Source organism: Micromonospora sp. WMMD712 (assembly GCF_029581295.1).
Classification (GTDB): Bacteria; Actinomycetota; Actinomycetes; order Mycobacteriales; family Micromonosporaceae; genus Micromonospora; species Micromonospora carbonacea.
In genome coordinates this window covers 3747698-3977385 of sequence record NZ_CP120743.1, presented here as the reverse complement: position 1 = coordinate 3977385, position 229688 = coordinate 3747698, and the positions used below count along the sequence as shown (strand labels likewise).

Here is a 229688-nt window from a genome sequence, read left to right as displayed (position 1 = left end):
CGCCCGCCGTGCGCTGCGTGATGATCTTTACGGCGCTGGCGGACAGGCCGCCGGACCGGCCCGTGAACGCGGCGATGAGCCCGCCCGTGATGTCCGGGGTCTGCGCGCTGGGCGCACCGGCGATCACCTCGCCCAGCCCGTCGCCGTTCACGTCGCCGACCGCCAGGGTCTCGCCCAGGTACCAGGCGATCGTGAACTCGTCGCCCGTCGCCGGGTGCACCGCCGCGCCGGTCACCGACGTCGCGCCCGTGGTCGACACGCCGCTCGCCGAGCCCCACATCAGGGTGACCATGCCGCTGCCGTCCCAGGACGTGCCGTCGTTCTCGTGCGGCGCGCCGATGACCAGGTCCGCGTACCTGTTGTTGTCGACCTTGCCGATCGCGAGCGAGAAGCCGAAGTGGTCGTTGCGCTCGGCCGAGCCCGGCACCGCAGCCTGGTCCTGCTGGAGATACTGGGAGCCGGTGGCCGTGAGCCCACCCGACCCGCCGAACAGGACGTAGACCGAACCGGCGTCCGCCTTGTCCCCGATCGCCTCCCCGTACGCGCCGATCGCCAGGTCGTCGCGGCCGTCGCCGTTGATGTCGCCGGTGGCGAGCGCGCCGCCGAACCGGTCGTAGCTCTCCGGCTCGCCCTGCACGTTCGGCGAGCTCTGGTTGAAGTGCCCGGCCGCGCCGACCACCAGGCCCGAGGCGCTGCCCGGGATGACCCAGACCCCGCCCGCGTGGGTCTTGTTGCGCGGGTCCACCTCGTCCGAGTCGCCGATCACCAGGTCGTCGTAGCCGTCGCCGTTGAAGTCGCCCGCCGCCAGCGCGGTGCCGAAGCAGCCGCAGCCGCCCTCCGACGACAGGACGCCGAAGAAGTAGTCGACCTGCGGCGCCGACGAGTACCGCACGACCACCACACCGGTCGGATACTGGGGCAGACTGGTCTCGAAGGGGTCGCCCGAGGCCGCCAGGTCGTCGCGGCCGTCGCCGTCGAAGTCGGACCGGGTGGCACCCGTCCCCTTCACCGGGGTCACCGCCTTCGCCACCCGGTGATACTGGAGGGCGATGCCCTCCCTGGTGATGGTGCCGAACTCGTCGGCGGCCCGCGCGGGCGCACCGACCGCCAGCCCGGCCAGCACGGCCAGGGCCGACACCCCTGCCGTTGTCTTTCGACGTGTCGTCATCCGACGCAACACAGAACCCCCGCTCGTTGTTGGACGCCCCGACACGCTAGGGGGATAGATCAACGCCCATAACCAGGCGAACGGGCGGGTCGGCCGCCGACCGGGCAGCCCACCCGGCCGAACGGCCGACCCGGGGCGGGGCGCGGGAGACGGCAGGACCGTGGAGACGACTCAGGGTCGGTCCCGTGGGGGAGCCGACCCTGTCGTCCGTGCTGCTCGGGTGAGCGGAGGATACGAGATTCGAACTCGTGAGGGTGTTAACCCAACACGCTTTCCAAGCGTGCGCCCTAGGCCTCTAGGCGAATCCTCCGTGGGACAGGATACAGGTCCCCCGCGCCCCGGCCACCCCACCACCCCCCGAAGATCGACCGGGCGTCGGGTAGGGTGGGTGTCACCTCCCGTGCGGCGGTATCTCGTGAACCTCCCCAGGGCCGGAAGGCAGCAAGGATAAGCGAGCTCTGCCGGGTGCACGGGAGGCCTTTTTGTCTCCGGGCACCGCTACCGTACGCCGCAGGCCAGGTGCCGGCCAGAGTGCCGGCCGGGGCACGGGGTGGTGGGTGGTCACCCGCGCCCGACCGGCGCAGAATGGCTCGGTCGAGAGGAGGCGGGACGCGTGACACTGGCGCTCTACCGCAAGTACCGGCCGCGCACCTTCGCCGAGGTCATCGGCCAGGAGCACGTCACCGAGCCGCTGTCGCAGGCACTGCGCAGCGGCCGGCTCAACCACGCGTACCTCTTCTCCGGGCCGCGCGGCTGCGGCAAGACCTCCAGCGCCCGCATCCTGGCCCGCTCGCTCAACTGTGAGCAGGGGCCGACGCCGGAGCCGTGCGGGCAGTGTGACTCGTGCCGCTCGCTGGCCACCGACGGGTCGGGCTCGATCGACGTCATCGAGATCGACGCGGCCAGCCACGGCGGCGTCGACGATGCCCGCGAGCTGCGCGAGAAGGCGTTCTTCGCGCCGGCCCGCAGCCGGTTCAAGATCTACGTCATCGACGAGGCGCACATGGTCTCGTCGGCCGGCTTCAACGCCCTGCTCAAGCTGGTCGAGGAGCCCCCGGAGTACGTCAAGTTCATCTTCGCCACCACCGAGCCGGAGAAGGTCCTCGGCACGATCAAGTCGCGGACCCACCACTACCCGTTCCGGCTGATCCCGCCGAAGACGCTGCGCCCCTACCTGGAGCAGCTCACCGAGGCCGAAGGCGTGACGGTCGACCCGGCGGTCTTCCCGCTGGTGGTGCGCGCGGGCGGCGGCAGCGCCCGGGACAGCCTCTCCGTGCTCGACCAGCTCATCGCGGGCGCGGGCCCGGAGGGGGTCACCTATCCCCGGGCCGCCGCGCTGCTCGGCGTCACCGACTCGGGGCTGCTCGACGAGATGTGCGACGCCCTCGCGGCCGGCGACGGCGCGGCGGCGTACGCGACCGTGGACCGGGTGGCCGAGGCCGGGCACGACGCGCGCCGCTTCGCCTCGGACCTGCTGGAGCGGCTGCGCGACCTGATCGTCCTCCAGCAGGTGCCCGACGCCGCCGAGAAGGGCCTGATCGACGGCCCGGCCGACCAGATCGAGCGGATGACCGCCCAGGCGCAGCGGCTCGGCCCGGCGACCCTGTCCCGGTGCGCCGACATCGTGCACGACGGCCTGGTGGCCATGCGCGGCACCACCGCGCCCCGGCTGCTGCTGGAGCTGATCTGCGCCCGCATGCTGCTGCCGGGTGCGGACGACTCCACCGGCGGCCTGCTCCAGCGCCTGGAGCGGATGGAGCGCCGGCTCACCCTGGGTGCCGTCGAGCTGCCGCCGGCCGCCGCCGGCTCCGCGCCGGTCGCCACCGCCCCGGCGGTACGCCAAGAGCAGCCCGCCCCGCCTGCGGCGGCTGCCGCGCACCCCGCGCCGGCTGCGGCGTCCGCCGCCCCGGCGACCGCCCCGGCTTCGTCGGCCGCCCCGCCGTCCGTGGCCGCTGCGGCGGCGGCTCCGGTGTCCGCAGGCCCCGCCCCGGCCGCTCCCGCTCCGACCGCGCCCCGGCGGGAGGTCCCGCCGGAGGCGGTGATGCCCGACCCGGCGACCCCCGCCCCGCCCCGCCCCGGCGCGGCTGCGGCGGGCCCGCTGGACGCCGTCGCGGTGCGCCGGGTCTGGCCGGACATCGTCGCGAAGGTCAACCGGATCAAGAAGCCGGCCGCCGCGCTGATGCGCGACGCGGTGGTCCGTGACGTGGACGGCGACACCCTGGTGCTGACCGTCAAGTCTCCGGTGCTCGCGCAGATGATGGGCAACCACACGTCGGTGCTGGCCGAGGCGCTCTACGAGGAGTTCGGCGGGCGCTGGCAGGTGCGCTGCGAGGTGGCCGGCGAGCGGGGCGGCGGGTCGCCGGGCGGCTCCCGGGGGTCCGCCCCCGCCCCGCCCCGCCCCGCGCCGGCCCCGCCCGCGCCCCCCGCATCCGCCACGAACGCCGCCCGCCCGGCGGCCGGTGCCGCGCCCGGCCCCGCCGGAGGCGGCGGTGTCGCCGGCGCTGACGAGGAGTGGCCCGAGCCGGCCCGCCCCGGCGGGGCCGCCGCCGCTCCCGCCGCGGGCGCGCCGGCCGGCGACGACTGGCCGGAGCCGGCCCGCCCGGGCGGCTTCGCCGCCGCGCCGCCGTCCGGCGGGCCCGCCCCGGCCGCCGCCGCGCATGCCGCCCCCCCGACGACGTCGCCCAACGGCGCTGCGGGCAATGGCACCGCCAACGGCGCTGCGGCCAACGGTGCCGCTGCGGCGACGCCGGCCAACGGAGCCGCCGCGCGTGGTGCCGCCCCTGCCGCGCCGGCCAACGGCGCGGCCCCGGGCGGCAGGGCTCCCGCTGCCGGCAGCGGGCTCGCCGCCGCGCGGGCTGCGGCGGCCGGCCGCGGTCCGCGTACCCAGAACGGGGCCCGCAAGACCGCGGAGGCTGACTGGGCGGGCGAGCCGCCCTACGACCCGGACTTCGACGGGCCGGTGCGCGGCGGTGGCCGCCCGGGCCCGGCGGCGTCGGCCGCCCCGACCTACGAGGGCTTCGACCCGGGCGACGAGCCGCTCGACGAGGTGATCGACGAGCGGACGGCCCGGCAGTCCAGCGAGGAGCAGGCGGTGCAGCTGCTCCGGGAGGCGTTCGGCGCGGAGAAGATTGACGAGGTGGACGCCCGCTGACGCGGGCGTCGCCCGTGCCAGGCAGCAGTCTGCGCCCCGGTTAGGCTGGGCGCGGCCGAGCAGACGAGTGCGAGAAGGAGCCATCCGTGCGCCCAGGTGGACAGCCGAACATGCAGCAGATGCTGAAGCAGGCGCAGAAGATGCAGCAGCAGATCGCCAAGGCCCAGGCCGAGCTTGCCGAGGCCGAGCTGATTGGCACCGCCGGGGGCGGCCTGGTCGCCGTGACGGTCTCCGGCTCCGGCGACGTGAAGAGCATCAAGATCGACCCGAAGGCGGTCGACCCGGAGGACGTGGAGACGCTGGAGGACCTGGTGGTCGCCGCGCTGCACAACGCCGCCGAGGCCGCCCGGGCGCTGACGGAGCAGAAGATGGGCCCGGTCGCGGGCGGGATGGGCGGCCTCGGCCTGCCCGGCTTCTGAGCCGGCCGACGCAGATGTACGAAGGTGCCATCCAGGATCTGATCGACGAGCTGGGGCGGCTGCCGGGCGTGGGCCCGAAGAGCGCGCAGCGGATCGCCTTCCACGTCCTGTCGGCGGACCCGGCCGACATCAACCGGCTGGCCGGCGCGCTGCGCAAGGTCAAGGACCTGGTGCGCTTCTGCACCACCTGCTACAACGTCGCCGAGTCCGAGCAGTGCCGGATCTGCCGCGACCCGCGCCGCAGCGACGAGGTGCTGTGCGTGGTCGAGGAGCCCAAGGACGTGGTGGCGATCGAGCGCACGGGTGAGTTCCGGGGGCGCTACCACGTGCTCGGCGGGGCGATCAATCCGCTGGAGGGGATCGGGCCGGACAACCTGCGCATCCGCGAGCTGATGACCCGGCTGGGCGGCGGCGCGGTGCGGGAGCTGATCCTGGCCACCGACCCGAACACCGAGGGCGAGGCGACGGCGACGTACCTGGCGCTGATGGTCAAGCCGATGGGCATCTCGGTGACCCGGCTCGCCAGCGGCCTGCCGGTGGGCGGCGACCTGGAGTACGCCGACGAGATCACCCTCGGCCGCGCGTTCGAGGGGCGTCGGGCGGTCTGACACCAGGTGCCCTCAGGGGCAGGGGCGACGTAACAGTTTGGCATCGCGGTTTCGGATCGTTCGGCGAAACCCGTTGTTCGCCGTAGATTCTTCGGCCGTGTCGTGGCTGGGACACGATCCGATACCAACCCTTGCCCTGGCGGTTTCGGGCCGGTCCGAACGGGAGCTAAGGTCACGCCCATCGGTGACCCCTGTCACCACGTTGTCCGTACCCCCAAGGACGAGGTGAAGCACCCATGCGTGCACCCAGGCCGAAGGTCGCTGTCGCGGCCGTCGCGGTCGCGGCCCTCGCGGTAGCAGGCTGCGCCGAGAGCAACCGCGATGACAACTCCGGCGGTAGCAAGAAGGACACCATGGTCTTCGGCGTCGCCGGCGACCCGAAGGTCCTCGACCCCAGCTTCGCCAGCGACGGCGAGTCGCTGCGCGTGGCACGCCAGGTCTTCGAGACGCTGGTCCGGCCGGAGGAGGGTGGCACCAAGGTCACCCCGGGGCTGGCCGAGTCCTGGACCCCGGACGCCGCCGGCACCACGTGGACGTTCAAGCTCCGTTCCGGCGTGAAGTTCCACGACGGCACCGACTTCAACGCCGAGGCCGTCTGCGCCAACTTCGACCGCTGGTACAACGCGAAGGGCCTCATGCAGAGCCCCGACGTGACCGCGTACTGGCAGGACGTCATGGGCGGCTTCGCCAAGAACGAGGACCCGGAGCTGCCGCCGAGCCTCTTCAAGTCCTGCACCGCCAAGGACGCCACCACCGTGGACCTGGCGTTCACCCGGGTCTCCAGCAAGATCCCGGCCGCGCTGATGCTGCCCTCGTTCTCGATCCACAGCCCGAAGGCGCTCCAGCAGTACGACGCCAGCAACGTCGGCGGCACCGCCGAGGACATCAAGTACCCGCCGTACGCGACGGAGCACCCGACCGGCACCGGCCCGTTCAAGTTCAAGTCCTGGGACGTCGCCAACAAGACGCTCACCATCGAGCGCAACGACGACTACTACGGCGCCAAGGCCAAGCTGAAGACCCTGATCTTCAAGACCATCTCCGACGAGAACGCGCGCAAGCAGGCGCTGCGCTCCGGCGACATCCAGGGGTACGACCTGGTCGGCCCGGCCGACGTCGAGCCGCTGAAGACCGAGGGCTTCAACGTCCTCACCCGCCCGGCGTTCAACGTGCTCTACCTGGCCATCAACCAGAAGGGCAACCCGAAGCTCGCCGACCTCAAGGTCCGGCAGGCGATCGCGCACGCGCTCAACCGGCAGGCGCTTGTCGACTCGAAGCTGCCCCCGGGCGCGAAGGTCGCGCTGAACTTCATGCCCGACACCGTCGAGGGCTTCAACGGCGACGTCACCAAGTACGACTACAACCCGGAGAAGGCCAAGGCGCTGCTGGCCGAGGCCGGCGCGTCGAACCTGACGCTGAAGTTCCACTACCCGACCGAGGTCACCCGGCCGTACATGCCGAACCCGAAGGACATCTTCGAGCTGCTCTCGGCGGACCTCAAGGCGGTCGGCATCAACGTCGAGGCGATCCCGCTGAAGTGGAGCCCCGACTACCTGAACGCCACCACCTCCGGCAGCAAGCACGACCTGCACTTCCTCGGCTGGACCGGTGACTACGGCGACGCCTACAACTTCATCGGCACGTTCTTCGACCGGCCGAAGGACGAGTGGGGCTTCAACAACGCCCAGCTCTTCGCCCAGTTCAAGGACGCGGACACCACCGCCGACCAGGCGGCCCGGGTGGAGAAGTACAAGGCCCTCAACAAGGCGATCATGGACCTGCTGCCGGGTGTGCCGATCTCGCACTCGCCGCCGGCGATCGTGTTCGGCAAGGACGTGACCGGGATCAAGGCGAGCCCGCTCACCGACGAGCGGTTCGGAACCGCCGAGTTCAAGTCCTGACCTGACGCAAGGACCACGGGCGGGCGCCGTTACCCACGGCGCCCGCCCGCAGCCCTCCGTACCCCCTTCGAGGCCGCCGTGTTCCGGTTCATCGTCAGACGCCTGCTCCAGCTCATACCGACGCTGTTCGGGCTCTCCCTCCTGCTGTTCATCTGGCTCCGGCGGCTGCCCGGCGGCCCCGAGACCGCCATCCTCGGCGAGCGCGGCACCCCGGAGATGCGCGCCGCCATCCGCCGCAACCTCGGCCTCGACGAGCCGATCCTGATCCAGTACGGCCGGTTCGTCCGGCGACTGATCAAACTGGACCTGGGCACCTCGACCTCCACCAAGCGCCCGGTCGTCACCGAGTTCTTCGAGCGGTTCCCCGGCACCGTCGAGCTGACCGTGATGGCCATGGTCATCGCCATCGGCATCGGCATCCCGCTGGGCTACCTGGCCGCCCGCCGCCGGGGCCGGCTGTTCGACCACCTGTCGGTCGGCGGCTCGCTGATCGGCATCTGCATCCCGGTGTTCTTCCTCGCGTACGTGCTCAAGGCCCTCTTCTCGGAGAACCTCGGCTGGTTCCCGTCCAGCGGCCGGCAGGACCCGACCCTCGGGGCGACCCGGATCACCAACTTCTTCGTCCTCGACGGGCTGATGACCCGGGAGTGGGACGCCGCCGCCGACGCCCTCTGGCACCTGGTGCTGCCGGGCCTCGCGCTGGCGAGCATCCCCCTGGCGATCATCGTCCGGATCACCCGGGCCAGCGTGCTGGAGGTGCTCAACGAGGACTTCGTCCGCACCGCCGAGGCCAAGGGCCTCACCGAGTCGACGGTCCGCCGCCGGCACGTGCTGCGCAACGCCATGCTCCCCGTGGTCACCTCGATCGGCCTGCTCACCGGCGGGCTGCTCTCCGGCGCGGTGCTGACCGAGACCGTCTTCGCCTTCAGCGGCATCGGGGCGTTCGTCGCCGAGGCGATCAGCCAGCGCGACTATCCCGTGCTGATGGGCTTCATCCTGATCATCGCGGTGGTGTACGTGCTGGTGAACCTCCTCGTGGACCTCTCCTACAGCGTGATCGACCCGAGGGTGAGGGTGCGATGACGATCAGCCCCGGCAAGAAGCGCGAGAAGATCGACCGGCTCGCCGAGCTGGCCGCCCGGGACGACGAGCGCGGCGTGAGCCTCTGGCGGGAGGCGTTCCGCCGGCTGCGGCGCAACCCGGCCGCGATCGTCGGCGCGGTCATCCTGGCCCTGTTCCTGCTGATCGCCATCGTCGGCCCGTTCCTCGTCCCCTACCCGGCCGACGCCCAGCTGTGGAAGGGCGAGATCCGGGACAACATCGGCTACTTCCCGGGCCCCCGGGCCGACAACTGGTTCGGCGTCGACCACATCGGCCGCGACGAGTTCAGCCGCATGATCGTCGGTGCCCGGCAGACCCTGCTCGTCGGCGTGGTCTCCACGCTGATCGGCCTGGCCGTCGGGTCGCTCATCGGCGGCATCGCCGGGGCCAGCGCCGGCCTCGGCGGCAAGTGGGGCCGGGCCGTCGACAACACCCTCATGCGGTTCGTCGACATGCTGCTGGCCATGCCGAGCCTGCTGCTGGCGATCAGCATCGCCGCGCTGCTCGGTGCCGGCCTCACCACCGTCATGATCGCGGTCGGCGTGGTGTCCGTGCCGGTCTTCGCCCGGCTGCTGCGCGGGTCGATGATCTCCCAGTCGAACAGCGACTACGTGCTCGCCGCGACGTCGCTGGGCGTGCGGAAGCCGAAGATCGCCCTGACCCACGTGGTGCCGAACTCGCTCGCCCCGGTCATCGTCCAGGCGACGCTGACCCTGGCCACCGCGATCATCGAGGCCGCGGCGCTGTCGTTCCTCGGCCTCGGCAACAACGACGCGTCCATCCCCGAGTGGGGCGTGATGCTCGCCGACGCGCAGCGCTACCTCGACGCCGCGCCCCGGCTCGCCATCCTGCCCGCCCTCGCCATCATCGTCACCGCGCTCGGCTTCACCCTGCTCGGCGAGGCGATGCGCGAGGCCCTCGACCCGAAGCTGCGGAAGTAGGTCGGCTGTCGTGTGTGCAGCGCGAGGAGTGGGCCTGCGGGCCCCGCAGTCGCAAACGGAAGGCCGATAATGGCACTGCTCGAAGTGGACGACCTCTCCGTCACCTTCGCCCGGCGCGGTCAGCGCACCGTGCACGCCGTCGACGGGGTCTCCTTCTCCGTCGACGCGGGCGAGGTGGTCGGCCTCGTCGGCGAGTCCGGCTGCGGCAAGAGCGTCACGTCGCTGGCGATCATGGGTCTGCTGCCGAAGCAGCCCGGCCTGCGGGTCGGCGGCAAGGCCGTCTTCGACGGCACGGACCTGCTCCAGCTCGACGACCGGTCCCGGCGCGACATCCGGGGCCGGGACGTCGCGATGATCTTCCAGGACCCGCTCTCCTCGCTGAACCCGGTGATCCCGATCGGGCTCCAGGTGACCGAGGTGCTCACCCGGCACCGGGGAATGAAGGGGGAGGCGGCCCAGAAGGAGGCCGCCGACCTGCTCGACCGGGTCGGCATCCCCGACCCGCGCCGCCGGCTCAAGGAATACCCGCACCAGCTCTCCGGCGGCATGCGGCAGCGGGCCCTGATCGCCATGGCGGTGGCCTGCCAGCCCCGGCTGCTCATCGCCGACGAGCCGACCACCGCGCTCGACGTCACCATCCAGGCGCAGATCCTGGAGCTGCTCAAGGAACTGGTCCGGGACTCCGGCACCGCGCTCGTGATGATCACCCACGACCTCGGGGTTGTCGCCGGCATGTGCGACACGATCAACGTGCTGTACGCCGGCCGGGTGGTGGAGACGGCCCGCCGCCGCCCGCTGTTCCGCGAGCCGCGGCACCCGTACACCGTGGGGTTGCTCGGCTCGGTGCCGCGCCTGGACGCCGGGCGCGGCGAACGGCTCAACCCCATCCCCGGCTCCGTGCGGGACGTGCTGGCCTGGCCGGACGGCTGCGCCTTCGCCCCGCGCTGCACCCGTCGCGTCGACGAGTGCGTGGGCGGGCCGCCGGAGCTGACGCTCACCTACGACGGCCGCAGCTACCGGTGCGTCAACCCACCCCCGGTCCCCGGCACGCTTCCCCCGGCGGCGACAGGTGCCGGCGCGCCGGCACCGGCCACCGACGCGACCGGCGGCCCGGTGCCCGCACCGCGCGAGGAGGAGAAGCCGTGACCGAGAGCGACATCCTCGTCGAGGTGCGCGACCTGAAGGTGCACTTCCCGATCAAGCGGGGGCTGATCCTCGACCGGGTCGTCGGCCACGTCAAGGCCGTCGACGGCGTCGACCTGAGCATCCCGCGCGGCAAGACGTACGGGCTGGTCGGCGAGTCCGGCTGCGGCAAGTCCACGCTCGGCCGGGCGCTGCTCCAGCTCACCCCGCCCACCGGCGGCGAGGTCCGCTTCGACGGCGTCGAGCTGACCACCCTCGCGGCGGGGAAGCTGCGCACCATGCGCCGCCGGATGCAGATGATCTTCCAGGACCCGATGTCGAGCCTCGACCCCCGGCAGAACGTCGAGTCGATCCTCACCGAGGGATTGCAGACCCACGGCATCGGCACCGACCGCGACGACCGGCGGCGGATCATCGGCGAGACCCTCGACGCCGTCGGGCTGCCCCGGTGGGCGCTGTCCCGCTACCCGCACGAGTTCTCCGGCGGCCAGCGGCAGCGCATCGGCATCGCCCGGGCCCTCGTGCTCGGCCCCGAGCTGATCGTCGCCGACGAGCCCGTCTCCGCCCTGGACGTCTCCATCCAGGCCCAGGTGGTGAACCTGCTCGACGAGCTCCAGGACAACCTCGGCCTGACGTACCTGGTGATCGCGCACGACCTCGCCGTGGTCAAGCACATCTCCGACGTCGTCGGCGTCATGTACCTGGGCGCGCTGGTCGAGGAGGCGCCGAGCGACCGGCTCTACAGCGAGCCGCTGCACCCGTACACGCGGGCGCTCATGTCGGCCGTGCCCGTGCCGGACCCGGACGTGGAGGACCGGCGGGAACGCATCCTGCTCGCCGGTGACCTGCCCTCGCCGGCCAACCCGCCGTCGGGCTGCCGCTTCCACACCCGCTGCCCGTGGGCCCAGCCGACCCGCTGCGCCGACGAGCGGCCGGCGCTGCGGGAGATCGGCGGCAGCCGGGTCGCCTGCCACTTCGCGGAGCGGATCGCCAGCGGCGAGCTGCGCCCGCACAAGGTGAGCGCCCAGATCGTGCGGCCCGAGGGCGAGGGCGAGGACCCGGCGGTCGTCTCGGCCCCCACGGAACCCGGCTCCTACGTGTAAGGAAGGGCCCCCTGTTAACGCATTCTGCATAGCAGGGGGCCCCTGTTAACACCTGTGGCCGGGCGCTCGGCCCGGCGGCCGGTCAGCCCTCCGGGCGGTCGAGCAGGCCGACGGCGATCGTGTGCACGGCGTCCAGCCCGGCCGGGTCGGCCAGCGGGGCGCGCCCGCCGGTGACGGCGTACCACTCGTCGGCCTCCCGGTACTGCACGCGCAGGGCGACCTGGCCGTCCGCGTACTCGGTGCGCAGGGTCAGCTCGCCGGTCACCACGCCGACCTCGTCGGTCATCACGCCGCCCGGGCCGGGCACGATGTCGGCCGTGCGGCTCGCCGCCCCGCCCCCGGCGGCGCCCGCGTCCGGCTCCGGGGCGGTGCCCGTGTTCGGCTGCGGGGTGGTGCCCGCGTCCGGCTCCGATGCCGGGGTCGCCGCGGCCTCCCCCGTCACGGCTTGCTCGCCCATGTGCAGCCCCCCAACATGTCGGACAGGGCGGCCTTCTCGGCACTGGTCACCGTCAGCCGCCAGTGGTGCTTGACCGTCACCCAGTCCTCGGCGTACTGGCACCAGTACGACCGGTTCGCCGGCTTCCACTGCGACGGATCCTGGTCACCCTTCGACCGGTTGGAGGAGGCCGAAACGGCGATGAGCTGCGGTCGCGTGAGATCGTTGGCGAAGTCGCCCCGCTTGGCGTCGTCCCACTCGTCGGCGCCCGAGCGCCACGCGTTGGCCAGCGGGACCGTGTGGTCGATGTCCACGTCGGAGGGGTCGGTGAACGTCCGCCCGTCGTACACGCTCTCCCAGCGGCCCGCGACCACGTTGCAGCCGGAGAACCGGACGTCCTTGCCGTCGCGCTTCAGCACGCTGTCACGGACGTCGCAGTTCTTGCCGGTGTCCCGCCAGTGCGGGAAGCGGTTGCGGCTGTAGCCCTTCATCGACCCCGCACTCGCCACGGTGAGCTGGTCGAGCATCTGCCCGACGTTGCCACCGCCGCCGCTCGGCGCGGCCTCCGGCTCGTCGACGACCTCGCAGCCGGCCGCCGCGACGGCCAGCGCCACGGCGAGCGCGGCCACCGCGGCCGCGCGACGTCCTGATCTGGTACGCACAGACGACACCTCTCCAGCTTGCGGGCTCCTGGCGATTGCGCACAGTACCCCGGCACCGTTTCCATGATTCGTGGCGTCCGGCAAATCGACCGGAGGAACACTGGTACCCGTGACCGCACCCACACCGCCCCACGCCCCCGCGCCCGCGCCCGCGCTCCGGATGGGCACCCCCGCCGGCCGGGGCACCCTGCTCGCCGCCATCCTCGCCTCCGGGATGGTGTTCCTGGACAGCACGGTGGTCAACGTCGCGCTGCCCCGCCTCGGCGCGGACCTCGACGCCACCGTGGCCGGTCTCCAGTGGACCATCAACGGCTACCTGTTGATGTTGGCCGCGTTCGTGCTGCTCGGCGGGGCGCTCGGCGACCGCTTCGGGCGGCGGCGGGTCTTCCTCCTCGGCGTGGTCTGGTTCGCCGTCGCCTCCGCGCTGTGCGGCCTGGCCCAGGACACCGGCTGGCTGATCGCGGCCCGGTTCCTCCAGGGCGCCGGGGGCGCGCTGCTCACCCCCGGCTCGCTGTCGGTGCTCCAGTCCAGCTTCCACCCCGACGACCGGGGGCGGGCCATCGGCACCTGGTCGGGGCTGGCCGGGGTCTCCACCGCGCTCGGCCCGTTCGTCGGCGGCTGGCTGGTCGACGCCCTGTCCTGGCGGTGGATCTTCTTCATCAACCTGCCGCTGGCCGTGCCGGTGGTCCTCGCCGCGCTGCGCTGGGTGCCCGAGAGCCGCGACGTCGACGCGTCGCGTACCGGATCGGGCCGGCGACGGTTCGACGTGGCCGGCGCGCTGCTCGGCGCGCTCGGCCTCGGCGGCGTGACGTACGCCCTGATCGACGCGCCGGCCCGCGGGGTGACCTCGCCGCCGGTGCTGGCGTCGGTGCTGGTCGGCGTGCTCGCCGCCGTGGCGTTCGTGCTGCTGGAGCGCCGCCGGGGCGACACCGCGATGCTGCCCACCGGCCTGTTCGGCAGCCGGCTCTTCTCGGTGCTGAACGTCTTCACGGTGGTGGTGTACGCGGCCCTCGGCGGGTTCACGTTCTTCCTCGCCGTCTACCTCCAGAACGTCGTCGGCTGGTCGGCCATGCTCACCGGGCTGGCCACCGTGCCGATGACGGTGCTGCTGCTGGTCGGCTCGTCGCGGGCCGGCGCGCTGTCGGCCCGGATCGGCCCCCGGCTGCCGCTGACGATCGGCCCGGTCGTGGCCGCGCTCGGCCTGCTGCTGCTGCGCGGGGTGGGGCCGGGCGCGTCGTACTGGACGGACGTACTGCCCGGGGTGGCCCTCTTCGGCCTCGGCCTCACCCTCGTGGTGGCCCCGCTGACCGCCTCGGTGCTGGCCGCCGTGGCGGACCGGTTCGCCGGGGTGGCCAGCGGGTTCAACAACGCCGCGTCCCGGGCCGGCGGCCTGCTCGCGGTGGCCGCGCTGCCGCTGCTGGTCGGGCTGAGCGGCACCGGGTACGAGCAGACGGCGGCCCTGACCGACGCGTTCCGGGGGGCGATGCTCTGGTGCGCGGGCGGGCTGCTGGCGGGCGCGGCGATGGCCGGCCTGCTGATCCACCGGCCCCGGTGAGCGGCAGCGCTGGTTAGGAAGGGCCCCTTGCTATACAGAAAGCGTTAACAGGGGGCCCTTCCTTGCACCTCAGGCGCGGGCGCGGTTGACGGCGCTGGTGACCGCCTTCACGGAGGCGGTGACGATGTTCGCGTCGACCCCGACGCCCCACACCGTGCGGCCGTCCACCTCGCACTCGACGTACGCGGCGGCCTGCGCGTCGCCGCCGGAGGAGAGCGCGTGCTCGTGGTAGTCGAGCACCCGTACCGCCACGCCCACCGACTCCAGCGCGTTGACGTACGCGTCGATGGGGCCGTTGCCGACGGCGGTCAGCGGCCGGGTGTCCGCCCCGCCGACGCCGACCCGGGCCTCGATCTCGACCTTGCCGTCGACCGTGCCGATGGCGTAGCCGGCCAGCGTCAGCGCCGGGTCGCTCTGGTGGTCGACCAGGTAGTGCCCGGCGAAGATGTCCCACATGGTGCCGGGGTCGACCTCGCCGCCGCCGTGGTCGGTGACCTGCTGGACCACGCCGGAGAACTCGATCTGGAGGCGGCGGGGCAGGTCGAGCTGGTGCTCGCTCTTCATGATGTACGCGACGCCGCCCTTGCCGGACTGCGAGTTGACCCGGATGACCGCCTCGTAGGTGCGGCCCAGGTCCTTCGGGTCGACCGGCAGGTAGGGCACGGCCCAGGCGAAGTCGTCCACCGGCACCCCGGCCGCCGCCGCGTCGGCGTGCAGGGCGTCGAAGCCCTTCTTGATGGCGTCCTGGTGGGAGCCGGAGAAGGCGGTGTAGACCAGGTCGCCCGCGTACGGGTGGCGCTCGTGCACCGGGAGCTGGTTGCAGTATTCGACGGCCCGCTTGATCTCGTCGATGTTCGAGAAGTCGATCATCGGGTCGATGCCCTGGGAGAACAGGTTGAGGCCCAGCGTCACCAGGTCGACGTTGCCGGTGCGCTCGCCGTTGCCGAACAGGCAGCCCTCGATGCGGTCCGCGCCGGCCAGCAGGCCCAGCTCGGCGGCGGCCACGCCGGTGCCCCGGTCGTTGTGCGGGTGCAGGCTGAGCACCACGCTGTCGCGGCGGGGCAGGTGGCGGTGCATCCATTCGATCGAGTCGGCGTACACGTTGGGGGTGGCCATCTCGACGGTCGCCGGCAGGTTGATGATCAGCTTGCGGTCCGGGGTCGGGTCGATCACGTCGATCACCGCCGAGCAGACCTGGAGCGCGTACTCCAGCTCGGTGCCCGTGTACGACTCCGGGGAGTACTCGTAGTAGATCTCCGTGTCCGGGGTGTGGATCTCCGCGTACTTCTGGCAGAGCCGCGCGCCGCTGGTGGCGATGTCGGTGATGCCGTCCCGGTCCAGGCCGAAGACCACCCGACGCTGGAGCGTGGAGGTCGAGTTGTAGAAGTGCACGATGGCCCGCTTCGCGCCGCGCAGCGACTCGAACGTCCGCTCGATCAGGTGCTCCCGGCACTGGGTGAGCACCTGGATGGTCACGTCGTCGGGGATCAGGTCCTGCTCGATGAGCTGCCGGACGAAGTCGTAGTCGGTCTGGCTGGCCGACGGGAAGCCGACCTCGATCTCCTTGTAGCCCATCTGCACCAGCAGCTGGAACATCCGGCGCTTGCGCTCGGGGGACATCGGGTCGATCAGGGCCTGGTTGCCGTCGCGCAGGTCCACGGCGCACCAGCGGGGCGCGGCCTCGACGTGCCGGGTCGGCCAGGTGCGGTCGGGCAGGTCGACCCGGAACTGCTGCTGGTACGGCTGGTAGCGCTGGTAAGGCATCCCGCTGGGGCGCTGCCGGGCGAAGGGATCAGCGTCGATGTCGGCGTCGGTGGCGGTGGGTTGAGCCATGGCGGAGTGTTCCCCCTGAGTCAGGTGGCGTCAGCAATCGGAAGGCCGGCGACGGTGCGGCAGCGGCGGCTGGGCCGGTGCGGCGACGGTGCCGGGCCGGCGCGGTGCGCCGACGGGGTGCTCGGAACTGCTGGACGGCGCGCTTCGACTCCGCGACGAGGTGCCGGCCGGTCAGGCCCCGTCGCGGCGACCAAGGAGAAGGTTCGCCTGCCACATGACAGGGTGACCCTACGTGATGGGACGGGAGGTGGGAAGGCCGGTCCGCGGATTGAGACGGCGGTCGCAGTCGGCGGACGTTCCCGCTGGTCGCACGCGGTGCCACCCGGATCGCGGCGACCGCTGCCCGTCCCAGCTCAGCGCAGCAACAGGTCGGCCACGGGGCGTCGGCGGCGCAGCCCGGTCTCCTGCTCCCGCAGCGCGACCGGCAGGCTGGACGGGTCGCCGAGCCGGCCCACCGCCACCACCACCAGCGGGCGGACGCCGGCCGGCAGGTCCAGGTCGGCGGCGAGCCCGGCGCGGTCGAAGCCGGCGAGCTGGCGCACGTAGAGCCCGAGCGCGGTGGCCTGCACGGTCAGGTGGGCCACCGCCTGCCCCAGGTCGTACGCCGCGCCGGCGGCCGCCGCACGGGCACCGGTGCCGGCCGCGTCGGCGGCGATGCCCGGGTCTGTGCCGGCCTCGCCGGTGCCGATGCCCGTACCCGTGCCTGTGCCTGTGCCGGCCGCGCCGGCGGCGGTGAGGTGGGCGCCGAGGAGCAGGGCGGCGGCGTGCCGGGCCCACGGCTGGTCGTCGTCGGGGAGGTTGACCAGGATGCGCTTCCACGTCTCGTCGTCGCGGTGGCCGAGGGCGAACCGCCACGGCTGGCCGTTGCCCGCCGAGGGCGCCCAGCGGGCCGCCTCCAGCAGCGAGGCCGCCTCGTCGGCGGTCAGCGTGGCGGCGGGGTCGAACGCCCGGGGGCTCCAGCGGAACGCGAGCAGCGGAGTCAGGTCAGCCATGGGGGAAGCATCCCGTATCGGACTTTTTGCCCGAGGTGCCGGGGTGGACAAATGTGGCCGGAACCACCCGTAACGGACAGGGGTTCAGGGCGTTGCCGTGCCCGATGGCGTCTGCGCCGACGACTGCGCCGACGACTGCGCCGACGACTGCGCCGAGGACTCCGGCGACGGCTCCGGCGCGGCGACGCCGAGCGGCTCGCCGTCGGTGACCGGGCCGGCGAGCTGCACCGTCGCGGGCCCCGGGCCGGCCGGTCCGGCCAGGACGAGCGTGCCCCCGGTGGTCCGCACCGCCGTCGGGGTGCCGTCCGGGGCGTAGCAGTAGATGCCGACGTCCAGCGGGGCGTTCAGCGAGGCGGAGGTGGTGTCGACCGCGTAGCAGGACCCGCTCGCCCCCTGCGGCGGCCGGGCCGGGGAGACCGCGAGCGGGGCGCGCCGGTCGGTGAGCACCTCCAGCCAGTCGGTGAACGGGTGCTGCACCCGGGGGTCCAGCAGGCGCGGGACGGCGTCCGACGGGTCGCCGAGGCGGACGCAGCTCGCCGGCTCCGGGCGGCCGGCCGACGGCAGCCCGCACTGGTAGAGCCCGTCGGCGGTGGTGGCGAGCGACACGTCCGCCGTGCCGCCCAGCGCGCCGCCCGGGACGTCCACCCGCCAGGTGCCGTCGGCGGCGCTGGTCACCACGATCGAGCGGTCGGAGCCGCCGCCGTCGGCGAGGGTGTACCGGGCGGTGAAGCTGCGGTCCTGGGCCGCCGCGGCCAGGGCGGCCAGCTCGTCCCGGGCGGCGTCGGCGGCGGGCGCGGGATCGGTGGACGTCGACGGGGCCGGCGCGGGGGCCGGATCGTCGGCGCAGGCGGCGAGCAGGGCCGGCAGGAGGGCGAGCGCCGCGACGCCGGTCGGGCGTCGGGCCGCGCGGAGGTGGGCGTGCACCGGGTCATTCTGCGGTGCGCGGACCGCGCCCGTGACCCCGCCGACGCCGTTTGGCGGGCGTGTCGCCGATCCTCGGGCGGGCGTGCCGCGTACCGCTGGGTGGGCGTCCCGCCGATCCCCGGGCGGGCTTGGCGCGTACCCCCCGGCGGGCGGGTCCGGGCGCGGCCGGGCCGGCCGCGCGGGCCGGATGGTGGGATCACCTGACCCGGCCTTCCTGGCCGCCGGATACCCTGATGTGGTCTGACAAGGTGCCACCGGCTGGTCGCCGGCGGTGCGACACACTCGAAGGACGCGGGGAGGGAGTGCACCGTCGTGGCACTCGTGGTGCAGAAGTACGGCGGATCCTCCGTCGCCAACGCCGAGCGGATCAAGCGGGTGGCCGAGCGCATCGTCGCCGCCCGCAAGGCCGGCGACGACGTGGTCGTGGTGGTCTCCGCCATGGGCGACACCACCGACGAGCTGCTCGACCTGGCCAACCAGGTGAGCCCGCTGCCGCCGGGCCGCGAGCTGGACATGCTGCTCACCGCCGGGGAGCGGATCTCCATGGCGCTGCTCGCCATGGCCATCCACAACCTTGGCTACGAGGCCCGCTCGTTCACCGGCTCGCAGGCCGGCGTGATCACCACCTCGGTGCACGGCAAGGCGCGGATCATCGACGTCACCCCGGGGCGGCTCAAGGGCGCGCTCGACGAGGGCGCGGTGGTCATCGTCGCCGGCTTCCAGGGCGTCTCACAGGACACGAAGGACGTCACCACGCTGGGCCGGGGCGGCTCGGACACCACGGCCGTGGCGCTCGCCGCCGCGCTGCACGCCGACGTCTGCGAGATCTACACCGACGTCGACGGCATCTTCACCGCCGACCCCCGGATCGTGCCGAACGCCCGGCACATCCGTCACGTCACCTACGAGGAGATGCTGGAGCTGGCCGCCTGCGGCGCGAAGGTGCTGCACCTGCGCAGCGTCGAGTACGCGCGCCGCGCGGGGCTGCCGATCCACGTCCGCTCGTCATACTCGACCAACACCGGCACGATGGTCACCGGATCGATGGAGGACCTTGCTGTGGAACAGGCACTGATCACCGGCGTCGCCCACGACCGCAGCGAGGCGAAGATCACGATCGTCGGGGTGCCGGACGAGCCGGGCGCCGCCGCGCGGATCTTCGACACCGTCGCCAGCGCCGAGATCAACATCGACATGATCGTGCAGAACGTCTCCACCGAGGGCACCGGCCGCACGGACATCTCGTTCACCCTGCCCAAGACCGACGGCCCGACCGCCATGGCCGCGCTCAGCAAGATCCAGGAGCCGGTCAAGTTCAAGGGTCTCCTCTACGACGACCACGTCGGCAAGGTCTCGCTCATCGGCGCGGGGATGCGGTCGCACCCGGGCGTCGCGGCCGGCTTCTTCGCCGCCCTTGGCGCTGCTGGCGTCAACATCGAGATGATCTCCACCTCCGAGATCCGGGTCTCCGTCGTCTGCCGGGACACCGACCTCGACAAGGCCGTCCGGGCCATCCACGACGCCTTCGAGCTGGGCGGCGACACCGAGGCCATCGTCTACGCGGGGACCGGGCGGTAACGCCGTGCCGGCGCGGCCCAGCCTCGCCGTGGTCGGGGCGACCGGTGCCGTCGGCACCGTCATGTGCGAGCTGCTGTCGTCGCGGCGCGACGTGTGGGGCGAGATCCGGCTGATCGCCTCCGAGCGGTCGGTCGGGCGGCGGGTGCGCTGCCGGGGCGAGGAGCTGACCGTCGGGCCGCTCACCCCCGAGGCGTTCGACGGCGTCGACGTGGCCATGTTCGACGTGCCCGACGACGTCGCCGCCGAGTGGGCCCCGGTCGCGGTGTCCCGGGGCGCGGTGGCGGTCGACAACTCCGGCGCGTTCCGGATGGACCGCGACGTCCCGCTGGTCGTCCCCGAGATCAACCCCGAGCAGGTGCGCAACCGGCCCAGGGGCATCGTCGCCAACGCCAACTGCACGACCCTCGCGATGATCGTGGCGATCGCCCCGCTGCACCGCGAGTACGGGCTGCGCGAGCTGGTCCTGGCGTCCTACCAGGCGGCCTCCGGGGCGGGGCGGGCCGGCGTGGACGCGCTGCACCTCCAGCTCGGCAAGGTCGCCGGGGACCGGGTGCTCGGCTCCCGCCCCGGCGACGTGCGGCAGGCGGTCGGCGACGAGTTGGGGCCGTTCCCCGCCCCGCTGGCGCTCAACGTGGTGCCCTGGGCCGGCTCGTTCGCCGACGGCGGGTGGTCGTCCGAGGAGCTGAAGATGCGCAACGAGTCGCGCAAGATCCTCGGCCTGCCCGACCTCAAGGTCTCCGCGACGTGCGTACGGGTGCCGGTGGTGACCGGTCACTCGGTGGCCGTGCACGCCGTCTTCGCCACCGAGGTCGACGCGGAGGGCGCCCGGGAGGCGCTGCGCAACGCCCCCGGCGTGATCCTGGTCGACGATCCGGCCGCAGGCGAGTTCCCGATGCCGATCGACGCCGTGGGCACCGACCCGTCCTGGGTGGGCCGGATCCGCCGCGCCGTCGACGACCCGCGCGCCCTCGACCTCTTCGTCACCGGCGACAACCTGCGCAAGGGCGCGGCCCTCAACACCGCCCAGATCGGCGAGCTGCTGGCCAAGGAGCTGACCGCCCGCTGACGCCCTTCCGGCGAGGCGGTCGCTCAGGCGGCGGCGGACCGCGGTGGGGCAGGGCGGTCGCTCAGGCGGCGGCGGACCGCGGTAGGGAAGGGCGGTCGCTCAGGCGGCGGCCAGGCGGACGCCGTCGCGCCCCTGGCGCTTGACCGCGTAGAGGGCCTGGTCGGCGCGGCGCAGGGTCTGCTCGGGCGACTCGCCCGGCCGGGGCAGGGCGACGCCGACGCTGATCGTGCGGCCGGTGCCCCGCGCCGCCTCGGCCAGCCGCTCGGCGATGCGCACGGCCTCCTCGGGGCGGTTCACCTCGATCACGGCGACGAACTCGTCCCCGCCGATCCGGTACAGCTCGTCGCCCTGGCGCAGCGCCGCCTCCAGCGCCCGGGCCAGCCCCACCAGCAGCCGGTCCCCGGCCTGGTGGCCGTACGTGTCGTTGACCGCCTTGAAGCCGTCCACGTCGATGGCCAGCAGCGCCGTGCGCCCCGGGGTGGCCCGCGCGATCCGCCGCCCGAACGGCCCGGTGTGCGGCAGCCCGGTCAGCGGGTCGGAGCTGGCCTGCTCGCGCAGCCGGGCCAGCGTGCGCAGCCGGTCCAGGCACGTCCACGCCTGCCCGGCGAGCAGCTCCATCAGGTTGACCGTGGTCGGGTCGGGCCGCAGCAGCCGCTCGTCGGCGACCAGCAGCACCCCGCCGCCGTCGGGCGGCCCGACCGGCACCGCCACCAGGGTGCGCACCCCGGCGTCGGCGAGCGGCCGGTATTCCTCCGTGGGCGGGTGCCCGGCCTCGCCGAGGGTGTAGCCGACGCCGTGCCGGTGGGCGCGGGCCACCATCCGGTGCAGGGCCGGCGCGCCCGCCTCGGTCAGCTCGGCCCGGATGCGGGACTCCAGCTCGCCCGGTGCGCCGGTGGGCGCGCCCAGCCGGGGTCCCCTCCCGCCGCCGGAGAGCAGCAGCACGGCCGCGGAGAGGGTGGAGACCTCCCGGGCCGCGCAGATGGCCGCCGTCATCAGGTCCCACTCGGTGGGGGCGGCGGTCAGCGCGGCGGCGTGCCGCAGCAGCTTCTCGCTGCGGGTCTCGGCGGGCGGCCCGCCCAGCGCGGTGATCCGGGCGCCGAGCCGGGCGGCCACGCGTTCGGCGGTCTCCCGCCACGGGCCCAGCTCGACCGGGCCGGACCACTGGAGGTCGAGGACCCCGATCGGCCGGCCCGCCGGGTCGAGGACCGGCACGCAGACCTCGGCGGTCACGTCGGGGCGCACCGGGAGGTAGTCGGGGTCGGCGGCCACGTCCGCGACGGTGGCGGGCTCGCCGGAGGCGTACACCCGGCCGACGACGCCGGCCTTCGGCGGGACGGTGGCGAAGACCTGCCACGCGCCGGTGGCGGCGACGCAGCGCAGCCCGTCGCGCACCTGGAGCAGCACGGAGATCGTGGCCGGCGCGTACCGGGCCAGCGCCGTGACGGTCCACTGGCACGCCTCGACGGCGGTCGACGCCATCGGCAGGCGGACCGTGACGTCCCGGACGACCCGGTGGTGATCTACGCGCACGTGCTTCCTGACAGCGGGAGGGAGGTGGCCCGACCAAGCGTACTCACCGCAGCTCAGCGGGTTGCTGGCAAGATCAATTAGTTCGTACACATGTGCTATCCACAGGCTGTGGACGCGAGCTGTGGACGCAGGCTGTGGACGGGTCCGTGGGCGGCGTGCGGCGGCGATAGCCTGAGGGAACCGGTCGACCTGGAGGCCCGCGATGCTCATCGCCCAGCTCAGCGACACCCACCTCACCACCGGTCCGCTCGCCGCCGAGCCCGCCGCCGCGCTGCACCGGGCGCTCGGCCGGGTCCTCGGCCTGCGCCCCCGGCCCGACCACGTCGTCGTCACCGGCGATCTCACCGAGCACGGCAGCCCCGAGGAGTACGTCGCGCTGCGCGATCTGATCGCCCGGTTCCCGGTGCCGGTGAACCTCGTCGCCGGCAACCACGACGACCGCGAGTCGCTGCTCGACGTCTTCGGCGGCACCCCGCACCTCGGCGGCGGCTACCAGGCCCACTATGCCGTCGAGCAGCCCGACGCGACCATCGTCGTGCTCGACTCCGTCAGCCCCGGCGAGCCGGCGGGCCGGCTCGGCCCCGAGCAGCTCGCCTGGCTCGACGAGACGCTCGCCCGCCGCCCCGGGCTGCCGGCCGTCGTCTGCCTGCACCATCCGCCCGTCCCGGTGGGCCTGCCCTACCTCGACGGCATGCGCCTGCTCGACGGCGACGACCTGGCCACGGTGGTGGCCGCCCACCCGCACGTCGTCCGGGTCGTCGCCGGGCACGTGCACCGCCCCGTCACGGTCGGCTTCGCCGGCACGGTGCTGACCACCGCGCCGAGCACCTGGCGGCAGTCGTCGCTCACCCTCGACGAGGGCGACGAGATGGGATACGCCCTCGAACCCACCGCCTTCCTGCTGCACCTCGTCGCCGACGGCGGCTGCGTCACGCACACCGTGCAGGTCAGCCACGCGGCGGCCCGCACCGGCGCGTTCTGACGTGCGCGAACTCCTCTGGTACGTCGCGTACGGCTCGAACATGCACGCCGACCGGCTCGGCTGGTATCTCGGCGGGGGACGGCCGCCGGGCGGGCTGCGGACGTACCCCGGATGTCGGGACTGCCGGCCGCCCCGCCGGTCGGCGGCGGTGCTGGTGCCCGGCGGCATCTACTTCGCCGGGGAGTCCCGGGCCTGGACCGGCGGGATGGCCTTCTACGACCCGGCGCTGCCCGGCACGGCGGCGGCGCGGGCCTGGCTGCTCACCCGCGAGCAGTTCGCCGACGTCGCCGCGCAGGAGATGTACCGGGAGCCCGGCGTCGACCTCGACCTGATCGGGGCCGCGGTCGCCCACGGCCGGGCCACCCTCGGCCCGGGGCGCTACGAGACGCTGCTGTGCACCGGGCTCCGCGACGGCGTGCCGATGCTGACCTTCACCGCGCCGTGGCGGGCGGCGGATGTCGAGTGGACCGCGCCCGCCCCCGGCTACCTCGCGATGCTCGCCGCCGGCCTGCGCGAGGCGCACGGCTGGGCGCCGGCGCGCGTCGCCGGCTACCTGGCGGCCCGGCCCGGGGTGGCCGACCGCTGGGACCCTCGGGCCGTCGACTCGTTGGTGGCGGCCACACTCGCCGGGTGAGGCCCGCCCGCCCGGGACGTGCCCCGGTATTGCCGTTCGCGTCACGCTGTGTCGCCGTTCGCCCCGTGCTCTCCCGCCGTTCGCGTCACGCTGCGTCGCCGTTCGCGCGGTCCCTCGGCACCGTTCGGCCGCGATCGGTGGGCCCTGCGGGCGTAGTTGCCGGCGCGGGTGTCGAACCGTCCACAGTAGCCGTCCGACGCCGATAGCCTCTGCTCACGTTCCGCGCCGGCACCCGTCGAGGGCCGGCCGTCAGCATGTGGGGGATCATGTTGAAGAAGAGGCTGACCGGCATCGCCGTCGCTCTCGCCGTCACCGTCGGTGGCTCGCTCACCCTGGCCGCGCCCGCGCAGGCCGCCACCCCGGCGATCCAGATCACCAAGGCCTACTACAACTCGCCGGGCACCGACGACCGGTCGACCAGCAGCCTGAACGCCGAGTACGTGAAGCTGACCAACCGCAAGACCACGACCGTCAACCTCAAGTCGTGGACGCTGCGCGACAAGTCGAGCCACGTCTACACGTTCACCAGCGACTTCAAGCTCGCCGCCGGGGCCAGCGTCACCATCCACACCGGCAAGGGCACCAACACCTCGACCCACCGGTACTGGGGGTCGGGCGCGTACATCTGGAACAACACCGGCGACACCGCGTACGTGCGTGACACGGCGGGCAAGACCATCGACTCCTGCTCGTGGGGGAGCAGCGGCAGCTACACCAACTGCTGACGCTGTCTGTTGGTCGGCCGGCTCTCATGAGGGGGGAGCCGGCCGCCAGCGGCAGAACCTCCCGGCGCTGCGCGGGCACGCCCGCCCAGATCGCGCCCGCGATGATCGCGCTCGATCGGGGATCGAGTGGCCTCGCCCCGGCTCGGAGGCCACTCGATCCCGTATCGAGCGCGATCTCGAACGGTGGCGTCGCGCCGGCGCTCGGGCCGGGCTCGGCACGGCGTACGCCGGATGGGTCTGCCATCCTGGGGACGATGACGACGACCTGGCGACACCTGCCCGCGCCGGCCCGCGAGATCGCCCGGGCGGCCACCGACGCCGTGGCCGCCGCCCGGGTCCGGGACACCGAGGCGTACGACGAGGCGGTCGACCGGCTCGCCGGGGCGGACCGGTCCGGGCTGGTCCTCGGCGCGGTGGTCCGCCTGCTGCTGGAGGAGACCCACCCCGACGGGCTGGACGGCGACGACGTCCGGCAGGTGCTGGAATCGTGCGTGCGGGGCGCGGCGAGCTGGCGGCCGGACGTCGACCCGCACGTAGTGCTGGTGCTGCTGGCCGGCGCGCTCGGCGTGTACGACCCAGGCGACGACCCCACCCCGCCCGACCCGGCCGCGCTGGCCCGGCACGCGCCGCTGCTCCTCGCCGACCTGCTGGCCACGGGCGCGCCGGAGGGGCCGCCGGTCGCGCCGGACCGGCCGCTCGACGGCCTGCTGACCGCCGCGTTCGCCGAGATCCGGCGCACCGAGCTGAACGACTGAGGCACGTCGCGCCGCCCCGCCCCGTCGACATCGGCCGATGGTGCCGCCCGGACGCCGGGGGCGGGGCGTGCGGCACCCGTCGTGCGAGGTTCGCGTGGCGTTCACCTGCGGGTCCTGGTTGTGGGAATGTCGCCTCTGTCTATATACATGGGAGACGATGCGTCCCGCCTACCCGGACGGAGCACCATGAACCGCACGCCGCGCGCCGCCGCGATCACCCTCGCCGCCGCCCTCGCCGCAACCGTTGGCCTGGCCGACCCCGCCTGGGCCGCCAGCTACTCCGCGCCCCTCCAGACCGCCGTCGCGGCCCTGCCGGTGGCCACCGAGATCCGCACCGGCTACAGCCGGGACCTCTTCCCGCACTGGATCGACGCCGACGGCGACGGCTGCAACACCCGCAACGAGGTGCTGCTCGCCGAGGCGGTCACCGCGCCCACGATCAGCGGCACCTGCACGCTCTCCGGCGGACGCTGGTACTCCTACTACGACAACGCCTACTGGACCGCCACCGGCGACGTCGACATCGACCACATGGTGCCGCTCGCCGAGGCGTGGGACTCCGGCGCCCGCAACTGGTCCACCAGCCGCCGCCAGGCGTACGCCAACGACCTGGGCGACTCCCGTCCGCTGGTCGCGGTGACCGACAACGTCAACCAGTCCAAGGGCGACCAGGACCCGGCCACCTGGATGCCGTCCTACAGCTCCGCCCGCTGCCGCTACGTCAACGAGTGGGTGGCCACCAAGACCCGCTGGCGGCTCACCGTCGACACGGCCGAGAAGAACGTCCTCACGAGCTGGGCGAACTCCTGCCCCAACGTCACCATCTCGGTCACGTACGCGTTCTGAGCCGCCTACTCCCGCGACCCTTCATGCCAACGATGCGGGTCGGTGCGGCCTGTCGTGCATCTGTGAAAACTCGAAGGCTGCGGGTGCCCTGGGCGACCCGAACCAGCCTCGGAGTGCCCTGCCTCTCTGATGGCGAGACAGGGCACTCACTGGTGAGCCGTTACTGCACGAGCTTGTGTAGCCTGCTTGCGACGATCAGGCCGGTCAGGACGAGAGTCACGACGCCGGCGGCGATGCCCAGGGCGATTCCCGCGCCCGTACCGAACGCGGACGCTGTCTGCATCCCTACGGTCAGACCGGTAACCGTTGCGGCCAGTAGACCCACGCTTGCCGTTACGAGCAAGATCAGTAGGTCTCGCTGGGCCAGCAGGTACTGCTCGTGATGGTTGTCGGGCATGAGTTCCCCTTGACGGATCGAGGTCGTGCGTTGTCTCGGACTCCGAGGCCATCCGCGCCGTGCATGCATCCGTCGGTTACCGCCTCAGGGATGCGACGCTTCAAGGCCTTGGTATGTGGTTGAACGACTCCGGCCTGTCTTTGGCATCGGCACGCGGCAACATTCGCCTCAAGACCAACAGGCATCCCCCGGTTTGCTCCAAATGCCCCTTTTGTTGATCGGCAGTCTCGGAGTGTGGAAGGCGGGGAAGTTTTCTTCCGGGAGTATGCAGGTAAGGCTGGGTTCGCCTCAGGGGACATAAAGCTTACGAAAGGAAGCCGCTGCCTCGTCTGATTCTCATCGTTTATACAGCTGAGAAGTGAGTCGGTTGTCTAGACGGATCGGCGCACGTCTCGGACAGGACGGCCCTCTGTTACCGCAGGGGGTCGTTCGTCCCTGATGGCGCGCCCAGATTGATCATTGACCGGCCCTCGAGGGTTCGGGCGGCACCGCAACCCGTCTGCATGGTCGTCTTCTGGTGCCAGGCGATCGCCTCGCCTCTGTAGCCGAGGTCGGTGTCCTGCTGCGAGGGCGTCAGCTGCCCCGTCAAGCACCCTGACGGGGCTCAAGCGTTTGGGGGAGAGGCTGCGTCAACCCGTTGCCGTACAAGCGCCAAGGGCACATCCGTCGATAGGATGTGCCCTCTGAAATCTGTCGGGGTGGCCGGATTCGAACCGACGACGCTTTGTCCCGACCTCTCGGCAGGCCGGTCGGGTCGGTGTCATCCGAGGTCATCCGGCCTGCCGTGGGTCGTCCCGGTCCGGTGTGGCTGGCGGGGTTGCCGTGCTCCGCTGCTGTGCTTCCTCGGCGGTGGCGATGACGTTGCGGGCGGCGGTGGCCACGGTGCATCCGGACGTCCGGCAGATCGGGCAACGCCCGTCGGTGCCGGGTTGGTGGTCGCGGAGGATCTGGCGGGCGGTGAGGGCCAGCCGGTTGCGGATCTGGGCCAGGGACAGGAACGGCGCGGTCATGGTCAGGTCACCCCGAGGACGACGGCGAGTTGGACGATGGTGGCCGGGGCGTGTGGGTGTCGGGCGACCTGGGCGACGATGCTGCGGGCGGCGGGGCGGTGGCGTACCTCTGCTTGTGCTGTCCGGTCGGCCTCGGCCAGGACCCTCGCCGCGTTGGTGGGGTCGTCGGTGTAGAGGTAGGCGCGGGCGGCGTCGAGCAGGTGCGCGGCGCGGTGTTCGGCAGGCAGCCACCGCCAGCCATCCCGCTTGGTGGCTCTCCGGTGCCAGACGACCGCTTCGTGGGCGTTGCCGAGGTCGAGGGCGGCGGCGACCCGGGCCAGGTCGACCGCTGTCGGCCCGAACGCGGTCCGGTGGTGGTCCTGACCGTCGCCGACCCGAGCGGCCATGGCGGCGGCCTCGTCGATCAGGTCGGCGGCGGTGCGGTCGTCGCCGTGGCGGGCGGCGGCCAGGGCCGCCTGGATGAGCAGCGTCCCGCACAGCGACAGCTCCGGCGGTTGCGCGTCGTCGGGGTCAGCCGGGGCGATCCGGTACGCGGCCGCCTGGGCCGTCGACACGGCTGCCTGTGTCCGCCCGTAGGCGCGCAGCGCCTGGCCGAGTTGCACGGTGGCGGCGGCCACCAGGATGGGATCGCCGGTGGCGGTGAGCATGGCCCGGTCGGCGGCCAGCCAGGCAAGCTCGGCCTCGCCCAGCTTCGTCAGCAGCGACGCGGTGATCCGGTACGCCTCCACCAGCGTTGCCCGCGCCTGCTCAGGGTCGTCGGCGTGCGCGCGCTGCGCGCCGGCCAACAGCTCTGGGACCATCGCGGTCACCCGCGCGTACCGGGCGTACTGGAAGCTGACCCACGTGTGGGCGGCATCCCGCGCGAGTTGCTCCGCCGGCACCACGGCGCGGTCGGTGACCGAGTGGCCCACCGCGATGTCGTACGTCGACAGGGCCTCCCGCACCTGTTCGACGCCCTCGACCCGCCCGGTCACGTCGGCGGGCTGGGTGTCCCGGCCCAGCAGCACCGCCGCGTCGATCCGCAGCACGGCGGCGATGTCGTGGAGGGTGGAGACCCTGTCGAGGGATCGAACGCCCCGCTCGACCTTGTCCACCCAGCTCTTGGACTTGCCGAGCCGATCGGCGAACACCTGCTGCGACAACTGCCGCCGCCCCCGCCAGTACGCCACCCGCCGGCCCACCGGCAACCGCTCAAGGCCGTTCACGACGCCACCGCCGGTCGGGCACCGCCCGGGTGGTCTCCTCGGCCGGTATCCGCTCGGCCTCGGCCTGCGCCAGGATCCGTTGTCGGGCGGCCTCCCGTTCCGCCTGCTGGATCTGCTCGCCCCTGCTGCCCTCGACCGGACCGGTGTCGCCCATTCCCCACCTCCGCTGGTAGGGGCGCGACGGCGTGCTCGTGAAAGGACCGACGCCGCCGCACCCGGCTCCAAGCGGGTCACGGCGCTCTGGTGTGATCGCGCCGATTCCGCCCTCGCTCACAGCATTGAGCGATCGGGCGGTTACTCAAAGGTGTCGGGTGTCCGCTGGGCGGGTCGGCTGTCCTCTGTCAGCCGACGGGCCGGTACGCCTCATACACCTCGCGCAGCGCCGACGCCTCTGCCGTGTCGGTCTGCTCGACCCTTCGCAGCACCTCGCGCGCCCGCCACCAGTTCGACGGTGCCACCCGCCCGGAACGGATCGCCTCGGCGGCGACCGCGCTTGCCTCGTCGGGCTGATCAGCCGCCACCAGCGCCAGGGCCAGGTCGAGGCGGGCAGACGCGGACCGCCGTGGCCGGTCGCCCCCGTCGCCGCGCGGGTCCAACTCCGCCAACGCCACCCGGGCCACCTGCTCGGCCGCCGGGTCGCCCGCCCAGGACAGCGTCGTCGCCGTGTACGCCAGCGCCTTCGTCGGGTCGTACCGGTAGTGATGCTCGGCCCGCTCCGGAACGGGCAGGTTCGCGGTCAACCGCTCCAGGCGGTCCAGCGCGTCACGGGTCCGCCGCACGTCGCCCACGCGCGCCCACCCCCGCGCCTCCTGTGCTGTCGCCTGGATGTGCGCCGAGCTGCCCCGAGGGGCCACCTGTTGGGCCTGGTGAGACAGGTCGATCGCCTGCCGATGCTCGCCCTGGGTGAGCCGGTCCCACGCCCGGGTCTCCAGACACCACGCCTGGATCTCCGCATGCTCGGCATGTTCGGCGAGCGCCGCAGCAGCGCTCAGGTGCGCGCCGGCTGCGGAACGCTGCCGAAGGTCGATGTGCACCGTCGCACGCAGCACGGTCAGCCACCCGCCGGCAACGACCAGCCGCCGCCGCTGCACCAGGGTTCCCCGGCCGTCGAGCAGCCGGCCCACGTACGTCAGATGCCTGCGCACCATCGGCAGCAGGTCTGCCGGCGGGGTCGTCGCGTACGCGCTCGCCAAGTCGTCGACGCTGGCCTCGATGCGGGCGAGCGTCTCGGCGCTCACATCACTGGCCCGTACCCGGGCAAGCAACTCGTCGGCCTCAGCATCATGGTCGACAGGCTGGCCGACGAGCCGCGCGAGCGCGCCGCCAGCCTGAAGGACCTCATCGAGGTGCCGGGCCGTCTCGGGCGTCGGAGCCTTGGCACCCGTCTCCAGATCATGAAGGTGGCTCTTGCCCCGGTGCGCGAGCTGGCCGAGCGCCCGCAGCGACAGACCCCGGTCGGCACGCAGAGCCCGCATGCGAGCCCCGAAACGCGGATCGACGTGCGACACAACGGCGCTCCCAGCCGGAATGACGAACCCGGTCAGCTCTCGTAAGCGGACAGCCACTACTGACGGTACATCGAGGGCTGATTGAGTGTAACTACCGCCGCTCGCGGAGCCGGCCGGTCACCGCTTGACGACGATCTATGGTGTCTCTTGCGTCTTGGGCCCCGACGCCGACGCGGGTGAGTGGTGCTCGTATCCCACCGGACGCTCACCACGCGCCCCAGGTAACGCCTCTTGGGCGCGCTGCTCGGCCGCCGCCCAGCCGACGTGGACCCCACACCGGACCCCGCGTCGGGGGATGCGTCTCAAGCTGTCGCCTGCTGCCGACCACTGGCGGCCGTTGTCAAGGAGCAGGATTCACGTTGAACGCCCGACCTGCGATGACGCTCGCGCTGCCTTCTTGCCGCCTCGCTGCTGTCCAACGCTTGCAACTGCCCCACTGGGGACTGCCAGCTTGGGAATCGGATTGCTTACGGTGGGAGTGGTCGTGCCACCTGGCTGTCGAGCAGGGGAGAGACAGGCCAACGTCGTGCGACACAGGCGACAGGCCGCTGTTGACCCCTGCTGACCGCTCCATCGGGCATGGTTCGGGCGCGGCGGCGTGCGGGCTTGAATTCCCAACCCGCTGACGCTCTGGAATGGTCACAACCATATATCAGACCGCCTATCTGGGTCACGCTCCTCGCTGGCTCTAGACGTTTCGCACGTCTCCTCGCTCTCAGTTGTGCCGAGGTTGTGCCCGATGATCTTCGGCACTCCACCCATCGCGCATCGGTTCGCCCCTCTCCCCAGGGCGCTGACGCTGTCTGTCCAAGATCCGACTCAGGAGCCCAGGGGGTGACCGCTTGTTAGCAGGAACCCTGGCCGTCACGGAGCGTAAGAACTCGCTCCGCGCAGGGTGTGTCCTCCGTTTCCCTGTTCACGGCGGGTTTGTGAGAAGAACTCAGTTTGCTTCCCACGCCTAATCCACAGCGAACCCCACCCATTGCCCACTGTTCTCCATAGGTTGTCCTGAGGCTCGTCCACACCCCTTGTTGTGCTGACTCGGCAGTCGGTGCTGTGATCAGACGTGAGGACTTACACCGTTGATGTTCAGCTCCGTAGGCCTTGCTGCTGTCTCAGAGCCGAGGGCTGTCCTATCGATGCGGTAAGCCTCCGAGAGCGCGGCCCCGTAGCCACCTCAAATCCTGGTTGCCGGACCGAGCTCAAGCTCCATGCTTGACCGTTCGCTACGACACCACGAGGAGATCGAGTGCCCAGGCTTGCAACCGGGTGTCGACGCCTGAATCGGGTCTTGTTGTGACAAATAGGTGGCAGTTCTACGAAGCTCCTGGCGGTGGGAGCCCTGTCCAAAAGGCGATCGGGAAGTACCGGCTGACCACGGCCGAGTTGGCACGGTTGTACGTGGTCATGGATCGGGTTGCAGAGGGCAGGACCCGTCCGGGTGATGTGAAGGCCCTGCGAGACGGCGTCCTAGAGGTGCGGGTCAGGATCGGGGGCCGGAACTTCCGCCTCGCCTATGCCGAGCTAGGCGACGGGCTGGTACTGCTCGGCCTGCACTTCTTCCACAAGCAGCGACAGGTGGAAGATCGACACATCGACACGGCGGCCGCTCGACTGAAGGACTGGCTGTCAAGGCATGGCGCATGACACAAAACCCTGGCACTATCGCTTGTAGGCGATACTCTGTCCGTGCTAGGAGGGGAGTGCTGTGGGATCCGAGCTTCTCGGTCTGCTGGGCCTCGACGCCGACGATCAAGAGGTAAGCAACGAACTTGAGGATGCCAGGGAGGCAGAGCGCCTGATCGACACGCTGGTTGAGCTACGCCAACGGCTTGGGCTCACCCAGGTGGAACTGGCTGAGCGCATGTGCACTACTCAGTCAGCCGTGTCCAAGTTCGAGCGGGCTGGCGGAGATCCTAGATTGTCCACGCTGCAGCGGTACGCAAGGGCAGTCGAAGCTAGACTGCGCTGCCTTGTTTACACATCACCAGCAGTATCATCTGATTGGCGTGCGGGTCGGGCATCAGCGGTCCGCGTTCAAGCAATAACGCCGGATAATGCCAATGAGGAGCCCTTCACTATTCCCGTCAGGGTATCCGCGTGACCGATAGCAGCATTAGCTTCGAGGAGCTTGAAGCGCGCGCCGATCTGGTCGACGTAGTAGTTTACGAGGTGTCCGGAAAGCGGCGCGACGGCTTCGACCTCCCCGAAGGTCCGGCCGATTTGAATAAGAATGACATCAACATCCTTCAAGACGGCAGCGATGAACGGATCCGCATTCGGTGTCAGATCAAGGTGGATGCCAGGGACGGGATTTACTCGGTAGATGTGGCTGCAATTTTTGATCTATCCGAGCCGACGAAGCTGAGCGATGACCTACGGGATAACTTCGCCTTGCATATCGGGATACCCTCCGTCTATCCATACCTCCGGGTAGAGCTTCAGATGGCAGCTCGCCGTCTCGGATTGAAGCCGCCGATCCTAGCGCTGTTCAAACCCAGAGAACATGAAGTGGAATTGAAGCAGTCCGCGCGTCGATCTACAACAGCACAGCTAGAGAGCTAGCGCCATCCCGTCTGCCGTCGACCCGCCCTCCTGGGGAGCGGGCGGTGTCCTGCTCGGCTCGCCCGGTTCGATAGATGTAAGGAAAGTCCTCCCACAGTCGGTGGCCGGATATACCTTGCAAGATGGCGGAGTGGACCGTTTCGAGGATCGCTACTGGCTGGACTGGTGGGTTAATCCCATTACACTGCTCGGCAGTGTCGAAGTGGACGTCGCAGTCACCGTCGCCGACGATGGCACCTGGGAGGCAAGCGGCAACGCGGTCCTCGAAGACGACGAGAATCCCAGCGGCTTCGCACTGCTTTGCGACCTCGACCCTGTCTTCACGCTGCGGTTCACAGGCAGAAGCACGATCGATGTCATCGTGCACCCTGCCGACAAGGGATGCAGCTTTGTCTTCACCGATCACACCTGACGTTTGATGGCACCGGCCGGTCCAACGCCGTCCTCGATACGCGTGACATCATGCCAGCTCACTACGAGATCAACCTCTCAGCAACTGACTCACGGCGGGTTGACGTGTTGGCACCCGGTGCTACTCAACGGCCCTCGTTGAACACGCCAGCACGGCCTTCCCGCCGGATCGCTGAACTCGACTTCGCAGTTGCCGAGCGGCCTTCCTTCCGCTGACGCGGGTCACTTTCCGCGTTGCATCGGCCCGGAATCCGCTGAGCGGCCCAGCACGGCCTTCCCTGCCGTCCACGATGTCCCTCGGATTCGCGCACCTCGACGGGTGGGGATCGCCCGCGGCGACTAGCCGGAGGCCGACGACCAGGCACCTCACACGTCCCGGCCTCGCCCAAGATTCAGATACCCAGCTCAACGGCGGTACACGGCCTGATGGCCATACCCCGCCCTCCGGCGTGAGCCGCCCTCTCCGGCGGTGCCAGGAGACACCACGAACACCACCGACGGACACCGCTCCGGCGTCCGGTGGCAGTTCGTCGCCCATCCCTGCCGCCCCTTGAGGAGAACCCGTGTCCACCCCGCCCACCCTCGCCGCCGGCCGTGACGCCCAGGCCCTGCACCGCGCCGCCAACCAGGACTACTTCGGCTGGCTGGAGCACATCCACGCCCGCCAGCGGCTGCACCCGCCCGATCCGCCTGACCGGCACCCTGACCGCCATGGAGCCCGGCACCGTCCGGATCCTGGCCGAGCAGCACACCGACGAGTTGCCCGACCGGACGCTCTACAAGGCGTGCGCCAACCGCCGTGCCGCCCAGTGCCCCGACTGCGCCTGGGTCTGCGCCGGTGACGCCTTCCAGGTCGTCCGCTGCGGCCTGACCGGCGGCAAGACCATCCCCTCCACCCTCGCCCGGCAGGCGGTCGCCTTCGCCACCTTCACCGCGCCATCCTTCGGCCCGGTGCATTCCCCGCCACACCTGCGCTGGCCGGCGGCGCTGCGATTGCCGGCCGGCATCCTGCCGCGCCCGGAACACCGCCGGCGCCTGCCCGCACGGGCGGGCCCGCGGCCTGCATCGCCCGCCACGACGCCGACGATCCGCAGCTCGGTCGACCGCTTGCCTGGACTGCTAACCTCGCGCCGCTGACCTGCGCCACCTACGAGACGATCCTTCGGCTGTACGTGATCCCCGACCTCGGCGCGAAGCGGCTCGACCGGCTCCAGGTGCGCGACGTGCAAACCTGGATCAACGAGGTGGCCCGCGCCTGCCGGTGCTGCGCCCGGGGCAAGGACGCCCGCCGCCCGGAACTCAAGAATCGCTGCTGCGCGCCGGACGCCACCCGCGACGCCCTCAAGCGCCTGGGCGAGAGCCTGCGCTGACCGCTGCTGTGCTCCACTGCTGTACAAAGCACTAGAGGGCACATCCGTCGATAGGATGTGCCCTCTGACCTCTGTCGGGGTGGCCGGATTCGAACCGACGACCTCTTCGTCCCGAACGAAGCGCGCTACCAAGCTGCGCCACACCCCGAGGCGTGCGGACAAATAGTAGCCCACCCCGTCCGGTGGTCAAACTCGGTACCCCCACCGCCCCGCCCGGCCCCGGTGCGCCCCCGGCCGATGTCGTAAACGACTCAGCTCCCTAGCGTCCCGAGCAGCCCTGACGCCCCGCAGCGGCGCTGGCCGGGCGGCCTACGCGCCCGCCCGCCGTGCCCGCCGCCCCTCCGCGCAGGGCGGCCGGGCGCGGCCCGGGACCGCGCCCGGAGGCGGCGCACGTCACACTCGCCGCCAGCCGCCAGCGTCAGCGCGGGATCAGGGTGAGGATGCTCGCCTCCGGCCGGCAGGCGAACCGCACCGGCGCGGTCGGGTGGGTGCCCAGCCCGGCCGAGACGTGCAGCCAGGCGTCCGAGTCCGGCCAGCGGTGCAGGCCCTTCGCCATCGACCGGGGCAGCCCGCAGTTGGTGACCAGCGCCCCGAAGCCCGGCACGCAGACCTGCCCGCCGTGGGTGTGGCCGGCCAGCAGCAGCTCGAAGCCGTCGGCGGCCATCTGGTCGAGCACGGCCGGCTCGGGGGAGTGGGACAGCGCGATCGACAGCTCCGCCGCCGCCGGGACGGGGCCGGCGACGGAGGGGTAGTCGTCCCGCGCGATGTGCGGGTCGTCGACGCCGACCAGCTCGATCAGTCGCCCGCCCGCCTTGAGCGTCGTCCGGGCATTGTTCAGGTCCGCCCAGCCGGCGCCCGTGAAGACGTCGCGCAGCTCGTCGTACGGCAGCTCGGCGCCCTCGCTGTATTCCCGGTCGGGCAGGAAGTAGCTGAACGGGTTCTTCAGCACCGGCCCGGTGTAGTCGTTCGAGCCGAACACGAAGGCCCCCGGGAAGTCCAGCAGCGGCGCGAGGGCGCGCAGCACGCCGGGCACCGCGCCCGGGTGGGCCATGTTGTCGCCGGTGACCACGACCAGGTCCGGGTCGAGCGCCGCCAGCGACGCCACCCAGTCCTGCTTGCGCCGCTGCTCCGGCATCATGTGCAGGTCGGACAGGTGCAGCACGCGCAGCGGCTCGGTGTCGGCCGGCAGCACCGGCACGTCGAACCGGCGCAGGGTGAACAGGTTGCGCTCGACGAGTGACGCGTACGCCAGGGTTGCCGCCCCGGCCGCGACGGTGCCCACGCCGAGTCGGAATAGTGTGCGCTTTCGCATGCCGTTCAGGGTAGTTTCACCGTCCATGAGCACGCTGAAGGACCGCCTCACCGCCGACATGCGCGCCGCCCTGAAGGCGCGCGACGAGCTGACCACCTCCACCCTGCGGATGGCCCTGGCGGCCGTCGGCACGGCCGAGGTCGCCGGCAAGGCCAAGCGCGAGCTCACCGACGACGAGGTGCTCGCGGTGCTGACCAAGGAGGCGAAGAAGCGGCGCGAGGCCGCGACCGCCTTCGCGGACGCCGGTCGCGCCGAGCAGGCCGCGAAGGAGAGCGCCGAGGGCGAGGTGCTGGACCGGTACCTGCCGAAGCAGCTCTCCGACGACGAGCTGGCCGAGCTGGTCGCGGGGGCGCTCGCCGCCGGCGGCTTCACCGGCAAGGCGCAGATGGGCCCGGCGATGAAGGCGGCCCAGGCCGCGGTGGCCGGCCGGGCCGAGGGGGGCCGGGTGGCCGCCGAGGTACGCCGCCAGCTCGGCCTCTGACCCCGGGTGCCGGCCCGCCCGGTCGCGGGCTGCCCGGCAGGCGGGCCGACGAGAACGGGCGGGCACCCCCGGTGAGGGGTGCCCGCCCGTCGTCACTTGCGATGCGGGTGCGGCCGGGTCAGCCGTTGCGACCCGGTCGGCCGCCCTGGCCGGGGGTGTTGCCCGGGCCGCCGGGCCCGCCGCCGGTGCCGCCGCCGTTGTCCGGCGAGTTGGCGGGGGTGCCGCTGCCGCTGCTGACCTCGATGACGACCACGCCGCCCTTGATGGTGCGCCCGTTCGGGCTGCTGCCGGCGGCCTGGCCGGCCGCGCAGCTCGACGGCACCCTGGCCGAGGAGACCACCGGATCGAAGCCGGCGCCCCGCAGCCGGTCCTTCGCGGTCTCGACGTCCACGCACTTGACATCGGGGATCGACCGCTGGTCACCCTCCATGATCTTGCCGCTGGGCGGGGTGAACTCGATGCCCTTCTTGCCCTTCATGGCGTCGCGCAGCGTCTCGTACACCGGGGGGTTGATGCCCGTCGGGGTGTCGTGGCCCATCTGCTGGTTGGTCTGCGGCCAGTCCGGGTCGGCCATGATGCCGGCGACCGAGTACTGCTTGGTCATCGCGACCAGCGACGAGGTCTTCTCCGAGTCGGTGGTGCCGGACTTGCCGGCCACCGGCTTGCCGACGATGCCCCGAACGTTGCCGGCGGTGGCGCCGGTGCACCGGGTGGTGGACGACCGGTCGCCGACCGGGCAGCGGGCCGCGTCCACGGCCGCGCGGGCGACCTGGGTGCTGATCCGCTGCTCGCAGCGCGGGTTGGCGACGTCGAGCTTCTTGCCGTCCGGGCCCTTGATCTCCTGCACCGGGATCGGCTCGCAGTACTTACCGTCGGCCGCGAGGGTCGCGTACGCGTTGGCCAGGTCCAGCGGGGTGGTGGCCGACACGCCGAGGGTGAACGCGCCCCACTGGTGCGCCGCCTCCTTGTTGTTGGCGAAGTCCGCGTCCTCGCTCGATCGGAACTCGATGCCCAGCTTCTGCGCCGCCTTGACCACGTTCTCCGCGCCGACCTGCTGCTGGAGCGGGACGAAGAAGGTGTTCACCGAGCGGCCGAACGCGCTCCACATGTTGTGCACGCCGGCCATCGACTCGACGGAGTTGGTCGGGCAGTAGTAGGGGCCCTGGCAGGCTGCCGGGCTGCTGGGGCTGATGATGTATTCCGACTTGAACTGCTTCGGCGAGTTGATCGTGTAGCTGAGCGGGATGCCCTTCTCCAGCGCGGCCACGATCGTGAAGATCTTGAACGTCGAGCCGGCCTGGTATCCCTTGATGTCGCCGCCGCCGGAGAGCAGCGGGTTCACCGTGTTGGGGTAGTTGCCCCGGATGCCCTTGCTGCGCTTCTTCGGGTCGCTGTTCAGCTTGTTCTGCGGCTTCTTCGGGTCGTCGATCTTGAAGTTGCGGTTCACCGAGAGCGCGCGGACCCGGCCGGTGCCCGGCTCGACGACCGCGACCATCCGGGCCGCCTTGCTGTTGACGCCCAGGTTCTTGCGGACCGCCTTGTCGGCGCCGTTCTGCGCCTGCGCGTCGAGGCTGGTGACGATCGTGTAGCCGCCGCTCTTGAGCCGCCGCTCCCGGTCGTACGAGGTCGAGCCGAACGTCTCCTGCTGCATCCACCAGCGGTAGAAGTAGTCGCAGAAGAAGCCCCACTCCTTCTTGTTGGTGGCGACGCAGCCGTTCGGGGTGGTCTTGTCCTTGATCACCATCTTGGCGGCCTTGGCCGCGTCACCCTCCTGCTGGGTGATCGCGCCAATCTTGATCATGTTGTCGATCACGTAGTTGCGCCGGTCCAGGGCGAGCGGGTACCCGGTCTTGGTGGTCGGGTCGTTCGTGCTCGGGGCCTTCACCATGCCGGCGAGCATGGCCGCTTCCTCGATCTTGAGCTTGCTCGGCGGCTTGCCGAAGTAGACCTGGCTGGCCGCGTAGACCCCGTACGCGCCGTTGCCGAAGGAGGCGAGGTTCAGGTAGCGGGTGAGGATCTCGTCCTTGGAGAACTCCTTGTCGACCTGGAGGGCCAGCCGCATCTCCCGCAGCTTGCGGGCGCTGGTGTCCTCGGTCGCCGCGACGACGTCGGCCGGGTGGGTGGCCGAGTAGGCGATGGCCAGCCGGACGTACTGCATCGTCAGCGTCGACGCGCCCTGCTGGGAGTTCGCGCCGGACTGGTTGTTGACGAACGCCCGGGCGACGCCGTTGAGGTCGACGCCGTTGTGCTTGTAGAAGTCGTGATCCTCGGCGGCGATGATCGCCTTCTGCATGTACGGCGAGATGTCGGCGAACTTCACGTCGCGCCGGTTCTCGTCGTACATGGTCGCGAGCGGCGTCTTGCCGTCGGAGGCGAGCAGGTAGCTGATCTGCGGCGCGCGGCCCACCGTCAGCTCCTTGGGCAGCGCCCCGAAGGTCTCCGCGCCGGCCTTGGCTGCCAGCCCGGACATCGCCACCGCGGGGAAGGCCGCCGCCGCGACCACCACGCCGGCCAGCAGGCCACAGACGAGCAGCGATGCGGCGTTGGTCAGCACATTATGGTCACGTTTCCGCATCCAGGTCACCTCGACAGGGTACGCGAGTAGGGAACGAGGGGCGCTGGGGCGTCTTTTCCCCATTTCCTGCGCGCGCCGACCTCGTTGTGCTAAACGCACGAGCCCTGGTGCGGGGTTGCGCTGATCCGCCACGAGTCTCCACCGATCGGAGGAGCGGCGCAGCGTTTTCACGTACTGCGGCGGGGTAGACGGGGGCCGAAGGCCCGGTAAGCCGGGAGTGTCCGTAATGATGGATTTTGCCGACAACGTTGCGTAATCGTCCAACTACAGAGCATGATGGTTGCGGCGACAGCCACAGTCGTCCGTGCCGCCCTGGGGAGGCCGGCCGGACGACCGGGGGGATTCGACGGCTGGTCGTGCGAAGTCGGTAGGTACTGCAAGGGGGGACGTGTACACATGGGCATGATCACTGACTGGCCGTCACTGGCGGCGTGTCAGAACGGGGACCCGGACGCGCTGTTCGTACAAGGCGCTGAACAGAACGTGGCGAAGCGGATCTGCCGGAGCTGCCCAGTTCGGTACGAGTGCCTGGCCGACGCGCTCGACAACCGGATCGAGTTCGGGGTCTGGGGCGGCATGACCGAGCGGGAACGCCGGGCCCTGCTGCGCCGGCACCCCCAGGTCGCCAGCTGGCGCAAGATGTTCGAGGCGGCCATGAAGAAGAACGCGAAGGACAGGTCCGGCAAGGACAAGGTCCTCGTCCCGACCGGCTGACGGCCGGTCGACAGGTCAGGGCCGGCCGATCGCGGGCCGGCTCACGGCCGGCTGACCGCCGCGCCGATCGTCCGCAGCCCGTCGACGTCGTGCACGTCGGCGGGCTGCGCCGTCACCGACACCGTCGGCACCTGCGGGAACGCCTCGGTGAACCGGGCCGCCACCCGCTGCTCGCGCTGCGCCTGCTGGACCAGCGCGGCGTGCGCCCGCAGCACGTCGACCGTGCCGTCGTGCCCGCCGGTCTCGGCCAGCCGCTGCGCGGCGGCCAGACACGCCTCGGCGTCCAGCGCCGGCACCGTCGGCGTGTGCACCCGGTTGAGCACCAGCCCGGCCAGCGGCATCCGCTCGGAGCGCAGCCGGCCGGCGAAGTAGGCCGCCTCCCGGACCGCGTCGGGCTCCGGGGCCGCGACCAGCAGGAAGGCCGTCTCCCGCGCCTGGAGGATCCGGTACGTCTGCTCGGCCCGCTGCCGGAAGCCGCCGAACATCGAGTCCAGCGCCGCCACGAAGCCGGACAGGTCGGTGAGCAGCTGCGCGCCGAGCACCTTCTGCACCACCTTCGAGAACATCCCGAAGCTCGCGGTGACGAGGCTGAACATGCTGCGCCCCCCGCTGCGCGCCGGGGCCAGCAGCAGCCGCAGCATCCGGCCGTCGAGGAACCGGGAGAGCCGGGCCGGGGCGTCCAGGAAGTCCAGCGCCGAGCGGGACGGCGGGGTGTCCACCACGATCAGGTCCCACTCGCCCCGGGCGTGCAACTGGCCCAGCTTCTCCATCGCCATGTATTCCTGGGTGCCGGCGAACGTCGAGCTCATCGCCTGGTAGAACGGGTTGGCGAAGATCTCCTGCGCCTTCGCCGGGTCGGTGTGCTGGAGCACCACGTCGTCGAACGTGCGCTTCATGTCCAGCATCATGGCGTGCAGCTCGCCGCCGCTGGCCTCGACGTCGATGCCCTTGACCTGGCGGGGCGTGTTGTCCAGCTCGGTCAGGCCCAGCGACTGGGCCAGCCGGCGGGCCGGGTCGATGGTGAGCACCACCGTGCGCCGGCCGTGCTGCTCGGCGGCGCGCAACGCGAGCGCGGCGGCGGTGGTCGTCTTGCCCACCCCGCCCGCCCCGCAGCACACCACGATCCGCACGCCCGGGTCGGCGAGGATCTGGTCGACGTCCAGCTGCGGCGCCGCGGCTTCGGAAGGCACCAATCGAGCGTATCGGGCTGCGCGCGGTCTCCGCGCCGTGCCGGCCGCCAGTGTGAGTCAATCGGCCCGCACGAGCACCCGGGACAGCTCCGCCAGCCCCGCCCGGTCCACCCCGTCGGGCAGCAGCGGCAGCTCGGTCAGGGGCAGGCCCAGCTCGGCCAGGTCGCCGCGCAGCGAATCCTCCAGGTCCCGGCGGATCCGCTGGTCCCGGGCCTCGGCGGCGAGCCCGGCGACGGTCTCCCGGTCGGCCGGCAGCCCGGCGGCGGCCAGGCCACGCCGCAGCTCGGCAGCGGTCACCGGCCGGCCGGCGGGCAGCGGCGGACGGGCGGCGTTGACGATCACCCGTCCCACCGGAAAGCCGAGCTGGGTGAGCTCGGCGACGGCGTCCATCGTCTCCTGGACCGGCATCTCCTCCAGCAGCGTCACCACGTGCACCGCGGTCATCGGGGAGCGCAGCAGCGCGGCGACCCCCTCGCTCTGGGTCTTGATCGGGCCGACCTTGGCCAGCCGGGCCGTCTCCGCCGTGACGTTGAGGAACCGGCCGATCCGCCCGGTCGGCGGCGCGTCCAGCACCACCGCGTCGTACGCCCGGCGTTGCCCGGCCTTGCGGGTCGTCGCCTCCTTGACCTTGCCGGTGAGCAGCACGTCCCGCAGGCCGGGGGCGATGGTGGTGGCGAAGTCGATCGCGCCGAGCTTGCGCAGCGCCCGGCCGGCCGCGCCGAGCTTGTAGAACATGTCGAGGTATTCCAGCAGGGCCTCCTCGGCGTCCACCGCGAGGGCCCGCACCTCCCCGCCGCCCGGCGCGTCGGTGAGGTGGCGCTCGGCGTACGGCAGCGGGTCGGTGCCGAAGAGCTGGGCGATGCCCTGCCGCCCCTCGACCTCGACCAGCAGGGTGCGCCGGCCGTCGGCGGCCAGCGCCAGGGCCAGGGCCGCCGCCACGCTGGTCTTGCCGGTGCCACCCTTGCCGGTCACGACGTTCAGGCGCGCCGGCCACTGCGTGGAGGCCGGGTCGGCCGGCCGCTCAGCTGCTCGCACCCGTCGAGCCTATCCACCCGGCCGGCGTCGTCGGTCGGGTCGCCCCGTCAGGCGATCTCGCAGACCCACCAGCCGGTCTTCTGCACGACGGTGAAGCGGAGATCCTGGTCGGCGACCTTCTCGTCGGACGTCGTCATGGTCACCCTCGTGGTGACGGTGGCCCGGTCGCCGGTCTGGTTGTCCACCTTCGGGCCGGTCCACCGGAACCGGGCGTCGGAGTACTGCTCGGCGTACCGCTTCAGCTCCGCGACCTTGGCGGTGATCTTGCGGTCGTCGCGGGCGGCGGCGCAGACGTAGCCGGCGGCCTTGCGGGCGTCCCGTTCCCGGTAGACGGCGGTGAGGAAGTTCTCCACGGCGACCGTCGGCTCCGTCGCGCCCTCGCCGTTCTCCGCGCTGCGCAGGGTGAAGAACGCGGCGGCGCCGCCACCACCGCAGAGCAGCAGCGCCAGGACCGCCACGAGCGAGGCGACGAGCACGCCCCGCCGCTGCTTCGGCGCGCCCGGAGCGTGGTAGGGCGGGTAGCCCGGCGGGGGCGGCGGGATCGCGCCGGCCCCCGGCCCCGCCGGGCCGCCGAAGGGGCCGGGCTGGGCCGCCGGGGAGCCGAACGGCGCGGGCCCGGCCGGGGAGCCGAACGGGCCGGCGCCCGGCGGCGCGGGGGAGACCGGCCCGCCCGGTGGGCCGGGCGTGTGGTCGCCGGAGGGCGGACCGCTGGGCGATCCGGTGGCGCCGCCGTGGGGCGGTTGGGTCATGTCTTTCCCCCGGGGGTGCGGCGCGTCGTCGTCCCGGTGGGACGCGAGCACTGGTCGAGCGAAGGCAGGTTGCGGAGGCGGCCGGGCTTGCGTGGCCCGTCCGACGGAAGGGTAGCGGTGAACCCGACCCAGGGTGGGGCCCCGGGCGGCCTGATGGACACGGCGATCACGGAAGTGCGTGCGACGCCATCCGGTACCGGACCGCGATCTGTCGCATATGTGACTTTCGGTGTCCGGTCATGCGCGCCCGGTTGTCCCTGTCCGAAAACGGCCCTACGTTCGTGCCGACGCGGGGGGCGGATCGGCGGTTGGTCCGAGCCGATGGTGACGACGTGATCAGGTGCGAGGCCCGGAGGCAGCAATGCGCGACACCGACAACATCTCCCGAGCCCAGTTCCCGCCGCAGACCGGTTGCGCCCGGCGCGCCGGGGCCGGCTCCTCCGGCGAGGAGGGACCGGTCACCGGTCTGCCGTTCAACGAGCGCTCCTACCGCCGGCTCACCGACCCGGGGGAGATGCTGCGCACGCTGAGCCGGCCCGCCGAGCGCCCCCGCGACGAGGAGGAGACCGGCTACGTCATCCACCTGCCGATCCGGGTGGCCGACCTGGCGACGGCCACCGCGCTGGCCGGCCGCGTGGCGGTCTCGCTCGGCTTCCTGCCCGAGCTGGACGCCGGGGAGACCACCGTCTCGACGGCCGACGACCAGAACAACCGGCACCGGGTCTTCTGCGACCTGCTGCTGGCGGACCGGTCGCGCTGCCCCCAGCGGTACGACCACGAGGGCCCCTGCGGCGAGCCGCCGGCCGCCCCGGAGCAGCGTCCCGCGCCGGGCGGTCCCGCCGGATCGTAGGCTGGGGCCGACACAGTCGCCGCCTCCTAGGGAGCCCCGCACCGATGCAGAAGTGGGAATACTCGACCGTCCCGCTGCTGGTCCACGCGACCAAGCAGATCCTCGACACCTGGGGCGAGGACGGCTGGGAACTCGTCTCCGTGGTCCCCGGTCCCAACCCGGAGCAGCTCGTGGCGTACCTCAAGCGGCCGAAGGCGTGAGCGGGGTGGGCAACGGGCCGCACGCGAAGCTCGCCGAGCTCGGGCTGACCCTGCCCGACGTGGTGCCCCCGGTGGCCAGCTACGTGCCGGCCGTGCAGTCCGGGCAGCACGTCTTCGTCTCCGGGCAGCTCCCGATGGCCGACGGCAAGCTGCTGGCCACCGGCAAGGTCGGCGCGGGGGTCTCCGCCGAGCAGGCCAAGGACCTGGCGCAGCGGTGCGCGCTGAACGGCCTCGCCGCCGTCGACGCGCTGGTCGGCCTGGAGAACGTGGTCAAGGTCGTCAAGGTGACCGGCTTCGTGGCCAGCGCGCCCGGCTTCACCGGCCAGCCCGGCGTGATCAACGGCGCGTCCGACCTGTTCGGCGCGGTCTTCGGCGAGGCGGGCCGGCACGCCCGCTCCGCGGTGGGCGTCTCGGAACTCCCCCTGGACGCCCCGGTAGAGGTCGAACTGATCGTCGAGATCGCCTAACCCACCCCCACCCCCCACCCCCCACCCCCCACTCCCACTCCCACTCCCACTCCCACTCCCGCGATCTTGCACTTCGGGCCCGGGCGAAAGCCGCGTACGGGCACGAAAACCGGGCCACAAGTGCAAGATCGCGGGGAGCGGCGGGGGGAGTCGTACGATCGCTGGCATGACCGGGCACATCACGGCGGCCGTGGCCGCGCTGGCTGACGAGCTGCCGGGATGGGTGACCCTGCTGCGGGCACCGAACCCGGGGCCGATGACCCTCGACGGCACCAACACCTGGGTGCTGCGGGCCGGGCCCGGCGCGCCCGCCCTGGTCGTCGACCCGGGGCCCGCCGACGACGGGCACCTGGCCGCGATCGCCGCCCACGCCCCCGTCGCCACCGTGCTGATCACCCACGGGCACCCCGACCACACCGAGGGCTCGCCCCGGCTGCGCGAGCTGCTCGACGGGGCGCCCGTGCGGGCCGTCGACCCCGCGCACAGCCACGGCGGTCCGCCGCTGACCGCCGGCGAGGTCCTGCCCGCCGCCGGTCTCACCGTGCGGGCGCTGCCCGCCCCCGGGCACACCGGCGACTCCGTCTGCTTCCTCGTCGAGCACGGCGACGAGCGGGTCGTGCTCACCGGCGACACCATCCTCGGGCGGGGCACCACCGTCGTCGCCCACCCCGACGGGCAGCTCGGGGCATACCTCGACAGCCTGGAGCTGCTCTCGACGTACCGGGGGATCCCGGCGCTGCCCGGCCACGGCCCGGCGCTGGCCGACTGCGGCGCCGCCGCCGAGTTCTACCTCGCCCACCGCCGCGCCCGGCTCGACCAGGTGCGGCAGGCGGTCGCCGAGGGCGCGCGGACCGCCCCCGAGGTGGTGGCCCGGGTGTACGCGGACGTCGACCGGTCGCTGTGGTGGGCGGCCGAGTGGTCGGTCCGCGCGCAGCTGGACTACCTGGGGGTGCCCCCCGAACCGGCGGACCGGTCGTGACCTGCCCCGTCTGCGGGACGGTCGCCGTGCCGGGGGCCCGGTTCTGCCACAACTGCGGAGCCGCGCTGCCGGCCGCCGCCACGCTGCCCGCCGCCGAACGGCGGGTCGTCACCGTGCTCTTCGGCGACCTGTCCGACTTCACCTCCTGGTCGGAGGACCTCGACCCGGAACGCGTCGGCGCCGTCACCGACCGGGTGCTCGCCGCCCTCGCCGGGGCCGTGAAGACGTTCGGCGGGCACGTCGACAAGCTCACCGGCGACGGGATCATGGCCGTCTTCGGCGCGCCCGTCGCCCACGAGGACGACGCCGAGCGGGCCGTCCGCGCCGCCCTGTCCATGCAGCGGGCGGTGCGCCGGGTGCTCGACGACGAGCGGGGCGGCGGCGCGCCGCTCGGCCTGCGCGTGGGCCTGAACACCGGCGACGTGATCGCCGGCATCCAGGCGGCCATCGAATACACCGTCATCGGCGACACCGTCAACACCGCCGCCCGGCTCGCCGACGCCGCCGCCGTCGGCGCCGTCTACGCCGGGGCCCGCACCTCCGCCGCCACCCGGCACGTGGCGTCCTGGCGGGCGCTGCGCCCGCTGCGGCTCAAGGGCAAGCGGGAACCCGTCGAGGCGTACGAGCTGCTCGGCCTCCTCGACGCCCCCGGCACCCGCTCCGGCCTCGGCGACGAGGCCCCGTTCGTCGGCCGGGAGACCGAGATCGGCCGGGTCGCCGGCCGGCTCGCCGAGGTCATCGACCGGGGCGAGCCCCGGGTGCTGCTGATGACCGCCGAGGCCGGCATCGGCAAGTCCCGGTTCGCCGCCGAGGTCGAACGCCTCGCCGCCGGCTACGACGTCGGGGCCGGCCGGTACGCCGCGCACACCGGCGCGCGGGTGCTGTCCGTGCGCTGCGCCGCGTTCGGCGAACGCCGCCGGCTCGCGCCCCTGGCCGACCTGGTCCGCGCCGCCGTCGGCCTGCCCAACGACACGGCCACCGCGCTGACCCGCCCCGCCGTCGAGGAGCGGCTGCGCCGGCTCAACCAGCGCCTCGGCCGGCTCGGCGACGACGCCCCGCCGGTCGCCGCCGACCAGCTGCTGGCCCTGCTCGGCTACGCCGACCTGCCCGCCGGCAACCCGGCCGACCAGGGCGAGTGGGGCGGCGGCACCCAGCAGCCCGCCGACGCCGACGCCGTGCCCAACGCGGTCGCCGACCTGCTCAGCGCCCTGGCCGCCGAGGCGCCGCTGGTGGTGCTCGTCGACGACCTGCACGACGCCACCACCGAGACGATCCGCGCCCTCGGGGTCGCCCTGTCCCGCATCGCCGGCCCGGTGCTGGTGCTGCTGCTCGGCCGCCCCGAGCTGGTCCGCACCGCCGGCGCGCTGACCCGGGTCGCCGACGCCGAGGTGCACGCCCTGCCCCCGCTGCGCGGCGCCGACGCGGCCCGGCTGCTCACCAGCTACCTCGGCGGCGGGAAGCTGCCGCAGCCCGACGCCGACCGGCTGCTCGCCACCGCCCAGGGCAACCCGTTCTACCTCGCCGAGCTGGTCACCCTGCTCATGGAGCGGGGCGCGCTGACCGCCGTGGCTGACCGGTCCGCCCCGGCCAACTCCGGCTGGCGGCTCGCCCCCGGCTCGTTGGGCAGCCGGCTGCTCTCCCGCGACCTCGCCGCCGTGCTCGCCGCGCGCATCGACGCGCTGCCGCCGGACGCCCGGTCGGTGCTGCGCGACGCCGCCGTCGTCGGCGACACCGTGCCCGACGGCGCGCTGGAGGCGCTGCGCGAGCAGCGCGCCGGGCGGGACGGCCGACCGGCCGCCGTGGTCGCCGTCGAGCTGGACCGGGCCGTCGAGGAGCTGCTGCAACGCCGGATGCTGCACCGCACCCGCACCGGGTACGCGTTCGCCACCCCGCTGATGCGGGAGGCCGCCTACTCCGGGGTGAGCAAGGCCGAGCTGGCCGAGCGGCACGCGGCGCTGGCCCGGTGGGCCGCCCCCGACGGGCCGGCCGCGCCGGGCGGGTTCACCGACACCGCCCGCGACGCGTTCGTCGCCGAGCACGTCGAGCGGGCCGCCGCGCTCGCCGACGCCGTCAAGCTGCGCCCGGACGCGCCGGCCCGCACCGTCGCGCCGCTGGGCGTGGCCGCGCTGGGCCGGGCCGCCCGCCGGTCCCTACAGGCCGGGGAGCCGGCCGCCGCCGTCGAGTACGCCGAACGCGCCGCCGAGCTGGCCCGCGACGGGCTGCCCGCCGCCGACCGGGTGGTGCACGCCCGCGCGCTGCTCCAGGTCGGCCGGCCCGGGGACGCGCTCGCCTACGCCGAGAAGATCGCCGCCAACGCCGGGGACGACGCGGGCACCCGGGCCAGCGCACTGCTGCTCGCCGGGCAGGCCCACCAGACCCTCGGCGACCAGGGCCGGGCCGTGGCCTCCTGGCAGGAGGCGTTGCAGGTGGCCGGCGTCGGCGGGCTGCCCAACCTGCGGGCCTCGGCGATGCGCCGGCTCGGCATGGCCGACTTCATCGCCGGCCGGCTCGGCCAGGCCAGCAGCCGGCTCGCCGCGTCCTACCAGGTCAGCCTCACGGCGCAGGACCGGCGGGGGCAGGCGTGGTCGTTGCAGAACCTGGCCTGGGTCACCACCACCCGCGGCGACTTCGCCGGCACCGACGCGGTGCTGAGCCGGGCCGCCCGCCTGTTCGCCGAGCTGAAGGACCCGTACGGGCGGGCCTGGCTGCGCGGCACCACGGCGTTCGCCCGGCTGCTCGCCGGCCGGCTGCGCGAGGCACGCCGGCTGGCGCGGGTCTTCCTGCCGTTCGGGGAGCGGGTCGGCGAGGCGTGGGCCGTCGGCACGCTGCGCGCCGTCGAGGCGTTCGCCGGGGCGGAGCTGGGCGAGCTGGGCGAGGCCGACGGGGCGGCCCGCCGGGCGTACCGGGACTTCGCCGAGGTCTCCGACGACTGGGGGCGGGGCTTCGCCCTGGTGGCGCGGGGGGTGGTCGCCCGGGGGCTGGGCGAGCCGGAGCACGCCGCCGACCTGCTCGCCGACGCCATGTCGTACGCCGAGCGGACCTCGCACCCGCTGCTCACCGGGATGGCCGGCACGCTGCGCGGCTTCGTGGCGCTGGACCTGGGCGACTGCGAGACCGCCGAACGGTCGGCGCGGGCGGTGCTGACCACCGTCGAGCCGCACAACCCGCAGGCCCCCGCCCAGGTGGGCCCCCGGGTGCTGCTGGCCACCGCACGGCTCGCCGCCGGCGACCCGGCGACCGCCGTGGGGCTGCTCGCCCCGGTGGCCACCGCCGCCGCGAACACGCCCTCGCTGCTCTTCTCCCGCCAGCAGACCATGGCCCGGTACGCTTCCGCGCTGCTCGCCCACGGCCAGCTCGACCAGGCGCTCGACTGGGCACACCGGGCCCTGGCCGTCCCCGCCGAGGACGTGCGCAGCCAGGTGGTCGCGGCGAGCGTGCTGGCCGAGGCGCTGGCCGCCTGCGGGCGTCCCGCCGAGGCGCTGGCCAGGGCCGAGGAGGCGGTGCGCCTGGCGTACGCGACGGAGCAGCGCAGCGAGCGGCTCGCGGCCGACGCGCTGCGCGTGCGCCTGCGGGGGTAAGGAGGGGCCCCTTGTTAACGCCTACGGTAGAGAGGGGTCCCCTACTCACCGGTCAGCGGTGGGCGCGCTGAGGCGATCCTGTCGGTTCCGCCGATGCGGGTGTCGGCGGCAGCGGCTACGGTGACACTCGATGAGGCGGTCCACTGTGGGGCCGTCGTGCCCGTCCCCGGGAGGCGTGATGAGGCTGCCCCGTTCCAGTGCCGGCTGGACGATCGCGGTCTTCGGCGTCCTGGCGCTGGTGATGGGCGCGCTCGGGCTGCTCTGGCCGGAGGCACAGCTGCGCATGCTCGGCTTCGAGGTGCCGCAGAGCCGGTCCGCCGGGGACTACACCGGCACGTTCCTGACGGCGTCGGCCATGGCGTCGTTCAACATGGGGGTCTACTACCTGCTCGCCACGGCGACCGAGTGGCGGGCCTTCTACCGGTTCACGGTCGTCTTCCGGCTGGTCACCTTCGCCGTCTTCACCATCGTGGTGCTCGCCGACGTCGCGCCGGACCGGTTCTTCGGGGTGGCGCTCTGGGAGGGGCTGGGCGCGGTCGCCACCGCCGTGGCCCTGCGCCGGGACGCCCGCCGCGCCGCCCCCGCTCCGGGCGCGGCGCAGCCCGCGCGGCAGGCGTCGGCGGTGGCGGAGAGCGGGCGTCCGGCACCCGCGTCGGCGGGCGGCGGCTCCCGGTCTGCGGGCGCGGACCGCTGAGTCACCGGACCGGTTAGGTATTTTCGAGCAGTGACCGACACCCCGCCCGGCGCCCTGCGGCTGCCCATCGTGCCTGGTCTGACCGATCTGGAGGTATTTGCCCGGGGCGGCTACGCGACCGTCTACCGGGCCACCCAGATCTCCGTCGGGCGGGAGGTCGCGGTCAAGGTCGAGAACCGCACCCTGGACAACGAGCGGGACCAGGCCCGCTTCCTGCGTGAGGCGCGGGCCGCCGGGAGGATGTCGTCGCACCCGCACGTGGTGGACCTCTTCGACGTCGGCGTCACCGTCGACCGGCACCCCTACCTGATCATGGAGCTCTGCGACGGGTCCTACGCCGAGCGGATGCGCACCTCGCCCCTGGGCCCGGCGGAGACCCGCGACCTCGGCGTGAAGATCGCCGACGCGCTCGCCCACTCGCACGCCAACGGCGTGCTGCACCGCGACGTCAAGCCGGCGAACATCCTGTACTCGCACTTCAACCCGGCGGTGCTGGCCGACTTCGGGCTCGCCGTGCTGGGCGAGGTGCGCGACCCGACGGTGACCCTGGAGGTGCTCACCCCGGCCTACGCGCCGCCGGAGATGTTCAACCACAGCCCGCCGTCGCCGGCCGTCGACGTCTACTCGCTCTGCGCCACCCTCTACGCCGTCATGTTCGGCCGCCCGCCGCGCTGGCAGTCCGAGCGCAGCCCCAGCCTGGTCACCGTGCTGGAGATGTTCCACCAGCCGATCCCCGGGCTGCCCGGGGTGCCGGAGGAACTGGTCGACGTGCTGCGGTTCGGCATGTCGAACGACCCGGGGGCCCGCCCGTCCGCCATCGAGCTGCGCGGCCTGCTCGCCGCCCTGCCGCTCGACCCGGTCAGCGCGCCCGTCAGCGGCGCCCCGATCTCCGGCGGCCCCACGTCCGGCGGCCCGACCGGCACCACCACCGGCAGCCCGTCCACGTCCGGGAGCCTCTACGGCACCAGCCAGCCCGGCGTCACCGGGGGCCCGTCCACCTCAGGCGGCCTCTACGGCACCGGCCAGCCGTCCCGTCCCGTCCCGCGCCCCCCGGTGACGCACGACCACCCCACCGAGCCCGTGACGCCCGGGCGTCGGTGGCGGCGGCGCTGGTTCCTCGGCGGCGCGGGGGCGCTCGCGCTGGCCGCCTCGGCGAGCGCCGGGGCCTGGGTCGCCGAGAGCGCGCCCGCCACGCCGACGCCCACCCCCGTCGTCACGGTGGGCGGCACGACGACGGCCAGCAGGTGGGGGGCGCTGCCGGGCTGCGTATCCGGGTCGGCGGGCCCGGCCGAGCTGCCGGCGGGCGCGCGGTGCGTCGCCGAGTTGCAGTGCTACGGGCCGATGCGGGTGCGCGGCACCCGGGCGGACGCGCCCCGACTGCCCTGCGACGGCCGGCACACCTGGGAGGCCTACGCCGAGGGGGAGCTGCCGGCCGCCCTGGTCGACGCCGCGCACGACGAGGTGGCCGCCGACCCGCAGGTGCGTCAGGTGTGCAGTCCGGTGACGTTCCGGCTGACCAGCGGGATCGCGTACACCAGTGGTTGGCGGCTGGAGGTGCTGCCGCCGGCGGCGGACGGCCCGGACCGCACGTTCCGGTGCCTGGCCGGGCGCGGCGTCGACGGGTTGTACGAGCCGACCCTCACCGGTCGCTGAACCCGCTCGCGCCCTGCCGGCGTTCCCGCATGGCCCGCAGGTCGCGGCTGTCCAGCGCCTCCAGGGTGTCGGCGTCGACGTCGCTGAGCCGGGCGGCGGGTTGCCCCGGCCACTGGGCCGGTTCGTCGCCCCCGCGTTCGCGGGCCTCCTCGCGGCGGTGCCGCCCCTCCGTCACCGACACCCCGGCGATCATCACGAACAGGACGCAGAGCAGGGCGAGCACCACCGCCACGATGCTGCGCGGCTGCCACCAGACCAGCGCCACCAGCAGGGCGACCGCCGCCAGCGACGCGGCGACCGCCACGACGGGCACATCGGGCCGAGGGATTCGGGTCACCCGTCAAGGATGGCGGAGCCGACCGCCCTGTCAACCATCGGCCCCGGTCACCGGCCCCGCGCGGGTGTCCACCCGGCCGGGTCGCCGGGTCGCCGACCGTCCGCCCGGCCCGCCCGCCCGCGCTCCCCAGTGGACGGGTGAAGCCGCAGCGTCGAAGTGGCGAAATTCGTTACATCAGTCGGAGAAATGACTTTTTCCCAGGCATTTTGCGGGCGCTGGTCGTGGGCCCGGGTCCCTAGAGTGACGAGAGTCGGGGTTGCCCCGACACGTCCTGTAGCCCACCGGAAGGCAGCCGAATGCCCCGAACAACCCGGTCTCTCGCCGCAGCAGGAATCGCGGGGATCGTCCTCGCCGGAACGGCCGTCGCGCCGGCCGGCGCGGCACCGCCCACCGCCGGCTTCGGTCGTCCGGCCACCTCGGACCGGACCGACCCCGTCGAGGCCAGGCGCGTCGACAGCGTGCCGACGCCGAAGCTCGACTGGTACGCCTGCTACGGCACCGCCGAGTGCGCGACCGTGCGGCTTCCGCTCGACTACGACAAGCCGAAGGGCGCCACCACCGAGGTGGCGGTGCTGCGGGTCAAGGCGCGCGACCAGAAGAACCGGATCGGCAGCCTCTTCGTCAACCCGGGCGGCCCCGGCGGCTCCGGCACCGACCTGGCCCTCGCCGCGCCGTACTTCCTCGGCGACGACCTGCTCGACCGGTTCGACATCGTCGGCGTCGACCCGCGCGGCGTCGCCGCCAGCGAGAACGTCAGGTGCTTCCCGTCGGTCAAGGAGCAGACCAAGGCGTACGCCGGGCTGAACGTGGCCTTCCCGTGGACGAAGGCCGAGGAGCAGGCGTACGTCGCCTCGTCGAAGGCGATCGGCAGGGCGTGCTCCGGCACCGGCAAGCCGCTCACCGGCGCGATGTCGACGGCCGAGGTGGCCCGGGACATGGAGGTGCTGCGCCGGGCCGTCGGCGACCCGAAGCTGAGCTACCTCGGCTTCAGCTACGGCACCGCCCTCGGGCAGTACTACGCCAACATGTTCCCCGACCGGGTCCGCGCGATCGTCGTCGACGGCGTGCTCGACCCGAACGCGTGGGTGGGGCGGGGCAAGGCCCGCAACCAGCTCCAGGAGAGCCGGCTGGCCAGCGCCGGCGGCGCGTACACGGCGCTGCGGGAGATCCTGAGGCGCTGCGCCTCCGCCGGCCCGCAGGCCTGCGCGCTCGCCGCCGGAGACCCCGTCGCCGCCGTCGAGACCGTGGCGACGCGGCTGCGCGGGAAGCCCCTGGTGTTCGACGACCCGGAGACCGGGGAGACGTACACGGTCAGCTACGCCGACTACGTCGGCGCGATGCTGAACGACCTCTACGCCCCGTACGGCTACGACGACATCGTCGGGATGACCGCCGACCTGCTGGTGCTCACCGACCCGGCGGCGGCCACGGCGGCCCGCCGCGCCGAGGCCCGCACGGCGCTCGCCCGCCGCGCCGCCACCGCCGCCACCCGACAGGCCCGCCGCGGGTACGACTTCCCGTACGACAACAGCCTGGAGACCTTCCTCGGGGTGGACTGCACCGACGCGTACCACCCGAAGGACGCCGGCTCGTGGCCGGCGCTGGCCGCGAAGCAGGACGCGCGGGCGCCCTACTTCGGCCGGATCTGGGCCTGGGCCACCGCGCCGTGCGCCCGCGGCACCTGGACGGTGCGGGACGAGGATGCCTACTCCGGGCCGTTCGACAGGCGCACCAGCGCCCCGGTGCTGGTGGTCGGCAACTACTGGGACCCGGCGACCAACTACCGGGGCGCGGTCGCCTCGGCGGCGCTGCTGCCGAACAGCCGCCTGCTCAGCAGCGACAACTGGGGCCACACCGCGTACGGCACCTCGGCGTGCGCGACGGGCGCCATCGAGGCGTACCTGATCGACGGGACGCTGCCGGCCGAGGGCAAGGTCTGCGTCGGCGACGTCCAGCCCTTCGCCGAGCCGGCCGCCGGTGCGGCCGGCACCCGGGTCACCGCGACGAAGGACGACCTGGCCCGGCGGGCCGCGCCGGCCCGCGGCGAGCCGAAGCGGCTGCCCCCGGTGGTCGCCCCGCTGCCGGCGGTCGGCACGCTGACCGTCCGCTGAGGACACCCGGGGGCACGGCGGGCGATCGGGCGTCCGCCGTACCCCCGGGCCGTCGGATCACCGACCACGGGAATGGATCCGTTTGGCTACTGTCGGTGTCCCGCAGTTGCACGGGTCAGCGAGGTCGCCGATGAACCAGTTCCTCCCCCGTTCCCGGGTCCGCTCCGTCGCCACCACCCTGGCGGTCGCACTGACCCTGGTGCTCGCGGCTGCCGCCGGCTGCGACAGCCGGCAGGAGCCCCGGATCCCGTCCGTCAACGACAAGCTGCGCGAGACGCACATCTACGGCCAGCCGACCATCAAGATCGGCGTCTCCACGACCGGCCCGCTGATGGGCGAGCTGCGCGACGGCGCCTACACCGGGTTCGACATCGAGATCGCCCGGTACGTCGCTGCCCAGCTCGGCTACGCGGGCGACCACCGGATCGAGTGGGTGCCGGTGTCCACGGAGGACCGCATCCCCGCCCTCCAGGGCGGGTTGGTCGACCTGGTGGTCTCCACCTTCTCGATGACCGAGGAGCGCGCGAAGCTGGTCAGCTTCGCCGGGCCGTACCTGGTGACCACCCAGGAGGCGATGGTCCCCAACCGGCTCCGGGACAACATCCGCACCATCGAGGACCTGCGCGACCCCCGCTACAAGGTGTGCACCAGCGGCGGCTCGACCACCGAGGCCGAGCTGGGCAGGCACCAGATCCGGGTGTTCGTGGTCAAGGAGGTCGGCGACTGCGTCGAGGGCATCCTCGCGGGGCGGTACGACGCGGTCAGCTCCGACGAGACCATCCTCGCCGGGTTCCTCTCCCGGCACCCGAAGGACTTCACGATCGTCGACATGCCCTTCGGCACCAGCGAGCAGATCGGCGTCGGGGTGCCGATCAGCGACCCGGCGCTGCGCGACCTCGTCGCGTTCTTCCTCGACAAGAGCTACCAGCAGGGGCGCAGCGGGCAGACCAGCCCCTGGCTCACCGCGTACCACCGGACCCTCGGGCCGTGGCTGCGGCAGCCGAAGACCCAGCCGCCGACGCTGGACGTCCCGGAGCTGGTCGACTTCGACGACAAGGTCCGCCCCTCATGACCGCACCGGTCGCCGCCGCAGGCGACGACGCGCCCGCCCCCGCCCCCGCCTCGGCCCCTGCCCCCGTCTCCGGTTCCGCCCCCGGTTCGGGTTCCGGTTCGGCCTCCGGTGCCGGCGCGGCCGAGCGTCGGGCGCGCGCCAGCCAGTCGTTCTGGGCCGTCGTGGTGGCCGTGCCCGCCGTCTTCTCCGTGCTGCGGCTCGGCGTGGAGGCCGGCGGCGAACTCCAGACCACCCTGCTGCTGGTCGCCAACGTCGGGCCGGTCAACCTGCTCGCCGGGTTCCTCACCACGGCCGCCCGGCTGCTCGCCACCGGGCTGGTCGCGGTGTTCGCCCTCGGCGCGGTGCTCGGCGTCAGCGTCGACCGGCTCCCCGGGCACCGCCGTCCGCTCTTCGCCCGCTGGGCGGACCTCACCCCGACCTGGTTCGTGCTGACCAGCTTCCTGCTCGCCCTGACCACCTGGCAGATCCTCTACCTGCCGCTGCTGCTGCCCGCGTTCGCCGCGGCGTTCCAGCTCCGCCCCGAGCGGCTGCACGAGCTGGCCGTGGCGCGGGTGCTCATCGTCGCGGCCCTGCTCGGCGGCTGGTTGTTCCTGCTCGCGCCGACCCTGCTCGACGCCTGGCGGCAGGGCGAGACGCTGGTCGTGGCCCTGTTCGTGGTGCCGCCGGTGCTCGCGCTCGCCATCGCCGGGCCGCTGCCCGGCGCGGTGATCCGGCCGCTGGCCTCCATCACCCAGGCCGCCGTGCTGGCCATGCTGGTCTGGGCGGCGCTGCCGGTGATCAGCACGCCGGTGCTGCCGCTGACCGTCACCACCGTGCAGACCGCGCCCGACACCACGGAGGACGTGCGCGGGCACGTCGTCGTCGTGGACGACGTGAGCATGGTGCTGCTCCAGGAGCACGGCGGCGTACGGTACGTGCCGATCGACCAGGTGACGGCGCAGGTGCTCTGCCCGAGCGAGGGCGAGCTGCCCCGGCACCGGCTGCGGGTGCGCGACTTCCACGTGGAGGACTCGCTGCTGGAGGCGCTGGGGCGGCGGGTCCGCCCGGTGCACCGCATCGACGCCGCCTGCCGGGTCACCGGCTGACCTGCCTCCCCCGGAGCAGGTGGACGTGCTCGGCGGCGTCGGTCAGTTCGGCGACGACCTCCGGGCTGGCCGAGGTGCCCACGGCTGTCCACAGCACGTCGACCGGCGTCGGTCCGGCCAGCCAACGTCGCATCGACTCCTCCGCGCCGTCGGGCAGGGAACCGCCGGACGACCAGATCCCGATGACCTCGGCCAGGTGCCGGGCCGGCCCGTCGCCCGGCCCGTCGGCGAACCCGGCCAGGTAGGGCCCGACGTCGACCCCCAGCTCCGCGACCGCCGTCAGCAGGTCCCAGGCGGGCGTGACGGACGGGAACCCGGCGAGGGTCAGCCGCCACCAGACGCGGGCGAACTGCTCGACCGCGTCCCGTTCCTCGGCCGGCCAGGCCAGCCACTGCTCGCCGACCCGGCGCGTCACGGCGTCCGGCCAGAGCCAGTGCTCCATCTCCCCGGTGGCGTACGCCTCCAGCAGGCGGGGCACCAGGTGCGGCAGCTCCGTCCCGTCCCCCCAGGTGCCCGGGTTCATCAGGTACGTGCCGAGTTGGTCCGGCGTCAGCTCCCGCAGCGGCGTACGCGCGAAGAGCGCCACGTCGGCCGGGTCGACACAGTGCTCGCAGGCGGTCATGTCGGGCGGCAGCGGGCGGTGGGCGAAGGCGGCGTACAGCCGTTCCACCGCCTGCGCGAACTCGCGGTCTTCCCGCACGCCCCCAGTATGCCGGCCGGGGCCACGCCACTGCGGACCCCTGGACTCGCCGGGCACCGATCACGGCGCGTGATAGCTGCGCGGCCCGGGTCCGCTGCGCGGTTGATCTGACTCTTCGTCGCGGCCCTTCGACCTCGCCAGACGCCTCCCGTCTCCTTTGCTCTGCACCCATATCCGCAACACCTGCCCTGAGCTGGTCGTATTTGCGGACGGATATGCGGGGAGGTGTGGCGGCGGGTTGCGCTGGGTGATTCGTTGCGTATGTGGGTGCAGAGCAAAGGGGTTCGCCGGGGTGGTGGCGTCGGGTGAGATGGTTGCGCTGTGTCACGCCTCGGTGATGGGGGTCCATTGCCGGTGTCGAAAGTGGTCGCGGGGAGTTGCGGAGAATGCGCGCAGCGTAGGCATGCTGGGCGTTCCGGTTCGCGACGGGCCGGGGAGCCGGCCGCCCTGCCACCGAGGAGTTCTCATGCTTCTACGTCGTACCGTCGGGTTGATCGTCACGGGCGGCCTCGCCGCCGCCGCGCTCCTGGCCCCGGCCACGCCGGCGGTCGCGGCCGTGACCTCCGGCGCGGTCTTCAACAACCCGACGGTGGCCAGTGAGCAGTACGCCATCGTCGAGCATGTGCAGCGGCTGATCCAGGGTGCTGCCTCCGGGTCCACGATCCGGGTGGCGATGTACCACTTCACGCTCACGCGGGTGTCGAGACCTGTCGGCCGCGTACGACCGGGGGGTTAGCGTGCGGGTCGTGGTCGACAGCCAGTCCCGCTCCTACCCGGCGCGGAGCGGCCGTCGCTGGAGGAGTGGCGCACCCGCGGCTGGTGACGTCAGCTCTCACCTCCACTCCGGAGTTTGTTGCAAGGCCGTGTTTGCCGTGCTGCCAAACACGCGATCTCAGCAAACACGAGGTTCCACCCGCCTCGTCCCGTCGGCAGGTCCGGCGGATCTTGGTACGGAAGCGCCCCCGGAGGGGCCCTCCCGTACCAAGATTGCCAGCGGGATCCGGGGTCAGCAGGCCTGGCGCTGGCCCGTGTAGTGGACGCCGGCCCGGCCGATCACGGTCTCGTCGCCGAGGCCGGTGTTCGCGCCGCGCGCGATGTAGCACGAGTACCGGTGCTGGTTGATCACCTCAAGGTGCACGTGGGCGCCGCTGTCGCCGTTGACCTGGTAGCAACTGGAGTAGCGGAACCGGCCGGTCTCGCCGAGCTTGGTCCACGGCCCCACCGTCGCGCCCACGGCGATGCCGCCGGGTTTGTTGTTGACGTGCATGACGTCCGCACGGGCGAGGATCTGGCCGGTCGTGGTGTCCCGCGCCTCCAGCCCGATGCGGTAGCCGCCGTCGGCGAGGTTGCCGGTGGCGCAGCCCGGCCGGACGGTGACGACCGTGACGGTGACCGGGTGGCCGGACGCGGTCTTGGAGCCGAAGGGGGAGACGATGGTGCCGCCGGGGTTGCGGTAGATGTCCACCGCCCAGTCGTTGTTGTAGCCCCAGTTGCCGAAGACGATGTGGTGGGACGCGGGGCCGGATTGCCCGAAGCGGTCCCAGGTCGAGGAGCCCTGGATCGGCGGGTAGACGCTGACCCAGTCGCCGTCGGGGTGGGCGCTGGCGGCGGCGGCCGGCGCGACGGCGGCACCGAGCGCGAGGACGACGGCTGCTGCCGTACGGGCGAACCTGAGGTGCATCGTTCCTCCGGGGTCTCCTGGTGAGGCGGGGCAGGCCCGGTCCGGCAACCGGTGGGCGGCAACGGACCGGCGATGTCCAGGGATGCTATACCTGTCGATCTATCGATTTCTTGCCCTCTCGCGCTTGGGCGACCGGTCGGGGCTGCCGCGGGCGGCGCGCCGGGCGGGCCGCCGGCAGGGGCGTCGCCTGCACGATCAACCCCGCAGGTTGTACGAAGATGGAGCGCTGCGCCACGGCCTCGCCCCTGGCGTCGAGCTGGTAGCCGTGCAACCAGACCCAGCCGTGGTAGGTGATCCAGTCCTCGCGGACCTTGATCAGCCGGAAGAAGATCGGCTGGACGAACTGTGGGCTCGCCGCCCGGGTCACGTGGAGCACCATCCCCGCCCGGAACTCGGTCACGCCGGCCGCCTGGGAGGTGGGCTCGGGCGCGTGGGGGGCGGGGCCGGGCGCGATCACTCGCGTTCACCCGGCCAGTGGCGGCGACCGATGGGGACCCTGTGTCGCTGCCGGCAGGGCAGCTCGTCGCCGCATGTGCAGACGTACCGCCACCGGATCCAGGACCAGACCGGCCGGTGCCGGCGGGCGAGGGTCGCCGCGACGGCGGCGAGGTACTGGCCGTAGCTGATGCGTCTGCGCATCCCTGCCTCCTCCGGGTGCGGGGACGTGGCGGCCGGGCCACGCACGGTCATCCGACCGCCACATCCAGCAACACCGTCCCACGCACTTCGGGAATCCGCAATGTGCGAACTACTGATTCCGGTTGGCGTGTTGCGAACGGGATTCCGGTCCGTTCTTGGCAAGATGGCGGTATGCCCCCACGTCAGAGCCCCACTGTCAGACGTCGACGGCTGGCGACGACCCTGCGTCAGCTCCGAGAGCGAGCCGGCATCACATCGGCGGAAGCGGCCCGGCGAGTCGACCACGATGCGAGCTGGCTGAGCCGGATCGAAACGGCTGAGGTCCGCCCGCACCCCAACGACGTACGGGCGCTGCTCAACTTGTACGGAGTGGACGGCGACCAGGCCGAAGCTGTCATCGCGGTAGCCCGGCAGGCGCGGCAGCGAGGCTGGTGGCAGCGGTACAGCGACGTGCTGCCCGACTGGTTCGCGACCTACGTCGGGATGGAATCAGAAGTGTCCGCCATGCGGATCTACGAGTGCCAGATGGTGCACGGCCTGCTCCAGACCGAGGACTACGCCCGTGCCGTCTTCCGAGGTGCTCCGGTGGCGATGCGCGACGAGGAGGTGGAACGACAGGTCGCGCTGCGGATGGAGCGTCAAGCCATCCTCGGCGGCGACGATCAGCCGGTGCTGCGTGTCGTCCTCGATGAGGGAGCGGTTCGCCGTGCGGTCGGGGGACCGGAGGTGCTGCACGCGCAGATCATGAAGCTTGTCGAGCACTCCGCCCGCACCCGGCTTCAGATCCAACTCCTGCCGTTCGAGGCGGGCACTGGGTTCGACGGCAGCTTCACGATCCTCGACTTCCCGCACATGCCAGCGCCCTACCCGGACGCTGCCGAGGACCGCCTGGTCTACATGGACACGCTCACGGGAGCGCTCTACCTGGAGCGACCGGCGGAGGTCGCCGCCTACGCCACGGCGTTCGAGCAGCTCTGTGCTCTGGCTCTGTCGCCCGCAGCCACCCGGGATACGCTTCGTGCGATCGCTCAGGAGCTGGTCGCGTAGGAAGAGGTGGGCATGGACGTGTCCCGCGCAGAGTGGAAGAAGAGCAGCCGCTCTGGCTCGTCCGGTAGCTGCATCGAGGTGGCTGACAACCTACTCAAGATCATGGTGCGTGACAGCAAGGACCGGCATGGCCCGCTCTTGTCCTTCACCTCAAAGCAGTGGACCGGCTTCGTCAAGGGCCTCAAGGCCGGAAGCATCGACTACTGACTACTACCAGGACCCCGAGGTCTTTCCAGGTAGCTTAGCAAAGTTTGATCATAGCCGTCTGGCGCCTGACCAGGAGTTTCTCTGTTTCCACCCCTCGAAAGCGCCCGGATGGGTTGCGCCAGCGTGCGGTTCGGTTCGCCCGAGCCCAGCCTCAAGCCAGTGATCAAGCGCTTGGCTGAGTAGGCAACCGTCTGCTGTGCATGTTGGTTCCGGATGCGACCATTTCGAGCTGTGAGGAAGCGGCTAGACGTATCCCTGGTGGCGGCCGGAGGACTCGGGTTGCTGGCCGTCGTCATGGCGCAGATCCCGTTCGTTTGGTGGCAGGGGCTGGGCAGACGGTGGCCGGTCGTGCTGCCCGTGGCGGTGAGCCTGGCGGTCTTGGCCGCAGGCTTGATGTTGCGGCGTCCCGGTTGGCGAGGGCGTGAGACGTCCGCCGCCCCCTTGCCGCCGGACCGGCCGCTTCGCCCACTGTCATGGCAGCTATTGCCGGTAGCTGCACTCCTGATCGCCGGCGTCACCGGGCTTGCTGTCGTGTGGCTTCAACATGTGGTACCCGGGAGCGGCGACCGTGTGCAACGAGCGCAGCTTCGGGTAGAAAGCATTCGCACCGGTTTGACCATCGGTGCTGGTGTAACCGGAGCGTTGGCGCTGCTACTGGCTTTTCGGCGTCAACAACTGGCGGAGCGAACCCAACAAGCGACCGAGTACGACGCCGGTGAGAAGCGCGTTACCGAGCTTTACGTCAAAGCCGCTGATCAGTTGGGGTCGGAGAAGGCCCCGGTCCGCCTCGCTGGCCTATATGCTCTTGAACGCCTAGCTCAAGACAACCCAACTCACCGACAGAGCATCGTTGAAGTCATCTGTGCGTACCTGCGCATGCCTTACACGCTTCCAGGTACTGAATCCGCGCCCGATACTGCTGTCCAACAACTTTTGGCAGGCGAGCAAGAATCCACTAATCCGGGTTCTGTCGGCGGAACGCAAACAGAGGAACCACAGCAAAACCCCTGGGAGGAGCGGGAAGTCCGTCTTGCTGCACAACGCATCCTCGCTCGACATCTCCGCGTCAAGACGCAGGAGGGGGAAGCCGACCCAAACTACTGGGGGAACAAGGTTGTGCTCGACCTGACGGGGGCGCTTCTCATTGATGCAAACTTCGCTAGCTGCCATCTTCACAACGCCATCTTTTCTGCGGCGATCTTCAGCGGCGATGCTCGGTTCGACGACGCGACATTTAGTGGCGACGCCCGGTTCAATAAGTCAACCTTCAGTCGGGATGCCCGATTTGGCGTAGCGAAGTTCGGAGGCGATGTCCGATTCGACAAGGCGGTTTTCGGTCGTGATGCTCGATTCAATAAGGTGGAATTCGGTGGTGGCGTTCTATTTGATAAAGCAAGGTTTAGCCACGGTACTCGTTTCAGTGAAGCGATTTTCAGTGGTGATTCTCGATTCCGCAATGTTGCCTTCGGTCGCGAAGTCTGGTTCGACGAAGTCAGTTTCGGCTGCGAAGTCAGATTCGATCGAGCGACATTCAATGGTGAGGCGCGGTTCAATAAGGCGAGTTTCGTCCGGGATGCTCATTTCAGCAGGGTGAGGTTTGGTCGGGAGGCTGGCTTCGACCAAGCGACTTTCAGTAGTAATGCCTGGTTCGGCAAGGCGAGGTTCAGTGTTGCCTGGTTTAGTCAGGTGGTCTTCAACGGTGATGCTTGGTTCAGTGGGGCAGTATTCGACGACACCGGATGGTTCGGCGAAGCGAGGTTCAACGGCGAGGCGGCGTTCAGCAGGGTGATGTTCGGTGCGGGTGGCTGGTTCAACGAAGCAATCTTCAACGGCGAGGCGGCGTTCGGTGGCGCGACATTCGACCGCGATTCCTGGTTCGATGATGTTACTTTCAACGATACCGCTTGGTTCAGTCTGGCCTTGTTTAAGGGTGACGCGGGTTACAGTAGAACGATGTTCAACGGCGTCGGCTGGTTCGACGCGGCCACCTTCAATGGCGAGGCCAGGTTTCGTGCATCGGTCTTTAGTGGCGACGCCTGGTTCGGTCGGGCGGCGTTCAACGGCGACACCGATTTCGAGATGGCCGAATTCAACGGAAAGCGCCGGTTTGACGGATCAAACATTGGTGGATTGAAATATGGTGGTTCGAGTGACTACGCCGAATAGATTCGGGGGAACGCATGGGCGTGCCCGTGTAGAAGAAGTGCAGCCGCAGCAACGGGGGCGGAAACTGTGTAGAGGTCGCCACGCCTGCCAAGGTCATCATGGTCCGCGACAGCAAGGACCAGCAGGGTCCGGTGCTGCACTTCAAAATCCTCAAGACCGGCACCCTCGCCTCCTGATCGCCTCGTGATCAAGAGAAAAGCGTCAAAGTTGATCTCATCGATGACGCAAACTTCTTGATCACCGAGGCGGGGGTGGGGCGGGGGCGTCAGTAGGACTTGTCCTGGCCCAGGACGTGTTGCGCCACGAAGTTGAGGATCATCTCCCGGCTCACCGGGGCGATCCTTCCCGCTCTCACCGCGCCCAGCAGCGTCGCCACCCCGTACTCCGTGGTCATGCCCGCGCCGCCCAGCGCCTGCACCGCCGTGTCGACCGCGAGCGCGGCGGCCTCGCCGGAGGCGTACTTGGCCATGTTGCCGGAGACGCCGGCCTCCAGGTCGCGCCCCGCGTCGTACAGGGTGGCCGCCTTGTAGATCATGAGGCGGGCCAGTTCCACCTGCACGGCCGCGTGCGCGAGCGGGTGCGACACGCCCTGGTGGGTGCCGATGCTCCGGCCGCCCCACACCTTGCGGGTGGCCGCGTACCCGCTGGCGCGCTCGATCGCGTACCGGCCGGTGCCGATGCCCATCGCGGCGACCGTGATGCGCTCCGGGTTGAGGCCGGCGAACAGGGCGGGCAGGCCGGCGTCGAGAGACCCGCCGACCAGGGCGTCGGCGGGCAGCCGCACGTCGTCGAGGTAGAGCATGAACTGGTTCTCCGGGGAGACGATCTCCATGTCCAGCTTGGACCGGGTCAGCCCGGGGGCGTCGGTCGGCACGAGGAACAGGGCCGGCTTCAGCTTGCCGGTCGCCGCGTCCTCGGTGCGGGCCACCACCAGCACGTACTGTGCCTCGTCGACGCCCGAGATGTAGCACTTGCGGCCGGTCAGCAGCCAGTCGTCGCCGTCGCGGCGGGCCACCGTGCCGAGCCGGTGGAAGTTGGACCCGGCCTCCGGCTCGGTGATCGCGAAGACCACCTTCAGCGTGCCGTCGGCCATGGCGGGCAGGAACCGTTGGCGCTGCTCCTCGGTGCCGTGCCTGGTGACGATCGTGGCGACGATGGCGGGGGAGACCACGAGCAGCAGCAGCGGGCAACCGGCGGCGGCCAGCTCCTCGCAGACGATGGCCAGCTCGGTGATGCCGCCGCCCCCGCCGCCGTACCCGGTGGGGATGTTGACGCCGAGGTAGCCGAGCCGGGCGGCCTCCTCCCACAGCTCGGTGGTGTGCCCGCCGGCCTTCGCCTTCTCCACGAAGTAGCCGTGACCGTATTTCCGGCCCAGCGCCTGGACGGCGTCGCGGAGCTGCTCCTGCTCGTCGGTGAGGTCGAAGTTCATGACGTTGTCTCCTCGGGGGTGGTGACGACGGCCAGCACGGCGCCGGTGTCGACCTGGCCGCCGGCCGGCACCGGCAGCTCGGCGACCACGCCGTCGGCGGGGGCGAGCACGGGGTGTTCGAGCTTCATCGCCTCCAGGGTCAGCAGCAGGTCACCGGCGGCGACCCGCTGGCCGACCTCGACGTGCACCCGGGCCACCGCGCCGGGCAGCGGCGCGAGCAGCGACCCGGCCGCCAGCTCCGCCGTCGGCAGCGGGAAGCGCGGCAGCTCGGTGAGGCTCGCCGCCCCGTCCGGGCCGTCCACGAAGACCTGCGACCCCACCCGGTGTACGGAGTACGCGCGCCGCACCCCGTCGACGTCGAGGACCACGCGGTCGGGGGCGGCCTGCACAAGAGTCACAGCCGAGGACACAGAGTGGTCGGCGAGCGCGCCGGCGCGGTCCAGTCGGTAGCGGACCTCGATCTCGTCGCCGCCCGGCCCCGCGTACCGGATCACCTGCGGGAACGATGGCACGTTGCGCCAGCCGGAGGGGAGCCCGGCGAGCACCGGGGCCGTCGCCCGGCGCGCCGCGGCCGAGGCGAGCGCGGCGGCGAGGGCGGCCAGCGGCAGCTCGTCGGGCGGCAGCAGCGGGGCGAACACGTCGGGGTGCCGGTCGAGGAAACCCGTGTCCACCTCGGCCGCCCCGAACGCGGGGCTGCGCAGCACCCGGACCAGCAGGTCCCGGTTGGTGGTCACCCCGTGCAGCTCGGCGCGGGCCAGCGCGCCGGCCAGCAGCCGGGTCGCCTCCGCCCGGGTCGGCGCCCAGGCGACCAGCTTCGCCAGCATCGAGTCGTAGTGCACGCCGACCGTCGAGCCGTCCGCGACCCCCGAGTCGAGGCGCAGCCCCTTCGTCGGGGCGAACTCGCCCGCCACCTGTGGCACCGCGAACCGGTGCAGGACGCCCGTCGCCGGCCGGTGGTCGCGCGCCGGGTCCTCGGCGCACAGGCGTACCTCGACGGCGTGGCCGTCGGGCGGCGGGGCCGCCGCCAGCGGCAGCGGCTGACCCTCGGCGACCAGCAGTTGCAGCCGCACCAGGTCCAGCCCGGTGACCGCCTCGGTGACCGGGTGCTCCACCTGGAGGCGGGTGTTCATCTCCAGGAAGAAGAACCGCCCGTCCGGGGCGAGCAGGAACTCGACCGTGCCCGCGCCGACGTACCCGACGGCGCGGGCGGCGGCGACGGCCGCGGCGTGCAGCCGCTGCCGCACCCCGTCCGGCAGGACCGCCGGGGCCTCCTCGACGATCTTCTGGTGCCGGCGCTGGATCGAGCAGTCCCGCTCGCCCAGCGCCACGACCGCACCGTGGGTGTCGCCGAAGACCTGCACCTCGACGTGCCGGCCCCGCTCGACGTACCGCTCGACGAACACCGTGCCGTCGCCGAACGCCGCTGTCGCCTCCCGGCGCGCCGAAGCGACGGCCTCGGCGAGCCCGGCCGGGTCGGCGACGATGCGCATGCCGCGCCCGCCGCCCCCGGCGGACGCCTTCACCAGCACCGGGAAGTCGGTGATCTCGTCAGGGTCGGTCCAGGTGGGCAGCATCGGCAGGCCCGCGTCGGCCAGCAGCGCCTTCGCCGCCACCTTGTCGCCCATCGCGGCGATCGCCTTCGCGGGCGGGCCCACCCAGGTCAGGCCCGCGTCGGTCACCGCCGCCGCGAACTCGGCGTTCTCGGCGAGGAAGCCGTAGCCGGGGTGCACGGCGTCCGCGCCGGTGCGGCGGGCCGCGTCCAGGATGAGGTCGACCCGCAGGTACGTCTCGGCGGGCGCGTTCCCCGGCAGGCGTACGGCCAGGTCGGCCTCGGCGACGAACGGCGCGTCGGCGTCGGCGTCGGAGTGCACGGCGACCGTGGCGACGCCGAGCGCCCGGCAGGTGGCGATGACCCGCCGGGCGATCTCGCCCCGGTTGGCCACCAGCAGTCGGGTGATCATGAAAGCAGCCCCCTACATCCGGAAGACGCCGAAGCCGTCGGCACCCCTGACCGGTCCACTGTGGATAGCCGACAGGCAGAGCCCGAGGACGGTACGCGTGTCCCGGGGGTCGATCACCCCGTCGTCGTAGAGCCGGCCCGAGAGGAACAACGCCCCCGACTGCGACTCGATCTGCTGCTCGACCATCATCCGCATGGCGGCGTCGGAGTCCTCGTCGAACTCCTGCCCCCGGGCGGCGGCGGCCTGCCGGGCCACGATCGACAGCACCCCGGCCAACTGCGCCGGCCCCATCACCGCCGACTTCGCGTTCGGCCAGGTGAACAGGAACCTCGGCTCGTACGCCCGCCCGCACATGCCGTAGTTGCCGGCCCCGTACGAGGCGCCCAGGTTGACCGTCAGGTGCGGCACCTTCGAGTTCGACACCGCGTTGATCATCAGCGCGCCGTGCTTGATGATGCCCCGCTGCTCGTACTCGGTGCCGACCATGTAGCCGGTGGTGTTCTGGAGGAAGACCAGCGGGGTGTCGGCCGCGTTGGCGAGCTGGATGAACTGGGCCACCTTCTGCGCCTCCTCGCTGAACAGCACGCCCCGGGCGTTGGCGAGCACCCCGACCGGGTAGCCGTGCAGCTCGCCCCACCCGGTGACCAGCGCCGTCCCGTACGCGGGCTTGAACTCGTCGAACTCGCTGCCGTCGAGCACCCGGGCCAGGACCTCGCGCGGGTCGAACGGCACCTTCAGGTCGGCGCTGACGACGCCGAGCAGCTCCTCCGGGTCGTACCTCGGCGGGGCGGGGAACGCCGTACGCGGCGGCGGGCCCTGCTTGCGCCGGTTGAGCCGGCGGACGCACTGCCGGGCCAGCCGGATGCCGTCCCGCTCGTCGGACGCGAGGAAGTCGGCCAGGCCGGAACGGGTGGCGTGCATGGCCGCGCCGCCGAGGGACTCGTCGTCGGTGACCTCGCCGGTGGCCATCTTCACCAGCGGCGGCCCGGCCAGGTAGACCTGCGACCGGTCCCGAATCATGATCACGTGGTCGGACATCCCCGGCACGTACGCGCCGCCGGCCGTGGCGTTGCCGAACACCACGCTGACGGTGCCGATGCCCTCGGCCGAGAGCCGGGTCAGGTCGCGGAACACCCGCCCGCCCGGGATGAAGATCTCCGCCTGGGTGGGCAGGTCCGCCCCGGCGCTCTCCACCAGGTTGACCATCGGCAGCCGGTTGGCCAGGGCGATCTCCCCGGCCCGCCGGGTCTTCGCGAGCGACCACGGGTTGACCGCGCCGCCGCGAACCGTCGGATCGTTGGCGACGACCAGGCACTCCACGCCCTCGACCACGCCGATCCCGGTGACCACGCTCGCCCCGACGGGGAAGTCCGTCCCGTACGCGGCGACCGGCGACAGCTCCAGGAACGGGCTGTCCGGGTCGAGCAGCAGCTCGATCCGCTCCCGGGGCAGCAGCTTGCCGCGCTGGTGGTGGCGGGCCGCGTACTTCGCCCCGCCGCCCGCGCGGGCGGAGTCGAGGGCCGCGTCCAGCTCGGCGAGCCGCGCCAGCAGGGCGTCCCGGTTGGCCCGGAAGGCCGGCGCGGCCGGGTCGAGCGTGCTGTCCAGTGTGCTCACCGCTGCATCTCCTCCGTCGGCAGGTCGACCACGCGGGAGCGCAGCAGCTCGCCCAGCGCCTTCGCCTGCGGGTCGAACCGGGTCGACGCGGCCACGCCCTGCCCGAGCAGCCCCCGGATCACGAAGTTCACCGCGCGCAGGTTCGGCAGCTCGTGCCGTTCGACGGTCAGCGGGGCGGTCTCCGGCAGCAGCTCGGCCAGCCGTTCGACGGTCAGCCAGTGGCGCAGCCACGCCCAGGTCGCGTCGGTACGCGCCCAGACGCCCAGGTTCGCGTCGCCGCCCTTGTCGCCGGAGCGCGCCCCGACCACCTCGCCCAGCGCCCCCCGCCGCGTCCGCTGCGGGTGCGGCTGCGCTGCGCGCTGCGGGTGCAAGGAAGGGCCCCTTGTTAACGCATTCTGTTGTACAGGGGGCCCCTGCAAACACGTCACCGGCGGGGGAGCGATCGGCACCCGCTCGCCCGACGGCAGGACGGCCACGTGCTCCACCGCGTCCTGCGGCACGGCGTCGGCGGTGAACACCCCGTACGGGGTGGCGTCGCCGGGCAGGGTGGTCAGCGTGCAGCCCGGGTAGGAGGCCAGCGCCAGCTCCACGGCGGCGGCCGAGAACGCCCGCCCGGCCCGCGCCTTGTCGCCGTCCCGCAGGTGTACGTGCAGCAGCGCGCTCGCCGCCTCCGTGTCGCCCGCGTCCGGGTGGTCGGTGCGGGCCAGCACGAACTCCAGCCCCGCGGTGCCGACCGCCGCCTCCAGTTGACCCCGGACCAGGGCCGCCTTCGCCGGGATGTCCAGCCCGCACAGGACGAACGTCATCGAGTTGCGGAACCCGCCGAGGTTGTTCACCCCGACCTTGAGGGTGGGCGGCGGGGGCGTGCCCCGGACCCCGGTGACGCGCACCCGGTCCGGCCCGTCGGCGGCCAGCTCGACCGTGTCCAGCCGGGTCACCACGTCCGGGCCGAGGTAGTCGGGGCCGCCCACCTCGTACAACAGCTGGGCGGTGACCGTCTCCACGGTGACCGCGCCGCCCGTGCCCGGGTGCTTCGTGACGACCGAGGACCCGTCCGGGTGGATCTCGACGAGCGGGAAGCCGGGGCGGTGCCCGCCGTCGGGCAGCTCGGTGAAGAAGCTGAAGTTGCCGCCGGTGACCTGCGCCCCGCACTCGATGAGGTGCCCGGCCACGGTCGCCCCGGCCAGCGCGTCGAGGTCGCCGCGCCCCCAGCCGTAGCGGGCGATCGCCGGCCCGACGGCCAGGGAAGCGTCGGTGACCCGGCCGGTCACCACGACGTCCGCCCCGGCGTCGAGGCACGCGGCGATCCCGAACGCCCCCAGGTACGCGTTCGCGGTCAGCGCGTCGGGACGGGGCAGCGCGTCGCCCTCGACGTACCCGATGCGGGCGGTGAGGCCGAGCCGGTCGGCGAGCGACCCGATCGCGGCGGCCAGCCCGGCGGGGTGCAACCCGCCGGCGTTGGTCACGATCCGGACCCCGCGCTCCAGCGCCGTGCCGAGGCACTCCTCGAGCTGGCGCAGGAACGTCTTCGCATAGCCCAGGGCGGGGTCGCGCAGCCGGTCCCGGCCGAGGATCAGCATGGTCAGCTCGGCCAGGTAGTCGCCGGTCAGCACGTCCAGGTCGCCGCCGTCGAGCATCTCCCGCCACGCGGTCACCCGGTCGCCGTAGAAGCCGGACGCGTTGCCGACCCGCAGCGGCCCGCTCACGCGGCGGCTGCGCGGGTTCGTAAGGTCGACCATCGTGCCTCCAGTGGGCCGGTGGGGCGGGCCGGTCAGGGGGTGAGCAGGGCGGCGAGCTGGCGTTTCCAGGTGGTGAGCAGGGCGGTGCGGCGGGCCGAGTCGTCGCTGAGCAGGTTGGCCACCCCGAGCCCGCGCAGCAGGTCGAGGGTCGCCTGCACGGCCTCGCGGACGCCGGGGCGGCGCTCGTCGACGCCGAGCAGCGCCACGGTCAGCCGGTGCATCTCCCGGCCGACCTGCCGTTCGAGGGGGACCAGGGCGGCGCGCAGCTCGGCGTCGGTGCGGGCGGCGACCCAGAGTTCGAGGGCGGCGACGAAGAGCGGGCCGGTGAACGCCGCGCCGAGCAGGTCGATCACCCGGTCGAGCCGCTGCGGGCCGGCGGGCAGCGCCTCGGCCTCGGTGCGCAGCTCGTCGGCCCGGCGCTCGGCCAGGTGCGCGACGGCGGCGGTGACCAGGGCGGCCTTCGTGGGGTAGTGGTGCAGCTGGGCGCCCCGGGACACCCCGGCCCGGGCCGCCACGACCGTGGTGGTCGTGCCGGACCAGCCGTGCTCGACCAGGCAGTCGACGGTCGCCTCCAGCAGCCGGGCCCGGGTGGCGCGGCTGCGCTCCTGCTGCGGGACGCGGGTCGGTGCGGCGGTCACCCGGTCAGCGTGCCGCCGCCAAAACAAACAGTCAAGCCTGACTTTTTTGTGTGTGCCGGGTGGCGTCCGCTGGTCGGGACGCGCTCGTGGCGGGTGCCGTCCGCGCCCGCCGGGGAGCCGTGCCCGCCGGGGAGCTGACGTCGTCCGCGCCCGCTGGGAGCGGGTGTCGTCCGTGCCGCTGGGGAGCTGATGTCGTCCGTACCCGCTAGGGAGCTGATGTCGCCGACGGCTCACCGGTCGCCGGGCACCTGGCGATGTCGCAGACGACTCAGCTCCCTAGTCCGCCGCGTGGATGCCGTCCCGGGCGCAACCGGCAGGGGCGCCGTCTTGGGGTCGGGTCAGCGGCCGTCGCGGGGGGCGAAGACGGTCAGCGCCTCGGCGTCACTGTGCCGGGAACGGAGGTATTCGTCGGCCCAGCCGGCGGCGTCGGGGAAGCCGGACTCCGCCGCGACCCGCGCGCACGCCGCGTCGACGTCGAACGCGGTACGCCGCAGCTGCGCCCCCGGCCCGAGCAGCGCCCAGTGCGCCCCCGGCCCGCCGTACGGCATGCCGACGCTGCCCGCGTTGACCACCAGACGCCGGTCGACCAGCCGGGCGTACGGCATGTGGGTGTGCCCGCAGACCACGGTCCGGACGTCGGCCGGCACGTCGGCGAGGACCTCGGCCCAGCGGGACAGCCGGGAGTCCACGAGGACGACCTCCTCGTCGTCGCGGGGCGTGGCGTGGCAGAACAGCACCTCGCCCAGCCCGACGACCGGCAGGGTCGCCGTGAGCGGGAGCGCGGCCAACCGGGCGACCTGATCGTCGCGGAGCTGCCCGGCGGCCCAGTCCGACACCGCGATCCCGGACGGCCGCCCGGCCCGTGCCCCGACCAGCTCCCGGTCGGCGTTGCCCCCCACCCAGAGGACCCGGTCGCCGAGCCCGGCGAGCAGGTCCAGCACCTCGACGGGCTGGGGACCGGCGGCGATGTCGCCGGTGAGCACGATCAGGTCGGCGGCGGCCACGTCCGGCTCGGCCAGCACCGCCTCCAGCGGGGGTAGCGCGCCGTGGACGTCGGAGAGGACAGCGACCCGTTCCAGCATCCCGTCACGGTGCGCCCCGGCCCGCCTGCCCGTCCAGGGATTCTCCGCCGGGCAGAACGCCCGCCGGGGCGGGCACGGGACGACTCAGACGCGGGCGCGGCGGGCCAGGCGCTCCGGGTCGAGGATGATGATGCTCTTGCCGTCCAGCCGCAGCCAGCCGCGCGAGGCGAAGTCGGCGAGCGCCTTGTTGACGGTCTCCCGGGAGGCGCCGACGAGCTGGGCGATCTCCTCCTGGGTCAGGTCGTGGGTCACCCGCAGCACGCCGCCGTCGCGGGTGCCGAACCGCCCGGCCATCTGGAGCAGGTTCTTCGCGACCCGGCCCGGCACGTCGGTGAAGATCAGGTCGGCCAGCGAGTCGTTCGTCCGGCGGAGCCGGCGGGCCAGCACCCGCAGCAGCTGCTCGGCGATCTCGGGCCGGTTGTTGAGCCACGGCCGCAGGGCCTGCTTGCGCAGGCGCACGAGGCGGGTGTCGGTCACCGCCGTGGCCGTCGCGGTGCGGGGGCCCGGGTCGAACAGCGACAGCTCGCCGACCATGTCCGACGGGCCCATCACGGCGATCAGGTTCTGCCGGCCGTCGGCCGCCCGGCGACCGACCTTGATCTTGCCGGACAGGAGGATGTAGAGACTGTCGCCGGGCTCGCCCTCGTTGAACACGACCTCGCCCTTGCGGACCTCGATCGTCTCCATCTCCTTGGCGAGCGCCTCGGCAGCCTCCGGGTCGACTCCCTGGAAGATCCCGCTGCGAGCCAGTACCTCGTCCATCGCGCACCTCCGCCTGCGCGTGCCGTCTTCTCGGCCGGGCCGCCGTCCGCTGATCCCTCGCGCGAGGCCAGTCTAGGCGCACGTGAGCGGTAATCAGAGCCGCACCCCTGGGAAACCCCTGGTCCCCCTCGGCGCGCCCGGGACGTAGGGTCGGCGGCGTGCTTGCCGAGCCGACCCTGACCAGCCGCCGCGAGGACGGCCGGGACGTCCCGCTGCTCGTGTGGCGCGCCGACCGGCCGTTACTGAGCGTCAGCTCCGCGCCACTCGGCGGTGGGATCGGGGTGCGGCACTGGGTGGTCAACGCGACCGTGCCCATGTCGTACCACCGGGACGACCCGGCCGACCACCTGGCCGAGCTGGCCGGCCAGCTCGGCCTCGACGGGCCCGGCGTCGGCCTGCTGACCGGTGTCGACGTCGCCGAGGTGGTCGCCCGCGCCGACGCCGGGGTGCGGGTCTGGGCGACCGTCGGGCTGGGCACCCCCGTCCAGGCCGCCGCGCCCGACCCGGCCGCCGACCCCGACCAGGCCGCCGACCCCGACCCCGTCCCCGCCGCCGCGCCCGGCCCGGCCCGGCGCGGCGTGCCCGCCCACCGGGTCGGCACGGTCAACATCGTGGTCGAGGTGCCCGTCCGGCTCGGCGACGCGGCCCTGGTCAACGCGGTGGCGACCGCGACCGAGGCGAAGGCGCAGGCGATCCGGGAGCTGGGACTCGCGGCCACCGGCACCCCCACCGACGCCGTCACCGTGCTCTGCCCGGCCGGCGGCGAGCCGTCCGCCTACGGTGGGCCCCGCTCCGCCTGGGGCGCCCCGCTGGCCCGCGCGGTGCACGCCGCCGTGCTCGCCGGCGGGGCGGGGACCGTGGTCCCCTGGTCCGAACGGCGCACGGCCTGATTTTTCGGCCGATCGGCCATCGTCACCGCGTATCCCGCCCGGTAGCGTCGCGGGCGATGTACGCTCCCGCCCGCCCCGGCCCCCGTCCCCGCCTGCCCCGCGCCGGGGCCGCCCGCCCGCGCCGCCGGGCCGCGCTCGCCCTCGGCGTGCTGCTCGGCACGCTGCTCGCCGCCGGCTGCGCCGAGACGACCGACGCGCCCACCTGGCAGCCCGGCAACCGGGCCGGCGCGACCGGCACCGCCGCCCCGGCACCCTCCGGCGAGGCCCCGGAGGGCAAGGTCGAGAGCGTGTCGCTCTCGGCCACCGGCGACATCATCATGGGCAACGCGCCGAACCGGCTGCCGCCGAACGGCGGCAAGGGCTTCTTCGACTCGGTCAAGAAGGCGCTCGCGGCCGACCTGGTGATGGGCAACCTGGAGGAGCCGCTCACCGTCGACACCGGCACCGGCAAGTGCGGGGCCAACTCGACCCGCTGCTTCCAGTTCCGCGCCCCGCCGGAGTACGCCGCGCACCTGCGCGACGGCGGGTTCGAGCTGCTCAACCAGGCCAACAACCACGGCTACGACTACGGCCCGAAGGGCTACCGCAACACCCAGGCCGCCCTGGAGAAGCACGACCTGGAACACACCGGGGCGCCCGACCAGATCACCGTGGTCGAGGTCGAGGGCGTCAAGGTCGCCGTCGCCGGCTTCTCGTCGTACGTCTGGTCCAACAGCCTGGTCGACATCGACGCCGCCCGCGCGGTGATCAAGAAGGCGGCCACCATGGCCGACCTCGTCGTCGTGCAGGTGCACATGGGCGGCGAGGGCGCGGACAAGACCCGGGTGCGCCCCGGCACCGAGATGTTCCTCGGCGAGAACCGGGGCGACCCGATCAAGTTCTCCCACGCCATGATCGACGCGGGGGCGGACCTGGTCGTCGGCCACGGCCCGCACGTGCTGCGCGGCATGGAGTTCTACCAGGGCCGGCTGATCGCCTACAGCCTCGGCAACTTCGCCGGCGGCGGCAACTCGCTGAGCAACAACGGCCGGCTCGGCTGGGGCGGCGTGCTCAAGGTGTCGCTGAAGCCGGACGGCAGCTTCGCCGGCGGGTCGTTCACCTCGACGTACATGAACTCGATCGGCAAGCCGACCATGGACCCGGACGACCGGGGCCTCGACCTGGTCCGGGAGCTCACCCGGCTCGACTTCCCGAAGAGCGGCGCCCGCCTCGACGACGAGGGCCGGATCACCGAGCCGTGAGCCGGCGGCCCGGCCACCCGTCGCCGGGCGCGGCCGGGCCGCGTGGCTCGACGCGCCGTCACCGGGTCGACGTAGGCTTTCCGTCGTGACCACCAGTCCCCCCGGAGCCAACGAGACCGACCTCGGCCGCACGCGTCGCGCCCGGAAGATCCACCGGGTGCTCACCCAGACACACCCCGACGCCCACTGCGAGCTGGACCACAGCAATCCGCTGGAGCTGGCCGTCGCCACGATCCTGTCCGCCCAGTGCACGGACAAGAAGGTCAACGAGGTCACCCCGAAGCTGTTCGTCCGCTACCCGACGGCCGCCGACTACGCGGGGGCGGACCGGGCCGAGCTGGAGGAGCTGATCCGGCCCACCGGCTTCTACCGCAACAAGACCAACTCGCTGATCAGGCTGGGCCAGGCCCTCGTCGAGCGGTACGACGGGCAGGTCCCCGGAAAGCTCGCCGACCTGGTGACGCTGCCCGGAATGGGCCGCAAGACCGCCAACGTCATCCTCGGCAACGCCTTCGGCGTTCCCGGCATCACCGTCGACACGCACTTCCAGCGGCTGGTGCACCGCTGGCGGCTGACCGCCGAGACCGACCCGGTGAAGATCGAGCACGCGATCGGCGCGATGTTCCCGAAGCGCGACTGGACGATGCTGTCGCACCGGATCATCTTCCACGGCCGGCGGGTCTGCCACGCCAAGAAGCCGGCCTGCGGCGCGTGCACGCTGGTGAAGCTCTGCCCGTCGTACGGGACGGGGCCGACGGAGCCCGCGCCGGCCGCGAAGCTGCTCAAGGGCCCCCGGGCGCGGGACCTGGCCGTCGCGGCGGGCGTCGACCCGGAGCTGGTGCCGCAGCAGGCGGTCGCCGCGGAGGCGCCGTGACGCACCGCCCCACCGCCCGGCGTCGGCCGTCCCGTCCGGCGTCGCGGCCCGCCCCGCGCCGGTCGGCGGCCCGGCACCCGCTGGCGGCCCGGCGTCCGCTGGCCGCCCTGCTCCTGCCACTCGTGCTGCTCGCCGCCGCCTGCACGGCGACCCCGACCGAGGAGAGGACGACGGAGCCCCGGCGGAACACCCAGCCGTCGCCGTTCGCCGCCTGCGCGACCCTGACCGTGCCGCCCCCCTCGGCCGCGCCCACCCCCGCCGGCTCCGGCGGTGCGGAGCTGCCCGAGCTGACCCTGCCCTGCTTCACCGGCGGCGACCCCGTCGCCCTGCGGGACGTGCGCGGGCCCGCCGTGGTCAACCTGTGGGCGTCCTGGTGCCCGCCCTGCCGCAAGGAGCTGCCCGCGTTCCAGCGGCTCAGCGAGCGCGCGGACGGCCGGCTCCAGGTGATCGGGGTGAACACCCGCGACAGCCGGGACGCCGCCCAGTCGATCGGCGAGGACTTCGGCGTGCGCTTCCCCGTCCTGTTCGACCAGGGCGAGAGCCTGCGCCGGGCGCTCAACCGCAACGCCGTCCCGCTGACCGTGCTCGTCGGCGCGGACGGCCGCATCCGGCACGTCGACACCTCCGGCGCGCTGGACGACGCCCGGCTCGCCGCGCTGGTCCGCGAGCACCTCGGCGTGGTGGTGCCGGCGTGAGCCGTACGCCGCCGCCCTGGATGCACCCCCTGCTGTCCCGGCTGGGCTCCGCCCGCGCCGAGGACTTCACCCGGATCGTCACCCCGGCCAGCGGCGGGCGGGAGAGCGCCGTGCTCGTGCTCCTCGGCGAGGAGCCCGGGGCGGGCCCGGACGTGCTGGTCCTGCAACGCGCCGCCACCCTGCGCAACCACGCCGGGCAGCCGGCGTTCCCCGGCGGGGCGGCCGACCCGGGCGACGCCGACTCCGCCGCCACCGCCCTGCGCGAGGCCAACGAGGAGGTCGACCTCGACCCGGCCAGCGTCACCGTCCTCGCCGAACTGCCCCGGCTGTGGATCCCGGTCAGCGACTTTGTGGTGACCCCCGTGCTCGGCTGGTGGCACCGGCCGCACCCGGTGCACCCCCGGGAACCGGCCGAGGTCGCGCACGTCGCCCGGCTGCCGGTCGCCGAGCTGGTCGCCCCCGAGAACCGGCTGCGGGTACGTCACCCGAGCGGCTGGATCGGCCCGGCCTTCTCGGTGCGCGGCATGCTGGTCTGGGGCTTCACGGCCGGGGTGCTCGCCGCCCTGCTGGAGATGGGCGGGTGGGCCCGCCCCTGGCCGGACGACCGGGTCGTCGACCTGCCGCCGGCCGGGGCCGCCCCGGCGCCCTCCGCCGGCACCGACGCCGCCGACGAGATGGCCGGGCCGCTGACCTGACCCCGACGGGGCAGCCGGACGCCGACCGGACCGTCACGTTCCGCGAGCGGCGGGCACCCGGCGGGCCCGCTGCCCGTACCCTTGGGGCGTGTCCGCCGTGGATCTCGTTCTGCTCCTGCTCATGCTCGTGTTCGCGATCAGCGGATACCGTCAGGGCTTCGTCATCGGGGTGCTGTCGTTCTCCGGGTTCTTCCTGGGCGCGCTCATCGGTCTACAGGTCGGCCCGCTGCTGGCCCGCCAGTTCACCGACAGCGGCACCCGGGTGCTGATCTCCCTCGTCGCCGTCTTCGGGCTGGCGGTGGTGGGGCAGGCGCTGGCCGGCTGGCTCGGCTCGCACCTGCGCCAGACCATCACCAGCGACATCGCCAAGCGGGCCGACGACATCGGCGGGGCGGTCGTCTCGCTCTTCGCCGTCATGCTGGTCGCCTGGCTGGTGGCCGTGCCGCTGGGCTCGTCCTCGCTGCCCTGGCTGGCCTCCTCGGTGCGCAACAGCGCGCTGCTCACCGTCGTCGACCGGGTCCTGCCCGACCAGGCGCAGGAGCTGTCCACCGCGCTGCGGGACACCGTCGACACCAACGGCTTCCCCGACGTCTTCGGCGACCTCGCGCCCACCCGGGCCCGGCAGGTCGAGCCACCCGACCCGGCGCTCGCCGGCTCGCAGGTGGTGGCCGACGGCCGGCGTGCGGTGGTCAAGGTGCTGGGCTCCGCGCCGAGCTGCGCGCGCCGCATCGAGGGCTCCGGCTTCGTGTACGCCGACGACCGGGTGATGACCAACGCGCACGTGGTGGCCGGCACCCGGTCGGTGGCGGTCGAGCTGAACGGCGACCGGTACGACGGCGAGGTCGTCGTCTACGACCCGGACCGGGACCTGGCCGTGCTGCGGGTGCCGGGGCTGCCCGGCCCGTCCCTGCGGTTCGCCGCCGGCAACGCGGGCAGCGGGGCGGACGCGATCGTGCTGGGCTTCCCGCTCGACGGGCCGTACAACGCCCAGTCGGCGCGGATCCGGGACGTCGACCGGATCACCGGCCCGGACATCTACTCCTCCGGCGACGTGACCCGGGAGATCTACACGATCCGGGCGTTGGTGCGCAGCGGCAACTCGGGCGGGCCGCTGCTCTCCTCGAACGGCCTGGTGCTCGGGGTGATCTTCGCGGCGGCGGCCGACGATCCGAACACCGGCTTCGCGGTGACGGCGGCCGAGGCCCGCCCGGTCGCCCTGGCCGGCGCGGAGCGGACCCGCCCGGTCGGCACCGGCGAATGCACCTGAGCCGCAGGAGCGCTGCCGCCCCGGGCGGCCGGGCCAGCCGTTCGGCTCAGGCAGTCGTCGGGACCCGGGCCGGCTGTCCGGCTCTCAGGCCGTCGGGACCCGGGCCGGTCGCCCGATCGTGGGCAGCTTCTCCCGGCTCCACCGCACCCCCCGGTCCAGCACCGCCCGGGCCATGATCACCACGCACGTGCCGCCGTTGAGGAACGACGCCAGCACGTCGCTCGGGTGGTGCATGCCCCGGTACATCCGGGTCAGGGCGACGCCGACCGGCACCAGGAGGAGCAGCGCCCACCAGGCGACCTTCGCCGGGGTGCTCCGCGCCCGCAGCGCCAGCAGCACCGCGATGCCGACGTAGAGCGCCACGGCGGCCGACGTGTGCCCGGACGGGAAGCTGGACGTCGGCGGGGAGACGTCCATGTGCTCGACCGCCGGGCGGCGGCGGTCGATGGCCATCGTGGTCAGCAGGAACACCAGCGCCTGGGCGCTGACCGCCGCGCACAGGAACAGCGGCTCCCGCCAGCGGTGCAGCACCAGCCGCAGGACCACCGCCACGATCGCGGTGACCAGCACGATCAACTGGGTGCTGGCCAGCGTGCTGAACACCAGCGAGACGTCGTTCCAGCCGGCGGTCCGGTCGGCGGCCAGCTCGCGGTTGACCGCGTCCTCCACCGTGAGCGGCCAGGTGTGCGCGAAGACCCGGGTGACGAGGACGCCGAGCAGCACCATGACGGAGAGCAGCAGGGCCACCGGCAGCAGCACCCGCTTGGCTGCCTGACCCACCAGTTCGGACATGGCCCGCCCAGTACCCGCGCGGACCGCCCGCTACGCCTGCCCGCGGGCCGGGCGGGTGCGCTCCGCCTCGCCGGCCGGCTCGGCCCCGTCGGCCAGTTCCGGCTCGACGCCCTCCGTGGTGGCGGGGCGCGCCGACCGGTGGCCGGTCCGGGTGCGCCAGGTGCGGAAGGCGGCGGTGGTGGCGGCCACCGTCGCCGCGCCCAGCAGCCAGCCGGCGACCACGTCGCTGGTGTAGTGCACGCCGAGCGCCAGCCGGCTCACCCCGGTCAGCACCGTCACCACGACGGCGGCGGACCAGAGCGCCCACCGCCGGGCGGGCCGCCGCCGGGCGAACGGGAGGAAGACCAGCAGCAGCACCCCGGCGGCGAGGGCCGCGTTCAGCGCGTGCCCGGAGGGGAACGAGTATCCGGCGGCCCGGGCGACCGGGTCCAGCAGCTCGGGCCGGTCCCGGCCGACCAGCAGCTTGAGCAGCGCGCCGAGCAGGCCGCCCACCGCCATCGTGGTGACCGCCCACCAGGCCAGCCGCGGCGCGCGCCAGGCGAACAACCAGACCACCACGGCGAGCACGGCGACCCGCAGCGGCCCGGGACCGAACACGTTCGTCCACACGGTCATGAACCACACCCAGCCGGGATGGTCGACGGCGTAGCCGTGCAGGTGGTGCGCGACCGCGGCGTCCAGCCGGTGCAGCGGCGGCCAGGAGCCCAGCACCAGCAGGGCGAGCAGGGCGAACGGCACCAGCACCAGGAAGACGGCGGTCGCGGCGAGGGTGAGCCGCAGCCCCAACGAACGGTCGGGGTCGAGCCGGCGGGCCCGCCACGACGGCGACGCGGGGACGTGGGTGCGCTGACCGGACGTGCTCATGCCCGGCATCCCTACCCAGCGGGACGCCGGATCAGACCGGCCGGGCCGGGAATCGGGCAGGCCGGGCACGGAACCGGGACGCCCCGGTCGACGCCGCGCCCGGGGGTGGTCAACGGCTGCGCTGGCGCAGCCGGCGGACCATCAGCGCGGCCCCGGTGACCAGGGCGGCGAGGAGGGCCACGCCGGCCCAGAGCCGCTGCGGGTCGGCGTCGTCGCGGCCGCCGGCCGGCTGGGCCGTCCAGCGGGTGTGCTGGCGGGGCGCGGTGAAGCCGAGCGGGTCCGCGCCGGCACCCGCGACGGGGGCCTCGTGCGTGGCGCCGGGCGCCGGGCCGAAGCCCACCACGCCGGGGGAGGACTGGTCGTCGAGCGGGTTGTGCCCCACCGGGGGCACGTCGGCGGTGAGCGCGGCGACCGGGTCGACCAGGCCGTACCCGAAGCGGTCGTCGCGGCCGGTGGGCCCGATGTCCCGGGCGGTGCTGATCAGCCGGTTGACCACCTCACCGGCGGACATCTGCGGCCAGCGGGCCCGGATCAGCGCGGCGGCCGCGGCCACCAGCGGCGACGCGAAGCTGGTGCCCTGCACCCGCCAGTAGCCGCTGCCGGGCCGGGCCCCGACCAGGCCGGTCGCCGGGGCGGTGAGGACCGTGGCGCGGCCGGTGATCGACCCCGACCACAGGTTGTCGCTGGCGCGTTCCAGGCCGGCGACGGCGATCACGCCCGGCTCCCGCGCCGGATACCAGACGTTGGTGTCGGCGGAGGCGGCGACGTTGCCGGTGCAGGCGACCACCACCACGTCGCGGGCGAACGCGTAGTCCAGCGCCGCCGCCAGGGCCGGGCTGTCGCCGCTGCCGCCGAGCGACAGGTTGATCACCCGGGCGCCGTTGTCGACGGCCCACCGGACGCCCCGGGCGACGATCAGGGCGTCGTCGTAGCGGTTCTCGTCGTCGAGGACCCGCACCGGGAGGATCTTCGCGTCGGGGGCGAGCCCCACCGCGCCCCGCCGGTCGTCGTTGCGCCCGGCGATCAGGCCCGCCACCGTCGTGCCGTGCCCGACCGGGTCCGGCCCGTCGGTGTCGCCGTCGTCGACCAGGTCGATGCCCGGCAGCACCTGGCCCGCCAGGTCCGGGTGGGAACCGTCCACCCCGGAGTCGACGACGGCGACGACGACGCCGCGCCCGGTCGAGGTGCGCCACGCCGTCGACGCCCGCAGCTCGTCGAGCTGCCACTGCTCGTCGCGGACCTGGTCGGCCCGGGCCGGCGTGTCGACGGGGGACACCCGCCAGGACGGACCCGCCGACACCGGCGCGGCGAGCGGGGCGAACCCGGGAACCGGCGCGGCGAGCGGGGCGGACCCGGGCAGCGCCGCGGGGGGCGGCGCGGCGAGGGCCGCCGGCGGAACCGGGCCGACGAGCGACACCGCGAGCGCGGCGGTGCCCACCAGCGCGCGGCCGGCGAACCGTCGCGCGGTCGCGGGCCTGCCCTGCCGAACCCCAGTCACATTCCCAGCCATTCATCGCGGCGGACACATGCTGCTCGGAGATTACCGGTTCCCACGCCCGTCACGCGCCATTCCGACGCCGGATCACCGGGTCGTCGGCCCGGCGGACCCCTACGGCGGGGGAAGATGGGCCAGCTGCACCAGGCGTACGCCCTCGCGCCGGGTCACCAGCCGGGCCCGCCCCGGCGGGAGCGGCCCGGGCCGGACCTGCCCGAGGATCGGCCCCTCGTCGGGGCTGCCGGCCATCACCAGCCCCGGGGTCGACAGCTCCTTGAGCCGCTGTAGGAGCTGGTCGTAGCCCCGGCCGGTGCCGCCGGCCCGGCGCGCCAGCACCAGGTGCAGGCCGATGTCCCGGGCCTGCGGGAGGTATTCCTCCAGGGCCCGCAGCGGGTTGACCGGCCCGCTGGCCACCAGGTCGTAGTCGTCGACCAGCACGAACAGCTCCGGCCCCGACCACCACGAGCGCTGGCGCAGCTGCGCCGGGGTGACGTCGGGGCCGGGCAGCCGCTGCTGCATGTACCCGGCGGCGGACTCGATCAGCTCGGTGGTGCGGGCGGCGGCCGTGCCGTAGCCGATCCGGTGCTCGGTCTCGATCGCGCCGAGCAGGCTGCGGCGGTAGTCGACCAGGATCACCCGCGCCTGCTGCGGGGTGAACCGGCTGACGACGGTCGCCGCGAGGGCCCGCAGGAACGACGACTTGCCGCACTCGGCGTCGCCGAAGACCAGCAGGTGCGGCTCGGTGGCGAAGTCGAGCACCACCGGGCGCAGGTCCGCCTCGGCGATCCCCACGGGCAGCGCCAGCCCGGCCGTCACGGTCAGGTCCAGCTCCGCGTACGGCAGCACGGGCGGGAGCAGCCGGACCGGGGGCGCCGCCGGCCCGTCCCACGCCCCGGCGACCGCCTTGACCAGGGTCGCCGTGTCGCCGTCGGCCAGCCGGGGCAGGGCGGTGAGGAAGTGCAGGCTCTCCCCGGTCATGCCCCGGCCGGGCGTCTTGTCGGGCACGGTGGCCGCCGCCGCCCGGCGCACCAGCAGCGAGTCCGACGGGTCGCCGAGGCGCAGCTCCACCCGGGAGCCGAACAGGTCCCGGATCGCCGGGCGGTAGTCCGTCCAGCGGAGCGCGGTGGCCACCACGTGCACCCCGTAGGACAGGCCCCGGGTGGCCAGCTCGGTGACCAGCGGCTCCAGGTCGTCGTACTCGCTGCGCAGCGTGTTCCAGCCGTCCACCACCAGGAACACGTCGCCGAACGGGTCGGTGCCGGGCTGCCCGGCGGCGGCGAGGGCGGCCCGCCGCTGCCGGTACGCGGCCATCGACTCCACCCCCAGCTCGGCGAAGCGGCGCTCCCGGTCCACCAGCACGGTGACCAGCTCGCCGACGGTGCGCCGCACCGCGGTCTGGTCGGTGCGGCCGGACACCCCGCCCACGTGCGGCAGGTCGCGCAGCGCGGCCAGCCCGCCGCCGCCGAAGTCCAGGCAGTAGACCTGCGCCTCGACGGGCGTGTGGGTCAACGCCAGCGCGCACACCAGGGTGCGCAGCAGGCCCGACTTGCCGCTCTGCGGGCCGCCGACCACGCCGACGTGCCCCGCCGACCCGCCGAGGGTGAGCCAGAGCAGGTCCCGCCGCTGCTCGAACGGCTTGTCGACGACCGCCACCGGCACCTGGAGCGCGCCGTGCAGCTCCGGGTTGGCGAAGGTCAGCCCGCGCGCCGGGTCGACGCCGACCGGGCCGAGGAGCTCGTCGAGGGTGGGCGCGGCGTCCAGCGGCGGCAGCCACACCTGGTGCGCGGGCGGGCCCTGCCCGGCCAGCCGGCCCACCAGCACGTCGAGCAGGCTGTCCCGGCCGGCGTCGTCCTCGGCGGTCGCCGTCAGCGCCGGGGTGGGCGGCTCCGGCACCGGCACCACGTGGGTGGTGAAGGTCAGCAGGCGGGGCGCGCCGGCCCCGCCCGGCCCCGTCGCGCCGACCCGCCGCCGCAGCGGCCCCGAGACGTACGCGGCCTTGAAGCGCATCAGCGGCTCGGTGCCGAAGCGCAGGTAGCCGTGCCCCGGTGAGCGGGGCAGCTCGTGCGCGTCCGGCACCCCGAGCACCGTCCGGGACTCCAGGGCCGAGAAGGTCCGCAACCCGATCCGGTACGACAGGTGGGTGTCCAGCCCGCGCAGCCGCCCCTCCTCCAGCCGCTGACTGGCCAGCAGCAGGTGCACCCCCAGCGACCGGCCCAGCCGGCCGATCTGCACGAACAGGTCGATGAAGTCGGGCTTGGCCGACAGCAGCTCGGAGAACTCGTCGCAGACCAGCAGCAGCGACGGCAGCGGGGCCAGCGGCGTGCCCGCCGCCCGCGCCCGCTCGTAGTCGCGCAGGCTGGCATAGTTGCCGGCCCGACGCAGCAGCTCCTGGCGGCGCATCAACTCCCCGTTGATCGCGTCGACCATCCGGTCGACCAGCGGCAGCGCGTCGGCCAGGTTGGTGATCACCGCGGCGGTGTGCGGGAGCCGGTCGAAGGAGGCGAAGGTGGCCCCGCCCTTGAAGTCGACCAGGACGAAGTTGAGCTGCTCGGAGCTGTGCGTCGCGGCCAGCCCGAGGACCAGGGTGCGCAGCAGCTCGGACTTGCCGGAGCCGGTCGCCCCGATCAGCAGCCCGTGCGGGCCCATCCCGTCCTGCGCGGACTCCTTGAGGTCCAGCTCGATCGCGCCGCCGTCGGTGCCCACCCCGATCGGCACCCGCAGCCGGTCCCGCGCCGACCGGGGCGCCCAGCCCTGCTCGGCGGTGAAGCCGTCCGGGTCGCCGATGCCGAGCAGCTCGGGCAGGCCCAGCTCGGCGTTGACCGGGGCGTCCGGCCCGCGTACGGCGGTGGCGAGCCGCAGCGGGGCGAGCCGGCGGGCGACCGCCTCGGCGTCGGCGGGCGGCAGCCGGTCCGGGGTGCCCACCTCGGCGTGCCCCTCGACGGAGTGCGAGTGCAGCCGCCCGTCGCGCAGGTCGAGCAGGATGGCGTACCGGTCGAGCAGCCGGGGCGGCGGGGTGTCCAGGTCGACGACGGTGACCGCGTCGATGCCGCCGTCGCCGACGAGGTCGGTCGCGCCGGTGAGGTCGCCGCCGTCGAGCACCACCACGACGTGCGGCCCGTCGGTCGCCGGGCCGGCCGGGCTGAACCGCGAACGGCTGGCCAGCACCTCGTCGAGGAGCCGTTCCAGCTCGACGGCGGAGCTGGTGACCAGGCGGACCGGGCCGACGGCGTCGACGCGGGTGGGGTGGTGGGCGTGCGGCAGCCACTTCACCCACTCCCACAGCGCCCGCCGTTCGGGGCCGGCGCAGACGGCGATCAGCAGCTCGTCGGGGGCGTGGAACACCGCGAGCTGGGTGAGCAGCGCCCGGGCCAGCGCCTGCGCGTCGGGCGACCCGGTGCCGGGGCGGACGCCCGCCTCCGCGCCCTCCCGGGGCGCCCCGCCGCGCACGAAGACCCGGGCGAAGCTGCGCAGCGACAGGGCCACCGGCAGGTCGGGCACCACCGCGTACGCGTCGAGGAACCGCCGCAGCGCGCCGGCGGTCATCGGCTCCAGCTCCTCCAGCGGGCGGGTGACCGGGCCGACCAGCGGGGTGGCCAGGGTCTGCGGGCCGACGCCCACCCGCACCACCGCGAAGTCCGGGTCGCCGGGCCGCCGCTCCCACACCCGGTGGCTGTCGACGGTGGACCACAGCCGGCCCGGGTCGGGGTGGCGGTAGTAGAGCCCGGCCCGCTGCCGCTCGGCGGTCTGCCGGACCCGGCGGCGCAGCGCGCCCAGGTGCCGCAGGTACTCCCGGCGGGCGGCCATCATCTCCGACTTCTTCGGGGTGCCGGCGGCGCTGCCCCACGAGGTGACCAGCATGGCCAGCGAGGAGAGCCCGAACATCCCGCCGACGACGTACGAGTACGCCCCGCCGCCCCGGCCGAACATCATCGCCATCGCGACCGACCCGCCCAGCATGGGCAGCACCATCAGCGCCTGCTGCCAGCGCCCGCCGGTGACGGCGGGGATCTCGGGCGGGGCCTCGACGGGCAGCTCGCCGACCGGGATCTCCGGTGCCGGCCGCCGGGGTGGTCGCTTGATGACGACGGTGGACACTCGGCCTCCCCACAGCGCTCGGTAACCCGAGCCTGGCTCATCGTAGGTAAAGTCCTGTCGTCCGCGCAGCCACCGTTCCCCCTCGATATGGAGATGCGCCGATGACAGTCGGGTTGGCCCGGGTCACGATCAGCGCCCCCCAGCGCCGGGTCGACGTCGCCCTGCCCGAGCAGGTCCCCCTGGCCGAGCTGCTGCCCGAGGTGCTCCGGCACGCCGGCGAGGGGCTGGCCGACGACGGCGAACGGCACGGCGGCTGGGTGCTGCGCCGCACCGACGGGGCGGTCCTGGCCACCGCCCAGGCGCTGCTGCCGCAGGGCGTCCGCGACGGCGAGGTGCTGCACCTGGTGCCGGCCCGCGCGCAGTGGCCCGAGCTGGAGTACGACGACGTGGTCGAGGCGATCGTCGACGGGGCCCGCCGCCGGGGCGCCGCCTGGTCGCCGGCCGCCACCCGGTGCGCCGCCCTGGCCGGGGCGGCCGTGCCGCTCGGCGTGGGGCTGCTCGCCGTCCTCGCCGCCGGCCCCGGGCCGGGCGCCGGCTGGCCCGTCGCGGTCGCGGTGGCGCTGCTGCTCACCCTCGCCGGGGCGGTCGCCTCCCGCGCGTACGGCGACGGGGCCACCGGCGCGACCCTCGGCGGCTACGCCCTGCCGTACGCGTTCGCCGCCGGCGCGCTCGCGGTCAGCTCCGGCGACCCGGTCGGCCCGGTCGCGCCGCTGCCCTGGCTGGGCGCCCCCGAGCTGCTGGCCGGCGCGGTGGCGCTGCTGCTGGTGGCGGTGCTCGGCCTGCTCGGGGTGGCCAGTCGGGTGCGGGTCTTCGTGGCCGGCGCGACGGTCGGCGCGGTCGGTGCGCCCGCCGCCCTCGGCGGGCTGGCGTTGACCGCCGGGGGCGCCGCGGCGGTGCTGCTCTGCGCCCTGGTCTTCGCGCTCGGCGCGCTGCCGCTGCTGGCCATCCGGCTGGGCAAGATGCCGCTGCCGCCGATCACCCTGCCCGGCGACGGTGGCCCCGGCGCGGACGCCGCCCGGGACCTGCCGGACCGGGCCCGGGTGCACGCGGCGGTGGCCCGCACCGAGGAGATGCTCACCGGGATGCTGCTGGGGCACGCCGTGCTGGTGGCCGGGGCGGCGGTGGTGCTGGTGACGGCGGGCGGCGGGGCCGGGCGGCTGCTGGTCGCCGTGGTCTGCGCGGTGCTGCTGCTGCGCTCGCGGCTGTTCGTGGCGGTCCGCCACCGGGTGCCGCCGGTCGTCGCCGGGCTGGCCGGGGCCGTCCTGCTCGGCGGGGTGCTCGTCGTGGGCTCCGGGCCGGCGGGCCGGCTGGCGCTGGCCGTCGGCGGGCTGGCCGTCGCCCTGCTCGCCGTGGCAGCCGGCGCCACGTACGCGCGGCGGCCCGCCTCCCCGTACCTGGGCCGGGCGGCCGACCTGGTCGACACGGCGCTGGTGGTGTCCGTGGTGCCGGTGGCCTGCGCGGTGCTCGACCTGTACGAGCGGGCCCGGGGGCTGCTCGGCTGAGCGGCCCCCGGGCCCGTCGGCGTGGGTGGGGTCAGTGGATGGTCTCGCCGCGCTCCTCGGCCTCCTTGGCCCGCCGGTACGACGCGCGGATCTCGGCCTCCGCCTCGACGCGACCGACCCAGGTCGCGCCCTCGACCGACTTGCCGGGCTCCAGGTCCTTGTAGACCTCGAAGAAGTGCTGGATCTCCAGCCGGTCGAACTCGCCGAGGTGGTGGATGTCGCGCAGGTGCTCCTGGCGCGGGTCCTCGTAGGGCACGCAGAGGACCTTGTCGTCGCCGCCCTTCTCGTCGGTCATCCGGAACATGCCGATGGTGCGGCAGCGGATCAGGCAGCCCGGGAACGTCGGCTCGGGGACCAGCACCAGCGCGTCCAGCGGGTCGCCGTCCTCGCCCAGGGTGCCCTCGATGAACCCGTAGTCCGCCGGATACTGCGTGGACGTGAAGAGGGTGCGGTCCAGCCTGATCCGGCCGGTCGCGTGGTCCACCTCGTACTTGTTGCGGTGACCCTTGGGGATCTCAACCGTGACGTCGAAATCCATTTCCCACGCTCCCTCGTTTGCCCACGCTGGCTGACGGAACCAAGTGGCGGCGCTCCCCGCGCAGGTGAATGCCCACCCGCCCGCTCCGGCCGCCGCATAGTGTTCGGACCGAAGTAGTGTCACCCAAGCTGTTTTCCGCACGGGGAGGAGGGGGTCGTGGGGAGGGAAGATTCACACTACCGCCCGCAGGGGGTTGACGGGCGGAAGAAGCCGCGCCCGGGGTCCGGGAGCGCGACCGGACGGGTGCCGGTCCCCGAGGCGCACGTCCCGCGGGCCCAGGAGCCGGCCGTGACCGACTTCGACCCGGAGGCCACCGCCCCGGTCGTGACGTCCGGCGAGCCGGTGTGGCGCCCCCCGGGCGGCGACCGCGCCCCGGAGCTGACCGCGACCCCCGCCGCCCCCGCCGCGCCGGCGGCCCCCGACGGGCCGGACCCGGCCACCGCGTCGGTCCCGCCCACGCCCGGCGGTCCCGCCGACCCACCGGCGGGCCCCCCGCCGGCTTACGCCCCGCCGCCCACCCGCCGACGCCGCCTCCCGCTGGCCGTGCTCGCCGTGGTGCTGCTGTTCGCCCTGGTCGGCGCGGGCCTGGCGGTGGTCCGGCCCGGCCCGGTCGCCGGCTGGCTGGGCGACGGCGGGGAGCCCTCCCGGGCCGACGCCCAGGTCGTCGAGCCGGACCCGACCCCGGTCCTCGCCGGCCCCGACGCGCACGCCCCGGAGCCCACCGCCGACGGGGTGAAGGCCGCGATCGAGCCGCTGCTGGCCGCCCCGGAGCTGGGCGACCGGGTGAACGTCTCCGTCGCCGACGTGACGACCGGCCGGTCGCTCTACTCGCGGGGCGGCGACGACGCCACCGTGCTCGCCTCGGTGACCAAGCTGGCGACCGCGGTGACCGTGCTGGCCGCCCGCGGCCCCGACCACCGCGTGCCGACCCGGGCGGTGGCCGGCGCGGCCCCGGGCGAGGTGGTGCTCGTCGGCGGCGGCGACCCGACCCTCGCCGTCGACGGCGAGGGCTTCTACCCCGGCGCGGCCCGCCTCGACGACCTGGCCGAGCAGGTCAGGACGGCGCTCGGCGGCACCGCGCCGACCCGGGTCACCGTCGACTCCTCGCTCTTCCCCGGCCCGGTCTACGGGCCCGGCTGGGACTCCGACATCCCGACCGGCGGCTTCGGCGCGGCGATCAGCGCGTTGATGACCGACGGCGCGCGGGTGGACCCGGTGGCGGCGAAGAAGAACTTCGCGGCCAGCCACGGCTGGGCGCAGCGCAGCCCCCAGCCGGACCTGGCCGCCGGCCGCGCCTTCGCCCGGCTGCTGGGGCTCACCGGCGCCGCCGCCCAGGTCAAGCGGGGCGCCGCGCCGACCTCCGGTGACGCCTCGGCCGGCTCGGCGCCGGCCCCCGGCACCGAGCTGGGCAAGGTCGAGTCCCCGCCGATGATCCGGCTGGTCGACATGATGATCACCGACAGCGACAACGTGATCGCCGAGGCGCTCGCCCGGCAGGTGGCGCTGGCCCGGGACCAGCCGGCGTCCTTCGCCGGCGGCGCGGCGGCGATGGACATCGTCCTCGGCGAGCTGGGCCTGCCCGCCGACGAGATCACCCTCTCCGACGCCAGCGGGCTGTCCCGCAGCGACCGGATCAGCCCGTCCCTGCTGACCGACCTGATCGCCATCGCCGGCGACGGCTCACACCCGGAGCTCGGCAGCATCTTCGGCGGCCTGCCGGTGGCCGGCTGGTCGGGCACCCTGGACGGGCGGTACCGGTCGGACGGCACGACGGCCGGGGCCGGGGTGGTCCGCGCCAAGACCGGCACGCTGACCGGGGTGCACGCCATCGCCGGGTTGGTCACCACGGCCGACGGGCGGCTGCTCACCTTCGCCGTGCTCGCCGACCGGGCCCCGGCCGGGAGCCTCGACGACACCCGCCGCGCCCTCGACCGCGTCACGTCCGCCCTGGCGCGCTGCGGCTGCCGCTGATCGCTTCGTGGTGATATGTCCTTGGATTCCCGAAAGGTGGGGGTGTCCCGGCGCGGGTACGGTGGGTACATGGCGCAGTTCGTGGACTGGGATCTGGCCGCCGCGACGGCGGGGGCCCTGGGCAAGTCGGGGCCCCGGGTGTCGTACTCCGAGGCCACCGAGGTGGTCTCCGAGCTGCGGCGGCTGACCGACGAGGCGGCCGGGCACGTGGCCGACTACACCGGGCTGCGGTCCCAGGTGGTCCACCCGCCCGTGCGGGTGGTCGACCGCCGGGACTGGGCGGCCACCAACATCGCCGGCCTGCGGGAGGTGATCACCCCGCTGGTCAGCCGGCTCTCCGGCGACAAGCCGCCGGGCCCGCTCACCGAGGCGGTCGGCTCCCGGCTCACCGGCGTGCAGGCCGGCACCGTCCTGGCCTACCTGTCCGGCCGGGTCCTCGGCCAGTACGAGGTCTTCTCCGGCGACCCCGGCCAGCTGCTGCTCGTCGCGCCGAACATCGTCGAGGTGGAGCGGAAGCTCGGGGCCGACCCGCGCGACTTCCGGCTCTGGGTCTGCCTGCACGAGGTCACCCACCGCACCCAGTTCACGGCCGTGCCCTGGATGCGCGCCTACTTCCTCGGCGAGGTGCAGGCGTTCGTCGACGCCTCGCAGGGCGGCGAGCACCTGCTGGAGCGGCTGCGCCGGGGCGTCGCCACCCTCTCCGACGCGGTGAAGGACCCGCAGAGCCGGGCCAGCGTGCTGGACATCGTGCAGACCCCCGCCCAGCGGGCCGTGCTCGACCGGCTCACCGCGCTGATGACCCTGCTGGAGGGGCACGCCGAGTTCGTCATGGACGGCGTCGGCCCGCAGGTCATCCCCAGCGTCGAGTCGATCCGGGCCGCGTTCAACCGGCGGCGGGAGACGGGCAACCCGCTGGAGAAGGCGATCCGCCGGCTGCTCGGCGTCGAGGTCAAGATGCGCCAGTACGCCGAGGGCCGCAAGTTCGTCCACGGGGTCGTCGAGCGCGTCGGCATGGCCGGCTTCAACAAGATCTTCGGCTCCCCGCTGACCCTGCCCCGCCTCGACGAGCTGGGCGACCCCGACGCGTGGGTCGCCCGGGTGCACGGGCCGGCAGCCACCCCGACCGCCGGCTGACCGTACGCCGTGCCCGCGCTCGCCCCGGCGGTCGCCGCCGTCCGGCTCGCGGTCCGCCGCGCGCTGACCGGGCTGCCCGGGGCCGGGCCGGTGCTCGTCGCCTGCTCGGGCGGGGCCGACTCGCTGGCCCTGGCCGCCGCCGCCGCGTTCGTCGCGCCCCGGCTGGGCCGCCCGGTCGGCCTCGTCACCGTCGACCACGCGCTCCAGGCCGGCTCCGACCGGCGGGCCGCCGACGTCGCGGCGTGGGCCGCCGGGGCCGGCTTCGCGCCGGCCGAAGCGGTACGCGTCGACGTCGCCGGCCGCCCCGGCGGCCCCGAGGCGGCGGCCCGCGAGGCGCGTTACCAGGCGCTCGCCGAGGCGGCCCGGCGGCACGGGGCGGCGGCGCTGCTCACCGGGCACACCCGCGACGACCAGGCCGAGACGGTGCTGCTGGCGCTGGCCCGGGGCGCCGGCCCGCGCGGGCTGGCCGGGATGCCGCCCCGGCGGGACCTGGCCGGCGTGCCGCTGCTGCGGCCCCTGCTCGACATCGGCCGCGAGCAGACCCGCAAGGCGTGCGCCGCGCTCGGCCTCAGCCCGTGGGAGGACCCGCACAACGCCGACCCGTCGTACGCCCGGGCCCGGGTCCGGGCCGACGCGCTGCCCGCGCTGGTCCGCGCGCTCGGACCCGGGGTGGTGGACAACCTGGCCCGCAGCGCCCGCCTGGCGGCCGCCGACGCGGCGGCCCTCGACGAACTGGCCGCCGCCGCACTCTCCGCCGCCTCGCCCGCCGCCGCCTCGTCCGCCACCGACGGCCCGGCCGGCGTGCGGGCCCCCGGCGGCGGGCTGGCCGTGGCGGCACTGGCCGGGCTCGCCCCGGCCGTGCGGACCCGGGTGCTGCATGCCTGGGCCCGGGAGCTGGGCGCGTCGCCGGCCGCGCTGTCGCACCGGCACGTCGGGGCGCTCGATGCCCTGGTCACCGACTGGCACGGCCAGGGCGAGGTCCATCTGCCCGGCGGCCTCCGGGTGGGCCGCCGGGCGGGCCGGTTGACCGCGGCCGGGCCGCCCGGCTGACCGGCGTCGTGCCGGCTGCGCCCACTCCGCTGCCCCGCCGGGTCCGGGTGATCGCGGCCGGGCCGGCCGGTCCGGGTGATCGACACGATGCCGGCGACCTGGGGGCTTCTGGTTGCCGGTGGCCCCGCCAGGTCGCCGAGCCGGTGTGGGTCACCCGGACCGGGCGGGCGCGACGCGGTCGCGGAAGGTGGTGCGGTAGGCGTGCGGGGTGGTGCCGACCCGCCGGGCGAAGTGGTGCCGCAGCGCCGCGGCGTCGCCGAACCCGGAGCGGCCGGCCACGCTCTCCACGCTCAGCCCGGTCTCCTCCAGCAGCCGCCGGGCCAGCAGCACCCGCTGGTTGGTCAGCCAGTCGTGCGGGGTGGTGCCGGTCTCGGCGCGGAACCGGCGGGCGAAGGTGCGCGGCGTCATGCCGGCGTGCGCGGCGAGCTCCTCGACGGTGACCGGCCGGTCCAGGTGACCCATCAGCCACGCCAGGACCGGCTCCAGGGTCGCCGCCTCGGGGGCCTTGGGGATGGGCGCCTCGACGTACTGCGACTGGCCGCCGTCGCGGTGCGGCGGGACGACCATCCGGCGGGCGAGCCGGGTGGCGGTGGCCGAGCCGTGCTCGTGGCGTACCAGGTGCAGGCAGGCGTCGATCCCCGCCGCCGTGCCGGCGCCCGTGAGCAGGCGGCCGTCCGCCACGTAGAGCGAGTCACAGCGGACCCTCGCCCGGGGGTGGCGGCGCTGCAACTCGTCGACGTGCCGCCAGTGGGTCGTGCACTCCCGGTCGTCGAGCAGCCCGGCCGCGCCGAGCACGAACGCGCCGGAACAGACGCTGAGCACGTACGCGCCGCGCGCGTGGGCCCGGCGCAGCGCCGCCAGCACCTCGGGCGGCGCGACCGCGCCGTCGTGCCCGGGGACCGCCACGAGGTCGGCGTCCTCGACGGGCGTCAGGTCCGCGTCCGGGGTGACGAGGAAGCCGGAGGAGGTGCGCGCCGGAGCGCCGTCGGCGGCGCAGACGTCGAACCGGTAGCCGGGGAAGCCGTCGTCGGTGCGGTCGGTGCCGAACACCTCGGCGAACACGCCCAGCTCGAACGGGACCACCCGGTCCATCACGACGACGGCGACGGAACGGAGCATGTGACGAGGGTAACCGCACCGGTGGCAGGAAATCGAGGTGCAGTGGCATTCCTGCCACTGTCCCGCCGTTCGGCGAGGGCACAGACTGGGGTCAAGTCCGGTGCGCACCGGCGGCGAAAGCATCCCAGATCCTGCGAAAGCGAGCGCCGCCATGGAATCCCTGTTGCTCCTGCTCTTCCTGCTCCTCCTCGCCGTCGCCCCGGCGGCCGGCCTCACCGTCGACAGCCGGGACTCGGCGGACTGGAAGCCCACCGACTGCGGCCGCCGGTGGCGGTCCCGCACCTGCTGACCTGATTGCTGTTGGTATGCGCGAGAAATGCCAGGCGGGGCCGCCCCGAAAGAGGCGGCCCCGCCGACGGGGAGCATCCGGCGTACGGCAGGCTAGGAGCCATGGCTGACGGCTCCTGGTACGACGCCGACATCGACCACGTGATCATTTCCGAGGCGCAGATCCGCGAGAAGACCGCAGAGCTGGCCAAGCAGGTGTCGGCGGACCACGCCGACGTCGACGGGCTGCTGCTGGTCTGCGTGCTCAAGGGCGCGGTCATGTTCATGGCCGACTTCGCCCGGGCGCTCGGCCGGCACGGCCCCCCGGTCGAGTTGGACTTCATGGCGATCTCCTCGTACGGCCAGGGCACCACCTCCTCGGGCGTGGTGCGCATCCTCAAGGACCTGGACCGGGACATCGCCGGCCGGCACGTGGTGGTCGTGGAGGACATCGTCGACTCCGGCCTCACCCTGTCCTGGCTGCTGCGCTACCTGGAGTCCCGGTCGGCGGCCAGCGTCGAGGTCGTCGCCCTGTTCCGCAAGCCGGAGGCGATCAAGGTCCCGGTGCCGGTGAAGTACGTCGGGTTCGACATCCCCACCGAGTTCGTCGTCGGCTACGGCCTCGACTTCGGCGAGCGCTACCGCGAGCTGCCCTACGTCGGCGTGCTCAAGCCCGAGGTCTACGCCCGCGCCTGACCACGCGGCGGGGGCGGGCCCGTCAAGCGGACGTTCAGCGCGCTCTCAGCTGATCGGACTACGGTAGAGGCCGGTGGTGTGGACGCACCCTCCACGTCCGACCCCCCGACCCGCGTGACCGGGCGGTCGGGTGGCCGGTCGGGAAACCACGCCACGCCGGCTGAAACCCGGTTCGCCTTACGCGTAACTGCTGGCCTCGCAAGGCCACATGTCGCGCACACGGTGTACCGTCGAGTGACCGTGACGCGGCAGTGACGCGTCCCGGGGTCGAGGCCGGCCCGCACGGCGGCTCCGGCCGCCGCCGCGGCGGCGACAGCCATTCAGACGGTCAGGACGTCGATCAGGAGGATGCGGGCGTCTCGGCGCTCGACAACAGCATGGAACGTACGCGTTTCTTCCGCCGACCGGTGGTCTGGATCATCCTGGTCATCCTCGGCGCCGTTGTGCTCAGTCAGCTGTTCACCGCTGGTCCCAGCTACCACCGCGTGGACACTTCCGTTGCGCTCGACCAACTGCACACCGCCAAGATCAAAAAGGCGGTCTTCCAGGACAAGGAGCAGACGCTCCAGCTGGACCTGGAGAGCAGGACCAAGTTCGGTGACACCACCACCGACCGGATCGAGGCCCAGTTCCCCTACGAGGTCGGCGACGAGGTCTGGAACGAGGTCCTCGCGGCCAAGGCGGCGAACCGGATCACCGGCCCGGCCGACACCAAGGTGTCGTCCGACAGCGTCTGGGTGAGCCTGCTGGTCAACCTGCTCCCCATCGCGCTGCTCGTGCTCCTGCTGCTGTTCTTCATGTCGCAGATGCAGGGCGGCGGCTCCCGGGTGCTCAACTTCGGCAAGTCCAAGGCGAAGATGATCACCAAGGACACCCCGAAGACGACCTTCGCGGACGTCGCGGGCGCCGAGGAGGCCGTCGAGGAGCTGCACGAGATCAAGGACTTCCTGCAGAACCCGGCGAAATACCAGGCCCTGGGCGCCAAGATCCCGAAGGGCGTGCTGCTCTTCGGCCCGCCCGGCACCGGTAAGACGCTGCTCGCCCGCGCCGTCGCCGGCGAGGCGGGGGTGCCGTTCTACTCGATCTCCGGCTCCGACTTCGTCGAGATGTTCGTGGGTGTCGGCGCGAGCCGCGTCCGCGACCTGTTCGAGCAGGCCAAGTCCAACGCCCCGGCGATCGTCTTCGTCGACGAGATCGACGCCGTCGGCCGCCACCGCGGCGCCGGCATGGGCGGCGGGCACGACGAGCGCGAGCAGACCCTCAACCAGCTCCTCGTCGAGATGGACGGCTTCGACACCAAGGGCGGGGTCATCCTGATCGCCGCCACCAACCGGCCGGACATCCTCGACCCGGCGCTGCTGCGCCCCGGCCGCTTCGACCGGCAGATCCCGGTGGACGCCCCCGACATGGAGGGCCGCAAGGCCATCCTGCGGGTGCACGCCAAGGGCAAGCCGTTCACCCCCGACGTCGACCTCGACTCGGTGGCCCGGCGCACCCCGGGCTTCAGCGGCGCCGACCTGGCCAACGTGATCAACGAGGCCGCGCTGCTGACCGCCCGTAAGGACCAGCGGGCGATCACCAACGACTCCCTGGAGGAGTCGATCGACCGGGTCATCGCCGGCCCGCAGCGCCGCACCCGGGTGATGAGCGACCAGGAGAAGAAGATCACCGCGTACCACGAGGGTGGGCACGCGCTGGTCGCCTGGGCGCTGCCCCACGCCGCCCCGGTGCACAAGGTGACGATCCTGTCGCGCGGCCGCTCGCTGGGTCACACGCTGGTCCTGCCGACCGAAGACAAGTACACCCAGACCCGCGCCGAGATGGTCGACACCCTGGCGTACGCGCTGGGCGGCCGGGCCGCCGAGGAGCTGGTCTTCCACGAGCCGACCACCGGCGCCGGCAACGACATCGAGAAGGCCACCGGGCTGGCCCGCGCGATGATCACCCAGTACGGCATGAGCTCCAAGCTCGGTGCGATCAAGTACGGCACCAGCGGCGACGAGCCGTTCCTCGGCCGCAACATGGGCCACGAGCGGGACTACTCCGACGCGGTGGCCGCCGAGATCGACAACGAGATGCGGGCGCTGATCGAGCTGGCCCACGACGAGGCCTGGGAGATCCTGGTGGAATACCGGGACGTCCTGGACAACATCGTCCTGGAGCTGATCGAGAAGGAGACCCTCTCCACCGCCGACATGGCCCGGATCTGCGCCCGCGTGGTGAAGCGTCCGCCGATGGCCCCCTACAACGGCTTCGGCAAGCGCCAGCCCTCCACCGAGCCCCCGGTCCTCACGCCGACCGAGAAGGAGGCGCTCAAGGCGCAGGCCCAGGCCGACGGAGCCTCCGTCGGCGGCGGCCTGCCGGGCTCCAACAACTCGGACGGTACGCACTGAACACCGCCCCGACGGCCGGTCACGAGGCACCGATCCCGAGTGCCTCGTCGACCGAGCCCGACACCGACGGTCTGGACTACCTCGCCGCGCGGCTGGTCAACGGCAAGTTGACCGGTCGCCCGGTCGAGGAGTCCGTCGACCTGGCCCGCATCGAGAAGGCCGTCCGCGAGATCCTCATCGCCGTCGGCGAGGATCCCGACCGCGACGGTCTCGTGAAGACCCCGGCCCGGGTCGCCCGCGCGTACGCCGAGCTCTTCGCCGGCCTGCGGGTCGACCCGGCGCAGGTGCTCAGCACCACCTTCGAGGCCAACCACGAAGAGCTGGTGCTCGTCCGGGACATCGACGTGATGAGCCTCTGCGAGCACCACCTGCTCCCGTTCCGGGGCAGCGCGCACATCGGCTACATCCCCGGGCCGGACGGCCGGATCACCGGCCTGTCCAAGCTCGCCCGGCTCGTCGAGGTCTACGCCCGCCGCCCCCAGGTGCAGGAGCGGCTCACCTCGCAGATCGCCGACCTGCTGATGAGCAGCCTCGCCCCGCGCGGCGTCGTGGTGGTGCTCGAATGCGAGCACATGTGCATGGCCATGCGCGGCATCCAGAAGTCCGGAGCGAAGACCATCACCTCCGCGGTACGCGGCGTGCTCCAGCACGACGCCAAGTCCCGCGCCGAGGCGATGTCCCTGATCATCCCCCGCTGACCGGCGGGGCCAATCCCGCAACGACGCCGGGGCGACCACGCGGTCGCCCCGGCGTCGCCGTTCCTGCTTCCCGCGCCCGGTCCCGCCGCGCGGCCCGTCACGGCCGGGCGGCTCAACCGGCCAGCATCGCCAGCACGAGCCCGGCGGTGGTCAGCACAGCCGGGACGAGACATACCAGGGCACCCCACCGGGGCGTCCGGTCCACCGGGCCGTCGGCCGGCACCCCCGCCGCGCCGGCCCGCCCGACCGGGGCCGCAGGCGCGGCACCGCCGCCGGCCGCCACGACCGGGCCGGCCGGTGCCGCGCCGTGCGTCGCCGCCCCAGCGGCGGGCCGCTTCCCGTTCCGTTCCGCCGCCGTCCCCGCCGGCCCGCCGAAGAGGCGGCCGACGCCGATCCAGCCGGAGACGAAGGCGGCCGCAGGCATCGGAAGCCCGCACACCAGGGCCACCACGCTCGCCGGGCCGGCACCCGTCGCCACGTACAGCACCACCTGGAGCAGCGGAACCACCAGCGCGAGCGGCCCGTAGACCAGCAGGTTTCGCAGCCGCGGCGGCCAGGCCCCCGGACCGAACCGGCCGCGCCCCGCCAACAGGCCGTCGGCCCCGTCCGCCCAGCCCCGCGCCGCGCGCAGGGCCGTCGACACCGCCGTCGGCCCGGCGACCATCTCCCGGGCCGCCTCGCTCAGCTCCGGCGGCGACGGCGCCAGCACGATCGGGGGTACGCCCAACTCGCGCAGCCGGGACCGCTGCGGCGCCAGCCGCTCGCGTACCCCGGTCAGCTCCTCGCGGGCGGCCTGCACCGCCCGGGCCTGCTCCGTCGCGGCCGTCGCCGCGCCCCGGCGCACCCCGTCGAGCTGGCGGGCGGCGGCGACGTACTCCGTCCAGGCCGCGGCGCTGTCGACGGCGGGCACCGGGTCGACGCCGGCCCGCTGACGGACCGGTCCCGCAGCCGGCGGTGCGGCGACGGTGGTGGTCGGCTCCCGGCTCATCCGCCCTCCCCCTCGTCGGTCCCTGCCTCGGCACCGGCGGCCCGCGTCGCGGCCTCGGCCGCAGTTCCCCCGTCGGTTCCCGGGCCCGCCCCGGCCCCCGTGGTGGTGTCGCCTCGCGTCGTGGCGTGGGCTTGCGGGGCGGTGCCGGTTCCCGGCGCGCTGCCGGCCTCCGTCATGGTGCCGGCTTCCGTCACGGTGCCGGTGGGCCGTGGCGCGTCGTCGCCCGGGCCGGCGAACGGCACCAGCAGGACACCCCGCTCGTCCGGGCCGTCCCAGAGCATCGCCCGGCCTGGCCGGGGACGCCACTGCACCGGATGCCCGAACAGCGCCGTGAGCTGGGCCCCCGGCACGTCCACCGCGACCACGGCGGCCAGCTTGTCGAGGTCGTCCTCGGCCCGCGCCACCGCCGTGAACGGCGGCACCGTGCGCCACCAGCCGAGCAGGTGCCGGCCGGCCGGCGGGCCGTCCCGCAGCAGCGTCCGCAGCCGGTCCGCCAGCGGGTCGGGCGGCACGGGGCCGCTCGCCGGTCGCTCGTGGCCGGCGCGCCGGCCCGTCGGTCGCTCGTGCGGCGCGGGGCCGTCCGCCTGCCGCTCGTCCGGGGCAACCCCGGCTGCCTGTCGCTCGCGTAAGGCGGCCCCGGTTGCCCGCCGGTCGTGCGGGGCGGTCCCGTCCAACCCGAAGACCACCAGGTAGCCGGGCTCCTCGGCGTCGACGGCGGCGAGCAGGCCCGGCAGGTCGACACGTTCCACCCGGTGCTGGCCGGCGAGGTCCGCCGCCAGGGCGTCGGCCACCGGCGTCGCCTCGGCGGCGAGTGACGCCACCACGAACCGTCCCGTGCCCGGCGCGTGGTGCGCCGCGACGCTCCGTGCCGCAGTGGCCAACAGGGCGACCGCCTCCGCCCCCGGGCCGAGGACGGCCAGGTTACGGCCGGCACCCGCGCCGAGCGGCACCGTGACCGTCGACCGGGACGGATCCACCGCCCGGCCCAGCAGGGCCACCGGCCCCCGCGCCCGCCCGGCGAAGGCCGCCCGGTAGTGCGGATCGTTACGCAACGACGGGCGCGCCCAACCGGCGAAGACCACCGGCGGAGCCGACCGCTCCGGACGGGCCGCCCAGAGCCTGCGCCGCAGCTCCCCGATCGTCTCCGGGGCCTCGTGCGGGTCGGGGAAGCGGACCATCCGCTCGTGCCCCCGGGTGGCCCCCCGGGGACCGCCGAGGCCGCCCGCCGTGTTCACCACCGCGCTGCCCACCGGCAGCCCCGCTGCGGCGTCGTTGCTCGGCTCCAGCACCGGGCCCCCGCCGGCCAGCGCCACCCGCACCGGGAACTGCCCGGGCAACGAGTCGCGGGTCGTCGGCCCACCGGCGATCCCCAGATCACCCTCCCCGGCCAGGACCAGATGCACCCCGTACGCCCGACCGGACCGGGCCAGGGCGTCCAGGCGGGCGACCGCGTCAGTGGCCAGCCGATCCTGCTCGGCCAGCAGGAGCGGAAAGTTGTCGATCACACAGACCACCCGGGGCAGGGCCTGGTGCTCACGCAGGCCGGCGAACCGCTGCCCACCGGCGCGCTGGCCGGCCTCCTCCCGGCGACGGGTCTCCGCCGTCAGCTCGTCGAGGAGGCCCAGCACGTACTCCCGGTCGGCGGCCAGCCCCGCCGAACGCACCTGGGGCACCCAGGCCCGGTCCCGCTCGGTCTGCAGGAACTCCGCGAACGACTCGCCGTCGCCCAGGTCGGCCAGGTGCAGGGCCAGCTCGTCCGGGCCGTACCGGGCGGAGAGGCCGAGCAGCACGTTGCTGAGGAATGCGGCGCGATCCGCCCCGGACCGTCCGCTGACCAGCCAGTGCGGGGTCAGCTCGGTGAACCCCACGGTGACCGGACGGCCACCCGCGTCCCCGACCGTGGTGGAGACGCCCTCCACGGAGCCCGCCGTCCACAGTGGGGCGGCCGGGTCGGGCAGCAGGTCGGCCAGGCTGAGCCGGGAACCGGCCTCGATCTCTGCGGCAAGCCGTCGGCACACGGCGTCGACCAGGGCAGCCGGCGGATCGTCGTCGACGAAGACGGGGGAGTTCAGCCCACCCGGTGGCTCCGCCCCCGGCCCCGCCAGGGAACTGCCCGGCGGGTCACCCAGCAACGCGTACGCGTTGCGCATGGCCAGCGGGGTGGCCTGCGGCAGGGGCGCGCGGGTCGCGTACGGGCCGGCCGGTGGCCAGCCGGCCACGACCAGGTGCAGGCCGGCAGCCCGACCCCGCGCCGCCAGCGCCTCGATCCGATCCAGATCGGCCGGATCCGTCGCCTCCGGCCAGGCGGCCACGACCACCAGCAGCGTACGGTCGTGCCGGCGCGGTCGGCCACTGCTCGGCGACACCCACTGCTCCGCCTCGGTGAGCACGGCCCGCAGCCCGACGACGTCCGTGGCCGGCGGGGGCAGCAGGCCGGCGTCCGCGAGCACGGCGAACGGGGCGAACGTGCCGTCCGGCGGCGCGGCCAGCCCGGTGCCGGTGCTGCCGGTGTCGGTGGTCGTGGTCGTGGCCGCGCGTGCGCCGGTGGTTACGCCCGTGCGTGCGTCGGCGACGGCACCCGGCCCTGCGCCGGTCGCCGGATCCGTTCGCGCTCCGGCGGTGGTGGTGCTGACTTTTCCGATGCCGGTCCCGTCGATTGCGCGGACCAGCAGGCAACCGGCCGGCGTCGCCGCCAGCAGGCGCAGCAGCACGGCCCGGAGCAGCCCCGCCACCCGGGGATCCCGCGCGTCGCCGTCGATCGTCAGGTGCCCGGTGCCGAGCAGCGGCACGAGGGCCGGGAAGCGCGCGTCGTCCAGCGGAGCGGCCATGCCTACCCGGACGAACGGCGGCGGGCCCTCGCCCGACGGGACCGCCACGGTGAGCGTCTCCAGTGACGCCCCCGCCCAGCCCGGCGCGAGGACAGCCGCCGTGGACCGCAGCCGGTCCGCCAACTCGTACTGCCGCCGCTGGTCCGCCGGTGCGGGCCGGATCTCGTCGAGGACGGCGGCCGCCGCAGCGGCCGTCGCCTCCGCCCTGCGGTGCAGGGCAGCGGCGCGGTTGGTGCGTGTCCTCGGACCGAACACCGCGTCCACCCCCTCGTCCCGAGGTTGGGAACCCCTCCCCGAGCAGTGACGGTATCCCAGGTCCCGCCCGTCCTCAGGGACGCGCCACGGCGGGTGCGCCGGAGATGTCCGTGACCGGTCGGATTCTCACCGCTGGGGGTCGTCCTGTCACGATCCGCTGCATCCTGGGCATTGGGTACGAGGCGTCCAGCCGATAGCCTCAAGGGGTGGAATCAGTGCAGCCCCCCGCCGGTTCCCAGGTGTCCCGCGTACCGGCGCAGCGGACCCCGCCGGAGCAGTTGGTGCCCCCGTCGGGGACGCCGACGCCGGCCCGCCGGCCAGGACGGGTGCGGACCATCGTCACGGTGGTCGCCGGGGTGCTCGGGTTGCTGCTCGTCGGCGGCGGCATCACCGCCTTCGTGCTGTACGACCGCGCCACCAGACCGGATCGCAGCGCCCCGGACGTGGTCGTCGACAACTACCTGCGTGCATTCCTCGTCGACCGCAACGACATCAAGGCCGACCAGTTCACCTGCTCAGCAAGCACTCTTGAGGCGGTCAACGGCCTCCGCAGTGAAATCGAACAACGCGAAGCGCGCTTCGGCGTCAACGTCCGGATCACATGGGGAGCGCTGGCCCGCACGAAGACTGCTGGAGGCGAGTCAGTCGAGACGACGCTGACGATCTCAAGTTCAGCCAATGGCCAACCTCGTAGCAGCCGTCGGGAAGCTTGGGTTTTTCAGGTCAGCGACGAAACGGACGGCTGGCGTGTTTGCGATGGCAGGAAGGTTGACTAGCAACTACTCGATCCAGAGGAGATGGACCGGGACCTCCAGAGTGGTGGGCGGCTGACCTCGCCAGGCCCAGCGGTACCACTCCAGCTCGGGCGTGACCCGGACGCAGATGTCCCCCTCGGCCCCCGAGTAGGTCTCGGTCACTGCGCGGAGGTCTCGCTGCTCACCGGCGTCAGCCACGTGCACGACCCGGCGTCCCGTGACGGCACCCGCCTCGAAGACCGGAGTCGGCGCCCGGTGGGCCGGTGCGTCCAGGGAGACCAGGTTGACGCTGGAGACCCCGACCGTAGGGACGCCCGGCCGGTTCCCCAGGGTTTCCACCCACACCCGCTCGACCGGCACCAGCGGGGCGAAGACCTCGACCTGCTCGGACTCCGCGCGGTACCACTCCTGCTCGGGAATGACCGGCACGTAGGTGCGGCTGTTCTGCACCACGCGCTCGTCGGCGCGCAGGTCGCCGCGCCAGCCGAGACCGGGCAGCCCGACCAGCACCCGCCGTCCCCGCAGTTCGACCCGTCCGGTCGCGGGCACGATCTCGATCGGCCTGGGCGGCTGGGGTGCCCAGTCAGGCTGGTCGGCGAAGGGGTCGGGAAGCGGCCCGGTCATGCGTACCGGAGCCCTACGCCTTGCCGTTCAGGGGCGCGCCCCGGTCCCGCATGAACGGCACCGGGTTGACCGCACCACGACTGGACCGGTCACCGTCCAGGTGGACCTCGAAGTGCAGGTGCGGGCCGGACGAGTTTCCGCTGCTCCCGACCTCACCGATCACCTCTCCGGCCTTGACCATCTGGCCGGGGACCACCCGGGGCTTGACGATCATGTGGCAGTACCGGGTCACGTAGCCGCCGGAGTGCAGCACGTCGACGAACCAGCCACACCCACCCTTGCCCGGATAGCCGTCGACATCACAGCTCAGCTGGCCGTTGTTGGCCGGGTCGCACCTGGCGACCAGTACCCGCCCGGTCGCCGCCACGCGGATCAGGGTGCGCTTCGGCGCGGCGATGTCCACCCCGTTGTGCCGAGGGCGACTGGCCGTCCGGAATCCGGAGCCGACACCCCCCGGGATGGGTGCCGTCCAGCCCGAGGCGGCGATCTGGCCCCGGGTGGCGGCGTTGCAGATGCTGCGCTGAGCCACCTGCACCGTGCGTGCCGCACCGCCGGCGAGCGCGTCGACGATTCTGCTGGCGAGGTCCTCGTGCTTCGCATAGGCGTCAGGGAAGGCGCTCACCTGCACCCGCTGGGCGGCCCTGGTCAGCGAGAGCTGCTCCCAGCCGGGGACCTTCACCAGCTTCTCGTAGAACTTGCGGGACGAGTAGGACGGGTCCTGCAACTGCTCGGGGGACCCCCAGCCCTGGCTGGGGCGCTGCTGGAACAGGCCCACCGAGTCGTGGTCGTTGCGGCTGCCCAGGTGGGGAAGGTTCCGTAGGCCGGACTCCTGCATGGCGGTCGCGACGGCGATCACCCAGCCGCGAGGCGGGACCTTCATGTCCGAGCCGACCTTGATGATGACCGCGGCGTTGCGGATCTGGCTCTCGCCGTACTGCGCGAAGCGGGGCATCTTGCCGGAGACCTTGACCTGGTGGGACGAGCCGCAGGCGGACTGGGCCTCCGGGGAGAGGTCGTCACTGCCGCCGCTCAGTTCGGTGAGGAAGAACGCCGCCGTCCCCCCGGTGCAACAGAGCAGCGTGAGCGTGGCGGTCAGTGCGACGGCCAGCGCGCCGATCCGCAGCCTGCGCCGCGGGCTGCTGCCATCTCTCATCTGCTCGCTCATGCTCGCTCCCAGTCCACGGCGTCGACCAGCCACTGCCCGTCGGGGGCCACCAGTTCCAGCCGCAGCCGCCCGGTGTCGAGCGGCACCACCACCTCGACGAAGCGTTCCGTCCGGGGGCGGAGGCTCGCTTCGCCGGTCGTCCGCTCCGCCGGAACACCCGCCGGGTCGGCACCCGCGAGTTGCTCGGTGAGCTCTGGGGTGGAGAGCGGACGCAGCGCCTCGTGCCAATCGTCCGCGTTGCTGCCGCGGCCACCGAGCCACGCGGCGACGAATCGGTCCGCGATCTGCTCGGGGGTCGGTGCGCCGGGGCGGGTCACCGGCGTCGGGGGCGCGGTGCCGCCGAGTACGCCGTCGTCGCCAGAGGTCGGGTCGACGGTGGTGATCGGCTGGCTGGGTCGGTTGCTCAGCCCCGCCGCCGGATCCCCCGGACCGGACGCCAGCCGGGCGGTGCCGATCACACCGAAGACGAGAACCCCGATGGCCAGCGCGATGCCCAGGCGGGACCGCAGCACCCGAGCGAAGAGGAACTCCACCGCGCGTCGCATGGCCCTCACCGCGCTTCGGTGCGGATCCGCGGTGCGGAGGGTCGGGGCGTGGCCGGCCCGGTGGTCCCCGGCCGGTAGATGACGAAGGACGGGTTCTCCGCCGGCACGTCCGGCTCGGTCCAGGTCGAGGGCTGGCGGCGTCGTGGCCGGGGCGCGGGAGGCCGTGCGGGGCTGCGCTGCTCAGGCACGGTGACCTCGTCAGGGCGTTCCCGTCCGTCGGGCCGCTGCCGCTCGGCGGGGTTCGCGGTGCCGACGGTGGAGTGGCTCGGGTCCTCGTGCCGGGCCTCGGGCCGGAGAGTCGTCCGCTCGGCCGTCGCGCCGCGCTTGCGGGCCAGGGCCGGCTCGTTCGTGCCACCGGGCTCGGCGACGTCGAGCCTGGCAGCGGTGCGCATGTCCCGGAAGAACCGCCGGTGCCACGATCCGGCCGAGCTGACGGCCTCGCTGCTGTCCTTGCCGCCGAGCTGGGTGATGCGCCGGTACGGCCGTAGCAGCAGCCAGCCGACCACCCCGCAGAGCCAGACGAGCACCACCTGGAGCCAGCCCGGCAGGGTCGCCGTGCTCATGATCAGATCCACGGCGAAGAGGTAGATGGCGGCCCCGGTGCCGAAGATGGCGATGTTGAACACGGCGGCGACGACGGCGTTGGCCAGCCGGCGCAGCCCGGCGCTCGCCGGGCGCATCAGCCCTATCGTGCCCAGGATCGGCGCCGCGATCACCGCCCACCGGAAGATGAGGAAGCCCAGCAGCACCAGCAGCGACGCGGTGAGGTCGAACATCGCGAAGAGCAGCGCGGCGAGCACAGCGATGAAGCCCGAGCCGACCCGGTCCATGTCCCGGAGGCCCTGGAGGTACTCGTACGCCTCCCGGTCCTCGTTCTTGATCTGCTCTGCGACCCGGGCCCACTGCTGCTGCTTGGCGGAGATGGTCGTGTCCCGGGTCGCCGGATTGGCCCGGATCTTCTCGGTCTCCTCCCAGGACAGCGACTTGGCGTCGTAGAGCGCCGGCCCGTACTTCTTGGCGGTCTCGCTGTCGGCCGACCCGAGCACCCCGCGCAGCCAGTTGCGGTAGAGCATGGACTCGGTCGCGGTATCACTGGCCCGCACGGCAGGAGGCCGATTGTCCTTACACGCGGCGGGATCGGGATCATCGCACTGTTCGGGTGGGGTGTCCCGGGTCGCCGGCCCGACGGCGTCGTGGACCACGCCGAGGGTGGTGACGAGCGTGCCGTCGGCGATGTTCGCGGACTTCACGGGCCACGCGGCGAGGGCGGTCACCGCCACCATCACCAGCAGGGCCCAGCCGGCGGTGGTCATGGCGTTGCTCATGTCGGACTGGCGGGAACGCCAGAGCAGGTAGAGCCCCACCACGCAGAGCGTGATGATGCCGAAGACGCTGAACACCTTCTGGTAGACGGCCTTGGTGGCCTGCTCCACCAGGGGGTCGGCCCAGGCCCACATCGACCGGGGATCCCAGGCCCGCTCCCGCAGCGCGTTCGAGCCGCCGATGATCGCGGTGGCGATCATGAATTCGCCGTTCGCCACCGTGGTGGTGAACTTGTAGTCCGGATGGATCACCGCGGAGGCGCAACCGCCGGGCAGGTCGTAGGTCGGAAAGCTGTATCCGGCGTATCCGTAGTCGCTGTAGAGACCCTTGGGCCCGGGCAGCTTGGCGGAGTCGGGGCGGGAAGCGAACCAGCCGGCGAGGCCGGAGTCGGGTGCGGAGGGGACCGGGGCGTTGCGGCATTCGACCTGGTCCTTGCTGACCGCGCCCAGCTTGTCGACGCAGGCGCGGAAGTCGGCCTGCCATTCCTGGGTGCTGCACAGGTCCGCCTTCGCCTGCGCGGTCGGCAGGGCGGCGTACGCGGCGTCGCCGCCCACGGCCGGCCAGGAGACCGTGGCGCCGGCGAGTACGCCGAGCGCGAGCAGGAACGCCGCTATTCGGGCCCGGACCCTCGCCATGTCACGCCTCCAGGTCAGCGATGGTCGGCAGTTGGCCCGCTGCCGCGGCGACCGCGGCGGGGGTGGTGTCCAGGTGGTCCAGCAGCCCGTCGACGTACGACACGTCCACCCGGACCTTCTGCACCCGCCCGTCGACGTCGCGCATGACGAACTCGCGGAAGCCGAGCCGGGTGGCGGAAGTGGCATCCGCTGTGGACAGCGAGGCCAGTGTCGCCTCGTACCCGTCGTTGACGGGGACGCGGAGCAGCCGCAGCGCCTCGGAGGCGATCTCGGTGTCCTCGGCGATGCGGCCGACGAACACGGTGGAGACGAGGTTCTGCACGTCGAGCCCGAGGATGTCCTTCGGGTTCTGCGAGGCGACCAGCGCGGCGAGGTTCCATTTGCGGGAGTCGCGGGCGAGGCGCACGAGGAACGACCGGCCGGAGCGCCAGCCCTCCATGAAGTGCGCCTCGTCCAGCCCGACCAGCTTCCTGGAGGACATCGAGCCGCCGTAGCAGCGGCGCACCGCGAGCCGGTGGGCGGTGTGCAGCATGGGCAGCGCGAGCGCCTCCTCGGCCGACCAGTACTCGCGTTCGATCTTGAGGTCGGGCAGGCGCAGCCCGGCCATGGTGATCACGGTCAGCGCCGCGTCGGCGCCGAGCAGCCCCTCCGGCGGGCGGCCGAAGAAGAGCATGGCCAGCGGCATCTCGGCGGTGTCCAGCAGCAGGTTCGCCAGCTCCCGGCCGGCGTCGTCGTCGAGCTGACCGAGGCAGGCGACCACGTCGTCCAGGGTGGACGTCTCCTCGGCCGGCACCTGCCGGACCGCGTGCCGGAACAGGGTCGCGGTGGACGCCTCCCGGGCCACCTGCGGCGGCACCAGCATCATGCAGATGTCCTGCACCAGCATGCGCCGCTCGGCACGGGCGTTGGAGACGGCGATCTCGAACTCCCGGTCGCCGGCCGCGCCGGTGCTGAACTCGCTGCGCAGCGGCGTCGGGATGAGCGCGTACGGCGCCAGCGTCCCCTGCTCGGAGCCGGTCAGGTTGAGCACCCGCGAGTACGGCCGCAGCTCGGGCATGCTGCACAGCCGGGCCAGCGGGCCGGACGGGTCGAGCAGGGTCACCTGCACGCCGCGCCGGGCGGCCAGGTAGCCCAGCGCGCCGAGCAGGGTCGACTTGCCACCGCCGGGCTCGGCGACGAAGACCGCGAGGCCGGAGCGCTCCCGCACCTCCATCGGGAAGTGCAGGTCGAGGAAAACCGGTCGGCGGCAGGTCCCGGCGGTACGCCCGATCAGGTCGCCCCGCCGGTCGCCGACGGTGGACGCGGCCTGCGGCAGCGCGGCGGCGAGCAGGTTGACCGGCATCCGCCGGACGTAGCCGGTGTTGGCGATCGGCTCGCCGGGGATGAACTCGCGGGCCAGCCAGTCCTGGTTCTTCGGGTGCTGCAACGACACGCGCAGTTCCCGGGAGTAGAGCTGGATGAGCCGGCGGGCCCGCTCCAGGCACTCCTCCCGGGTGCGGCCGCCGACGGCGATGCGGTGCCAGCCGTGGGCCCGGGCGGAGTCGACCGGTAGGCCGGTGGTCATCTCGTCGCCGATCACCAGCGCCCGCTTGGCCAGCCGCTCCAGCTCGGGCGGGGCGTCGATGCCGTGCTCGGCGTAGTCGAGCTGTTGGGAGCGGATCATCCGCAGCCGGTGTTCGAGGTTGCGGAAGGAGTCGCCGGAGCCGAGGATGTCCACCCGGGTGGAGATCTCCATCGGCCAGGGCAGGCGCTCGTGGAAGTGCAGCCAGGGCTCGTGCCGCTCGGGGATCTCCAGCGGCTCCATCCGGCCGACGGCGAGCACGGCCACGTGCCGCTCCTCGCCGGTCATCCGGTTGACCAGCTTGACCGTCGACCCGTACGGGGTGCGGTACCGCTCCACCTGCTCGGTGAGGGCGAGCAGGTCGCCGCGTTCCCACCGGCCGTTGGTGACGGGGGATAGGGTGCCGGGCGGGGCCATGCAGAGCGCGACCGAGCGGTAGAGCAGCCACTCCAGCTCCTGGGCCGTGACCCGCCGGCCACGCATGCCGAATGCGCCCAGCACCTCGTCGAACTGCTCGACGGTGCGGCCGAGCTTGCGGCGTTCGCCCTCGGCGACGCCGCGGCCGAAGGTGCGCAGGAGCCGTTCGGTGAGCGAGTCGCCGAGGGAGCGCCGGGCGAAGGTCACCCCGAGGTACGTCTGCCCCTCGGCGTGGTTGACGGACAGCAGGTGCTGCTGGGCGGCGACGAGGTGGTCGCCCCAGCCGGCGGTGCCCGGCACGTCGGGCAGCGGGGACGTGGTGTGCGCGTCGATGGTGCGCGCCCACTCGTCGGCCGGGAACGGGCGGGTGGTGCGGCGCAGGTGCAGCCGGAAGCCGGCGAGGCCGGCGTACTGCTCCGAGATGGCGGCGAGCAGGGCCTCCCGTTCGGCGTCGGGCCGGAACGCCCAGCGCACCTCGGGCAGCCAGTACCACGCCGTGACGGTGTTGGGGGTGAAGGTCAGGTGGCCGGCGATCTCGGTGATGGCCAGCTCGACCGACGGGTCGCGGTCCCCGAACTTGATCTTCGGGGGCTTGGCGGGCCGGGCGGGCTTGGCCGGCTTCGCGGGCCGGGCGGGCTTCGCGGGCTTGGCGGCCCGCTCCCGCCGCTCGGCCGTCCGCTGCCGGGGCGGCGTCACCTCGCGGCCGGCCGGGGACTGCGCCGGCGCCGGGAGCGCCGGTCGATCCGGCTCCCAGCCCCGGGGCGGGGCCTCGGGGCCGCGCTGCGGGGACGGGACGACGCCCGGCTGCGGGGACGGCGTGCCGCCGCGCTGCGGGGCGTGCGCGGCCTCCCGCCGTGCCGCCGGCTCGGCCGCCCGCTGCGGGGACCGCCCGGGCTCCCGGCGCACGGGCGGCTCGGCGTCCTGCCAGCCGTACGTCTCGTCGTCGGGATCGGCGGGGGGCTCGGCCACGACCGGGGGCGGCGGGTCGGGCGTGGGCGTGGGGCGTGCCGCCGGGATCCGGTCCACGTGCTGCTGGGGGACCCGGGGCCGGCTGTGCGGCGTGGGCGCGACGGTGGTCCGTTCGGCGGGGGCCGGCGCGATCTCGGGCCGCGCGGGCGGGGCCGCCACGGCCGGCGGCTGGTGCGGGATCGGGGGGTGCTCGCGGGGCGTGGGCCGGGGCGGCGCGGGCAGCGCGGGCCGGGACGCCGGGTGGGCGCCGCCGAAGAGGTCGAGGAACGGTGAGTCGATGTCGGCGCTGTCGGCGACCATCGGCGGGCTCGGCTCGGGGCCGGCCGGCGCGGGACGCCCGGGCGTGGGCCGGGGCGCCTGGAAGACGCCGACCCGCCCGTGACCGGGGGTGGTGGCCAGCGCGGGGTCGAGGGCGACCTCGTCCAGATCCTCGTCCGGAGGGTAGTCGAACGAGCGCGCACGGTTACCGTGCGTAGCCGCGTGACGTCCTGCCGGGGAACCCGGCGTGGAAGAGCGACTCATGCCACCGCCTCATCCGCGTGCTGCTTCGGCCCGATCGGCGTACGCCCGGTCATGCCAGTTCCTCCCGGATCCTGATCCGGCTCGCCACCAGGCGCGGGTCGCGCTGCTCGGCGGCCGACTCCCGGGTGCGCCGCCAGTCGGTCAGCGCGGTGCGGATCACCATGCGCGCGGGCCGGTCGGGGTCGACGTACCGGAAGATGAACGAGGTGCTCACGATGGCGAGCGCGATCTCCCAGGCGGGAAAGAGCTCGACCTGCAACGTGAACAGCCAGTGGATGAACATGTAGAGGGGTACGAGCAGCATGAACACGCCGTACTGGGCGTACGGCAGGTGGACGGGCAGGGTGTAGCCGGGTGGCCCGAGGTAGACCAGGCGGGCCCGGTAGATGTCGTCGTCGGTGCGCAGCCGCATCTGCCCGCGCCTATTCGAAGATCAGGTCGATCAGGTAATCACCGACGAAGAAGAGTGTGGCCGCTCCGGCGATGAAGGCCAGCCCGACGATCGCGATGGCGGAGCTGGTCAGGACCTTGGAGATCTCGCCGCGGCTGGCCCGGCCGATGAAGATGACGCCGAGCACGGCCAGCAGGATCGGCGCGATCTTGCTGGCGAAGAACGTGACGACGCCGTTGGTGTCGATGCCCTTGGGTGCCGGCTCGGCGAGTGGAGTCGACGCCAGGGTGTGGAGCGCGTGGGTGACGCCGGACGACGTCGCCTCCATGAGCTCGATGGCGATCACTGGAACCTCCCTGGTGCGGCCGGCGGAGCCGCGGCGGTGCGGTGGTCAAGCTTGGCGGGATGGTGCTCACTCTGCGCAGTGTCGGCGACCCTGCGTTCGTCACCCACCACGCGGAGTAGTGAGCTTTGGGGGGATTTTTCCCGCTTCGGCCCTCCCTCCAGGCTTCGCCGTCTCGCTGCTGGGCAATTCCAAAGGGTACGGGCCGCCCCCCTTTGCGACAAGCCGCGAAGAGTCGGCCCGGAACGACCCGGACGACCGATCGTACACTCGTTCTAATTGCCATGTCAGGGGTGTCGCCGGCGGGGCGCACCGGGCCGCCCGGGCACCCCGCCGCGACCGGTACGGTGCAGTCGTGACCGATCTGGTACGGACGCGGACCCCGGTGGTGATGGGGGTCCTCAACGTCACGCCCGACTCCTTCTCCGACGGCGGTCGATACGCCGATCTCGACGCCGCCGTCGCACACGGGGTGCGGCTGAAGGAGGAGGGCGCGCACCTGGTGGACGTCGGCGGCGAGTCGACCCGCCCGGGGGCGGACCGGGTGGACGCCGCCACCGAGGCCGCCCGGGTGCTGCCGGTGGTCCGGGAGCTCGCCGCCGCCGGCGTCGCGGTCAGCATCGACACCAGCCGGGCCCGGGTGGCCGAGGCCGCCCTCGCGGCCGGGGCGGCGGTGGTCAACGACGTCTCCGGCGGCCTGGCCGACCCGGACATGGCCCGGGTGGTCCGCGACGCCGGCTGCCCCTGGGTGCTCATGCACTGGCGCGGGCACTCGCGGGGGATGAGCGGGCTGGCCCACTACACAGACGTAGTGACCGACGTGCGGGCCGAGCTGGCCGGGCGGGTCGACGCGGCGCTGGCCGCCGGGGTGGCCGCCGACCGCATCGTCGTCGACCCCGGCCTCGGCTTCGCCAAGACCGCCGAGCACAACTGGCAGCTCACCGCCCGCCTGCCCGAGCTGCTGGAGCTCGGCCTCCCGCTGCTCTTCGGGGCCAGCCGCAAGTCCTACCTGGGCCGGCTGCTCGCCGCCGCCGACGGCACCCCCCGGCCGACCGCCGGCCGGGAGACCGCCACCGCCGCGACCAGCCTGCTCGCGGTCGCGGCCGGGGCCTGGGGGGTACGCGTGCACGACGTGCTCGGCACCGTCGACGCCCTGGCGGTCTGGCGGGCCAGCGGCAGCCCGCGCCTCGGGCCCGCCCGCGAGGGTGGCCGGCCGGCCGACCGGGGCGGGCCGGCGGCGGCAGGAGTCGGAAGACCGACGGAGGGAGCACGGTGACCGACCGGATCACGCTGACGGGCCTGCGGGCGCACGGCCGGCACGGCGTCTACGACTTCGAGCGGGAACGGGGGCAGGAGTTCGTCGTCGACGCCGTCCTCGAACTCGACCTCGCGCCCGCCGCCCGCTCCGACGAGGTGACCGACACGGTGCACTACGGGGAGCTGGCCGACCGGCTGGTCGCGGTGCTGACCGGCGAGCCGGTGAACCTGATCGAGACGCTCGCCGACCGGCTGCTCACGATCTGCCTGGCCGACTCCCGCGTGACCCGCGCGACGGTGACCGTGCACAAGCCGGAGGCGCCCGTGCCGCACGCCTTCACCGACGTCGCCGTCACCATGTCCAGGGCGCGGACCGGCCTGCCGCCTGCCGCGCCCGCCGGGGGTGCCGGGTGACCCGCGCCCTGCTCTCCCTCGGCAGCAACCTCGGCGACCGGCTGGCCTACCTGCGCTCGGCGGTGGACTCCCTCGGCGAGGCGGTGCTGCTGGTCTCGGGCGTCTACGAGACCCCGCCGTGGGGCGACGCGGACCAGCCCGCGTACCTCAACGCGGTGGCGCTGGTCGCGGACCCGGCGGCGGCCCCGCCGGACTGGTTGGCGCGGGCCCGGGCCGCCGAGCGGCGCGCCGGCCGCGAGCGCGACCCGGCGCGCCGCTTCGGCCCGCGCACCCTCGACGTCGACGTCGTCGCCGTCTGGGACGACGCCGGCGAGCCGGTGCTCAGCGACGACCCGGAGCTGACCCTCCCGCACCCCCGGGCCCACCTGCGGGCGTTCGTGCTCCGGCCGTGGATCGACATCCAGCCGTACGGGCGGCTGCCCGGGCACGGCTGGCTGACCGACCTGCTCAACGCCGAACCGGTGGCCGGCGACGCCCTGGAACTGAGCCCCCGGCCGGATCTGGCGTTAGAGTCGTCGACATGAGCCAGTGGAGCCGGCCGGCATGACCCAGGCGCAGTCCCGACCGCCGGGCGGGTCGGACCCCGGCCGCTCCAGGATGGGCCCCACCCGGATCTCCACCCTGGTCGTCGCCGGCCTGGCCGCCGCGGCGGTGGCCTGGCTGCTGATCAGCACCCTCTACGGCGGATTCCCGCGGCTGCCCTGGCTGCCGGTGGTGACGCTGGCCGCGCTGGCGGTGCTGGAGGCGTACGCGGCGGTCAACACCCGCAGCCGGATCGAGCGGCGGCCGGGGCGCGACCCGGTCGATCCGCTGCTGGTGGCCCGGTTCGTGGTGCTGGCTAAGGCGTCCGCCCTGGCCGGGGCGATCTTCGCCGGCTGGTGCGCCGGGCTGACCGGGTGGCTCTTCGTGGAGCCCACCCGGGCCGCCGCAGAGGACCGCCCGGCCGCCGGCGCCGGCCTGCTCGCGGCGCTCGCCCTGGTGGCCGCCGCGCTGTGGCTGGAGCGGTCCTGCCGGGTGCCGGAGCGGCCCGAGGACGAGCGGGACGCCGACCGGCGGGAGGGCGGCCCGGGCCAGCGCTGACCACGGGGGGTTACGCCCGGACCGGCGCGCAGGTACCGTGCCTGGCGACCGGAGAGCAACGGCCGCCCCGGTCCGTCCGGGCCGGACCCTGCGGCCGTGACCTGGGGAGGGCACGCGTCATGGGGCACGAGGATCCGGGCCGGCACTTCCCCGCGGAGCCCTCGTCGGGCGTGCCCGCGTCGGTGCTGGAGAACGTCTTCGACGATCCGGCCCACGGCGAGCCGGGCCGCGACCGGGTCGCCGTGCACGTCGTCTGGGAACTGCTGCTGGCCGCCGCCCTCGCCGCGCTGACCTGGCTGCTGTGGCGGGCGGATCCGGCCGCGCTGCGCGACGACGGGCTGCGGTCGCTGCTGGTCGACGTGGTGGCGCTGGGGCTGCTCGTGCTGGCCGCCGGGCTGACCCTGCGCACCTCCGCCGTGAACCTGGCGGTCGGCCCGGTGGCGGTCGCCGCCGCCCTGCACGCCGCCGAGCAGGGCGACCGGGGAATCGAGGTCGCGGTGGGGCACGCCGTGGCGGTGGCCGCGATCGGCGGGCTGGCCGTGGGGCTCGCCGTGGTGGTGCTGCACGTGCCCGGCTGGGCGGCGAGCCTGGCCGGCGCGGCCGGCGTGGTGGTCTACATCCAGCAGCGCTCCGTGCCGGTGCCGGTGCAGGGCGGGTACGACCCCCGGGACACCGCGTTCTACCTCTTCGCCGGCTTCGCCGCCGTGGCCGTCCTCGGCGGACTGTTCGGGGCCGTCCGCCCCGTGCGCCGCCTGGTCGGCCGGTACCGCCCGGTGGCCGACCCGGCCCGTCGCCGGGGCGGCGTCGCGGCGACCATCGTCGTGTTCGCCTTCGTCCTCTCCACCGTGTTCGCCACGCTCGCCGGCATCCTGCTCGCCAGCAACGGCGACGGGCCCGTCGTCCCCACCGAGGGGCTGGGCTGGACGACGCTCGCCGTCGGCATCGCGCTGCTCGGCGGCACGAGCGCGTACGGCCGGCGCGGCGCGATCTTCGGCACGCTGCTCGCCGTCAGCATCGTCGCCGTCCTGCGTGCCTGGCTGGACGCCGAGGGCTGGAGCGTGAGCCGGTGGGCGGTCGGCGGGGCGGCCCTCGGCGTCGGCCTGGTGGTGACCCGGCTGGTCGAGACGTTCGGGCGGCCCCGGACGGCGGGTGTGGACCCGGAGCCGATCCCGCGGGGCGACGGCACGATCAGCTCTGGCTGGTCGGTGCCCCGGCCGGCGCCGGTGGGCGACTGGCCCCCGGCCCTGCCCACCCGCACCGACGACACCCCCACCGACCCCTGGGACGCGTCGCGCTGGGACGACCGCCCGTCGCGCTGGGACACCGGCGACCGCTGACCTGCACGAGTCGGGGGCGGCGGCGCGCCGCCGGTGATCTCGCCGGTTAGGCTCGGCGGCATGACCGAGACACCTTCCACCGGCACCGGCGGGCACACGTTCGACGAGTTGGACGCGCTCTCCACGGAGGAGCTGCGGGAGCGGGCGTTCGCGACGGCCCGGGAGCGGCGTGACGTCGGGTTCTTCTGGTCGGTGCTGCGCCACCTGCCGAACGCCGACGAGGCCGCCGCGCTGGACGGCGCGCCGAACTCCGTCGGCCCGACCATCGACGAGGCCGCGGCGCTGTGGCGGGAGCTCACCGGGCACGGGTACGAGGAGTCCGCGCCGCTGCTGCGGGCCAAGTTCATCGACTACCTGATGAAGCACTGACCGGAACGCGGTCACCGTGACTCGCAGGTCTGCCCGCCGGGGCACGTCGGGGCCCGGTCGCATCATGGCTGCCTTCAACCGCTCGGGCGGCACCGGCCGGTCGGGCTCCCTCGGCCGGTACGGGACGGCGGCCGGCACCGGCACGCTCGCGGTGCTGCTGCTCGTCGCGGTCTGCGGCAGCCCGCTCTACGTCGGCTGGGCGGAGGGCCGCACCGACCCCGGGTCGGCCGGCGGCTGGTTCCTGCGGCTGCTGGCCTGGCCGGCGTGGCGGTTCGGCTCCGGCGACCCGGGGCAGGGGACGCTCGCCGGCGACCTGCGCGCCATCCTGCTGGTGGTGCTGGCGGCCGCCCTGCTCTACCTGCTGCCCGCGTCCCAGGTGGCCCGGGTGCCGGGGTCGGTGAGCCAGTTCTTCTCCGGTTGGGGCGCGTACGTCCTGGCCGCCGGCCTGGCCGGGCTGCTGGGCACGCTGCTCGGGCCCGCCCCGTCGCTGCTCGCCGCGTTGCAGGCCGCCAGCGCCGGGGCCGGGTACGGCTTCCTCGCCGGCTGGATCATCGGCACGGCGAGCCTCGGCGGCCGGGCCTGACCGCCGCTCCGCCGCCCGCCTGGCTCAGGCCCCCTCCCGGCCGGCGCCCAGCGCGCGTTCCCGGGTGAGCACGCCGGCCGGCCCGCCGTCGGTGGTCACCAGCACCCGGTCCGCGCCGGAGGTCAGCATCACCGCGAGCGCGTCGTACGCCGAGGCGCCCAGCGCGACCTGTGGCAGCCCGGCGGGGTCGGCGGGGGCCGGCTCCAGCGTCTCCCGGGTGACCGGGGTGACCGCCAGCGCCCGGATGCCCCGGTCCGCGCCGACGAAGTCCCGGACGAACTCGGAGGCGGGCGCGGCGAGCAGGGCCGCCGGGGTGTCGTACTGCTCCAGCCGGCCGCCCTGGGAGAGCACGGCGATCCGGTCGCCGAGCCGGACCGCCTCGTCGAGGTCGTGGGTGACCAGCACGATGGTCTTGCGCACCTCGGCCTGGAGACGCAGGAACTCCTCCTGCAACCGGGTCCGCACGATCGGGTCGACCGCCGAGAACGGCTCGTCCATCAGCAGCACCACCGGGTCGGCGGCGAGCGCGCGGGCCACCCCGACCCGCTGCCGCTGCCCGCCGGAGAGCTCGTGCGGGTAGCGCCGGCCGAACCGGCCCGGGTCGAGCCCCACCAGCTCCAGCAGCTCCTCGCTGCGCCGGCGGATCCGGTCGCGGGGCCAGCCGAGCAGCCGGGGGACGGTGCCGACGTTGGCCACGACCGTCTGGTGGGGGAACAGGCCCACGTTCTGGATGACGTAACCGATCCGGCGGCGCAGCGCGACCGGGTCGACCCGGGTCACGTCCTCGTCGCCGAGCAGGATCCGGCCGGCGGTGGGCTCGATCAGCCTGTTGATCATGCGCAGCACGGTCGACTTGCCGCAGCCGGACGGCCCGATCAGCACCACCAGCTCGCCGGCCGGCACCCGCAGGGTCAGCTCGCGGACCGCCTCGGTGCCGTCCGGGTACCGCTTGCCGATGCGCTCCAGCGCGATGGCCGCCGCGGGGGTTCCGGCCGCCGTGGTCGACGCGGGTGCGTCGCCTTCGGCCGGTTCCGGTCCGGCGGCGCTCCGGGTGTTCGGGGTAACGTCCACGCATGTCCTTCCGCCTGAGCTACCGGGCCGACCCGGGTAACCCGTGGTTCTCCTGGCAGTACGTGCGGGACAACTCTGACACGATCGTCGCCGCGCTGCGCGACCACGCCTCCCTGACCGCCCGGGCCGTGCTGATCGCCGCCCTGGTGGCGCTGCCGCTCGCGGTGGCGGCCCACTGGTTCCGCCCCCTCGCCGGCCCGATCCTCGCGTTCACCGGGGTGCTCTACACGATCCCGTCGCTGGCCCTGTTCGCGTTCCTCGCGCCCTACCTGGGGATCGGGGCGGTGACCGTGCTCAGCGTGGTGGTGCTGTACGCGCTGCTGGTCATCGTCCGCAACGCCGTCGCCGGGCTGAGCCAGGTGCCCCCCGAGGTCCGCGAGGCGGCGGAGGGGATGGGGTACGGCCGGTGGGGCCGGCTGCTGCGGATCGAGCTGCCGCTGGCGCTGCCCGGCATCCTCACCGGCCTGCGGCTGGCCACCGTGTCGACCGTGGCGCTGGTGACCGTCGGGGTGGTGGTCGGCCGGGGCGGGCTGGGCCAGCTCATCTTCGCCGGCTTCCAGAACAACTTCTACAAGGCCGAGATCATGACCGGCACGCTGCTCTGCGTGCTGCTCGCCCTGGTGCTGGACCTGATCCTCGCCGGGCTCGGCCGGGCGGTCACCCCCTGGCTGCGCGGGCGGGCGCGATGAACGCGGGGCGGCGGGGCGGGCGCCCGGGGAGCGCCGGGCGGCCGGGCCCGCGCCCCACCGGCGTCCGAGGAGGGGGAACCCGGTGAGCAACCCGGTCGGCCAGGCGGTGCTCTGGCTCAACGACCCGCTGAACTGGACCAACCCGGGCGGCATCCTCGACCGGCTCGGCGAGCACCTCGGCATGTCGGCCGCGGCCGTGCTGCTCGGCTGCCTGGTGGCCTGGCCGGTCGGGCTGTGGCTCGGGCACACCGGCCGGGGCGGCGGGCTGGTCGTGCTGGTGTCCAACGTCACCCTGGCGATCCCCACCCTGGCCCTGCTGACCATCCTGCCCCTGACGTTCCTCGGGTTCGGCCGCCCCGCCGTGGTGGTCGCGCTGGCCGTCTTCGCGGTGCCGCCGCTGCTGGCCAACGCGTACACGGGGGTGCGGCAGACCGACCCGGAGGCCCGGGACGCGGCGCGCGGGATGGGGCTGTCGGGCGGGCAGGTGCTGCGCCGGGTGGAGCTGCCGCTGGCGGTGCCCTACCTGGCGGCCGGGTTCCGCACGGCGGCGGTGCAGGTGGTGGCGACGGCCGCGCTGGCGTCGTTCGTCAACGGCGGCGGGCTGGGCCAGATCATCCGGGCCGGCTTCGGCCTGGACATCGCCGCCGGCGGCGGGCAGATCATCGCGGGCGGCCTGCTGGTGGCCGGGCTGGCGATGCTGGTCGAGCTGGTGTTGGCCCTGATCGAGCGGCTGGTCACCCCGCGCCCGCTGCGCCCGGCGCGGCGGCGGGCCAACCGCCGGGCCGCCGACGCCGTCGCCGGGAGCTGACGGTCCGGGTCACGCTCGGGTGACGATCCGGTGACGAACCTCGCCTCGGGTTGTCGGTCCCGGCGGGCAGGATGTTGGGTGGAAGATCGCGGGCGACGACAGGAGATCGTCCGTCGGACACGCGGCCGGCCCGAGGGCCGCGCCGGGACACGGAAGGCGGGCTTGATGCGCGCACGTACACGGCTGGCCATCGGCGCGGTCGGCGCCCTCGCGGCGGCCGGTTTCCTCACCGGCTGTGGCGACGCCGGCTCCTCCGGCACCGAGGCCCCGCAGCAGGGGGCGTCGGGGGCGGGGTGCGCCCCGGTCGCCGGTGACCAGCTCGTCGTCCTCGCCGACGACAAGAAGCTCCAGAACACCGACAACGTCATTCCGGCGGTCAACGCCAAGGCGGCCACCCCGGAGCTGCTCGCGGCGCTGGACAAGGTCTCCGCCGCGCTGGACACGCCGAAGCTGATCGCGCTCAACAAGGCCGTCGACGTCGACCGCAAGACCAGCAAGGTCGCCGCCGAGGAGTTCGTCACGGCCAACAACGTCACCCAGGGCATCGCCAAGGGGGCGGGCGGCACGATCGTCGTCGGCGCCGGCAACTTCACCGAGAGCCAGACCATCGCCGAGCTGTACCGCATCGCGCTCACCGCCGCCGGCTACCAGGTCAAGGTGCAGCAGATCGGCAACCGCGAGCTCTACGAGCCGGCCCTGGAGAAGGGCGAGATCCAGGTCGTCCCGGAGTACGCGGCGACCATGGCCGAGTTCCTCAACACGAAGGCCAACGGCAAGGACGCCCAGCCGGTCTCCTCGCCGGAGCTGGACAAGACCGTCGCCGCCCTCAAGGCCGCCGGCGAGAAGGCCGGCATCGCCTTCGGCACGCCGTCCGCCGCCCAGGACCAGAACGCGTTCGCCGTCACCAAGGCGTTCGCCGACAAGTACGGGGTGGGCACCCTGTCCGAGCTGGCGGCCAAGTGCTCCGGCAGCGCGACCGTGCTGGCCGGCCCGCCGGAGTGCCCGCAGCGCCCGAAGTGCCAGGCGGGCCTGGTGGAGGTCTACGACTTCAAGGCCGGCTCGTTCAGCTCGCTGGACGCGGGTGGCCCGCAGACCAAGAACGCCCTGAAGACGGGGAGTGCCAGCGTCGGCCTCGTCTTCTCGTCCGACGGGGCGCTCGCGGCCAGCTGACCCGCCCACCGGTCGCCGGCGGCCCCGTGCCGTCGGCGACCGGTGCTGTTCAGAACGTTCCCAGTAGGCGGAACTCTCGGTAGGCTGCACATCCATGCCCGCCACGGTTGCCGCCACCGACAGGCGTGATCCCCGACTGCTGTCCGTGCTGTTCTGGATCGGTGTGGCGCTGGCCCCCGTCGCGGCGCTGATCCTGCTGGTCGCCGACGGCAACGGTCCGCTGCGGTTCGCCGCCGTGCTGGCGATCCTCGCCGTGGTGCTGATCGGCCTGTCGATCGCGCTGCGCGCCGACGGCGACGGCGGGCACGGGGAGGCGGCCGAGGAGCTGCGGGACGAGATCGACCAGTTGCGCCGGGAGCTGCGCGGCGAGATCGTGGCCGCCGCCCAGCGCGGCAACCAGGCCCTCGACGTGTCCCAGCGGGCCCAGGAGCAGGTGGGCGCGCTGCGTCGCCGGCTCGACGCCGCGGCGGCCGGGATCGCCGCCGACCCCGATCCGCCGGCGGCGCAGCCGGCGGGACCGGGCCGGGCCCGGGTCGCGCCCGCCGAGACGTACGCCGACGCCGGCCCGCCCGGCGACGCCGAGGAGGCCCCGGCGGCCGGGCTCCGTACGCCCGCCCGCCCGGACGACGCGTCCCCGGGCCACCGCCCCCAGCCGGCCCCACGCCACGGCGCGGACGGCCCGCCCCGACCGGGCGTCTACGGCGGCGACCGTCCCGCCCAGCCGGGCGTCTACGGCGGCGACCACCCTGCTCGGCCCGGCGTCTACGGCGCGCCGTCCCGCCCGGCCGAGCCCGGCCTGCGGCCACCGCAGCCGGCCGCCCCCGAGCCCGCCCCGGCCCCGCGCCCGGTCGGCGTGGTCCGGCGCACGGAGACCGTGCACGTCACCACCCGGCACACCGTCGTCGACGGGCCGGATCCGGCGGCCGGCGGTTACGGCGGCGAGCGCTGGTCCCCGGCCCCCGGTGGTGACGACGACCGGTGGTCGCCGGCTCCCCGGGAACGGCCGTGGTCGGGTGGCCGACGGCCGGCGGCCGGTGAACCGGAGGACCCGCCGTGGTCCGGCGGCCAACTACCGGCGGCCGGTGAGCCGGAGGGCCCGCCGTGGGCCGGGCACGCCGACCCGGTCGCCCGCGTGCGGGGCGCCGACGCCCACCGGTTCCCTGAGCCGGCCGCCGCGGAGCCGTTCGACGACCGTGCCTGGGCCCGGCAGCCGTCCTTCCGGGGCGAGCCGTCCGACGCCGCCCGAGGCGAGGCGCGGGGCGCGGCCGTCCAGCCGCGGGCGCGGGGCGGCTACGGCGGGCCGCGGGCCGGCGGCGGCGACGGCCCGCCGGGTCGGCACGGGGCGGACCGCGTCCCCGCGTACCCGCCCGCGCCCGCCGCCTCCGGCCAGTGGTCCGAGGCGGAGGCCGGCGACCGGTGGGCGGAGGTGCGCGACGACGACCGGGGCCGGGAGGTCCGGATCGGCGAGCGCCGGGCCACCGCGCACGCGGACGCGACCAGCAGCGGGTACCGGGTGGAGGACCGCTGGGCGGCGGTCCGGCAGGGCGACCCCTATCCGCAGGGGAGCCCGGGGGACCGCTGGTGGGACGGGGACGCCGCCGGGGCGGGGGCCGCCGGCCCGGGCGGCTGGCCGGACGCGGACGGCGGCGGCGCGGACCGCAGCGGTCGGCCCGCCCACGCGGGGCCGGGCGGCGACACGGACTGGGAGCACGGGACGTGGTCCGAGCCGGCGTCCCCGGCGCTGCCGGCGGGCGGCGTGCCCGTGCCGACGCAGTGGCGGTCGCCGGCCCGAAGCGAGGCCCCCTCGGCGGAGCGGTGGGCGGCGGCGGAACCCGAGCCGGCCCGGCCCAGCCGGCACCAGCGCGCCGACGGGCAGCGGTACGGGTACCCGCCCCCCGACGAGACGCCCCGCGCCGGCGCTGCCCGCCCGGCCGACCACTGGCGCTGACCCCGCCGGCGCGAACCGGCAGGGGGAGCTCCCTACTTGTCGATGTCGCCCACCACGAAGAACATCGAGCCGAGGATCGCGATCAGGTCGGGCACCAGGCACCCCGGCAGCAGGGTGGCCAGCGCCTGCACGTTCGCGTACGACGCGGTGCGCAGTTTCAGCCGCCACGGCGTCTTCTCGCCCCGCGACACCAGGTAGTAGCCGTTGATGCCGAGCGGGTTCTCCGTCCAGGCGTACGTGTGCCCCTCGGGGGCCTTCACGACCTTCGGCAGCCGGGTGTTCACCGGCCCGGTGAGCCGGTCCACCCGCTCCAGGCACTGCTCGGCGAGGTCGAGCGAGGCGTACACCTGGTCGAGCAGCACCTCGAACCGGGCGTGGCAGTCCCCGGCGGTCTTCGTCACGACCGGCACGTCGAGCTGGTCGTAGGCGAGGTAGGGCTCGTCGCGGCGCAGGTCCAGGTCGAGCCCGGAGGCGCGGGCGACGGGCCCGGACGCGCCGAACGCGGCGGCGTCGGCGGCGGACAGCACCCCGACCCCGACGGTGCGGGCCAGGAAGATCTCGTTGCGCCGGATCAGCCTGTCCAGGTCCGGCATGCGGCGGCGTACCTCACCGATGGCGGCGCGGGCCCGGCCGGTCCAGCCGGCCGGCACCTCCTCCTTGAGCCCGCCGACCCGGTTGAACATGTAGTGGATCCGGCCGCCGGAGACCTCCTCCATGACCGCCTGGATGGTCTCCCGCTCGCGGAACGCGTAGAAGACCGGCGTGATCGCGCCGATCTCCAGCGGGTAGGAGCCGAGGAACATCAGGTGGTTGAGCACCCGGTTCAGCTCGGCCAGGGCCATCCGCAGCCAGGTGGCGCGCTCGGGCACCTCCATGCCCATGAGCCGCTCGACGGCGAGCACCACGCCCAGCTCGTTGGAGAACGCCGACAGCCAGTCGTGCCGGTTGGCGAGCACGATGATCTGCCGGTAGTCGCGCACCTCGAACAGCTTCTCCGCGCCCCGGTGCATGTAGCCGACGATCGGCTCGGCGGCGACCACCCGTTCCCCGTCGAGCACCAGCTTGAGCCGCAGCACGCCGTGCGTGGAGGGGTGCTGCGGCCCGATGTTGAGCACCATGTCGGTGCCGAGCTGCTCGCCGCCGGCCCCGGTGCCGACGGTCAGCTCGCGCAGGTCACCGGTGTCCGTGGTCATGCCCGTCATCGTGCCATGAGCGCATCGACGGCGACGCCGACCGGCTGGAGCAGCCACCAGTGCCCGCCGAGCCCGGCCGGGTCGGTCAGCTCGGCCACCGCCGACGCGGCGGCGAGCGCCCGCAGGTAGCCGGCCGGGTCGGTGCCGGCCAGGCTCAGCGGCGGTCGCCCGCCGTCGGCCCCGAGCGCGCGCAGCGCCTCCCGCTGCGACATCAGCGTGTACGCGCACCCGGCGACCCGCTCCCCGGCGGCGGCGACGGAGTCCATGGCCACGTGCGCGGTGACGTCGCACGAGCCGTCCGGCACCGGCGGCACCTGCCGCCCGCCCCGGTACCCGGTCAGCGTCCCGCCCACCGGCCGCGCCCCACGCAGGTGCCCGTAGTCCACACCCAGCGCCACCCCCCGCCGCAGACTCCCCACCACCCCGGCCCAGGCCAGATCCCGCCCCCGCCCCACCTCCACCCGCCCCCCGTATTCGGTGATCAAGAGGTTTGCGTCAGGTTCGGGCCCTTCCGCTGACGCAAACCTCTTGATCACCGGGCCTGGGGTGGGGGTGGGGTGCCAGCGGGTCAGCCAGGTCTGGTCCTCTCTGGTCAGTGGGGGGCCGGGGGTCTCCTTGCCCGTGCTCGGGTTCACCAACACGTAGCGCCAGCCGGTTTCGGTGGGGACGGCCACGTCGACGGGGACGTTGTCCAGCCATTCGGTGGCCAACAGCAGACCGGTGATTCCCGTCGGGGCCTCGGTCGTCCAGTCGATGGCGGGCGGGAGGTCCGTCGGGCGGGGGGCCAGTTCCACGGCCGTGAGGCGCAGGCGGCTGCTGAGGGACGACCCGGCCGCCTCGTCGGCCAGGGTGGCCAGGGCGACGAGCAGCTCGCCCCGGCCCGCGCCCACGTCCACGAGGTCGAACGGCGCGGGGAAGCCGAGGGCGGCGTCGAGCCGCGACACGAGCCGGAACACCGCCGCCGCGAACGCCGGGGAGGCGTGCGCGCTCGTGCGGAAGTGGCCGGCCGGACCCGCCCCGCCGACGAAGAAGCCGCCCGGCCCGTACAGGGCGCGGTCCATCGCGTCCCGCCAGCGCAGTGGCACGGAGTTCATCCCGCGTTCAGGGCCCGTCACCGTGCCGACCCTACGGTCTGCGGGCATGAGACGAATCGCGATCCCCGCGCTGGCGGCCGTACCGCTGCTGCTGGCCGCCTCCGGTGCCGCCGCCGCGCCCGCCCGCGGCGACGCGCCGCGCGCCGTGCGGGCGGTGGCCGAGACCCCCAGCCTGTACGACGACGCAGCCGGCGGCGACGCCGACGCCGACGACCCGGCGATCTGGGTGCACCCGACCGACCCGGCCGGCAGCCTGGTGATCGCCACCGCCAAGAACGGCGGCCTGCGGGTCTACGACCTGGCCGCCCGCGAGCGGCAGGCGATCGCCACCCCGCCCGCCCCGGGCCCGGACGACGAGCCGGGTCGGTTCAACAACGTCGACCTGGTGGCCGGTTTCCGGCTCGGCGGGCAGCGGGCCGACCTGGCGGTGGTCACCGACCGGGGGCGCGACCAGCTCCGGTTCTACCGGATCGACCCCGCGACCCGGCTGCTCACCGACGTGACCGCGCCGGGCGTGCCGTTCGCGTTCAGCCGGGACCAGGCGGAGGTCGACGAGCAGCGCACCGCGTACGGGCTGGGCGCCTACGTGGACCCCGCCGGGGCCGCGTACGCGGTGGTGAGCCGGCGCAGCACCCCGGAGGTGGGGGTGTTCCGGCTGGTCGAGCGCGCCGGGCGGGTCACCTACCGGCCGGTGGACCGGCTGACGCTGCCGTCGGCGTTCACCCTGCCCGACGGCACCGCCTGGTCGCCGTGCACCGACCCGGGCGACGGCCCGCAGGTGGAGGGGACCGTGGTGGACCCGGACACCGGCGTGGTGCACCTGGCGCAGGAGAAGGTGGGCCTGTGGCGGACCCGGCTGGCGGGCGGCCGGTTCGCCGGGACGCCGACGCTGGTCGAGCGGGTCCGCGAGTACGGCGTGCCGGCCGCGTTCGACCCGGCGGAGGACGACTGCGTGACCGACTACCCGGCCGATCCCGGGTTCGGCGGGCCGATCGCGCAGGACGTGGAGGGGCTGACGATCTACCGGACGGGCCGCCTGACCGGCACCCTGGTCGTCTCCGCCCAGGGCGACGACACGTTCCACACGTACGACCGGCGCACCGGCCGCCCGACGGGCCGCTTCGCGGTGGTCGACGGCGTGGTGGACGGCTCGCAGGAGTGCGACGGCGCGGCCGTGACCGCGACCCCGCTGCCGGGCTTCCCCGGCGGGCTGCTGGTGGTGCACGACGGCCGGAACACCCCGGACACCCCGGGCGGGGACGGCGAGGCCCGCCCGGACACCGACTTCAAGTTCGTCGACGCCGGGTTCCTGCGTCGCCGCTGATCATGGCCGGGCCGGGCCGTCGCGACGCCCCGCGGCGGCCCGGCCGCCCGGCGGTGAAGGTTTTCACACCTCCTTGTTGCGACCTCTTCACCGCGGCGCATACTTGCGATCGACCGGTACCCCCTTCGAGGACTGGATCGTTGCCATGAGCGCACCGCTGCGCCCGCGTCCGGCCGCCCCCGCGCGGGCCGCCGCACCCTCGGGCGGCGTCACACCCTCCTTCCCCCGCGTGCTGACCGTCGGCGTCCTCGGCGCCGGCCGGGTCGGCGCCGTGCTCGGCGCGGCGCTCGCCGCCGCCGGGCACCGGGTGGTCGCCGCCTCCGGCGTCTCCGGGGCGGCGAAGGCCCGCATCGCCCTGCTGCTGCCCGACGCCGCCAACCGCTCCGCCACCTCCGTGGCGCACGCCGCGACCGACCTGCTGCTGGTCGCCGTGCCCGACGACGCGCTCGCGGCGGTGGTGGCCGGTCTCGCCGAGACCGGGGCGCTGCGCCCCGGCCAGGTGGTCGCGCACACCTCCGGCGCGCACGGGCTGGCCGTCCTCGCCCCCGCCGCCGCCGTCGGGGCCCGCCCGCTGGCCCTGCACCCGGCGATGACCTTCACCGGCACGCCCGACGACCTCGGCCGGCTCGCCGGCATCTCGTACGGGGTGACCGCGCCGGCCGAGCTGCGTCCGCTGGCCGCCCGGCTGGTCGCCGACCTCGGCGGGGTGCCCGAGTGGGTGGGCGAGGCCGACCGGGCGCTCTACCACGCGGCGCTGGCGCACGGCGCGAACCACCTGGTGACCCTGGTCAACGAGGCGGCCGACCGGCTGCGCGACGCCGGGGTGGGCCAGCCGGAGAAGGTGCTCGCCCCGCTGCTGCGGGCGGCGCTGGAGAACGCCCTGCGCCTCGGTGACGACGCGCTGACCGGCCCGGTGTCCCGGGGCGACGCCGGCACCGTACGCCGGCACCTGGAACGGTTGGCGGCGACCGCGCCCGAGTCGGTCGCGGCGTACCTGGCCCTGGCCCGGCGCACGGCGGACCGGGCCATCGCGTCGGGCCGGCTGCGCCCGGCGGACGCCGCGCCGCTGCTCGACGTGCTCGGCGGGACCCGACGAGAGGTGAGGCACGCATGACGGAGCTGGTGCGGACCCGCGTGGAGCTGGCGAAGGCGCGCGCCGCCCTGACCGGCACCGTCGGGGTGGTGATGACCATGGGCGCGCTGCACGCGGGGCACGAGACGCTGCTGCGCGCCGCCCGGGAGCGGGCCGACCACGTGCTGGTGACGATCTTCGTGAACCCGCTCCAGTTCGGGCCGACCGAGGACTTCGACCGCTACCCGCGCACCCTGGAGGCGGACCTGGAGGTCTGCCGGCGGGCCGGGGCCGACGTGGTCTTCGCGCCGGACCGGGGCGAGGTGTATCCGGACGGCGAGCCCCTGGTGCGGGTGGACCCGGGGCGGCTCGCCGACGACCTGGAGGGCCTGAGCCGGCCCGGCTTCTTCCACGGGGTGCTGACCGTGGTGCTGAAGCTGTTCCATCTCACCCGCCCCGACCTGGCGTTCTTCGGCGAGAAGGACTACCAGCAGCTCACCCTGGTGCGGCGGATGGCCCGGGACTTCGACGTGCCCGTCGAGGTGGTCGGCGTGCCGACCGTGCGGGAGCCGGACGGGCTGGCGCTGTCCAGCCGCAACCGCTACCTCTCGCCCCCCGAGCGGCAGGCCGCGCTTACCCTGTCCGCCGCGCTGCGGGCCGGCGCGGCGGCCGCCGACCGGGGCGGGCACGGCGGCGAGGTGCTGGCCGCCGTGCACCGGGCGCTGGGCGACGGCCCGCCCGGGGTCGAGGTGGACTACGTGGCGCTCACCGACGCCGACCTGGAGCCCGGCCCGGTCGCGGGCCCGGCCCGGCTGCTGATCGCGGCCAAGGTCGGCACCACCCGCCTGATCGACAACACGGCGATCCGGCTCGCCCCCCGATCCTGACTCGTCCTCCCGCACCGCGAAAGGCACCCCGATGTTCCGCACCATGCTCAAGTCGAAGATCCACCGGGCCACGGTGACGCAGGCCGACCTGCACTACGTCGGCTCGGTGACCGTGGACGAGGACCTGCTCGACGCGGCCGACCTGCTCCCCGGCGAGCAGGTGGCGATCGTGGACGTCACCAACGGCGCCCGGCTGGAGACGTACGTCATCCCCGGCGCGCGGGGTAGCGGCGTGATCGGCATCAACGGCGCCGCCGCCCACCTCGTGCACCCCGGCGACCTGGTCATCCTGATCTCGTACGGGCAGTTCGACGACGCCGAGGCGCGGGCGTACCGGCCCCGGGTGGTGCACGTCGACGCCGACAACCGGGTGGTCGAGCTGAACGCCGACCCGGCCACGGCCGCCCCGGGCACCGCCGGCGACCCGGTCCCGAGCCCGCTGGCCGTCGTCGGCTGACCCGGGCCGCCCCGGCCGGATCCCCGCCGCCCGCGCCGCCGGGCGTCCGGGTCGAACCCCCGCGGTCGACGCGGATGTCTGCCCGTACGCGGTATGTCACCGATGGTCATCTCTGGTTAGGCTGGGGTCCCGTCGCGAGCTGGTGGTTGGGGAGGCCCGATGCGTCGTGCGTTGACGAGCGTGTGCGTCGTCCTGGTCACGGCGGTCGTGCTGGCCGGCTGTGGGGGCCCGGCCGGCGTCGACGGCGACCTCACCGACGACTGGGCCGCCCCGGGTCCGGCGGGCCCGTTCACCCCGGCCGCCGGGGTCTGCCAGGTCGCCGACTTCGTCGACGTGCTGCCCCTGCCGGCGTACGCGCCGGTCGACTGCGCGCTCCCGCACCGGGTGGAGACCGTGCACGTCGGCGCGTTCCCGGCCGACCGGGCCGCCCCGCCCGGCAGCGGCTCGCCCGAGCTGCGCGTCCCGTTCGCCGACTGCGACACGAGGGCCACCGCGTACGTGGGGGACGACTGGCGGGCCGGCCGGCTCCGGCTGGCCGTGGCGGTGCCGTCGAAGACCGGCTGGACGTCCGGGGCCCGCTGGTACCGCTGCGACCTGACCGAGGTGAGCACCGCCGAGGCGGGCGCGGTGCCGGTCACCCGCACGGGCAGCCTGCGGGATGCGCTGAAGGGGCCCTCCCCGCTGCGGCTGGGCTGCCAGCGCAGCGAGAACGTCGGGCGGCGCGGAGCGCAGGTGCTCAAGCCGGTGGAGTGCGCCACCCGGCACGACGCCGAGTTCGTCGGGGTGTGGAAGGCGCCGGACGAGCCGTACCCGGCCCGGGACGCCGACTGGCTCCCCTTCTACGCCGGCTGCCGCACGGTCCTGGCCCGGTACGCGGGCGTGCCGGACGACGACGACCTGCGCTTCCGCAGCGGCCTGGTGGTCCGCCCGCCGGGGGCGGGGCGCTGGCGGGTCGGCGACCGGGGGGTCCGCTGCTACCTCTGGCTCAGCGACCGCACGGTGACCGCCTCCCTGAAGGGCGCGGGCCCGACCGGCCTGCCGGTCCGCACGAAGTGACCGCCGCCCCGCCGGCGGGGCACGGCGACGCCGTCCCGCCCGACCCGGACGCCGGGCGCGCCGGGTGCCCGGGGTAGCCCAAACCACTCGTCCCGCCCCCGCCGCCCGAGGTGAGCGGCCTTCGGGTTGACTGTGCTCATGGACCTACCGACCGTCGACCTGCCCGTCCTGCCGACGCTGCTGGCCGCGCCCGCGCCCGGCTGGGTGGAGACCACCGACGTGATCGTGGTCGGCTCCGGGGTGGCCGGGCTGACCGCCGCGCTGCACCTGCGCGAGGCCGGCCTGCACGTCACCGTGGTCACCAAGGTCAACATCGACGACGGCTCGACCCGCTGGGCCCAGGGCGGCATCGCCGCCGTGCTCGACCCGGCGGACACCCCGGCCGCACACGCCTTCGACACCGAGGTCGCCGGGGTGGGGCTGTGCGACCCCGCCGCCGTGCGGGTGCTGGTGGAGGAGGGGCCGATCCGGCTGCGCGAGCTGATGCGCATCGGCGCGGAGTTCGACCGCCACCCCGACGGCTCGCTCATGCTCACCCGGGAGGGCGGGCACCGGGCCGACCGGATCGTGCACGCCGGCGGGGACGCCACCGGCGCGGAGGTGCAGCGGGCCCTGCACGCGGCGGTCCGCCGCGACCCGTGGATCCGGCTGTTCGAGCACGCCCTCGTGCTGGACCTGCTGCGCGCCCCCGGCGACGGGCCCGGCGGGCTCGGCCCGGCCTGCGGGATCACCCTGCACGTGCTCGGCGAGGGCAGCGAGGACGGCGTCGGCGCGCTGCTGGCCCGCGCGGTGGTGCTCGCCACCGGCGGGATGGGCCAGGTCTTCTCGGCCACCACCAACCCGGCCGTCTCCACCGGCGACGGCGTGGCGCTGGCCATGCGGGCCGGCGCGGCGGTCACCGACGTGGAGTTCGTCCAGTTCCATCCCACGGCGCTGATCACCCCGGCCGGCGCCGGCGTGCCGGGGGCCGGCCGGGCGCAGCAGCCGCTGGTCTCCGAGGCGCTGCGCGGCGAGGGCGCGCACCTCGTCGACGGCGACGGCAAGCGGTTCATGGTCGGCCAGCACGAGCTGGCGGAGCTGGCCCCCCGGGACGTGGTGGCCAAGGGCATCCACCGGGTGCTGCTGGCCACCGGCGCCGACCACGTCTTCCTCGACGCCCGGCACCTCGGCGGCGACTTCCTGGCCGGGCGCTTCCCGACCATCGTCGCCTCCTGCCTGGCCATCGGCGTCGACCCGGCCGCCGACCTGATCCCGGTCGCCCCGGCCGCCCACTACGCCTCCGGCGGCGTCCGCACGGACCTGCGGGGCCGCACCTCCATCCCCGGCCTGTACGCCTGCGGCGAGGTGGCCTGCACGGGCGTGCACGGCGCGAACCGGCTGGCCAGCAACTCGCTGCTGGAGGGACTGGTGTTCTCCCGCCGGATCGCCGAGGACATCGCCGCCGGCCTGCCCGAGCAGGCCCGGCCCGCCGAGGCCGGCGCGTGGGCCGGCGGGGGCGGCTGGGTGGTGCCCGCCGCCGGGACGCCCGCGCTGCAACGGGCGATGACCCGGGGCGCCGGGGTGCTGCGCTCGGCGGACACGCTCGCCGCCACGGCCACGGAGCTGGGCGAGCTGGGTTCCGGCCGGGGCACCCCGCGCACCGCCGACTGGGAGGCCACGAACCTGGTCACGGTGGCGTCGGCCCTGGTCGCCGCCGCGTACGCCCGCCGGGAGACCCGGGGCTGCCACTGGCGGGAGGACCACCCGACGGCCGACGAGCGGTGGCGGGGCCACCTGGTCGCCGAGGTCGGGGAGCAGGGCAGGCTGACGTCTCGCTGGGAGGCTGGAGAGCGATGAGGGACACGACGGAGCAGGCGCTGCGGGCGGCCGGGCTGGACCCGGCCGAGGTACGGCGGGTGCTCGTCACCGCGTTCGCCGAGGACCTCGGCCCGGACTTCCTCGACGTCACCAGCGTCGCCACCATCCCGGCCACCCAGACCGACACGGCCGACCTGGTCGCCCGCGCCGACGGGGTGGTCGCGGGGCTGGCCGTGGCGGCCGCGGCGTTCGAGCTGGCCGCCGAGGTGACCGGCTTCCCGGGCAACCCTCCGCCGGCCGACCCCGGTGGCGCGCCGGGCGCCGGCCTGGCCGGCGGGGCGGGCGGCGGCCGTACCGTCGAGGTGTCGCTGGTGGCCCACGACGGGCAGCGGGTGGCCCGCGGCGACGTGCTGGCCACGGTGGCCGGGCCGACCCGGCTGCTGCTCACCGCCGAGCGCACGGCGCTCAACCTGCTCTGCCGGATGTCCGGGGTGGCCACCCACACCCGGGCCTGGGCGGACGCGCTGGCCGGCACGAAGGCGACCGTGCTGGACACCCGCAAGACCACCCCGGGCCTGCGGGCCCTGGAGAAGTACGCGGTGCGGGCCGGCGGCGGCACCAACAAGCGGATGGGCCTGTACGACGTCGCCATGATCAAGGACAACCACAAGTTCGCGGCCGGCGGCGTCGCGGCGGCCTACCGCCGGGTCCGGGAGGTCTTCCCCGGCGTGGCGGTGCAGGTGGAGGTGGACACCCTCGCCGAGGCGCTGGAGGCCGTCGAGGCGGGCGCGGACTTCCTGCTGCTGGACAACATGACCCCGGCGACGCTGCGCGCGGTGGTGGCCGCCGTGGGGGACCGGGCGGAGCTGGAGGCGACCGGCGGGCTGACCCTCGACGTCGTGGCGGAATACGGTGCGACCGGCGTGGACTACCTGTCGGTCGGCGCGCTGACGCACTCCTCGCCGATCCTGGACGTGGCGCTGGACCTGCGTCCCCGGTGAGCCCCCGCGCGTCTAGGCTGCGTGCGTGCTGCTCTGCATCGACATCGGAAACACCAACACCGTGCTGGCGACCTTCGACGGCGACAAGCTGGTGCACTCCTGGCGGATCAAGACCGACGCCCGCTCCACGGCGGACGAGCTCGGGCTGATGTTCCGGGGGCTGCTCGCCGGTGACGCCGTGGAGATCACCGGGGTGGCCGCCTGCTCGACGGTGCCGGCCGCGCTGCGTTCGCTGCGGACGATGCTCGCCCGCTACTACGCCGACCTGCCGAGCGTCATCGTCGAGCCGGGGGTACGCACCGGCGTGCAGCTCGCGATCGACAACCCGAAGGAGGTCGGCGCCGACCGGGTGGTCAACACGCTCGCCGCGTACACGCTGTTCGGCGGGCCGTCGATCGTGGTCGACTTCGGCACCACCACCAACTTCGACGTGATCAGCGGCCGGGGCGAGTTCCTCGGCGGCGCGTTCGCCCCCGGCATCGAGATCTCCTTCGACGCGCTGGCGGCCCGCGCCGCCCAGCTGCGCAAGGTGGAGGCGGCCAAGCCCCGCTCGGTGATCGGCAAGAACACCGTCGAGTGTCTCCAGTCGGGGCTGTACTTCGGCTTCGCCGGGCAGGTGGACCGGATCGTCGAGCGGATGACCGAGGAGCTGGGCGAGGTGCGGGCGGTGATCGCCACCGGCGGGCTCGCGTCGGTGGTGATCGGCGAGTGCCGCACCATCACCCACCACGAGCCGATGATCACCCTGATCGGCCTGCGCATGGTCTACGACCGCAACGTGTGAGGCGCAAGGAAGGGCCCCCTGTTAACGCTTCCGGTAGAGAAGGGCACCCCGCTCACCCCGTACCCGATGGGCCGGCGTGGGTGGGTCATGCCGTAACGGGTGCCGGGGGCCTTGAGTACGCTCGGGCCTGACCCCGCCGAAACTCCTGAGCTGAGGAAGCGTGCCGTGACCGAGCAGAATCCCGTGTCAGTCGACCCCGCCGACGACCTTCCCGAGCAGATGAAGGTCCGCCGGGAGAAGCGGGACCGGATGCTCGCCGACGGCGTCGAGCCGTACCCCGTCGGGTTTCCCCGGACCGACACCCTGGCCGAGGTCCGCGCGAGGTATGCCGACCTGCCCACCGACACGGCCACGGGCGACCGGGTCTCGGTCACCGGCCGGGTGATCTTCGTACGGAACACCGGCAAGCTCTGCTTCGCGACGCTGCGGGACGGCGACGGCACCGAGCTCCAGGCGATGCTCTCCCTCGACCGGGTCGGCGCGGAGCGGCTGGACGACTGGAAGCGCCTCGTCGACCTGGGCGACCACGTCGGGGTGACCGGCGAGGTGATCACCAGCCGGCGCGGCGAGCTGTCGGTGCTGGCCGAGCAGTGGGCGGTCACCGCAAAGGCGCTGCGCCCGCTGCCGGTGGCGCACAAGCCGCTCAGCGAGGAGGCCCGGGTCCGCCAGCGCTACGTCGACCTGATCGTGCGCCCGCAGGCGCGCCAGATGGTGCGCACGCGGGCCGCGGCCGTGCGCAGCCTGCGCGACTGCCTGCACGGGCAGGGCTTCGTCGAGGTGGAGACCCCGATGCTCCAGTTGCTGCACGGCGGCGCGGCGGCCCGGCCATTCGTGACCCACAGCAATGCGTTGAGCACCGATCTGTATCTGCGAATCGCGCCGGAACTGTTTCTCAAGCGCGCCGTGGTCGGCGGCGTCGAGCGGGTGTTCGAGATCAACCGTAACTTCCGTAATGAGGGTGTCGACTCTTCGCACTCGCCGGAGTTCGCGATGCTGGAGGCCTACCAGGCGTACGGCGACTACGACACGATGGCGGCGCTGACCCGCAATCTGGTGCAGGAGGCCGCGATCGCGGTCGGTGGGTCGACCGTGGTGACGCACGCGGATGGCCGCGAGTTCGATCTGGGCGGCGAGTGGCGCTCCGTGACCCTCTTCGGGGTGCTTTCGGAGGCGCTCGGCGAAGAGGTCACCGTCCGCACCGAGCGGGCCCGCCTCGTCGAGTACGCCGACAAGGTCGGCCTGGCCGTCGACCCGAAGTGGGGGCCGGGCAAGCTCGCCGAGGAGCTGTTCGAGGAACTGGTCGTGCCGGGGCTCCAGGCGCCGACGTTCGTGCGGGACTACCCGGAGGAGACCAGCCCGCTGACCCGGGCCCACCGCAGCGAGCCGGGGCTGGCCGAGAAGTGGGACCTCTACGTCCTCGGGTTCGAGCTGGGCACCGCGTACTCGGAGCTGGTCGACCCGGTGGTGCAGCGGGAACGGCTCGTCGCCCAGGCCCAGCTCGCGGCCCGCGGCGACGACGAGGCCATGCGGCTGGACGAGGACTTTCTCCGGGCCATGGAGTACGGAATGCCCCCGGCCGGCGGCATGGGAATGGGAATCGACCGGCTGTTGATGGCGCTGACGGGCCTGGGAATTCGGGAAACCATCCTCTTCCCGTTGGTCCGCGCGGAGTAGCCGACCGGCCACCCGGCAGGGGCAGTTACCGCATCCTATTGACGAGGCAAGCATCGGGCGGGTTATTGTGCTCTCAGTTTGCAGGATCACCCTGCTCGAAAGGAATGTGGGACGTGGCCAAGCAGATCATTCACAAGCTGGTCGATGACCTGGACGGCGGGGACGCTGACGAGACCGTCAAGTTCGCGCTCGACGGGGTTCAGTACGAGATCGACCTGTCCGCCACGAACGCCGAGAAATTGCGGGAGGTTTTCTCGCCCTACGTCGCGAACGGCACCAAGGTGGGCCGGGGCGGCGTGGTGGTCGGCGGGCGGGCAGCGCGCGGCCGGGGCGGTGCCACCGCCGACCGCGAGCAGAACAAGGCGATCCGGGCCTGGGCCAAGCGCGAGGGCAAGGAGATCTCCGACCGGGGACGCATCCCGCAGGAGATCGTGGACGAGTTCCACGCCAAGCGCTGAGCGCCGAGGCGGTCCCGGGTGACCGCCACCGTCGCCGGGTGCGACAGGGCCCTCGGCGGGACAACCCCGACACGGGCGACACCGACGCCGGACCGGAGCACACCTCCGGGCCGGCGTCGCCGTGTCACCGAACCGCCCCGGGCGCGACGGGCCGCCGCCCCGCCCGACGTCGCCCCGCCCGACGCCGGCGCGGCCGTGCGCCCCGGCGCGGGGCACCGCCCGCCGGACGGGAAGAACCCGGCTCGTCGCGGCGTTGTCCACAACCGGTGGAAAACTCGTCCACAGCCTGTGGACGACCGGACCGCCGCCCACCCGGCCCGTCGCCCGGACCGCCGGCCGGCCCCCCGTTGACCGGTCGAACCGGTCGCCGGAGGGCGGCGCGGGCCCGTGCGGGGGCGTGCAGCCGGGTCCCACCACCCGTCCGAATTTCGCTCTGCGCGTACACGCGGAGACCCCGGAACACGCCCTGAGCGCGGACGGTTGGCTAAAACGACGCGTACCGGACCCTCGCGGAGGACACACGACCTCAGCGGAGTCGGTCCGCGGCGATAGAGTAATGAGGCAAGGACGCCCGTCCCGGACGTCCGCGCACCGGCCCCGCCGAGATCTGACCATCAAGGCGCACGGCACGTGAGGAGCACGAGGGCATGTTCGAGCGGTTCACCGACCGAGCGCGACGGGTTGTCGTCCTGGCCCAAGAAGAGGCCCGGATGCTCAACCACAACTACATCGGTACGGAGCACATCCTGCTGGGCCTGATCCACGAGGGTGAGGGTGTCGCGGCGAAGGCCCTGGAGAGTCTGGGGATCTCGCTGGAGGGTGTGCGTCAGCAGGTCGAGGAGATCATCGGTCAGGGCCAGCAGGCGCCGAGCGGGCACATCCCGTTCACGCCGCGGGCGAAGAAGGTCCTGGAGCTGTCGCTGCGCGAGGCGCTGCAGCTCGGCCACAACTACATCGGCACGGAGCACATCCTGCTCGGCCTGATCCGCGAGGGCGAGGGCGTCGCCGCCCAGGTCCTGGTGAAGCTCGGGGCCGACCTCAACCGGGTGCGTCAGCAGGTGATCCAGCTCCTCTCCGGCTACCAGGGCAAGGAGCCCGCGGCGGCCGGCACGACGACGGGCGAGGCCGCCCCGTCGACCAGCCTCGTGCTGGACCAGTTCGGTCGGAACCTGACCCAGGCTGCCCGCGAGGGCAAGCTCGACCCGGTCATCGGGCGGGAGAAGGAGATCGAGCGGGTCATGCAGGTGCTGTCCCGCCGCACCAAGAACAACCCGGTGCTGATCGGCGAGCCCGGCGTCGGCAAGACCGCCGTGGTGGAGGGCCTGTCCCAGAAGATCATCAAGGGCGAGGTCCCGGAGACGCTGAAGGACAAGCAGCTCTACACCCTCGACCTGGGCGCGCTGGTCGCCGGTTCCCGCTACCGCGGTGACTTCGAGGAGCGCCTGAAGAAGGTGCTCAAGGAGATCCGCACCCGGGGCGACATCATCCTGTTCATCGACGAGATCCACACCCTCGTCGGCGCGGGCGCGGCGGAGGGCGCGATCGACGCGGCGTCGATCCTCAAGCCGATGCTGGCCCGTGGCGAGCTGCAGACCATCGGCGCCACGACGCTCGACGAATACCGCAAGCACCTGGAGAAGGACGCCGCCCTGGAGCGGCGGTTCCAGCCGATCCAGGTGGGTGAGCCGTCCCTGGCCCACACGATCGAGATCCTCAAGGGTCTGCGCGACCGGTACGAGGCGCACCACCGCGTCTCGATCACCGACGCGGCCCTGGTCGCGGCCGCCACCCTGGCCGACCGGTACATCTCCGACCGCTTCCTGCCGGACAAGGCGATCGACCTGATCGACGAGGCGGGCGCGCGGATGCGGATCCGCCGGATGACCGCGCCGCCGGACCTGCGGGACTTCGACGAGCGCATCGCGCAGGTGCGCCGCGACAAGGAGTCCGCGATCGACGCGCAGGACTTCGAGCGCGCCGCGCAGCTCCGCGACAAGGAGAAGCAGCTGCTGGGCCAGAAGGCGCAGCGGGAGAAGGAGTGGAAGGCCGGCGACCTCGACGTCGTCAGCGAGGTCGACGACGAGCAGATCGCCGAGGTCCTGGGCAACTGGACCGGCATCCCGGTCTACAAGCTGACCGAGGAGGAGACCTCCCGCCTGCTGCGCATGGAGGACGAGCTGCACAAGCGCGTCATCGGCCAGGAGGACGCGGTCAAGGCCGTCTCGAAGGCCATCCGGCGCACCCGGGCCGGCCTGAAGGACCCGAAGCGCCCGTCCGGCTCGTTCATCTTCGCCGGCCCGTCCGGCGTGGGTAAGACCGAGCTGTCCAAGGCGCTGGCGGAGTTCCTGTTCGGCAGCGAGGACGCCCTCATCCAGCTCGACATGTCCGAGTTCCACGACCGCTACACGGTGTCCCGGCTCGTCGGCGCCCCTCCCGGCTACGTCGGCTACGACGAGGGCGGGCAGCTGACCGAGAAGGTGCGGCGTCGGCCGTTCTCCGTGGTCCTCTTCGACGAGATCGAGAAGGCCCACCCGGACGTGTTCAACACCCTGCTCCAGATCCTGGAGGACGGGCGGCTGACCGACGGCCAGGGCCGGATCGTGGACTTCAAGAACACGGTCATCATCCTGACCACCAACCTCGGCACCCGGGACGTCGCCAAGGCCGTGTCGCTCGGCTTCCAGGCGTCGGAGGACTCGGAGTCGAACTACGACCGGATGAAGCAGAAGGTCAACGACGAGCTGAAGCAGCACTTCCGGCCGGAGTTCCTCAACCGGATCGACGACACCATCGTGTTCCACCAGCTGCGGCAGACCGAGATCCTCTCGATCGTGGACATCATGATCGCCCGGATCGAGACCCAGCTGCGCAACAAGGACATGGGGCTGGAGCTGACCGACAACGCCAAGAAGTACCTGGCGAAGAAGGGCTTCGACCCGGTCCTGGGCGCGCGCCCGCTGCGGCGCACGATCCAGCGGGACATCGAGGACAACCTGTCCGAGCGGATCCTGTTCAACGAGTTGACCCCCGGCCAGATCATCGTGGTCGACTGCGAGGGCGACCCGGAGGACATCGACAAGTCCAAGCTGGTGTTCCGCGGCTCGGACCGACCCGCCGAGGTTCCCGACGCGGTCCCCGCCGAGCTGGGCGGCACCGAGGCCGCCTGACCCGAGGGGCAGGACGACAGAACGGGCGACGGCCCGGCGGCTCTCGCCGCCGGGCCGTCGCCCGTTTCCCCCTCCGCCGGCCCTTCCGGCCCGGTCCGGGCGAGGCGGGACCAGTGCGGGGTCGGGTTCGGGCGGGACCAGGGACGGGTCAGGCGTCCAGGGCCGGGGCCGGGACCGGCGGGCCGTCACCCGCGAGGCGGAACGACTCCCCGCCGGCCGGTTCCACCAGGCCGTCGGTGACCAGCCCGGCCAGGGCGCGGGAGCGCTGGACGTCGTCGGTCCACACCTGGTCCAGCCGTTGACGCGGCACGGGGCCGGTGGCCTCCCGCAGCACCGCCAGCAGCAGCCCGCGCACCTGGCGGTCCGTGCCCGCGTACCGCTGGGGACGCCGCGTCGGCCCGGCGGGCGCCGCCTGACCGGAGGCCCGCCAGGCGCAGACCGACTCCACCGGGCAGACCGCGCACCGGGGCGACCGGGCGGTGCAGACGACCGCCCCCAGCTCCATGAACGCGGCGCTGGCCAGGGCGGCCCCGGCCGGCTCCGGCGGCAGCAGTTCCTCGGTGGCCACCAGGTCGGCGGGGCGGGTGGCGGGGCCGGCGTCCGGCTCACCGGCGATCGCCCGGCAGACCACCCGCCGCACGTTGGTGTCCACCACCGGGTGCCGCTGCCCGTACGCGAAGGCGGCCACCGCCCGCGCCGTGTACGTGCCGACCCCCGGCAGGGCGAGCAGGTGTTCCAGCCGGTCGGGCACCTCGCCGCCGTGGCGCTCGACGATCGCCGTCGCGCAGTCGTGCAGCCGCATCGCCCGGCGCGGGTAGCCCAGCCGCCCCCACATCCGGATCGCCTCGGCGGGCGTGTCGGCGGCGAGCGCGGCGGGGGTGGGCCAGCGGGCCAGCCACGCCTCGTAGGCCGGAAGCACCCGCACCACGGGCGTCTGCTGGAGCATGACCTCGCTGACCAGGATCGCCCACGCGCCCACGCCGGGCACGCGCCACGGCAGGTCGCGGGCGTTGCGCTCGTACCACCGGCTGACGAGGGTGGCGAAGGTGTGCTCGGACATCGCGTCGTCGATCATGTCACGGGCCACCTTCCCGCAGGGTGGGCGGGCCGGGCGGGGCGTCGCGGAGGCCACCCCCCGATCGGGCAGAATGCCCGGATGAGCGAGCTCGCGATCACCGTCATCGGCCGGGACCGGCCCGGCATCGTGGCCGACGTCGCCGAGGTGCTCGCCCGGCTGGGCGCGAACCTCACCGACTCCACCATGACCCGGCTGCGGGGCCACTTCGCGATGACCCTGATCTGCGTGGGCCCGGCCGCCGCCGACGTCGAGGCCGCGCTGTCCCCGCTCGCCGCCGACGGTCAGCTCCTGGCCACCGTACGGGCGGTCACCCCCGACGGCGCGGCCGCGCCGGCCGGTGAGCCGTACGTGCTGGCGGTGCACGGCGCGGACCGGATGGGCATCGTCGCGGCGATGACCCGGGTGCTGACCGACGCGGGCGGCAACGTCACCGACCTGAGCACCCGGCTGACCGGCTCCCTCTACGTGGTGGTCGCCGAGGTCGACCTGCCGCCGGGCACCTTCGACGAGGTGGCCGGCCGGTTGGCGCTGGCCGCGGCGGAGCTGGGCGTGGGGGTCAGCCTCCGCCCGGCGGACACGGACCTGCTGTGACGACGGAGTACGCGGGCCTCGCCGGCTGGACCCCGGCGGCGCTGCCGGTGCCGGGCGAGGTGCGCCCGGTGGTCTCCGCCCCCGACCCGGTGCTCAGCCGGCCGGGGCCGGAGGTGGACCCGACGTCGGACGAGATCGTCCGCCTCGCCGCCGACCTGATCGCCACGATGCGGGTATCGCCGGGCTGCGTGGGCCTCGCCGCCCCGCAGGTGGGCGTGGGCGCGCAGGTGTTCGCGGTGGACGTCACCGGCCACCCGAAGGCGGTCACCGTGCACGGCACGTTCGTCCTGTGCAACGCCCGGGTGGTGGAGGCGACCCGGTGGAAGAGCGGCCGGGAGGGCTGCATGTCGGTGCCCGACCTCACCGGCGACGTCAAGCGGGCCAGCCGTCTGGTCGTCGAGGGGCTGCTGCCGGGCAGCGGCGCGCCGGTGCGGCTGGTCACCGACGGCTTCGAGGCGCGCGCGTTGCAGCACGAGATCGACCACTGTCACGGCCTGCTCTTCCTCGACCGGGTGGCCGGAGCGCACGCGATCTACCAGCGCAAGGTCTACCAGTGACCGGTCCCGGCACCGCCGGCCGCCGGGCCGCAGCCGGCGGGGTCGCCGCCCCGGGCGGGGGGTCGCTGTCGTGAGTGGAGGGTCGTCACGGTGAGCCGAGGGTGCTCCGGCGCGTCGCGCCCGACGACGGTGCGTCGCGCCGCTACGGTGGGGGCATCATGCGTCTGACGGTCGGCCCCCTGCCACCCGCCGTGTACTGGCGGCGTCGCGCCGTCGTACTTGGAGCGGGCCTTCTCTTCCTGATCGTGCTGCTCTATTCCTGCAACGGCGCGGGCAACACGGGCACCACGCCGCAGTCGAAGTCGACCCCGACTCCGACGGCGTCCCCGGGCGCCGGCGACCCGTCGGCGGTGCCCGAGCCGAGCGGTTCGGTGCTGACGCCCCAGACCGGTCTCCCGCCCGGCGGGTCGGACGATCCGGGCAGCGACCCGGGCTCGTCGGGGGGCGAGCAGGGCGGGTCGAGCGGCCCCTCCGGCGGCGACGGCGCTCCGGCCGGGCCCGGTGGGGCGGACGCCGGGACGTGCACCGACGCGGAGATCTCGGTGACGCCCGTGGTGCTGCCGACGTCGGCCCCGCAGGGCACGGTGGTCAGCCTCCAGCTCAAGATCAAGAACAGGTCGGACCGCACCTGTAGCCGGGACGTGGGCGCGGACTTCCAGGAGCTGTTCGTCAAGTCGGGCGCGGAGAAGGTCTGGTCCTCCGACACCTGCGGCAACGTCAAGGGCTCGGACGTGCAGTCGTTCACGCCCGGCTTCGAGCGGTCGTACCAGGTGGACTGGAACGGGCGGGACACCAGCCGCTGCAAGGACGGCCTCGCCAACGGCCCGTTGCCGCCGGCCGGGGCCTACCAGGTGTTCGGGCGGCTCGACACCAAGCTCAGCTCGCCGGTGAAGCTCACCATCACCGACTGACGCCGGCCCGCCCGCCGGTCAGGCTCCGACCCCGTCGGCCAGGCCCCGCTGCCGCCGGCTCGACGCGAGCGTCGGACGTAGCGTTCCGGAACGTCAGACGTAGCGTTCCAGGATGGAGGCCTCGGCGAGGCGGGACAGCCCCTCCCGGACGCCGCGGGCGCGGGCGTCGCCGACGCCCTCGACAGCCTGGAGGTCCTCCACGGTGGCCCCGAGCAGCCGCTGGAGGCTGCCGAAGTGCAGCACCAGCCGGTCGACGATGGCCACCGGCAGCCGGGGGACCTTCGCCAGCAGCCGGAAGCCGCGCGGGCTGACCGCCGCGTCGAGCGCGTCGGAGGCGGCCGGGTAGCCGATGGCCTTGGCCACGGCGACCAGGTCGATCAGCTCGGTGGCGCCCAGCAGGTCCAGCTCGACCAGCGCCTCGTCGAGGGTGCGGGACTTGCGGCCGGCGGGCAGGTAGTCGCGGATGACCAGGGTGCGGTCGGCGTCCACGCCGGCCATCAGCTCGTCGAGCTGGAGGGCCAGGAGGCGGCCGTCGGTGCCCAGCTCCACCACGTAGCCGGCGATCTCGTCGGCGATCCGGCGGACCATCTCCAGCCGCTGCACCACCGCCACCGCGTCCCGGACCGTCACCAGGTCCTCGATCTCCAGAGCGGAGAGGGTGCCGGAGACCTCGTCGAGACGCAGCTTGTAGCGCTCCAGGGTGGCCAGGGCCTGGTTGGCCCGGGACAGGATGGCCGCCGAGTCGTCCAGCACGTGCCGCTGGCCGTTGACGTAGAGGCTGATGATCCGCATCGACTGGCTGACGGAGATGACCGGGTAGCCGGTCTGCCGGGCCACCCGCTCGGCGGTGCGGTGCCGGGTGCCGGACTCCTCGGTGGGGATCGACGGATCCGGCATCAGGTGCACGGCCGCCCGGACGATGCGGGTGCCGTCGCTGGACAGCACCACCGCGCCGTCCATCTTGCACAGCTCCCGGACCCGGGTCGCCGAGAACTCCACGTCGAGAGGGAAGCCGCCGGTGCACAGCCCCTCGACGACCTTGTCGTAGCCCAGGACGATCAGCGCGCCCGTGCGACCGCGCAGGATCCGCTCCAGGCCGTCACGCAGCGCGGTGCCGGGAGCCATGAGGGCGAGATTGGCCCGCAGCGGATCACCGCTCGCGCCGCCGACACTCCCGGTCACGCTGACGCTGATCGGACGGGCGGGCGAGCCCACGGCACCGGTGCGGGCGTGGGGTGTCGCGCCGGCGGTTTTGCTGGCATCGCGGTCGATCGGCACGCGCACAGTCTACGGACTGGCGTGCGGTGGGTGCTGTCGTGGTTACTGTGATGTGTCACGATGCCCCCCGCCGACCGCGTCGGGAGGCCCGTCGCGCTTGTCCGGAATCGCACCGGCGGTCCGACCCGGCGGCCACCGTCGGTCACTCCGCCGATGCGCGGGCGGCACACTGGAGCGCCGAGCGCACGTCGGTGACCTCCATCACGCGCATGTTCTCGGGGCCCGCCCCGGCGCTCTCCGGGCCGCACCCCGGGGGCACGAGGGCCACCCGGAAGCCGAGCCGGGCCGCCTCGGCGAGCCGGCGGGGCACCGCGCCGACCCGGCGCACCTCGCCGGTGAGGCCGACCTCGCCGATCGCCACCAGGTGCGGGTTGATGGCCAGGTTGAGGCCGCCGGAGGCGACCGCGAGGGCCACCGCCAGGTCGGCCGCCGGCTCCACCACCCGGATGCCGCCGACGGTGGCCGCGAAGACCTCCCGGTCGTGCAGGGTCAGCCGCTCGGCGCGGCGCTGGAGCACCGCCAGCACCATCGCCAGCCGGGCCCCGTCCAGCCCCGAGACGGTGCGTCGGGGCGAACCCGCCACGGTCGCCCCGATCAACGCCTGCACCTCGGTGACCAGGGCCCGCCGCCCCTCCATCGCCACCGTGACACAGGTGCCCGGCACCGGCTCCGAGTAGCGGGTGAGGAACAGCCCGGACGGGTCGGCGAGGCTGCTGATGCCGCCCTCGTGCATCTCGAAGCAGCCGACCTCGTCGGCGGCGCCGAACCGGTTCTTCACGCCGCGCACCATCCGCAGCGAGGAGTGCTTGTCGCCCTCGAAGTGCAGCACCACGTCGACCAGGTGCTCCAGCACGCGGGGCCCGGCCACCTGGCCGTCCTTGGTGACGTGGCCGACCAGGACGGTGGCGACCCCCCGCTCCTTGGCCACGGCGACCAGGGCGGCGGTGACCGCCCGCACCTGGGTCACCCCGCCGGGCACCCCCTCGGTGCCGGCGGTGGAGATGGTCTGCACCGAGTCGAGCACCAGCAGCCCCGGCTTCACCGCGTCGAGGTGGCCGAGGACCGCGCCGAGGTCGCTCTCGGCGGCCAGCCAGAGCTGGTCGTGCAGGGCGTTCATCCGCTCGGCGCGCAACCGCACCTGGCTGACCGACTCCTCGCCGCTGACCACCAGCGACGGGCTGCCGGCGGTGGCCGCCCACTGCTGGGCGACGTCGAGCAGCAACGTGGACTTGCCGACCCCCGGCTCGCCGGCGAGCAGCACCACCGCGCCGGGCACCAGGCCGCCGCCGAGCACCCGGTCGAGCTCGCTCACGCCGGTGGGGCGGGCCTTGGCCGGTGCGGCGCTGATGGTGGCGATCGGCCGGGCCGGCTCGGCCGGCATCCGGGAGCTGACCACCCGCCCGGAGACGGTCGGGCCGGTCACCGTGCACTCGACCACCGAGCCCCACTCGCCGCACTCGGGGCAGCGCCCCACCCACTTGGGCGGCTGGTGGCCGCAGGCGTCGCACTCGTAGGCGGGGCGGGGCTCGCGGGCGGCCCGGCCGCGCGGGGTCGCCCGGGAGGGTGTCGATCGGGGCGTCGTCACACCGGAACGTTAGTCCCCCCGTACGACGAAGCGCCGCCGGCATGGCGGGTGCCACGCCGGCGGCGCCGGGTCGTCTCCTCGGGGCGGGTCAGTCGTGACCGGAGCCCTCGGTGCCGCCCTCCGCGCCGTGCGCGCCCTCGCGCTGCACGATCTGGGACGGCTGCGGGAGCGGGGTCAGCGGGACGCCGACCGGGGCCGGGGTGCTGATGGTGCGGCCGTTGCCGAAGTCGAAGGTCAGGTTGACCTGCTGGCCGGCGAGCAGCGCCTGGTTGAGGCCGACGAGCTGGAGCGACCGGCCGCCCTGCACGTTGAGCTGGACGTAGCCGAGGGCGGGGATCTCGAAGCGGGCCGGCTCGCCGGCCGGGGCCGACGGGCTCGGCGCGGCGGACGGGCCCTCCGACGCGCCCTCGGACGGGCCGGCCGACCCGGACGGCGACCCGGAACCCGACGGCGACGCGCCCTCGGACGGCGACGCGGACCCGGACGGCGACGCGCCCTCCGACGGCGACTCGCTGGCCGACGCGGACGGGCTCGCCGAGGCGGACGCGCCGCCGCTGATCACGATGTCCCGCGCGCCGTCCGTGGTGACGGTCACCGTCACCGGGCTCTGCGTGTCGTTGTAGAGCACCGCGTTGACGGCGGCGTTCGCGCCGGCCTGGTAGCCGCCCGGACCCGGGTATTCCACGTACAGCCCGCGCACCTTGTAGGCGTTGTCCGCAGTCTGGGTGTTGACGCCCTGGACCGACGGCTCCTTGATGGCGGTCTCGGCCACCTGGCCGGCGCCGCAGCCGGTCGCCAGCAGGCCGGTCGCCGCCGCCACGCCGGACAGCAGCAGGGCCGCCCGCCGGGAACCCCTGATCGAGCGCGTCACGTCGGTCCTCCTCGTCACGATCCCCACCCGGCCGTCGCCGGGCACGGTGGCCATACCCGCGCAGACCGGCTTCAGGGTAGTTGGGGCTGATCGAGACCCGCACGCCGACCCGGCACCACCACCTTCCCGGGCACTCAGAGCATCCGGCCGCCGGTGACCAGCAGCACCACGTCGATCAGGGCCACCAGCAGCACGGCCCGGAACGCGGCCACCCCCCGGTCGCCGGAACGGCGGGCGTTGCGGCCGGCGTACCAGGTCAGGGGCGGGACCAGCGCGGCGGTCGCCACCGCCGACAGCCCGAACCACGACGGCGGCCCGGGCGGCCCGGCGACCAGGGTGACGGTCGCGGCGAGCAGCAGCGCGGCGGCGGCAACCCGGCTGCCGGCCGCGCCGAGGCGGTGCGGCAGCCCCCGCACCCCGGTCCGGGCGTCGTCGGCCAGGTCGGGCAGCACGTTGGCGAAGTGCGCCCCGGCCCCCAGCAGGGCGGCGGCGGCCACCAGCCAGGCCGGCGGGGCGGGGGCGCCGGGCAGCGCGAGCACCACGAACGCGGGCAGCGCGCCGAACGACACCGCGTAGGGCAGCACGGAGAACGGCGTCGACTTCAGCGGTCGGTTGTAGGCCAGCGCGGAGACCAGGGCCACGGTCGCCCAGACCGCCGCCGTGCGGTTGGTCGTCGCCGCCGCGAGCAGCACCGTGGCCAGGGTCGCGGCCCGCGTCGCCAGCCCCACCGCGCGCCGGCTCACCGCGCCGGCGGCGACCGGCTTGTCGGTACGCCCCACCGCCGCGTCCCGGTCGGCGTCCAGGTGGTCGTTGGACCAGCCGACGGCGAGCTGGCTGGCGAGCACCGTGAGCGCCACCGCGGCGACCCCGGACGGGCGGTGCCCCACCCCCACGGCCAGCAGCCCCGCCACCACGGTCACCGCTGCGGCCGGCTCCGGGTGACTTGCCCTGAGCAGCCCTAACACCGTCGTCGCCATATGGGAAGTCTGGTCGTTACCGCCCGGTCGTGCCACGCTCGGTGCCATGCCTGACGGATCGTCCCCGGTGTCCGACCGGCCGCGCGTGCTGCCGCCGAACGATCCCCGGCAGTACGACGACCTGGCCGACGAGTGGTGGCGTCCGGACGGTGCGTTCGCCATGCTGCACTGGCTCGCCCGCGCCCGGGCGGCCCTGGTGCCGCCGGCCACCCGGCCCGACGCCCTCCTGGTCGACCTGGGCTGCGGCGCCGGCCTGCTCGCCCCGCACCTGGCGGGCAAGGGCTACCGGCACGTCGGCGTCGACCTCACCCGCTCCGCCCTGGCCCAGGCCGCCGCGCACGGGGTGACCCCGGTCAACGGCGACGCCACCGCCGTGCCGCTGGCCGACGGCTGCGCCGACGTGGTGGCCGCCGGTGAGCTGCTGGAACACGTGCCGTACTGGCGGGCCGCCGTGGCGGAGGCCTGCCGGCTGCTGCGGCCGGGCGGCCTGCTGGTGCTGGACACGCTCAACGACACCGCGCTGAGCCGGCTGGTCGCCGTGGAGATCGGCGAGCGGCTGCCGACGGTGCCCCGGGGCATCCACGATCCACGGTTGTTCGTGGACGACCGGGCGCTGGTCGCCGAGTGCGCCCGGCACGGCGTCGACCTGCGGGTCCGGGGCGTCCGGCCGGAGCTGGGCGGCACCCTGCGCTGGCTGGCCCGTCGGCTGCGGGCCGCCCGTCGGCCCCCGGTGCGCAGCGGCCCGTCGCCGGCCGGGCGGGAACCTCGGATCAGGCCGACCTGGTCGACGGCGGTGCTCTACCAGGGGCGCGGCGTCCGCTGCGGATAGCCGGGCCCGCGCCGGGGTACTGCTCAGACCGGACCGCGACAGCTCCGCCTCTCGTTGGTGACGACGTGGGGTACGCGAACGAGAGGTGGGGAACGTGGCCGTACCGGTGATCGCGGGTCTGGGCACGGCGCAGCCGCCGGGGGCCACGCAGGACGAGCTGTGGTCGGGCTTCTTCGCGGGCCACTTCCCCGACGCCACCCGGGCGCTCGCGCAGCGGATCTTCGCCAACTCGGGCGTGACGCGGCGGCAGGCGGCGGTCAACCCGCTGCTGGAGGACGTCTCGGACTGGCCGACGGAGCGCCGGATGCGCCGCTACCAGGTGGAGGCGCTGCCGCTGGGCAAGGAGGCGGTCGGCCGGGCGCTCACCGCCGCCGGCCTGGACGCCGGGGACGTCGGCCTGTTCATCGTCTGTTCGTGCACCGGGTACGCCACGCCCGGCCTGGACATCCTGCTCGCCCGGGACCTGGGCATGGCCCCGCACACCCAGCGCATGGTCGTCGGCCACATGGGCTGCTACGCGGCCCTGCCGGGGCTCGGCGCGGCCGGCGACTTCGTCACCGCCCGGCAGCGGCCGGCGCTGCTGCTCTGCGCGGAGCTGACCAGCCTGCACATCCAGCCCGCCACGGCCGGGCTGGACACCCAGCAGATCGTCTCCCACGCCCTCTTCTCGGACGCCGCCGTCGCCGCCGTGGTCGTCCCCGGCGGCCGGGGGTACGCGCTGCGCGAGGTCGCCGCGGTCACCGACACGTCCACGGCGGACCACATGACCTGGGACGTCACCGACACCGGCTTCCGGATGGGGCTGTCGCCGAAGGTCCCGCAGGTGCTCTCCCGCCACGTCCGGGGCCTGGTCGACGACCTGTTGGCGCGGCACGGCGCGACGCTGGCGGAGGTGGGCGGCTGGGCGGTGCACCCGGGCGGCCCGCGCATCCTGGACGTGGTGGAACGCGAGTTGGCGTTGCCGCCGCAGGCGCTGGACACGGCCCGCGCCACCCTGGACGCGCACGGCAACTGCTCCTCGGCGACGGTCATGCTGATCCTGGACCGGCTGCTGCGGGCGCAGCGCCCGGCCGAACGTATCCTGCTGCTCGCCTTCGGCCCCGGCCTGACCCTCTACGCCGCCCTCCTGGACCACACCCCCTGACCCTGCCCCCCGGTGATCAGGAGAGGAGCGGCACCGTCGATCTCCACGACGACGCAGAGCTCTCGATCACCGAAGCCGTCGGGCAGGTCGGGGCGGGTTACCCTCTGGGGGTGGAGCGCGTGGGAGCGGGGCGGCTGCGGGGTGGGGTGCTGGCCGGGTTGGCCGTGCTCCTCGTGGCCGCCGGCGGCGCGTGGTGGCGGGCTGCCGCCCCCGGCATCGACCCGACGGGTGGGCCGGCTCGCCCGTCCGCCGTGGACGCCGCGGACGGCACGGACGGCGTGGGCTCCGGGGACTCTGGGGACTCCGGGGACGGCGGCGGGGCCCGCCCCGGGCGGGACGTGGGTCCGGCCCGGCCGGCCTCTCCGGGGCGGCCGGCCGGCCAGGAAACCTACCGGGTCGCCCCCGGCGCCGCTCCCCGTGTCGTCGTCGACTCGGCGACCGGCCAGGTGGTCTTCAGCTCGCCGCGCCGGACCGTCGTCCTCGACGGACCCACCGGGCGGGTGCTGACCGACGCCGGCGGGTCCGTCCCCCGCGACCGGGGCGGCGACCTGGCGGGGTTCGGCACCCTGTGGCAGGCCCGGCTGACCCTGCGCCCCGGCCTGCCGCCGCAGCAGCGCGTCGTCCCCGCCGCCTCGTCCCGGCCGCACCTGCTCCAGGCCCGGTGCACCGGCCCGGGAGAGCTGCTGCTGGTGGCCTTCCCCTTCGGTCGACGCGAAACCCACCGGGTGGCGTGCGACGGCTCGTCCGCCTCCGTGCTGCTGGACGGCGGGAAGAAGCTCCGGTTCGTCCTCGCCGCGTCCGGCGACGCCCCGGTCGTGGTCGACGCCCGGCTGGCGGCCCTGGCCTTCTGAGCCGCCACGCTCCCGGCTCTCAGCTGCCGAGGCGGGCCAGGTCGGCGCGGTAGTCGTCGGCGGAGCGCAGCTCCGGCACCACCCGGACCAGCACGCCGGCGCGGTCGACCAGCAGCGCGGCTGCCGCCCCGGGCCGCGGCGGCAGCCGCAGGAAGGCACGCAGGCCGCCGGCCGGGTCGGCGAGCGCCCGTACGGTCGCGGGGGGCGACGCCGGGGTGGCGCGGACCGTGCGGCCCCCTTCGACGGTGACCACTGTCACGCCGGGCGGCGCGAGCGCGGTGGCCTCGGTCACCCGCTCGGGGCAGGGGCAGGCGTCCACCAGAATGATCACGGCGGGCGTGAGGCCGCGCAGCGGGACGGCCGCGTTCCCGGCGTCGACCAGGTCCAGCGCCGGCAGCGCCCGGCCGCTCAGGTCGGTCGCCGTCGGGTAGGGCACGACGGTGGGGCGGTCGCCGCTGCGGGGCGTCCGGGGCCAGGTGACGGCGAACAGGCCGGCGAGGGTGACCAGCAGCGTCACCAGCAGGACCAGCAGGGGCAGGCGCAGCGGCGGCCGGCCGTCGGGTCGGGGGAGCAGGCCGAGGCGGCGACGCCAGCGGGTGTGGCCGGCCCGGCGGCGCAGCTCGCGGCGGACCCGCGCGGCCTCGTCGGCGAGCGCGGACGGGTCGTCCGGCACGACGATGCGGCCCCACTCCGGTGGCAGGCCGGGAAGGCCGTCGGCGGAGCCCTGGCCCTCTGCGTCGGGCATGCCCATGGGACCCCCTGCAACCGTCTCGGCGCGCGGACAGCGTTGTGCCTCCAGGGTCGCGCACCGCCGGGTCCTCCCGCTACACCTGGGCGCGGCTGGCGCGACCGGGATACCATGGGAACAGCGCATCGCCCGAGAAATCCACGCTCCGATCACCCACGTCGGGGTGTCATCCGTCAATCACGGAGCGTGTTCAGACCATCGGTTTGGCCTCCTGTCAAGCTGAAGAAATACCTCTCACAGGGCCCCTGAGCTGCGCCAACGGTCAGGACAGCGGTGGGACATCGGTGCCTGAGCGTGTTACCCTAGACACAGCGAAAGGGGTTTCGAACCTATGGTTTTCAGTGTCGGCGAGACCGTTGTTTACCCCCACCACGGGGCCGCACTCATCGAGGCAATCGAGACTCGGGTCATCAAGGGCGAGCCCAAGCAGTACCTCGTCCTGAGGGTCGCGCAGGGTGACCTGACGGTCCGGGTGCCCGCTGAGAACGCCGAGATCGTGGGTGTGCGCGAGGTGGTCGGCGAAGAGGGCCTGGGCAAGGTCTTCGACGTCCTCCGGGCTCCGCACACCGAGGAGCCGACCAACTGGTCGCGGCGTTACAAGGCGAATCTGGAGAAGCTGGCCTCCGGCAACCCGCTGAAGGTGGCCGAGGTCGTGCGCGACCTGTGGCGTCGGGAGCGGGAGCGGGGCCTGTCGGCGGGCGAGAAGCGCATGCTCGCCAAGGCGCGGGACATTCTCGTCGGCGAGGTCGCGCTGGCCGAGAAGAGCACCAAGGACGAGGCGGAGACGCTGCTCGACAAGGTGCTGACCGAGGCCTGATCCGCACCTGATCATCGACCACCAGCAGCAGAATCCGAGGACCGCGACGTGACCGCGCAGCTCAATCCGCGCGGTGACGTCGCGGTCCTCGTGCCTGCGGCCGGTGCCGGCGTACGCCTGGGCCCGGGCGCGCCCAAGGCCCTGCGTCCCCTTGCCGGTGAGCCGCTGCTCGTGCACGCCGTGCGCCGGATCGCCGCCGCCGCGTCCGTGCACACGATCGTGGTGGCCGCCCCGGCGGTCGAGGTCGACGCCGTCCGCGACCTGCTCGCCCCGGTCGCCCCGGTGACGGTCGTCCCCGGCGGAGCGGAACGCCAGGCCTCCGTGGCCGCCGCGCTGGCCGCCGTCCCCGCCGGCCCGGAGATCATCCTGGTGCACGACGCGGCCCGCGCGCTCACCCCGCCCGAGCTGGTCGAGTCCGTCGCCGCGGCGGTCCGCTCCGGGCACGACGCGGTGATCCCCGTTCTCCCGGTCGTCGACACGATCAAGGAGGTCGGCCCGGGCGAGGTGGTCCTCGGCACGGTCGACCGGTCCGCCCTGCGCGCCGTGCAGACCCCGCAGGGCTTCCGCCGCGCGGTGCTGACCGCCGCCCACGAGGCGGCCGGCGACCCGCTCACCGACGACGCGGGGCTCGTCGAGAAGCAGGGCGTGCCGGTGGTCTGCGTCCCCGGCTCCGAGCACGCCCTCAAGGTCACCCGCCCGTTCGACCTTGCGCTGGCCGAGCACCTGCTGGCCGGCGGCGCGTGACGCGTACCCTCGGTTCATGATCGTTCCTCGGGTGGCCATCGGCACCGACGTGCACGCCTTCGAGGCGGGCCGACCCTGCTGGCTGGCCGGCCTGCTCTGGCCCGACCAGGACGGCCTGGCCGGGCACTCCGACGCCGACGTGGTCGCGCACGCCGCCTGCAACGCACTGCTCTCCGCCGCCGGCCTCGGCGACCTCGGCGCCAACTTCGGGGTGGCCGAGCCCGAATGGGCGGGCGCGCCGGGGGTGGCGCTGCTCACCGAGACGGCCCGCCGGGTCCGCGCGGCCGGCTTCGAGATCGGCAACGTCTCCGTGCAGGTCGTCGGCAACCGGCCGAAGATCGGGCCGCGCCGCGCCGAGGCCGAGGCGGTGCTCTCCGAGGCGGTCGGCGCGCCGGTGACCGTCTCCGCCGCCACCACCGACGGGCTCGGCTTCACCGGGCGCGGCGAAGGGCTCGCCGGCATCGCGGTGGCCCTGGTCCACCCGGTCCCGCCCGCGTAGGGTCGCCCGATGCCGAGCGACGCCACCGCCGAGGGGTACCTCCAGCGCGCCCAACTCCTGGCCGACCTGGGCCGCTACGACGAGGCCGCCGGGGAGGTCGGCCTCGCCCTCGCCCTGGAACCGGCGAACGCCGACGCGCTGACCACCCTCGCCCGGGTGCACCTGGCCGCCGGCCGGCCCGCCGAGGCGTGCGCCGCCGCCGACGCGGCCCTGGCCGTCGCCCCGGACACCGCCGCCGCGCTCGTCGCCCGCGGGCTGGCCCTGGTCGAGCAGGGCGAGTACGCCGAGGCGGCCGGCACCGCCGGCCGGCTGCTCGCCGCCGCCGACGACGCGTACGCCCAGCGCAGCGCCGCCGCGATCCTGTCCGGCTCGCGCAACGGGCAGCCGGCCCTCAACGCCGCCTGGCGGGGCGTCGAGCTGGCCCCGGAGGAGTCCCAGGCGCACCTGGTGCTCGCCCTCGTCGCCGCCCGGCTGCGGCTGTACGACCTGGCCGAGCGGGCGTACCGGGAGGCGCTGCGGCTCGACCCGGAGCTGGACCGGGCCGGCGACGAGCCCGGGATCGTCCGGCTGGAACGGCGGCGGTACGCCTCGGCGCTCGCCGAGCTGGCGGAGAACGTGCCGGCCGTCCAGGCGGCCCCGGTCGCGCCCGACTCGCCCCGGGGCGTCGTCGACGACCTGCGCCGGCTCGTGCTGTACGGGGCGGGCTGGACGCTCGTGGGCGCGGTGCTGGTGGCGGTCGCGGCGGCCGGGGTGTCGTCGTCCGGCCCGTCGCGGTTCCTCGCGGTGCTGGTGGCGGTGAGCGGGGCGGTGCTGGGCTGGCTGCTCGCCGCGCGGGTGCCGGGGCTGACGCGTACGGTGCTGCCGGGTCTGCTGCGCTCGGACCGCTCGCTGGCTCTGGCGGTGTACGCGGTGGCCGCCGGGCCTCTGCTGTTGCTGCTCTATGCGGTGGTGGGGACGCCGTGGCCGCTCGTGGCGGCGATCGCGGTGGCGGCCGTGGCGGAGCTGGCGGTGTTCTCCCGGACGGTGCGTTGAGTCGTCCTGTTGCGTCGGGTGCGGGGTGGGGGTTCGCCGGGGCCCGCCCGCTCCGGGCGGTCAGGCTTGATCCCTGCGCGGGCGGGCCCCGGCGAACCCCTGACGTGGTCGCCGTCCGAGCGGACTGCGGCGGGGCCTTGGCGTGGTCGCCCGCCCGGCGACCTACCCGGCGTGGGCGTCCGGGGTCCTGGTGGCGAGGGCCCGGGCGAGGACCCGCTGCCAGTAGGCGAGGTGCAGCGCCAGCAGCCGGGCCTGGGTGCGGCCCGAGCCGGTGTCGCGGGCGCTGGACACCAGCGCGAAGAGCCGGAAGTGCGCCTGCATCCCCGGGCCGAACCGCTGCGCCCGCAGCACCCGGTGGCTGGCCGCGAGGTGCACCGCGCCCCGCCTGTCGCCGCGTCGCCGCCGGTCGGCGGCCTCGACGGCCAGCGCGTTGGTGGGGTCGCTGACGACCTCCACCGGGCGGAGGGCCGAGACGATGCGGTCCTGGCTCCCTGGGCCGACGGCCGCGCAGGTGCCCAGCGGCGCGACGGGGGACAGCTCCACGCCCGCCACCTCGGCGGGCAGCAGCTCCCACAGCAGCGCCTGCACGGCGGCGCTCGCGCGCGGGTCGGTGTCGGCGGGGCGGACGAACCGGTCCTCCCGCCAGCGGCGCAGCACCTCGGCGGGCCGCACCCGCGCGGCCCGCGTCCGGGCCAGGGAGAGCAGGAGCGTGGTCAGGTCCGCCGCCGGCAGGGCTTCCAAGGTCTCGCGTACGTCGCCGGGCAGCGCCGCCCACACCCGCCGCTCGGCGTCCGACAGCCCGTCCCCGTTCACCCGGTCACGATGCCCGGTGCGGGGCGGGCCGGTCCACCGACTTACGCCGGCCGCGCGAGCCGTGCTCCTGTCCGGTCAGGTGCGGGGTGGCGGCGAACTCGACCAGGTCGAGGCGGCCGTCGGCGTGGACGTAGCGGGTGAGCGAGGTGTTGGCGACCGGGGTGACGGTGAGGATCGCGTCGAGGTCGGTGAACGACAGTTGGTCGAGGAGGTGCCGTACGGCGACGACCACGGCGTCGTGGGCCACGACCAGGATCCGCTGCCCGGCGTGCCGGCTGTTCAGGTCGGTGAGGACGGCGCGGATCCGCGCGGCGACGTCGTCGAACGTCTCACCGCCCGGCGGCCGGTAGGCGTAGAGGCCGTCGGCGGCGAGCCGGGCCGCCTCGGCGGGGAACCTCCTGGCGATCATGAGAGGGGTCAGCAGCTCCAGGTCCCCCATGAGCCGGTCACCCAGCCGGTCGTCGATGCACGCCCGGGGATGGGGACTGTCGAGCGTGGCGGCGGTGTCGGCGGCCTGCGCCCACGTCTGCCGGGCTCTCCGGTAGGGGGAACAGACGACCGCCTCGGGGATCTGGTCCGCCGGTCGGGTGGCGAGCCACCGGCCGAGTTGGGTGGCCTGCCGCCAGCCGAGCGGTGACAGCTCGACGTCGGCGTCGCGTCCGGTGAGGCCGTGGTCGGCCAGCCCGCGGGCCTGCGCGTTGGCGAAGGCCACGTTCGCGGTGCTCTGCCCGTGGCGGACGATGGTCAACTGCGCGACGGTGTCCATGTCCGATGGTCCGGTGCGGGCCCGGGCTCAGCCGGCCGGAGGGGCGGCGGGGCGGGCCCAGGTCCAGGCGTACGCCGGGTCCTCGCATTCGGTCGCCGCGTCGCACAGGTCGAGGGGGCGGAACGTGTCGACCATGACGGCCAGCTCGTCGAAGAAGTCGACGCCGATCGAGCGTTCGGCCGCGCCGGGCTGGGGGCCGTGGGTGAAGCCGGACGGGTGCAGCGAGATGGAGCCCTGCCCGATGCCGGAGCCGCGCCGGGCCTCGTAGTTGCCGCCGGTGTAGAACAGCATCTCGTCGGAGTCGACGTTGTGGTGGTGGTAGGGCACCGGGATGGCATCGGGGTGGTAGTCGACCTTGCGGGGCACGAACGAGCAGATCACGAAGTTGGGGCCCTGGAACGTCTGGTGCACGGGCGGCGGCTGGTGGATGCGGCCGGTGATCGGCTCGAAGTCGTGGATGGAGAACGCCCACGGGTAGAGGTGGCCGTCCCAGCCGACGACGTCGAACGGGTGGTGCGCGTAGGTGTGACGTGTCCAGGCTGTGCCGCTGCCATCCGGGCGTCCCGCCCGGGACCGGTGCCGCACCAGGACCTCGACGTCGGAGCCGTCGACGAGCAGCGGGGTGTCCGGCCCCCGGACGTCGCGCTCGCAGTAGGGCGAGTGCTCCAGGAACTGGCCGCGCACCGACAGGTAGCGCTTGGGCGGGCCGATGTGCCCGGCGGCCTCGACGGCCAGCAGCCGGGTTGGCCCGTCGCCGGTGGGGACGAGGCGGTGGATGGTCGACGTCGGGATGATCACGTAGTCGCCGGCCACCGCGTCGAGCACGCCGAACGGCGACTCGACCCGCAGCGACCCGGACTCCAGGTAGAGGCAGTGGTCGCCGGTGGCGTCGCGGAACAGCGGGGACGGCCGGTCGGCCGACACGTAGGCGATGCGCACGTCGTCGTTGGCGAGCAGGTAGCGCCGGCCGAGGATCGGGTCGGCCCCGGTGTGGTCGAGCTGGTGGGTGCGCAGGTGGCGGGGCTTGAGCGGCAGGTTGGGCACCCGGGTGACGGCCGGCGGGTCGTACGCCTCGGCGGCGACGATCGCGGTGGGGGCGTGCCGGTGGTAGAGCAGGGAGGAGTCGGCGGAGAAGCCCTCCTGGCCCATCAGCTCCTCGGTGTGGAGGGTGCCGTCGGGCTGGCGGAACTGGGTGTGCCGCTTGCGGGGCACCTCGCCGACGCTGCGGTAGTACGGCATGTCGCCTCCCGATTCGTCCCGTTCACCCGAGCATAGGACCGTTCACCGGCCATCGCCCCGTTCACCGGCCGCTGGCGTCCGATAATCGGACGCTGTTGTCCGTTCCTTGTAGCGTCCCGTAAGTTCTTGTTCCGTGTCAACGCACGTGCCACACCTCCTCGCCGGCCTCGTCGACGACGCCGCGGTCTTCCCGCCCGGCAGCGCGACGCTGCCCGACGCGCTCGCCGCGCACCGCCGGCACCGGGACTCCTGGTACGCCGAGCTGGTCGGCCCGCTGCTCGTGCCCGCCTCGGCGATCGTCTCCGGCGCGCTGGCCGGAGCCCTCGGCGGGCCGGCGGGCGCAGCGGGCGGCCCGGCCGGGCCCGCCGCGCCGGGCGACGACAGCGCCGGGGGCGGCCTCGCGGTCGGGTTGATCGGCGACACCGGGGTCGACGGGCTGCCCGCCGCCCTGGCCGCCCTGCCGGCCGGCGTCACCGCCCGCCAGGTCGAGGTGGCCGTCGCCAAGCGCGGCGAGGACCCGCTGCCCGGCCTGACCGCGCTGCTGGGCCTGGCCGGGCGGTCCGGCGGCGTCGCCTTCTACGCCGAGCTGCCGCTGACGTTCGGGCTGACGGGGGCGCTCGACGCGGTCGCCGCCGCCCGCGCCGACGGGGCGCCGGTCGCGGCGAAGTTCCGCACCGGCGGGCTGGCCGCCGAGCTGTTCCCCACCCCGGTCGAGCTGGCCGCCGTGATCTGCGCCTGCCGCGACCGGGAGCTGCCCTTCAAGCTGACCGCCGGGCTGCACCACGCCGTGCGGCACCGCGACCCGGAGACCGGCTTCACCCACCACGGCTTCGGCAACGTGCTCGCCGCGACCCTCGCCGCCGCCGACGGGGCCGAGGTGGACGAGGTGGCCGCCGTGCTCGCCGCCACCGACCCGGTGCCGCTGGTCGAGCGCGCCCGGGCCGCCCGGGCCGCCGACCGGCCGCTGTGGGTGGGGTACGGCTCGTGCAGCATCACCGAGCCACTGACCGACCTGATCCGGCTGGGCCTGGTGAACGGGGGACACGACGTGCACGCACGACAGGACGTGAGCACAGGACAGGACGTGGACGGAGGACGCGACGCATGACCTGGGTGACGGGTGCCGAGGGCTCGGCGTACGGGGTGCGCAACCTGCCCTACGGGGTGTTCCGCTCCGGCGGGGGTGATCCCCGCGTCGGCGTACGGATCGGGGAGTTCGTGCTCGACCTGGGCGCGGCCGAGGCGGCCGGGCTGGTGCTGGCCGCCGGCGCGCTGGGCCGGCCGACCCTCAACGCGTTCCTGGCCCTGGGGCGGCCGCAGTGGACCGCCGTCCGGCAGCGGGTGACCGAGCTGCTCACCGACCCCGCCCACCGGCCGGCGGTCGAGCCGCTGCTGGTGCCGCTGGCCGAGGCCGAGCTGCTGCTGCCGTTCGAGGTGGCCGACTACGTCGACTTCTACTCCTCCGAGCACCACGCCGGCAACGTCGGGCAGATCTTCCGGCCCGGCCAGCCGCCGCTGCTGCCCAACTGGAAGCACCTGCCGATCGGCTACCACGGCCGGGCCGGCACGGTGGTGGTGTCCGGCACGCCGATCGTGCGTCCCGCCGGGCAGCGGGCCACCCCGGACGGGCCGGTGTGCGGGCCGTCCGTGCGCCTCGACATCGAGGCCGAGGTGGGTTTCGTCGTCGGCGTGCCCAGCGTGCTCGGCGAGCCGGTCTCCGTGGCCGACTTCGCCGACCACGTCTTCGGGGTGGTGCTGGTCAACGACTGGTCGGCGCGGGACATCCAGGCCTGGGAGTACCAGCCGCTCGGGCCGTTCCTGGGCAAGTCCTTCGCCACCTCCGTGTCGGCCTGGGTGACCCCGCTGGACGCGCTCGCCGACGCGTTCGTGCCCGCGCCCGAGCAGGACCCGCCGGTCGCGGAGTACCTGCGGGACGTGCCGCACGTGGGGCTGGACCTGCGGCTGGCCGTCGAGTGGAACGGCGAGCGGGTCAGCGAGCCGCCGTTCGCCGGCATGTACTGGACGCCCGCCCAGCAGTTGGCGCACCTGACCGTCAACGGCGCGTCCCTGCGCACCGGCGACCTGTACGCCTCCGGCACCGTCTCCGGCCCCCGGCGGGACCAGGTCGGTTCGTTCCTGGAGCTGACCTGGGGCGGCGCGGAGCCGGTGACGGTCGGCGGGGCCGAGCGCATCTTCCTGGCCGACGGCGACACGGTCACCGTCACCGCCACCGCGCCGGGCCCCGACGGCACCACGATCGCCCTCGGCGAGGTGACCGGCACCGTCCACCCCGCCCGCTGACCCCTGCCGCGTCCCGCCGTCCGGCCCGCCCGCCGGGTCCCGCCGAACCCCCGTCCGGGCGGCCGGACCGGCGGCGTCCACCCGGCGACGGCCGCGGAACCTGGTCGCACATCCGGTGCGACCGATGTCTTGCCCTGCTCCGTTGATCGAGCCGGGTTCCCCGCGTGGCGGAACCCGGCCGGCGGCTCCGCAAGGTGCCGCCCGGTCGTCGTGGGACGTCCCAACGGAGTGGAGGAAACAACAGTGATCGATCTTTCGGGTGCCGTCTGGCGCACCAGCAGCCGCTCGAACGACCAGGGACTGTGCGTCGAGGTGGCGGACAACCTGGTCGGCAGCGCCGGAGTCGTCGCCGTACGCGACTCGAAGGACCCGGCGGGCCCGGCACTGACCGTCAGCCCGCCGGGCTGGACCGCGTTCGTCGACGCGATCCGGGTCGGGCGCTTCCTGGCCTGGCCCTGACCCGGGGTGCCCCGCCACCCCCGGATCGGCCACCAGCGGCGGAAGTTCCGCCGCTGGGGCCCCACCGCGAGCCCACCGGCCGTACCGTGGACGGCACGGGAGGTGTCATGTCGACGGTCACGGTCACCGAGTTCATCGAGGCGCCCGCCGTCGACCTCTGGCGGCTCCTCGTCGACCTGCCGGTCCGCGCCGACTGGCTCCGCACGGTCGACGCGGTCGAGCTGCTCACCCCCGGCCCGCTCGCCCCCGGCACGGCCTGGCGGGAGACCCGCACCCGGCCGGACGGTGGCACCCAGGCCGAGGAGTTCGTCGTGGTGGAGTGCGTCGCGCCCCGGCGGCTGGTGCTCGCCTCGCCGGGCATCGGCGTGTCCTACCGCACCACCTGGGTCCTGCGCACCGTCCAGCGTCGCCGCCGGGCCTGCACCGCCGTCACCGTCGCGCAGGAGGCGGTCGCCACGGCACCGTACGGCCGGGTGCTGGCCCTGCTCTTCGGCGGCCTGGCCGCCCGCGCGGTCGAGGGCACCTTCCGCCGCGACCTCGCCGACCTCTCCCGCGCCGCCCACCCACCGATGTCGGCCGAGGCGGCCTGACCGCGTGCGCCGGGCCGGGTGCCGGCCGGCACCGGCGCGGGACGGCCTCGGTAGGGTGCCGGGCGGAGGTGCGGCATGACTGTGGCGAAGGGGCGGCGGGGCGTCGCGATGGCACTCGCGGCGCTCGTCGGCGTCGCGGCGGTCGCCTTCGTCGTGCACCGGGTGCTCGCGCCGGCCGCGGTGGAGACCCCCGCCCACGCCGCCTACCCGGGCGCGGTCACCCCGGCGATCGGCGTGGTGGGTCGGCTGCCGGTGGCCCCGCTGATCGTGGACGGCCGGCTCCGCGTCTACGCCGCCACCCGCCAGGTGTACGCCGACCAGCCCGCCGACTCCCGCAACCGGGTCACCCCGTACTGGTCGTACCGGCGCTGGCCGGCGGAGGTCAGCGGGGTGGTGGCGGACGGGACGACGGTCGTCAGCCGTTGGTCGGACGGGAAGCTGGTGGCGCTGGACGCGCGTACCGGACGGGTGGCCTGGCAGGCCGACGGCCCGGAGCCCGCCGCCGGCTGGACCGCCCGCCGCACCGGGGCCGGCACCGTGTGGGCCCCGCCGGGGCTGTTCCTCGCCCGCGCCGCCGACGGCCGGACCGTGCTGGTCGCCGCCGGCCCGGAGCGGGTCGCCGGCTTCGCGTTCGCCGACGGCCGGCGGCTCTGGTCGGCCGACGTGGACGGCGGGTGCCGCGACGAGGTGGCCACCACGTCGGCGGGGCGGCTCGTGGCCGTCGACCGGTGCGCCACCCCGGTGGCCGTCGAGTTCCGCGACGTGGCCACCGGCACGCCGACGACCCGCCTGACGCCGGCCGGGGCCACCGCCGACCTCACCGTCACCCCGGTGGGCTGCGTGAGCATCCGCTCCCGGTGCCGGGGCCTGCACGCCGAGGGCTTCGCCGACGGGGCCGGTCGCGGCTGGCTGGTCGGCGCCGGCGAGCCGGTCGCCGCGCCGGCCCTGGACCAGGCCGGGTCGGAGCTGGACGGCGACCGGGTCGTCGGCACGGCCGGCGGGGTGGTGGCCGCGCGGTCGGCCCGCACCGGCGAGGAGCTGTGGCGTCGCGCCGACCTCGGCCCGGCCCGGATCCTGGCCGTCCAGCCGGGCCGGGTGCACCTGCTCACCGAGGCCCGGGACCTGGTCACCCTCGACCCGAGGACCGGCGCGCAGCGCTCCCGCTTCCGGCTGGAGGTGGGCCGCGACGGCATCGGCTGGGCCCCCGGCCTGGCGTACGCGGGCGGCGGCTACGTGGCCGTCGAGCGGCTGCGCGAGCCGGTCGCCCCGGACGCCGACGACCAGCGCTACTTCCTGATGTCCGAGCCGGTGCTGCTCGCCGCCACCTGAGCGGCCGGGCGGCACCGGCGCGGGCCGGGCGGCCCACCGGCTGGGCGGCCCACCGGCTGGGCGGACTCCGCGACCCGCGCCAGGGCCGGGCGGCTCAGGCCAGGGCGGACTCCGCGGCGGCGAGGAACGCGTCGTTCTCGGCGGGGGTGCCGATGGTGACCCGCACCCCGTCGCCCGGGAACGGCCGGACGATCACGCCGCGCGCCTCGCACGCCCTGCCGAACCCGACCGCCCGGTCGCCCAGCGGCAGCCACACGAAGTTGGCCTGGCTGGCCGGCACGTCCGGGACGAACTTGCGCAGCGCCTCGGTGACCCGGTCCCGCTCGGCGACGACCAGCGCGCAGCGCCGCTGCACCTCGTCGGCCTGCGCGAGGGCGGCGAGCGCCCCGGCCTGGGCGGCCATGCTGGTGGAGAACGGGGTGACCACCTTGCGCACGGCGGCGGCCACCTCGGGGGCGGCGACGAGGAAGCCGATCCGCAGGCCCGCCAGCCCCCACGCCTTCGACAGGGTGCGCAGCACGACCACGTTCGGCCGGTCGAGGTAGGTCAGGCCGTCCGGCACCTCGGCGTCGGTGACGAACTCCCGGTACGCCTCGTCGATGACCACCAGCACGTCCTCGCCGACGGCGTCGAGGAACCGGTCCAGCTCCGCCTTGCGTACGGCGGTGCCGGTCGGGTTGTTGGGGTTGCAGACCAGCACCATCCGGGTCCGGTCGGTCACCGCCGCGGCCATCGCGTCGAGGTCGTGCCCGTGCCCGGCGTCGTTGGGCACCCGCACGCTGGTCGCGCCGCTGGTCGCCGCGATGATCGGGTACGCCTCGAACGACCGCCACGAGTAGAGCAGCTCGTCGCCGGGCAGGCAGGTGGCCCGCACCAGGTGCTCGGCAAGCGCCACCGACCCGCAGCCCGTGGCGATCCGGTCGGGGTGCACCCCGTGCCGCTCGGCGAGCGCCTCGCGCAGCGCCACCACGCCCATGTCCGGGTAGCGGTGCGAGCCGGCGACCGCCTCGGCGACCGCCTCCACCACGCCGGGCAACGGCCCGTACGGCACCTCGTTGCTGGCCAGCTTGATCGCCTCCGGCAGGCCCAGCTCGCGGGCCAGGTCGGCGGGGCTGCGGCCGGGCACGTAGTTGGGCAGCGCGTCGAGGTCGGCGCGGGTCAGCCGCAGCGGCGGCTCGTGACGTCCGGTGTCGGTCATGGCTTGTCTCCCGAAGGGGTGGTGGGGGCGGCGGGGTCGTCGGCCGGCTCGGCGGGACCGCCGGACGGGGTGGTGGCGCGGGGCGGGAGCCGGACCACCACCGTCTGCGCGCGCTTGTCGTGCAGCGCCTGCCGCAGCGGGTGGTCGAACAGCGGCGAGAGGGCGTCGACGAGCTGGAGCAGCAGGCCGAAGCCGCAGCAGTACCAGAGCAGGGTGGGCAGGCCCAGCGTGCTCCACCGGCGCAGCGCCCGCCCGAAGCCGAGCGGCTGGTCGGCCTCGACCGGCACGGCCCGTACGCCGAGCAGCCGCTTGCCGAGGGTCTGCCCGTTGCCGGCCATCGCGGGCACCTCGTAGGCGAACCAGAGCGCGGTGGCGATGAGCAGGATGGCGACCTGGAGCCCGCCGGCCTGCTCGCCGGGCTGCGGCAGCCCGTCGGTGGAGGTGTCGCCGGCCATGCTCCGGCGCAGCACCTCGCGGAAGTACGGGGTGACCTCCTCGACGTACCGGTAGACGAACCAGCCGTTGACGACGGCGTTGAGCAGGAACACCGCGCCGAAGTCGATCAGCCGGGCGACGAACCGGGCACCGAAGGAGGCCAGCGGCAGCCCGTGCGGGCGGGGCAGGGGCGGACGCCCCGGCCACCCCGGGTACGCCCACCCCGGCGGGTACCCCTGCCCGGGCTGGCCGGGGAACGGGCCGTGCGGCGGGCCGCCGACGGGCCCCGGCTGCTGACCGGGATACGGCGGCTGCCCGGTGCCCGCCGGCTGGCCGGGCTGCCCGGGGAACGAAGGCTGGCCGGGCTGCCCGGGGAACGAAGGCTGGCCGGGCTGCCCGGGGAACGGGGGCTGGCCGTTCCCCGGCCAGCCGGGGAACGGGCCCGGGGCGGGCGGCGCGCCGGCCGGGCCGGGGGCGGGACCGGAGGTCGTGGGCGCGGCCGGACCGACCGGGCCGGGGGCGGGGCTGGCCGGGGCCGGGGGCTCGACCGGGGGCGGCCCCTCCGGCGGGGTGGCGTCGACCGGGATCGGCGCGCCGATCCAGCCCTCACCGTCCCAGTACCTCCTGGTGTCGGGGTCGGCGGGGTCGACGTACCAGCCTGGTTGCACGCTCACGGAGCAACCTTAACGACGACCGTCCCGGCGAACTTGTCGTGGAGGCACTGCTGCCAGGGCTTGTCCCCGAGCTGCCAGAACCCGTCGAGGTAGCTGAATCCGGGCACCACCGTGGCGGCGACGAACTGCACGAGGTAGCGCCGCCCGGCCATGGCGCGGTCGAGCGTCCGGGCCGGGTCGAGCGGGACGACCCGGAGCTTCATCACCTTCTTGCCCAGCGTCTGCCCGGAGCGGCACAGGTATTCGACGTGGTAGAGCCAGTAGAGCCCGAGCATCAGCACGACCAGCCCCAGCTCGGCCAGGAACAGCGGCAGGACGAAGTCGGTCAGGAACGACTTGGGGTGGGTGGCGAGGAACTGGTCGGCCGGGTCGGTCCGGGTGAAATCGTCGACCACGACGAACCAGACGTACATCATGACCGGCAGGAACAGCGTCACGACGAGCAGGCCGGCGACGGCGCTGTCGATCAGGAAGGCCAGCAGGCGGTCGCCGAAGCTGGCCAGCGGCTGCCCGCCGGGGCCGACCGGCGTCGGCGCGAAGCCGGGGCGCGGCGGCGGCCTCCAACCGGCCGGTGGTGGGTAGCCGGGGCGCGGCGGCACCCAACCGGCCGGTGGTGGGTAGCCGGCGGGCGGCTGCCCGCCGGCCGGCGGCGTCGGATACGTCGGAAGCTGGGTCACGCTCGACAGTGTCGCAGGTGGCTACAGGTTTCCCCGCTTCTCCTGCTCCCGCTCGATGGCCTCGAACAGGGCCTTGAAGTTGCCCTTGCCGAAGCCGAGCGAGCCGTGCCGCTCGATCAGCTCGAAGAAGACGGTCGGGCGGTCCTGCACCGGCTTGGTGAAGATCTGGAGCAGGTAGCCGTCCTCGTCCCGGTCGACCAGGATCTTGCGGGCCTTCAGCTCCTCGATCGGCACCCGCACCCGGCCGATCCGGGCGCGCAGCTCGGGGTCGTCGTAGTACGAGTCCGGGGTGTCCAGGAACTCGACGCCGGCCGCCCGCATCGCGTCGACGCTGGCCAGGATGTCGTTGGTGGCCACGGCGATGTGCTGGGCCCCCGGGCCCTGGTAGAACTCCAGGTACTCGTCGATCTGCGACTTCTTGCGGGCCACGGCCGGCTCGTTGAGCGGGAACTTGACCTTGCGGGTGCCGTTGGCCACGACCTTGCTCATCAGCGCCGAGTAGTCGGTGGCGATGTCGTCGCCGACGAACTCCGCCATGTTGGAGAAGCCCATCACCCGCTTGTAGAAGTCGACCCACTCGTCCATCCGGCCCAGCTCCACGTTGCCGACCACGTGGTCGACGGCCTGGAAGAAGCGCTTCGGCTGGAGGCCGGCGTCGATCATCGGCTGCCGGTCCACGATCGGGCCCCGGGCCACGAAGCCGGGCAGGAACGGCCCGGTGTAGCGGGACCGGTCGACCAGGGTGTGCCGGGTGTCGCCGTACGCGGCGATGGCCGCCATCCGCACGGTGCCGTGGGAGTCGCCGACGTCGTGCGGCTCGACCAGGCCGGTCGCGCCCTGGGCGACGGCGTGCGCGTACGCGGCGTCGACGTCGGGCACCTCCAGCGCGATGTCCGCCACGCCGTCGCTGTGCTTCGTCACGTGCTCGACGCCGGGGGCGTCGGGGCGCACCGCGCCGGTCAGCACGAACCGGGCCGAACCGCTGGTCAGCACGTACTCGGCGTGGTCGCGGAAGCCCTGCTCCGGCCCCCGGTACGCGACGCAGGTCATGCCGAACGCCGTCGAGTAGTAGTGCGCCGCCTGCTTGGCGTTGCCGACGATGAAGTGGACGTGGTCGAGCGCCTTCACCGGGAACGGGTCGTGGCTGATGTCGTGGTCGACGGCGCCGACGAGCCGGTCGACGTCGATCTCCTCGGTGGGCTGCGGTCGGTCGATCGCCTGGGTCATGGTGACCTCCCTCGCGTACCGGCCGGCCTGGTGGGCCGCCGTGGGTGGGTTCGTCCTGCGAGCATCGCCGGACGCCGACCGGGTGGGCAACAGTTGCGCTGATTCCTGGTCAGGTTGCGCATTCGGTATGGTCGTCACCCGTGACCGCTGTGCAGGATGTCCAGCTCGACGAGCTGGACGCGCGACTGATCGAACTCTTCGCCGAGGAGCCCCGGATCGGGGTGCTGGAGTGCTCCCGGCGGCTCGGGGTGGCCCGGGGCACCGTCCAGGCCCGCCTCGACAAGCTCGTCGACCGGGGGGTGATCGGCGGCTTCGGGCCGGACATCTCCCCGGCCGCGATCGGCTTCGCGGTGACCAGCTTCGTCACCCTGGAGATCAGCCAGCGGCTCGGGCACGACCCGGTGACCGCCCACCTCGCGGCGATCCCCGAGGTGCTGGAGGCGCACACCATCACCGGCTCCAGCGACCTGCTCTGCCGGATCGTCGCCCGCTCCAACGCCGACCTCCAGCGGGTGATCGACCAGATCGTGGCGTACGAGGGGATCCGGCGGGCGTCGACGATCATCGCGCTCGCCCAGCAGATCCCGTACCGGACGCTCCCCCTGGTCCGCTCCGCCGCCGGGGGAGAAGGAAGGGCCCCTTCCTAACGCCTTTTGTAGAGGAAGGGCCCCCTTTTAACACGCCGGTCACCGAGAAAGCGCCGCGACACGGCCGCACCGGCGCTCGGGGCGGCGGTGATCGTCGTTACCGTGTCCGGTGTGGCGAAGGTGGGCGGCCTCAGGATGCGTGGCTGGTTCCTGCTCGGCCTCGTCACGGTGGTCGTCCTCGCCGTGGCCGGGGTGTGGAACCCGTGGCCGGGCGTGTGGGACTGGGTCGACCGCAGCGAGCCGATCTCCGAGCCCGACGTCATCTGGCAGCAGCGCGTCGGCGGCACCCCGAAGAGCGTCACCATCGCCGGCGACACCGTGATCGTCGAGCAACGTACCCGGGTCGAGGCGCGCAGCCTCGCCACCGGCGCGCAGCTGTGGGACCGCAAGGCCGACTGGGCCGCCGTGGCCGGCGGGGACCGCGACCCCGTCGTCGCCGTGGGCAAGCTCCTGGTCAAGGGGTACGAGGTGCTCGACCCCACCACCGGCGCGACCCGCCGCCGCGACGGCGACGCGGTGGCCGTGTGGACGTACCGGAACCTGCTGCTCGACGCCCACTGCGTCGAGGCGACCGACTGCACGCTCAGCGCCTGGGACCCGCGCGGCACCGCGCCCCTGTGGACGGCGTTCCTGCCCGGCGTCAGCACCGGCCTCTTCGCCGACAACCCCGACCTGCTCGGCACCCGCCGGCTCACCGCCAACCGGATCGACGCCGGGGCGGCCGGGCCGGAGCCGGTCCCGCCGCTGCTCGGCTTCCCCGTCGACGGCCGGGTGCACGTGGTGGACACCGCCACCGGCCGGGTGCTCCAGAACGTCGAGCCCGGCCGCGACGAGCGGCTCGCCGTGGTCGGCGGCCGGATGCTGCGGATCAGCGCGGTCGGCCGGGACGGCGCGTGCGCGTTCACCCTCACCGCGCACGACCCGACCACGGGCAAGCAGGTGTGGCGGCGCACCGGGATCAACCTGCGCACCGCCGACAGCGCGGGCTGCGTGCAGCGGGAGGACCCGCAGGGCGCGCGGAACGTGCTGATCGGCGTGGCCCCCGACGGCCGAGAGGCGGTCATCGACGGGTACGACGGGCGGCTGCTCCAGGTCAACGACGAGGGGCAGAAGCTGATCGCCGTGGACGACCGGTACGCGCTGCTGCGCACCGCCGACAAGCGCTCCATCGTCGCCCGGGAGCTGGGCGCGGACCGCACCCGGTGGACCCGGGCGACCGGCGAGAAGAACGGCGCGACGCTCACCCCGTACGCGGCGGTGCTCACGCAGGAGAAGCCGAACCGGCTGATCGCGCTGGACCCGCGTACCGGAAAGGAGCTGTTGGTGCTGCGGACCTCGGCCAACGCCCTGGCCGTGGGCCCGGCGGGCATGGTCATCGGCGAGGGCCGCGAGATCGGGTACGTCCGCTTCGGCGCGGGCGGCAGCGGGACCGCGCCCGGCGGCGACGCCGGTGTGCCCGGCCCCGGCGGCAGCGGCGGCGACCCCGGCGGCGACGCGCCGGGCGGCGACGACGGGCCGGCCGACGAGGACCGCTGCGGCCCGAAGCGGGAGCTGTGCTGAGCGCCCGGCGGGCGTGGCGCTGAGCGCGGCCCGGCGGGGTCGCCGAGAGCGGTGCTGAGAGCGAGGTCCCTTCAGGCCCCCGTCGGGTGCGAGCGATCGACCGGTCTGCCCTAGGCTTTCCGCTCATGAGCAGTGCCGCCGCGTTCTCCTACGCTCCCTTGCTGCCGACCGGTCCCGACCAGACCGAGTATCGCCTGGTCACCGACGAGGGTGTCGACGTCGTCAACGGTCCGGGCGGACGCCGGTTCCTCACCGTGGAGCCGGCCGCGCTGACCGCGCTGACCGCCGAGGCGATGCACGACATCGCCCACTTCCTGCGCCCCGCCCACCTGGCCCAGCTCCGGGCGATCATCGACGACCCGGCGGCCTCGCCGAACGACCGGTTCGTCGCGCTGGACCTGCTGCGCAACGCGAACATCGCGGCCGGCGGGGTGCTGCCGATGTGCCAGGACACCGGCACCGCGATCGTGATGGGCAAGCGCGGCCGGCACGTGCTCACCGACGGCGGCGACGCCGAGGCGATCTCCCGGGGCGTCTACCAGGCGTACACGCGGCTCAACCTGCGCTACTCGCAGCTCGCCCCGCTGACGATGTGGGAGGAGCGCAACACCGGCAGCAACCTGCCGGCGCAGGTGGAGCTCTACGCCGAGGACCCGGACGGGCACCCCGACGCGTACAAGTTCCTGTTCATGGCCAAGGGCGGCGGGTCGGCCAACAAGTCGTACCTCTACCAGGAGACCAAGGCGCTGCTGAACCCGACGCGGATGATGCAGTTCCTGGAGGAGAAGCTGCGGCTGATCGGCACCGCCGCCTGCCCGCCGTACCACCTGGCGATCGTCATCGGCGGCACCAGCGCCGAGTACGCCCTCAAGACCGCGAAGTACGCCTCCGCGAAGTACCTGGACGCCCTCCCGACGCAGGGCTCGATGACCGCGCACGGCTTTCGCGACCTGGAGCTGGAGGCGGAGGTGCTGGAGCTGACCCGCAACTTCGGCATCGGGGCGCAGTTCGGCGGGCGCTACTTCTGCCACGACGTGCGGGTCGTCCGGCTGCCCCGGCACGGCGCGTCCTGCCCGGTGGCGATCGCCGTGTCCTGCTCCGCCGACCGGCAGGCCGTCGCCAAGATCACCCCGTCGGGCGTGTGGCTGGAGCGCCTCGAGACCGACCCGGCGCGTTACCTGCCCGACGTCACCGACGAGACCCTCGACGCCTCCGACGTGGTGCGGGTCGACCTGAACCGGCCGATGGACGAGATTCGGGCCGAGCTGTCGAAGTACCCGGTGAAGACCCGGCTGTCGCTGACCGGCCCGCTCGTCGTCGCCCGGGACATCGCGCACGCCAAGATCGCCGAGCGGCTCGACGCGGGCGAGCCGATGCCGCAGTACCTGCGCGACCACGCCGTCTACTACGCCGGCCCGGCCAAGACCCCCGAGGGGTACGCCTCCGGCTCGTTCGGCCCGACCACCGCCGGCCGGATGGACGCGTACGTGGAGAAGTTCCAGGCGGCCGGCGGCTCGATGGTGATGCTCGCCAAGGGCAACCGGTCCGCCCAGGTGACCCGCTCCTGCCAGCAGCACGGCGGCTTCTATCTCGGCTCCATCGGCGGCCCCGCCGCCCGCCTCGCCCAGGACTGCATCCGGCACGTCGAGGTCCTCGAATACGCGGAGCTGGGCATGGAGGCGGTCTGGAAGATCGAGGTGGAGGACTTCCCCGCGTTCATCGTGGTGGACGACAAGGGCAACGACTTCTTCGCCGAGGTCACCAAGCCGGTCCTCACCGTAGGCCGCCGCTGACGTCCTGCCACGGCAGCGCCCCGCTGCTCTCGCCGATCTTGCACTTTGGGCCCCCTGGATGGGCGCTTCGCCTCTTTTGTCGGGGCCGTAACTGCAAGATCGCGGAAGTGGGTGAGTAGGCGGGGCGGGGGTCAGGTTTGGGCGGAGCCCTCGGCGGGGTGCCGAGGGCTCCGCGTGCCGGGGGTTCGGGTCAGGTCAGGCGGTCGTGCGACTCGTACTCGTACAGGGCCGTCGTGCCCTCCCCGCGATCCTGGTCGGAGAGGGTCAGCCGCTTCGCGGGGACCATGACGCGCTGCCCCGTCGCGGCGCTGCCGGCGTCGAACCACACCTCCACCGTGTTCCCAGCCGGTAGCTTCCGCGGGCCGATCGCCAGGATCGTCATCAGGCGCGCCTTCCGGTGCGGGGCGGCTGGAGGCGGTCAGGGAAACTGTTCATCGGGTCGGACCTCCCATGTCCGATCAAGGCCCCCGGTTGGCGCTACCACGCCTGCCGGGGGCTGCTTGCAATGTCCCACCACGATAGGTGCCAGGAGGCCACCTGTAAATCTTTGAGGTGGCCACTAATATGTGCCGCCAGGTGGGGCATGCTGTACGTGTCAGAGTTGGCCGCGTGGCGGGCGACCTTGAGGCAGCGTCGGAGGCGTACCGAGCTGCGCTCCAGCGGGTGCAGGATGGGCTCGCGGAAGTCGCCTCGGCCCGTGCCGACGTGCCAAAGGTGCGCGAGCGGCTGGCCACCGCGATCGTGACGGCGTACCGGGATGGTCAGCGGGTTGGCGAGATCGCCCGCGTCGCGGGCTACGGCCGTGAACAAGTCCGGCGAATCTTGCGAGCCGCCGGTGTGGAGCCCGGCGATACCGGGTCCGTTGACGCTTGAGCGTCTACGGGTGAGCAGCGGTTCCGGTTCTCGACGTGACTCCTGGCGCCCGCGAAGATGAAGCCATGACTGCGAGGATCGACGCGATGTCGCCGGTTCCGCGATACCGGCAACTCGCCGCGATCCTGCGGAAGGCGATCGACGCCGGCGAGTGTCGGCCGGGGAGCCGGCTCCCGTCCGAGAAGATGTTGACCCAGACGTACGGGGTGGCGCGCGAGACGGCCTCCAAGGCAATGGACGCGCTGGCGGCCGAAGGGCTGGCCGTCGTGGTTCCAGGCGTGGGGTGGCATGTCCCACCCGAGGGTCCCGGCGAACCTGACGCTTAGTTGAGGTGAAGGCGCGTAAGGCGGTACCGCATGGTACGGTTTGGTGCATGATGAAGATTACCCTGCGGGAGTTCCGCGATGGCGCAGGCCGAGTGCTGGACGGGGTCGAGCGCACCGGAGAGCCGGTCATCATCACCAAATACGAGCGGCCCGTGGCCGTGTTGCTCGGAATCGACGAGTGGGAGGAGATCGAGGCGTTCCGGGACCGCAGGGACTCGGCGGTGATCGCTCGTTCTCGTGCCGAGGGTCAGTTCGTGCCGCTGTCGGCGGCTCTGGAGTCGCTCGGGGTTGATCCCCGCGAGGTGGAAGCGCTGTTGGCCGACCGGGCCGGCGGTGCGGCAGCGTGAAGGTTCAGATCGACCGGGATGTGTTGGTCTGGCTGCACAAGCAGCCGCGCAACGTGTTCCTGACCGTCCTGAGCGCGATCCTCGGCCTGGTCTCCGACCCAATGCCGCAGAGCTCGACCGAGATGCGCGATGGGTCCGGGCGTCGGTTGCGGGTCGGGGACTACCGGGTCCTCTACCGCCTCGACGGCGACGAGTTGACCGTCCACGACGTCGGGCATCGCAAGGACGTCTACTCGTAAGCACGCAGCTCCGGCGGCCTTGTCCGGTGCCACGGCTGACCACCCGGAACGCGGAAGGGGCGCCGGGCGTGAGCCCGACACCCCTTCGGCGTACGGCGTGGGTCAGCTCGGGTCGATGAAGATGTTGTAGTACGCCGGGCCGGAGACGATCCCCGCCGCCGTGCGGCTGCGCACGGTCAGGCTGTGCCCGTACGGCGAGTCCGCCGCCCAGCTCACCCGGGCCGTGCCATCCGCGCCGGCCGCCACGGTGGCCTCCGCCCCGTCGTCGAACGAGTAGACGAACTCCGTGGTGCCCGGCAACTGGGCGGTGAACACGAAGTCGCCCGTCTGCCCGACGACGGCGCCGCCCTGCCAGCCGAACACGTCCGAGGTGACCAGCGGGCTCTGCGGGTCGACCCGGAACGAGTAGTACTGCGCGTCCGTGGTCACCCCGGCGGCCGTGCGCGCCCGTACCCGCAGCTCGACCCAGCCGCCGTACTCGTTGTCGTACGCCGACGGCGTCCACTCGACGGTGGCGGTGCCGTCCGCGTCCGCCGCCACGGTCCGCTCCGGCTCGCCCCGGAACTGGTAGACGTACGAGGTGACGCCGGTGACCGAGGCGTGCGGGGCGAAGGTGAAGACGCCCGGCACGCCCGGCCCGCCGCCGGTCGTGTTCTGCGGATACGCCCCGGACGCCACGGTCGGCGCGACCGAGGCGGGGTAGAACGCCAGGCCGGTCGGCTCGGACTCCACCCCGGCGCTGGTCCGGCTGAACACCTCGATCGTGTGGTACCCGGCGTCGGCCGGCGTGTACGACACGGTCGCCCTGCCGTCCGCACCGGCCCGGACGGTCCGCTCCTCGCCGCGGCCGAACGTGTAGACGTACTCGGTGACGTCGGCCATCGCGGGGGCGAACGTGAAGCTGCCCTCGGTGCCGGCCGGCGCGCCCGGCGTCCCGTCGAACGGCCAGTCCTCCGAGGTGACGAACGGCGCGGTGCGCACGGAGAACGGGTAGCCGGCGTCGCCGGAGAACACCCCGTCGCGGGTGCGGCTGCGCACGTGCAGCGTGTTGTCGACCGCCGTCGGGGTGACGGTCACCGTGGCCGCCCCGGCGGCGTCCGCCGCCACGGTCCGCTCGGTGCCGCCATTGAGCGACCACACGTACTCGACCACGTCCGTCATGTTCGGCGCGAACGTGAACTCGCGCGGCTGCCCGAGCCAGCCGTCGGGGTTGCCGTCGGTGACCGTCGGCGCGGTGTTGCGCACCCAGAACTCGTACCGGGTCTGCTCCGAGCGGTTGCCCGCGCGGTCCACGGCCTGCACGTTGAGCCAGTCCGGGCCGTACTCGTCGGGGGCGTAGCTGACCGTGACGGTGCCGCCGGGGCCGGCGGCGGCGTAGGTGGTGAGGCCGGCGCGGCCGTACCAGAATCCGACGACATCGTCGGCGGCGCTGGTGAAGGTGAAGTCACCGGCGATCCCCGGGCCGCCGTGGCCGGGGAAGCCCCGGTCGGACGGGTAGTCGGTGGAAACCACCGTGGGCGCGGGCGGGCGGGTCGTGTCGACGGTGAAGCGGCACTCCGGCGACCAGGCGGAGGTGGCGCGCTCGTCGGCGGCGCGGACCGCGAAGGCGTACGTGCCGCCGTCGACCAGCAGGCCGCCGGGCACCGTGTACTGGACCGTGGCCGGGGTGTACCAGGCGGACGAGGTCCACTCGGTCCGCTCGGCGGGGCGGTCCACCGGCCACCAGGCGAAGGTGGCCTGCACCCGGTCCCCGGCGGACGACTCCAGCCTGTCCGGGTCGGTCACCTCGGCGGTGAGGACCGGCGTGGTGGTGCCGACCAGCAGCCCGTCCGCGCAGGCCCGGCCCGCGACGGTCAGCTTGCCCGGCACGTCGGGCGCGGAGTTGGCCTCCAGCGAGACGCCGGGCTTCTTCACCCGCCGCCCGAAGTGCTTGTTGCTCTCGTGGGGGGCGGCGATGCGGGCCATCAGGGTGAGCGAGTCGTGCCCGGCGGCGACGGCCTGCCGGAACACCTCGGTGACGCCCAGCTCCAGGTAGCCGGCCGGGCAGGGCGCGGTGGGACCGACGTCGCCGACCTTCTCGCGTACGGCGGGCGCGGTGTTCCAGGTGGGCGCGGCGGCCGGGGTGTCGGTCCGCCACAGCTCCAGCCTGCGCGGCTTCGTGCAGTCGGCGACCGTCGACTCCCCGGTGACGACCTGGGCAGTGATGATCTCCTTGCCCTGGTAAGGCGTGAGGTCGAAGGTGAAGTAGGCGCGTGTGGTGTGCGTCGCCCCGTCGGCCTGCCACGTGCCGACGGGCACGTCGGCGGCGGTGGTGGGGAAGGCGAGAGCGGGCTGCCGGGCGTCGGTGTAGCTGACGCTGGTGGGCAGGACGTACTGGGTCACGCCGGCGTTGGCCGGCGCGGCGGTGCCGGCCAGCGCGCCGGAGGCGGCGAGCAGGCCGGCGAGGCCGATGGTGGTCACGCGGCGCGGTGTGCGCCGCGGGCGTCCGGGACGAACGCCGGTGGAACCCCCGTTGAGCTGCAAGTGAGGCCCTTTCATGGAAGGCAACGATTCCATGATCTTAATTACGTGACTGTCTTCGCGTCGTCGGGTTTCTGGCGGCCCGGCCGCCGGAGCGGACGATCATCTGCGGGCCGGCGACGGCCGGGGCAGGATGGTATGCGTGACGACTCCAGAGGCAGCGGGCTACCGGATCGAACGCGACTCGATGGGCGAGGTGGAGGTGCCCGCCGAGGCGCTGTGGCGGGCGCAGACCCAGCGCGCGGTGCAGAACTTCCCGATCTCCGGCCGGGGCATCGAGCCGGCGCAGATCAAGGCCCTGGCCCAGATCAAGGGCGCGGCGGCGCAGGTCAACGGCGAGCTGGGCGTGATCGACGCGGAGGTGGCCGCCGCGATCGCGACCGCCGCCGCGCACGTGGCCGACGGCGGCTACGACGACCAGTTCCCCATCGACGTGTTCCAGACCGGCTCGGGCACCTCGTCCAACATGAACACCAACGAGGTCGTCGCCACCCTGGCCAGCCGCGAGCTGGGCCGGGACGTGCACCCGAACGACGACGTCAACGCCTCGCAGTCCAGCAACGACGTCTTCCCGTCGTCCATCCACCTGGCGGCGACGCAGTTCGTCGTCGAGGACCTGATCCCGTCCCTGGCGCACCTCGCCGGGGCGTTGGAGACCAAGTCGGCCGAGTTCGAGACCGTGGTCAAGGCGGGCCGCACCCACCTCATGGACGCCACGCCCGTCACCCTCGGCCAGGAGTTCGGCGGGTACGCCGCCCAGGTCCGCTACGGCGTCGAGCGGCTGGAGGCGACGCTGCCCCGGCTGGCCGAGCTGCCGCTGGGCGGCACCGCCGTCGGCACGGGGATCAACACCCCGCTCGGCTTCGCGGCGGCCGTGATCGCCAAGCTGCGCGAGTCCACCGGGCTGCCCCTGACCGAGGCACGTGACCACTTCGAGGCGCAGGGCGCGCGGGACGCGCTGGTGGAGACGTCCGGGCAGCTCCGCACCATCGCGGTCGGCCTCTACAAAATCGCCAACGACATCCGGTGGATGGGCTCCGGCCCCCGCGCCGGCCTGCGCGAGCTGCGCATCCCCGACCTCCAGCCCGGCTCGTCGATCATGCCGGGCAAGGTGAACCCGGTCGTCGCCGAGGCCGTGCGGCAGGTCTGCGCCCAGGTGATCGGCAACGACGCGGCGGTGGCGTTCGCCGGCTCGCAGGGCGACTTCGAGCTGAACGTGATGCTGCCGGTGATGGCCCGCAACCTGCTGGAGTCCATCAAGCTGCTGGCCGCGTCGAGCCGCCTGCTCGCCGACCGCTGCGTGGCCGGCCTGGTCGCGAACGCGGACGTCTGTCTCGCGTACGCCGAGGGCTCGCCGTCGATCGTCACCCCCCTCAACCGCCACCTCGGATACGACGAGGCCGCCTCGATCGCCAAGGAGGCGCTGGCCAAGGAGATGGCGATCCGGGACGTGGTGATCGCCCGGGGGCACGTGGCCAACGGCAAGCTCACCGCCGAACAGCTCGACGAGGCCCTCGACCTGCTCCGCATGACCCACCCCTGACCCCCGTCCACGGAGTCACGCCCTGCCCGTGCCGGTGTCGTCGGCGGGTCGGCTCGCTGGTGGCGCGAGGGTCGGGTCAGGAGCTGGGCCGGCGCGAGGAGCTGTCGCGGCTCCGGCAGGTGTGGAAGGTTACCCTCGGCGCGGCGTTGCCCCCGCAGGGGTCGATCGATCGGTTGAGGGAAGTGGCGGAGTCATGGAGTTGATGGGTGCCCACTGGCGGAGAAGCAGCCGCAGCGGGTCGAACGACAAGTGTGTGGAGGTGGCGACGGATCTTCCCGGGGTGGTCGGGGTGCGGGACAGCAGGGACCCTTCGGGGCCGGTGCCGGCCGTCGACGTGCACGCGTGGCGGGCCTTCGTCGCGGCGCTCCCGCAGTGATCGGCCGCCCGGCACCCGGGCCGGAGGTCCTGGACCGCCTCGCCCGGGAGCGGATCGTCTGGCTGTGCACGGTGCGGCCGGACGGTTCGCCGCACGTCACGCCGGTCTGGTTCCTGTTCCGCGACGACGAGTGGTGCATCTGGACGCAGGAGCGGAACCGCAAGGTCCGTAACATCGTCGCCGATCCCCGCGTGTCGCTGGCGCTGCCCGACGGCAAGTTCCCGGTCGTCGCCGAGGGCGCGGCCGTGATCGTGCGCGAGCCGTTCCCCGGGTGGGCCGCCGACGAGTTCCGCCGCAAGTACGACTGGGACGTCACCGCCCCGGCCGGGTCCGCCGGGGACAACGTCCTGATCCGGGTCGCCGTCACGCGCTGGCTGATGGCCGGCAGCGCCTCGTGACCGCCGGCCCGGCCGGTCCGGCTGGTTGATCGACTTCATGTCGGGCAGGTGGCGGTATCCCGGTCGCCGGATACCGCCACCTGCCCGACATGATCTTCAGGGTGAAGGGGATGACGGGTGTGACGGGGGTCGACGGGTCCGGGGCAGTCCTGCTGGAGACGGGGCGGCTACGGCTGCGCCGGTTCACGGGGGGCGACGCCGACGCCCTGACGGAGCTGGACTCGGACCCGGAGGTCATGCGCTACCTGACCGGTGGTCGGCCCACCCCGGCCGACGTGGTCCGGGGCGAGCTGCTGCCCCGCCTCCTGGCCGGGTACGACCGCCACCCCGGGCTGGGCCGCTGGGCCGCCGTGGACCGGGCGACGGGGACGTTCCTCGGCTGGTTCGCCCTGGACGCCCCGGCGGGGGCGCAACCGGTGACGCAGGCCGAGTTGGGGTACCGGCTGCGGCGGGCGGCGTGGGGGCACGGCCTGGCCACCGAGGGGTCCCGTGCCCTGCTCCGGCACGCGTTCGCCACGGTCGGCCTGGCCCGGGTGTGGGCGCAGACGATGGCGGTCAACACGGCCTCCCGCCGGGTGATGGAGAAGGCCGGACTGCGGTACGTGCGCACGTTCCACCTCGACTGGGACGACCCGATCGAGGGAACCGAGCACGGCGAGGTCGAGTACGAGCTGCTCCGCGCGGAGTGGGCGGCGCGCGAGGCGGGTTGATCGACGTCGTGTCGGGCAGGTGGCGGTATCCGGCGGCCGGGATACCGCCACCTGCCCGGCATGATGTTCAGACCAGCCGGTGCCGAGCGCCCCGGATCAGGGCCGGGCGGCGGCCCGCCGGGCCCGGTAGGCGGTGACCGCCGCCCGGTTGCCGCACCCGGCGTCGCAGTACCGGCGGGACCGGTTCTTGGACAGGTCGACCAGCACGTTGTCGCAGTCGGGGTGGTCGCACCGGCGCAGCCGGCTCAGCTCGTCGCCGCGTACCAGGTCGGCGAGGGCCATCGCGGCCTCGACGGCCATCCGGGTGGCCAGCGGCGCGTCCCTGGGCACGGCGTGCAGGTGGTACGGCTCGTCGTCGTGGCGGATGAGCTGCGGCAGGGCCCCGGCGTCGCGTAGCAGCTCGTTGACGGTGGCGACGACCTCGTCGGTGTCGGCGTACCAGATCCGGCGCAGCCGGGGGCGCAGGTCCCGGACGGCCCGCAGCTCCGCCTCGGTGCGCTCGTGCCGGCCGGTCCAGCCGTGCGCGGTGAGGAACGCGTCCAGGGCCGCCACGTCGGGCAGCGCCTCGCCGTGGCTGCCCCCGGTGTTGACCAGTGCGGCGGCGGCGATCAGCGCGGGCTCGGTGTCATGGGCGAAAAGCAACTTGACTCCTGTCGGCCGATCGATCTAGCGTCACGAGCATAAAGCTACTTTACTCATGACGTACCGAGGAGAGTCGATGCGCGAACGACCCGCCGGCATCGGTCTCGGCCTGGCGCTGCTGTCGGCCGTCACCTTCGCCACCTCGGGCACCTTCGCCCGGTCGCTGATCGAGGCCGGGTGGTCCGCGGAGGCCGTGGTGATCGCCCGGGTCGGCAGCGCCGCCGCCGTCCTCGCGGTGCCTGCGGCGCTGGCCCTGCGCGGCCGGTGGGACGTGCTGCGCCGCAACCTCGTCTCCGTGGGCGCGTTCGGGCTGCTCGCCGTCGCCCTCGCCCAGGCGTGCTTCTTCAACGCCGTGCGCTACCTCCCGGTCGGGGTGGCGCTGCTGCTGGAATACCTCGGCATCGTCCTCGTGGTCGGCTGGACGTGGGCGGTCCACGGGCAGCGCCCGCGCCGGCTCACCGTGGCCGGGTCGGTGGCCGCCCTCGCCGGCCTCCCCGCCGTGCTGGACGTGACCGGCGGGGCCCGCCTCGACCCGGCCGGCGTGCTCTGGGGACTGGGCGCGGCCGTCGGCCTCGCCGGCTACTTCGTGATCGCCGGGCGGATCGACGACGGCCTGCCGTCGGTGACGATGGCCAGCGCCGGCATGGGCGTCGGCGCGGCGGCACTGCTCGTGCTCGGCCTCGCCGGGGCGCTGCCGCTGCGGGCCACCTTCGGCGAGGTGACCTTCGCGGGGCAGCGCACGAGCTGGCTGGTGCCCATCGTCGGCCTGTCGCTGGTCGCGGCGGTCGTCGCGTACCTGACCGGGATCGCGGCGGCCCGGATCCTCGGGGCCCGGCTGTCGTCGTTCGTCGGGCTGACCGAGGTGATGTTCGCGGTGCTCGTCGCCTGGCTGGTGCTGGGCGAACTGCCGACCGTGGTGCAACTGCTCGGCGGCGTCCTGATCGTCGCCGGGGTCGCCCTGGTCCGGGTCGACGAGCTGCGCGAGGCGCGGGCCGTCGACCGGTCGCCCGCCCGCCCCGCCGAGCCCGCCCTCGCGGCCGAGGCATGACCACCGGCAGTCGTGACCGCCCGCGAACAGGGCCGACGTGGCCCGCGAGCCGCTGCGGTGGCACCCTTGCCGGCATGCTGACCCACGTCGTGTTCGACGCCGACGAGACCCTGCTCGACCTGCGCCCGGCGGTCACCGGCGGGCTGGTGGCCGTACTCGAGGAGATGCGGCGGCTGACCCCGGCGGCGGCCGAGGTCACCCTCGCGGACCTGGAGTCGGACTGGGGCGCGGTCTTCGGGGCGCTGAGCGCCGCGCCGGTCAACGAGATCCGGCGGGCCGCGCTGGCCCGGTCGCTGGCCCGGGCCGGCCTCGACGCGCACCTCGACGACCTCGCGGCGCTCTTCTTCGCCCGGCGCTTCGCGCTCACCCGGCCGTTCCCCGACGCGCTGCCCGCGCTCGCCGCCCTGCGCCCGCGCTACACCCTGGGCTACGCCACCAACGGCAACAGCCGCGCCGAACGCTGCGGGCTCACCGGCGAGTTCACCTTCGAGGTGTACGCGCACGAGAACGGACTGCCGAAGAAGCCCGCCCCCGAGTTCTTCGCCGCCGTGGTCGAGGCCGCCGGGGTGCCCCCGCGCCAGATCGTGTACGTCGGCGACTCGCCGAGCCACGACGTCGTCGCCCCCCTGCGGGCGGGGATGCGGGCGGTGTGGCTCAACCGGGGCGGGCGGCCCCGCCCGGAGGGCGTGCCCGCCGACGCGGAGGTGTCGACGCTGGCCGACCTGCCGGACGTGCTCGACCGGTTCGCCCAGGTCGAACTGAGCGGCACGTAGGCCGCCGGGCCGGGCGGTTGGCTCGGCGGGTGGCTGGGCCCGCAGCGCCGACCGGCCCGCCGGCGCCGGATGACAGCCGGCCGACGAAAGCCTGATTGCCGTGTAATACGGACTCCCATCTAGCGGAACGTGCCCCGGTGGTATGGGATGGCTGCCACGTCCCTCAACGAGAGGATCTGATGTGGTGAGCAAGCGCTTCACCGCCGGTGCCGTCGCAACCGCAACGGCGTTGGCACTCACGGTGACCGGCGTGGTGGGCCCGGCGAATGCCGAGCCGACCGTGACCCGGGAGTTCACCGTCGTGGCGGAGTCCGGCGTCTCCGCCGACGCGGCGGTCGCCGCGATCCGGGCCGCCGGTGGCACGGTCGTGTCCCGCACCGACGAGGTCGGCCTGTTCCAGGTCACCAGCGACCGGGCCGACTTCGCCAGCCGGGCCGCCGCGAACGCCGCCCTGCTCGGCGCGGCCGAGAAGAAGGCCATCGGCCGCAAGCCGAAGCTCGACCGGGTCGAGCAGGAGAACCTCCTCGCCCAGGCCAAGGCCAAGGCGAAGCCGAAGGGCGCGCCCGCCAAGCGGGGCGCGAAGCTGGACCCCCTGGACGACAAGCTCTGGGGCCTCGGCATGATCCGGGCCGACAAGGCCCGCAAGGTGGAGCCGGGCGACCGCCGGGTCACCGTCGGCATCCTCGACACCGGCGTCGACGCCAGCAACCCCGACCTGGCGGCGAACTTCAGCTGGTCGCTGTCGCGCAACTTCGCCCCCGACATCCCCGAGGTCGACGGCGAGTGCGAGGTGGCGAGCTGCCTCGACCCGGTCGGCACCGACGACGGCGGGCACGGCACGCACGTCGCCGGGACGATCGGCGCCGCCGCCGACGGCTTCGGCCTCTCCGGCGTCGCCCCGAACGTGACCCTGGTCGAGCTCAAGGGCGGCCAGGACTCCGGCTACTTCTTCCTCGACCCGGTCGTCAACGCCCTCGTGCACGCCGGCAAGGTCGGCCTGGACGTGGTCAACATGTCGTTCTACGTCGACCCGTGGCTCTACAACTGCACGGCCAACCCGGCCGACTCGCCCGAGTCGCAGGCCGAGCAGCGGGCGATCATCGAGGCCATGACGCGGGCGCTCAACTACGCGCACCGCAAGGGCGTCACCCTGGTCGGCTCGCTCGGCAACAACCACGAGGACCTGGGCGCCCCGCGCACCGACTTCTCCAGCCCCGACTACGGCGCCGACCCGTACGAGCGGCCGATCGACAACGCCAGCTGCTGGGACCTCCCGGTGGAGGGCCCGCACGTGATCGGCGTCTCCGCGGTCGGCCCGTCGGGCAAGAAGTCCGACTACTCCAACTACGGCACCGAGCAGATCTCCGTCGCCGCCCCGGGTGGCTGGTTCCGTGACGGGTACGGCACCGACACCTACCGCCTCGACTCCAACATGATCCTCTCCACGTACCCGAAGCACGTCCTCCAGGAGGAGGGCTCCGTCGACGAGAACGGCAACATCGTCGCCGGCTTCGAGGAGTCGGTCTTCAAGGAGTGCAAGGCCAACGGCGACTGCGGCTACTACACCTACCTCCAGGGGACCTCGATGGCGTCGCCGCACGTCAGCGGCGTCGCCGCGCTGATCGTCAGCAAGTACGGCAAGAAGGTCAAGGGCGGTCTGGGCATGGACCCGGCCAAGGTGGAGCGGCAGCTCTACCGCACCGCCGCCGAGCACGCCTGCCCGGAGCCCCGGCTCCAGAGCTACGCCAACGAGGACCGGCCGGCCGAGTTCGACGCCTACTGCGCCGGCAGCTCGACGTTCAACGGCTTCTACGGCCACGGCATCATCGACGCGTACGCCGCGGTGACGACCCGCATGTGACATCGCGGATCCTCTCCGGCGGGGCCCGGGCGACCACGGTCGCCCGGGCCCTCGCGCGTTTCCGGCTGCGGGCTTGGCTGTCGTCGCTCGTTTTGCGCCATGTCGGCGACATGGCGGGGTCCAGGGCCCTGCGATGGCGCGATGTCGCCGACATGGCGGCGCAACCCCCGGTCCCGACTCGCCGCGCCCCGGCCCAGGCCCAGGCCCAGGCCCGTTTGGGGCCAGGCCGCCGGGTTGGGGCGGGTCATCGCCGCCAGCCTCGGGACACCAGGGCGGCGCGCACCTCGCGGACCACCGCCGGGAAGTCCCGGTGGAGGCGGCGGCTGGTCACGTGCAGCACGACCCAGCCCGCCCCGACGAGGTGGTTGAGCCGCTGGCGGTCGCGGTGCAGCTGCTCGGCGTCGGCGTGCCAGTGCCCGTCGTACTCGACGGCGACCCGGAAGGCCGGCCAGGCCAGGTCGGGGTGCAGGACCAGGCCCGACGCCAGCCGAACCGGGTGCTGGGTCACCGGGCGGGGCAGGCCGGCGAGCACCAGCCGGAGTCGCAGCTGTGACTCCGGTGGCGACTGCGCGCCGCCGTCGGCGAGCCCGAACACCCAGCGGGCGCGTCGCCCGCCCGGCCGGTCGGCGTTGTGCCCGGCGACCGCCGTCAGGTCCTCCACGGTGACCAGCCCTCGACCGAGCAGGCTGTCGACGATCGTCACCGCCCGGAGCGGCTCCAGCCACACGGCCGTCTCCCAGGCGGCCTGGGCCGGCTGCGTCCAGCGCAGGGCCCCGGCACCGGCGGCCGTCCCGTCGATGATGCCCAACCCGACGGCGGCCCGGTTGGCGGTGCCCGGTTCGGCGGCGGTCCTGTCGACGGAGGCCAAGTCGGCGGCGGTCCCGTCGACGATGCCCAGCCCGGCGGCGGTCCTCTCGACGGCTCCCTGACCGGCGGTGGCGGGACCGAAGGCCGGGTCTGCGGCGGCTCCCGCCGCACCCGTCCGGCTGCCGGCTGGGTGGTCGTCGAGTGTCCGGTCGTCGGGTGTCCGGCCGCCGCCCGCCCCGGTGGCCGGGCCGCCACCCACCGGCAGGAGCGCCGGGGCAGCGCCGAGAGTGTGCACCCGGATGCCGTGCTGTGAGTCGATCCGGGCCGACCGGGGGACGAGCACGTGCACGTCGTCGGTGAACGAGGCGGCGTGCTCGACGCCGAGCAGGTAGGCCGCCGAGGGGCCGGCGAGCACCGCCTCGGGCGGCAGCCGCAGCACGGCGGCGCGGCAGGTGAGGCCGTGGTCCCGGTGGAGCCGGGCGTCGGCGTACACGTCCTGCCGCAGGCGCAGCCAGGACGCGCCGCGGAGCTGGTGCCGGCTGAGCAGCCCGAGCCGGACGGCCTCCGAGCCGCGGAAGACCTGCCGGGCCAGGGCGGTGGGGCGGGAAGGTTGTGGGGGCATGTCGACCAGCGTCACCGTCCGGGCACGCCCCGCGACACCCCTGTGGACAACCGGCCACCCCGTCGACGCCCGCCCTGTGGATAACCGGCCCAACCGCCCCCGGATGTGCTAGCGGGGACACGATGTCGGCCAAGTGGGGGTGTCCGGCGGCGGGGATACCGCCATGTCGCCGACCTGCCGGGCCCAACCGGCCCGTCGGCCCGACCCACCAGCCGGGCCCAACCGGCCGCGGCCAGCCGGCCCCACCGGACCAGCCCAGCCGGCCCCACCAGCCCAGCCCGGCCGGCCGGCGTCAGGGGGCGAGGGCCGCGGTGATCGCCGTCGCCGCCGCGAGCACCTGCTCGCCGACTGACTCCGGGTCCAGCGGGGCCAGCGCCACCACGCCGACGCTCGCCTCCAGCCCCGGCACGCCGAGCACCGGCGCGGCCACGCCGTACGCCCCGGGCTGCAACTCGCCGCTGGTGCTCACCGGGCCGGCGGAGCCGGCACGGGCAGCGAGGATGGCCCGCCCGGCCGCCCCCCGCTCCAGCGGATGCCGTGTGCCCGTCCGGTACGCCACGTGCAGCGACGTCCAGCTCGGCTCCACCACCGCCAGGGCGACCCCCTCGCCGCCCTCGACGACGGTGAGGTGGGCGGTCGCGCCGGCCTGCTCGGCGAGCCGCCGCAGGGCGGGCAACGCCCCCTCGGCGAGCAGCGGCTGGGCCCGCCTGGCCAGGTGCAGCACGCCCGCGCCGAGGCGCAGCCGCCCGTCACCGTCGCGGCGCACCATGCCGTGCCCGCTGAGCGCGCCGACCAGCCGGTAGACGGCCGCCCGGCCGATGCCGAGCCGGTTGGCCGCCTCGGTGACGGTCAGCCCGCCCGGCGCGTCGGCGACCAGGTGCAGCAGCCGCAGCCCCCGGTCCAGCGTCTGGGCTGTCTCACCACCGCGCTCACCACCGCGCTCACCACCGCGCTCACCACCGCGCTCACCACCGCGCGTGCCGTCGTCGGTCCGGGTCGTCGTGCGCTCCTGCCGCGCCGCCTCATCCACGAGGGGCAGCGTACGACCCGGCACGGGACGAACCGGGAACGCGGGGCGCCGGACGACCCGGCGCGGGGCGAACCGGCAACGTGTGGACGGCTACCCTGGAGCCGTGACGCTACGCCTGTATGACACCGCCACCCGATCGGTGCGGGACTTCGTCCCGCGGGAAGCCGGCAAGGTGGGGGTCTACCTGTGTGGTCTCACGCTCCAGGGTCCCCCGCACATCGGCCACCTCCGCTCCGGCGTCAACTACGACGTGCTGCGCCGCTGGCTGCTGGCCAGGGGCTTCGAGGTGCGGTTCATCCGCAACCTGACCGACATCGACGACAAGATCCTGGTGAAGGCCTGCGAGCAGGACCGCCCGTTCTGGTCGATCGCGTACGCCAACGAGCGGGCGCTGACCGCCGCCTACCGGTCGCTGAACGTGCTGCCGCCGACGTACGAGCCGCGGGCCACCGGGCACATCCCCGAGATGCACGAGCTGATCGCGAAGCTGATCGACACCGGGCACGCCTACCCGGCCACCGACGGCTCGGGCGACGTCTACTTCGACGTGGCGTCCTGGCCGGCCTACGGCGCGCTGTCCGGGCAGTCGCCCGACGCGATGCAGGCCGCCGACGACGCGCCGGAGCGGGGCAAGCGCGACCCGCGCGACTTCGCCCTGTGGAAGGGCGCGAAGCCCGACGAGCCGGCCGACGCCTACTGGCCGTCGCCGTGGGGGCGGGGGCGGCCCGGCTGGCACATCGAGTGCTCGGCGATGTGCTGGCGCTACCTGGGCGAGGAGTTCGACATCCACGGCGGCGGGCTCGACCTGACCTTCCCGCACCACGAGAACGAGATCGCCCAGTCGCAGGCGGCCGGCCTGCCGTTCGCCCGCTACTGGGTGCACCACGGGCTGCTCGGCATCGGCGGGGCGAAGATGGGCAAGTCGCTCGGCAACGCCCTCGACCTGGCGTACGTCGCCTCGCTCGGGGTGCGCCCGATCGAGCTGCGCTACTACTACGCGGCGGCGCACTACCGGTCGCACATCGACTACACCGAGGACTCGCTGCGCGAGTGGGCCAGCGGCTTCCGGCGGATCGAGGGGTTCGTCCAGCGGGCCGCCGAGCGGGTCGGCCCCGGCGGGCTCGGCGAGCTGCCGGCCGGCTTCGTCGCCGCGATGGACGACGACCTGAACACCTCGGCCGCGCTCGCGGTGCTCCAGGAGGTGCTCCGGGAGGGCAACACCGCCCTGGCGACCGGCGACGATGTGACCGTCCGCACGGCGCTCGGCTCCGCGCGGGCGATGCTGGATATCCTCGGGATCGACCCCCTCGACGAGGCCTGGACCGGCGGCGGCCGCGTGGACGACCTGCGCGGCGTGGTCGACTCACTGGTCGCGCTGGCCCTGGAACAGCGCGCGCAGGCCCGCAGCCGCAAGGACTGGGCGGCCGCGGACGCCGTCCGCGACCAGCTCAAGCTGGCCGGCGTGGTGGTCGAGGACACCCCCCAGGGCCCCCGTTGGACTATTGGAGAGCAGGACTGATGGCCGGCAACTCGCAGCGCCGTGGCCGGCGACTGACGTCGAAGGCGGGCGCCCCCAAGGGCTCCGGCGGCAAGAACAAGGACGCCCTCGCGGGCCGGGGCAAGACCCTGCCCGCCGACGAGCGTCCCTGGCACAAGGCCTACTCGGGCACCGAGAAGCTGCCCCAGCGCACCGCCTGGAAGCAGGACAAGGAGCGCCGGGCGGCGGCCGAGGAGGGGCGTACCCCGAAGGTCGGCAAGCCGGGCACCAAGGACACCACCTGGGGCCGGGGCGGCGGCCGGGGGGTGCCGACCCTGCGGGGCGGCGCCGGCGGCCGGGGCGGCAAGCCGGCCGGTCGCAGCGGGCCCCGGGTCGCGCCGGGCCGCAAGTCCAACCCGGCGAAGGACAGCCCGGAGCTGCTGGTCGGGCGCAACCCGGTGCTGGAGTCGCTGCGCGCCCAGGTGCCGGCCACCGCGCTCTACACGGCCCACGGCATCGAGATCGACGACCGGATCACCGAGATCGTCCGCACCGCCGCCGACCGGGGCATCGCCATCCTGGAGGTCAGCCGGGCCGAGCTGGACCGGATGACCGGCGGCGTGCTGCACCAGGGCATCGGCCTCCAGGTGCCGCCGTTCGCGTACGAGCCGTTCGAGGACCTGGTGGCCGCCGCGCTGGAGCAGACGGCCCCGCTGCTGGTGGCCCTCGACGGGGTCACCGACCCGCGCAACCTCGGCGCGGTGATCCGGTCCGCCGCCGCGTTCGGCGCGCAGGGCGTGTTCGTGCCGGAGCGGCGGGCCGCCGGGATCACGGCGACCGCCTGGCGCACCAGCGCGGGCGCGGCGGCGCGGGTGCCCGTCGCCCAGGTCACCAACCTGACCCGGTCGCTCAAGGCGTGCCAGGAGGCCGGGTTCATGGTCGTCGGCCTGGACGCCGACGGCGACACCGACCTCTACGACCTGGAGGTCGCCGTCGGTCCGCTGGTCGTGGTCGTCGGCTCCGAGGGGCGCGGGCTGTCCCGGCTGGTCGGCGAGACCTGCGACCTGACGGTCAGCATCCCGATGGTCTCCGAGGTGGAGTCGCTCAACGCCAGCGTCGCCGCGGCGGTCACCCTCGCCGAGGTGGCCCGCCGCCGGGCCGCGGGGTCCTGACCCCCCACCACATCCGTCCGCCACGCCGGGCCGTCCCCTGACCCAGGGGGCGGCCCGCCGTGCGTCCGGCTGCGGCGGGCGTACGCGAAGGGGGCGGCCCGCCACCCGGCGGACCGCCCCCTCTGGTGCTGCTGCGTCAGATCCGCTTGCCGGTGGCGGCGTTGAAGACGTGGGTGCGGCCGGCGCGCGGCTTGACGAACACGGTGTCGCCCATGTTCGGCATGGTGCGCCGGTCGGTGCGGACCACGAACCGCTCGTTGTGGCCCTCCAGCGCGGCGTGGCCGTAGACGTTCGCGTCGGAGCCCAGGTCCTCGACCAGCTCGACCACGACGGGCATGCCGCCCTCGGTCGGGCTGACCAGGTCGCAGTCCTCCGGGCGGAACCCGACGGTGACCTTGTTGTTGCCGCCCTCGGCGCGGGCCGCCTCGGCCTGCTCGCGGGTCAGCGGGATGTTCATCTCGGCGAACGCCGCGCCCCGCTCGCTGAACGGCACGGTCTTGATGTTCATGGCGGGGGAGCCCATGAAGCCCGCGACGAAGACGTTGGCCGGGGTGTCGTAGAGCGCCCGGGGGGTGTCAACCTGCTGGAGGACGCCGTCGAGCATGACCGCCACCCGGTGACCCATGGTCATGGCCTCGACCTGGTCGTGGGTGACGTAGACGGTGGTGATGCCGAGCTTCGCCTGGAGCGACGCGATCTGGGTACGGGTCTGCACCCGGAGCTTGGCGTCGAGGTTCGACAGCGGCTCGTCCATGAGGAAGACCTGCGGCTCGCGGACGATCGCCCGGCCCATCGCGACCCGCTGGCGCTGACCGCCGGAGAGGGCCTTCGGCTTGCGGCTGAGGTATTCCTCCAGCTGGAGCAGCCCGGCCGCCTCCTTGACCCGCCGGTCGATCTCGTCCTTGGGGGTCTTGCGCAGCTTGAGCGCGAACGCCATGTTCTCGTACACCGACATGTGCGGGTAGAGGGCGTAGTTCTGGAAGACCATCGCGATGTCGCGGGCCTTCGGCGGCAGGTGGGTGACGTCGCGGTCGTCGATGTAGATCGCGCCGTCGTCGACGTCCTCCAGGCCGGCGAGCATGCGCAGGCTGGTGGACTTGCCGCAACCGGAGGGGCCGACCAGGACCAGGAACTCGCCGTCCCCGATCTGGAGGTCGAGCTGGTTCACTGCGGGACGCTCGGTGCCCGCGTAGATGCGGGACGCCTTCGCGTAGGTGACCGTGGCCATGCTGGAGCGCTTCCTTTCACCGGCAGGAACGTGCCGGACGATCCGAGTGAAGGAGCGACCGGCGTCGTGTGACGCCGGCCATCGGGCGACACGCCGGGCAGTCGGGGACCGCCGGAAGTGTCATCCGTGTCACTGCACGGTAAACGGCTTTTCGTAACCTGCCAAGACATGAAGCATCGGGTGCGACGGACGGCATACACATTCCGGTCAGTCGGGCACAGCCGGGCATCAATCTCCGCACCGTTACGGCGGGCCGGCGACGAACCGTTGCCTCCCGGGCCGGAAAGATTGCGTTTTCCGTGCTCGGAGGGGCTGCCGAGGGGGATGTTCGCAGCTCTGTCGCTTATGCTGACCACGCACGATGCGCCCCTGTAGCTCAGCTGGCCAGAGCACTCGCCTTGTAAGCGAGATGTCGCCGGTTCGATCCCGGCCGGGGGCTCCAGTCCCACAAGGCGGTTCCGGCGTCCTGCCGGGCCGTCCCGGTGCCGTGACAGCAACAGCGACCGTAGCGCGACGGGGGTGGGATGAGCCGCGCCGTGGAGGAGTCCAACCGGGCGATGCTGCGCGCCCGCGACGCCATGGACCGGGCGTACGCCCAGCCGCTGGACATCCCCGCCCTGGCGCGGATCGCGCACGTCTCGTCGGCGCACTTCATCCGCACCTTCCGGGCCACCTTCGGCGAGACCCCGCACCGCTACCTGCAACGCCGCCGGGTCGAGCGGGCCATGTACCTGCTCACCCAGACCGACCGGGACGTCACCGACGTCTGCTTCGCGGTGGGGTTCGCCAGCCTCGGCACGTTCAGCCGGACGTTCCACCGGATCGTGGGCGAACCGCCGACGGCGTACCGGCGGGGCAGGGCTCCGGCGGACGTGCCCACCTGCTTCGCGAGGGCCTGGACGCGACCCAGCAGTTTTGGATAAGCACCAGGTCAGGGCGGGCGCATAGCGTTCCGGGCATGACGATGAACGCGATCAGCCGCTCCCAGATCTACGTGCTCGACCAGGACGAGGCGCTCGACTTCTACGTCGGCAAGCTCGGCATGGAGGTCAACACCGACGCCGACCTCGGCTTCATGCGCTGGCTGACGGTGAACCTGCCGGGCGACCCGGAGCGGGAGATCCTGCTGGAGAAGCCCGGGCCGCCCGCCCTCGACCCGGCGACGGCCGAGCAGGTGCGGGAGCTGCTCACCAAGGGGGCGCTGGGCGGCTACCTCTTCATGACCACCGACGACGCGCGCAAGACGTACGAGGATCTGGTCGGCAAGGGCGTGGAGATCACCGACGAGCCGACCGAGCGCCCGTACGGCATCGACTTCGGCATCCGGGACCCGTTCGGCAACAAGATCCGCATCGGGCAGATGTTCCCGCGCGGCTGAGCCCTTACCCGTTTCGGCCGGGCCGGCGGGCGGCGGGCGCGCGGGTTAGCATCGCGCCTCCCGACCGGTGAGGTGACGATGGCGAGCCGCCTGCTCTTCCTGGCCCGGCACGGCGAGCAGGACCGGCCCGCCGACGGGCAGGGCGGGCCCGACGGCGCTTCGGGCGACCCGCCGGAGGTCGGCCTCTCCGCCCGGGGCCGGCGGCAGGCGGAGCTGCTCGGCGAGCGGCTGCGCGGGGTGCCGTTCGCCGCCGTCCACCACGGGCCGCTGCCCCGGGCCGCGCAGACCGCCGGGCTGGTCGCCCGGTCGCTGCCCGGTGTCCCGGTGTGCGCCACCGAACTGGCCGGCGACCACCTGCCGCACGACACCGACCCGGCGGGCCTGCCCCCGGCGTACGCGAGGCTCCTGGCCGCCTACTCGCCGGCCGAGCGGGTCGACGGGCCGCGGCTGACGGCGGCGGCCGTGGCCCGGTTCGCCGCCGTGCCGGCCGACGGCGACGACCGGGTCCTGGTGGTCACCCACACCTTCCTGATCGCCTGGCTGGTGCGGCACGCGCTGGACGCGCCGCCGGGGCGCTGGCTCGGGCTGGGCCACCACAACGCCGGCCTGACCGTGATCCGTTACCACTCGGCCGGCCCGGCGACCCTGGTCGCGGTCAACGACGTGTCCCACCTGCCGCCGGACCTGCGGGCCACCGGCCTTCCGGCGGCCTACCGCTTCTGACCCCCCCGGCGGGGCGTCGTCGCCGGCGGTGGCCGCCACCCCGGGTCAGCGGGCGGCCGTGAGCACGAACTCGGCCAGCGCCGCCGCGGCCTGCGGCGGCGTGCCCGCGACCGGGCAGTCGGTCCAGTCGACCGTGGTGCCGCCGACGCTGACCCGGTATTCGAAGGCGTCGGAGCAACGGCCGTCCCCATCGGTCGTGCCGCCCTCGGCGAGCCGGGGGGCGGCGGCGAGCTGCCGCAGCCGGTCGAGGTCGCTCCCGGTGAACCGGCCGGTCCGCCGTGCGCCGGCCCGGTCGACGGCCGTCCACCGGCCGTCCGGCTCGACGGTGACGGTGTCGTCCAGCCCGCCGTAGCCACCGGAGCGCCGCACGACCACGCGGTCGGCGGCCACCGGGGCGGCGGTGGCGGTGGTCGCCGGGCCTTCGGCGGACCCCGCCGGGCCGGTGGTCGGCGCGCCCGGGGCGGGCGTCGGCCCGGTGACGCCGGAGGGGGCCGACGTGGGGGCGCCCGGGTCGCCGGCGGAGCATCCGACCGACGCCAGCGACGCGGTGACGGCGGTGGCGACGAGGGCGGCGCGGAGGAGAGTCGATCTCATATTGGTAGGACGTGTCCGGACTCGGCCCGGTTCCGTCACCTGCTGTTACTCATCCGTTCGGCCAGTGTTGGTGTCTGATAACGCCGCCAGGCTTCCCCTTTCGTTGATGTGACTCTATATCTACATGCGTGACTACCCCCGTCACACATTCCTTGCCAGGAGGGCACGTGAAGAAAACCCTCGCCGCTGCGAGCGCAGCGCTGCTGACCGGCGGCCTGCTCGCCTGCGTCACCACCACGGCGCAAGCGGCCCCTCCCGCCGCCCCCACCCCGGACGCCGCCGCCGCGGCCCGTGCCGACTCGGTCCTGCGCGCCAACCCCGGCGCCGTGCAGGGGACCGGCGCGGAGGCCTACCAGGTCGTCCGGACCAAGGTGGACGGCAGCGGTGCCTCGCACACCCGCTACACCCGCACCTACCACGGCCTGCGCGTCTACGGCGGTGACTTCGTCATCCACGCCACGGCCAACGGCCAGTACGCCGGCGCGTCGGTGGGCCTCGCCGCCCCGCTGACCCTCGGCACCAGCCCGAAGGTCACCTCGGCCAAGGCCAAGGCGGCCGCGCGCAAGGAGTTCTCCGGCTCGCTCACCGCCGTGGGCGCCCCGGAGCTCTTCGTCGACGCCAGCTCCGGCAAGGGCCGCCTGGCCTGGGAGACCGTCGTCTCCGGCTGGAAGGCCGACAAGCAGACCCCGTCGAAGCTGCACGTGATCACCGACGCCGTCACCGGCGCGCTCATCGGCTCGTACGACGAGATCGAGTCGGTCGCCGGCAGCGGGACCGGCATCTACACCGGCGCGGTCACCGTCGACACCACGCTCTCCGGCAGCACGTACCAGATGATCGACCCGGTGCGCGGCAACGGCACCACCTGCGACATGAACAACGGCACGTCGACCTGCACCACCTTCACCGACGCCGACAACGTGTGGGGCACCGGCGCCAACTCCAACCGGCAGTCGGCCGCCGTCGACGCCCATTTCGGGGCCGCCAAGACGTTCGACTACTTCAAGAACGTGCACGGCCGCAACGGCATCTTCGGCAACGGCCAGGGTGTGCCGAGCCGGGTGCACTACGGCAACAACTACGTCAACGCCTTCTGGGACGGCTCCCGGATGACCTACGGCGACGGCTCCGGCAACTCCCGCCCGCTGGTCTCCCTCGACGTCGCCGGCCACGAGATGAGCCACGGCGTCACCGAGGCCGTCGCCGGCCTGGTCTACTCCGGCGAGTCCGGTGGCCTCAACGAGTCCACCAGCGACATCTTCGGCAACATGGTGGAGTTCTACGCCGCCGCGCCGAGCGACCCGGGCGACTACCAGGTCGGTGAGAAGATCAACATCAACGGCAACGGCACGCCGCTGCGCTACATGTACAACCCGTCGCTGGACGGCTCGTCCGACTCGTGCTGGTCCACCAGCACCAAGAACAAGGACGTGCACTACTCCTCCGGCGTGGGCAACCACTTCTACTTCAACCTCGCCGAGGGCACCGGCGCGACCGCGTACGGCACCTCGCCGGTCTGCGGCTCCGCCCCGGCGGTCACCGGCATCGGCCGGGCCAAGGCCGAGAAGATCTGGTTCCGCGCGCTCGACGTGTACTTCACCTCCAACACGTCGTACGTCAACACCAGCAACCCGGCGAACACCGCGCGGGCGTACACCCTGCGGGCGGCCACCGACCTGTACGGCAGCTGCTCCACCGAGTACAAGGCCGTCCAGGCGGCGTGGACCGCGGTGAACGTGGCCGGCAGCGACGCGCCCTGCTCGTCGACCGGCAACGACTTCTCCGTGACGCTCTCGCCGACCTCCGGCTCGGTCACCGCCGGCGGCTCCGCCAGCACCAGCGTGGCCACCGCCACCACCAGCGGCACCGCGCAGACCGTCGCGCTCTCCGCGTCCGGCCTGCCCTCCGGCGCGACCGCGTCGTTCAGCCCGGCCTCGGTGACCTCGGGCGCGTCGTCCACCCTCACCATCGCCACCAGCACCAGCACCCCGGCGGGCACCTACACCGTCACGGTGACCGGCACCGGCACCTCGATCAACCACACGGCCACCTACACGCTGACCGTGAGCAGCGTCGGCGGCGGCTGCACCGGCGCGGGCCAGAAGCTCGGCAACGCCGGCTTCGAGTCCGGCAACACGGTGTGGACGGCCTCCTCCGGCGTCATCGCCCAGCACGGCTCCGACCAGCCCGCCCGCACCGGCACCTACAGCGCCTGGCTGAACGGCTACGGCAGCCGCCACACCGACACGCTCGCCCAGTCGGTGAGCCTGCCGGCCGGCTGCACCTCGTACAACTTCAGCTTCTGGCTGCACATCGACTCGGCCGAGAGCACCACGAGCACCCAGTACGACAAGCTCACGGTGCAGGTGCTCAACTCGTCCGGGACGGTGCTGGCGACCCTGGCCACGTACTCGAACCTGAACAAGGCCACCGGGTACGCGCTGAAGTCCTTCTCGCTGGCCTCGTACGCCGGCCAGACCGTCACCCTGAAGTTCACCGGCACGGAGGACGCCTCGCTCCAGACGTCCTTCGTCGTCGACGACACCGCGGTCGACGTCGCCTGACGTAGCCGTACCGTCTCCCGGCCCGGCGGCCACCCACTCGGGTGGTCGCCGGGCCCACGTCGTTATCGTCGGGGGATGGTGGCGGTGCCGGACGCGGAGCTGACCGTCGGGACGGCCGGCCCGGTGGCCACGATCGTGATCTCCAATCCGGGCCGACGCAACGCGATGACCCCGGCGATGTGGCGGCGGCTGCCGGTGCTGCTGGACCGGCTGGAGGCCGACGAGCGGGTCCGCGCGCTGGTGCTCACCGGCGCGGCCGGCACCTTCTGCGCCGGGGCCGACCTCGGTGACCTCGACGAACTGCTCGACGCCGGTGACGCCAGCATCGCCGTCGCCGCCGAGGAGCGGCTCGCCGCGTTCGCCCGGCCGACCGTCGCCGCCATCGAGGGCGCGTGCGTCGGGGGCGGCTGTCAGCTCGCGGTGGCGTGCGACCTGCGGCTCGCCGCCGCCGACGCCCGGTTCGGGGTGCCCCCGGCCCGGCTCGGCCTGGTCTATCCCGCGCCCACCACCCGGCGGCTGGCCCGGCTGGTCGGCCCGTCCGCCGCGAAGCACCTGCTCTTCACCGCCGAGTTGATCGACGCCGGGCGGGCCCTGCGGATCGGGCTGGTCGACGAGGTGCTGCCGCCGGACGGTCTCGCCGCCCGGGTGGCGGCGCTCACCGCCACGATCGCCGAGCGCTCCCGGCTCTCCGTCGCCGCCGCGAAGGAGATCGTCGACGACCGGGCCGACGCGGAACGGATCGCCTGGTGGCACGGGCAGGTCCGGGACAGCGGCGAGGCCCGGGAGGGGGTGGCGGCCGCCAACGGGCGTCGGGCGCCCCGGTTCGGCTGGGCCCCGCCCGTCGCCGACGTACCCTCCACTCTGGACCGCCCGGCTCCCGGGCGGTGACCTGCCCGATCGGGTCGTCTCGATGATCGGTTGGTGTGCCGGGGCCCGTGCTGGCACGCTGTGCCGGTGCAGATCGATCAATTTCTCAACGGCCGGTACCGCCTGGGAGATCGCATCGGCAAGGGCGGCACGGCGGTGGTCCACCGGGCGTACGACGAGCTGCTGGAACGCGAGGTGGCGGTCAAGGTGCTGCTCGGCTCGGACCGGGCCGCCCGCCGACGGATCCGGGCCGAGGCGACGGCCGCCGCCCGGCTCTCGCACCCGAACGTCACCAACGTCTACGACTACGGCGAGGCGCTGACCCGCACCGGCGAGCTCGCGCCGTACGTGGTGATGGAGCTGCTGCCCGGTCCCACCCTGGCCCGGCGGCTCGACGACGGGCCGCTGCCGGCGGTGGAGGGGCTGCGGATCTGCGCCGAGGTGGCCGCCGCGCTCGCCGCGGCGCACGCCCGGGATCTGGTGCACCGCGACGTCAAGCCCGCCAACGTCGTGCTCACGCCGTCCGGGGCGAAGGTGGTCGACTTCGGCACGGCCGCCGCCGTCGGCCAGCCGGAGATCGACTTCGACGGCCGGCTGCTGGGCACCCCCGCCTACCTGGCCCCGGAGCGGCTCGACGCCGGGGAGGTGGTGCCCGCCTCCGACGTCTACGCGCTCGGGCTGCTCGTCCACCTCGTGCTCACCGACGAGCTGCCCTGGGCGACCGACACCCCCACCCAGATGCTGCGCGCCCACGTCTACGTCGAGCCGAGGCCCCTGCCGCCGGTCGACGGCGTGCCGGCCGAGGTGGCCGAGCTGTGCCGGCGCTGCCTCGCCAAGGACCCGGCCGCCCGGCCGTCCGCGGAGGAGGCGGCGGCGCGACTGGCGGCGGTGGTCACCCGGATGCGGGTCGGGGAGGCGGCCCGGTCCGAGCCGGCCCCCGCCGCCGCCGGTGCCGGCCCGGCCGCTGCCGGTGCCGGCCCGGCCGCCGCCGGTGCCGACCGGTCCGGCGGGGGTGCCGGTCGGTCCGGTGCCGCGGGCAGGGCCGGGGCGGAGGCCGGCCCCGGCGACGCGCCGCGCGGGTCGACGCCGCGCCCCGCGTCCCGTCGGGGCCCGGCCCGGCGGAGGTACCGGGCCCTGCTCGTGGTCGCCGCCGCGCTGGTCATCGCCGTGGCGACCGCCGGCTCGCTCGCCGACTCGGCCCGCCCGCACCGGCCCGGGACGGCCGGTCCGACCGGGTCGCCGGCGCCCTCCGCCGACGAGGTCGTCGCCCCCGTCGGCGGGGGCCGGCCCACCGGCGACGTCGGTCTGCCCGGCGGGGCCGGCGGTTCGCCGCGCCCGGGCGGCCCGACACGCGACCCCACCCCGGGCGGCGGTGCCCCGGGCCCGTCGGCCCCCGCCGAGTCGGGCAGGTCGCCGTCGGCGGCCCCGTCCCCGTCCGCGTCCGGGTCGCCACCCGCTCCGGGCACCGGCGACGACCCGGCCGAGCCGGGCCCCGCCGAGCCGCCGGCGGTCGCGGTGCGCGCGAACGGCGGCACCGTCCGGGTCGCCTGCACGGGCAAGAGCGCGGCGGTGACGTCGACCGTGCCCGCGGACGGCTACCAGGTCGAGGAGTACGTGCCGGGCCCCGCCCGGGAGATCCGCGTCGTGCTCGGCTCCGCGACCCGGGCCAGCGAGATCAGGGCGAAGTGCGCCAACGGCAAGGTGGTGCCCAAGGTACGCGAAACCGAGCGCTGACCCTGCCCGCGGCGGCCGGCCGCAGCGGGCCGTACCGTCGCCGACCGTGCCTCAGTTGGGGCTGCCTGAGGCGGCGCTGCCTCCGGTGATCCGGCCGGGGCCGGCGGGCGCCGCGCCGGGGCGTACCCCGACGCGGCCCCCCGTTCCCGCCGGCCGGCCGGTCACCGCCCGGCCAGCGACGCCCAGCTCGGTACGGCCGGCTCGTGCCGCAGCGGCATGCCCGCCTCGGCCGGCGTCCGGTCGCCCTTGCGCTGGTTGCACGCGTAGCAGGCGGCGGTGGTGTTGCGCCAGGTGTTGCGGCCGCCGCGCGAGCGGGGCAGGACATGGTCGACGGTGCTGGCCGGCCCGCTGCAGTAGGCGCAGCACCGGTCGTCGCGGCGCAGCACACCCGCCCGGGACCAGGCCGGGCCGGCGCGCAACCGCCAGCGGGTCACCACGTACCGGACGAGACGGACCACCCGGGGGACCGGGAAGACCCCGATCACCCGGTCCGGCTCGGCCTCGTGGATCTCGGCGACCCGCCGGCAGAGCATCCGGATCGCGTGCTGGACGGTGACCCGGTGCAGCGGGCCGAGGTCGGCGTTGATGACGAGGACGGCGTCCACCGGGTCTCCTTCCAGGGGCGACGGTGGGTCGGGCCGGACAGCGAAGAGCCGCCCGGGTCCGGCGGGGACGGGCGGCTCGACGCGTGCGGACGCGCGTCAGCCGGGCCGCCCGTCCCGGGGCGCGGCGAATCGGCAACCGTCGACGGGTGGCGCCGACGACACGCCTCTGACGTGCGACAACGACATGACCGTCTCCCGGTTGGCTGGTTGACCTTGCGCGATCACGGTAGGTCGGCGGGGGAGAGGCCGGCAACGTATTTCGATCCTCCGGGGACCTGGTCGGGGTGGCCCTGCCGCCGGGCGCGGGCGGCGGCCCGCGCGTCGGCCAGCGGCCCGTCGACCCGCCGGGCCATCCGCACGGTCAGCTCCCCCTCCAGCAGCGGCCGGTTCACCTCCCCGGCGACCGCGAGGGCCGGTCCGGACACCGTCCGCCAGACCGCGGTCAGCCCGGCCCCGAGCCCGACCAGGGCGACGGCCGCGCGGGTGGCGGGGGAGCCGGCCGCCGCGGCGGCGCTCACCCCGACCACCGCGAACAGCACCACCAGCAGCGGTACGAGCACGGGCCAGAAGATCCCCCGGGCCGCCTGCACGGCCAGCTTCCGGTCCCGGATGATCACGTTGCGGGCGACGACCGCGTAGTCCTCCTCGTCGAGCAGGTCCCGCGGGTGCAGCCCGCCGGTCAGCACGTTGCGCCACCGGTCGCCCTGGTTGCGCAGCTCGCGGGCCAACTCGTCGAGGCCGGCCTCGGCCGGATCGCCCGACCGGGCCCGGGCGACCGCGTCGGCCCACGCCCGCAGCGACCGGCGCACCACGGCGGCCGAGTACGGCGGCAGCACGCTGGCCAGCTCGTCGAGCCACCGGCTGATCTCGTGCTGCCGGCCGGCGAAGCGCCACGGCACCTGGTCGGCCTCGCCGTGCCGGACGGTGTCGGCCAGCGACCGGCCGAGGCGGTACGCCAGCCCGACCCGGGGGTTCGTGGCCATGGTCCAGCGCAGCACGTCCACGTTGAGGTCGTCCAGGGCGAGCAGCAGCGCCGCCACCTCGGCCACCATCGTTGCCCCGGCTGCCGGGACCGCCGCGGCGGGCGGGACCGTCGTCGCCCCGGCTGCCGGGGTGGCCTCGGCCGGGGTGGCGGCCCGGACGGCGGCGGCGGACGGCGCGGTGGAGCCGGTGCCGGTCAGCTCGGCGATCTGGGCCAGCGCGACGTCGATCCCGTCGAGGTACATCCGCAGCCGCCGCCGGCCGGACATCTCGGTGAGGTTGGTCAGCTTCACCGGCGGCCCGCCCGGGCGTCGCTGCGGCGTCGACAGGTCGGCGGTCTGCGCGTGGTGGTAGGCGTCGGCCATCCACCAGCCCAGCCGCAGGGCCGTCGCGACGCAGCCCTGCTCGTCCCGGAGCCGCCCGACCGCGTCGTCGCCCCGGCGACCGACGGCGTCGCCGGCCGACCAGCCGTGTGCCTCGCTGAGCGTCGTCCCGCCGTGTGCCTCGCTGAACGTCGTCCTGCCGTGTGCCTCGCTGAGCGTCGTCCCGCCGTGCGCCCCGCCGGACGTCGACTCGCCGGTCGGCGCACCGTGCGCCCTGCCGGCCCGGTCGCCGGCTGTCGCCCTGCCGGCCGGGTCGCCCGCTCGGCCGCCGGTCGTCGTCCCGCCGGCCTGGTTGCCGGTCGCCGGCCCGTCGGCCGCGTCGGCGACGGCCGGTTCGTGTCCCGCGCCCCGCCGGTGCACCGTCGACATCGTGCCGACACCCCCGTCCGACCTCCCGGGTGGGCCCCACCGGCCGCCCCGGCACCCTTTCGAGCATATGCACCAATAGTTTGATTTGTGGAGAATTGAGGCTCGGGGTCGGGACCTTCGGCGGTGCCGGAGGGGCCCTTACGCACCACCGCCGGAATCGTCGGCGATCGATGCTGAAGATGACCCTGACGCCGCAACCGCCGAGGTGTGACAGATGAAGGCCGAACCGAGGACCGCCCCGTCGACCGAGCTCGACGCCATGGTCGACGCACTCGTCTCCGACGGGCTCAAGGCCCTGGCCGAGTACGACCGGTTCACCCAGGAGGAGATCGACCGGATCGTCCGCAAGGCGTCCGTGGCCGCGCTGGACCGGCACGCCGAACTCGCCCGGCTCGCCGTGACGGAGACCGGCCGGGGGGTCTTCGAGGACAAGGCCGTCAAGAACATCTTCGCCTGCGAGCACGTCACGCACAGCATGGCGCGGGTGCGGACCGTCGGGATCATCAACCGCGACGAGATCGACGGCATCGTGGAGATCGCCGACCCGGTCGGCGTCGTCGCCGGCATCACCCCGGTCACCAACCCCACCTCGACCACCATCTTCAAGGCCCTGCTGGCGCTGAAGACCCGCAACCCGATCGTCTTCGCGTTCCACCCGTCGGCGCAGCGGTGCAGCGTGGAGGCGGCCCGCACGGTCCGCGACGCGGCCGTCGCGGCGGGCGCGCCCGAGCACTGCGTCCAGTGGATCGAGCAGCCGTCGGTCGAGGCGACCACCGCGCTCATGCACCACCCCGGCATCGCGACCATCCTCGCCACCGGCGGCAACGCGATGGTCCGCGCGGCGTACTCGGCGGGCAAGCCGGCGCTCGGCGTCGGGGCGGGCAACGTGCCCGCGTACGTCGAGGCCAGCGCGAAGCTCAAGCGTGCCGTCAACGACATCGTGCTGTCCAAGGCGTTCGACAACGGCATGATCTGCGCCTCGGAGCAGGCGGTGATCCTCGACGAGGCCGTCGCCGACGCGGCGCTCGACGAGTTCCGGGCCCTGCACGCGTACGTGGCGTCGACGCAGGACAAGGCGAAGCTGGAGGCGCTGCTGTTCCCCGCCGGCCGGCTCAACCCGGACGTCGTCGGCCGGTCGGCGGAGTGGATCGCCGAGCGCGCCGGCTTCGCCGTGCCGCCGCGTACCTCGATCATCCTGGCCGAGGTCGACCGCGTCGGTCCCGACGAGCCGCTGACCCGGGAGAAGCTCTGCCCGGTCCTCGCGGTGCTGCGCGCCGCGACCCGCGAGCAGGGCCTGCGGTATGCCGAGGAGATGGTCGAGTTCCACGGCCTCGGCCACAGCGCGGTGATCCACACCGAGGACGAGGCGCTGGTCGACGAGTTCGGGCAGCGGGTCAAGGCCGTGCGGATCATCTGGAACTCGCCGGCCTCCCAGGGCGGCATCGGCGACATGTACAACGCCTTCCTGCCGTCGCTCACCCTCGGCTGCGGCAGCTACGGCCGCAACTCGGTGTCGAACAACGTCTCGGCGGTCAACCTGGTCAACATCAAGCGGATCGGCCGGCGGACCAACAACATGCAGTGGTTCAAGGTCCCGTCGAAGATCTACTTCGAGCCGAACGCGATCCGGTACCTCGCCGAGATGCCGGACGTGCACCGGGTCACCGTCGTCACCGACGCCACCATGACCCGCCTCGGCTTCGTCGACCGGGTCAACCGGATGCTCCAGCGCCGCCCCGGCCACGTCGCGCTCCAGATCATCGACGACGTCGAGCCCGAGCCCAGCGTGGAGACCGTCGACCGGGGCGCCGCCCTGATGCGGTCCTTCCAGCCGGACACGATCATCGCCCTCGGCGGCGGCTCGGCGATGGACGCCGCCAAGGTCATGTGGCTGCGCTACGAGCACCCCGAGGTGGTCTTCGACGACCTGCGGGAGAAGTTCTTCGACATCCGCAAGCGCGCCTTCGCCTTCCCCACCCTCGGCGAGAAGGCCCGGCTGGTCTGCGTGCCGACCACCTCGGGCACCGGGGCGGAGGTGACCCCGTTCGCCGTCATCACCGACCGCCGTACCGGCAAGAAGTACCCGCTCGCGGACTACGCGCTCACCCCGACCGTGGCGATCGTCGACCCGGTGCTGACCGCCAGCATGCCGCGCGCCATCGCCGCCGACAGCGGCTTCGACGCGCTCACCCACGCCATCGAGGCGTACGTGTCGGTCTACGCCAACGACTTCACCGACGGCCCGGCCCTGCACGCGATCCGGCTGATCTTCGCCAACCTGGAGCGCTCGGTGACCGGTGGCGACGCGGGCCCCGCCGGGACCGGCGGCGACGCGTGGCCCCGGGCGCACGCTGTGGCGGGCGACGCCGCCGAGGCGCGGGAACGGATGCACAACGCCGGCACCATCGCCGGGATGGCGTTCGGCAGCGCGTTCCTCGGCATCGTGCACGCCATGTCGCACACCCTCGGGGCGACCTTCCACATCGCCCACGGGCGCACCAACGCGGTGCTGCTGCCGCACGTCATCCGCTACAACGGCACCGTCCCGTCGAAGCTCTCCGGCTGGCCCAAGTACGAGAGCTACCGCGCGCCGGAGCGGTTCGCCGAGATCGCCCGCACGCTGGGCCTGCCGGCGGCCACCCCGGCCGAGGGCGTCGAGTCGCTGGCGGCGGCCGTGGAGCGGCTGCGCGACGCGGTCGGCATCGAGCCGTCGTTCGCCGCGATCGGCGTGGACGAGGCGGCGTTCGAGGCGGCCCTGCCGCAGCAGGCGCTCAACGCGTACGAGGACCAGTGCGCGCCGGCCAACCCGAGGATGCCGATGCTCGACGACATGCAGCAGCTCATGCGGGCGGCGTACCACGGCACGCGCTGGACCGCCTGACGCGCAGCGGCCCGCCTGCCGGCGAGCCGCTCGGCGCAGGCGTTAGGAGGGGGCCCCTCCTATACAGAAAGCGTTAACAAGGGGCCCTTCCTTACCGGCGGGCGAGGAGGCCGCGGGGGCGGATCGAGCGGACCGGTTCGGCCGCCCCGCCCTCGGCGCGCAGGATGTGGTTCGCGGCGACGATCCCCGTCGCCGCGGACCGCTCCATCAGGGCGCTCGGGAAGTCGGTGCGGATGCCGTCGCCGGCCAGGTAGAGCCCGTCGGCCTCGGTGCGTACCCCCGGCCGCCCGGCGTGACCGCCCGGGGTGAACGCCGGGGCCTGCGCCTCCACCCGGGCCCGCAGCTCGCGCACCCGCAGCCGGGCCGCCTCCGGCCAGAGCGCCACCAGCTCGGCGCGCATCCGCTCCGCCAGCTCCTCGGCCGGCACGCCCGGCTCGCAGGCGTACGCGTGCAGCTCCAGCACCGAGCCGCCGGTGCGCTCCGCCCAGCGGCGCGACTCGTTCTCCAGCCGGTGGTAGAGCGTCACCGAGTCCAGGGTGGGCTGCCGGGACACCCCGCTGAACACCGCCCGCCCCGCGTCGACGTCCCCGTCGCACCAGTAGCGGGCGACCGCGTACGGCGGGCCGGGGGTGCCGAACGCGGGCATCGCCGCGACCAGCTCCGGGGCGGCCCCGGCCAGCACCGGCGAGGCGGCGACGAGGGCGGCCAGGGCCGGCGGGTCGACGGCGAGCACCACGTGCCCGGCCGGGTACGCGCTGCCGTCGGCGGCGCCCACCCGCCAGCCGTCGGGGGTGCGGTCCAGCCGGGTCGCGGCGACACCCGTCAGCACCCGCCCGCCGTGGCGCTCGACGTGCCGGGCCAGCGGCTGCCAGATGGCGGTGCCGTAGTCCTCGTCGGGGCAGTCGAACGCCAGCCCCTCCGGGTTGCCGAGCAGATAGAAGTGGAACTGGGCGATCATCTCGGCCGCCGACATCTCCGCCTCGTGGTTGAAGAACGAGTGGGAGAAGACCTCGAACAGCATCGCCCGGGCCCGGTCGGGCAGCCGCAGCGAGTCCAGCAGCTCGTCGGCGGTGGTGCCGTCGAACTCGGCGTACGTGCGCACCGGGTCGTAGGTGAGCAGCGGCAGCGCGGCGTCCCGGTCCATCGCCCGCAGGTCGGCCAGGCGCAGGCTGGGGCTGCGCAGCAGCAGGGCGAGCAGGTTGGCCGGCGGGGCCGGCGGCAGCCGCCCGAACTCCTCCGTGGGCCAGTCGGCGCTCAGGATCGGGTAGCCCGGCACCGGCCTGAGGAAGCGCAGCTCCGGATCGACCCGGCGCAGGATCGACCGCCAGTTGTAGTACTGCCGGAAGAACGCGTGGAAGCCGTGCTCGTTGGCCTGGACGCCGTCGGCCAGCTCCTGCGGCCACGCGCCGAGCCGGCCGCCGAGGGTCGGCGCGGCCTCCAGCACGGTCACCCGCACCCCGCGCTCGGCGAGCACCACCGCCGCCGACATGCCGGCGATCCCGCCGCCGACGACCACGGCCTCCACCGGGTGCGGCACGCGGTGGGCGCCACCGCCGCCCGGGTCCACCACGTGCTGCCGTACGCCGATCAGCCGACCCGCCATCTGAGACAGTGCCATGCGCCCAGTCTGCCCGAGGTGCAAGGAAGGGCCCCCTGTTAACGCCTGCGGTAGAGAAGGGTCCCCTTCTTACCCGGCACCCGGCACCCGGCGAGCGCGCGCCACCTCAGCGCGCGGGGCAGCGGCGCTCGCGGTCGGAGGCGGGCCAGACGTACTCCAGGCCCGGGTCGACGTCGCCGAAGATCGGGCGGTAGTGGTCTGGGTCCTTGCGCAGCAGCGACGAGCGGTGGCTGCGGTGCAGGTCGTCGCGGCCCAGCCACGGCGGCAGCTCACCGGCGTCGGCCAGCTCCGCCTGGGTGCGTACGGCGGTCACGCCGCAGGCGGCGGCGAGGTCGGCGACCAGCGTCGCCGCGCAGGTGTCGGCCCGCCCCGGCCCGCACCACACCGCGCAGACGTCCAGGCCGTAGCGGACCAGCGCCTCCTCGTATCCGGCCCACATCTTCACCGCCGGGTGGTTGCGCCAGCCGTAACCCGGCCGGGTCAGCCCGCGCAGCACCTGGATGGCCTCCACCCGCTGCTTGCCGAGCCGCCGGGTGTCCAGCGCCCGAGCGCTGGCCAGGAAGTCCGGGTACGGCAGGAACGTCTGCATGCCCCGCTCTACCCGCCCCCGGGCCCGACAATCGTTCCCGACGAACGTTCATGATCACGGGGCTGCGCGGGCTCCGCGCCGCTGACTACGATTCGGCGCATGGCGGAGCCCCTGCGCGACCGCGCGCGCCGCGCGACCGGCTGGCGGCTGCGGATGAACGGGGAGACCCGCCCGCACTACGTCGTCTGCGGGTCGGACCCGCTGGCCTACTGGGTGGTGCGGGCGCTGCTCGCCGCCGAGCTGGACTCCGGCCGGGCCCGGATCACCCTGGTGGTGCCGGAGCGCCGCCGCTCCGACGGCCCCGACGGGCGCGACGTCCCCGGCCTCCACGTCGTCCGCGCCGACCGGCTCGACGAGGTGACGTTCCGGCGGGCGGGCCTGGCCGGCGCGGACGGGCTGGCGCTGCTGCACCAGGACGACGTCGGCAACATGCACGCCGCGCTCTGCGCGCAGGAGGTGGAGCCCCGGCTGCGGCTGGTGGTGCGCATGTTCAACACGAGCCTCGCCAACGGGCTGCGGCAGCTCTTCCCCGACTCGGCGGTGCTCTCCGACGCCTCCATGGCCGCCCCCGCGTTCGTGGCCGCCGCCCTCGGCGAGGTCGCCCCGACGCACTTCCGGCACGGCGGGCGCACCCTCTACGTGGCGCGCCGCGCCGACGTACGCGCGAAGGACGTGGTGTGCGGGGTGGCCGACACCCGGGACGCGGCCCGGCCGCACGTCCTGCCCGCCGACGAGGCCACGGCCGACGTGGTGCTGGCCGAGGCGACCGGGCAGCCGCCCGGCACGGAGCTGGCCGCCCGCCGGCTGGTCCGGGCCCGCCGCCGCCGACGGCCCGTCGCCGTGCTGGTGCGCGCGGTCCGCAGCTTCGCCACCCGCAAGATCGGGATCGCGGTGCTGGTGCTGCTGGCCGTCATCGCCGCGCTGGGCGGGCTCAACGCCCGGGCCGCGCACGTGGGCTGGGCCGACGCGCTCTACCTCACCCTGGTCACCACGCTCACCGGCGAGGATCCGGACGTCACCAAGCCCGTCGCCGCGCAGGTCATGCAGGTGGTGCTCAACCTGGCCGGGCTGGCGCTGATCCCGCTGATCACGGCCGTGGTCGTCGACGGGATCGTCAACGCCCGGCTGGCCCTGCACACCGGCCGGATCCAGCCCGCCCGGTCCGGGCACGTCGTGGTCGTCGGGCTGGGCAACATCGGCACCCGCGTCATGGCCCAGCTCAACGACTTCGGCGTCGAGGTGGTGGCCATCGACAAGGACCCGGACGCCCGGGGCGCGTCGCTGGCGCACCGGCTCGGCGTGCCGGTGGTGATCGGCGACGCCGGTCGGGAGGAGACGCTGCGGTCGGCGTCCGTCGAGACCTGCCAGGCCCTCGTGGTGGTCTCCACCGACGACGATGTCAACCTGCGGGCCGCGCTGAACGCGCGGGGGCTCACCCCCGACCTGCGGGTGGTGCTGCGCCTGTTCGACGGCGACTTCGCCGAGCGCGTCCAGAAGGCGTTCGGCATCGGCATCTCGCGCAGCGTGTCGTATCTCGCCGCGCCGTCGTTCGCGGCCGCGCTGCTGGACCGGGCGGTGATCGCCACCATCCCGGTCGGCCGGCACGCGCTGCTGGTCACCGAGGTCCAGGTGGTCGCCGGGTCGCCGCTGGACGGCCGCCCGCTGTCCGCCGTGGCCCGGCCCGGCGCGGTACGCCTGCTCGCGCACGCCCGCCCCGGCCAGAAGGCGGACTGGTCGGCCGACCCCCGCCTGGTGATCACGGCCGGGGACCGGCTGACCGTGGTGGCCCGCCGCGCGGGGCTGACCGCCCTGCTGCGCGAGACGACCCCGCCCGCCCCGGAGCCCCCGCCCGCCGCCCCGACCGGCCCACCCCCGCCCCGCACGAGCGAGGAATGAGGCCCGGCTGATCAGTGGTGCCGGGGGCGCAGGGCGTACCAGGCGGCGCCCAGGGCTAGCACGCCGAACCCGGCCAGGACGCTGGCCAGCGGCAGGCTGACCGCGAGCGCCACGCAGCCGACCAGCCCCAGCACGGCGAGCAGCCGCACCGGCAGCCGGCGGCCCGGGTCGCGGCCCAGCGTGAGCGCCGACGCGTTGGTGATCGCGTAGTAGACCAGCACGGTGCAGCTGGAGAAGCCGATCGCCCCGCGCACGTCGCCGACGAGCACCACGGCCGTCACCACGGCGGCCACCGCCAGCTCGGCCCGGTGCGGCACCCGGCGCACGGGGTGCACGGCGGCCAGGCCGTGCGGCACGTCCCGGCGGCGGGCCATCGCCAGCAGGGTCCGGCCCACCCCGGCGACCAGCGACAGCAGCACGCCGGTCACGGCCACGGTCGCCCCGGCCCGCACCACCCAGGCGAGGCCGGGCAGCCCGGCGGCGGTCACCACGTCGGCCAGGGGCGCGGCGGACGCGCCCAGCCGCCCGGGGCCGAGCACGCCGAGCGCCACCACCGCCAGCACCAGGTAGATCGCCAGCACCACGCCGAGGGCCAGCGGCACCGCCCGGGGGATCGTCCGCTCCGGGTCGCGCACCTCCTCGCCGAGGGTGGCGATCCGGGCGTACCCGGCGAAGGCGAAGAAGAGCAGCCCGGCGGCGGCCAGCACGCCGTGCCCGCCGGGGCTGCTGGAGACGCCGGGCCCGGCGATCCGGGCCGCGTCGAAGCCGCCGCCGAGCAGGCCGGCCCCGGCGACCAGGGCCAGCACCGCCAGCACCACGCCCACCAGGGCCTTCGTGGCCGTCGCGGTCTTGCCGATGCCGCGCAGGTTCACGGCGGTCACCGCCGCGACGGCGACGACGGCGACGAGCCGAGCGCGCCCCGGCCAGAGGTACGCCCCGATGGTCAGCGCCATCGCCGCGCAGCTCGCCGTCTTGCCGACCACGAAGCCCCAGCCCGCCACGAAACCGGCGAACGGGCCCAGCCGCTCCCGCCCGTAGACGTACGTGCCGCCGGACTCCGGGTAGCGGGCCGCGAGGCGGGCCGAGCTGGTCGCGTTGCAGAACGCCACGAACCCGGCGAGGGCCAGCGCCACCAGCAGGCCCACCCCGCCGGCCGACGCCGCCGCCGGGGCGAAGACCACGAAGACGCCCGCGCCGAGCATCGACCCCAGACCGATGACCACCGCATCGCGTACGCCCAACCGCCGCGCCAGCCGTTCCACGCCTCGGACCCTAGGGGGCCGAGGTGAACAGCGCGGGACGGTCCCAGCCGCCCAGCCACCGCCGGGGCAGCGGCAGGTCGTCCCACGGCACCCGGTGCAGCAGCCGGTGCAGCAGAAGTCCCAGCAGCAGCCCGGCCACCGAGTCGGTCAACCAGTGCCACCCCAGGTAGGTCGTGGTGCAGAGCACGACGGCCGGCGGAACCAGCCGGACGACGGCCACCAGCCGGGGCGGCACGGTCCGGCCGAAGCCGGCCAGCAGCGGCGTCAGCAGCAGCGCGATGACGCCGTACCAGACGATGGCGTTGGCGACATGGCCCGACGGGTAGGACTGGGCGAACCGCACCGGCAGGTCGTGCTGGAACAGCGGCAGGGTCGCCTCGGGGGGCAGGAACGGCTCCTTGACGCTGGCGCTCGGTGCGGGCCGGGCGGTCCACACCTTCAGCGGACCGATGGTGAAGAGGGTGAACACGAAGGCGAGCACCGGCGGCAGCACCGGGCGCACCGAGCGCACCCGGACGGCCAGCAACACCCCCATGCCCAGCGCGATCAGCGTCAGCGGGGTGCCCTGGCCCAGGTAGTTGAACACGACCGCCACCCAGTACGCCGCACCGGGCCGGTGCGCCTCCGCCCAGTCTGCGATCGCGCGGTCGACGCCGAACAGCCGGTCGGCGGCGAGCGCGACCGTCAACCCGACCAGTCCGGCGAGCAGCAGCGCGTCGCACCACCAGCCGGCCGGGCGTACGGGCCTGAGCTGCACTTTCCGCCGTACCGTCTGGGTTTCGCGCACCCGACCACGCTACCGGGCCGGCGCGTGCCCGCTGTGGGGCGAGGCACGATGGGGTGCGTCCCGGCGGGGTGACGCGTCATGCTGGTCGGCGTGCGGATCACCTCTGCCCTCGTGGACCCGGCGCTGCTCGACCTCCCGTGGTCGACCCCGCTGGAGCAGTGGCCTGCCGAGCACCTGGTGGCGCTGCCACAGGGCATCTCCCGGCACGTCGTGCGCTTCGTCCGGCTCGGCGGGTACGTCTACGCGGTCAAGGAGACCGGCGAGCGGGTCGCCGAGCGGGAGTACGACCTGCTGCGGGCGTTGGAGCGGATCGACTTCCCCGCGGTGGAGGCGGTGGCGATCGTCGCCGACCGGCAGACCGACGACGGGGAGCCGCTGGACCCGGTGCTGATCACCCGGCACCTCCAGTTCTCCCTGCCCTATCGCGCGCTGTTCTCCCACACCCTGCGCCCGGAGACGATGGGCCGGCTGCTCGACGCGCTGGCCGCGCTGATCGTCCGGATGCACCTCACCGGCTTCTTCTGGGGCGACTGCTCGCTGTCGAACACGCTGTTCCGCCGGGACGCGGGCGCGTTCGCCGCCTACCTGGTGGACGCCGAGACAGGGGCCCTGCACAACTCGCTGTCCAACGGCCAGCGCGGCGAGGACCTGGAGATCGCCCGGGTCAACATCTTCGGCGAGGCGCTCGACCTCCAGGCCGCCGGCCTGCTGCACGAGTCGATCGACCCCGAGGTGGTGTGCGAGGAGGTCGTGCAGCGCTACGAGCGGCTCTGGCACGAGATCACCTACGAGCAGCAGGTCGAGCGGAAGGCCCGGCACGACATCGAGCGCCGCATCCGCCGCCTCAACGAGCTGGGCTTCGACGTCGCGGAGGTGGCCCTGTCCACCATCGGGGACGGGCGGTACCTGGTGCGGCCGAAGGTGGTCGACGCGGGCTACCACCACCGTCGGCTGCTGCGCCTCACCGGCCTGGACGCCGAGGAGAACCAGGCCCGCAAGCTGCTCAACGACCTCGACGCGTACCGGGCGGAGAGCGACCTGACCGACGAGCAGCAGGCGTCGCACCGCTGGCTCACCGAGGTCTTCGAGCCGGTGGTGCGGGCGGTGCCGGCGCACCTGCGGCGCAAGCTGGAGCCGCAGGAGCTGTTCGCGCAGATCATCGAGCACAAGTGGCTGCTCTCCGAGCGCGCCGGCCGGGACGTCGGCATGCGGCACGCCGTGCAGTCGTACCTGGCCGACGTGCTGGTGCACCGCCCCGACGAGCAGGCCGTCCTCGGCGTCGAGGTCGACGCCCTGCCCTGACCCGGCCGCCCGCCCTGCCCAGCCCGCCCTGCCCCGCCCTGCCCCGCCCTGCCCTGCCCTGCCCGGCAACGTCTCGCGTCGACGCTAGCGAGCTGATGTCGTGGATGGATCGGGTGGCCGTCGGCGGTGACCGGATGATGTCGTGAACGACTCAGCTCCCTAGCGCGCGGTGCGCCCGTCGGGTCGGCCGCGCCACCACACCGAGGGGCGCGACCGCACCGCGAGCAGCGGCACCTCCGCCCGGGCGTCACTCCAGCCAGGAGCCGCCGCGCATCACCCGGACCACGTTCAGGTCGTCGTCGAGGACGACCAGGTCGGCGCGGAGGCCGGCCTGGAGCGCGCCGACCCGGTGGCCGAGGCCGATGGCGCGGGCCGGGGTGGTGGCCGCCATCCGGCAGGCGTCGACCATCGGGACGCCGGCGTGCACGGCGTGCCGCAGGGCGGCGTCCATCGTGAGCGTGCTGCCGGCGATCGCCCCGTCGGCGGCCAGCCGGGCCACGCCGTCGGCGACGGTGACGGCCTGGCCGCCCAGCTCGTACTCGCCGTCGGGCATGCCGGCGGCGGACATCGCGTCGGTGACCAGCGCGGTCCGGTCGGCGCCGGCGGTGGCGGCGACGTGGGTGAGCATCCCGTCGTGCAGGTGCACCCCGTCGGCGACCAGCTCGCAGACCACGTTCGAGGCGTCCAGCAGGGCCACGACGGGGCCGGGCTCGCGGTGGTGCACCGGGCGCATGCCGTTGAACAGGTGGGTGCCGACGCTCGCGCCGGCCGCCACGGCGGCCCTGGTCTGGTCGTACGTGGCGTCGGTGTGGCCGACGGCGGCGACCACCCGGTGCGCGGTGAGCACCTTGATCGCCTCCAGCGCGCCGTCCCGCTCGGGGGCGAGGGTGACCATGCGGACCGCGCCCCCGCCCAGCTCGATCAGCTCGGTCAGCTCGGCGACGGAGGGGTCGCGGAGGAACTGCGGGTTCTGCGCGCCGCACCGGGCCGCCGACAGGTACGGACCCTCGAAGTGGACGCCGGCCAGCGTGCCCTCCTCGACGAGCGGCCGGTACGCCTCGGTGGCGGCCCGCATCAGCTCGAAGGGCGAGCTGACCAGGCTGGCCAGCAGGGTGGTGGTGCCGTGTCCCAGGTGGAAGGCCGCCGCCTGGCGGGCGGACCCGGCGTCGCCGGTGGTGAACGTGTGCCCGCCGCCGCCGTGGGTGTGCAGGTCCACGAAGCCGGGGACGATCCAGTGCCCGTCGCGCACCGACGGGTACTCCGCGACGGCGGTGATCCGGTCGCCGTCGAGTTCCACGCAGCCCTGCCGGATCACGCCGGTCGGGGTCACCACCTTGCCGTTCACCCGCAGGGTCATCGCATCTCCAGATGTGTGAGGCGTGCCGGTACAGATCAGCGGGCGTCGAGCGCCAGCAGGGCGGCGCCGAGGCAGCCGGCCTCGTCGCCGAGGGCCGCCGCGACGAGGCGCGGCCGGCGGTGGAACGTCATCCGCTCGTGCAGCGCCGCGCGCAGCGGGTCGAACAGGCGGGGACCGGCCTGGGCGAGGCCGCCGCCGACCACGACGGTCTCCACGTCGTAGAGGGCCTGTCCGGTGGCGAGCCCGTCGGCCAGCGCCTCGACGGCCTCCGCCCACACCCGGGCGGCGGCTGGCTCACCGGCGGCGGCCCGGTCGGCCACGTCGGCGGCGCTCGCGGGCGTGCCGGTCGGCCCACCGCCGGTCGGCCCACCGCGGCCCGCCGTGCCGGTCGGCCCCGCGCCGGTGGCCTCCGCGTAGCGGCGGGCGATCGCCGAGGCGGAGGCGACGGCCTCCAGGCAGCCGTCGCGCCCGCAGCCGCAGCGCGGGCCGCCGGGGCGGACGAGGACGTGGCCGATCTCCCCGGCGGCGCCGTGCGCGCCGCTGGCGGCCGCGCCGTCGACGACGTGGGCGGCGGCGATGCCGGTGCCGATCGCGACGAAGAGGACGTGCCCGGTGCCCCGGCCCGCGCCGAGCCGGGCCTCGGCCAGGCCGCCGACGCGCACGTCGTGGCCGAGCACCGTGGGCAGCCCGAGCCGCTCCGCCGCCAGGTCCCGCAGGGGTACGTCCCGGAAGCCGACGTTCGCCGACCAGACCGCCACCCCGGCGGCCTCGTCGACGACGCCGGGCACGGCGATCCCCAGCGCGACGGGGTCGCGCCCGTCGGCGCGGGCCTTGCCGGCCAGCCCCTCGGCGACGTCGAGGATCGTCTCGACCACCGCGTCGGGGCCCCGGCCGGCGTCGGTGGGGTGCCGCTCGGTGTGGACGGTGGTGCCGTCCGGCCGGACCAGCGCGCACTTCATGCCGGTGCCGCCCACGTCCAGCGCGACGACGACGTCGGCGGGACCGGCGGCGTCGGCTGGGCTCACGCGAGGACCACGGAGCGGGTCAGGTGGCGGGGCGCGTCGGGGTCGAGGCCCCGGCTGGTGGACAGGGCGACGGCGAAGCGCTGGGCGAGGATCAGGTCGGCCATCGGGTCGACCGGCGTGCGCCCGGCGGCCCAGCTCGCGAGCACGGTGCGGCAGCCGTGGGTGCGGCTGTGCACGAACGCGGCGCCGGTGGCGGCGACGTCCTCGGCGAGCCCCTCGGGGATGTCGCCGAACGCCCAGACCAGCCGGCCCGGCGAGGCCACCGAGATCGGGCCGTGCCGGTAGTCCATGGCCGGGTACGCCTCGGCCCAGAAGGTGGCCGCCTCGCGGCACTTGAGCGCGGCCTCCTGGGCCAGCCCGATCGTCCAGCCCCGGCCGAGGAAGGTGACCTGCTCGATGCGGGCCGGGTCGATCGGCAGCGGGGCCCGGACGGCGACCTCGGCGTCGGCGGCGAGCGCGGCCAGGTTGTCGCCGAGGTGGGCGCGGAGCAGGGCCAGGGCGGTGGTGGCGAAGCGCGTCTGCACCACGGACCGTTCGTCGGCGAACGGCATGGCGACCACGGCGGTGGCGACGTCCACGGCGGGGGAGACCGGGTCGCCGACGAGGACGGTGGTGGGGAGCTGGCCGCGCAGCGCGGCGAGCAGCTCCAGCACCTCGGTGGTGGTGCCGGAGCGGGTGACGGCGATCAGCCGGTCGTAGCGGCGGCCCGTGGGGAACTCGGAGGCCTGGAACGCGTCGGTCTCGCCGTGACCGGCGGCCTCGCGCAGCCCGGCGTACGCCGTCGCCATGAACCACGACGTGCCGCAACCGACGACGGCGACCCGCTCCCCGGGGCGCGGCAGGTGCTCGGCGACCGTGGGGGCCAGCAGCGCTGCCTCCCGCCAACAGTCGGGTTGACTCGCGATCTCCGCGTGCACGAACGCCATGAGAACTCCTCGCTGGGAGGTCGTGCGCAATACGGCGCAATACGGCCGCCTTTCGCGCGTTATTCTGCGCGAAACCTCGCGTCTCTGGCAACCGGGTCCCCGATCGCGCAGAGCGGAGTTTTGCACCTTGGTAGTTTCGCGCACTACTGTGCACGCAATCAATCACCCTTCGTGCAGTCAGTGGAGGCGCCGCAGTGGACCGGTACGCCCGATGGAACGCGCTGCTGGAGATGCTCACTGACAACGGGCGGGTGAGCGTGGAGGAGGCCGCCGGGCGGCTGGACGTCTCCCAGGCCACCATCCGGCGCGACTTCGACCAGCTCGCCCAGCAGCAGATGATCACCCGGACGCGGGGCGGCGCGGTCGCCAACGGCGTCTCCTACGACCTGCCGCTGCGCTACAAGACGGCCAAGCACTCGGCCGAGAAGCAGCGGATCGGGGCCGCCGCCGCCGCGCTGGTCACCCCGGGCACCGTGGTCGGCCTCAACGGCGGCACCACCAGCACGGAGGTGGCCCGCGCGCTGGCCGTCCGGCCCGACCTGAACACCAGCGCCGAGGGTGCCCAGCTCACCGTGGTCACCAACGCGCTCAACATCGCCAACGAGCTGCTGGTGCGCTCCCGGATGAAGGTGGTGGTGGCCGGCGGCGTGGTCCGGCCCAAGTCGTTCGAGCTGGTCGGCCCGCTGGGCGGGGCGCTGCTGCGCGAGGTCACCCTGGACGTCGCCCTGCTCGGCGTGGACGCGATCGACCCGCAGCTCGGCGCCGCCGCCCACCACGAGGGTGAGGCGGCGATGAACAACCTGATGGTGGCCCGCGCCAAGCGGGTGGTGATCATCGCGGACTCGTCCAAGCTGGGCGGGCACGCGTTCGCCCGGATCTGCCCCGTCGACCGGGTGGAGACGCTGGTCACCGACTCGGGCGCGAACCCGGAGCTGGTGGAGGCGTTCCGCGCGGCGGGCGTGCACGTCGTCATCGCCTGACGCGCCGGACTGCATACCGGGTATTGCTTCCCCCTGCATACCGCGTATGGTGTGCGTCGTCACCGACTCATCGGGGGAGGCGCAGCTTGTCAGCTGTCCTGGAAATAGAAGGTCTACGCAAGACGTACAAGAGCCGCCGCCGGGGGACCCGACACGCCCTCGACGGCTTCGACATGCGGGTCGAGCAGGGGCAGGTGCACGGCTTCCTCGGCCCCAACGGCTCGGGCAAGACCACCACCCTGCGTACGCTGCTCGGGCTCATCCGGCCCAACGGCGGCCGGATGGCGATCCTCGGGCAGGAGGTGCCCGCCGCCCTGCCCGCCGTCGTCGGTCAGGTCGGCGCGATCGTCGAGAGCCCGCAGTTCTTTCCGCACTTCACCGCGCGCGACACCCTGTCGCTGCTGGCCGGGGCGGGCGACGTGCCGCAGACCCGGGTCGACGAGGTGCTGGAGCTGGTCGGCCTGCGCGACCGGGCCGGCGAGCGGGTCAAGACGTACTCGCTCGGCATGAAGCAGCGCCTCGCGGTCGCCTCGGCGCTGCTCAAGAACCCGAAGCTGCTCATCCTCGACGAGCCCGCCAACGGCCTCGACCCGGGCGGCATCCGGGAGATGCGCACGCTGACCCGGGACCTGGCCGCCTCGGGGATGACCGTGCTGCTGTCCAGCCACATCCTCGGCGAGATCCAGCTCATCTGCGACTCGGTCACCATCATCTCGCTGGGCCGGCGGGTCGCGTTCGGCCCGGTCGACCAGGTGCTCGCCGAGCACTCCGGCGGGGCCGTGCGGGTCCGGCTGGAGGCGGTCGCCGACCTGCCGGCGGCGGCCGACGCGCTCAGCCGGGCGGGCGTGGCCGTCACCGCCCACCCCGACCATCTGATGCTCGCCGGCGTCGAGAAGCCGGCCCAGGTGAGCCGGATCCTCGCCGGCCAGGGCCTCTACGTCAGCGAGCTGGCCCCCGTCACGGTCGACCTGGAGAGCGTCTTCCTGGAGTTGACCTCGACCGCGCCCGTGCCGGGGCAGCACCGCCAGGTCGACCAGTCCACGAAGGTCGGCGACGCGGGCCAGCCCGGCGTCGCCGGGGGAGGTTGGGGCGCATGAGCCTCTATCGCACGGAGCTGCGCCGGCTGGGCAAGCGGCGCTTCGCCCGCTGGGCGACGGTGCTCGGCCTGCTGCTGCTCGGGGCGGTCCTCGTCGGGGTCTTCGTCACCAACCAGAAGATCGGGCCCGAGCAGCAGGCCGCCGCCCAGCGGCAGGCCGAGCAGTCGTACCAGGAGCAGGTGCGCTGGGCCGACCAGGAGCGCAAGGCCTGCGAGCAGGCCAAGGCGTCCGGTCAGGACCAGCAGCAGGAGGGCCGGTTCCCGCCGGACTGCGAGATGATCACCCCGCCGCCGCCGGAGAGCATCCAGGCGGACTGGTTCCTGCCGTCGACGTTCAACTTCCGCGCGAGCTTCGAGGAGATGATCGTCACCTTCACCGCGATCCTGGCGCTGCTCGGGTTCGTGGTCGGCGCCTCGTTCGTCGGCGCCGAGTGGAGCTCCGGCGGGATGATGAACCTGCTGCTCTGGCGGCCGCAGCGGCTCACCGTGCTGCTGACCAAGCTGGCGGCGCTGCTCACCGGACTGGTCGCCGTGACCCTGGCCACCGCCGTGGTCTGGACCGCCGGGTTCTGGGCCGTCGGCACGCTGCGCGGCACCACCGCGAAGATGACCGCCGGGGTGTGGCAGTCGTTCGCGCTCACCGGGCTGCGCGGGCTGGTGCTGATCGTGTTCGCGGCGACCGTCGGGTTCGCGCTGGCCTCGCTGGGCCGGCACACCGCGCTGGCCCTCGGCGGGGCGATCGGGGCCGCCGTGGTCGGCCAGTTCGGCCTGGGCATGGTGTTGTCGATGGCGGGGGCGCGCTTCGTCGAGGTGTGGCTGCTGCCGACCTACGCGCTCGCCTGGATGACGAAGAAGGTCACGCTGGAGGACTGGAACTCCTGCAACTCCTCCTCCTACTACGGGGAGTGCAATCCGGAGACCTTCGACCTGACCTGGCAGCACGCGTCGATCCTGTTCTCCGTCGTGCTGGTGCTCGCCCTCGGGTCGGCGCTGGTGACCATGCGCCGGCGGGACGTCGCCTGAGGGTGGCACCGGGTGGGCCCGGCCGCACCGCACGTCCGATGCGGTCCGGGTCCGCCCTGGTTAGGCTGGGGATCCCCCGGCCGGCGCGGCTCCGCCGGCCCTTCGCCGCCCGCGTGAGGACCGTCATGCCGCCTGCCGACGCCGCCCCGGCCGACACCGACCGGCCCGAGCCGGCGCGCCCCCGCGGCCGGGAGGCGACGGGCACCCGGGAGGGCGTCACCGTCCCCCCGCCCCGGTCCGCGCCGGACTCCGCCACCCCCGCCCCGGCCACCCGCGCCGAGCCCGCGACCGCCGAGCCCGAGCCCCGGGCTGGAGCCGCCGAGCCGGAGCCCGGACCCGCCGACCCCGATCCCGACCCCGGGGCCGTCGGCACCGGGCCGGAACCGGCCGGGCCGGTCGCCGCCGCCACCGGCCTCGCCGAGCGGGAGGTGCGCATCCTCGCCTTCGAGCAGCAGTGGTGGCGGCACGCGGGGGCCAAGGAGCAGGCGATCCGGGACACCTTCGGCCTCTCCGCGACGCGCTACTACCAGCTGCTCAACGGGCTGCTGGACAATCCGGCCGCGCTGGCCGCCGAGCCGGTCCTCGTCGGCCGGCTGCGCCGGTTGCGCTCCTCCCGGGCCCGCAACCGGCGGCGCTGACCGCGCGAACCCGGTCACCGACGGTCCCGATCCCCGGCACAATCGAGCCGACGGAGGGAGCGGCGGATGGCGGCAGCGCACCGGGGCGTACCGGACGGGGAGGCCCGGCCGGGGCGGACGGCGACGGCCGGGCGGGCGACGACCCCGGCGGAGGCGGCGGCTGCGCCGGGCACCCGCGCCGGGTCGGCGGGGCCGACGATGCGGGTCTGGTCGGCGTCCGCGCCGGCACCCGGCCGGGCCGTCAACGAGGACCTGGTCTTCCGCTTCGGTCCGCTGGTCGGCGTGCTGGACGGCGCGACCGTGCCCGAGGGCTTCGCCACCGGCTGCGTGCACTCCCCCGCCTGGTACGTCCGGCACCTCGCCGCCCGGATCGGGCTGGCCGCCGCCGCCCGGCCCGCGGCCACCCTGGTGAGCACCCTCGCGGCGGCGATCCTCGCGGTACGGGCCGACCACGGCGCCGACTGCGACCTCGACCATCCCGGCACGCCCTCGTCCACCGTCTGCCTGCTGCGGGAGAGCGGCGAGGAGGCGGACTGGCTCGTGCTCTGCGACAGCCCGCTGGTGCTCGACGTCGGCGGCCGGGTGCGCGCCGTCACCGACGACCGGCTGGAACAGGCGGTGGCCGACCTGCGGCGCACGGCCTCCACCCTGCCCGCGGGCCCCGGCGACGACCCGGTCGGCCGGTTCCGGCGGGCCGTCACCGTGCAGCGGCAGCGGATGAACCGCACGCACGGCTACTGGGTCGCCGCCGCCGACCCCGACGCCGCCTACCACGCGCTCACCGGCACGGAGCCGCTGCGGGGCCCGGGCGGCCTGCGCCGGGCGGCCCTGCTCACCGACGGCGCGTCCTGCGCCGTCGAGCAGTTCGGGCTGTTCGACTGGGCCGGCCTGCTCGACCTGGTCGCCGCCGAGGGGCCCGGGGCGCTCCTCGACCGGGTCCGCGCCGCCGAACGCGACCGGCCGGACCGGCTGCGCCGGCACAAGGCCACCGACGACGCCTCCGTCGTCCTCTGCGAGTTCGGCCCCGGTCGAGCCACCGCCGGCCCGCCGACCGGCTCGTAGCCGCTGCCGGACCGGTGGAGGGGCGCGAAAGGGTGGACTCGGGCGGGTGCGGGACGGCAGACTTCGGCACGTGACGGGAACGGTCCGGTTGGAGCCGGTGGACGAACGGAACCTGGAGCCGCTGCTCTCGGTGGCCGTCGCCGAGGCCGAGCCCGACGACGTGATGCCCCCGGTCGACGCGCCGGCCGGCTGGTCGCACGCCCGGCGGGAGGCGTTCCGCGACTACTACCGCACGGGCATGGCGGGCCTCGACGGCCCCACCCACACCGCCATGTACGCGGTCCTCGTCGGCGGCGAGGTGCTGGGCATGATCCGGATGACCCGCCGCGCCGAACCGGGGACGGTGGAGACGGGCATCTGGCTCGGCCGCTCCGCCCGGGGGCAGGGCGTGGGCGCGGCGGCCCTGCGCGAGCTGCTCGACCTCGCGGCGGCGGCCGGGATGCACACGGTGGTGGCGGAGACCACCCGGGGCAACGCCGGTGCCGTGTCGGTGCTGCGCCGGTGCGGCGCGAAGCTGATCGAGGACGGCGACGCCGTGCGCGCGGAGATCTCCCTCGACGCCATCCCGCCCGCCCTCTGAGCCGGCCGACACCCCTGCGGTGGCGGGGCGCGGGCCTCACCGGTCCCCGCGCGGGCCTCAGCGCGCGTCGCGGGCCTGCGCGTACGCGGCCAGCCAGGCGACCTGCGCCGGGTCGAGCGACGGGCGGACCCGCTGCCGCGCCGTCTCGACGTGCCCCGCCGTGACCGTCGACGCGGTCAGCGACTCGCGCATCGCGGCGAGCGCCGCCTCCCGCACCAGCGCCGCGCAGTCCGCCGCCGAGAAGCCGTCCAGCCCGCCGCCGAGCGCCGCGAGGTCGACGTCGTCGGCGAACGGGACGTGGCGGGCGGCGGCGCGCAGGATCTCGGCGCGGGCGTCCCCGTCCGGCGGCGGCACGTACACCAGCCGTTCCAGCCGGCCGGGGCGCAGCAGCGCCGGGTCCACCAGGTCGGGGCGGTTGGTCGCGCCGACCACCACCACGTTGCGCAGCGACTCCACCCCGTCCAGCTCGGTGAGCAGGGCGGCGACCACCCGGTCGGTGGTGCCCCCGTCGCTTGCCTGCCCGCGTACCGGGGCGAGCGCGTCCACCTCGTCGAGGAAGACCAGCGTCGGGGCGGCCTCCCGGGCCCGGCGGAACAGCTCCCGCACCGCCCGCTCGCTCTCGCCGACCCACTTCGACAGCAGCTCCGCGCCCTTCACCGAGAGCACGTTGGCCCGCCCCGAGCCGGCGAGCGCGGTCACCAGGAAGGTCTTCCCGCAGCCGGGCGGCCCGTAGAGCAGCACCCCGCGCGGGGGCTGCACGCCCAGCCGGGCGAAGGTGTCCGGGTAGGTCAGCGGCCACAGCACCGACTCGGTCAGCTGCTCCTTGACCTCGACCATGTCCCCGACGTCGTCGAGGGTGACGTCCGCCAGCTCCAGCGTGGACGCGGCCATCGTGGTCGGCCGGACCACCTCCAGGGCGGCGGTGAAGTCGGCCATCGCCACCGTCGGCGCGTCGGCCGTCTTCTGCCGCAGCGCCGCCCGCACCCCGGCCTCCCGCACCAGCGCCGCCAGGTCGGCGGCGACGAACCCGGGGGTACGCCCGGCGACCTCGTCCAACCGGACGTCCTCGGCCAGCGGCACCTGGCGGGTCAGCACGGTGAGCTGCTCCCGGCGCAGCGCCTGGTCGGGCAGCGGCACGGTGATCCGCAGCGACAGCAGGTCCGGGGCGCGCAGCCCGGGGTCGACGGCCTCGGGGCGGCTGGTCGTGCAGACCACGGCCACCCCGGCCCCGACGGTCTCGGCGAGCACCTGCCGGAACACCGTGGCCACCGGGCCGGCGTCGTCGGCCGGGGCGAGCGCCTCCACGTCGGTGACCAGCAGCACGGCCGGGCCGGCGGCGCGCACCTCGTCGGCGGCGGCGCGCAGCCGCCGGGCCGCGGCGTCGTTGGCGAGCGCGGCCAGCTCGGGCGCCCAGAGCGGGCGGACCCGCGCGCCCACCCGGGCGGCGACCGCCCGGACCAGCGCCGACTTGCCCGATCCGGCCGGGCCGGCGATCAGCACCCCGAGCGCCACCGTGGTGCCCAGCCGGCCCAGCACCTCCCGGTGGTGGAACCCGAGGTCGAGCAGCTCGGTCAGCTCGTCGGCCTGCGCCCGCAGCCCCGGCAGCTCGTCGACGGCGGGCGCGGCGTCCGCCCCGCCACCGTCGCCGTCGGCGGCCCGCCCGTCAGGTCCGGCCGCCCCGGTCGTCGCGTCGGGCCCGGCCGCCGGACCGTCCCCGGTGGCGTGACCGGAAGCGCCGGCGTGGCCGGGGCCGGCCGAGCCGCCGGCCCGGGTCGCCGGCCCGTGCTCCCAGCCGACCACGGTGTCCATGGTGACCAGCGCGGCGACGCCCGGCTCGGCGGCGACCACGGTGAGCAGGGTGCTCGTCCAGGCGTACCCGACGGTGCTGGAGAGGCGGTGCCGGGCCGCCGCCACGAGGGCGCGCACCGAGGCGTCCGGCAGCACGTCCTGCGGCAGCAGGGACACGTCGTCGCCGACGGTGACCACCTTGCCGAGCAGCGCGAGGCGGAGCATCTCGGGGGAGACCGCGGCGGCGACCTGCACCGGCCCGGTCAGGGTCACCCGGCGGGCCGGGACCACCGGTGCGGGGCTCACCGTGACCTGCCCGCCGTCGCGTACGCCCAGGTTGCCCAGGAGCAGGTCGTCGGCGTAGAGCAGCGCCGTGCTCGCGGCGGGCCCGGCCGGCGCGACGATCCCGGCGGTCACCCGGCGGCCGGCGAGCCGCACCGGGTCGCCGGGGCGCAGCGCGAGCGCCGTCAGCACCTCGGGGTGCAGCCGCACCACGCCGCGCCGGCCGTCCAGCGCGGCCGGTCGCAGGCTGGCGACGAGGGTCAGGTCGGGTGGTGCGGGTGCGGCCATCGCCCGAGGTTAGCCGCAAGGAAGGGCCCCCTGTTAACGCCTACGGTAGAGAAGGGTCCCCCTCTCACACCGGGTCAGCGCGTGGGGTCGGTGCTGTCGAGCAGCGACGGGTCGCGCCGGATCAGCTCCGCCAGCCGGGCCGCCGGGTCCACCTTCAGCCGGTCGGCGTCGGACGGCCACGCCGGCACGGCCTTCACCGTCAGCGGCCACACCGGGGGCGGCACGGTCGCGGCCTCCGCGCCGACGGTCACCCGCCCGTTCGACCAGCCGACCCGTAGCGGGTACGCCTGCCCGTCGTGCTCCACCCGCAGCGCGACCGTCATGCCGGGGTGCGCCGCCACCACCCGGGCGACCGCCCCGGCCACCTCGTCGACGGGGTCCCGCCCGGCGACACCCACGGGATGGACGGGGGCCGGCGCGGCGGGCAGGGCCGGGACGCCGCCCGTCCGGCGGGGCAGGGCGTCCACCGGGTCCCCGCCGACGTCGCCCGTCGGCCGGGGGCGGGGGTCCGGGGCGGCGTCGGGCCCGGCTACCGCGTCGACCCGTGCACCCGGGCTGGGGTCGTGTCGCGCGTCGGCGCGTACGGCCGGGGTGGGATCCGGTCGTGCCTCGGCCCGTGCGGCCGGCTCGGCCCGGCCGACCGGGTGGGCCCCGGCCCGCGCCGGGACGGTCCGCCCCGCCGGCTCCCGGCCGGGCTCGTCGCCCGGGTCGACGCCCCGGCGGCGGAGCGCCTCCTCACGCCGGGCGAGCCGGGCCAGGGTCTCGTCGAGATCACCTCTCATGTCGCCACCCCTTCCGCGTGTGGACCGAACCGGGCCGGTTCAGTCCCTCCTGTCCCGGGTGGCCCGGTCCAGCGCCCGGTCCAGGACGACCAGCAGGGCGTCCCGCACCGAGAGCCGGTCCCGGGCGTCGAACTGCACCAGGGGGACCTGGTCGGAGATGGCCAGGGCCCACCGGATCGAGGGAAGGTCCACGGCCAGCCGGCCGTCGAAGGCGTTCACCCCGACGACGAAGGGCAGCCCGGCCCGCTCGAAGAAGTCGATCGCCGGATAGCAGTCGTCCAGCCGCGAGCTGTCCACCACCACCAGCGCGCCGAGCGCCCCCCGGGCCAGGTCGTCCCACATGAAGCCGAAGCGGTTCTGGCCCGGCGTGCCGAAGAGGTAGAGCTTGAGGCTGCGGTCGATCGTCACGCAGCCGAAGTCCATCGCGACCGTGGTGGTGGTCTTGCCCGACCGCGCGCCGGGGTCGTCGATGCCGATTCCGGCGCTGGTCATCTCCGCCTCGGTGGTCAGCGGCGCGATCTCGGAGATGGCCCCGACCGTGGTGGTCTTGCCCACCCCGAAGCCACCGGCGACCAGGATCTTCACCGGGATCGGGGGCGTGGACCGGCCCGGGCCGGCGTTCGGCGTGCCGTGCCGTGGCCCGGCCGGCGGCGCCGGGTTGGTGGTCGGCGGGGTGGCGCGTCCGGTGGCCGGTGTGGCACCCGTCGGGGTGCCGTAGCGGGCGGCGGCGCTGTTGGCGGAGAGCCCGCTCAGCGGGGCCGGCGGCCATTCAGGAGATCGCACGGAGTCCATCAATCACTCGCAGGATGATGTCGGGGTCAAGGGCGTCGTTGGCGGTGCTGACGTGCACGTCGAGGTGGCCGGCGGCCCGGAGGTCGCCGACCAGGATCCGGGTGACGCCGAAGTGCAGCCGGGCACGGGCCGAGATCTCCGCCACGGAGATCGGCTCTCCACAGAGCGCGATGATCGCCTGGAGCTCGGGGGCGAGCCGGGAGACCGGCCCCGCGCCCCGGACGCCGGGACCGGGGCGGGCGGTCACCTGGGTCTCCAGGCTGATCGCCGGGTCCACCCCGGCCACCCTGCCGGAGGTCAGCACGAACGGGCGTGGCCCCGTCGGCAGGTGCGGATCGGGAGCGCCCGACCGGCCGGGCAGATCGTGCGCCGGGCTGCCGGGCGGGCCGTCGCCAGGACCGCCGGGGAAGCCGGTGCCGCCTTCCGGGAAGCCGCCGCCGGGGAGGCCCGGGCCGCCTTCCGGCCAGCCGGTGCCGCCGCCGGGGAAGCCGAGGCGGCTGCTCGGGAGACCGGGGCCGCCGGCCGGGAGGCCGCCGCCGGGGAAGTCGGGGCCGGGGAAGCCGGGGCCGCCGCCCGGGAAACCGGAGGCGCCGTCGGTCGGCCCGGGAGCGCCGCCCGGGCCGCCGGGGTGGCCGGGGCCGCCCGGGAAGCCGCCCGACCCGCCCGTCCCGTCGTCGTCCGGGGACTGCGCCCGCAGGTAGGGCCGGATCCGGACGACGGGTTCCGGATCCGGCCCGGTGCCGGCGACCTCCGGGCTCACTGCTGTACGGCGTTCTTCAGCTCGGCGATCAGTCGCGGGGTGAGGGCGCTGCCGGCCCGCCCGGCGAAGAGGGTCATCTCGTAGGCCACGGTGCCGAGGTTCGCCGACCGGTCGGCCACCACACCGAGCACCGAGCCGGCGCTGATGGAGCTGATCAGCAGGTAGCCGTCGGCCATGTCGACGATGACCCGGTTCAGGCCGCCGAGGGCGTACCAGCTCGCGGCCCCGCCGGCGAGGCTCGTCATGCCGGAGACGACGGCGGCGAGGCGCTCGGCGTTGGACCGGTCCTTGATCGCCGACATGGCCATCAGCAACCCGTCGGAGGAGACCGCGATCGCCTCCATCACACCGGCGGTGCTGGACGTGAACGAGTCCAGCAGCCAGTTGAACGTGCGGGCCTCGGGGCTCAGGTCGGTGGGGTGCTGGTGCTCGATGTTCTCGTGCAGGTACGGGCTGGTCACCGTGTTGATCCCTCTTCGTAGCGGCGGTCAGGACGGGCTTCACGCAGCGCGCGGGCGACGCCCGCCTCGAACTGGTTGATGAGGTCGCGCACCTCTGCGGGGTCGCCGGGGTCGGACGGGGGAGCGGGCCTGGGTGGCGGGACGGCCAGGTTGGCGCCGGGGACCCGTCGGGTCAGTCGGGGAGGGTCGGCGACCAGGGGAGCCGCCACCGGGGCCGCAGCACCCGGGGGAGCCGCCGCTGGGCGGCCCGGCGTCGGGGGAGTCGGCACCGGGCGGCCCGGCGTCGGGGGAGCGACCGCTGGGCGGGCCGGCATCGGGGGAGCCGCCGGGGGGTGCAGTTCGGCCCGGCGTACCCCGGCTTCGAACTGCTCGACCAGCGCGCGGGCGGCGGCCGGGTCGGCGGTGGTGGCGTCCACCGGGCCGACGACCGGGCCGGTGTGCGGCAGGCTCGCGCCGGGCACCCGCTGGCGGATGCCCGACGCGCCCCGCGAGGTCCCGCCCGACCCGCCGGGCGGCGGCGCGGAGCCGGGCGGCGCGGAGCCGGGCTGCGGGCCGGTCGGGAAGGAGAGGCCCCGGGGCCGGGCCGGCAGGAGCGGTGTGCCGGCGGCCCCGCCGACCGGACCGGCGGCACGGGAAGGCCGGCCGGCGCCGGGGGCCGCCGGGGGAGCGGCGGCGTCGGGCGCGACCGGGGTGCCGCCGACGGTCGGCGGGGCGTCCAGGGTGGGGGCGCCCGCCCGTCCGGACGTGGCGGCCGGCGGCTCGACGACCGCCTCGAAGGCGTTCCAGGAGTCGCCCGACTCCATCGACCGGGTGGCGCGGCTGAGCAGCTCGCGGTCCACGCCGAGCGCCACGCCGAGCGCCACGGTCCCGTCCACCGACCCGTCCCCCGGACCGCCGGCGGGCGCGGGGTGGGCGGTGGCGGCGACGGCCAGCGCCCGGCCGGGACCGGTCGGCTGCGGACGGCCGGACGCGGCCGGCCGGTCCGGCGCGGCCGTCCCGGTGGCCGGTTGCCCGGCCTGGCCGGCGGGCGGCACGACCAGCAGCGCCGACGGGACCTCCAGCCGGGCGGTGACGCCGCCGCCGGTGGTCGGGACGAGGTCCACCGTCCAGCCGTGCCGGCGGGCGAGCCGGCCCACCACGAAGAGGCCGAGCACCTCGGTCGGGACGAGGTCGAGCCGTTCCCGGCGGGTCAGCCGGGCGTTCTCCTCGGCCAGCCGCTCCTCGGTCATGCCGATGCCGTGGTCCACCACGGACAGCCGCATGCCGTGCCCGGCCGGCTCGGCGGTCACCACCACCCTCGTGTGCGGCGGGGAGAAGACGGTGGCGTTCTCCATCAGCTCCGCCAGCGCCAGCACCAGGTCGCCGACGGTGGACGGCGCCGCCGACACCCCGGCCGGGACCTGCACGTCGACCCGGGTGTAGTCCTCGATCTCGCCGAGCGCGAGCCGGACCACGTCGGTCAGCGGCACCGGGGCCACGTGCCCGTCGGCGCCGGTCGAGCCGGAGAGCACCACGAGGCTGCCCGCGTTGCGGCGCAGCCGGCTGGAGACGTGGTCCAGCCGGTAGAGGTGCTCCAGCCGCCCCGGGTCGGTCTCCTGCTGCTCCAGCCGGTCGATGAGCGCGATCTGCCGGCCCACCAGGTTCTGCGTACGACGCCCGACGTGGCCGAACATCTGCGCCACGTTGCGTCGGCCGGCGACCTGCCGCTCCACCAGCCGGGCGGCGGTGCTCTGCACGCGTTCGAACGCGCGGGCCAGGTCGCCGATCTCGTCGCGGCCCCGGACGTCGACCGGGTCGAGGCGGATCGGCGGGACGTTCTCGCTCTCGTCGTCGGCGACCCGCACCAGCTCCGCCTCGGCGGCCCGGGCGACCCGTTCGGCGGAGCGGGTGAGCCGGGTCAGCGGGCGGGCGACCAGCCGGGCCACCGCCATGCTGAGCAGCACCACGAGGAGCATGACCAGCACCGCCGTGACGCCGACCACCCAGGCGGCGGTGAGGGCCCGCTGCTCCTCCTCGCGCACCTGCGTGGTGACGTCCGCGGCGATCTTCTTCTCGACGAACTGGCCGAGGGTGGTCATCGACTGGACGGAGGGGAAGAGGGTGTCCAGCGGCACGCTGCTGAGGGCGGCCACCGGGTCCTTCTCGCTGTCGACGATGAACGTCGGGCCGGTCCGGGCGGCCACCGCCGCGTCGTCCAGCAGCGCCAGCTCCAACTGCTCGGGGGTGACCAGGCTGCGGAACCGGTCGGTGTCCACGGTCAGGGCGGCCATGCAGGCGATGTAGCTGGCGATCGCCTTCGGGTCGCTGGTCTCCTTGACCAGGACGATCAGGGTGGCGCACGCGCCCAGGCTCTCGTCGGCGCGCAGCAGGCCGTCCAGGGCGAGCACCTGCTGGCCGACCGGGGTGGTGGTGTCCACCTTCCAGGCCAGCCGCAGCGAGTCGATCAGCTCCACGGCGAGCGGGCCGAAGGCTTCCATGACCCGCACCGGGGTGGCCCGGCCGGCGAGCACGGCGGCGCGTACGTCGGCGAGCCCCCGCACCTGGTCGAGCGCGAGCCTGACCCGGTCGGTGAGCTGGCCGCCCAGCTCGGCGCGGATGTCGGCGACCCGGTCGTCCACGGTGGCCGACTTCTGGATCACCTCCGTGCGGGACGCCCGGCCGAGCAGCAGACCGACGGAGAGCAGGCGCTCCTGCTGGAGGTCCTGGACCAGGGTGCCGACCCGGCTGGCCACCCGGACGGCCTCGGCGGTGTCCGCTGCCCGCCCGGCGGTGCCGACCCGGTCGAGGACGATCGGCACGGCGAGCCCGACCATGCTGAGCAGCGGAACGATCACCAGCAGGGCGAGCTTGCCCCGGATACGGAGCCTAGCGAGCATCGAAGGGCCCCCACCGCTCGGCGCTGGTGGGGCGGCCCTGCCCGGCCGGCTGGAGCATCCGGGGCTCGACCTGGGCGACCGTGCCGGCCGGGGCGGACCCGTGGCGGTCGGCCGGGGCGTCCCAGCCGGTCTCGTCGGCCGCCGGTGGGCCGGTGTCCCCGCCGGCCGGTCGGCGGTCCCGCCCGATCCGGCGGTCCCGGGCGGTGATCAGCACCGCGGCGAGCGCGCCGAGCAGCAGGACGGCCAGGATGCCCGCCCCGGCGGCGAGCCGACGGTCCCGGTCGAGCTGGTCGATGCGGTCGGTCAGCAGCGCGTCCAGCTCGTCGAGGATGACGGGCTGGAGCTGGCGGGCGGCCTCCTGGGCGGCGGTGCGGGCGGCGATGAGGTTGGTGAGCGCGCGGGCGGTCGCCGCCTCGTCCTCCAACCGGACCGCCGAGGTGGGGGCGGCGAGCGCGCCGAGCCGCTCGATGGAGCGCTGGTAGGTGTCCAGCGGGGCGAGCACGTTCGCGCCGAGCTTGGTGCTGTCCGTGCTGTCCACGGCCGCGCGCAGGTTGGTGATCAGGTCGTTGGCGGGGCTGATGGCGCTCGTCCACAGGGCGCCGAGCTGGGACACCATGGCGATGCGCTGGGCGTCGGGCAGCTCGGCGGCGACGGCGGCCAGGTCGCCGAGCCGGCCGGTGGCCACGAGCGATTCGGGCAGCTCGTCGCTGACCGCGTCCTGGAGGTAGTACGAGTCGGCCTGCTGGTCCCGGATCAGCCCGGAGGCCTCGCGCACCTTGCGGTGCAGGGCCAGCAGCAGGTCGGTGGCCTCGCCGTACGCGGCGAAGGTCGCCTGCGGGTCGGTCAGCCCCTTCTCGGGCAGCGCCTCCAGCTTGGCCCGCAGCCCGGTCCACCGCTCGTGGGTGCGCAGCGCGTCGCCGAGGCGGGCGTCCGAGGCGGCGACCTCCTCGACGGCCTTGCCCAGGGATTCCCGGGAGACGGTCCGGCCGGCGACGGCGGCGGACTGCGCCTCGACCAGGGCGAGGGTCAGCGGGCCGAGGGAGCGCAGGTACTCCACGCCGAGCCGCTCGCGGACCATGAGGTCGCGTTCCTCGCCGGTGTGCCGGCGCTGCTGTGCGAAGAGGAACGCCACCGGGGCGAGGAGCGCCACCACGAGCACCAGCGGCAGGATGCGGCCGGTCCGGTTGGGCCGTCGGGGGCCCCGCTGCGCGGGGACGGTCATGGGTTCTCCTCCGGCGACGGCGGATGCGGGCAGGTGCCGGGCCTGCCGAACAGTCCCGTTCACCGGACCGGAAAACTAGCGGACCGGCACCGGCACGCAGAGCCGTCAGCCGGTCAGTTTTGCGTCACTACGAGCGATGTCACCAGGTGTCGACCGATCCGCCACCCTCGGTGGCGGCGGCCCGGCGGAGATGGGCCGATCGGATGCGATATCGGTTGAACATCGGAATTCACATGATCCGAATTCATCTCGCTGGGATGCGGCAGACGCTGCGCAAACGATCAAAACAGGCCGCCGATCGGCCGGGCCGGACGGACGTACGGAGGATCTCAGCGAACGCTCAGGATCCGCACCGTACCGTTGCCGCATGAGATCGCCGTTGTCGGCCGCACCGGTCCGACGGGCCCTGGCCACCCGCCCCCGCCGGATCGTCGCCGGTTCGGTGGCGGTCGTGCTGCTGGCCGCCGCCGTGCTCTGGGCGGCCCGGCCCGGCGAGGCCGGCTTCCGCGCCGAGCCCGCGATGATCACCGTGCGCTCCGGGCCGTCCGGCGACGAGCCGGTCGACCTGGACACCACCTTCTACCTGCCCGACGGCGCGACGGCGGACCGCCGGGTGCCGGCGGTGCTGCTCGCGCACGGCTTCGGCGGCACCAAGGAGTCGGTCCGCTCCGACGCCGAGGAGCTGGCCGGCCAGGGCTACGCGGTGCTCGCCTGGACCGCGCGCGGCTTCGGCCGCAGCGGCGGCCAGATCCACCTGGACAGCCCCGACCACGAGGTGCGGGACGCGCAGCGGCTGCTGGACTGGCTGGCCGCCCGTCCCGAGGTGCGCACGGACGCCGCCGGCGATCCCCGGGTCGGGGTGGTCGGCGGCTCGTACGGCGGCGGCCTGGCCCTGCTGCTCGCGGCCCAGGACCAGCGGGTCGACGCGATCGTCCCCATGATCACCTGGAACGACCTGTCCCGCGCGTTCCTGCCGGAGAGCACCGGCGGGCCCGCCACCTCCGGCGTGTTCAAGAAGGGCTGGGCGGGGCTGTTCTTCGGCGGCGGCGGCAACGCCGGCTCCGGCCCGGCCGGGCTCTCCGGCACCTCCGCCGCCCAGCCCGAGGGCAACCCGGCCTCGGCGGGGCCGCCGAGCCCCGCGCCGGGCGCCGGGCCGGGCACCGGTTCCGGGCGCGCGCCGGCCGGGGCCGCCGACCCGTCCTGCGGCCGGTTCGCCGCCGACGTCTGCGCCGCGTACCTGCGCATCGCCACCACCGGGCGGGGCGACCAGGCGGCCGTGGACCTGCTCCGCCGGTCCAGCCCGGCCGGCGTGCTCGACCGGATCAAGGCGCCCACCCTGCTGGTGCAGGGCGAGGCCGACACGCTGTTCCCGCTCGCCGAGGCCGACGCGAACGCGCGCGGCATCGCCGCCGCCGGCACCCCGGTCCGGGTGGCCTGGTTCACCGGCGGCCACGACGGCGGCGACGGGCCGCGCAACGACTCCGACCGGGTCAAGTACCTGACCGTCCAGTGGCTCGACCACTACGTCAAGGGCGAGGGGGCGGCCCCCGGCGACGACTTCACGTACTCGCGGATCGCCGGTTTCGACGCCCTCGACCGTGGCCTGGTCGCCACCGGCTTCCGCACCGCCGACTACCCGGGGCTGGCCGGCGACGCGCGCCGCGAGGTCGCGGTGACCGGCCCGGCCCAGCCGGTCGCCAACCCGCCCAACGGCAACCCGGCGGCCATCTCCTCGATCCCGTTCGCCGGGGCGCTCGGCTCGCTGCTCGGCGGCGTGGCGGGCGACGTGCCCGGCCAGCACGCCCGGTTCGAGTCCGCGCCGCTGGGCGAGGCGGTGGACGTGGCCGGTTCGCCGACCGTCACCCTGCGGGCCGCGTCGGCCAGCGGCGAGGCGGTGCTGTTCGTGAAGCTCTACGACGTCGACCCGCAGGGCGCGGCGACCCTGCCGAACGGGCTGGTCGCCCCGGTCCGGCTCACCGGCCTGCCGGCCGACGTCGGGGCGGCGAAGCCGGTCACGGTCACCCTGCCGGCGATCGTCCGCCGGGTCGAGGCCGGGCACCGGCTGCGGGTCGTGGTCGCCACGTCCGACCAGGCGTACACGACGCCGGCCGAGCCGGCGGTCTACACGGTGGCGGCCGGCGACGGTTCGCTCGTGCTGCCGACCGTGGCCGGCGAGCCGATCCCCACCACGGCCGTCGTCTGGCGCTGGGTGCTGGCCGGGCTGCTGGCCGCCATCGCGGTCGGGCTCGCCGCGGTCGTCCTGGTCGCCCGCCGCCGGCACCGCCGCCAGGACAGCTCCGTGCATCCCGAGTACGCGGGCACGCCGCTGGCCGTGCGCCAGCTCCGCAAGGAGTACGCCGACGGCTTCGTCGCCGTGTCGAACGTCGACTTCGAGGTGCACCCAGGTCAGGTCGTCGGCCTGCTCGGGCCGAACGGCGCGGGCAAGACCACCACCCTGCGGGTGCTGATGGGGCTCACCCAGCCCACCGCGGGCGAGATCTACGTCTTCGGCCGGCGGCTGGTGCCCGGCTCGCTGGTGCTGTCGCGCATCGGCGCGCTGGTCGAGGGCCCCGGCTTCCTGCCGCACCTGTCCGGCCTGGACAACCTGAAGGCCTACTGGCGGGCCACCGGCCGGCCGTGGGAGGACGCGCACTTCGACGAGGCGCTGGAGATCGCCGGGCTCGGCGACTCGGTGCACCGCAGGACCCGCAAGTACAGCCACGGCATGCGGCAGCGCCTCGCCATCGCCCAGGCCATGCTCGGCCTGCCCGAGCTGCTGGTGCTCGACGAGCCGACGGACGGCCTGGACCCGCCGCAGATCGCCGAGATGCGCCGGGTGCTCCAGCGCTACGCCACCGACGGCCGGGCGGTGCTGGTCTCCAGCCACCTGCTCGCCGAGGTGGAGCAGACCTGCACGCACGCGGTGGTGGTCAACAAGGGGCGGATCGTCGCGTCCGGCCCGGTGGAGGAGATCGTCGGCGAGTCGCCGAGCGTGCTGTTCGACGTGACCGACCCCGACGCGGCGCGCGACGTGCTGGGCCGGCTGGCCGGCGTCCGGGTGCTGCCCGACGCCGAGGGGCAGCTGGTGGTGGACACCAACGGCACCGCCCGCAGCGAGGTGGTGGCCGAGCTGGTCCGGGCGGGGATCGGGGTGGACCGGGTGGTGCCGCGCCGCCGCCTGGAGGACGCGTTCCTCGCCCTGGTGGGCGAGAACTCTCGGGGAAGCGGGGACCGGTGATGACGCAGTCGTCTTCCACGGTGGGCGCGGCTGCCGGCTACCGGCCGTCGGCGACCCTGCCGTTCGCGGCGGAGTTCCGCCGGCAGGCGTCGCGGCGGCGTACCCAGCTCGCGCTCGGGTTCATGGTGCTGCTGCCGCTGATCGTGCTTGTCGCGTTCCAGTTCGACTCCGGCAACGACGACGACGGCGGCGGGGGCGAGTTCTCCAGCCTCGCCGACCTGGCCACCTCGGGCGGACTCAACTTCACCCTCTTCTCGCTGCTGGTCTCGGCGTCGTTCCTGCTGGTCGTGGTGGTGGCGCTGTTCTGCGGCGACACGGTGGCCAGCGAGGCGAGCTGGGGCAGCCTGCGCTACCTGCTGGCCGTGCCGGTGCCCCGGGCCCGGTTGCTGGCGGTGAAGCTGCTGGTGGCGCTCGCGTACTCGGGGCTGGCCCTGCTGCTGCTCGCCGGCACCGCCCTGCTCGCCGGCACCCTCCGCTACGGCTGGGAGCCGCTGCGCAGCCAGGTCTCCGCCCAGCTCGACCCGGCCGAGGGGCTGCTGCGGCTGCTGGCCGTGCTCGGCTACCTGGCGGTCGTCCTGCTGGCGGTGGCCGGGCTGGCGTTCCTGCTCTCCGTCGTCACGGACGCCGCGCTCGGCGCGGTCGGCGGCGCGGTGCTGCTGTGGATCCTGTCCAGCATCCTGGACCAGATCACGGCGCTCGGCGGGATCCGGGCGTTCCTGCCGACCCACTACGCCAACGCCTGGCTGGGCCTGCTGTCGACGCCGGTGCAGACCGACGACCTGGTGCGCGGCTGCATCTCCGCGATCGCCTACGCCACCCTGTTCTGGTCGCTGGCCTTCTGGCGCTTCACCCGCAAGGACGTCACGAGCTGACGGCGGAGCCGGGCACCTGCCCGCCGCCGGGACCGGTCGGGCCCGGTGGGCAGCTCGGGATCGGGCCTCCGTGACCGCCCGTGCGTGGCGGGCAGGTCGGTCGTGAGTGATCGAGGGCCCCGTGACGGCTCGTGCCCGGCGCGATCGCGTCGAGTGATTGTGCTGGTGGGGAAGTTCCGCGTCTCAAATATCGTGGGAACGCTCCCACGGACAGGGACAAGCATCGACCTTATCAAATTCTTACCGCATTCTGACTGCATTGACTTCTGTCACTGGAGGTGTGGTATGAACATTGACCGGCTTAGCGGTCCCGTCCTGTCCCTGTTCCGCATGGTGATCGGCCTGCTCTTCTTGTTCCACGGCCTGTCGTCGCTGTTCGGTGTCTTCGGCGGCGCGCGAGGAACCGGTCAGGCGGTCCCGCTCGGCACCTGGCCAGGGTGGTACGCCGCCCTGATCCAGGCCGTCTGCGGCGCGCTGGTGCTGGCCGGGCTCTTCACCCGCCCCGCCGCGCTGCTCGCCTCCGGCTCGATGGCGTACGCGTACTTCGTGGTGCACCAGCCGGAGGGGCTGCTGCCGCTGCGCAACGGCGGTGAGCTGTCGGCGCTGTTCTGCTGGGCGTTCGTGCTCATCGCGGTGCTCGGCCCCGGCACGTGGGCCGTCGACAACCTGCTGGGCCGTCGCCGGGAGCCGGCCGTCGCGACGCCCGCCCCGAGCAAGCGCTCGGTGCCTGCCTGACCCGACCGCCCGCCCCGCGACGCCGCGGCCTTGGCCAGTTGTCGCTCGCGGCAGACCGGAACTGTCCAGGAATCGCCAGGCGGCGTCACGGGGCGGGCGGAGTTTCCCTTCGGGTGGCGAGGGCGGGGCGGCTCATCTCCGCCCCGGCAGCATGCCCCCGCCCGGCCGGTGCCGCCGGTCAGATCCCCCCGCACACGCGCCAGTCGCCGCCCTCCTCGACCAGGACGAGGACCTTCTCCCGGCCGCCGCCGCTGACGGTGACCTCGGCCCGGGACCGGCCGCCGGTGCTGCTGCTCACCTCGGTCGAGGTGACCCGGTAGCCGCCCAGGGGCGGCTCGGCCGCCCGGGCCCGGGCGAACTCCTCCTCTGTCAGCTGGCTGCGCACCTCCTCGCAGAGCCGGGCGTACGCCTCCGGGTGGTTGCCGTCCCGCACGTCGTCGAGGTACGCGGTCGCGGCGTCCCGGGCGGGCGCGGTGGCGCCCTGGACGGTGCGGAAGAACCAGATGCCGCCGCCGGTGAGCGTGCCTGCGCAACAGAGCAGCGCCACCACGGCGGCCACGATGATCACGGTACGGGTGGTCCGGCCCGGCCTGCGCGGCTTCGGGGGCGGACCGGGTGTCGGGGGATACGTCACGCCGTCAGGCTAGAAACCGCAGGCCACCCCCCGGCCCGGGGGCCCTGGAGACAGTGGCTCACGGTGCCGGGGCGGGTGCCCATGGTGACGGTGTGACCAAGTCGGCACCCCCGATCCGGCCCACACGCTGGGAACATCGGGTGGCGGTCGCCGCGATCCGCCGTAGACTCGGCGGCACAACTGAATACCTCATCCAGAGGGGCAGAGGGATACGGCCCGACGAAGCCCCGGCAACCACCCCCGTGCGTTCGATGGCGAACGCCGCGGACAGGTGCCAATTCCGTCCCCGCCGCAGGGTGCGATGCGGGGAAAGATGAGAGGACCTCCTCGACATGACGTCGACCCTCGCCGCGCCCGGCATCGACACCACGGCCAGCCCCGCCCGCGCCCTGGTCTGCCGCGCCTGTTCGGCGCGCTACCCGCTCGCCGCGCAGCACGCCTGCTACGAGTGTTTCGGCCCGCTCGAAGTCGACTACGACACGGCGGCCCTGGCCCGGGTCACCCGCGAGCAGATCGAGGCCGGGCCGCAGAACCTCTGGCGCTACGCCGCCCTCCTGCCCGCCGGCCAGGACCCGGCCGCCCGGGTGACCGTGGACCCGGGGCTCACCCCGCTGGTCGCCGCCGGCAACCTCGCCGCCGAGCTGGGCATCACCGCCCCGCTCTGGGTCAAGGACGACAGCGCCAACCCCACCCACTCCTTCAAGGACCGGGTGGTGTCGGTGGCGCTCACCGCCGCCCGGGCGCTCGGCTTCACCCGGTTCGCCTGCGCGTCGACCGGCAACCTGGCCAACTCGGTCGCCGCCCACGCGGCCCGCGCCGGCGCCCCGTCGATCGTGTTCATCCCCAGCGACCTGGAGCCGGGCAAGGTGGTCACCACCGCCGTCTACGGCGGCGAGCTGGTCGCCATCGACGGCTCGTACGACGACGTGAACCGGCTCTGCGGCGAGCTGGTGGAGACCGACGAGTTCGAGGACACGGCCTTCGTCAACGTCAACGTCCGGCCCTACTACGCGGAGGGCTCCAAGACCCTGGGCTACGAGGTGGCCGAGCAGCTCGGCTGGCGGATCCCGGCGCAGGTGGTCATCCCGATGGCGAGCGGCGAGCTGCTCACCAAGATCGACAAGGCGTTCAGCGAGCTGGTCGAGATCGGCCTCGTCGAGGCCCCGGCCGGCGGCTGGAAGGTGTTCGGGGCGCAGTCGGCCGGCTGCAACCCGATCGCGGCGGCCCTGCACGCCGACATCGACACCATCACCCCGGTCAAGCCGACCGGCATCGCCAAGTCGCTGAACATCGGCGACCCCGCCGCCGGGCTCTACGCCCTGGAGGCCGTGCGGCGCACCGGCGGGTGGATGGAGTACGTCGACGACGACGAGATCCGCGCGGGCATCCGGCTGCTGGCCCGCACGACCGGGATCTTCGCCGAGACGGCCGGCGGGGTGACCGTGGCGGTGCTGCGCAAGCTGGTCGAGTCCGGCCGGCTCGACCCGACGGCGGAGACCGTCGTGTTCAACACCGGCGAGGGGCTCAAGACCATCGACGCCGTCGCCGCCCAGGTCGGCCCCACCCACCGGATCAAGCCCTCGCTGCGCGCGGCCCGCGACGCCGGCCTGCTCGGCTGACTGTGCGGGCCGATCGGCCCGCCGATCCGTCGGGTAACCGACGTTTTGCCCTCCGTACGCAAAAACCCGCCGCCGAGGACTTGACGGCGGGAACCGGACGGCGCAAGATGCTCCGTGCGGGAGGGCGTTTCGCCGGAGACTTTAAGTTCTTACGACCCAGCGCCGGAGGCGTTGTGCGATCGTCCCTCCCGACCAACGTCCGATCGGGCCAGCGGAGAAATTCGCTGGCCCGATCGTCTTTCCCCGGCCACCCTCGGCCCATGGGCATCACCATCACCCCGATCGACCCGGCGGACCAGGGCGCGGTCGACGCGGCGTACCGGATCCGGGCCGCCGCCGACCAGGCGGACGTCC

General features: G+C 74.2%; 203 protein-coding genes, 3 tRNA genes, 1 other RNA gene, 5 pseudogenes and 1 riboswitch (2 of these 213 running past the window's edge). Of the genes and pseudogenes, 126 read left to right on the top strand and 86 right to left on the bottom strand.

Translation table 11 applies throughout. The features are described from left to right. A protein-coding gene (locus tag O7633_RS17140) for an FG-GAP-like repeat-containing protein (protein ID WP_282323127.1) crosses the window boundary here: on the bottom strand, positions 1-1168 show its 5' portion. It extends 497 nt beyond the left edge of the window; only the first 1168 of its 1665 coding nucleotides appear in the window; it begins with the start codon at positions 1166-1168; its stop codon lies beyond the left edge, outside the window. Positions 1169-1393: 225 nt separating this feature from the next. Continuing rightward, a tRNA-Ser gene (locus O7633_RS17135) sits at positions 1394-1478 on the bottom strand. An 82-nt stretch (positions 1479-1560) separates the two neighbouring features. On the opposite strand from O7633_RS17135, the gene ffs reads away from it, so the two are divergent. The 9 genes from ffs to O7633_RS17090 all read left to right on the top strand — a co-directional run bounded on the left by ffs (position 1561) and on the right by O7633_RS17090 (position 11535). Next, an RNA gene (gene ffs, locus O7633_RS17130) (signal recognition particle sRNA small type) lies at positions 1561-1650 on the top strand. Positions 1651-1781: 131 nt separating this feature from the next. Then, complete coding sequence (locus tag O7633_RS17125; protein WP_282323126.1) at positions 1782-4319, top strand: DNA polymerase III subunit gamma and tau; 2538 nt, start codon at positions 1782-1784, stop codon at positions 4317-4319. A gap of 110 nt (positions 4320-4429) precedes the next feature. Beyond that, positions 4430-4738 carry a YbaB/EbfC family nucleoid-associated protein gene (locus O7633_RS17120; RefSeq protein ID WP_282328587.1) on the top strand — a complete coding sequence of 103 codons (309 nt, stop codon included), beginning with the start codon at positions 4430-4432 and terminating at the stop codon, positions 4736-4738. Positions 4739-4752: 14 nt separating this feature from the next. Continuing rightward, entirely contained in the window at positions 4753-5346 is a 594-nt protein-coding gene (gene recR / locus O7633_RS17115) for a recombination mediator RecR (RefSeq protein ID WP_043964885.1), read from the top strand. Positions 5347-5582: 236 nt separating this feature from the next. Further along, entirely contained in the window at positions 5583-7247 is a 1665-nt protein-coding gene (locus tag O7633_RS17110; RefSeq protein ID WP_074472203.1) for an ABC transporter substrate-binding protein, read from the top strand. 78 nt (positions 7248-7325) lie between these two features. Further along, positions 7326-8330: an ABC transporter permease gene (locus tag O7633_RS17105; protein ID WP_074472204.1), complete on the top strand. Its 1005-nt coding sequence runs from the start codon at positions 7326-7328 to the stop codon at positions 8328-8330. After that, positions 8327-9289, top strand: coding sequence for an ABC transporter permease (locus tag O7633_RS17100; protein WP_077937956.1), 963 nt, complete (start codon positions 8327-8329; stop codon positions 9287-9289). The genes O7633_RS17105 and O7633_RS17100 overlap by 4 nt, the downstream gene beginning before the upstream one ends. A gap of 69 nt (positions 9290-9358) precedes the next feature. Next, positions 9359-10435: an ABC transporter ATP-binding protein gene (locus tag O7633_RS17095; protein WP_282323125.1), complete on the top strand. Its 1077-nt coding sequence runs from the start codon at positions 9359-9361 to the stop codon at positions 10433-10435. Then, positions 10432-11535, top strand: a complete 1104-nt coding sequence (locus O7633_RS17090) for an oligopeptide/dipeptide ABC transporter ATP-binding protein (protein WP_043964893.1) — start codon at positions 10432-10434, stop codon at positions 11533-11535. The genes O7633_RS17095 and O7633_RS17090 overlap by 4 nt, the downstream gene beginning before the upstream one ends. Before the next feature lie 82 nt (positions 11536-11617). Here O7633_RS17090 and O7633_RS17085 read toward each other — a convergent pair whose 3' ends face one another. Together O7633_RS17085 and O7633_RS17080 are read right to left on the bottom strand one after the other, a co-directional pair. Then, positions 11618-11992 (bottom strand): hypothetical protein, encoded by a 375-nt coding sequence (locus tag O7633_RS17085; protein WP_282323123.1) that lies wholly within the window; start codon positions 11990-11992, stop codon positions 11618-11620. Then, positions 11974-12633: an HNH endonuclease family protein gene (locus O7633_RS17080; RefSeq protein ID WP_282323122.1), complete on the bottom strand. Its 660-nt coding sequence runs from the start codon at positions 12631-12633 to the stop codon at positions 11974-11976. The genes O7633_RS17085 and O7633_RS17080 overlap by 19 nt, the downstream gene beginning before the upstream one ends. 160 nt (positions 12634-12793) lie before the next feature. Here O7633_RS17080 and O7633_RS17075 point away from each other — a divergent pair, with 160 nt between their 5' ends. Next, positions 12794-14188 (top strand): MFS transporter, encoded by a 1395-nt coding sequence (locus tag O7633_RS17075; protein ID WP_074472786.1) that lies wholly within the window; start codon positions 12794-12796, stop codon positions 14186-14188. A gap of 69 nt (positions 14189-14257) precedes the next feature. Here O7633_RS17075 and leuA read toward each other — a convergent pair whose 3' ends face one another. The 3 genes from leuA to O7633_RS17060 all read right to left on the bottom strand — a co-directional run bounded on the left by leuA (position 14258) and on the right by O7633_RS17060 (position 17937). After that, complete coding sequence (leuA, locus tag O7633_RS17070) at positions 14258-16021, bottom strand: 2-isopropylmalate synthase (RefSeq protein WP_282323121.1); 1764 nt, start codon at positions 16019-16021, stop codon at positions 14258-14260. A gap of 353 nt (positions 16022-16374) precedes the next feature. Then, the gene (locus O7633_RS17065; protein WP_282323120.1) at positions 16375-17013 is read right to left on the bottom strand and encodes a nitroreductase family protein; all 639 of its coding nucleotides are present in this window, start codon (positions 17011-17013) and stop codon (positions 16375-16377) included. A gap of 84 nt (positions 17014-17097) precedes the next feature. Further along, positions 17098-17937, bottom strand: coding sequence for a hypothetical protein (locus O7633_RS17060; RefSeq protein WP_282323119.1), 840 nt, complete (start codon positions 17935-17937; stop codon positions 17098-17100). Between the two features lie 312 nt (positions 17938-18249). Here O7633_RS17060 and O7633_RS17055 point away from each other — a divergent pair, with 312 nt between their 5' ends. Next, positions 18250-19515 (top strand): aspartate kinase, encoded by a 1266-nt coding sequence (locus tag O7633_RS17055; protein WP_077937963.1) that lies wholly within the window; start codon positions 18250-18252, stop codon positions 19513-19515. 4 nt (positions 19516-19519) lie between these two features. Further along, positions 19520-20581, top strand: coding sequence for an aspartate-semialdehyde dehydrogenase (locus O7633_RS17050; protein ID WP_278129923.1), 1062 nt, complete (start codon positions 19520-19522; stop codon positions 20579-20581). A gap of 99 nt (positions 20582-20680) precedes the next feature. On the opposite strand, the gene O7633_RS17045 is transcribed toward O7633_RS17050, so the two are convergent. Beyond that, positions 20681-22060 carry a sensor domain-containing diguanylate cyclase gene (locus tag O7633_RS17045; RefSeq protein WP_282328586.1) on the bottom strand — a complete coding sequence of 460 codons (1380 nt, stop codon included), beginning with the start codon at positions 22058-22060 and terminating at the stop codon, positions 20681-20683. A 253-nt stretch (positions 22061-22313) separates the two neighbouring features. On the opposite strand from O7633_RS17045, the gene O7633_RS17040 reads away from it, so the two are divergent. The 5 genes from O7633_RS17040 to O7633_RS17020 all read left to right on the top strand — a co-directional run bounded on the left by O7633_RS17040 (position 22314) and on the right by O7633_RS17020 (position 26053). Next, positions 22314-23093, top strand: coding sequence for a phosphodiesterase (locus O7633_RS17040; protein WP_282323118.1), 780 nt, complete (start codon positions 22314-22316; stop codon positions 23091-23093). Between the two features lies 1 nt (position 23094). Further along, on the top strand, positions 23095-23727 hold the full coding sequence (locus O7633_RS17035) for a histone deacetylase (RefSeq protein WP_282323117.1): 633 nt from the start codon (positions 23095-23097) through the stop codon (positions 23725-23727). 266 nt (positions 23728-23993) lie between these two features. After that, complete coding sequence (locus O7633_RS17030) at positions 23994-24452, top strand: lamin tail domain-containing protein (RefSeq protein ID WP_246384193.1); 459 nt, start codon at positions 23994-23996, stop codon at positions 24450-24452. Between the two features lie 254 nt (positions 24453-24706). Next, on the top strand, positions 24707-25207 hold the full coding sequence (locus O7633_RS17025) for a hypothetical protein (RefSeq protein ID WP_282323116.1): 501 nt from the start codon (positions 24707-24709) through the stop codon (positions 25205-25207). Positions 25208-25393: 186 nt separating this feature from the next. After that, positions 25394-26053, top strand: a complete 660-nt coding sequence (locus O7633_RS17020) for an HNH endonuclease family protein (protein WP_282323115.1) — start codon at positions 25394-25396, stop codon at positions 26051-26053. Between the two features lie 160 nt (positions 26054-26213). On the opposite strand, the gene O7633_RS17015 is transcribed toward O7633_RS17020, so the two are convergent. From O7633_RS17015 to O7633_RS16995, 5 genes are all read right to left on the bottom strand, one after another. Then, positions 26214-26450 carry a hypothetical protein gene (locus O7633_RS17015; RefSeq protein WP_178066687.1) on the bottom strand — a complete coding sequence of 79 codons (237 nt, stop codon included), beginning with the start codon at positions 26448-26450 and terminating at the stop codon, positions 26214-26216. Positions 26451-27220: 770 nt separating this feature from the next. Next, positions 27221-27460 carry a hypothetical protein gene (locus tag O7633_RS17010; RefSeq protein ID WP_282323113.1) on the bottom strand — a complete coding sequence of 80 codons (240 nt, stop codon included), beginning with the start codon at positions 27458-27460 and terminating at the stop codon, positions 27221-27223. A 2-nt stretch (positions 27461-27462) separates the two neighbouring features. Next, positions 27463-28665 (bottom strand): helix-turn-helix domain-containing protein, encoded by a 1203-nt coding sequence (locus tag O7633_RS17005; protein WP_282323112.1) that lies wholly within the window; start codon positions 28663-28665, stop codon positions 27463-27465. Beyond that, complete coding sequence (locus O7633_RS17000) at positions 28652-28819, bottom strand: hypothetical protein (RefSeq protein ID WP_256095267.1); 168 nt, start codon at positions 28817-28819, stop codon at positions 28652-28654. The genes O7633_RS17005 and O7633_RS17000 overlap by 14 nt, the downstream gene beginning before the upstream one ends. A 187-nt stretch (positions 28820-29006) precedes the next feature. Next, a complete protein-coding gene (locus O7633_RS16995) occupies positions 29007-30194 on the bottom strand; it encodes a helix-turn-helix transcriptional regulator (protein WP_282328585.1) in 1188 nt (395 codons plus the stop codon). 1194 nt (positions 30195-31388) lie between these two features. On the opposite strand from O7633_RS16995, the gene O7633_RS16990 reads away from it, so the two are divergent. The 4 genes and pseudogenes from O7633_RS16990 to O7633_RS16975 form a co-directional block, all read left to right on the top strand. Further along, complete coding sequence (locus O7633_RS16990) at positions 31389-31820, top strand: type II toxin-antitoxin system RelE/ParE family toxin (RefSeq protein ID WP_278129908.1); 432 nt, start codon at positions 31389-31391, stop codon at positions 31818-31820. A 453-nt stretch (positions 31821-32273) separates the two neighbouring features. Beyond that, positions 32274-32738 (top strand): hypothetical protein, encoded by a 465-nt coding sequence (locus tag O7633_RS16985; RefSeq protein WP_278129906.1) that lies wholly within the window; start codon positions 32274-32276, stop codon positions 32736-32738. A gap of 130 nt (positions 32739-32868) precedes the next feature. After that, complete coding sequence (locus O7633_RS16980) at positions 32869-33150, top strand: hypothetical protein (protein ID WP_278129905.1); 282 nt, start codon at positions 32869-32871, stop codon at positions 33148-33150. Positions 33151-33712: 562 nt separating this feature from the next. Then, positions 33713-34468: pseudogene (locus O7633_RS16975) on the top strand (replication initiator); the annotation flags it as partial. A gap of 125 nt (positions 34469-34593) precedes the next feature. On the opposite strand, the gene O7633_RS16965 reads toward O7633_RS16975, so the two are convergent. Together O7633_RS16965 and O7633_RS16960 are read right to left on the bottom strand one after the other, a co-directional pair. Continuing rightward, positions 34594-34667, bottom strand: a tRNA-Pro gene (locus tag O7633_RS16965). A gap of 270 nt (positions 34668-34937) precedes the next feature. Further along, a complete protein-coding gene (locus tag O7633_RS16960) occupies positions 34938-35831 on the bottom strand; it encodes a metallophosphoesterase (RefSeq protein WP_282323111.1) in 894 nt (297 codons plus the stop codon). 25 nt (positions 35832-35856) lie between these two features. Here O7633_RS16960 and O7633_RS16955 point away from each other — a divergent pair, with 25 nt between their 5' ends. Next, entirely contained in the window at positions 35857-36312 is a 456-nt protein-coding gene (locus O7633_RS16955; RefSeq protein ID WP_074472220.1) for a GatB/YqeY domain-containing protein, read from the top strand. A gap of 118 nt (positions 36313-36430) precedes the next feature. Here O7633_RS16955 and O7633_RS16950 read toward each other — a convergent pair whose 3' ends face one another. After that, entirely contained in the window at positions 36431-38887 is a 2457-nt protein-coding gene (locus O7633_RS16950) for a transglycosylase domain-containing protein (protein WP_282323110.1), read from the bottom strand. A gap of 396 nt (positions 38888-39283) precedes the next feature. Here O7633_RS16950 and O7633_RS16945 point away from each other — a divergent pair, with 396 nt between their 5' ends. After that, positions 39284-39601, top strand: coding sequence for a WhiB family transcriptional regulator (locus tag O7633_RS16945; protein ID WP_074472222.1), 318 nt, complete (start codon positions 39284-39286; stop codon positions 39599-39601). Positions 39602-39642: 41 nt separating this feature from the next. Here O7633_RS16945 and O7633_RS16940 read toward each other — a convergent pair whose 3' ends face one another. From O7633_RS16940 to O7633_RS16930, 3 genes are read right to left on the bottom strand one after another with little or no spacing between them, the layout of a single operon-like run. Then, the gene (locus tag O7633_RS16940) at positions 39643-40794 is read right to left on the bottom strand and encodes an ArsA-related P-loop ATPase (RefSeq protein ID WP_282323109.1); all 1152 of its coding nucleotides are present in this window, start codon (positions 40792-40794) and stop codon (positions 39643-39645) included. Positions 40795-40848: 54 nt separating this feature from the next. Beyond that, a complete protein-coding gene (locus O7633_RS16935) occupies positions 40849-41826 on the bottom strand; it encodes an ArsA-related P-loop ATPase (protein ID WP_282323108.1) in 978 nt (325 codons plus the stop codon). Positions 41827-41873: 47 nt separating this feature from the next. Continuing rightward, the gene (locus O7633_RS16930; protein ID WP_282323107.1) at positions 41874-42575 is read right to left on the bottom strand and encodes a hypothetical protein; all 702 of its coding nucleotides are present in this window, start codon (positions 42573-42575) and stop codon (positions 41874-41876) included. A gap of 361 nt (positions 42576-42936) precedes the next feature. On the opposite strand from O7633_RS16930, the gene O7633_RS16925 reads away from it, so the two are divergent. The 7 genes from O7633_RS16925 to O7633_RS16895 all read left to right on the top strand — a co-directional run bounded on the left by O7633_RS16925 (position 42937) and on the right by O7633_RS16895 (position 50996). Continuing rightward, positions 42937-43425, top strand: a complete 489-nt coding sequence (locus O7633_RS16925; protein ID WP_278129895.1) for a hypothetical protein — start codon at positions 42937-42939, stop codon at positions 43423-43425. Positions 43426-43469: 44 nt separating this feature from the next. Continuing rightward, positions 43470-43625 (top strand): DUF4177 domain-containing protein, encoded by a 156-nt coding sequence (locus tag O7633_RS16920; RefSeq protein WP_141723594.1) that lies wholly within the window; start codon positions 43470-43472, stop codon positions 43623-43625. Between the two features lie 5 nt (positions 43626-43630). Further along, a complete protein-coding gene (locus tag O7633_RS16915) occupies positions 43631-44092 on the top strand; it encodes a RidA family protein (protein ID WP_278136278.1) in 462 nt (153 codons plus the stop codon). A 166-nt stretch (positions 44093-44258) separates the two neighbouring features. Then, the gene (locus O7633_RS16910) at positions 44259-45071 is read left to right on the top strand and encodes an MBL fold metallo-hydrolase (protein WP_282323106.1); all 813 of its coding nucleotides are present in this window, start codon (positions 44259-44261) and stop codon (positions 45069-45071) included. After that, positions 45068-48649 carry an adenylate/guanylate cyclase domain-containing protein gene (locus O7633_RS16905; RefSeq protein WP_278129890.1) on the top strand — a complete coding sequence of 1194 codons (3582 nt, stop codon included), beginning with the start codon at positions 45068-45070 and terminating at the stop codon, positions 48647-48649. The genes O7633_RS16910 and O7633_RS16905 overlap by 4 nt, the downstream gene beginning before the upstream one ends. A gap of 178 nt (positions 48650-48827) precedes the next feature. Beyond that, on the top strand, positions 48828-49343 hold the full coding sequence (locus tag O7633_RS16900; RefSeq protein ID WP_282323105.1) for a hypothetical protein: 516 nt from the start codon (positions 48828-48830) through the stop codon (positions 49341-49343). A gap of 30 nt (positions 49344-49373) precedes the next feature. Then, a complete protein-coding gene (locus tag O7633_RS16895) occupies positions 49374-50996 on the top strand; it encodes a serine/threonine-protein kinase (RefSeq protein ID WP_282323104.1) in 1623 nt (540 codons plus the stop codon). Here O7633_RS16895 and O7633_RS16890 read toward each other — a convergent pair. Beyond that, positions 50983-51333 carry a hypothetical protein gene (locus O7633_RS16890; RefSeq protein WP_282323103.1) on the bottom strand — a complete coding sequence of 117 codons (351 nt, stop codon included), beginning with the start codon at positions 51331-51333 and terminating at the stop codon, positions 50983-50985. The two genes, O7633_RS16895 and O7633_RS16890, sit on opposite strands and share 14 nt — an antisense overlap. 296 nt (positions 51334-51629) lie before the next feature. Between O7633_RS16890 and O7633_RS16885 the strand changes: the two genes are divergently transcribed. From O7633_RS16885 to O7633_RS16875, 3 genes are all read left to right on the top strand, one after another. Beyond that, entirely contained in the window at positions 51630-53444 is a 1815-nt protein-coding gene (locus tag O7633_RS16885) for an alpha/beta hydrolase (RefSeq protein WP_282323102.1), read from the top strand. A gap of 130 nt (positions 53445-53574) precedes the next feature. Continuing rightward, positions 53575-54516 carry a transporter substrate-binding domain-containing protein gene (locus O7633_RS16880; protein WP_074472233.1) on the top strand — a complete coding sequence of 314 codons (942 nt, stop codon included), beginning with the start codon at positions 53575-53577 and terminating at the stop codon, positions 54514-54516. After that, positions 54513-55601: a hypothetical protein gene (locus tag O7633_RS16875; protein WP_282323100.1), complete on the top strand. Its 1089-nt coding sequence runs from the start codon at positions 54513-54515 to the stop codon at positions 55599-55601. The genes O7633_RS16880 and O7633_RS16875 overlap by 4 nt, the downstream gene beginning before the upstream one ends. Here the strand turns inward: O7633_RS16875 and O7633_RS16870 are convergent. Next, entirely contained in the window at positions 55591-56301 is a 711-nt protein-coding gene (locus tag O7633_RS16870; protein ID WP_282323099.1) for a hypothetical protein, read from the bottom strand. The genes O7633_RS16875 and O7633_RS16870 overlap by 11 nt on opposite strands. A 466-nt stretch (positions 56302-56767) precedes the next feature. Between O7633_RS16870 and O7633_RS16865 the strand changes: the two genes are divergently transcribed. After that, the gene (locus tag O7633_RS16865; protein WP_282323098.1) at positions 56768-57037 is read left to right on the top strand and encodes a hypothetical protein; all 270 of its coding nucleotides are present in this window, start codon (positions 56768-56770) and stop codon (positions 57035-57037) included. 270 nt (positions 57038-57307) lie between these two features. On the opposite strand, the gene O7633_RS16860 is transcribed toward O7633_RS16865, so the two are convergent. From O7633_RS16860 to O7633_RS16850, 3 genes are all read right to left on the bottom strand, one after another. Continuing rightward, positions 57308-57982 (bottom strand): hypothetical protein, encoded by a 675-nt coding sequence (locus O7633_RS16860; RefSeq protein ID WP_278129877.1) that lies wholly within the window; start codon positions 57980-57982, stop codon positions 57308-57310. An 85-nt stretch (positions 57983-58067) separates the two neighbouring features. Next, positions 58068-58361, bottom strand: a complete 294-nt coding sequence (locus O7633_RS16855) for a hypothetical protein (RefSeq protein ID WP_282328584.1) — start codon at positions 58359-58361, stop codon at positions 58068-58070. Positions 58362-58435: 74 nt separating this feature from the next. Then, positions 58436-58621 carry a hypothetical protein gene (locus tag O7633_RS16850; RefSeq protein ID WP_282323097.1) on the bottom strand — a complete coding sequence of 62 codons (186 nt, stop codon included), beginning with the start codon at positions 58619-58621 and terminating at the stop codon, positions 58436-58438. Between the two features lie 171 nt (positions 58622-58792). Here O7633_RS16850 and O7633_RS16845 point away from each other — a divergent pair, with 171 nt between their 5' ends. The 4 genes and pseudogenes from O7633_RS16845 to O7633_RS16830 form a co-directional block, all read left to right on the top strand. After that, positions 58793-59668, top strand: coding sequence for a helix-turn-helix transcriptional regulator (locus O7633_RS16845; RefSeq protein WP_282323096.1), 876 nt, complete (start codon positions 58793-58795; stop codon positions 59666-59668). 12 nt (positions 59669-59680) lie between these two features. Next, positions 59681-59875: a DUF397 domain-containing protein gene (locus O7633_RS16840; RefSeq protein ID WP_282323095.1), complete on the top strand. Its 195-nt coding sequence runs from the start codon at positions 59681-59683 to the stop codon at positions 59873-59875. 279 nt (positions 59876-60154) lie between these two features. Then, entirely contained in the window at positions 60155-62041 is a 1887-nt protein-coding gene (locus O7633_RS16835) for a pentapeptide repeat-containing protein (protein WP_282323094.1), read from the top strand. A gap of 41 nt (positions 62042-62082) precedes the next feature. Continuing rightward, positions 62083-62217: pseudogene (locus tag O7633_RS16830) on the top strand (DUF397 domain-containing protein); the annotation flags it as partial. A gap of 89 nt (positions 62218-62306) precedes the next feature. On the opposite strand, the gene O7633_RS16825 reads toward O7633_RS16830, so the two are convergent. The 7 genes from O7633_RS16825 to O7633_RS16795 all read right to left on the bottom strand — a co-directional run bounded on the left by O7633_RS16825 (position 62307) and on the right by O7633_RS16795 (position 71266). Then, positions 62307-63470 (bottom strand): acyl-CoA dehydrogenase, encoded by a 1164-nt coding sequence (locus O7633_RS16825; RefSeq protein ID WP_282328444.1) that lies wholly within the window; start codon positions 63468-63470, stop codon positions 62307-62309. Beyond that, positions 63467-65431 carry a biotin carboxylase N-terminal domain-containing protein gene (locus O7633_RS16820; protein WP_282328443.1) on the bottom strand — a complete coding sequence of 655 codons (1965 nt, stop codon included), beginning with the start codon at positions 65429-65431 and terminating at the stop codon, positions 63467-63469. Before O7633_RS16820 ends, O7633_RS16825 begins: the two co-directional genes overlap by 4 nt. A 12-nt stretch (positions 65432-65443) precedes the next feature. Next, complete coding sequence (locus O7633_RS16815; RefSeq protein WP_282328442.1) at positions 65444-67045, bottom strand: carboxyl transferase domain-containing protein; 1602 nt, start codon at positions 67043-67045, stop codon at positions 65444-65446. After that, positions 67042-68751: an acyclic terpene utilization AtuA family protein gene (locus O7633_RS16810; protein ID WP_282328583.1), complete on the bottom strand. Its 1710-nt coding sequence runs from the start codon at positions 68749-68751 to the stop codon at positions 67042-67044. The genes O7633_RS16815 and O7633_RS16810 overlap by 4 nt, the downstream gene beginning before the upstream one ends. 65 nt (positions 68752-68816) lie before the next feature. After that, positions 68817-69422 (bottom strand): TetR/AcrR family transcriptional regulator, encoded by a 606-nt coding sequence (locus O7633_RS16805; RefSeq protein WP_282328441.1) that lies wholly within the window; start codon positions 69420-69422, stop codon positions 68817-68819. Between the two features lie 338 nt (positions 69423-69760). After that, positions 69761-70504, bottom strand: a complete 744-nt coding sequence (locus tag O7633_RS16800) for a metallophosphoesterase family protein (RefSeq protein WP_282328440.1) — start codon at positions 70502-70504, stop codon at positions 69761-69763. Positions 70505-70588: 84 nt separating this feature from the next. Beyond that, the gene (locus O7633_RS16795; RefSeq protein ID WP_007073398.1) at positions 70589-71266 is read right to left on the bottom strand and encodes a Crp/Fnr family transcriptional regulator; all 678 of its coding nucleotides are present in this window, start codon (positions 71264-71266) and stop codon (positions 70589-70591) included. 158 nt (positions 71267-71424) lie between these two features. Between O7633_RS16795 and O7633_RS16790 the strand changes: the two genes are divergently transcribed. From O7633_RS16790 to O7633_RS16765, 6 genes are all read left to right on the top strand, one after another. Continuing rightward, on the top strand, positions 71425-72156 hold the full coding sequence (locus tag O7633_RS16790) for an adenosylcobinamide amidohydrolase (protein ID WP_282328439.1): 732 nt from the start codon (positions 71425-71427) through the stop codon (positions 72154-72156). 56 nt (positions 72157-72212) lie between these two features. Beyond that, positions 72213-73397, top strand: coding sequence for a CapA family protein (locus tag O7633_RS16785; protein ID WP_282328438.1), 1185 nt, complete (start codon positions 72213-72215; stop codon positions 73395-73397). 85 nt (positions 73398-73482) lie between these two features. Further along, the gene (nth, locus tag O7633_RS16780) at positions 73483-74271 is read left to right on the top strand and encodes an endonuclease III (protein ID WP_278129861.1); all 789 of its coding nucleotides are present in this window, start codon (positions 73483-73485) and stop codon (positions 74269-74271) included. Between the two features lie 80 nt (positions 74272-74351). Then, positions 74352-74966 carry a TlpA disulfide reductase family protein gene (locus O7633_RS16775; RefSeq protein ID WP_282328582.1) on the top strand — a complete coding sequence of 205 codons (615 nt, stop codon included), beginning with the start codon at positions 74352-74354 and terminating at the stop codon, positions 74964-74966. Beyond that, positions 74963-75661: a CoA pyrophosphatase gene (locus O7633_RS16770; protein ID WP_282328437.1), complete on the top strand. Its 699-nt coding sequence runs from the start codon at positions 74963-74965 to the stop codon at positions 75659-75661. Before O7633_RS16775 ends, O7633_RS16770 begins: the two co-directional genes overlap by 4 nt. 88 nt (positions 75662-75749) lie before the next feature. Beyond that, positions 75750-76928: a MarP family serine protease gene (locus O7633_RS16765; protein ID WP_043964968.1), complete on the top strand. Its 1179-nt coding sequence runs from the start codon at positions 75750-75752 to the stop codon at positions 76926-76928. Positions 76929-77012: 84 nt separating this feature from the next. On the opposite strand, the gene O7633_RS16760 is transcribed toward O7633_RS16765, so the two are convergent. From O7633_RS16760 to eccCa, 4 genes are all read right to left on the bottom strand, one after another. Continuing rightward, positions 77013-77720 carry a phosphatase PAP2 family protein gene (locus O7633_RS16760; protein ID WP_282328436.1) on the bottom strand — a complete coding sequence of 236 codons (708 nt, stop codon included), beginning with the start codon at positions 77718-77720 and terminating at the stop codon, positions 77013-77015. 30 nt (positions 77721-77750) lie between these two features. Beyond that, positions 77751-78584 (bottom strand): phosphatase PAP2 family protein, encoded by an 834-nt coding sequence (locus tag O7633_RS16755; protein ID WP_282328435.1) that lies wholly within the window; start codon positions 78582-78584, stop codon positions 77751-77753. A 109-nt stretch (positions 78585-78693) separates the two neighbouring features. Further along, positions 78694-80094: a type VII secretion-associated serine protease mycosin gene (gene mycP / locus O7633_RS16750; RefSeq protein ID WP_282328434.1), complete on the bottom strand. Its 1401-nt coding sequence runs from the start codon at positions 80092-80094 to the stop codon at positions 78694-78696. Between the two features lie 99 nt (positions 80095-80193). Beyond that, the gene (gene eccCa / locus O7633_RS16745) at positions 80194-84174 is read right to left on the bottom strand and encodes a type VII secretion protein EccCa (RefSeq protein WP_282328433.1); all 3981 of its coding nucleotides are present in this window, start codon (positions 84172-84174) and stop codon (positions 80194-80196) included. A gap of 101 nt (positions 84175-84275) precedes the next feature. Here eccCa and eccD point away from each other — a divergent pair, with 101 nt between their 5' ends. Beyond that, complete coding sequence (gene eccD, locus O7633_RS16740; RefSeq protein WP_282328432.1) at positions 84276-85676, top strand: type VII secretion integral membrane protein EccD; 1401 nt, start codon at positions 84276-84278, stop codon at positions 85674-85676. A 31-nt stretch (positions 85677-85707) separates the two neighbouring features. Here eccD and O7633_RS16735 read toward each other — a convergent pair whose 3' ends face one another. Beyond that, entirely contained in the window at positions 85708-86214 is a 507-nt protein-coding gene (locus tag O7633_RS16735; RefSeq protein WP_007073387.1) for an inorganic diphosphatase, read from the bottom strand. A gap of 537 nt (positions 86215-86751) precedes the next feature. Here O7633_RS16735 and dacB point away from each other — a divergent pair. The 3 genes from dacB (at position 86752) to tilS (ending at position 90369) form a co-directional block, all read left to right on the top strand. Next, a complete protein-coding gene (gene dacB, locus O7633_RS16730; RefSeq protein WP_282328581.1) occupies positions 86752-88185 on the top strand; it encodes a D-alanyl-D-alanine carboxypeptidase/D-alanyl-D-alanine-endopeptidase in 1434 nt (477 codons plus the stop codon). A 69-nt stretch (positions 88186-88254) separates the two neighbouring features. Next, complete coding sequence (locus O7633_RS16725; protein WP_282328431.1) at positions 88255-89319, top strand: zinc-dependent metalloprotease; 1065 nt, start codon at positions 88255-88257, stop codon at positions 89317-89319. Between the two features lie 9 nt (positions 89320-89328). Beyond that, positions 89329-90369 (top strand): tRNA lysidine(34) synthetase TilS, encoded by a 1041-nt coding sequence (gene tilS, locus O7633_RS16720; protein ID WP_282328430.1) that lies wholly within the window; start codon positions 89329-89331, stop codon positions 90367-90369. A gap of 150 nt (positions 90370-90519) precedes the next feature. Here tilS and O7633_RS16715 read toward each other — a convergent pair whose 3' ends face one another. After that, positions 90520-91488: a helix-turn-helix domain-containing protein gene (locus O7633_RS16715; RefSeq protein WP_278129845.1), complete on the bottom strand. Its 969-nt coding sequence runs from the start codon at positions 91486-91488 to the stop codon at positions 90520-90522. Between the two features lie 151 nt (positions 91489-91639). Here O7633_RS16715 and O7633_RS16710 point away from each other — a divergent pair, with 151 nt between their 5' ends. The 4 genes from O7633_RS16710 to folE all read left to right on the top strand — a co-directional run bounded on the left by O7633_RS16710 (position 91640) and on the right by folE (position 95542). After that, positions 91640-91777 (top strand): hypothetical protein, encoded by a 138-nt coding sequence (locus O7633_RS16710; RefSeq protein ID WP_176734735.1) that lies wholly within the window; start codon positions 91640-91642, stop codon positions 91775-91777. Positions 91778-91878: 101 nt separating this feature from the next. Then, positions 91879-92451 (top strand): hypoxanthine phosphoribosyltransferase, encoded by a 573-nt coding sequence (gene hpt / locus O7633_RS16705; RefSeq protein WP_074472259.1) that lies wholly within the window; start codon positions 91879-91881, stop codon positions 92449-92451. 377 nt (positions 92452-92828) lie between these two features. Next, positions 92829-94844: an ATP-dependent zinc metalloprotease FtsH gene (gene ftsH, locus O7633_RS16700; RefSeq protein ID WP_178066648.1), complete on the top strand. Its 2016-nt coding sequence runs from the start codon at positions 92829-92831 to the stop codon at positions 94842-94844. Positions 94845-94876: 32 nt separating this feature from the next. Next, entirely contained in the window at positions 94877-95542 is a 666-nt protein-coding gene (gene folE, locus O7633_RS16695; RefSeq protein ID WP_278136273.1) for a GTP cyclohydrolase I FolE, read from the top strand. Positions 95543-95900: 358 nt separating this feature from the next. Here folE and O7633_RS16690 read toward each other — a convergent pair. Together O7633_RS16690 and O7633_RS16685 are read right to left on the bottom strand one after the other, a co-directional pair. Continuing rightward, positions 95901-96530 (bottom strand): annotated as a pseudogene (locus tag O7633_RS16690) (hypothetical protein); the annotation flags it as partial. A gap of 233 nt (positions 96531-96763) precedes the next feature. Further along, positions 96764-99622: pseudogene (locus O7633_RS16685) on the bottom strand (hypothetical protein); the annotation flags it as partial. A 206-nt stretch (positions 99623-99828) separates the two neighbouring features. Between O7633_RS16685 and O7633_RS16680 the strand changes: the two are divergent. After that, positions 99829-100389, top strand: a complete 561-nt coding sequence (locus O7633_RS16680) for a hypothetical protein (protein ID WP_348776339.1) — start codon at positions 99829-99831, stop codon at positions 100387-100389. 3 nt (positions 100390-100392) lie between these two features. Here O7633_RS16680 and O7633_RS16675 read toward each other — a convergent pair whose 3' ends face one another. The 7 genes from O7633_RS16675 to O7633_RS16645 are packed head-to-tail and all read right to left on the bottom strand — an operon-like array spanning position 100393 to position 108866. Beyond that, entirely contained in the window at positions 100393-100992 is a 600-nt protein-coding gene (locus O7633_RS16675) for a hypothetical protein (protein ID WP_282328427.1), read from the bottom strand. A 13-nt stretch (positions 100993-101005) separates the two neighbouring features. Beyond that, entirely contained in the window at positions 101006-102145 is a 1140-nt protein-coding gene (locus O7633_RS16670) for a M23 family metallopeptidase (RefSeq protein WP_278136271.1), read from the bottom strand. 8 nt (positions 102146-102153) lie between these two features. After that, positions 102154-102711, bottom strand: coding sequence for a hypothetical protein (locus tag O7633_RS16665; protein WP_282328426.1), 558 nt, complete (start codon positions 102709-102711; stop codon positions 102154-102156). Further along, a complete protein-coding gene (locus O7633_RS16660; RefSeq protein WP_282328425.1) occupies positions 102708-104660 on the bottom strand; it encodes an MFS transporter in 1953 nt (650 codons plus the stop codon). Before O7633_RS16660 ends, O7633_RS16665 begins: the two co-directional genes overlap by 4 nt. A 1-nt stretch (position 104661) precedes the next feature. Continuing rightward, on the bottom strand, positions 104662-108129 hold the full coding sequence (locus O7633_RS16655; protein WP_282328424.1) for an ATP-binding protein: 3468 nt from the start codon (positions 108127-108129) through the stop codon (positions 104662-104664). Between the two features lie 49 nt (positions 108130-108178). Beyond that, on the bottom strand, positions 108179-108541 hold the full coding sequence (locus O7633_RS16650) for a hypothetical protein (protein WP_043965000.1): 363 nt from the start codon (positions 108539-108541) through the stop codon (positions 108179-108181). A gap of 10 nt (positions 108542-108551) precedes the next feature. Next, the gene (locus O7633_RS16645) at positions 108552-108866 is read right to left on the bottom strand and encodes a hypothetical protein (protein ID WP_077938023.1); all 315 of its coding nucleotides are present in this window, start codon (positions 108864-108866) and stop codon (positions 108552-108554) included. 352 nt (positions 108867-109218) lie between these two features. Here O7633_RS16645 and folP point away from each other — a divergent pair, with 352 nt between their 5' ends. From folP to O7633_RS16610, 7 genes are all read left to right on the top strand, one after another. Then, the gene (folP, locus tag O7633_RS16640) at positions 109219-110139 is read left to right on the top strand and encodes a dihydropteroate synthase (protein ID WP_282328423.1); all 921 of its coding nucleotides are present in this window, start codon (positions 109219-109221) and stop codon (positions 110137-110139) included. Continuing rightward, positions 110136-110534, top strand: coding sequence for a dihydroneopterin aldolase (folB, locus tag O7633_RS16635; RefSeq protein ID WP_282328422.1), 399 nt, complete (start codon positions 110136-110138; stop codon positions 110532-110534). Before folP ends, folB begins: the two co-directional genes overlap by 4 nt. Beyond that, positions 110531-111058, top strand: coding sequence for a 2-amino-4-hydroxy-6-hydroxymethyldihydropteridine diphosphokinase (folK, locus tag O7633_RS16630; RefSeq protein WP_282328421.1), 528 nt, complete (start codon positions 110531-110533; stop codon positions 111056-111058). The genes folB and folK overlap by 4 nt, the downstream gene beginning before the upstream one ends. A 19-nt stretch (positions 111059-111077) precedes the next feature. Then, positions 111078-111614 (top strand): DUF3180 domain-containing protein, encoded by a 537-nt coding sequence (locus O7633_RS16625; protein WP_282328420.1) that lies wholly within the window; start codon positions 111078-111080, stop codon positions 111612-111614. Positions 111615-111733: 119 nt separating this feature from the next. After that, a complete protein-coding gene (locus O7633_RS16620) occupies positions 111734-112951 on the top strand; it encodes an ABC transporter permease (protein WP_282328419.1) in 1218 nt (405 codons plus the stop codon). Positions 112952-113011: 60 nt separating this feature from the next. Further along, positions 113012-113320 carry a hypothetical protein gene (locus tag O7633_RS16615; protein WP_074472273.1) on the top strand — a complete coding sequence of 103 codons (309 nt, stop codon included), beginning with the start codon at positions 113012-113014 and terminating at the stop codon, positions 113318-113320. Between the two features lie 64 nt (positions 113321-113384). After that, complete coding sequence (locus tag O7633_RS16610; RefSeq protein ID WP_278136270.1) at positions 113385-113903, top strand: hypothetical protein; 519 nt, start codon at positions 113385-113387, stop codon at positions 113901-113903. A 24-nt stretch (positions 113904-113927) separates the two neighbouring features. Here the strand turns inward: O7633_RS16610 and O7633_RS16605 are convergent, their stop codons facing one another. Then, on the bottom strand, positions 113928-114875 hold the full coding sequence (locus tag O7633_RS16605; RefSeq protein ID WP_282328580.1) for an ATP-binding cassette domain-containing protein: 948 nt from the start codon (positions 114873-114875) through the stop codon (positions 113928-113930). A gap of 101 nt (positions 114876-114976) precedes the next feature. Here O7633_RS16605 and O7633_RS16600 point away from each other — a divergent pair, with 101 nt between their 5' ends. The 4 genes from O7633_RS16600 to O7633_RS16585 all read left to right on the top strand — a co-directional run bounded on the left by O7633_RS16600 (position 114977) and on the right by O7633_RS16585 (position 119589). After that, positions 114977-115663: an ABC transporter permease gene (locus O7633_RS16600; RefSeq protein WP_074472276.1), complete on the top strand. Its 687-nt coding sequence runs from the start codon at positions 114977-114979 to the stop codon at positions 115661-115663. Between the two features lie 82 nt (positions 115664-115745). Continuing rightward, positions 115746-116471: an ABC transporter permease subunit gene (locus O7633_RS16595; RefSeq protein ID WP_282328418.1), complete on the top strand. Its 726-nt coding sequence runs from the start codon at positions 115746-115748 to the stop codon at positions 116469-116471. 165 nt (positions 116472-116636) lie between these two features. Continuing rightward, positions 116637-117641, top strand: a complete 1005-nt coding sequence (locus O7633_RS16590; protein WP_282328417.1) for a glycine betaine ABC transporter substrate-binding protein — start codon at positions 116637-116639, stop codon at positions 117639-117641. Positions 117642-117735: 94 nt separating this feature from the next. Continuing rightward, positions 117736-119589, top strand: a complete 1854-nt coding sequence (locus O7633_RS16585) for a hypothetical protein (protein WP_282328416.1) — start codon at positions 117736-117738, stop codon at positions 119587-119589. 32 nt (positions 119590-119621) lie between these two features. On the opposite strand, the gene O7633_RS16580 is transcribed toward O7633_RS16585, so the two are convergent. Together O7633_RS16580 and O7633_RS16575 are read right to left on the bottom strand one after the other, a co-directional pair. Then, entirely contained in the window at positions 119622-120791 is a 1170-nt protein-coding gene (locus O7633_RS16580; RefSeq protein WP_176734736.1) for an NADH-quinone oxidoreductase subunit D, read from the bottom strand. Next, on the bottom strand, positions 120788-121867 hold the full coding sequence (locus O7633_RS16575) for an SAM-dependent methyltransferase (RefSeq protein ID WP_282328579.1): 1080 nt from the start codon (positions 121865-121867) through the stop codon (positions 120788-120790). Before O7633_RS16575 ends, O7633_RS16580 begins: the two co-directional genes overlap by 4 nt. Positions 121868-121922: 55 nt before the next feature. Here O7633_RS16575 and O7633_RS16570 point away from each other — a divergent pair, with 55 nt between their 5' ends. The 11 genes from O7633_RS16570 (at position 121923) to O7633_RS16520 (ending at position 135553) form a co-directional block, all read left to right on the top strand. Then, entirely contained in the window at positions 121923-123200 is a 1278-nt protein-coding gene (locus O7633_RS16570; protein ID WP_282328415.1) for a phytase, read from the top strand. Positions 123201-123345: 145 nt separating this feature from the next. Next, on the top strand, positions 123346-124314 hold the full coding sequence (locus tag O7633_RS16565) for a Rossmann-like and DUF2520 domain-containing protein (RefSeq protein WP_282328414.1): 969 nt from the start codon (positions 123346-123348) through the stop codon (positions 124312-124314). After that, positions 124311-125159, top strand: a complete 849-nt coding sequence (panC, locus tag O7633_RS16560; RefSeq protein WP_282328413.1) for a pantoate--beta-alanine ligase — start codon at positions 124311-124313, stop codon at positions 125157-125159. The genes O7633_RS16565 and panC overlap by 4 nt, the downstream gene beginning before the upstream one ends. A gap of 31 nt (positions 125160-125190) precedes the next feature. Next, a complete protein-coding gene (panD, locus tag O7633_RS16555) occupies positions 125191-125616 on the top strand; it encodes an aspartate 1-decarboxylase (protein WP_074472285.1) in 426 nt (141 codons plus the stop codon). A gap of 159 nt (positions 125617-125775) precedes the next feature. After that, on the top strand, positions 125776-126672 hold the full coding sequence (locus tag O7633_RS16550; protein WP_282328412.1) for a septum formation family protein: 897 nt from the start codon (positions 125776-125778) through the stop codon (positions 126670-126672). A 138-nt stretch (positions 126673-126810) separates the two neighbouring features. Beyond that, entirely contained in the window at positions 126811-128508 is a 1698-nt protein-coding gene (locus O7633_RS16545; protein ID WP_282328411.1) for an L-aspartate oxidase, read from the top strand. Beyond that, on the top strand, positions 128505-129470 hold the full coding sequence (gene nadC / locus O7633_RS16540) for a carboxylating nicotinate-nucleotide diphosphorylase (RefSeq protein ID WP_282328410.1): 966 nt from the start codon (positions 128505-128507) through the stop codon (positions 129468-129470). The genes O7633_RS16545 and nadC overlap by 4 nt, the downstream gene beginning before the upstream one ends. A 25-nt stretch (positions 129471-129495) precedes the next feature. Then, positions 129496-130254, top strand: a complete 759-nt coding sequence (locus tag O7633_RS16535; protein WP_074472289.1) for a type III pantothenate kinase — start codon at positions 129496-129498, stop codon at positions 130252-130254. Between the two features lie 165 nt (positions 130255-130419). Then, positions 130420-131928 (top strand): lysine--tRNA ligase, encoded by a 1509-nt coding sequence (gene lysS / locus O7633_RS16530; protein ID WP_282328409.1) that lies wholly within the window; start codon positions 130420-130422, stop codon positions 131926-131928. A 113-nt stretch (positions 131929-132041) separates the two neighbouring features. Further along, entirely contained in the window at positions 132042-132386 is a 345-nt protein-coding gene (locus O7633_RS16525) for an Lsr2 family protein (protein WP_198956599.1), read from the top strand. A gap of 647 nt (positions 132387-133033) precedes the next feature. Further along, complete coding sequence (locus O7633_RS16520) at positions 133034-135553, top strand: ATP-dependent Clp protease ATP-binding subunit (protein ID WP_178066628.1); 2520 nt, start codon at positions 133034-133036, stop codon at positions 135551-135553. 148 nt (positions 135554-135701) lie between these two features. Here the strand turns inward: O7633_RS16520 and O7633_RS16515 are convergent, their stop codons facing one another. Further along, the gene (locus O7633_RS16515) at positions 135702-136613 is read right to left on the bottom strand and encodes an A/G-specific adenine glycosylase (RefSeq protein ID WP_282328578.1); all 912 of its coding nucleotides are present in this window, start codon (positions 136611-136613) and stop codon (positions 135702-135704) included. A gap of 96 nt (positions 136614-136709) precedes the next feature. On the opposite strand from O7633_RS16515, the gene O7633_RS16510 reads away from it, so the two are divergent. From O7633_RS16510 to O7633_RS16500, 3 genes are all read left to right on the top strand, one after another. After that, positions 136710-137222: an ACT domain-containing protein gene (locus O7633_RS16510; protein WP_074472292.1), complete on the top strand. Its 513-nt coding sequence runs from the start codon at positions 136710-136712 to the stop codon at positions 137220-137222. After that, positions 137219-137779 carry a peptide deformylase gene (locus O7633_RS16505; RefSeq protein WP_278129798.1) on the top strand — a complete coding sequence of 187 codons (561 nt, stop codon included), beginning with the start codon at positions 137219-137221 and terminating at the stop codon, positions 137777-137779. Before O7633_RS16510 ends, O7633_RS16505 begins: the two co-directional genes overlap by 4 nt. Positions 137780-137937: 158 nt before the next feature. Beyond that, on the top strand, positions 137938-138690 hold the full coding sequence (locus tag O7633_RS16500) for a hypothetical protein (RefSeq protein WP_178066625.1): 753 nt from the start codon (positions 137938-137940) through the stop codon (positions 138688-138690). 93 nt (positions 138691-138783) lie between these two features. Here the strand turns inward: O7633_RS16500 and disA are convergent, their stop codons facing one another. The 4 genes from disA to O7633_RS16480 form a co-directional block, all read right to left on the bottom strand. After that, positions 138784-139968 (bottom strand): DNA integrity scanning diadenylate cyclase DisA, encoded by a 1185-nt coding sequence (disA, locus tag O7633_RS16495; RefSeq protein WP_074472796.1) that lies wholly within the window; start codon positions 139966-139968, stop codon positions 138784-138786. 142 nt (positions 139969-140110) lie between these two features. Continuing rightward, positions 140111-141553: a DNA repair protein RadA gene (gene radA / locus O7633_RS16490; RefSeq protein WP_043965049.1), complete on the bottom strand. Its 1443-nt coding sequence runs from the start codon at positions 141551-141553 to the stop codon at positions 140111-140113. An 88-nt stretch (positions 141554-141641) separates the two neighbouring features. Then, positions 141642-142424, bottom strand: coding sequence for a hypothetical protein (locus O7633_RS16485; protein WP_282328408.1), 783 nt, complete (start codon positions 142422-142424; stop codon positions 141642-141644). A 134-nt stretch (positions 142425-142558) separates the two neighbouring features. After that, on the bottom strand, positions 142559-143401 hold the full coding sequence (locus tag O7633_RS16480) for a UbiA family prenyltransferase (protein ID WP_141723604.1): 843 nt from the start codon (positions 143399-143401) through the stop codon (positions 142559-142561). Positions 143402-143447: 46 nt separating this feature from the next. On the opposite strand from O7633_RS16480, the gene O7633_RS16475 reads away from it, so the two are divergent. The 3 genes from O7633_RS16475 to O7633_RS16465 all read left to right on the top strand — a co-directional run bounded on the left by O7633_RS16475 (position 143448) and on the right by O7633_RS16465 (position 146225). Continuing rightward, on the top strand, positions 143448-144230 hold the full coding sequence (locus O7633_RS16475) for a methyltransferase domain-containing protein (protein ID WP_282328407.1): 783 nt from the start codon (positions 143448-143450) through the stop codon (positions 144228-144230). A 94-nt stretch (positions 144231-144324) separates the two neighbouring features. Next, complete coding sequence (locus O7633_RS16470; protein WP_282328406.1) at positions 144325-145374, top strand: type III polyketide synthase; 1050 nt, start codon at positions 144325-144327, stop codon at positions 145372-145374. Positions 145375-145484: 110 nt separating this feature from the next. Next, positions 145485-146225, top strand: coding sequence for a hypothetical protein (locus tag O7633_RS16465; RefSeq protein ID WP_282328405.1), 741 nt, complete (start codon positions 145485-145487; stop codon positions 146223-146225). Positions 146226-146244: 19 nt separating this feature from the next. On the opposite strand, the gene O7633_RS16460 is transcribed toward O7633_RS16465, so the two are convergent. Beyond that, positions 146245-146976, bottom strand: a complete 732-nt coding sequence (locus tag O7633_RS16460; protein WP_282328404.1) for a hypothetical protein — start codon at positions 146974-146976, stop codon at positions 146245-146247. A 328-nt stretch (positions 146977-147304) separates the two neighbouring features. Here O7633_RS16460 and O7633_RS16455 point away from each other — a divergent pair, with 328 nt between their 5' ends. From O7633_RS16455 to O7633_RS16440, 4 genes are read left to right on the top strand one after another with little or no spacing between them, the layout of a single operon-like run. Continuing rightward, the gene (locus tag O7633_RS16455) at positions 147305-147790 is read left to right on the top strand and encodes a CarD family transcriptional regulator (RefSeq protein WP_007073334.1); all 486 of its coding nucleotides are present in this window, start codon (positions 147305-147307) and stop codon (positions 147788-147790) included. Positions 147791-147838: 48 nt separating this feature from the next. After that, on the top strand, positions 147839-148534 hold the full coding sequence (gene ispD, locus O7633_RS16450; protein ID WP_282328403.1) for a 2-C-methyl-D-erythritol 4-phosphate cytidylyltransferase: 696 nt from the start codon (positions 147839-147841) through the stop codon (positions 148532-148534). Between the two features lie 16 nt (positions 148535-148550). Continuing rightward, on the top strand, positions 148551-149033 hold the full coding sequence (gene ispF, locus O7633_RS16445) for a 2-C-methyl-D-erythritol 2,4-cyclodiphosphate synthase (protein WP_043965064.1): 483 nt from the start codon (positions 148551-148553) through the stop codon (positions 149031-149033). Between the two features lie 9 nt (positions 149034-149042). Further along, a complete protein-coding gene (locus tag O7633_RS16440; RefSeq protein WP_282328402.1) occupies positions 149043-150065 on the top strand; it encodes a tetratricopeptide repeat protein in 1023 nt (340 codons plus the stop codon). Positions 150066-150227: 162 nt separating this feature from the next. On the opposite strand, the gene O7633_RS16435 is transcribed toward O7633_RS16440, so the two are convergent. From O7633_RS16435 to O7633_RS16425, 3 genes are read right to left on the bottom strand one after another with little or no spacing between them, the layout of a single operon-like run. Next, a complete protein-coding gene (locus tag O7633_RS16435; protein ID WP_282328401.1) occupies positions 150228-150878 on the bottom strand; it encodes a hypothetical protein in 651 nt (216 codons plus the stop codon). Between the two features lie 4 nt (positions 150879-150882). Next, complete coding sequence (locus O7633_RS16430; protein ID WP_282328400.1) at positions 150883-151644, bottom strand: histidine phosphatase family protein; 762 nt, start codon at positions 151642-151644, stop codon at positions 150883-150885. A 27-nt stretch (positions 151645-151671) separates the two neighbouring features. Beyond that, a complete protein-coding gene (locus O7633_RS16425) occupies positions 151672-152883 on the bottom strand; it encodes a homogentisate 1,2-dioxygenase domain-containing protein (protein ID WP_282328399.1) in 1212 nt (403 codons plus the stop codon). Between the two features lie 133 nt (positions 152884-153016). Between O7633_RS16425 and O7633_RS16420 the strand changes: the two genes are divergently transcribed. The 5 genes from O7633_RS16420 to O7633_RS16400 all read left to right on the top strand — a co-directional run bounded on the left by O7633_RS16420 (position 153017) and on the right by O7633_RS16400 (position 157562). Next, a complete protein-coding gene (locus O7633_RS16420; protein ID WP_282328398.1) occupies positions 153017-153991 on the top strand; it encodes a hypothetical protein in 975 nt (324 codons plus the stop codon). After that, positions 153988-155184, top strand: coding sequence for a fumarylacetoacetase (gene fahA / locus O7633_RS16415; RefSeq protein WP_282328397.1), 1197 nt, complete (start codon positions 153988-153990; stop codon positions 155182-155184). Before O7633_RS16420 ends, fahA begins: the two co-directional genes overlap by 4 nt. Before the next feature lie 243 nt (positions 155185-155427). Continuing rightward, positions 155428-155643 carry a DUF397 domain-containing protein gene (locus O7633_RS16410; protein WP_282328396.1) on the top strand — a complete coding sequence of 72 codons (216 nt, stop codon included), beginning with the start codon at positions 155428-155430 and terminating at the stop codon, positions 155641-155643. Between the two features lie 107 nt (positions 155644-155750). After that, positions 155751-156233, top strand: a complete 483-nt coding sequence (locus O7633_RS16405) for an SRPBCC family protein (protein WP_282328395.1) — start codon at positions 155751-155753, stop codon at positions 156231-156233. Positions 156234-156308: 75 nt separating this feature from the next. Then, complete coding sequence (locus O7633_RS16400) at positions 156309-157562, top strand: PQQ-binding-like beta-propeller repeat protein (protein WP_282328394.1); 1254 nt, start codon at positions 156309-156311, stop codon at positions 157560-157562. A gap of 94 nt (positions 157563-157656) precedes the next feature. Here O7633_RS16400 and hisC read toward each other — a convergent pair whose 3' ends face one another. From hisC to hppD, 4 genes are read right to left on the bottom strand one after another with little or no spacing between them, the layout of a single operon-like run. Continuing rightward, positions 157657-158760 carry a histidinol-phosphate transaminase gene (hisC, locus tag O7633_RS16395; RefSeq protein ID WP_282328393.1) on the bottom strand — a complete coding sequence of 368 codons (1104 nt, stop codon included), beginning with the start codon at positions 158758-158760 and terminating at the stop codon, positions 157657-157659. Next, positions 158757-159869 (bottom strand): RDD family protein, encoded by a 1113-nt coding sequence (locus O7633_RS16390; RefSeq protein ID WP_282328392.1) that lies wholly within the window; start codon positions 159867-159869, stop codon positions 158757-158759. Before O7633_RS16390 ends, hisC begins: the two co-directional genes overlap by 4 nt. Further along, positions 159866-160546, bottom strand: a complete 681-nt coding sequence (locus O7633_RS16385) for an RDD family protein (protein WP_282328391.1) — start codon at positions 160544-160546, stop codon at positions 159866-159868. Before O7633_RS16385 ends, O7633_RS16390 begins: the two co-directional genes overlap by 4 nt. A gap of 21 nt (positions 160547-160567) precedes the next feature. Next, positions 160568-161773, bottom strand: a complete 1206-nt coding sequence (gene hppD, locus O7633_RS16380) for a 4-hydroxyphenylpyruvate dioxygenase (RefSeq protein ID WP_074472310.1) — start codon at positions 161771-161773, stop codon at positions 160568-160570. 140 nt (positions 161774-161913) lie between these two features. On the opposite strand from hppD, the gene O7633_RS16375 reads away from it, so the two are divergent. From O7633_RS16375 to O7633_RS16365, 3 genes are all read left to right on the top strand, one after another. Continuing rightward, positions 161914-162420 carry an Lrp/AsnC family transcriptional regulator gene (locus tag O7633_RS16375; protein WP_282328390.1) on the top strand — a complete coding sequence of 169 codons (507 nt, stop codon included), beginning with the start codon at positions 161914-161916 and terminating at the stop codon, positions 162418-162420. Between the two features lie 135 nt (positions 162421-162555). Beyond that, positions 162556-163980, top strand: a complete 1425-nt coding sequence (locus tag O7633_RS16370; protein WP_282328577.1) for a PQQ-binding-like beta-propeller repeat protein — start codon at positions 162556-162558, stop codon at positions 163978-163980. Positions 163981-164105: 125 nt separating this feature from the next. Further along, entirely contained in the window at positions 164106-165773 is a 1668-nt protein-coding gene (locus O7633_RS16365) for a fumarate hydratase (protein ID WP_282328389.1), read from the top strand. 190 nt (positions 165774-165963) lie between these two features. On the opposite strand, the gene O7633_RS16360 is transcribed toward O7633_RS16365, so the two are convergent. Beyond that, complete coding sequence (locus O7633_RS16360; protein WP_282328388.1) at positions 165964-166155, bottom strand: hypothetical protein; 192 nt, start codon at positions 166153-166155, stop codon at positions 165964-165966. A gap of 227 nt (positions 166156-166382) precedes the next feature. Here O7633_RS16360 and O7633_RS16355 point away from each other — a divergent pair, with 227 nt between their 5' ends. From O7633_RS16355 to O7633_RS16345, 3 genes are all read left to right on the top strand, one after another. After that, positions 166383-166646: a helix-turn-helix domain-containing protein gene (locus tag O7633_RS16355; RefSeq protein ID WP_282328387.1), complete on the top strand. Its 264-nt coding sequence runs from the start codon at positions 166383-166385 to the stop codon at positions 166644-166646. 373 nt (positions 166647-167019) lie between these two features. Next, a complete protein-coding gene (locus tag O7633_RS16350) occupies positions 167020-167319 on the top strand; it encodes a type II toxin-antitoxin system Phd/YefM family antitoxin (protein WP_176734164.1) in 300 nt (99 codons plus the stop codon). Next, positions 167316-167558: a type II toxin-antitoxin system RelE/ParE family toxin gene (locus O7633_RS16345; protein ID WP_282328386.1), complete on the top strand. Its 243-nt coding sequence runs from the start codon at positions 167316-167318 to the stop codon at positions 167556-167558. Before O7633_RS16350 ends, O7633_RS16345 begins: the two co-directional genes overlap by 4 nt. A 102-nt stretch (positions 167559-167660) precedes the next feature. Here O7633_RS16345 and O7633_RS16340 read toward each other — a convergent pair whose 3' ends face one another. Then, positions 167661-170018, bottom strand: a complete 2358-nt coding sequence (locus tag O7633_RS16340) for a hypothetical protein (protein WP_282328385.1) — start codon at positions 170016-170018, stop codon at positions 167661-167663. A gap of 193 nt (positions 170019-170211) precedes the next feature. Here O7633_RS16340 and O7633_RS16335 point away from each other — a divergent pair, with 193 nt between their 5' ends. The 4 genes from O7633_RS16335 (at position 170212) to O7633_RS16320 (ending at position 173105) form a co-directional block, all read left to right on the top strand. Beyond that, entirely contained in the window at positions 170212-171621 is a 1410-nt protein-coding gene (locus O7633_RS16335) for a class II fumarate hydratase (protein ID WP_282328384.1), read from the top strand. A 193-nt stretch (positions 171622-171814) separates the two neighbouring features. After that, the gene (locus O7633_RS16330) at positions 171815-171997 is read left to right on the top strand and encodes a DUF397 domain-containing protein (RefSeq protein ID WP_282328383.1); all 183 of its coding nucleotides are present in this window, start codon (positions 171815-171817) and stop codon (positions 171995-171997) included. Continuing rightward, positions 171994-172395, top strand: a complete 402-nt coding sequence (locus O7633_RS16325; RefSeq protein ID WP_282328382.1) for a pyridoxamine 5'-phosphate oxidase family protein — start codon at positions 171994-171996, stop codon at positions 172393-172395. Before O7633_RS16330 ends, O7633_RS16325 begins: the two co-directional genes overlap by 4 nt. A 110-nt stretch (positions 172396-172505) precedes the next feature. Then, the gene (locus O7633_RS16320; protein ID WP_282328381.1) at positions 172506-173105 is read left to right on the top strand and encodes a GNAT family N-acetyltransferase; all 600 of its coding nucleotides are present in this window, start codon (positions 172506-172508) and stop codon (positions 173103-173105) included. 96 nt (positions 173106-173201) lie between these two features. Here the strand turns inward: O7633_RS16320 and O7633_RS16315 are convergent, their stop codons facing one another. Further along, positions 173202-173747, bottom strand: a complete 546-nt coding sequence (locus tag O7633_RS16315; protein WP_178066598.1) for a CGNR zinc finger domain-containing protein — start codon at positions 173745-173747, stop codon at positions 173202-173204. 76 nt (positions 173748-173823) lie between these two features. On the opposite strand from O7633_RS16315, the gene O7633_RS16310 reads away from it, so the two are divergent. From O7633_RS16310 to O7633_RS16300, 3 genes are all read left to right on the top strand, one after another. Continuing rightward, the gene (locus tag O7633_RS16310; protein WP_282328380.1) at positions 173824-174795 is read left to right on the top strand and encodes a DMT family transporter; all 972 of its coding nucleotides are present in this window, start codon (positions 173824-173826) and stop codon (positions 174793-174795) included. Between the two features lie 74 nt (positions 174796-174869). Continuing rightward, complete coding sequence (locus tag O7633_RS16305) at positions 174870-175568, top strand: HAD family hydrolase (RefSeq protein WP_074472325.1); 699 nt, start codon at positions 174870-174872, stop codon at positions 175566-175568. A gap of 184 nt (positions 175569-175752) precedes the next feature. Continuing rightward, on the top strand, positions 175753-177429 hold the full coding sequence (locus O7633_RS16300) for a S8 family serine peptidase (protein WP_282328379.1): 1677 nt from the start codon (positions 175753-175755) through the stop codon (positions 177427-177429). A gap of 244 nt (positions 177430-177673) precedes the next feature. Here O7633_RS16300 and O7633_RS16295 read toward each other — a convergent pair whose 3' ends face one another. Both O7633_RS16295 and O7633_RS16290 read right to left on the bottom strand, forming a co-directional pair. After that, a complete protein-coding gene (locus tag O7633_RS16295) occupies positions 177674-178858 on the bottom strand; it encodes a hypothetical protein (RefSeq protein WP_282328378.1) in 1185 nt (394 codons plus the stop codon). 292 nt (positions 178859-179150) lie between these two features. Continuing rightward, positions 179151-179762 (bottom strand): helix-turn-helix domain-containing protein, encoded by a 612-nt coding sequence (locus O7633_RS16290; protein ID WP_141723625.1) that lies wholly within the window; start codon positions 179760-179762, stop codon positions 179151-179153. A gap of 229 nt (positions 179763-179991) precedes the next feature. On the opposite strand from O7633_RS16290, the gene cysS reads away from it, so the two are divergent. Beyond that, complete coding sequence (gene cysS / locus O7633_RS16285; RefSeq protein ID WP_091277942.1) at positions 179992-181407, top strand: cysteine--tRNA ligase; 1416 nt, start codon at positions 179992-179994, stop codon at positions 181405-181407. Continuing rightward, positions 181407-182537 (top strand): 23S rRNA (guanosine(2251)-2'-O)-methyltransferase RlmB, encoded by a 1131-nt coding sequence (gene rlmB / locus O7633_RS16280; protein WP_282328377.1) that lies wholly within the window; start codon positions 181407-181409, stop codon positions 182535-182537. Before cysS ends, rlmB begins: the two co-directional genes overlap by 1 nt. A gap of 136 nt (positions 182538-182673) precedes the next feature. On the opposite strand, the gene ugpC is transcribed toward rlmB, so the two are convergent. Further along, positions 182674-183765, bottom strand: a complete 1092-nt coding sequence (gene ugpC / locus O7633_RS16275) for a sn-glycerol-3-phosphate ABC transporter ATP-binding protein UgpC (RefSeq protein ID WP_091277939.1) — start codon at positions 183763-183765, stop codon at positions 182674-182676. Between the two features lie 365 nt (positions 183766-184130). Here ugpC and O7633_RS16270 point away from each other — a divergent pair. The 4 genes from O7633_RS16270 (at position 184131) to O7633_RS16255 (ending at position 185866) form a co-directional block, all read left to right on the top strand. Further along, positions 184131-184207: transfer RNA gene (locus O7633_RS16270), tRNA-Thr, on the top strand. Positions 184208-184289: 82 nt separating this feature from the next. After that, positions 184290-184688, top strand: a complete 399-nt coding sequence (locus tag O7633_RS16265; protein WP_282328376.1) for an AraC family transcriptional regulator — start codon at positions 184290-184292, stop codon at positions 184686-184688. 35 nt (positions 184689-184723) lie between these two features. Further along, positions 184724-185143 carry a VOC family protein gene (locus tag O7633_RS16260; RefSeq protein ID WP_178066591.1) on the top strand — a complete coding sequence of 140 codons (420 nt, stop codon included), beginning with the start codon at positions 184724-184726 and terminating at the stop codon, positions 185141-185143. A gap of 78 nt (positions 185144-185221) precedes the next feature. Then, entirely contained in the window at positions 185222-185866 is a 645-nt protein-coding gene (locus O7633_RS16255) for a histidine phosphatase family protein (protein ID WP_282328375.1), read from the top strand. A gap of 45 nt (positions 185867-185911) precedes the next feature. On the opposite strand, the gene O7633_RS16250 is transcribed toward O7633_RS16255, so the two are convergent. Further along, positions 185912-186460 (bottom strand): hypothetical protein, encoded by a 549-nt coding sequence (locus O7633_RS16250; protein ID WP_282328374.1) that lies wholly within the window; start codon positions 186458-186460, stop codon positions 185912-185914. A gap of 167 nt (positions 186461-186627) precedes the next feature. Here O7633_RS16250 and O7633_RS16245 point away from each other — a divergent pair, with 167 nt between their 5' ends. The 3 genes from O7633_RS16245 to O7633_RS16235 all read left to right on the top strand — a co-directional run bounded on the left by O7633_RS16245 (position 186628) and on the right by O7633_RS16235 (position 191625). Continuing rightward, entirely contained in the window at positions 186628-189024 is a 2397-nt protein-coding gene (locus tag O7633_RS16245; protein ID WP_282328373.1) for a M4 family metallopeptidase, read from the top strand. A 78-nt stretch (positions 189025-189102) separates the two neighbouring features. Continuing rightward, positions 189103-189912, top strand: coding sequence for an enoyl-CoA hydratase/isomerase family protein (locus O7633_RS16240; protein WP_282328576.1), 810 nt, complete (start codon positions 189103-189105; stop codon positions 189910-189912). 66 nt (positions 189913-189978) lie between these two features. Continuing rightward, positions 189979-191625, top strand: coding sequence for a serine/threonine-protein kinase (locus O7633_RS16235; protein ID WP_282328372.1), 1647 nt, complete (start codon positions 189979-189981; stop codon positions 191623-191625). Between the two features lie 161 nt (positions 191626-191786). On the opposite strand, the gene O7633_RS16230 is transcribed toward O7633_RS16235, so the two are convergent. Beyond that, positions 191787-192230 carry an HNH endonuclease gene (locus O7633_RS16230; RefSeq protein ID WP_282328371.1) on the bottom strand — a complete coding sequence of 148 codons (444 nt, stop codon included), beginning with the start codon at positions 192228-192230 and terminating at the stop codon, positions 191787-191789. A 221-nt stretch (positions 192231-192451) separates the two neighbouring features. Next, positions 192452-193963 carry a hypothetical protein gene (locus O7633_RS16225; RefSeq protein WP_282328370.1) on the bottom strand — a complete coding sequence of 504 codons (1512 nt, stop codon included), beginning with the start codon at positions 193961-193963 and terminating at the stop codon, positions 192452-192454. Positions 193964-194177: 214 nt separating this feature from the next. On the opposite strand from O7633_RS16225, the gene adhE reads away from it, so the two are divergent. Then, positions 194178-196844, top strand: a complete 2667-nt coding sequence (adhE, locus tag O7633_RS16220) for a bifunctional acetaldehyde-CoA/alcohol dehydrogenase (protein ID WP_282328369.1) — start codon at positions 194178-194180, stop codon at positions 196842-196844. Positions 196845-196935: 91 nt separating this feature from the next. Here adhE and O7633_RS16215 read toward each other — a convergent pair whose 3' ends face one another. Together O7633_RS16215 and O7633_RS16210 are read right to left on the bottom strand one after the other, a co-directional pair. Next, positions 196936-198462: an FAD-dependent oxidoreductase gene (locus O7633_RS16215; protein ID WP_282328368.1), complete on the bottom strand. Its 1527-nt coding sequence runs from the start codon at positions 198460-198462 to the stop codon at positions 196936-196938. 106 nt (positions 198463-198568) lie between these two features. Continuing rightward, a complete protein-coding gene (locus tag O7633_RS16210) occupies positions 198569-199051 on the bottom strand; it encodes an MSMEG_6728 family protein (RefSeq protein ID WP_278129710.1) in 483 nt (160 codons plus the stop codon). A gap of 99 nt (positions 199052-199150) precedes the next feature. Between O7633_RS16210 and O7633_RS16205 the strand changes: the two genes are divergently transcribed. Further along, on the top strand, positions 199151-200947 hold the full coding sequence (locus O7633_RS16205) for a potassium channel protein (RefSeq protein WP_278129709.1): 1797 nt from the start codon (positions 199151-199153) through the stop codon (positions 200945-200947). An 11-nt stretch (positions 200948-200958) separates the two neighbouring features. Here O7633_RS16205 and O7633_RS16200 read toward each other — a convergent pair whose 3' ends face one another. After that, on the bottom strand, positions 200959-202209 hold the full coding sequence (locus O7633_RS16200) for an APC family permease (RefSeq protein ID WP_282328367.1): 1251 nt from the start codon (positions 202207-202209) through the stop codon (positions 200959-200961). A 10-nt stretch (positions 202210-202219) separates the two neighbouring features. Continuing rightward, positions 202220-202996, bottom strand: a complete 777-nt coding sequence (locus O7633_RS16195) for a phosphatase PAP2 family protein (RefSeq protein WP_282328366.1) — start codon at positions 202994-202996, stop codon at positions 202220-202222. A 78-nt stretch (positions 202997-203074) separates the two neighbouring features. Between O7633_RS16195 and O7633_RS16190 the strand changes: the two genes are divergently transcribed. Continuing rightward, a complete protein-coding gene (locus tag O7633_RS16190; protein WP_278129704.1) occupies positions 203075-204298 on the top strand; it encodes a DUF4032 domain-containing protein in 1224 nt (407 codons plus the stop codon). Between the two features lie 247 nt (positions 204299-204545). Here O7633_RS16190 and nagA read toward each other — a convergent pair whose 3' ends face one another. The 3 genes from nagA to O7633_RS16175 are packed head-to-tail and all read right to left on the bottom strand — an operon-like array spanning position 204546 to position 207606. Next, positions 204546-205655 (bottom strand): N-acetylglucosamine-6-phosphate deacetylase, encoded by a 1110-nt coding sequence (gene nagA, locus O7633_RS16185; protein ID WP_282328365.1) that lies wholly within the window; start codon positions 205653-205655, stop codon positions 204546-204548. Between the two features lie 35 nt (positions 205656-205690). Next, positions 205691-206680: an ROK family protein gene (locus O7633_RS16180; protein WP_282328364.1), complete on the bottom strand. Its 990-nt coding sequence runs from the start codon at positions 206678-206680 to the stop codon at positions 205691-205693. Then, positions 206677-207606, bottom strand: coding sequence for a sugar isomerase (locus tag O7633_RS16175; RefSeq protein WP_282328363.1), 930 nt, complete (start codon positions 207604-207606; stop codon positions 206677-206679). Before O7633_RS16175 ends, O7633_RS16180 begins: the two co-directional genes overlap by 4 nt. Positions 207607-207800: 194 nt before the next feature. Between O7633_RS16175 and O7633_RS16170 the strand changes: the two genes are divergently transcribed. The 6 genes from O7633_RS16170 (at position 207801) to O7633_RS16145 (ending at position 212985) form a co-directional block, all read left to right on the top strand. Next, a complete protein-coding gene (locus O7633_RS16170) occupies positions 207801-208586 on the top strand; it encodes a DeoR/GlpR family DNA-binding transcription regulator (protein ID WP_074472345.1) in 786 nt (261 codons plus the stop codon). A gap of 86 nt (positions 208587-208672) precedes the next feature. Further along, positions 208673-209683: an ATP-binding cassette domain-containing protein gene (locus O7633_RS16165; RefSeq protein WP_278129700.1), complete on the top strand. Its 1011-nt coding sequence runs from the start codon at positions 208673-208675 to the stop codon at positions 209681-209683. After that, positions 209680-210705, top strand: a complete 1026-nt coding sequence (locus O7633_RS16160) for an ABC transporter permease subunit (protein ID WP_282328362.1) — start codon at positions 209680-209682, stop codon at positions 210703-210705. Before O7633_RS16165 ends, O7633_RS16160 begins: the two co-directional genes overlap by 4 nt. A 125-nt stretch (positions 210706-210830) precedes the next feature. Continuing rightward, positions 210831-211343, top strand: a complete 513-nt coding sequence (locus O7633_RS16155; protein ID WP_278129698.1) for a DUF3263 domain-containing protein — start codon at positions 210831-210833, stop codon at positions 211341-211343. A gap of 66 nt (positions 211344-211409) precedes the next feature. Beyond that, positions 211410-212405 (top strand): hypothetical protein, encoded by a 996-nt coding sequence (locus O7633_RS16150; RefSeq protein ID WP_278129697.1) that lies wholly within the window; start codon positions 211410-211412, stop codon positions 212403-212405. Between the two features lie 70 nt (positions 212406-212475). Then, entirely contained in the window at positions 212476-212985 is a 510-nt protein-coding gene (locus O7633_RS16145; RefSeq protein ID WP_278129696.1) for a GNAT family N-acetyltransferase, read from the top strand. 57 nt (positions 212986-213042) lie between these two features. Here the strand turns inward: O7633_RS16145 and O7633_RS16140 are convergent, their stop codons facing one another. The 7 genes and pseudogenes from O7633_RS16140 to O7633_RS16110 all read right to left on the bottom strand — a co-directional run bounded on the left by O7633_RS16140 (position 213043) and on the right by O7633_RS16110 (position 222236). Then, positions 213043-215343 (bottom strand): AAA family ATPase, encoded by a 2301-nt coding sequence (locus tag O7633_RS16140; protein ID WP_282328361.1) that lies wholly within the window; start codon positions 215341-215343, stop codon positions 213043-213045. A 74-nt stretch (positions 215344-215417) separates the two neighbouring features. Next, the gene (locus tag O7633_RS16135; RefSeq protein ID WP_282328360.1) at positions 215418-216125 is read right to left on the bottom strand and encodes a hypothetical protein; all 708 of its coding nucleotides are present in this window, start codon (positions 216123-216125) and stop codon (positions 215418-215420) included. 39 nt (positions 216126-216164) lie between these two features. Continuing rightward, positions 216165-216917, bottom strand: a complete 753-nt coding sequence (locus O7633_RS16130; RefSeq protein WP_083302415.1) for an ATP/GTP-binding protein — start codon at positions 216915-216917, stop codon at positions 216165-216167. Then, positions 216895-217242 (bottom strand): annotated as a pseudogene (locus O7633_RS16125) (DUF742 domain-containing protein); the annotation flags it as partial. The gene O7633_RS16130 and the pseudogene O7633_RS16125, both read right to left, overlap by 23 nt. Before the next feature lie 431 nt (positions 217243-217673). After that, positions 217674-218138 (bottom strand): roadblock/LC7 domain-containing protein, encoded by a 465-nt coding sequence (locus tag O7633_RS16120; RefSeq protein WP_074472352.1) that lies wholly within the window; start codon positions 218136-218138, stop codon positions 217674-217676. Continuing rightward, a complete protein-coding gene (locus O7633_RS16115) occupies positions 218135-221014 on the bottom strand; it encodes a nitrate- and nitrite sensing domain-containing protein (RefSeq protein ID WP_282328359.1) in 2880 nt (959 codons plus the stop codon). The genes O7633_RS16120 and O7633_RS16115 overlap by 4 nt, the downstream gene beginning before the upstream one ends. Then, complete coding sequence (locus O7633_RS16110; protein ID WP_278129687.1) at positions 221004-222236, bottom strand: hypothetical protein; 1233 nt, start codon at positions 222234-222236, stop codon at positions 221004-221006. The genes O7633_RS16115 and O7633_RS16110 overlap by 11 nt, the downstream gene beginning before the upstream one ends. A 367-nt stretch (positions 222237-222603) precedes the next feature. Here O7633_RS16110 and O7633_RS16105 point away from each other — a divergent pair, with 367 nt between their 5' ends. The 3 genes from O7633_RS16105 to O7633_RS16095 all read left to right on the top strand — a co-directional run bounded on the left by O7633_RS16105 (position 222604) and on the right by O7633_RS16095 (position 227081). Next, positions 222604-225474 carry an alpha/beta fold hydrolase gene (locus O7633_RS16105; RefSeq protein WP_282328358.1) on the top strand — a complete coding sequence of 957 codons (2871 nt, stop codon included), beginning with the start codon at positions 222604-222606 and terminating at the stop codon, positions 225472-225474. Beyond that, positions 225474-226346: an ABC transporter permease subunit gene (locus tag O7633_RS16100; RefSeq protein WP_074472356.1), complete on the top strand. Its 873-nt coding sequence runs from the start codon at positions 225474-225476 to the stop codon at positions 226344-226346. Before O7633_RS16105 ends, O7633_RS16100 begins: the two co-directional genes overlap by 1 nt. Before the next feature lie 285 nt (positions 226347-226631). After that, positions 226632-227081: a DoxX family protein gene (locus tag O7633_RS16095; RefSeq protein ID WP_282328357.1), complete on the top strand. Its 450-nt coding sequence runs from the start codon at positions 226632-226634 to the stop codon at positions 227079-227081. Positions 227082-227259: 178 nt separating this feature from the next. Here the strand turns inward: O7633_RS16095 and O7633_RS16090 are convergent, their stop codons facing one another. Further along, positions 227260-227715 (bottom strand): hypothetical protein, encoded by a 456-nt coding sequence (locus O7633_RS16090; protein WP_282328356.1) that lies wholly within the window; start codon positions 227713-227715, stop codon positions 227260-227262. A 186-nt stretch (positions 227716-227901) separates the two neighbouring features. After that, positions 227902-228035: riboswitch (SAM riboswitch) on the top strand. A 12-nt stretch (positions 228036-228047) separates the two neighbouring features. Between O7633_RS16090 and thrC the strand changes: the two genes are divergently transcribed. Both thrC and O7633_RS16080 read left to right on the top strand, forming a co-directional pair. Further along, positions 228048-229334, top strand: coding sequence for a threonine synthase (gene thrC / locus O7633_RS16085; RefSeq protein ID WP_282328355.1), 1287 nt, complete (start codon positions 228048-228050; stop codon positions 229332-229334). Between the two features lie 260 nt (positions 229335-229594). After that, positions 229595-229688, top strand: the beginning of a protein-coding gene (locus tag O7633_RS16080) for a GNAT family N-acetyltransferase (protein WP_282328354.1). Its footprint extends 926 nt past the window's final position; only the first 94 of its 1020 coding nucleotides appear in the window; it begins with the start codon at positions 229595-229597; the stop codon falls past the right edge of the window.

Coding starts and splice junctions, on each gene's coding strand:
- O7633_RS17120 (WP_282328587.1), top strand. CDS start 4,430: ATGCAGCAGATGCTGAAGCAGGCGCAGAAGATGCAGCAGCAGATCGCC.
- recR (WP_043964885.1), top strand. CDS start 4,753: ATGTACGAAGGTGCCATCCAGGATCTGATCGACGAGCTGGGGCGGCTG.
- O7633_RS17110 (WP_074472203.1), top strand. CDS start 5,583: ATGCGTGCACCCAGGCCGAAGGTCGCTGTCGCGGCCGTCGCGGTCGCG.
- O7633_RS17100 (WP_077937956.1), top strand. CDS start 8,327: ATGACGATCAGCCCCGGCAAGAAGCGCGAGAAGATCGACCGGCTCGCC.
- O7633_RS17095 (WP_282323125.1), top strand. CDS start 9,359: ATGGCACTGCTCGAAGTGGACGACCTCTCCGTCACCTTCGCCCGGCGC.
- O7633_RS17085 (WP_282323123.1), bottom strand. CDS start 11,992: ATGGGCGAGCAAGCCGTGACGGGGGAGGCCGCGGCGACCCCGGCATCG.
- O7633_RS17075 (WP_074472786.1), top strand. CDS start 12,794: ATGGGCACCCCCGCCGGCCGGGGCACCCTGCTCGCCGCCATCCTCGCC.
- leuA (WP_282323121.1), bottom strand. CDS start 16,021: ATGGCTCAACCCACCGCCACCGACGCCGACATCGACGCTGATCCCTTC.
- O7633_RS17065 (WP_282323120.1), bottom strand. CDS start 17,013: ATGGCTGACCTGACTCCGCTGCTCGCGTTCCGCTGGAGCCCCCGGGCG.
- O7633_RS17045 (WP_282328586.1), bottom strand. CDS start 22,060: ATGGCGTCGACCGCCGTCGAGGCGTGCCAGTGGACCGTCACGGCGCTG.
- O7633_RS17040 (WP_282323118.1), top strand. CDS start 22,314: ATGCTCATCGCCCAGCTCAGCGACACCCACCTCACCACCGGTCCGCTC.
- O7633_RS17030 (WP_246384193.1), top strand. CDS start 23,994: ATGTTGAAGAAGAGGCTGACCGGCATCGCCGTCGCTCTCGCCGTCACC.
- O7633_RS17025 (WP_282323116.1), top strand. CDS start 24,707: ATGACGACGACCTGGCGACACCTGCCCGCGCCGGCCCGCGAGATCGCC.
- O7633_RS17020 (WP_282323115.1), top strand. CDS start 25,394: ATGAACCGCACGCCGCGCGCCGCCGCGATCACCCTCGCCGCCGCCCTC.
- O7633_RS17015 (WP_178066687.1), bottom strand. CDS start 26,450: ATGCCCGACAACCATCACGAGCAGTACCTGCTGGCCCAGCGAGACCTA.
- O7633_RS17010 (WP_282323113.1), bottom strand. CDS start 27,460: ATGACCGCGCCGTTCCTGTCCCTGGCCCAGATCCGCAACCGGCTGGCC.
- O7633_RS17000 (WP_256095267.1), bottom strand. CDS start 28,819: ATGGGCGACACCGGTCCGGTCGAGGGCAGCAGGGGCGAGCAGATCCAG.
- O7633_RS16960 (WP_282323111.1), bottom strand. CDS start 35,831: ATGCGAAAGCGCACACTATTCCGACTCGGCGTGGGCACCGTCGCGGCC.
- O7633_RS16955 (WP_074472220.1), top strand. CDS start 35,857: ATGAGCACGCTGAAGGACCGCCTCACCGCCGACATGCGCGCCGCCCTG.
- O7633_RS16950 (WP_282323110.1), bottom strand. CDS start 38,887: ATGCGGAAACGTGACCATAATGTGCTGACCAACGCCGCATCGCTGCTC.
- O7633_RS16945 (WP_074472222.1), top strand. CDS start 39,284: ATGGGCATGATCACTGACTGGCCGTCACTGGCGGCGTGTCAGAACGGG.
- O7633_RS16930 (WP_282323107.1), bottom strand. CDS start 42,575: ATGACCCAACCGCCCCACGGCGGCGCCACCGGATCGCCCAGCGGTCCG.
- O7633_RS16925 (WP_278129895.1), top strand. CDS start 42,937: ATGCGCGACACCGACAACATCTCCCGAGCCCAGTTCCCGCCGCAGACC.
- O7633_RS16920 (WP_141723594.1), top strand. CDS start 43,470: ATGCAGAAGTGGGAATACTCGACCGTCCCGCTGCTGGTCCACGCGACC.
- O7633_RS16910 (WP_282323106.1), top strand. CDS start 44,259: ATGACCGGGCACATCACGGCGGCCGTGGCCGCGCTGGCTGACGAGCTG.
- O7633_RS16900 (WP_282323105.1), top strand. CDS start 48,828: ATGAGGCTGCCCCGTTCCAGTGCCGGCTGGACGATCGCGGTCTTCGGC.
- O7633_RS16885 (WP_282323102.1), top strand. CDS start 51,630: ATGCCCCGAACAACCCGGTCTCTCGCCGCAGCAGGAATCGCGGGGATC.
- O7633_RS16880 (WP_074472233.1), top strand. CDS start 53,575: ATGAACCAGTTCCTCCCCCGTTCCCGGGTCCGCTCCGTCGCCACCACC.
- O7633_RS16875 (WP_282323100.1), top strand. CDS start 54,513: ATGACCGCACCGGTCGCCGCCGCAGGCGACGACGCGCCCGCCCCCGCC.
- O7633_RS16865 (WP_282323098.1), top strand. CDS start 56,768: ATGCTTCTACGTCGTACCGTCGGGTTGATCGTCACGGGCGGCCTCGCC.
- O7633_RS16860 (WP_278129877.1), bottom strand. CDS start 57,982: ATGCACCTCAGGTTCGCCCGTACGGCAGCAGCCGTCGTCCTCGCGCTC.
- O7633_RS16855 (WP_282328584.1), bottom strand. CDS start 58,361: ATGGTGCTCCACGTGACCCGGGCGGCGAGCCCACAGTTCGTCCAGCCG.
- O7633_RS16850 (WP_282323097.1), bottom strand. CDS start 58,621: ATGCGCAGACGCATCAGCTACGGCCAGTACCTCGCCGCCGTCGCGGCG.
- O7633_RS16845 (WP_282323096.1), top strand. CDS start 58,793: ATGCCCCCACGTCAGAGCCCCACTGTCAGACGTCGACGGCTGGCGACG.
- O7633_RS16840 (WP_282323095.1), top strand. CDS start 59,681: ATGGACGTGTCCCGCGCAGAGTGGAAGAAGAGCAGCCGCTCTGGCTCG.
- O7633_RS16825 (WP_282328444.1), bottom strand. CDS start 63,470: ATGAACTTCGACCTCACCGACGAGCAGGAGCAGCTCCGCGACGCCGTC.
- O7633_RS16820 (WP_282328443.1), bottom strand. CDS start 65,431: ATGATCACCCGACTGCTGGTGGCCAACCGGGGCGAGATCGCCCGGCGG.
- O7633_RS16800 (WP_282328440.1), bottom strand. CDS start 70,504: ATGCTGGAACGGGTCGCTGTCCTCTCCGACGTCCACGGCGCGCTACCC.
- O7633_RS16795 (WP_007073398.1), bottom strand. CDS start 71,266: ATGGACGAGGTACTGGCTCGCAGCGGGATCTTCCAGGGAGTCGACCCG.
- O7633_RS16785 (WP_282328438.1), top strand. CDS start 72,213: ATGTACGCTCCCGCCCGCCCCGGCCCCCGTCCCCGCCTGCCCCGCGCC.
- O7633_RS16760 (WP_282328436.1), bottom strand. CDS start 77,720: ATGTCCGAACTGGTGGGTCAGGCAGCCAAGCGGGTGCTGCTGCCGGTG.
- O7633_RS16755 (WP_282328435.1), bottom strand. CDS start 78,584: ATGAGCACGTCCGGTCAGCGCACCCACGTCCCCGCGTCGCCGTCGTGG.
- mycP (WP_282328434.1), bottom strand. CDS start 80,094: ATGGCTGGGAATGTGACTGGGGTTCGGCAGGGCAGGCCCGCGACCGCG.
- eccD (WP_282328432.1), top strand. CDS start 84,276: ATGACAGTCGGGTTGGCCCGGGTCACGATCAGCGCCCCCCAGCGCCGG.
- O7633_RS16735 (WP_007073387.1), bottom strand. CDS start 86,214: ATGGATTTCGACGTCACGGTTGAGATCCCCAAGGGTCACCGCAACAAG.
- O7633_RS16725 (WP_282328431.1), top strand. CDS start 88,255: ATGGCGCAGTTCGTGGACTGGGATCTGGCCGCCGCGACGGCGGGGGCC.
- O7633_RS16715 (WP_278129845.1), bottom strand. CDS start 91,488: ATGCTCCGTTCCGTCGCCGTCGTCGTGATGGACCGGGTGGTCCCGTTC.
- O7633_RS16710 (WP_176734735.1), top strand. CDS start 91,640: ATGGAATCCCTGTTGCTCCTGCTCTTCCTGCTCCTCCTCGCCGTCGCC.
- hpt (WP_074472259.1), top strand. CDS start 91,879: ATGGCTGACGGCTCCTGGTACGACGCCGACATCGACCACGTGATCATT.
- ftsH (WP_178066648.1), top strand. CDS start 92,829: ATGGAACGTACGCGTTTCTTCCGCCGACCGGTGGTCTGGATCATCCTG.
- O7633_RS16675 (WP_282328427.1), bottom strand. CDS start 100,992: ATGACCGGGCCGCTTCCCGACCCCTTCGCCGACCAGCCTGACTGGGCA.
- O7633_RS16670 (WP_278136271.1), bottom strand. CDS start 102,145: ATGAGAGATGGCAGCAGCCCGCGGCGCAGGCTGCGGATCGGCGCGCTG.
- O7633_RS16660 (WP_282328425.1), bottom strand. CDS start 104,660: ATGGCGAGGGTCCGGGCCCGAATAGCGGCGTTCCTGCTCGCGCTCGGC.
- O7633_RS16655 (WP_282328424.1), bottom strand. CDS start 108,129: ATGAGTCGCTCTTCCACGCCGGGTTCCCCGGCAGGACGTCACGCGGCT.
- O7633_RS16650 (WP_043965000.1), bottom strand. CDS start 108,541: ATGCGGCTGCGCACCGACGACGACATCTACCGGGCCCGCCTGGTCTAC.
- O7633_RS16625 (WP_282328420.1), top strand. CDS start 111,078: ATGACCCAGGCGCAGTCCCGACCGCCGGGCGGGTCGGACCCCGGCCGC.
- O7633_RS16620 (WP_282328419.1), top strand. CDS start 111,734: ATGGGGCACGAGGATCCGGGCCGGCACTTCCCCGCGGAGCCCTCGTCG.
- O7633_RS16615 (WP_074472273.1), top strand. CDS start 113,012: ATGACCGAGACACCTTCCACCGGCACCGGCGGGCACACGTTCGACGAG.
- O7633_RS16610 (WP_278136270.1), top strand. CDS start 113,385: ATGGCTGCCTTCAACCGCTCGGGCGGCACCGGCCGGTCGGGCTCCCTC.
- O7633_RS16600 (WP_074472276.1), top strand. CDS start 114,977: ATGTCCTTCCGCCTGAGCTACCGGGCCGACCCGGGTAACCCGTGGTTC.
- O7633_RS16590 (WP_282328417.1), top strand. CDS start 116,637: ATGCGCGCACGTACACGGCTGGCCATCGGCGCGGTCGGCGCCCTCGCG.
- O7633_RS16585 (WP_282328416.1), top strand. CDS start 117,736: ATGCCCGCCACGGTTGCCGCCACCGACAGGCGTGATCCCCGACTGCTG.
- O7633_RS16580 (WP_176734736.1), bottom strand. CDS start 120,791: ATGACGGGCATGACCACGGACACCGGTGACCTGCGCGAGCTGACCGTC.
- O7633_RS16570 (WP_282328415.1), top strand. CDS start 121,923: ATGAGACGAATCGCGATCCCCGCGCTGGCGGCCGTACCGCTGCTGCTG.
- O7633_RS16565 (WP_282328414.1), top strand. CDS start 123,346: ATGAGCGCACCGCTGCGCCCGCGTCCGGCCGCCCCCGCGCGGGCCGCC.
- panC (WP_282328413.1), top strand. CDS start 124,311: ATGACGGAGCTGGTGCGGACCCGCGTGGAGCTGGCGAAGGCGCGCGCC.
- panD (WP_074472285.1), top strand. CDS start 125,191: ATGTTCCGCACCATGCTCAAGTCGAAGATCCACCGGGCCACGGTGACG.
- O7633_RS16550 (WP_282328412.1), top strand. CDS start 125,776: ATGCGTCGTGCGTTGACGAGCGTGTGCGTCGTCCTGGTCACGGCGGTC.
- O7633_RS16545 (WP_282328411.1), top strand. CDS start 126,811: ATGGACCTACCGACCGTCGACCTGCCCGTCCTGCCGACGCTGCTGGCC.
- nadC (WP_282328410.1), top strand. CDS start 128,505: ATGAGGGACACGACGGAGCAGGCGCTGCGGGCGGCCGGGCTGGACCCG.
- O7633_RS16520 (WP_178066628.1), top strand. CDS start 133,034: ATGTTCGAGCGGTTCACCGACCGAGCGCGACGGGTTGTCGTCCTGGCC.
- O7633_RS16515 (WP_282328578.1), bottom strand. CDS start 136,613: ATGTCCGAGCACACCTTCGCCACCCTCGTCAGCCGGTGGTACGAGCGC.
- O7633_RS16510 (WP_074472292.1), top strand. CDS start 136,710: ATGAGCGAGCTCGCGATCACCGTCATCGGCCGGGACCGGCCCGGCATC.
- O7633_RS16500 (WP_178066625.1), top strand. CDS start 137,938: ATGCGTCTGACGGTCGGCCCCCTGCCACCCGCCGTGTACTGGCGGCGT.
- O7633_RS16480 (WP_141723604.1), bottom strand. CDS start 143,401: ATGGCGACGACGGTGTTAGGGCTGCTCAGGGCAAGTCACCCGGAGCCG.
- O7633_RS16475 (WP_282328407.1), top strand. CDS start 143,448: ATGCCTGACGGATCGTCCCCGGTGTCCGACCGGCCGCGCGTGCTGCCG.
- O7633_RS16460 (WP_282328404.1), bottom strand. CDS start 146,976: ATGGGCATGCCCGACGCAGAGGGCCAGGGCTCCGCCGACGGCCTTCCC.
- O7633_RS16455 (WP_007073334.1), top strand. CDS start 147,305: ATGGTTTTCAGTGTCGGCGAGACCGTTGTTTACCCCCACCACGGGGCC.
- ispF (WP_043965064.1), top strand. CDS start 148,551: ATGATCGTTCCTCGGGTGGCCATCGGCACCGACGTGCACGCCTTCGAG.
- O7633_RS16440 (WP_282328402.1), top strand. CDS start 149,043: ATGCCGAGCGACGCCACCGCCGAGGGGTACCTCCAGCGCGCCCAACTC.
- O7633_RS16430 (WP_282328400.1), bottom strand. CDS start 151,644: ATGGACACCGTCGCGCAGTTGACCATCGTCCGCCACGGGCAGAGCACC.
- O7633_RS16425 (WP_282328399.1), bottom strand. CDS start 152,883: ATGCCGTACTACCGCAGCGTCGGCGAGGTGCCCCGCAAGCGGCACACC.
- fahA (WP_282328397.1), top strand. CDS start 153,988: ATGACCTGGGTGACGGGTGCCGAGGGCTCGGCGTACGGGGTGCGCAAC.
- O7633_RS16405 (WP_282328395.1), top strand. CDS start 155,751: ATGTCGACGGTCACGGTCACCGAGTTCATCGAGGCGCCCGCCGTCGAC.
- O7633_RS16400 (WP_282328394.1), top strand. CDS start 156,309: ATGACTGTGGCGAAGGGGCGGCGGGGCGTCGCGATGGCACTCGCGGCG.
- hisC (WP_282328393.1), bottom strand. CDS start 158,760: ATGACCGACACCGGACGTCACGAGCCGCCGCTGCGGCTGACCCGCGCC.
- hppD (WP_074472310.1), bottom strand. CDS start 161,773: ATGACCCAGGCGATCGACCGACCGCAGCCCACCGAGGAGATCGACGTC.
- O7633_RS16370 (WP_282328577.1), top strand. CDS start 162,556: ATGCGTGGCTGGTTCCTGCTCGGCCTCGTCACGGTGGTCGTCCTCGCC.
- O7633_RS16365 (WP_282328389.1), top strand. CDS start 164,106: ATGAGCAGTGCCGCCGCGTTCTCCTACGCTCCCTTGCTGCCGACCGGT.
- O7633_RS16360 (WP_282328388.1), bottom strand. CDS start 166,155: ATGACGATCCTGGCGATCGGCCCGCGGAAGCTACCGGCTGGGAACACG.
- O7633_RS16350 (WP_176734164.1), top strand. CDS start 167,020: ATGATGAAGATTACCCTGCGGGAGTTCCGCGATGGCGCAGGCCGAGTG.
- O7633_RS16335 (WP_282328384.1), top strand. CDS start 170,212: ATGGTATGCGTGACGACTCCAGAGGCAGCGGGCTACCGGATCGAACGC.
- O7633_RS16330 (WP_282328383.1), top strand. CDS start 171,815: ATGGAGTTGATGGGTGCCCACTGGCGGAGAAGCAGCCGCAGCGGGTCG.
- O7633_RS16320 (WP_282328381.1), top strand. CDS start 172,506: ATGACGGGTGTGACGGGGGTCGACGGGTCCGGGGCAGTCCTGCTGGAG.
- O7633_RS16310 (WP_282328380.1), top strand. CDS start 173,824: ATGCGCGAACGACCCGCCGGCATCGGTCTCGGCCTGGCGCTGCTGTCG.
- O7633_RS16305 (WP_074472325.1), top strand. CDS start 174,870: ATGCTGACCCACGTCGTGTTCGACGCCGACGAGACCCTGCTCGACCTG.
- O7633_RS16295 (WP_282328378.1), bottom strand. CDS start 178,858: ATGCCCCCACAACCTTCCCGCCCCACCGCCCTGGCCCGGCAGGTCTTC.
- rlmB (WP_282328377.1), top strand. CDS start 181,407: ATGGCCGGCAACTCGCAGCGCCGTGGCCGGCGACTGACGTCGAAGGCG.
- ugpC (WP_091277939.1), bottom strand. CDS start 183,765: ATGGCCACGGTCACCTACGCGAAGGCGTCCCGCATCTACGCGGGCACC.
- O7633_RS16265 (WP_282328376.1), top strand. CDS start 184,290: ATGAGCCGCGCCGTGGAGGAGTCCAACCGGGCGATGCTGCGCGCCCGC.
- O7633_RS16260 (WP_178066591.1), top strand. CDS start 184,724: ATGACGATGAACGCGATCAGCCGCTCCCAGATCTACGTGCTCGACCAG.
- O7633_RS16255 (WP_282328375.1), top strand. CDS start 185,222: ATGGCGAGCCGCCTGCTCTTCCTGGCCCGGCACGGCGAGCAGGACCGG.
- O7633_RS16250 (WP_282328374.1), bottom strand. CDS start 186,460: ATGAGATCGACTCTCCTCCGCGCCGCCCTCGTCGCCACCGCCGTCACC.
- O7633_RS16225 (WP_282328370.1), bottom strand. CDS start 193,963: ATGTCGACGGTGCACCGGCGGGGCGCGGGACACGAACCGGCCGTCGCC.
- adhE (WP_282328369.1), top strand. CDS start 194,178: ATGAAGGCCGAACCGAGGACCGCCCCGTCGACCGAGCTCGACGCCATG.
- O7633_RS16215 (WP_282328368.1), bottom strand. CDS start 198,462: ATGGCACTGTCTCAGATGGCGGGTCGGCTGATCGGCGTACGGCAGCAC.
- O7633_RS16210 (WP_278129710.1), bottom strand. CDS start 199,051: ATGCAGACGTTCCTGCCGTACCCGGACTTCCTGGCCAGCGCTCGGGCG.
- O7633_RS16205 (WP_278129709.1), top strand. CDS start 199,151: ATGGCGGAGCCCCTGCGCGACCGCGCGCGCCGCGCGACCGGCTGGCGG.
- O7633_RS16190 (WP_278129704.1), top strand. CDS start 203,075: ATGCTGGTCGGCGTGCGGATCACCTCTGCCCTCGTGGACCCGGCGCTG.
- nagA (WP_282328365.1), bottom strand. CDS start 205,655: ATGACCCTGCGGGTGAACGGCAAGGTGGTGACCCCGACCGGCGTGATC.
- O7633_RS16175 (WP_282328363.1), bottom strand. CDS start 207,606: ATGGCGTTCGTGCACGCGGAGATCGCGAGTCAACCCGACTGTTGGCGG.
- O7633_RS16160 (WP_282328362.1), top strand. CDS start 209,680: ATGAGCCTCTATCGCACGGAGCTGCGCCGGCTGGGCAAGCGGCGCTTC.
- O7633_RS16155 (WP_278129698.1), top strand. CDS start 210,831: ATGCCGCCTGCCGACGCCGCCCCGGCCGACACCGACCGGCCCGAGCCG.
- O7633_RS16150 (WP_278129697.1), top strand. CDS start 211,410: ATGGCGGCAGCGCACCGGGGCGTACCGGACGGGGAGGCCCGGCCGGGG.
- O7633_RS16140 (WP_282328361.1), bottom strand. CDS start 215,343: ATGGCCGCACCCGCACCACCCGACCTGACCCTCGTCGCCAGCCTGCGA.
- O7633_RS16135 (WP_282328360.1), bottom strand. CDS start 216,125: ATGAGAGGTGATCTCGACGAGACCCTGGCCCGGCTCGCCCGGCGTGAG.
- O7633_RS16130 (WP_083302415.1), bottom strand. CDS start 216,917: ATGGACTCCGTGCGATCTCCTGAATGGCCGCCGGCCCCGCTGAGCGGG.
- O7633_RS16115 (WP_282328359.1), bottom strand. CDS start 221,014: ATGCTCGCTAGGCTCCGTATCCGGGGCAAGCTCGCCCTGCTGGTGATC.
- O7633_RS16110 (WP_278129687.1), bottom strand. CDS start 222,236: ATGACCGTCCCCGCGCAGCGGGGCCCCCGACGGCCCAACCGGACCGGC.
- O7633_RS16105 (WP_282328358.1), top strand. CDS start 222,604: ATGAGATCGCCGTTGTCGGCCGCACCGGTCCGACGGGCCCTGGCCACC.
- O7633_RS16100 (WP_074472356.1), top strand. CDS start 225,474: ATGACGCAGTCGTCTTCCACGGTGGGCGCGGCTGCCGGCTACCGGCCG.
- O7633_RS16095 (WP_282328357.1), top strand. CDS start 226,632: ATGAACATTGACCGGCTTAGCGGTCCCGTCCTGTCCCTGTTCCGCATG.
- thrC (WP_282328355.1), top strand. CDS start 228,048: ATGACGTCGACCCTCGCCGCGCCCGGCATCGACACCACGGCCAGCCCC.